The 175112-nt window shown below is 45.0% G+C and carries 153 protein-coding genes, 1 tRNA gene, 1 pseudogene and 1 riboswitch (1 of these 156 only partly in view); of the genes and pseudogenes, 68 read left to right on the forward strand and 87 right to left on the reverse strand.

Going from position 1 to position 175112, the window contains the following annotated elements; genetic code table 11:
• A protein-coding gene (locus MKHDV_RS04180) for an efflux RND transporter periplasmic adaptor subunit (protein WP_160712568.1) crosses the window boundary here: on the reverse strand, window positions 1–901 show its 5' portion. Its footprint begins 488 nt before the window's first position; the window shows 901 of its 1389 coding nt (coding positions 1–901); it begins with the start codon at window positions 899–901; its stop codon lies beyond the left edge, outside the window.
• 368 nt (window positions 902–1269) lie between these two features.
• Between MKHDV_RS04180 and MKHDV_RS18865 the strand changes: the two genes are divergently transcribed.
• The 4 genes from MKHDV_RS18865 to MKHDV_RS04195 all read left to right on the forward strand — a co-directional run bounded on the left by MKHDV_RS18865 (window position 1270) and on the right by MKHDV_RS04195 (window position 5853).
• Entirely contained in the window at window positions 1270–2064 is a 795-nt protein-coding gene (locus MKHDV_RS18865) for a glycosyltransferase family 39 protein (RefSeq protein WP_254060409.1), read from the forward strand.
• 101 nt (window positions 2065–2165) lie between these two features.
• On the forward strand, window positions 2166–2858 hold the full coding sequence (locus MKHDV_RS18870; protein WP_254060410.1) for a hypothetical protein: 693 nt from the start codon (window positions 2166–2168) through the stop codon (window positions 2856–2858).
• On the forward strand, window positions 2858–3400 hold the full coding sequence (locus MKHDV_RS04190) for a zinc/iron-chelating domain-containing protein (RefSeq protein WP_160712570.1): 543 nt from the start codon (window positions 2858–2860) through the stop codon (window positions 3398–3400). Before MKHDV_RS18870 ends, MKHDV_RS04190 begins: the two co-directional genes overlap by 1 nt.
• Before the next feature lie 26 nt (window positions 3401–3426).
• The gene (locus tag MKHDV_RS04195) at window positions 3427–5853 is read left to right on the forward strand and encodes a penicillin-binding protein 1A (RefSeq protein ID WP_160712572.1); all 2427 of its coding nucleotides are present in this window, start codon (window positions 3427–3429) and stop codon (window positions 5851–5853) included.
• A 293-nt stretch (window positions 5854–6146) separates the two neighbouring features.
• Here the strand turns inward: MKHDV_RS04195 and MKHDV_RS04200 are convergent, their stop codons facing one another.
• Window positions 6147–7394 (reverse strand): ATP-grasp domain-containing protein, encoded by a 1248-nt coding sequence (locus MKHDV_RS04200; protein ID WP_160712574.1) that lies wholly within the window; start codon window positions 7392–7394, stop codon window positions 6147–6149.
• 298 nt (window positions 7395–7692) lie between these two features.
• Here MKHDV_RS04200 and MKHDV_RS04205 point away from each other — a divergent pair, with 298 nt between their 5' ends.
• The 7 genes from MKHDV_RS04205 (at window position 7693) to MKHDV_RS04235 (ending at window position 16792) form a co-directional block, all read left to right on the forward strand.
• A complete protein-coding gene (locus tag MKHDV_RS04205; RefSeq protein ID WP_160712576.1) occupies window positions 7693–9081 on the forward strand; it encodes an NAD(P)/FAD-dependent oxidoreductase in 1389 nt (462 codons plus the stop codon).
• Window positions 9082–9593: 512 nt separating this feature from the next.
• Window positions 9594–9671: transfer RNA gene (locus MKHDV_RS04210), tRNA-Glu, on the forward strand.
• A gap of 1498 nt (window positions 9672–11169) precedes the next feature.
• On the forward strand, window positions 11170–12606 hold the full coding sequence (locus tag MKHDV_RS04215) for an AMP-binding protein (RefSeq protein ID WP_160712578.1): 1437 nt from the start codon (window positions 11170–11172) through the stop codon (window positions 12604–12606).
• Between the two features lie 38 nt (window positions 12607–12644).
• A complete protein-coding gene (locus tag MKHDV_RS04220; RefSeq protein WP_254060415.1) occupies window positions 12645–13829 on the forward strand; it encodes a D-alanyl-lipoteichoic acid biosynthesis protein DltD in 1185 nt (394 codons plus the stop codon).
• 362 nt (window positions 13830–14191) lie between these two features.
• Window positions 14192–15130, forward strand: a complete 939-nt coding sequence (locus MKHDV_RS04225) for an MBOAT family O-acyltransferase (protein ID WP_371416014.1) — start codon at window positions 14192–14194, stop codon at window positions 15128–15130.
• 43 nt (window positions 15131–15173) lie between these two features.
• Window positions 15174–15404 (forward strand): acyl carrier protein, encoded by a 231-nt coding sequence (locus MKHDV_RS04230; protein ID WP_160712582.1) that lies wholly within the window; start codon window positions 15174–15176, stop codon window positions 15402–15404.
• Window positions 15405–15898: 494 nt separating this feature from the next.
• Window positions 15899–16792 carry a LysR family transcriptional regulator gene (locus MKHDV_RS04235; RefSeq protein ID WP_160712584.1) on the forward strand — a complete coding sequence of 298 codons (894 nt, stop codon included), beginning with the start codon at window positions 15899–15901 and terminating at the stop codon, window positions 16790–16792.
• 294 nt (window positions 16793–17086) lie between these two features.
• Here the strand turns inward: MKHDV_RS04235 and MKHDV_RS04240 are convergent, their stop codons facing one another.
• Window positions 17087–18760 (reverse strand): amidohydrolase, encoded by a 1674-nt coding sequence (locus MKHDV_RS04240; protein ID WP_160712586.1) that lies wholly within the window; start codon window positions 18758–18760, stop codon window positions 17087–17089.
• Window positions 18761–19138: 378 nt separating this feature from the next.
• Window positions 19139–19612 carry a phosphate-starvation-inducible PsiE family protein gene (locus MKHDV_RS04245; RefSeq protein WP_160712588.1) on the reverse strand — a complete coding sequence of 158 codons (474 nt, stop codon included), beginning with the start codon at window positions 19610–19612 and terminating at the stop codon, window positions 19139–19141.
• Between the two features lie 138 nt (window positions 19613–19750).
• On the opposite strand from MKHDV_RS04245, the gene MKHDV_RS04250 reads away from it, so the two are divergent.
• A complete protein-coding gene (locus tag MKHDV_RS04250; protein WP_160712590.1) occupies window positions 19751–22408 on the forward strand; it encodes an HAD-IC family P-type ATPase in 2658 nt (885 codons plus the stop codon).
• A 59-nt stretch (window positions 22409–22467) separates the two neighbouring features.
• Here the strand turns inward: MKHDV_RS04250 and MKHDV_RS04255 are convergent, their stop codons facing one another.
• The 4 genes from MKHDV_RS04255 to MKHDV_RS04270 form a co-directional block, all read right to left on the reverse strand.
• Entirely contained in the window at window positions 22468–22929 is a 462-nt protein-coding gene (locus MKHDV_RS04255) for a universal stress protein (protein WP_160712592.1), read from the reverse strand.
• A 450-nt stretch (window positions 22930–23379) separates the two neighbouring features.
• Window positions 23380–24969: a BCCT family transporter gene (locus MKHDV_RS04260; protein WP_160712594.1), complete on the reverse strand. Its 1590-nt coding sequence runs from the start codon at window positions 24967–24969 to the stop codon at window positions 23380–23382.
• Window positions 24970–25100: 131 nt separating this feature from the next.
• Complete coding sequence (locus MKHDV_RS04265) at window positions 25101–26729, reverse strand: amidohydrolase (protein WP_160712596.1); 1629 nt, start codon at window positions 26727–26729, stop codon at window positions 25101–25103.
• 3 nt (window positions 26730–26732) lie between these two features.
• The gene (locus MKHDV_RS04270) at window positions 26733–27407 is read right to left on the reverse strand and encodes a GntR family transcriptional regulator (protein WP_160712598.1); all 675 of its coding nucleotides are present in this window, start codon (window positions 27405–27407) and stop codon (window positions 26733–26735) included.
• A 24-nt stretch (window positions 27408–27431) separates the two neighbouring features.
• On the opposite strand from MKHDV_RS04270, the gene MKHDV_RS04275 reads away from it, so the two are divergent.
• The 3 genes from MKHDV_RS04275 to MKHDV_RS04285 all read left to right on the forward strand — a co-directional run bounded on the left by MKHDV_RS04275 (window position 27432) and on the right by MKHDV_RS04285 (window position 32040).
• Window positions 27432–27635, forward strand: a complete 204-nt coding sequence (locus tag MKHDV_RS04275) for a hypothetical protein (RefSeq protein ID WP_160712600.1) — start codon at window positions 27432–27434, stop codon at window positions 27633–27635.
• Between the two features lie 487 nt (window positions 27636–28122).
• Window positions 28123–29622 (forward strand): ATP-binding cassette domain-containing protein, encoded by a 1500-nt coding sequence (locus tag MKHDV_RS04280; protein ID WP_160712602.1) that lies wholly within the window; start codon window positions 28123–28125, stop codon window positions 29620–29622.
• 783 nt (window positions 29623–30405) lie between these two features.
• Window positions 30406–32040 carry an L-serine ammonia-lyase, iron-sulfur-dependent, subunit alpha gene (locus tag MKHDV_RS04285; protein WP_216846851.1) on the forward strand — a complete coding sequence of 545 codons (1635 nt, stop codon included), beginning with the start codon at window positions 30406–30408 and terminating at the stop codon, window positions 32038–32040.
• Between the two features lie 292 nt (window positions 32041–32332).
• Here the strand turns inward: MKHDV_RS04285 and MKHDV_RS04290 are convergent, their stop codons facing one another.
• The gene (locus MKHDV_RS04290; RefSeq protein WP_160712604.1) at window positions 32333–32602 is read right to left on the reverse strand and encodes a hypothetical protein; all 270 of its coding nucleotides are present in this window, start codon (window positions 32600–32602) and stop codon (window positions 32333–32335) included.
• 127 nt (window positions 32603–32729) lie between these two features.
• Window positions 32730–33113, reverse strand: a complete 384-nt coding sequence (locus MKHDV_RS04295) for a DUF4345 domain-containing protein (RefSeq protein WP_216846852.1) — start codon at window positions 33111–33113, stop codon at window positions 32730–32732.
• A gap of 226 nt (window positions 33114–33339) precedes the next feature.
• On the opposite strand from MKHDV_RS04295, the gene MKHDV_RS04300 reads away from it, so the two are divergent.
• From MKHDV_RS04300 to MKHDV_RS04345, 10 genes are all read left to right on the forward strand, one after another.
• Window positions 33340–34455 (forward strand): sensor domain-containing diguanylate cyclase, encoded by a 1116-nt coding sequence (locus MKHDV_RS04300; RefSeq protein WP_160712606.1) that lies wholly within the window; start codon window positions 33340–33342, stop codon window positions 34453–34455.
• Between the two features lie 67 nt (window positions 34456–34522).
• Entirely contained in the window at window positions 34523–35068 is a 546-nt protein-coding gene (locus MKHDV_RS04305) for a SiaB family protein kinase (protein ID WP_160712850.1), read from the forward strand.
• A 9-nt stretch (window positions 35069–35077) separates the two neighbouring features.
• The gene (locus tag MKHDV_RS04310; RefSeq protein WP_160712608.1) at window positions 35078–35461 is read left to right on the forward strand and encodes a DUF1987 domain-containing protein; all 384 of its coding nucleotides are present in this window, start codon (window positions 35078–35080) and stop codon (window positions 35459–35461) included.
• A gap of 71 nt (window positions 35462–35532) precedes the next feature.
• Window positions 35533–36198: an HD-GYP domain-containing protein gene (locus MKHDV_RS04315; RefSeq protein ID WP_254060411.1), complete on the forward strand. Its 666-nt coding sequence runs from the start codon at window positions 35533–35535 to the stop codon at window positions 36196–36198.
• A 48-nt stretch (window positions 36199–36246) separates the two neighbouring features.
• A complete protein-coding gene (locus MKHDV_RS04320; protein ID WP_160712612.1) occupies window positions 36247–37428 on the forward strand; it encodes a PP2C family protein-serine/threonine phosphatase in 1182 nt (393 codons plus the stop codon).
• Window positions 37429–37566: 138 nt separating this feature from the next.
• Window positions 37567–38910: an HMA2 domain-containing protein gene (locus MKHDV_RS18880; protein WP_254060412.1), complete on the forward strand. Its 1344-nt coding sequence runs from the start codon at window positions 37567–37569 to the stop codon at window positions 38908–38910.
• Window positions 38911–39040: 130 nt separating this feature from the next.
• Window positions 39041–39310 carry a hypothetical protein gene (locus tag MKHDV_RS04330; protein WP_160712614.1) on the forward strand — a complete coding sequence of 90 codons (270 nt, stop codon included), beginning with the start codon at window positions 39041–39043 and terminating at the stop codon, window positions 39308–39310.
• A gap of 130 nt (window positions 39311–39440) precedes the next feature.
• Complete coding sequence (locus MKHDV_RS04335; protein ID WP_160712616.1) at window positions 39441–39647, forward strand: hypothetical protein; 207 nt, start codon at window positions 39441–39443, stop codon at window positions 39645–39647.
• Window positions 39647–40009, forward strand: a complete 363-nt coding sequence (locus MKHDV_RS04340) for a hypothetical protein (protein WP_160712618.1) — start codon at window positions 39647–39649, stop codon at window positions 40007–40009. Before MKHDV_RS04335 ends, MKHDV_RS04340 begins: the two co-directional genes overlap by 1 nt.
• 79 nt (window positions 40010–40088) lie before the next feature.
• Complete coding sequence (locus MKHDV_RS04345; protein ID WP_160712620.1) at window positions 40089–42224, forward strand: heavy metal translocating P-type ATPase; 2136 nt, start codon at window positions 40089–40091, stop codon at window positions 42222–42224.
• A 50-nt stretch (window positions 42225–42274) separates the two neighbouring features.
• Here MKHDV_RS04345 and MKHDV_RS04350 read toward each other — a convergent pair whose 3' ends face one another.
• Entirely contained in the window at window positions 42275–42709 is a 435-nt protein-coding gene (locus MKHDV_RS04350) for a heavy-metal-associated domain-containing protein (RefSeq protein WP_160712622.1), read from the reverse strand.
• A gap of 379 nt (window positions 42710–43088) precedes the next feature.
• Window positions 43089–44858, reverse strand: coding sequence for a SulP family inorganic anion transporter (locus MKHDV_RS04355; protein WP_160712624.1), 1770 nt, complete (start codon window positions 44856–44858; stop codon window positions 43089–43091).
• A 567-nt stretch (window positions 44859–45425) separates the two neighbouring features.
• On the opposite strand from MKHDV_RS04355, the gene MKHDV_RS04360 reads away from it, so the two are divergent.
• Window positions 45426–46508, forward strand: a complete 1083-nt coding sequence (locus tag MKHDV_RS04360) for a class I SAM-dependent methyltransferase (RefSeq protein WP_160712626.1) — start codon at window positions 45426–45428, stop codon at window positions 46506–46508.
• A 274-nt stretch (window positions 46509–46782) separates the two neighbouring features.
• Here MKHDV_RS04360 and MKHDV_RS04365 read toward each other — a convergent pair whose 3' ends face one another.
• Window positions 46783–47538, reverse strand: coding sequence for an A24 family peptidase (locus tag MKHDV_RS04365; protein WP_216846853.1), 756 nt, complete (start codon window positions 47536–47538; stop codon window positions 46783–46785).
• 247 nt (window positions 47539–47785) lie between these two features.
• Here MKHDV_RS04365 and MKHDV_RS04370 point away from each other — a divergent pair, with 247 nt between their 5' ends.
• The 8 genes from MKHDV_RS04370 (at window position 47786) to adiA (ending at window position 59771) form a co-directional block, all read left to right on the forward strand.
• Window positions 47786–48532 carry a sulfite exporter TauE/SafE family protein gene (locus MKHDV_RS04370; protein ID WP_160712630.1) on the forward strand — a complete coding sequence of 249 codons (747 nt, stop codon included), beginning with the start codon at window positions 47786–47788 and terminating at the stop codon, window positions 48530–48532.
• A 342-nt stretch (window positions 48533–48874) separates the two neighbouring features.
• On the forward strand, window positions 48875–49987 hold the full coding sequence (locus MKHDV_RS04375; RefSeq protein ID WP_160712632.1) for an acyltransferase family protein: 1113 nt from the start codon (window positions 48875–48877) through the stop codon (window positions 49985–49987).
• A gap of 21 nt (window positions 49988–50008) precedes the next feature.
• The gene (locus tag MKHDV_RS04380; protein ID WP_160712634.1) at window positions 50009–50890 is read left to right on the forward strand and encodes a DMT family transporter; all 882 of its coding nucleotides are present in this window, start codon (window positions 50009–50011) and stop codon (window positions 50888–50890) included.
• A gap of 397 nt (window positions 50891–51287) precedes the next feature.
• Entirely contained in the window at window positions 51288–52397 is a 1110-nt protein-coding gene (dhaK, locus tag MKHDV_RS04385) for a dihydroxyacetone kinase subunit DhaK (protein WP_160712635.1), read from the forward strand.
• Complete coding sequence (dhaL, locus tag MKHDV_RS04390) at window positions 52387–53016, forward strand: dihydroxyacetone kinase subunit DhaL (protein WP_160712636.1); 630 nt, start codon at window positions 52387–52389, stop codon at window positions 53014–53016. Before dhaK ends, dhaL begins: the two co-directional genes overlap by 11 nt.
• A 4-nt stretch (window positions 53017–53020) precedes the next feature.
• Window positions 53021–55513 (forward strand): phosphoenolpyruvate--protein phosphotransferase, encoded by a 2493-nt coding sequence (gene ptsP, locus MKHDV_RS04395; protein WP_160712638.1) that lies wholly within the window; start codon window positions 53021–53023, stop codon window positions 55511–55513.
• Window positions 55514–55962: 449 nt separating this feature from the next.
• Window positions 55963–57417, forward strand: coding sequence for an amino acid permease (locus MKHDV_RS04400; protein ID WP_254060413.1), 1455 nt, complete (start codon window positions 55963–55965; stop codon window positions 57415–57417).
• Between the two features lie 29 nt (window positions 57418–57446).
• Complete coding sequence (gene adiA / locus MKHDV_RS04405) at window positions 57447–59771, forward strand: arginine decarboxylase (protein WP_160712640.1); 2325 nt, start codon at window positions 57447–57449, stop codon at window positions 59769–59771.
• Between the two features lie 462 nt (window positions 59772–60233).
• On the opposite strand, the gene MKHDV_RS04410 is transcribed toward adiA, so the two are convergent.
• The 6 genes from MKHDV_RS04410 to MKHDV_RS04435 form a co-directional block, all read right to left on the reverse strand.
• Window positions 60234–62636: an acetate--CoA ligase family protein gene (locus MKHDV_RS04410; protein WP_160712642.1), complete on the reverse strand. Its 2403-nt coding sequence runs from the start codon at window positions 62634–62636 to the stop codon at window positions 60234–60236.
• 516 nt (window positions 62637–63152) lie between these two features.
• Entirely contained in the window at window positions 63153–63599 is a 447-nt protein-coding gene (locus MKHDV_RS04415; RefSeq protein WP_160712644.1) for an arsenate reductase ArsC, read from the reverse strand.
• Between the two features lie 8 nt (window positions 63600–63607).
• Window positions 63608–63982: a helix-turn-helix transcriptional regulator gene (locus tag MKHDV_RS04420; RefSeq protein ID WP_160712646.1), complete on the reverse strand. Its 375-nt coding sequence runs from the start codon at window positions 63980–63982 to the stop codon at window positions 63608–63610.
• Window positions 63983–64283: 301 nt separating this feature from the next.
• Window positions 64284–64406, reverse strand: coding sequence for a hypothetical protein (locus MKHDV_RS19080; RefSeq protein WP_256370004.1), 123 nt, complete (start codon window positions 64404–64406; stop codon window positions 64284–64286).
• A 186-nt stretch (window positions 64407–64592) separates the two neighbouring features.
• Window positions 64593–65456 (reverse strand): YitT family protein, encoded by an 864-nt coding sequence (locus tag MKHDV_RS04425; RefSeq protein WP_160712648.1) that lies wholly within the window; start codon window positions 65454–65456, stop codon window positions 64593–64595.
• A 563-nt stretch (window positions 65457–66019) separates the two neighbouring features.
• On the reverse strand, window positions 66020–66610 hold the full coding sequence (locus MKHDV_RS04435) for a LysE family translocator (RefSeq protein ID WP_160712652.1): 591 nt from the start codon (window positions 66608–66610) through the stop codon (window positions 66020–66022).
• Window positions 66611–66776: 166 nt separating this feature from the next.
• Here MKHDV_RS04435 and MKHDV_RS04440 point away from each other — a divergent pair, with 166 nt between their 5' ends.
• Window positions 66777–68174: a PLP-dependent aminotransferase family protein gene (locus tag MKHDV_RS04440; RefSeq protein ID WP_160712654.1), complete on the forward strand. Its 1398-nt coding sequence runs from the start codon at window positions 66777–66779 to the stop codon at window positions 68172–68174.
• A gap of 39 nt (window positions 68175–68213) precedes the next feature.
• On the opposite strand, the gene MKHDV_RS04445 is transcribed toward MKHDV_RS04440, so the two are convergent.
• Complete coding sequence (locus MKHDV_RS04445) at window positions 68214–69353, reverse strand: P-loop NTPase (RefSeq protein WP_160712656.1); 1140 nt, start codon at window positions 69351–69353, stop codon at window positions 68214–68216.
• 698 nt (window positions 69354–70051) lie between these two features.
• Between MKHDV_RS04445 and MKHDV_RS04450 the strand changes: the two genes are divergently transcribed.
• Both MKHDV_RS04450 and MKHDV_RS04455 read left to right on the forward strand, forming a co-directional pair.
• Entirely contained in the window at window positions 70052–70501 is a 450-nt protein-coding gene (locus tag MKHDV_RS04450) for a cytochrome c family protein (RefSeq protein ID WP_160712658.1), read from the forward strand.
• A 9-nt stretch (window positions 70502–70510) separates the two neighbouring features.
• Window positions 70511–72529 (forward strand): methyl-accepting chemotaxis protein, encoded by a 2019-nt coding sequence (locus MKHDV_RS04455; protein WP_160712660.1) that lies wholly within the window; start codon window positions 70511–70513, stop codon window positions 72527–72529.
• 323 nt (window positions 72530–72852) lie between these two features.
• Here the strand turns inward: MKHDV_RS04455 and MKHDV_RS04460 are convergent, their stop codons facing one another.
• The 6 genes from MKHDV_RS04460 to MKHDV_RS04485 all read right to left on the reverse strand — a co-directional run bounded on the left by MKHDV_RS04460 (window position 72853) and on the right by MKHDV_RS04485 (window position 79334).
• Window positions 72853–73251: a hypothetical protein gene (locus MKHDV_RS04460; protein WP_160712662.1), complete on the reverse strand. Its 399-nt coding sequence runs from the start codon at window positions 73249–73251 to the stop codon at window positions 72853–72855.
• Between the two features lie 516 nt (window positions 73252–73767).
• Window positions 73768–73864, reverse strand: a riboswitch (glycine riboswitch).
• 301 nt (window positions 73865–74165) lie between these two features.
• Window positions 74166–75290 carry a tRNA guanosine(34) transglycosylase Tgt gene (gene tgt / locus MKHDV_RS04465; protein WP_160712664.1) on the reverse strand — a complete coding sequence of 375 codons (1125 nt, stop codon included), beginning with the start codon at window positions 75288–75290 and terminating at the stop codon, window positions 74166–74168.
• 151 nt (window positions 75291–75441) lie between these two features.
• Entirely contained in the window at window positions 75442–76365 is a 924-nt protein-coding gene (locus tag MKHDV_RS04470) for an SPFH domain-containing protein (RefSeq protein WP_160712666.1), read from the reverse strand.
• A gap of 1 nt (window position 76366) precedes the next feature.
• Window positions 76367–76825, reverse strand: a complete 459-nt coding sequence (locus MKHDV_RS04475) for an NfeD family protein (RefSeq protein WP_160712668.1) — start codon at window positions 76823–76825, stop codon at window positions 76367–76369.
• Between the two features lie 280 nt (window positions 76826–77105).
• Window positions 77106–77798 (reverse strand): hypothetical protein, encoded by a 693-nt coding sequence (locus MKHDV_RS04480; RefSeq protein ID WP_160712670.1) that lies wholly within the window; start codon window positions 77796–77798, stop codon window positions 77106–77108.
• A gap of 267 nt (window positions 77799–78065) precedes the next feature.
• Window positions 78066–79334, reverse strand: coding sequence for a BPL-N domain-containing protein (locus tag MKHDV_RS04485; RefSeq protein ID WP_160712672.1), 1269 nt, complete (start codon window positions 79332–79334; stop codon window positions 78066–78068).
• A gap of 263 nt (window positions 79335–79597) precedes the next feature.
• On the opposite strand from MKHDV_RS04485, the gene MKHDV_RS04490 reads away from it, so the two are divergent.
• From MKHDV_RS04490 to MKHDV_RS04500, 3 genes and pseudogenes are all read left to right on the forward strand, one after another.
• The gene (locus MKHDV_RS04490) at window positions 79598–82246 is read left to right on the forward strand and encodes a valine--tRNA ligase (protein ID WP_160712674.1); all 2649 of its coding nucleotides are present in this window, start codon (window positions 79598–79600) and stop codon (window positions 82244–82246) included.
• Window positions 82247–82637: 391 nt separating this feature from the next.
• Window positions 82638–84143 (forward strand): uroporphyrinogen-III C-methyltransferase, encoded by a 1506-nt coding sequence (gene cobA, locus MKHDV_RS04495; RefSeq protein ID WP_160712676.1) that lies wholly within the window; start codon window positions 82638–82640, stop codon window positions 84141–84143.
• Between the two features lie 390 nt (window positions 84144–84533).
• Window positions 84534–85488, forward strand: a pseudogene (locus MKHDV_RS04500) (UDP-glucuronic acid decarboxylase family protein).
• Window positions 85489–85768: 280 nt separating this feature from the next.
• Here the strand turns inward: MKHDV_RS04500 and epsC are convergent.
• From epsC to MKHDV_RS04525, 5 genes are all read right to left on the reverse strand, one after another.
• A complete protein-coding gene (gene epsC / locus MKHDV_RS04505; protein WP_160712678.1) occupies window positions 85769–86716 on the reverse strand; it encodes a serine O-acetyltransferase EpsC in 948 nt (315 codons plus the stop codon).
• 21 nt (window positions 86717–86737) lie between these two features.
• A complete protein-coding gene (gene cysK, locus MKHDV_RS04510) occupies window positions 86738–87667 on the reverse strand; it encodes a cysteine synthase A (RefSeq protein ID WP_160712680.1) in 930 nt (309 codons plus the stop codon).
• Window positions 87668–87753: 86 nt separating this feature from the next.
• Window positions 87754–88947, reverse strand: coding sequence for a cysteine desulfurase NifS (nifS, locus tag MKHDV_RS04515; protein WP_160712682.1), 1194 nt, complete (start codon window positions 88945–88947; stop codon window positions 87754–87756).
• Window positions 88944–89792 carry a Fe-S cluster assembly protein NifU gene (gene nifU, locus MKHDV_RS04520; protein ID WP_160712684.1) on the reverse strand — a complete coding sequence of 283 codons (849 nt, stop codon included), beginning with the start codon at window positions 89790–89792 and terminating at the stop codon, window positions 88944–88946. The genes nifS and nifU overlap by 4 nt, the downstream gene beginning before the upstream one ends.
• A gap of 213 nt (window positions 89793–90005) precedes the next feature.
• A complete protein-coding gene (locus tag MKHDV_RS04525) occupies window positions 90006–90962 on the reverse strand; it encodes an HD-GYP domain-containing protein (protein WP_254060414.1) in 957 nt (318 codons plus the stop codon).
• 1614 nt (window positions 90963–92576) lie between these two features.
• Between MKHDV_RS04525 and MKHDV_RS04530 the strand changes: the two genes are divergently transcribed.
• The 3 genes from MKHDV_RS04530 to MKHDV_RS04540 all read left to right on the forward strand — a co-directional run bounded on the left by MKHDV_RS04530 (window position 92577) and on the right by MKHDV_RS04540 (window position 95200).
• Entirely contained in the window at window positions 92577–93395 is an 819-nt protein-coding gene (locus MKHDV_RS04530) for an amino acid ABC transporter permease (protein WP_160712686.1), read from the forward strand.
• 31 nt (window positions 93396–93426) lie between these two features.
• A complete protein-coding gene (locus MKHDV_RS04535) occupies window positions 93427–94254 on the forward strand; it encodes a transporter substrate-binding domain-containing protein (protein ID WP_160712688.1) in 828 nt (275 codons plus the stop codon).
• Between the two features lie 70 nt (window positions 94255–94324).
• Window positions 94325–95200 (forward strand): amino acid ABC transporter permease, encoded by an 876-nt coding sequence (locus MKHDV_RS04540; protein ID WP_160712690.1) that lies wholly within the window; start codon window positions 94325–94327, stop codon window positions 95198–95200.
• A gap of 219 nt (window positions 95201–95419) precedes the next feature.
• Here MKHDV_RS04540 and MKHDV_RS04545 read toward each other — a convergent pair whose 3' ends face one another.
• Window positions 95420–95818, reverse strand: coding sequence for a rhodanese-like domain-containing protein (locus MKHDV_RS04545; protein ID WP_160712692.1), 399 nt, complete (start codon window positions 95816–95818; stop codon window positions 95420–95422).
• A gap of 135 nt (window positions 95819–95953) precedes the next feature.
• Between MKHDV_RS04545 and MKHDV_RS04550 the strand changes: the two genes are divergently transcribed.
• Window positions 95954–97273 carry a YihY/virulence factor BrkB family protein gene (locus tag MKHDV_RS04550; RefSeq protein ID WP_160712694.1) on the forward strand — a complete coding sequence of 440 codons (1320 nt, stop codon included), beginning with the start codon at window positions 95954–95956 and terminating at the stop codon, window positions 97271–97273.
• An 82-nt stretch (window positions 97274–97355) separates the two neighbouring features.
• Here MKHDV_RS04550 and rlmN read toward each other — a convergent pair whose 3' ends face one another.
• Window positions 97356–98408 (reverse strand): 23S rRNA (adenine(2503)-C(2))-methyltransferase RlmN, encoded by a 1053-nt coding sequence (rlmN, locus tag MKHDV_RS04555; protein ID WP_160712696.1) that lies wholly within the window; start codon window positions 98406–98408, stop codon window positions 97356–97358.
• Window positions 98409–98676: 268 nt separating this feature from the next.
• On the opposite strand from rlmN, the gene MKHDV_RS04560 reads away from it, so the two are divergent.
• Entirely contained in the window at window positions 98677–99669 is a 993-nt protein-coding gene (locus tag MKHDV_RS04560) for a hypothetical protein (RefSeq protein ID WP_160712698.1), read from the forward strand.
• A gap of 127 nt (window positions 99670–99796) precedes the next feature.
• On the opposite strand, the gene MKHDV_RS04565 is transcribed toward MKHDV_RS04560, so the two are convergent.
• From MKHDV_RS04565 to MKHDV_RS04700, 28 genes are all read right to left on the reverse strand, one after another.
• Complete coding sequence (locus MKHDV_RS04565) at window positions 99797–100963, reverse strand: iron-containing alcohol dehydrogenase (protein WP_160712700.1); 1167 nt, start codon at window positions 100961–100963, stop codon at window positions 99797–99799.
• A 190-nt stretch (window positions 100964–101153) separates the two neighbouring features.
• Window positions 101154–101810, reverse strand: coding sequence for an ATP-binding cassette domain-containing protein (locus MKHDV_RS04570; protein ID WP_160712702.1), 657 nt, complete (start codon window positions 101808–101810; stop codon window positions 101154–101156).
• A gap of 2 nt (window positions 101811–101812) precedes the next feature.
• Window positions 101813–102508, reverse strand: coding sequence for an ABC transporter permease (locus MKHDV_RS04575; RefSeq protein ID WP_160712704.1), 696 nt, complete (start codon window positions 102506–102508; stop codon window positions 101813–101815).
• Between the two features lie 69 nt (window positions 102509–102577).
• Complete coding sequence (locus tag MKHDV_RS04580; RefSeq protein ID WP_160712706.1) at window positions 102578–103399, reverse strand: substrate-binding domain-containing protein; 822 nt, start codon at window positions 103397–103399, stop codon at window positions 102578–102580.
• Window positions 103400–103669: 270 nt separating this feature from the next.
• Entirely contained in the window at window positions 103670–104155 is a 486-nt protein-coding gene (locus tag MKHDV_RS04585; protein WP_160712708.1) for a hypothetical protein, read from the reverse strand.
• A gap of 79 nt (window positions 104156–104234) precedes the next feature.
• Complete coding sequence (locus MKHDV_RS04590) at window positions 104235–105374, reverse strand: MFS transporter (protein WP_160712710.1); 1140 nt, start codon at window positions 105372–105374, stop codon at window positions 104235–104237.
• 157 nt (window positions 105375–105531) lie between these two features.
• Window positions 105532–106110, reverse strand: a complete 579-nt coding sequence (gene amrA, locus MKHDV_RS04595; protein ID WP_160712712.1) for an AmmeMemoRadiSam system protein A — start codon at window positions 106108–106110, stop codon at window positions 105532–105534.
• 12 nt (window positions 106111–106122) lie between these two features.
• Window positions 106123–107094 (reverse strand): LysR family transcriptional regulator, encoded by a 972-nt coding sequence (locus tag MKHDV_RS04600; RefSeq protein WP_160712714.1) that lies wholly within the window; start codon window positions 107092–107094, stop codon window positions 106123–106125.
• Between the two features lie 3 nt (window positions 107095–107097).
• Window positions 107098–107772, reverse strand: a complete 675-nt coding sequence (gene purN / locus MKHDV_RS04605) for a phosphoribosylglycinamide formyltransferase (RefSeq protein ID WP_160712716.1) — start codon at window positions 107770–107772, stop codon at window positions 107098–107100.
• A 75-nt stretch (window positions 107773–107847) separates the two neighbouring features.
• Window positions 107848–109821 (reverse strand): acetate--CoA ligase, encoded by a 1974-nt coding sequence (gene acs / locus MKHDV_RS04610; RefSeq protein ID WP_160712718.1) that lies wholly within the window; start codon window positions 109819–109821, stop codon window positions 107848–107850.
• 1 nt (window position 109822) lies between these two features.
• Complete coding sequence (locus MKHDV_RS04615) at window positions 109823–110707, reverse strand: LytTR family DNA-binding domain-containing protein (protein ID WP_160712720.1); 885 nt, start codon at window positions 110705–110707, stop codon at window positions 109823–109825.
• A 393-nt stretch (window positions 110708–111100) separates the two neighbouring features.
• The gene (gene rny / locus MKHDV_RS04620) at window positions 111101–112660 is read right to left on the reverse strand and encodes a ribonuclease Y (RefSeq protein WP_160712722.1); all 1560 of its coding nucleotides are present in this window, start codon (window positions 112658–112660) and stop codon (window positions 111101–111103) included.
• Window positions 112661–112822: 162 nt separating this feature from the next.
• Window positions 112823–113119, reverse strand: a complete 297-nt coding sequence (locus tag MKHDV_RS04625; protein ID WP_160712724.1) for a cell division protein ZapA — start codon at window positions 113117–113119, stop codon at window positions 112823–112825.
• Between the two features lie 6 nt (window positions 113120–113125).
• Window positions 113126–113362, reverse strand: coding sequence for a cell division protein ZapB (gene zapB / locus MKHDV_RS04630; RefSeq protein WP_160712726.1), 237 nt, complete (start codon window positions 113360–113362; stop codon window positions 113126–113128).
• Between the two features lie 37 nt (window positions 113363–113399).
• Window positions 113400–114773, reverse strand: coding sequence for a bifunctional UDP-N-acetylglucosamine diphosphorylase/glucosamine-1-phosphate N-acetyltransferase GlmU (glmU, locus tag MKHDV_RS04635; protein WP_160712728.1), 1374 nt, complete (start codon window positions 114771–114773; stop codon window positions 113400–113402).
• Window positions 114774–115009: 236 nt separating this feature from the next.
• Window positions 115010–115414 carry a F0F1 ATP synthase subunit epsilon gene (locus tag MKHDV_RS04640; protein WP_160712730.1) on the reverse strand — a complete coding sequence of 135 codons (405 nt, stop codon included), beginning with the start codon at window positions 115412–115414 and terminating at the stop codon, window positions 115010–115012.
• 20 nt (window positions 115415–115434) lie between these two features.
• The gene (gene atpD, locus MKHDV_RS04645; protein WP_160712732.1) at window positions 115435–116844 is read right to left on the reverse strand and encodes a F0F1 ATP synthase subunit beta; all 1410 of its coding nucleotides are present in this window, start codon (window positions 116842–116844) and stop codon (window positions 115435–115437) included.
• A 19-nt stretch (window positions 116845–116863) separates the two neighbouring features.
• Entirely contained in the window at window positions 116864–117748 is an 885-nt protein-coding gene (locus MKHDV_RS04650) for a F0F1 ATP synthase subunit gamma (RefSeq protein WP_160712734.1), read from the reverse strand.
• An 18-nt stretch (window positions 117749–117766) separates the two neighbouring features.
• Window positions 117767–119275, reverse strand: a complete 1509-nt coding sequence (atpA, locus tag MKHDV_RS04655) for a F0F1 ATP synthase subunit alpha (RefSeq protein WP_160712736.1) — start codon at window positions 119273–119275, stop codon at window positions 117767–117769.
• Between the two features lie 4 nt (window positions 119276–119279).
• Window positions 119280–119831, reverse strand: a complete 552-nt coding sequence (gene atpH, locus MKHDV_RS04660; protein WP_160712738.1) for an ATP synthase F1 subunit delta — start codon at window positions 119829–119831, stop codon at window positions 119280–119282.
• Complete coding sequence (locus tag MKHDV_RS04665; protein ID WP_160712740.1) at window positions 119828–120391, reverse strand: ATP synthase F0 subunit B; 564 nt, start codon at window positions 120389–120391, stop codon at window positions 119828–119830. Before MKHDV_RS04665 ends, atpH begins: the two co-directional genes overlap by 4 nt.
• A gap of 28 nt (window positions 120392–120419) precedes the next feature.
• Entirely contained in the window at window positions 120420–120836 is a 417-nt protein-coding gene (locus MKHDV_RS04670; protein WP_160712742.1) for an ATP synthase F0 subunit B, read from the reverse strand.
• Between the two features lie 360 nt (window positions 120837–121196).
• The gene (locus tag MKHDV_RS04675) at window positions 121197–121556 is read right to left on the reverse strand and encodes a polymer-forming cytoskeletal protein (protein WP_160712744.1); all 360 of its coding nucleotides are present in this window, start codon (window positions 121554–121556) and stop codon (window positions 121197–121199) included.
• A gap of 54 nt (window positions 121557–121610) precedes the next feature.
• Entirely contained in the window at window positions 121611–122726 is a 1116-nt protein-coding gene (rodA, locus tag MKHDV_RS04680; RefSeq protein ID WP_160712746.1) for a rod shape-determining protein RodA, read from the reverse strand.
• On the reverse strand, window positions 122723–124519 hold the full coding sequence (gene mrdA / locus MKHDV_RS04685) for a penicillin-binding protein 2 (protein WP_160712748.1): 1797 nt from the start codon (window positions 124517–124519) through the stop codon (window positions 122723–122725). The genes rodA and mrdA overlap by 4 nt, the downstream gene beginning before the upstream one ends.
• The gene (locus MKHDV_RS04690) at window positions 124503–124991 is read right to left on the reverse strand and encodes a hypothetical protein (RefSeq protein WP_160712750.1); all 489 of its coding nucleotides are present in this window, start codon (window positions 124989–124991) and stop codon (window positions 124503–124505) included. Before MKHDV_RS04690 ends, mrdA begins: the two co-directional genes overlap by 17 nt.
• A gap of 26 nt (window positions 124992–125017) precedes the next feature.
• Window positions 125018–125839 carry a rod shape-determining protein MreC gene (mreC, locus tag MKHDV_RS04695; RefSeq protein WP_160712752.1) on the reverse strand — a complete coding sequence of 274 codons (822 nt, stop codon included), beginning with the start codon at window positions 125837–125839 and terminating at the stop codon, window positions 125018–125020.
• 73 nt (window positions 125840–125912) lie between these two features.
• Window positions 125913–126953 carry a rod shape-determining protein gene (locus MKHDV_RS04700; protein WP_160712754.1) on the reverse strand — a complete coding sequence of 347 codons (1041 nt, stop codon included), beginning with the start codon at window positions 126951–126953 and terminating at the stop codon, window positions 125913–125915.
• An 86-nt stretch (window positions 126954–127039) separates the two neighbouring features.
• On the opposite strand from MKHDV_RS04700, the gene MKHDV_RS04705 reads away from it, so the two are divergent.
• The 3 genes from MKHDV_RS04705 (at window position 127040) to MKHDV_RS04715 (ending at window position 129293) form a co-directional block, all read left to right on the forward strand.
• The gene (locus MKHDV_RS04705; RefSeq protein ID WP_160712756.1) at window positions 127040–128062 is read left to right on the forward strand and encodes a TIGR01212 family radical SAM protein; all 1023 of its coding nucleotides are present in this window, start codon (window positions 127040–127042) and stop codon (window positions 128060–128062) included.
• Between the two features lie 39 nt (window positions 128063–128101).
• On the forward strand, window positions 128102–128587 hold the full coding sequence (locus tag MKHDV_RS04710) for a methylated-DNA--[protein]-cysteine S-methyltransferase (protein ID WP_160712858.1): 486 nt from the start codon (window positions 128102–128104) through the stop codon (window positions 128585–128587).
• Window positions 128588–128939: 352 nt separating this feature from the next.
• Window positions 128940–129293: a hypothetical protein gene (locus MKHDV_RS04715; RefSeq protein ID WP_160712758.1), complete on the forward strand. Its 354-nt coding sequence runs from the start codon at window positions 128940–128942 to the stop codon at window positions 129291–129293.
• Here the strand turns inward: MKHDV_RS04715 and zupT are convergent.
• The 4 genes from zupT to MKHDV_RS04735 all read right to left on the reverse strand — a co-directional run bounded on the left by zupT (window position 129271) and on the right by MKHDV_RS04735 (window position 133122).
• A complete protein-coding gene (gene zupT / locus MKHDV_RS04720; protein WP_160712760.1) occupies window positions 129271–130107 on the reverse strand; it encodes a zinc transporter ZupT in 837 nt (278 codons plus the stop codon). The genes MKHDV_RS04715 and zupT overlap by 23 nt on opposite strands.
• Window positions 130108–130231: 124 nt before the next feature.
• Entirely contained in the window at window positions 130232–130558 is a 327-nt protein-coding gene (locus MKHDV_RS04725; RefSeq protein WP_160712762.1) for a hypothetical protein, read from the reverse strand.
• 44 nt (window positions 130559–130602) lie between these two features.
• Window positions 130603–131745 (reverse strand): GGDEF domain-containing protein, encoded by a 1143-nt coding sequence (locus MKHDV_RS04730; RefSeq protein WP_160712764.1) that lies wholly within the window; start codon window positions 131743–131745, stop codon window positions 130603–130605.
• A gap of 177 nt (window positions 131746–131922) precedes the next feature.
• A complete protein-coding gene (locus tag MKHDV_RS04735; RefSeq protein WP_160712766.1) occupies window positions 131923–133122 on the reverse strand; it encodes an aminopeptidase in 1200 nt (399 codons plus the stop codon).
• Between the two features lie 261 nt (window positions 133123–133383).
• On the opposite strand from MKHDV_RS04735, the gene MKHDV_RS04740 reads away from it, so the two are divergent.
• Entirely contained in the window at window positions 133384–134232 is an 849-nt protein-coding gene (locus MKHDV_RS04740; protein WP_160712768.1) for an MBL fold metallo-hydrolase, read from the forward strand.
• Here the strand turns inward: MKHDV_RS04740 and MKHDV_RS04745 are convergent.
• From MKHDV_RS04745 to MKHDV_RS04760, 4 genes are all read right to left on the reverse strand, one after another.
• Window positions 134229–134579 carry a hypothetical protein gene (locus MKHDV_RS04745; protein WP_160712770.1) on the reverse strand — a complete coding sequence of 117 codons (351 nt, stop codon included), beginning with the start codon at window positions 134577–134579 and terminating at the stop codon, window positions 134229–134231. The genes MKHDV_RS04740 and MKHDV_RS04745 overlap by 4 nt on opposite strands.
• Before the next feature lie 975 nt (window positions 134580–135554).
• Window positions 135555–136598, reverse strand: coding sequence for a tetratricopeptide repeat protein (locus MKHDV_RS04750; RefSeq protein WP_160712772.1), 1044 nt, complete (start codon window positions 136596–136598; stop codon window positions 135555–135557).
• A 4-nt stretch (window positions 136599–136602) separates the two neighbouring features.
• Window positions 136603–137157: a hypothetical protein gene (locus MKHDV_RS04755; protein ID WP_160712774.1), complete on the reverse strand. Its 555-nt coding sequence runs from the start codon at window positions 137155–137157 to the stop codon at window positions 136603–136605.
• A gap of 15 nt (window positions 137158–137172) precedes the next feature.
• Window positions 137173–137640 (reverse strand): GyrI-like domain-containing protein, encoded by a 468-nt coding sequence (locus MKHDV_RS04760; protein ID WP_160712776.1) that lies wholly within the window; start codon window positions 137638–137640, stop codon window positions 137173–137175.
• 353 nt (window positions 137641–137993) lie between these two features.
• Between MKHDV_RS04760 and MKHDV_RS04765 the strand changes: the two genes are divergently transcribed.
• Window positions 137994–138269 (forward strand): HU family DNA-binding protein, encoded by a 276-nt coding sequence (locus MKHDV_RS04765; RefSeq protein ID WP_160712778.1) that lies wholly within the window; start codon window positions 137994–137996, stop codon window positions 138267–138269.
• Window positions 138270–138547: 278 nt separating this feature from the next.
• Here MKHDV_RS04765 and MKHDV_RS04770 read toward each other — a convergent pair whose 3' ends face one another.
• The 5 genes from MKHDV_RS04770 to MKHDV_RS04790 all read right to left on the reverse strand — a co-directional run bounded on the left by MKHDV_RS04770 (window position 138548) and on the right by MKHDV_RS04790 (window position 144375).
• Complete coding sequence (locus tag MKHDV_RS04770; protein ID WP_160712780.1) at window positions 138548–139876, reverse strand: glycerate kinase; 1329 nt, start codon at window positions 139874–139876, stop codon at window positions 138548–138550.
• 327 nt (window positions 139877–140203) lie between these two features.
• Window positions 140204–141103, reverse strand: a complete 900-nt coding sequence (gene lipA / locus MKHDV_RS04775) for a lipoyl synthase (RefSeq protein ID WP_160712782.1) — start codon at window positions 141101–141103, stop codon at window positions 140204–140206.
• Window positions 141045–141689 (reverse strand): lipoyl(octanoyl) transferase LipB, encoded by a 645-nt coding sequence (gene lipB, locus MKHDV_RS04780; RefSeq protein ID WP_160712784.1) that lies wholly within the window; start codon window positions 141687–141689, stop codon window positions 141045–141047. Before lipB ends, lipA begins: the two co-directional genes overlap by 59 nt.
• Window positions 141690–141709: 20 nt before the next feature.
• Window positions 141710–142837, reverse strand: coding sequence for a small ribosomal subunit Rsm22 family protein (locus MKHDV_RS04785; RefSeq protein ID WP_160712786.1), 1128 nt, complete (start codon window positions 142835–142837; stop codon window positions 141710–141712).
• The gene (locus MKHDV_RS04790; RefSeq protein WP_160712788.1) at window positions 142834–144375 is read right to left on the reverse strand and encodes an ASKHA domain-containing protein; all 1542 of its coding nucleotides are present in this window, start codon (window positions 144373–144375) and stop codon (window positions 142834–142836) included. The genes MKHDV_RS04785 and MKHDV_RS04790 overlap by 4 nt, the downstream gene beginning before the upstream one ends.
• 162 nt (window positions 144376–144537) lie before the next feature.
• Between MKHDV_RS04790 and MKHDV_RS04795 the strand changes: the two genes are divergently transcribed.
• Together MKHDV_RS04795 and fliM are read left to right on the forward strand one after the other, a co-directional pair.
• A complete protein-coding gene (locus MKHDV_RS04795; RefSeq protein ID WP_216846854.1) occupies window positions 144538–144999 on the forward strand; it encodes a hypothetical protein in 462 nt (153 codons plus the stop codon).
• A 214-nt stretch (window positions 145000–145213) separates the two neighbouring features.
• Window positions 145214–146194: a flagellar motor switch protein FliM gene (gene fliM / locus MKHDV_RS04800; RefSeq protein WP_160712792.1), complete on the forward strand. Its 981-nt coding sequence runs from the start codon at window positions 145214–145216 to the stop codon at window positions 146192–146194.
• A 229-nt stretch (window positions 146195–146423) separates the two neighbouring features.
• Here the strand turns inward: fliM and truA are convergent, their stop codons facing one another.
• From truA to rlmD, 12 genes are all read right to left on the reverse strand, one after another.
• Window positions 146424–147197: a tRNA pseudouridine(38-40) synthase TruA gene (gene truA / locus MKHDV_RS04805; protein ID WP_160712794.1), complete on the reverse strand. Its 774-nt coding sequence runs from the start codon at window positions 147195–147197 to the stop codon at window positions 146424–146426.
• Between the two features lie 3 nt (window positions 147198–147200).
• Window positions 147201–147926, reverse strand: coding sequence for a MotE family protein (locus tag MKHDV_RS04810; RefSeq protein ID WP_160712796.1), 726 nt, complete (start codon window positions 147924–147926; stop codon window positions 147201–147203).
• Window positions 147853–148287, reverse strand: coding sequence for a flagellar export protein FliJ (fliJ, locus tag MKHDV_RS04815; RefSeq protein WP_160712798.1), 435 nt, complete (start codon window positions 148285–148287; stop codon window positions 147853–147855). Before fliJ ends, MKHDV_RS04810 begins: the two co-directional genes overlap by 74 nt.
• Window positions 148288–148411: 124 nt before the next feature.
• Complete coding sequence (locus tag MKHDV_RS04820) at window positions 148412–148912, reverse strand: adenosylcobinamide-GDP ribazoletransferase (protein ID WP_160712860.1); 501 nt, start codon at window positions 148910–148912, stop codon at window positions 148412–148414.
• Window positions 148857–149150, reverse strand: coding sequence for an adenosylcobinamide-GDP ribazoletransferase (locus MKHDV_RS04825; RefSeq protein ID WP_160712800.1), 294 nt, complete (start codon window positions 149148–149150; stop codon window positions 148857–148859). The genes MKHDV_RS04820 and MKHDV_RS04825 overlap by 56 nt, the downstream gene beginning before the upstream one ends.
• A 2-nt stretch (window positions 149151–149152) precedes the next feature.
• Window positions 149153–150091 (reverse strand): S-adenosyl-l-methionine hydroxide adenosyltransferase family protein, encoded by a 939-nt coding sequence (locus MKHDV_RS04830; RefSeq protein ID WP_160712802.1) that lies wholly within the window; start codon window positions 150089–150091, stop codon window positions 149153–149155.
• Window positions 150092–150227: 136 nt separating this feature from the next.
• Window positions 150228–150872 carry a redox-sensing transcriptional repressor Rex gene (locus tag MKHDV_RS04835; protein ID WP_066855414.1) on the reverse strand — a complete coding sequence of 215 codons (645 nt, stop codon included), beginning with the start codon at window positions 150870–150872 and terminating at the stop codon, window positions 150228–150230.
• 91 nt (window positions 150873–150963) lie between these two features.
• Complete coding sequence (locus MKHDV_RS04840) at window positions 150964–151272, reverse strand: ATP synthase F0 subunit C (protein ID WP_160712804.1); 309 nt, start codon at window positions 151270–151272, stop codon at window positions 150964–150966.
• Window positions 151273–151350: 78 nt separating this feature from the next.
• Window positions 151351–152052, reverse strand: coding sequence for a F0F1 ATP synthase subunit A (gene atpB, locus MKHDV_RS04845; RefSeq protein WP_160712806.1), 702 nt, complete (start codon window positions 152050–152052; stop codon window positions 151351–151353).
• A gap of 3 nt (window positions 152053–152055) precedes the next feature.
• The gene (locus MKHDV_RS04850) at window positions 152056–152487 is read right to left on the reverse strand and encodes an ATP synthase subunit I (protein WP_160712808.1); all 432 of its coding nucleotides are present in this window, start codon (window positions 152485–152487) and stop codon (window positions 152056–152058) included.
• Window positions 152462–152737, reverse strand: a complete 276-nt coding sequence (locus MKHDV_RS04855) for an AtpZ/AtpI family protein (protein WP_160712810.1) — start codon at window positions 152735–152737, stop codon at window positions 152462–152464. Before MKHDV_RS04855 ends, MKHDV_RS04850 begins: the two co-directional genes overlap by 26 nt.
• A gap of 354 nt (window positions 152738–153091) precedes the next feature.
• A complete protein-coding gene (rlmD, locus tag MKHDV_RS04860; protein ID WP_160712812.1) occupies window positions 153092–154492 on the reverse strand; it encodes a 23S rRNA (uracil(1939)-C(5))-methyltransferase RlmD in 1401 nt (466 codons plus the stop codon).
• 188 nt (window positions 154493–154680) lie between these two features.
• Here rlmD and MKHDV_RS18590 point away from each other — a divergent pair, with 188 nt between their 5' ends.
• The gene (locus MKHDV_RS18590; protein WP_162859832.1) at window positions 154681–154821 is read left to right on the forward strand and encodes a hypothetical protein; all 141 of its coding nucleotides are present in this window, start codon (window positions 154681–154683) and stop codon (window positions 154819–154821) included.
• Window positions 154822–154933: 112 nt separating this feature from the next.
• Here MKHDV_RS18590 and rfbA read toward each other — a convergent pair whose 3' ends face one another.
• Window positions 154934–155800: a glucose-1-phosphate thymidylyltransferase RfbA gene (gene rfbA / locus MKHDV_RS04865; protein ID WP_160712814.1), complete on the reverse strand. Its 867-nt coding sequence runs from the start codon at window positions 155798–155800 to the stop codon at window positions 154934–154936.
• A 256-nt stretch (window positions 155801–156056) separates the two neighbouring features.
• On the opposite strand from rfbA, the gene MKHDV_RS18670 reads away from it, so the two are divergent.
• The 15 genes from MKHDV_RS18670 to MKHDV_RS04935 form a co-directional block, all read left to right on the forward strand.
• Window positions 156057–156740, forward strand: a complete 684-nt coding sequence (locus MKHDV_RS18670) for a hypothetical protein (protein WP_216846855.1) — start codon at window positions 156057–156059, stop codon at window positions 156738–156740.
• Window positions 156673–158415 (forward strand): cbb3-type cytochrome c oxidase subunit I, encoded by a 1743-nt coding sequence (locus MKHDV_RS04870; RefSeq protein WP_216846856.1) that lies wholly within the window; start codon window positions 156673–156675, stop codon window positions 158413–158415. Before MKHDV_RS18670 ends, MKHDV_RS04870 begins: the two co-directional genes overlap by 68 nt.
• Before the next feature lie 1934 nt (window positions 158416–160349).
• Window positions 160350–160658, forward strand: a complete 309-nt coding sequence (rplU, locus tag MKHDV_RS04875) for a 50S ribosomal protein L21 (protein WP_160712816.1) — start codon at window positions 160350–160352, stop codon at window positions 160656–160658.
• Between the two features lie 25 nt (window positions 160659–160683).
• Entirely contained in the window at window positions 160684–160959 is a 276-nt protein-coding gene (rpmA, locus tag MKHDV_RS04880; RefSeq protein ID WP_160712818.1) for a 50S ribosomal protein L27, read from the forward strand.
• A gap of 393 nt (window positions 160960–161352) precedes the next feature.
• Entirely contained in the window at window positions 161353–162471 is a 1119-nt protein-coding gene (gene obgE, locus MKHDV_RS04885) for a GTPase ObgE (protein WP_160712820.1), read from the forward strand.
• A gap of 14 nt (window positions 162472–162485) precedes the next feature.
• Window positions 162486–163628, forward strand: a complete 1143-nt coding sequence (gene proB, locus MKHDV_RS04890) for a glutamate 5-kinase (RefSeq protein WP_160712822.1) — start codon at window positions 162486–162488, stop codon at window positions 163626–163628.
• Between the two features lie 316 nt (window positions 163629–163944).
• Entirely contained in the window at window positions 163945–164751 is an 807-nt protein-coding gene (thiD, locus tag MKHDV_RS04895) for a bifunctional hydroxymethylpyrimidine kinase/phosphomethylpyrimidine kinase (RefSeq protein ID WP_160712824.1), read from the forward strand.
• 288 nt (window positions 164752–165039) lie between these two features.
• Window positions 165040–165756 carry a response regulator gene (locus MKHDV_RS04900; RefSeq protein ID WP_216846857.1) on the forward strand — a complete coding sequence of 239 codons (717 nt, stop codon included), beginning with the start codon at window positions 165040–165042 and terminating at the stop codon, window positions 165754–165756.
• A 234-nt stretch (window positions 165757–165990) separates the two neighbouring features.
• Window positions 165991–166284, forward strand: coding sequence for a helix-turn-helix domain-containing protein (locus tag MKHDV_RS04905; RefSeq protein ID WP_160712828.1), 294 nt, complete (start codon window positions 165991–165993; stop codon window positions 166282–166284).
• 11 nt (window positions 166285–166295) lie between these two features.
• A complete protein-coding gene (locus tag MKHDV_RS04910) occupies window positions 166296–166688 on the forward strand; it encodes a hypothetical protein (protein ID WP_160712830.1) in 393 nt (130 codons plus the stop codon).
• A 182-nt stretch (window positions 166689–166870) separates the two neighbouring features.
• Window positions 166871–167644 (forward strand): hypothetical protein, encoded by a 774-nt coding sequence (locus MKHDV_RS04915; RefSeq protein WP_160712832.1) that lies wholly within the window; start codon window positions 166871–166873, stop codon window positions 167642–167644.
• Window positions 167645–167664: 20 nt separating this feature from the next.
• On the forward strand, window positions 167665–168444 hold the full coding sequence (locus tag MKHDV_RS04920) for a GGDEF domain-containing protein (RefSeq protein WP_160712834.1): 780 nt from the start codon (window positions 167665–167667) through the stop codon (window positions 168442–168444).
• A 249-nt stretch (window positions 168445–168693) separates the two neighbouring features.
• Window positions 168694–171606, forward strand: a complete 2913-nt coding sequence (locus tag MKHDV_RS04925; protein ID WP_160712836.1) for an insulinase family protein — start codon at window positions 168694–168696, stop codon at window positions 171604–171606.
• Window positions 171607–171695: 89 nt separating this feature from the next.
• Window positions 171696–172130, forward strand: a complete 435-nt coding sequence (locus MKHDV_RS04930) for a Fur family transcriptional regulator (protein ID WP_074216431.1) — start codon at window positions 171696–171698, stop codon at window positions 172128–172130.
• A gap of 397 nt (window positions 172131–172527) precedes the next feature.
• Window positions 172528–175112, forward strand: a 2585-nt coding sequence (locus MKHDV_RS04935) for a VCBS domain-containing protein (RefSeq protein ID WP_160712838.1), incomplete at its 3' end; no start/stop codon positions are given.

Raw genomic sequence — 175112 nt, forward strand, 5'->3', positions numbered from 1 at the left:
CAGGCATAAGTTTTTTTTCAGCATCTTCTACAATAACAGATACATACATTCCGGAAAGAAGTAGACTGTCAGGGTTCGGAAAAACACAGCGCAAATCAATTGTGCCGGTATCTTTATCAATAAATGGCTGTGCGAAATCCAGCTTTCCTTCCAGAGGGTACGAAGTGCCGTTAGGAAGCTTGAGCATAAATTTTAATTTTGGTGATGATCCGTAACCCCATTTTTCACGGTATGTGACGACGTCTTTTTCATCCACAGTGAAATACACGTAGATTGGGTCAATGGAATAAATAGTCGCCAGTGTGCCGCTTGAAGGGGAAATCAGGTTGCCGACGGAGTACACAATTTTACTTATACGGCCTTTGAACGGGGCAGTAATAGTGGTGTATCCAAGATTGATGGCAGCAGAATAGACCTGTGCTTTGGTTGCATCGACTTCCGCTGCGGCTTGTCGTTCTGTACTGGTGTATGCATCCAACTCAGATTTACTGATATTTTTTCCTGCATACAGCTCTGCGCCGCGTCGGAGATTTTGTTTTGCTTCAACAAGGGCTGCTTTTGCTTTTTCAACATTAGCCTTTGCCAGTTGAAGATCGGCTTCAAACGGTTTGGGGTCTATTTTGAAAAGTACCTGATCTTTTTCGACAATATCACCTTCTTTGAAACCCTGTGTTAACAAAAAGCCTTCCACGCGTGACTTAATCTGCACGATATCTTTTGAATCAACACGCCCCACGGCGTCCCATTTATTGGCGACTGGATATTCTGAAACAGAAATAACATCCACACTCGGTGCAGGGCGTTGTTGCGGAGCGCCGTTATCGGAACAGGCTGCAAGTGTGAATACGCACATGCAACATACCGCTAAGGATAATATTTTCTGATGGTAACAAACTGCCATGCCGCCTCCGGATGATGTCTCAATACTTTTAAAGTCACTGATCTTCGGAATAAATGGAAAGCTGACGAGTTGAAGAAAATGTCAGACAGTGTGGCATGTTACCATAGTTTCTATACAAAGCTAAGAGAGAAGTGTGTTATATCCATGAGGCAAAATAAAAAATACAGGGAACTAAGTTCGTTTCGAAGATTAATTGAAATATCAAATAGTTATTTAAAAACCTGTAGAGTTGACAATTGGGGATAACTGGTATGAATTAGGGAGCGTTTTCCGTATCAAGGATATAATGCGCTTTTTTGGGTGCTCTTCACACTTTCTTGAGCCTTGAACTTGCGTGATCATTGTATATTGTTTTTGTGAGGTCTATTTTGAATAACACGGCTATTTGGCAGCGACATCCATATCTTGTGGCTGCTGCGATTATTGTATGCACAACTTGTATTCGCATCGCGTTTTTATCGAGTAATCAGCTTGATCTTGTGTACGACGAAGCCCAGTATTGGGATTGGACTCGTCACATGCAGTTTTCTTACTACTCCAAAGGACCTCTGATTGCATGGATCATTAAAGGTTGGACAACGCTTTTTGGTAACACACAGTTTGGTGTTCGTTTTGGCGCTGTTTTTAACTCCTTTTTGACTCAAGGTATTCTGTTGTACGGCATGGGACACATAATGAAGCGTCCGATTGCAGCCCTCTGGGCAGTAATTCTTGCCAATACAATTCCATTGTTCCTCGCTTCCGGCGTATTGATGACAACAGACAGCCCTCTACTTGTGTGCTGGCTTACGTCTCTATTCGCAATCTACGCTGCCAGTGAAAATCCAGAACGAAAAGCACCGTATGTAATACTCTGTATTGCGGTGGCTCTTGGAATCCTTGCTAAATACATGATGCTTGCCATGGCGGGTGTTGTGTTCTTTTATTGTATCGGGCTGTGGCGCAGAAAGATGCTTAGTCCCGTGTTTGTAAAGCGTGCAGCCATTGCCATTGCTATTGGCACGGTTATCGGTTTCTTGCCGATTCTTATCTGGAATATGCAGAACGACTGGGTGGCTTCCGCCATGTTGCCAAGCTTGCAGGGGTTACCTCCACTGCTAGTGCAAAACCGTTTTTCCGTTTTGACCGCTTTCCTGAATATTTCGCCTCTCAGATCGGCTTAATAACCCCGTGGTGGTTCGCTTTCCTTATCTTTGGCGGTTGGACTGCTCTTAAACAGGGGTGGACGAAAAAAGGCGCCGAAGCTCTCGGAGATGATAGCCGGGTGCGTCAGGCACTCTTGTTAAGTGTTGGTTTCTGGATGTTGTGGTGCTTCTTTATTTTCTGGAGTTTCCATACCCGCATCTATCCGAACTGGTCCGCAATGAGCTACGCAGCGGGCATTATGCTTGCGGCACTGGCTGCTGAGCAGGGACATGTTTGGGGCAAAACTGCACTGGTTATCCGCAGCAAACGCATTCCGCTTCGTAAAATGGGCGTTATTATCGGGGTAGTGCTGTTTCTTGTGATGCATTCACTGGGAGAACTGCCGTTTAGAACCCGTTCTTTTAACCCTGCTATGCGTTTGATGGGTTGGACAGATATGTCCAGTAAGCTTCAGGAGCTTACTGATAATATGCCGGACCCTGATAAAGTTTTTTATTTTTCTGACCGCTATGGTGTGACTGCAAACCTTTCATTCTACGCACCTAAGCAGCCGCAGGCGTTTTGCGCGGATTTCGGACGTCGAAAAGCACAATATGACCTGTGGGAGACCCCTGAAGCCAAAAAGGGCTGGGACGCAATATTTGTCCGTCATAAACCTATTGATCTTCAGCCACTTAAGAAGCTGTTTGAATCCGTCGAAGTTATGGAGTATCAAACAACGCATACGAATGGCTACGGTCCCAAATATTATATTGCTATCCTAAAAAATTATAACGGCGAATGGCCAAAACGTGACAGCGGAAGTTATTAATGACTGCATCTATCTCTACGAAAATTGATCCAACTGTTTGCGAACGTTGCGCAGAAAAATACGACACCTGTTGTCATGCAGACCCCCAAGATATCGAGCTTTGCTTCCCTTTGTCGGACGCAGAGTGGGCTAAAGTTAAAGCGGCAGCTCCTGACGTTTCAGGGGCAAATGACGTTATTAACACGCCTGAATTTATCAAGACATTAAAACGACTTTTTCCTCATGATGGATTAAAAATAGATACACAATTCCCTGCAAACGAGACTCATAGGGTTCTGCAATCCAATGAAAAGGGATATTGTGTTTATCTGACAGAGCAGGGGTGTAGACTCCCGAGAGAAGCGCGCCCATGGTTCTGCCTGCTGTTTCCCTTCTGGGTACGCGGCAAAGAGTTGACTATGTTCACGGCACAAGGGTGTCTTGTATGCCGTGAAACCGACACCGTAGAAGAATCGCTGGAACTGCTAGGAATGGACAAACCCCAGGTTAGGGAGTTGTTTGCATTACTGCGTTCAGCGTGGGGCTTCGATAAAGGCGAGTAGCCACCCTGCAAACGAGATTAAACTTTATGAAAAAAATATTCCTGTATGCTTGTATCTGCGTTGCGCTTGTGGCGGCATTGGGTACTTTAGCTGCTTCCGGTTTATACTGGTGGGCATCTAAAGACTTACCAAGTTTTACCCGTATCAATGACTATCAGCCGCCATTGGTCACAACTGTATATGCTCGTGATGGGCAAGTGCTCGGGCACTTTTATCGGGAAAAACGTTTTCTGGTTTCTCACGAAAATATGCCGGATCTCGTTAAACGAGCTTTCCTTGCTGCTGAAGATGATAGTTTTTACGACCATGATGGAGTTGACCCGAAAGCAATTTTCCGCGCGTTTATCAAAAACATGCGTGCTGGCTCTATCAGACAGGGTGGTTCCACAATCACTCAGCAGATTATCAAGCGACTGCTTCTTTCCTCTGAAAAAAGCTATGAGCGTAAAATTAAAGAAGCAATTCTCGCATTTCGTCTTGAGCGTTATCTGACGAAAGACGAGATTCTTACTATTTACTTAAACGAAATTTATCTTGGTGCTGGAGCTTACGGTGTAGAAGCCGCTGCCCGCACCTATTTTGGTAAACATGTTAATGAACTGACCATTGCGGAAGCCACAATCTTAGCAGGGCTTCCACAGGCACCTTCAAAATACAACCCATTACGTGCTCCGGGGTCTGCTAAGGCTCGTCAGCGTTACGTGTTGGGTCGAATGCTTGATCTTAACTGGATTACTCAGGAACAGTACAACACCGCTATTACAACCCCACTTGTTTACAAAAGCATGGAAGATCCAAGCTGGAAACGTGGAGCATGGTATTTAGAGGAAGTACGCAGGAAGCTTATTAACTACCTGAGTGAAGATAACATGCGTAAGCTTGGTATCGAACTTCCTCGTTACGGTGAAGACGCTGTCTATGAAGCTGGCCTTCAAGTACATACAGCTGTTGATCTAGACTATCAGGATGCTGCTGAAGTGGCTTTACGCTCTGGTTTGGAAGCATCTTCCAGACGCCGAGGCTGGCAGGGTCCTATTCAGTCGATTGAACCGGAAATGGTAGAAGATTTCTTGCAGCAGCAGGAAGTTATTCCAGCAGTTCTGACAGATAAAAAATGGATTCAGGTGTTGGTCACCCGGGTTGAAAAATCCGGTGTGGATGTACGATTCGGCGAAATGAAAGGTCGTATCCCTGTATCAACCATGAATTGGTGTCGTAAGCCGAACCCAAGAGTGGCGACCGATCACGTTCCATCTATTAAAGATGCACGAAGAGTTCTGAAAGTCGGAGATGTTGTCTGGGCTTCTATTGCAGTGCCTGACCGTCTTAAAGACACTTGGGAACCACGTTTGCTGACAGAACAAGACGTTGTGCCGTTGGCTTTGGAACAGCATCCTAATATACAGGGTGCGGTTGTTTCAATGGACCCACGCACAGGTGATGTGCTTGCATTGGTTGGCGGTTATTCTTTTACAGAAAGCCAGTTTAACCGTGCCACACAGGCAAAACGTCAGCCTGGTTCTGCATTTAAACCGATTGTATATTCCACTGCGATAGATAATGGGTACACCCCTGCCTCCATCGTGCTGGATGCACCGATTGTATATACAGATCAGTCGACTTCCAAAGTATGGCGTCCTCAAAACTTTGAAGGTATTTTCTACGGACCGACCTTGCTGCGTACTGCACTTGTTAAGTCCCGTAACCTCTGTACTATCCGCGTTGCAAAATCACTCGGTATTCCAAAGGTTGTAGAACGTGCTAAAGCTATGGGGCTTGAAGGGCCGTTCCCGTATGACCTCTCTGTGTCGCTTGGTTCCGTTGCGGTTTCACCGATCAACTTAACCGAGGCATACACAACCTTTGCCAATGGTGGCCAATGGTCAAAAGGACGTCTCATTAAATCTGTAAAAGATGCATGGGGTGATGATATCATCTCCATTGAGACTCAGCGCACTCAGGGCATGGACCCTGAAACATCCTACATAATGTCTACCTTGCTTAAGGAAGTTGTACAGGATGGTACTGGCTGGCGTCTTAAAGTCCTCAAGCGTCCTATCGGCGGCAAAACAGGTACAACAAACGATGAAAAAGATGCATGGTTTGTCGGGGTGACTCCTTACCTCGTAACAACCGCATACGTTGGCTTTGACCAGTTAGCCCCTATGGGTAAATGGGAAACAGGCTCTCGTGCTGCATCTCCTGTTGTACGTGACTATCTGCAAAAAGTTATTAATGACTTCCCTGAGGAAGATTTTGAAATGCCTGCAGGGGTTATTCAGGTTCGGATTGATGCCGGTTCCGGCAGAGTTGCCAGTGCATATAGTGGTAAAAGCTACTTCCTGCCGTTTAAGCAGGGAACACAGCCGACCATTATGCAAGGTCAGCGCCTGACCCGTGAACAACGGGACCCTGTTGAAAGTGGTGAAGATTTGCTTAAGCAGATGTTCTAAAAAACGTCATATAGAAGCCGGTACAACTTAGTTGTACCGGCTTTTTTTATGGCGAAATTTTATTCTGATATTGCGTCACAAATGCTTTCCGTTGAAGCGCCCCGATGAACGTGTTCATCGGGGCGCTGTATATTCAGTAGTAGGAACGGATGGGTAATCGACGCACCTACTTGATGATCCGTTTTGGTCGCTCGGGGGACAATCCCTGAGGATAGATGGTTATGCTCTGCAGGAAGGTGTCGGCAATGAACTTTCCTGTTTCGTTGAGTGATCCGTTTGCCCGCAATAAAGGTTCAGTCCAGTCCAGTGTGCTTATGGGCCCCCGGGGCAACCGAGACCATGGCCTCTGGCGTTTGTGTTACGCCAAATGGTAGTTTTTCATATTCAGTCAGGTTCTTTTGTACAGTTACTAGGTGGGGCTGTGTATTATGGAAGATCATCTGCCCCAATTGTGGTTGTTTAGTTGTCAGTTCTCTCAGTGGAATTTGTGGCGGCGGTGGAAGTCCTAAAAACGCTGCCATGTGTGTCATGTACACATCCGGTCTATCCAATACCTTGTCGACGCTAGCGCACATTTTTGATGATCCAAGGAAGCGCGGGTTAGCTTCAATAAAGTAAAGCTGCTCATCATGCAGCAGGGCGTCTATACCAAAGGCACCCATAAAGCCTTTTGAAGCAAGCCACTGTCCAACGTCACGAATCATCGCTTCTAATTGGTTAATGATATGTTCAGGCAGATCGTGAATCATACCAAAATCGTTGCCTGAATAGCCTGCGTTTAACGGCGTGAGTTCCGGCACGCCAATGCATTGGAGACTAAGCGGGTGTAATGAGACTCTTCCGTCTGAAAATACTGTTGCTGACGCAGACAAAGAGGATGCACCTGAGAAATACGGTGAATAGGCGACAAGTTGAGTATCGTGCTTTTGGAGCCATTCCCATGCTGTTTCAAAGCTCTCCTTGGAGTCGACTCGCACAAGGCCTGAGCGTGCCGATGCTGCGTGAATACGGAGCATGACAGGGTTTTCCATGGCCGCACGGTAAATTTCCTGCTTAGCGGCTTCCGTTATCTCAAGATATTTCCAAGGAATAATACGTATGCCTTTGTCGTGCAGTGCTGTTTCTATCCATGTTTTATGGTTAAACGGGTGCTGGAATTCAGAAAACAATCCTAAAAGCATTGTGTGCCTATGGTGTAGAAAATAAGCCGTGTCGATGAAGGCCATAGGCTTGTACGGAATCAGGCAAGAAGGTTCTTCCAGCTCTTTAATCAAAATACGGCGCAACTCTTTAATACCCTCCGATGTGTCTGCAGAGGCGTCGTAGGTGTACGGGTTCACTCTATGGTGCATCATGCTTTCATAGGTGTACTCGGTAATTGCTTCGTGCTGCGCGGGGCTTCCGTAGCAAATCGAAACAATTGGGTTTTTAAATTCGGTAAGGGGGATAGCATCGCACCCTCTACTCCCGACCCAGACGATCTTTCGATCCTTGATCTTTCCACTAATACGCTTTCGGTATGTCGTACGTTCTGTAGGCATAACTACCTCAGCTCTGGAGTTTGGGGTTAATGACAAAATGAAATCTCGATGCGACAGGGCACATCGTCCCTAAGAGTGTATTGCAGGTAGAATGAGGCAGAGTATTATAGAATGAACGAAGTGGTGTTTTTTTGTGATTTGAAAAAAAGTAAGTTGACAGCGATGAGGATTTGAGTACAGGATATACTAAGCCATTGTGCGCGCGATTTGGTGCGCACGTCGCTTAAGGCTGTTTTTCCCCGTGTTTTGTGGGGGAGAATACAGCTTGGGCTAAATAGAATGTTTGGAGATTGCTACTATGTCTAACAAGACAGATTTTGATGTTATTATTGTTGGCGGCGGCCCTGCTGGGCTGTTCGCTTCCTACTATCTTGCAGAAAATTCTAATCTTTCTGTATGTATGATTGACCGCGGCCCGGCGGTAAAAAATCGAACATGCCCAATTGGAAAAACCCAGAAGTGCGTGAAATGTAAACCCTGCCATATCCTCTCCGGTATCGGTGGAGGCGGCCTTTTTTCCGATGGTAAGCTGAATTATATCCACAAGCTTGGAAAGACTGATTTGACCCAGTTTATGGGACTGCAGGAAGCAAAAGATCTGATTGATGAAACAGAAGTGATCTTTAACAAGTTTGGTATGGATGGCCCTGTGTATCCTTCCAACATGGAAACAGCAAAAGCCATTCGTAAAGAAGCAAACAAGAATGGTATTGATCTTCTGTTGATTAAACAGAAGCATCTCGGTTCTGACTGTCTTCCGGATCATATCGACAATATGTCCAGCTACCTTGCTGAACGTGGTGTTGATATTAGAACTAAGGAAGAAGTTAAACGCGTTGTTGCTGAAGACGGAAAAGTACAGGGCGTTGAGACTAACAAAGGTACTTACACCGCCAAGCAGGTAATTCTTGCTCCGGGTCGTGTAGGCGCAGATTGGATCAGCACAGTATGTAAAGAATACGACTTAAATGTTTCTCAGCGCGGCATCGAAGTCGGTGTACGTGTTGAAACACATAATGACGTAATGTCTGATATCACCGATGTGGTATACGATCCTACGTTCTTTGTACGTACTTCTAAATACGACGACCAGACTCGTACTTTCTGTACAAACCCGGGTGGCTTTATCGCGCTTGAAAACTATCAGGACTTTGTGTGCGTTAACGGGCATGCATTCCGCGATAAGAAATCAGACAACACCAACTTTGCGTTCTTATCCAAAGTAGTGCTGACTGATCCTGTTTCAGACAACACAGGCTACGGTACAGCTATTGGTAAGCTTGCAAGCATCATTGGTGATGGTAAGCCTATTTTACAGCGTCTTGGTGATTTACGTCGTGGTAGACGTTCTACATGGACTCGTATCAACAACGGTCACATTGCCCCGACTATGACAAACGTAGTTCCTGGTGACATCGCTATGGCGCTTCCTGAGCGTATTGTGACCAACCTTGTTGACGGTCTTGATCAGCTCAACTCCGTAATTCCTGGTATCGCTGATGACGGAACCCTGTTGTACGCTCCAGAGATTAAATTCTTTGCAACTCAGGTTGAAACTTCCAACGAACTTGAGACATCTATCGATGGTCTCTACGTTGCTGGTGACGGCCCCGGTGTAGCAGGCAACATTGTTTCTGCTGCTGCTACCGGTATTGTTCCGGCTAAGGCTATTATCGCAAAAAATTAAAACATCAAGCGGCACCATACGTGTCGTTGGTCAGTTCTATATAATGATAGGCTGCGTTCTGAAAGGGACGCAGCTTTTTTTGGGATGAAAAAAGGTCAAAAAAAAGTCAAAAAAAAGACCACCAAATGGTGGACTGCATTATTTAAGACAAAAGAAGAGAGAATCTACCTACAAAGTCTGTTAGCGTATTGCTGCTTGGTTCGGCCTTGTCATGCACTGTGTGCATCGGCTCCGAATCCTAAATCTTTTTATTCAGTAGATTCTCTCACTGTCTGTTCGTTCTTTTTACCCATTAGCCTTTCTTATCCTCCGTTAGGGTTGATGACTATATCTTCTGGAAGGTATATCGATATGTGCTTCCTTACAGTTCTAAGATAAGACCCCTTGAGCTATGTGGCAAGAGGGAAAAAAAATTTTCCATAGAAAATAATGAAAAATCTAGTTGACAGCGCAGCCTGTTTTCCATAAATACCTCTTCGCACGTGAGGGAACTCACGAAGCACATATGAAGCGTCCCCATCGTCTAGCCTGGCCCAGGACACCTGCCTTTCACGCAGGCGACAGGGGTTCAAATCCCCTTGGGGACGCCAAGCAATTTAAGCTCTTACACGAAAGTGTAAGAGCTTTTTTGTGTTTCTACCACATGGGGTGTAGGCCAGCAGCGTAAGTTTTCAAGTTTTTTTCAGGCTGAATTCGCTACACCACTTTTCCTATCATTTTTCCAACTCTTCGTTCCTTTTTTTCTTCAAGCTCCTTCGTTCGCTTTGTGTCAAATGTTATCAGTCCACCATTTTTCTATTTTCATTTGTAAGATGTCGTAGGATTGGAACCTTGTTTATGATTGACTTCGGCAACTTTCCGTTCGCTTTCAACCTCATTGAGAATTCGAAAGATCTGTTGTTCCGTAATTCGAGAATGTTGGGTTGATTGCCCTTTTGGGATTGATGCGTTTCGAAAATACCTATTTGGGCTGGTCTTACTCTACGGGAGGTTACATCTACTGAGTTTGATTTATGATGTAAAACCTATTATATTTAAGGAAGATTGTGGATTAGACTGGGAAAAAGAATCAAATCTATATTCTAAACATCTAGGACGACATATTTCAGCTACGCCCCGCATGGGGCGACCAGAACATTCTAGTATTGATCAGTGTTGGTCCATGGATCTGATGGGTGATAACCTGTTCAATAGACAATGAATTCGTGCTTTAACTGTGGTTGATAATTTTAGTCGTGAGTGTCTAGTAAACCCATGTGGAGCACGCCGGAAAAGGGCAATGGATTGTGAGTAGAATTGGGTGGCCTCGGCTGTTCCCTGAGCGTAAACCGAAACGTATTCAAATGGATAATTGTGGCGAATTTATTTACAAAGCACTTAATAGCTCTGCCAACGATGTAACTTAAGCAGGACTTCTTGATACCCTGAAAATTTACGGCAAACGTTTGTCGCATCTTATGAAGAAATTTTTCGAGATGAGTTCTTAAAACGCATAGGTGTCTGTCACTTGCAGATGTTCGAAATAAAATTGGAACATGATGGAAGGAAGCTAAGAATTTTGTCTTTGTTCTTCTCTTGAAAATATGGCCACAAACGACTTTTTGTTTGTGTGAATTGATCATTCAGCTGGCTTAATTTAGCTAAAATTTACCGATACAGATCAGAGGGAGACCTCATATTCAATCATCGTATTGGCGATGATTGTCGTATTCTTGATGTCGGATATATTCTTCATAAGTACAAATTAGATTTGTTTTTTTCAGCTTGTTAATGTCTTTGAATGGGATGTGTCTGCTGTTGGGCAAGGCCAGAAGCACTTCATTTTTCAGAAAAGTACCCCAAGAACATACGTGATATAATTTTACCTGTCTGTCTAATGATCTCAGATCATGTCTCTTTATTATTCAGATACATAAAAAATAGATAAATCGATTGGTTTTGAAAGAGGTTCTATCTAAATTATCATGAAATGGAAGGCGGTGTATTTTTTTGGATATGTTGATTGAAGGGAGTACTGGTTGTTATTGTCTATATTAGCGGAAGATAGAGCAAGTATTACCAAAATTTAATATAACAAGGGTTTTTAATATGTATTTTTGTCTTGAGAAACTAAGTTTTGAAGAGTGTGATGTAGAAAGCAATAAGATAGCAGTGTCTGGTAGTGACCGTGATCTTACTTGGCAGGAATTCAAATTTGAGGTCGCTGAGCTGATTGAAAAGCTTTGCTCATATAACTTACCAAGTGGACATCCGGTTGTTATTTATGGTCACAAAGAAGTCCAATTTATAGTAAGTATTGTTGCCTGCATCTCTTTAAAGTTACCTTATATCCCTGTTGATACAATTTACCCTAACAATAGACTGAATAAAATTATTGATATTGTGAAATCTTCAGTATTAATTGACACAATTTCTGGAGAAATAATTAGAAACACGAGTAATAATCTTGTGTCTTATGTTGAGAATGATCCAATTGCATACATAATGTTTACTTCAGGAAGTACGGGTGAACCAAAAGGAGTTCAAATTACACACGGTGCTGTTGCCGACTTTGTGAAGTGGCTTAAGAATGATTTTAATATATCCAGTGAAAGTGTTTTTATGAACCAAGCTCCTCTTAGTTTTGATTTGTCTGGGTATGAGCTTTTTGGTTTTTTATCCTTTGGAGGCACTGTTGTATTGAATAGCAGGGCACAGATTCAAGATATTAAAAGCTATTTTGATAGGATAAAAAGCTATGCGTGTAATACTTGGGTGTCAACTCCTTCTTTTATTAGTAAATATTTGATGTCATCAGAGTTCGATCAACTTAACTTTAATAATTTAAGGAAGTTTATTTTTTGTGGAGAAGTGCTTCCTGTTAAAACTGCTAGGAAAATTCTAAGTGCTTTTCCTGAAAGTCAACTTATAAATTCGTACGGACCAACCGAAGCAACCGTAGCCGTTACAATGGTTACGATTGATGCCGAGATGCTTGATGCTTTTTCGAAAGAGAGTTTGCCGGTTGGGCGTGTAAAATGTGATGAAAAGGTTCGTATTGATAGTGTTGAAAATTCAAATGCAGGTGAAATCATAGTTTATGGAGAGAATGTTTCTATAGGCTATTTTGATAACCCTGATTTAACTGATCTAAAGTTTGGAAGTTTTAACGGCATGAAGTCGTTTAACACTGGAGATTTTGGGTATATTAAAGATGATCTGTTATTTTTTGCCAACAGGGCAGATGATATGATTAAATTACACGGCTATCGAATCGAGCTGGGTGAAATAGATAGTACAATGATGAATGTTAATGGTGTAGAGTGTTCTGTTACTATTCCATTAAAGCGAGGTGGTGAAATTGTTAAGTTGGTTTCTTTTGTAATTTCTACTGGAACATCCGTCGATGAATTAAAGAAGGAGATTAAGAATAAGTTGCCATATTACATGATACCTTCTGACATTGTATTTATTGATGATTATCCAAAGACGATTAATCACAAAATAGATAAACAAAAATTAGTTCAACTCTATATTTCATCTTAAGTGACTATGTTAAATAAGTTAGGTGACTTGTGTCTTCAATGTTAAAGCATGTAGTGTCCTTTATATTGGCTTTTTTTGTATTAGAAATGTTTCTGGTTTTTGGTGGACAGGATCATATTTTTAATTTTTTGGATTACAATCCAAAAAAGATATCTCAACTTAAATCTCAACTTAAATCTCAAACATTGAGAAATGATTTAGAGACAGGAAAGGTCGTGGTTTTTGGTTCCTCCGAACTTTCTGCAGGCAGCAAGAAGACACTAAGATATATGGTGTCTAATTTTTTTAATGATAATAATCAGCCTGTTAAAACGATCGGAAAGGGGGGGCATCAATTATTTATCATTTTGTCCGAATTGTCAGCATTGCATAGCTCTAAAACTATAGATCAAGCTAGAATAGTAGTTCTGTTAAGTCCCACATGGTTTACCGGAAAGCATGCAAATGGTGCGAAAATGTCTGTCTTCTTAAAATATATGACTAATGACATGATGTATAAATTGTATACCAACAGTGAACTCGACGATCATTATAAATTTTTAGTAAGCGAATATATAAAAGCTAATGAAAAGGAAATGTCCGGTAGCAGTAGATCTTACGATATGATTAAAAATTATGGTAAGAACCCTTCTTCTGTTAATTATGATGACGTGTTGATTTCATGTCTTTCAGATAAGTTTTTGCTTTTCTCTAAAATTGATTTTTATAATGAAAAAGATAATTATCAATCTGGACAGATGGTTAAGTATGATTTTCCTTCGTTGAATTATGATTTGCTATATAATCAAGCAAAAAAAAATAACAAAGATGCGTCAACCAACAATGCATACGGAATTAGAAATGGTTATTTTAATAGACATATTTTAAGGAAAGATAAGAGCATTAGATTTTCGAATGTTGGCGAAATTAGAAATATGTCTGAAAATCGCGAATACGAGGCTCTAATAAATTTGCTAGCTTTACTTAAGGAATATAAAATTAAGCCATTATTTGTTATGCAAGATCTCCACCCATCCATATATACCGAGGGCAGAGAAGAAATATTACCCTTGCTGGCTTCAATTAAGGGTTCAGTTGTTGGTGCAGGGTTTGAATACTTGGATATGTGGTCTTATTGTGAAGCAGATTATGAAAATGGAAAATTAAAAGATAAAATGCACCTAGGAGAATTAGGCTGGGTGAAGATTAATAAGAAAATTATTGAACATTTTAATCTGGACTAAGTTCTAACTTTGGGTGAATTATGAGTTTTGTTAAATGGTTTGTGGTCTACTTTTTAATCATACTTGGGTTAAGAATCTTATATATTGAGAATGAAATGGCTGAATATTTAAGCAGTAACCTTCAGTCTACTGTGAAGTTTGTTTATGAGGCATTTTGATGGATGTAGCTTTACCCTTTTCTGGAATTGATTTTTTTCTGTTGTCGTTCGCATCAGTTGCGATCTTGTTATTTTGTAAACGTTTTTTTATCTAGCTACCTTAAATATAAATACATTCTTTTTTCACTTATTGCTGTTTATATTACCTTCTTTTTGCCGTTTCAAGCGACGATAGGAATATTATTATTCTCAATTTATATTTATTTGATCTACTATGTCTTTTCTTACAATGACTATCGCAAGACACTACTCCCTATTTTGCTGGTATCATTGCCTATGATTTTGTTTAAATTAGATGTTGATGTTATGTATAAAGTTATAGGGATATCATACATAACGTTTAGAGTTATCCAAGCCATCTCTGATCAGAAAAATTATGGTAGTCTTGATTTCTTTGAATTCACATCTTATTTATTTTTCCCTCCAACATTATTAGCTGGCCCAATAGATCGATCATATAGATTCAAGAGTGACTTAGATAATGGGTATAATAACATTTCAACTAGTAACTTCGTTCGTGGGTGGGAGTTGCTAGTTATAGGTGGCTTGTTTAAATTTGTATTAGCTGAGTTTGTCGCCAAATTTTGGTTGGGTGAGATTGATGCAACTAGTACATCTATTGCTACTATGGTAAACAGTGCATATTCTTATACTGCTTACTTTTATTTTGATTTTGCTGGTTATAGTGCAATGGCTATGGGTGTTGGAATTATGCTTGGTATAAGTGTTCCGAAGAATTTTGATAAACCTTATTTGGCCCAAAATCCTCAAGAGTTTTGGAGAAGGTTTCATATTACTTTAGGTGCATGGTTAACAGATTATTTTTTCAAACCTATCTATATGTATCTACAACGCTTCTCATATCTCCGAGGACGCCGCCTTCTTGTTCAGAACATCTCAATCACTTTGACTTTTTTATTGATGGGGATGTGGAATGGGCTAGTGTGGCATTATATTTTCTCTGGGTTGCTGTTTGGGTTATATTCTTCCATTCACAATTGTTATGTTCATTATGTAAAGAAAGGAGGGGCAGATATCTTTTCAGTGTCCTCCAACATATTGTCATTAAGCATGAAAAGATTAATTATGGTTAATTCAGTTGTTTTAGCCTTATATGTTTTTAGTGGAAGAGTACCGTTGTAATACGGTTTATTATAAAACGTTTAATAATGTTGATGGTATTATTGTGAATTTGAATGAAAGAATAAAAAAACTGGTTGAGGAATTGACATTTAAAAAAGTATCAATTGATGAACCGTTGTATACATCAAACTTAATAGATAGCATGGGAACAGTTGACCTTGCTTTAATGTTGGAAGATGAATTTAATATTAAAATAGGTACGGAAGATATAATAGAACCTAACTTTGATAGTATTGAAAAATTAAGCAATTATGTGACAACTAGAATATCATAAGTTTTTGGATTTATTTTCTTTTTGTCTTATTCATTTAAGGCAAAAAAGCTCTTGTTTCGAATTGGTTCCCTAACGTATTTTTGTAGTGATTTTCGTTTCAAAACGAAGTCATTGATACACGCGGATTCGTCACTTACTAGCTATGGAAGTTTTAATTTCAATACGTAAATTTTTGCTAGATGTTACACTTGCTTTTCATGCAGATAACATGGGCTCACCCCTCACTAAGGGATGCTAAGCAAGAAAAGCTCTTACACGAAAGTGTAAGAGTTTTTTTTGTCCAAATTTCTGGGGAACGTCTTGGGTGCATGAGGTGCGCTTCTTAAAGGGAAGCTTACGGATTAATGTCATCGATGATTTTTGCAAGCTAAAGAAATGATGAAGCTGTTACGACGGTATGAGTGACTAACTTAACATATGAATGTATGTTGAATTTAACTAGTGATATTGTAATATAACTGCAAATTAACGTATGGTTAGGTTGGTGTAGCTTGATGAATTTATTGCATTTGAAAGCTCTTTTATTAGCCGCAGAAAAAGGCTCAATTTCTTCTGCGGCCCGTAAATTAGGAAAGAAACAGCCTCAAGTAAGCCAATGGATCTCTGACTTGGAGATTGACCTTGGCGTAGTTTTTTTTGATCGAACAGGAAATAAAACTAAGTTAAGTAAAGATGGAGAACAGTTACTTCCTTATCTTTCACATGCCATGAGTCAATTTGAAAAATTTGTTCAAAGTGCAGAGATGATCGCTCAAAAAGAACCGATAGTGCTGACTATTGGGATTGAAAACTATATTCCTGATCTTGCTTTTGCTTTGCCGCTCTCAGCAGCATTGGATTTACCCTATGTAAGTGTCGAAGTGTGTCGCGATGAAAGACTCCAGTTGATGCAAGCCTTAATTGAAGGCGATATTGATATCATAATGATTCATGAGTCAGATACTATTCATCATCAGCATTTTGAGTATTGCCGTTTAGGTCATTATAAAGAAGTGCTGATATGTAGCCCTGATCATCCACTCGCAACTTTTGCGGTAGTAACTCCCGACGATTTGAGTCTTTATCGAGAGTTAATTTGGGGAGAGCTCTCTCAGGGTGATGTAGGGGATAATGGTGAAGGCTATAGCCCTAGCTATGGCGTGTTTTCTGACATACAGTTGCTTATTACGATGCTAAAAAACAATAAAGGCTTTGCGTTCTTACCGGCGGAAAGCGTCAACCACTACATAGAAAGTGGTCAACTACTCGTTGTAAATTGTGATTTTGAGCCTGCAGGTATCGATCGTAGAATAGAGTTATGTTGGCGTAATGGGCTAGTGTTGTCGGAACACGGTAGTAAAGTGATAGATGTATTTAGAGCTATGCATGAACTTGCCGGTGTATCTTAATCAAGAGACATCTTTGCTTCAGGGGGCGAATTTGGATCTGAGTTTTTGTTTCCAATAAGTTACTTCAAAGATGCCAATGCACCTTCGCCCTTAATAGCCAGTTTTTGATTGTGTTGTAGATTGATTACTTTTCTTTATATGGCGCATGTAGTTAAAAGAGTAATTAAGTTCCCCGGCACAATGAAAATCTGTGAAACCAGCAGCCTGACTGTTGCTTCAACATAAAAAAGCTTTTGTTGCACTCAGTTTTTCATGGAAAAGATGGTGCAAAGCATGCCTTGCACCATCTTTTGATTATTCTTCTGAGTCGAATACAACCTCACCTTGTAGCACTGTCATCAGGATTTCTGTATCCGCAATATCATCGGCTGATAACTGAGTAATGTCCTGCTCTAAAATGGCAAAGTCGGCTGATTTTCCAACAGTTATTGATCCGGTAATATCACTGATTCCTAAACTTTCAGCAGCATTGATCGTGTAGGCATTGATAGCGGAATGCACATCTGGCAACCCCGTTTTTCCCATTTTCAGGCTATTCGCAATTCCAATTAATGGATTAATATCATGCACATTCCAATCACTGCTTAATGTGACATTCGCACCTGTATCAAAAATGGCTCTTGGGTTCATCAACGCCTTGGAGCGCTCAGCCCCTATAAAGGGTTCTGCCCACTGGTGATCGTGTTCTGCTACGTAATCAGAACCGACTTGGAAGTCGGCTGTTACATTCAGTTTTGCGAAGCGAGGCACGTCCGTTAAGTTTACCAATTCAACGTGAGTAAGGGTGTAAGGTTTTTTTGAACCTTTGTTACGAATATGTTCTACGGCATTTAATGATTCGCGAACCGCACCATCACCAATTGCATGGATGTGGGCGCTGAAGCCTATCTTGTCTAGTGCCTCCAGCCAGTTTTTCATTTGATGTGGTGGGATATAGTTGATGCCATGAGGCTCATCCGGAACATAGGTATCCAAATACGGTGCTAGTGTTTTCGCCGTGCCATTAATAATGATCCCGTCGCTATACATTTTGACCTGATCTACTAATAGTAAGCGTGAGTGGTCGCTCGATTGCACTTTCTTCAAAAATTCTAGTTGAGGTGCCATTAGGTCTGTTGGGTAAATCCACGGACGTAGTGAAACACGGGCGGTCAAATCATCGTTTTTTTCGGCTTGTTCCCACACCTTATACCAACCGCGTTTCCAATAAAGTCGCCCATCCCCAATGGTGGTGATGCCATGTGCTGCTGCTTCTTCAAGGCCAATCATTAGTCCTTCATAGCTTTGGTCGAACTGCTTTTCTAAGCTATTCCACGCAATCTCCATGATGATATCGCCAGCGTTATCAAATAGAATTCCATTTAGTTCACCGCTTTTTTCATCTTTAAGGATCTTTCCCCCTTGAGGCTCGGGAGAGTCTTTGGTGATGCCTGCCAGTTTAAGTGCTGCGGAGTTGACCCACATTGAATGCGAAGTTTGCTCCATGAACACGACAGGTTGTTTTGGAAAAACACGGTCAATCACTTCAAGCGGTGTGTATCGATTGTCTTCATTTAAGATTGCATCCAAAGAAAACCCATAGCCTATCAGCCAGCCATCAGGTTTTGCTTTTTTACTGCACGCCATTAAATAGGGAATTTGTTCTTCAAGTGATGCATCCATATCTAATTCACAGTTACCGCCAATTTCTGAAGCTGCCTCAAACACATGGTTGTGATTATCAATAAAGCCCGGCATTACATACGCCTGCTCAAGATTAATGATTTCGGTGTGTTTATTACGGTATGTATCCATTGCTTTTGCTTTGCCAACAAAAACAATATTACCATTGTGAATGGCTATTGTATCGGCATTCTTGTGACCGTATATTTGGGCGTTTGTAAGAATCATATCTGCTTGTTCGACAGCCATTGCATTAGGACTCATTAGTAGACTCGCTATTACTGTCAAAAGGTAAATTCGTTTCATTCTTCATTCCTTTCATGCCTCGGAATTATAAAAGTATAGAGGAGTGTGTGGGATGAAGAGAGTCTATTGCAGCTCAAAAACAAAAGCAAAATAGTGAGTATAAGAATATTGGGATACTAAAATTAACTTAGTGTAAGCTCATATGGCTAAGTTAAGTCGACCATCATTTGCTGGACACAGTTACGTTGTAGTCGGCTTAAAATATTTTACAGACGTGAATAAAGTGTAAGCTTTTTGTTAAAATCTCAGATGAGACATCCAAGTGGCGGAGCTGATTTTTTATCTTAAAGGTGAATCTGCGCTTCGTTCTTTTCAACCAGTCGTCTCATCACCTTCATTTGTAGTTTTCGTTGCAACTTTGCTTACACAAAAAGCTCTCTACTCTTTCTTTCCAAGAAGCCAGTATGTCACGCCAAGGCATAGAACTACCAAACCGATAGCACCAATATCTTCCGCTTTGGTATATTCAAGATCCAACACAATAACTTTTCGGGCTGCGGCCATAAGAGCGGTAGCGACAACCATGCGGATATGCAACACGTCTTCGCGCAGGTACATGGTTATATTGGCGAATATTTCAATGGCGATAAGCACAGCCATAAATGCACCGAAGGTTGCCAGTATGTCGTGGATACTAAGCAATAAAAAGGGTGGTTCAAGCATTCGTTGATACAGAATCCATACAACATCTAATATTCCCCAAATAATCACAAACGTCATTAGTATTGCCAAGCATCTCACTGCCAGCCTGATTTTCTTTTCCAGTAAGTTTATAAGCGGATCTTCTTTACCTAGAATGTTGCACTTAGCATTTAATGTAGTGTCAGGACCCTGCTGTTTTTCATTATGCATGATTTCCTCTCGTGACATATTCTGTATCGTACATATATAGCAGTGTAGTTATGATTCGTACAAACTGTTTTGATTATCTTGTTCCGATCAAGAATTGTGATATGTTCTTATGGATGCCACCTTCACAAGGAGAGGACTATGGAATGGTACACCCAATCTCAAGATGAAATATTTAAATCGTTTGTTGTCGATTCTAAAGGGTTAACTCCTGAACAGGTAGAGTCCCAGCGTAAGCGTTATGGTGAAAACAAGGTTGGAAAAGAAGAGGGCGTTAACTACGCGCGTATCGCGCTTCATCAGTTAAAAAGCCCCCTTATTTTAATATTATTAATTGCTGTTGTGGTTACTCTTCTCCTTGCCGAGTATGTTGATGCATTGGTTATTCTGGCTGTTATCGTTCTGAATGGAGTTATCGGCTTCGTTCAAGAGGCTAAAGCAGAACAAAGCGTCCGATCTCTGCAACAAATGATTACTCCGAAGACCATAGTCACTCGGGGCGGAAAGGAAATGGAAATACCCAGTGCGTCTTTAGTACCGGGTGATATCGTTTCATTGGTTTCAGGAGCCATGGTTCCTTCAGATATCAGATTGTTTTCGATCACAGAGTTACGAGTCGACGAGTCTATGCTGACAGGGGAGTCTGTTCCAGCGATCAAGACGACTGAGACTTTAAGTGACAGCGGATTGTCTCCCGGTGATCAGACGAATATGGTCTTCATGGGAACGATTGTTGTGAATGGCAGAGCCAAGGGGGTTGTCGTAGAAACTGGCGATCGAACAATGCTCGGTATTATTGCCAGTACTATTCGCTCGGCAGGAAAAGTCGTCGCTCCAATTCAAGAAAAAATCGAGAGGCTTGCAAAGTACATCGGCCTCCTCGTTATGATTTCGACTTCCTTGTTATTTGTCTTTGGTCTTGTTTTAGGAGCATCCGTCAAGGACATGTTCCTGACTGCCGTTGCAGCAGCCGTTGCTACGGTTCCCGAAGGCTTGCCTATCGTCGTTACCATTGCGATGGCTGTCGGCGTTAAGCGCATGGTGAAATACAACGCAATTATCCGTAATCTTCCTGCCGTGGAAACTCTTGGTAGCACAACGGTCATTTGCTCAGACAAAACAGGTACTCTCACTGTAAACCGTATGACGGTGACCCGTCTGTTTGACGGAATCAACGACTTAGCTGTGAGCGGTATTGGCTATACCCCTGAAGGTGCGTTTGATGATATGCAAGGGAATCTTTTCCCTCTAAGTGACCAGCAGTTACAGGTATTACGTGTGGGACTTCTGTGTAACGAATCTCGACTGGTTCAGCGCGATGGCGCGTGGGAAGTAGAAGGAGATCCGACGGAAGGGGCACTTATCGTTTCAGCGATGAAAGCGGAACTGAGGGTGGAAAAGGAAATTTTGGATTGGCCCCAGATAGCCATTTTGCCGTTCGAATCAGAACGCGGCTTCATGGCAACGTTGCATGAAAAAGATGGAAAAGCTTTTATGTTCGTAAAAGGTGGTCATGACCGCCTTATGGAATTATGCACGGAATGCGTTTACAGTGAAGGGTTGAACCGCGATGCCATTCTGGAGAAAGCTAAAGAGTATGCTTCTCAGGGAATGCGGGTACTTGCCTTTGCTATTAAAGAGATGCCCGCAGGCACCACAAGTATAAGTGATGATGATGTGTCTACTGGCCTAGTGTTTATTGGCTTACAGGGAATGCTCGACCCACTTAGACCGGAAGCTATAGAAGCTGTTGGTAAGTGCCACGATGCGGGAATTCGTGTTGTTATGATCACTGGGGATCATGCTGAAACGGCAACAGCTATCGCACGCAATTTGGATTTAGAGGTTGCTGATTCGGGTGCGGTCACAGGTACACGCCTTATTGATATTGACGAGAAGGGATTGGATTCTCTGGTACGCGAGACTTCAGTTTTTGCCCGCATTGCACCGGAAGATAAGTTTCGTATTGTTAATGCTCTCAAACGTCAGGGAGAGATTGTTGCCGTGACCGGCGATGGCGTGAACGATGCACCTGCTCTTAAGACTGCTCACATCGGAGTAGCAATGGGCAAGGGGGGCACGGACGTCGCTCGCGAAGCTTCGGATATGGTTCTTGTAGACGATAATTTTTCAAGCATATTTCATGCGGTACGTGAAGGCCGCATTGTGTTCGACAACCTGCGGAAGGCTGTTTTCTTTCTACTCCCAACCGGCCTTGCGGCGATTTGGTCCATCTTGTTGACCATGATAGCGGGTATTCCGATTCCGTATGTCCCTGCTCAGTTGCTGTGGATCAACATAGTGACAAATGGATTGCAGGACGTGGCCTTTGCTTTTGAACCAGGCGAGAAGGATGTTGAGCAGCGCGCCCCGAGACCGACAGGTGAGGGGATTGTGAACGGCCTGCTAATACAACGCACGGCTATAGTCAGTGTGTGCATCGCGTTAGGTGTCTTTTTTATATTCACCCTCGCATTAAATTCTGAGTATGAGTTGGAAAAGGCTAGAACCATGGCCATGACAACTATGGTGCTTTTCCAATTTTTCCAAGCCTTCAACTCTCGCTCTGAGTATACCTCGGTATTTCAGATGAATCCATTTTCGAACAGGTTCCTTTTCATCAGTATGACACTTGCGTTGTTGGCTCAGATTTGGGTGGTTTCATCCCCTACGATGGAAGTGATATTCCGGACAAGACCTTTGAGTGTTGTAGAGTGGGGGATGTGTACCTCGGTTGCGGTGTCTGTTGTTCTGGTGGTAGAATTCGATAAGTATTTGCGAAGAAAATTTCGCCGTTAACTGAAAAGAATAAAACCCCCGACCAGAAGGTCGGGGGTTTTATTTTTTATTGTGTTTGCTTAGACGAAGCAGGCTTGATCAGGATAATATTCGCGCAGTTGTCTGGTTACAAGCACTGGGCATTTAGCTCCGTGGAGCACCTTGATGGCAACGCTGCCCATTATAGCTCCTTCAATGGCTGAGTGGCCACGGGAACCCATGACAATGAGGTCACAGCCTATTTCGTCTGCGACATTGAGAATCACGTTGCCGGTTCCGCCAGCTCGAGAAATGGTGGTTACTGAAGCGCCACAGTCTTCTAGAAGTACTTTGTACTCTTGCAAAAGCTTTTCTGCGTGGCCCGAAAGCTCTTCCTTGACTAGTTGTAGACCTTTTCCTGAAAGTAACTGACTAATTGGCCCATATACATGAAGAAGTATAACTTTGGCGCCATTTTGGCTAGCAAGGGAAGCTGCGTACTTGGCTGCATTCTTGGAAGGAATGGAACCATCTATGGGAACAAGTATCTTTTGGGGCTTCATTCATCTGCTCCTTAGTTGTAGTCTCTTAAAATTACGGTGTATTAAAAGAATAACATACTCCGAATTAACAGCAAGGGCTCTTCGTTGAAAATAAGATCTCCTTGCCTTTAGTCAAGCCGGAGGACTAGTTGGAACTTTAACTGATTCTTTTCCAATAAATTATCTCTAATTTCGTGCTTCATTCATATCTAAAAAGATAAGAATTATACCGAGTAGTACACACAAAAAAGCCCTATTGGCATGTTGTCCAATGGAGCTTTTTTATGTTCAAGTTTGATAGGTAGGAAATAAATTTTTATTCTTTGGCGCGCAGAAACTATGAATGAGGCTGCTGTTTGTGCAGTTTATCCAACGAACGATCTATGATGAATTTCGTAGCGTTCGTTGATGTGAGAATACATATGAAAAGCCCCCCTTTTGTTGCAGAAGGGGGGCTTTAAAGTCAGAAGCTTAGGCGGCTTCTGAAGGACATACAATATTTTCTTGATACTCAGTTCGTATGAGCTGTTTGGACTCTTCTTTTGCTGCTTCAGAGCGCAGAGTTTTCATCAGGGACCAGAACATGAAGAGCATGGCAACGCCAAATGGCGCCCCCGCTACAATGCTTGCTGCCTGTAGCGCTTGAAGTCCTCCACTGATAAGAAGAACGACAGCAAGTGAACCGAGGAATACCCCCCAAACTACTTTCATAGCCGTCTTTGGCTCATATGCACCTTTTGACATAAGCATAGCTACAAAGAAGGAAGCAGAGTCTGCTGATGTAACTAGGAAGAGGATCATGTTCACAAACACTACTACGTTCATGAAAGAAGAAAGCGGGAAGCTACCGAGCAGGGTGTAGATACCAGCTCCAACGTCAGCGGATACAGCTTCCCACATTGGTGCAGTTTGGTTGATTTCAGCCAAAACAGCAGAGCCACCAACGATTGTGAACCAGACAAGGCTGAAAGCGCTTGGTACCAGTACAGCGCCAAGGATAAATTCGCGGATGGTTCGACCACGGGAGATGCGGGCAATAAAGCCACCTACAAATGGTGCCCATGAGATTACGAGCAACCAATAGAAGATACTCCAGTTGGTAATCCACTTACTAGATTGAAGCGGGTCAGTGTAGAAGGTCATCGGAATAAGTTCGCTTAAGTAGGAACCTACGTTGTTGACCATAAGGCGGAGAAGAATGTTTGTTTCTCCGTTGAAGAGAATGAAAGCACACCAGGATATTGCAACAACGATGTTGATATTACTAAGAATAGTCATGCCGCGTTGCAAGCCTGTCATGGTGGAAATAATGTAGATGCCGATAACAATGCTCATCAGAATTACTTTACCAATAATACCTGTTTCCACACCGAAAATCAGTTCTACACCAAAATTAAGGGAGATGATGCCAAGGCCAAGGGCTGTGCTTAACCCGCCAACTGTTGCAATAGCACCAAGGGTATCGAGAATTTTGGAGCAGATGTGGCCTTCTACTTTGTCCCCTAGAATGCCGTGAAGGGAAGTAGAAAGGGTCATTGGGCGCCCCAGACGGAAAGCAGGAAACGCGATACAAAGGCCTACAATTGAGTACCCCATCCATGAGTGGAAGCCCCAGTGTAAGGATGCAATGCGGATAGCAACTGGTAACGCAGCTTTTGTCCCGCCAACTGCATCGTACGGGGTATTCATGAAGTGGAACATTGGCTCGGCTGCGCCCCAGAGAACGTAACCAACGCCGATGCCGCAGCTAAAGAGCATGGCAATCCATGTAGTTGTGCTGAATTCCGGCTTGTCACCGTCCTTCCCGAGGGTCATTTTGCCGTATTTGCTGAAGCCGATAAAGAAACCAAAGAATATATAGATTGCTGTTACAGCAACGAAAAACCAACCGAATGTGTTTGATATGTAGTTACGTGCAATGTTTGCATAGTGCCCGAGAGCTTCCGGATTTGTTGCGCCGATTACTACGATAGTGAGTGTGAAAAGTGCCGTGACGTAAAATAAAACTGGATCATACTTTCCGAGTAGACGGGTAAGCATCCCCTGATCTTTCTGTGACATGTGAAACCTCTAACTTCTTGTTGTACACTAAACACCAACGCTGTTGACTGCCGCAGCGAAGGTGTCGAAAGAGAGCAGTATAGCTGTAAAATATATACAGCTATACTGGGTCAGAACGTAGTAGCGAAAAATTAGGCGGTGTAAACTACCTGACCATCTAACATGGTTATTTCAACTTTTACGTCGAGGAGCTTTGCAGGATCTTCATGTAAGATATCTCTGTCGAACAGAATGATATCAGCGCGTTTTCCTTCTTCAAGGGAACCGATACGGTCTTCCCAGAAGAAAGATTTAGCAGCGAAGTAGGTGTGGCACATGATCGCTTCTTTCATGGTAATGCGCTGTGCTTTACCCATGTCACGACCATCGTCGGAGATACGTTCTACAGCACCACGACAGGTGCTGAGCGGATTGAAAGACTGTACGAAAGCATCGGAGCTGATAACAGCTTCAATACCGTTGTCGAGGAATTCGCGGAGAGGATAGATGCGGGATGCACGGTCTTCGCCGTAGTTGTCTACAAGATTGAGACCTGCTTCACGGAGCTGACCCGGCTGGGTGATAGGTACCATGCCGTATTCGGCTATACGTGTCACCTGATCAGGACGTGGATAGCCACTGTGCTCAATGCGGTGACGGTGGTCAACTCGTGGGTGTTTTTTCAGAATTGCTTCCACACTGTCGAGCATAATGTCGTGTGCACGGTCGCCCTGAGTGTGGATGCCGAACTGGAAACCGGTGGTGTGGGTTGTGTTCAAGGATTTAGCGAGATCTTCATCTTTTTCCCAGTAAAGTGCACCGGTAAAGCCGTCAGGACGGTTGTTAAGAGGCTCAGTAAATGCTGCGGTACCACCTACAATTGCGCCATCGCAGTAGTACTTAACAGGGCCGATCGCGAGAAAATCATTACCGAAAGGTTCATGGATTCCGGTTTCAATGAGTGCTTCCAAGTGGTTGGAAAGGTACATGCAGACGGTACGAACACCGAGTCCGCCTTCGTGCTGAGCACGAACGAGGCCAACCATTTCACGGGTAGTGACTTGTGGGTCAACCACTGTCGTGACACCTACAGCTCGCAGTGCGTCGGATGCGCACTGAATGTCACCAACAAGTTCTTCGGTCGGGGTGTCGTAGCCAATATCCGGACCGTGATGTTTTACTTTCACGGAAGTTGGAACAACCATCTGCTGGGCAGCGTCCTGTGCAAGGCCGGTCAGACGTCCTTGTTCATCACGGATGAAACGGCCACCTTTTGGATCTTCAATAGAATCATCAATACCTGCAATTTCCAATGCTTTGGAGTTAACAAGCACGTAGTGGCCTGTGTAGTGAACAATAGCAACTGGATGATCTGGAGAAACTTTATCTAGATCAAAGCGGGTTGGCGGGGTCGCATTAGGGAATTTCCCATAATCAAGACCCCAACCACGAATCCATTCGCCTTTTTCTTTCTGTTCAGAAGCTTTTTTAACAACGTCAACCACATCGTTAATGCAGGACACTGCTGGGTAGTGGAATTTAGAAGCGCGTAAGGATGCGCCAAGCAACGTTACGTGGTTGTGTGCGTCAATAAAGCCTGGTGTCAGGCTTTTATTTTCACAGTCGATAATCGTTACTTTCTTTTCAGCAAGAGCTTTGCACTCTTCAAGAGTCCCCAGCTTTACGATGATGTTTTCGGTGACAAGGAGGCTGTCGTGTGGACACTCTTCGTTTTTACCGGTTTCAATGTTGGCGTTGGTAAAAATAGTGCTTTTGAACATTCATTACTCCAGATTGTACTCAACTTTGATTGAGTTTTTACAAAGTTCGTATCCCCAGTGAATATCTTTCAGCGCGTGGCTGATCTGGGATACATCTTTGGCTTCGATGGCACGGATGATTGCTTCGTGTTCATCAAAAGCCTTCAAGTACCATTCGTGAAGAAAGTTGCGTCTAGGGAAATCCCAGAGGCGGTGCTTGATTGGAGTAAGGATTCTTCGTGCAAAGAGATTGTCGCACTGTTGAAGGAAAATATCATGAAACGCGTAATGATATTCGTCATATAAAGACATCTTATAGTCAGTTATGGCCTGTTTCATTTTTGCGTTTAACTCACGCATTTGTGCAATCACATCCGGTGTATACGAGTTCAACCCTTCAATAATAAGTGTGCACTCTATGCCACCGATAACGTTGTATAAGAATGGAAAATCTTTAATTTCCAAAGTGTTAACAGTTACTCGGCTGCGTGGATGAATTGTGACAAACCCTTCTGACTCAAGTTTTATGAGTGCGTCACGCAGTGGTGTACTGCTGACGGTGAGGGTGTCTTTAATACGTTTTAAGTCGATACTGCTGCCGGGAAGTAAGGTTCCACGGTGCATTTCTTTCATCAGATATTGGTAAACTCGATCTCTTGCGGAAAGAGTCGAGGTATCGTTTTGCTTGTCTTTGGACATAGCGCCTCCTACGGTTTATTCGATATGAACGTAGAAACTGATGTTTGTAGTGATGCATCAGGTCTGGCGCAGCAGTTACCTCTCGTCTTCCCTTTTGTGAAGTGTCTCACTCCCTCTTTCTTCAAAAAAATAACAACAAAACTTTTTATTGGTGCTGAGCGAGCAGCAAAAGTTGATGAAAAAAATGTTTCAACATCAACTGATGCATCAGATGATGTTCTAAAGTGAGTGCCGTGTAAAGTGAAAAAGCACGTGGGCCTGATAGGAAAGGAAGAGGTGGAGGAAGTTTTTTGTGTAAATACTATTTTAAAACAGCATGTTAACTTTTTTTTGGAATGGATATTTTTTTGCGTTTGATGAAAACGGTACAGAATTGGGTATTGTTGTTTTGAGATGAACTTTTCGTTACCTAGATTCAGTGCTTTTAAGAAGAAGCTGGAATGAATAAACTTGGGCAACTATGAATGTGGTAATAATCGGCAAATAGTTGTAGCTAAATCAGGCTTTGTATTGAGGTAAGTATGGTTAGCGGGGGGAACTGGTGTGTATTTTTCCCTTCGTGTTTGACTCCCGAAATAGTATATGGATTGCCATTCGCGATCACTGTGCGATAAAGTTACGACCTGAAAAATATTTGGATGAAAAAATGGATCACCAATCTTTATATATACCGATTCTTCGGCTCGACAATGTAAGTGTTCGAAGAGGGGAGACAATGGCTCTCTCGAATGTTTCCTGGGAACTGAAATCTGAGGATAATTGGGCAGTCATTGGTGGCAATGGAGCGGGCAAAAGCACGTTTCTTTCTCTTGTGCGTGGCGATATTTGGCCAACTCAGACTATGGGACAGCGTCATTATTTCGATAAAGACGGCAAACCATCCTTGTCGCCTATAGGTTTTAGAGAATACACAACCACAATTTCTGCCGAACTCATAGATCATTACCTTCGTTTAGAGCGTGTTCTTGATGGCAAGACTTTGCTTATGACCGGTCTGCATAATACGCCTCTGGTGTATACCCCGCCTACGCAGGAGGAATGGGATAAGGTTCATGCCCTTGCAGAGCGTATGGGTGTTGTTGAGTTTTTGGATAAGCCCCTGCCGGAATGTTCCAGTGGTCAGATTAAGCGACTTTTTCTCACTCGTGCTATGGCCTGCAATCCACGTATACTTTTTTTAGATGAATATGCTGATGGACTTGATCGCCAGTCCCGATTGGAAATAGTGGCTCTTATCGATCGAATGGCAGAATCGGGAGTGCAGGTTATTTGTGCTACGCATCGCGCAACAGAGCTTCCGGCCTGCATTAACCGTATTCTCATGCTAGAAAGCGGGCGTATTGTTCATGCGGGAGCTCGAACTGTGGGTACTTCAAGCAGTAATGAGTTTTCTTCAAAAAGTCAGACAGGGGCACAGGGAGTTCTAGATAAGAATTCTGAATTATCTGGTCATTCAGTGGCAACTCCGGAAGATATTCCCCAGACGGCAGTCATGAATCTTTCGTTATTGCCTGCTCCTAAGCCAGTTTCTCCTTCCACTCCTGTGTTATCCCTTACCAATGCTACAGCTGGAATTGTTAGCAATGCCAACTTGGTTGTTAAAGCCGGTGAACGTTGGATGCTCACAGGTCCTAACGGTGCAGGCAAGTCTACGCTGTTACGTATGATTGCAGGAGAGCTGCCTGCTGCCTATGGTGGTGAGGTGCGTTGGTTTGGACAGGGGCGCATTCCGACTGATGGCGAATATAAGGATTTTTGGAGCATCAGAAAACGCATGGGCTTGGTATCTCCTCGTTTGCAGACCTTGCATCGGATGGAGTTACGCGTTTTTGATATGGTTCTTTCCGGATTCTGGCAGCATATCGGATTGCATAACTATCCAACTCCGACAATGGAGCAGGCCGCTCATGATACCCTCACTGCTCTGGGGATTTCTAACCTTGCCGAGCGTAATGCAAACACACTTTCCTACGGTCAACTCCGTAAGGCTCTCATTGCCCGTGCTCTTGTAAATAGTCCTAGCCTGCTTATTCTAGACGAACCTTTCAGCGGACTGGACGCGCCGTCTCGTCACGATATGCGCGTCATTCTCAGTGGGCTTGCCGATGAAGGACTCACTATGTTCCTTGCAACACACCATCCTGAAGAATCACAAAATTGGGCGACGAACACGGCAACTATTGAGGACGGTATTGTTACAGTATTGCCGGAGTGAAAAGCATACGGATAAATTTTTGTTTATTGTGGAGGTTGTCTGTTACAACCTCCACAATAAATACTGATTACTTCTGATCAATAAAAAGAGTTCTGAGCTAACCTTTCGTTGAGTTACAAAAAAACATGTCACCACGAAAGCTTGGAACGTATGTCACATCTTTTTTAGCAACATATTCTGTGAATTTTCTCATGATTCACATGCCATCCTTCCCTGCGCAATTGAGTATATATTTCTTGGAAACGATATTCATTGCATCTGAATTTTCCCATCTGATTTTTATAACGCAGTATATATCTAATTATCTATACAGAAGGGGCAAACTGCCCTAAGTCTTGTAGTTATCTGCTCCCTGAGTCTTTGGAGCAGTTTGGCGATATTGTATTTCGTTTTATAAGAAACGATTTCTCTACTTATAATTATTCATGTATTCAATGCTGTTATTGTTGTGTTACTGGGGAGCAAGTCGGATTTATTGCTGCTACCTCTTGCAACTAGCAAGTATTATAGAATCCGGTATTTTTTCAGTGCAATTTCCTGCTATTCTCGCTGTGAATCTTGATGAGAGCAATAGTACTTCGTTGACAGTACCCTTACTGTATATCGGTATTTGTGTCGGTAAACACAGGTGGAGGGTTCTCTGTTGCCAACGTTGTATTTTATTGTTTTGTGCGGTTTTTAAGACTCATCGTTACAACATACTATCCATACATTGCACTGTATCTATCAAAATTGTTTCTTGGAATTGAATATAGGTATGACAAAGCAACATAAGGAACCAGTATGACAAAACTTCCATCAAGTATCTTCAACGAAGTCATAGGGCCAGTAATGACCGGTCCCTCCAGTTCTCATACAGCAGCTCCATCACGTATTGGAAATCTTGCAGGTCAATTAGCAGGCGGTAAGTTATTACGCGTCCAAGTGACATTTGAAACCAATGGTTCTTTTGCCACAACATACAGAGGGCAGAAATCAGATCAGGGATTAGCAGCAGGGTTAATGGGTATGTTCCCACCAGACCCGAGGTTGTCTGACGCTCTTTCGCTCATAGAAGCTTCAGGAGTAGATCTGACTTTCGTAATAAAAGATTTTAAAGCTGATCATCCAAACGTTGTGCTCTTGGACATCGTTGATGAGCATGGCGGCTTTGTTTTTGTGAAAGCATTGTCCACCGGCGGCGGGCGGATAGAGTTGAATGAAATTAATGGTTGCCCGATCTATATGGCTGGCGACTATCATGAACTTGTTATTCTTCTTCCAGAGCAAGTAACAACCTCTATGGAACAACTTTGTAGCAAGGTAGAAGGACTGCTTGGAAAATCCGGCGTTGTTGTTCACGGAAGTACTGTGAGTGACAACAATAAAAAAGACGACGCATGGCGAGGGGTGATTGTTATTCATACTCGTCAGACGCTGTCTTCTGAGTTGCTCAGTAGTGTAAAAGCGCTTTGCGGCAAAGCTGAGATTCGGGAAGTTGCGCCAGTTATGCCGGTGCTTGCTTCTGCCAAGTGCGAAGTTCCATTTACTCGTGCAGAAAAATTGCTCGAATGGTGCGCGGAACATGATGATGCACCGTTATGGAAAGCAGCTGCGGTCTATGAGGCAGCGCGTGGTAATGTTGATGAGGAAACTGTTCTGAATATGATGAAAGATATTGCTGTGGTAATGGAAGCGGCCATTACAACGGGCATGACCGGTAATTTCTCAATGAGAGGTTTTCTTACACCGACTGCCGGTAAGCTGTGCAGTGCTGCTGAGAAGGGCAAATTTATTCCGACCGGAATGCTGAATAAAGGAACGGTGATGGCTGTTGCTGTGATGGAATTAAATTCAGCAATGGGCTGCGTTGTAGCTGCTCCAACAGCCGGTTCCTGCGGAGTATTACCAGCGGCTGTTTTTAGTACACTTGATGAACTCGGTGTGCCTGAAGATTTACGAATGGAAGTTGCAGCAAAGGCTATGTTATCTGCTGGTCTTATCGGCGTATTTATTAGTGAGCAATCGACATTTGCCACTGAAGTTTGTGGTTGTCAGGCGGAGTGTGGCTCTGCAGCCAGTATGGCAGCAGCTGCTTTGGTGGAAATGGCTGGTGGATCAGCACTGGCTGCTTGTGATGCAGCGGCACTTGCTATGCAGAACTCTTTAGGGCTTACGTGTGACCCCGTGGCAGAGCAGGTAGAAGTTCCTTGCATTGGGCGTAATGTCGGGGCGGTAAGTAACGCTGTTTCTTCCGCAAATTTAGCCATGTTTGGCTTTAAGGGCAATTTGCCGCTTGATGACGTAATTTGCGCTATGTGGGAAGTGGGGAACGCTCTTCCGGATACGCTACGATGCACAGGAAAAGGTGGATTATGCACCACTCCTTCTGGCGTCAAAATTAAAGAAGAAGTCGATAGAATTCGTTTTGCCTCATAGCAAGCCGTTACTTATTTAGAAAACAGTAAAATACTGTGGCAGAAATGAACATCTGACTGACTGATCGCTCCTTATCGTGAGGTTCGGAATATTCCGATTGGTCACTTTTCAAGGTTTGTTTTGAAGATATAAAAGCTCTTGCCTGTAAAGGTGAGAGCTTTTTATGTGTTCAAAAAATACAGATTCAGTTCCTATTCCCAGACTAGCAGAACAAAATATTCTGAGTAAAAAACAACTCCCCTCGCTATAGTGATTCTATAATGAGGGGAGTCTTTTGCTGTATATCGACCGACTAATTTTCTTCTTTTTTTGGCTTATGATGTTCTCTGGTGTGTTCTTTGTGGTCATGTTTTTTTACATGGTGGTGTTTGTCATCAGAATGAGAGTGCCCTGAGTGCGGTGCAGGATGTTTGTGGCCTTCAGATGATCCGCCGTGTTCGGTCTGGGGATGGCTCTTTTCATGTTCCCGATATTCCATATGATCTTTGTTGTGTTTATGTTCATGCTCATCATCATACTTTCGTTTCATCTTTTCACTAGTTTTCTTAGATGTATGTTGCATTTTTTTTCCTTAAAAAAGTGTTCTGTTTTGACAACGACAGAGCGGGAAAATGTGACTGTACTTTGTCTGAAGAAGTTGTCTTTTTTATTTGATCAAGCCGTGTCGGTTATGCGCAATAACTTTGGCGTTACATTGTCAGCGCAAGGAATAATCCTGTGCAACCGAGAAATACTTCGAGAGCAAGATAAATCACCAGCAGCATGTTTGCTTTGCCATCGACACACCAGCTGACGGTGCGGCCAAATGCTAGTCCGAGCATAAATACCGTGAGTGATCCAAGTGCTGCCCTTGTGCCTATAAAACCCCAAAAAGCAAGCATCCAATACGCAATGTTGGCAAGATACAGACCCATTATTGCACGGAAAATATTAGCCATATTTATTGTACGAACTTCAACGTTGTAGAGTTTTTTCAACGTCGTTTTCGGATAGAGCCCATAGCAAAGTGCAATAGGGAGCAGGCCTATTGAACTTATAAGTAAGAGCATCTCAGCAGGAGTCATCTCGGTCATTTCAACCCCCTGACAAACGGATTTGAGTTATTTTGTTAATCGTCTGTTACTGCCGCAATGAGCGGTAGGCAGATGACATGTGTCTCTGTGCTCCTCCTATTTTGGCAGGCTGTGGCTTCTCCCGCATTTATATAAAGTAATCTAATAACGAGGGCAGATTAACATCTTGACTATGATAATGGATTTCAATATCAAAAAAAGCGATACAAAAAGGTAGGGACGGTTTGTGAAAGAAAACGTGTTTAACCGCGAGGCAAAAGTTATCCGTAAAGCACGCTCGTTATTGTCGGGAGATGTGTTTCAACAGGAAGACGGAAAACAAAGCTATCGGGACTTGCTTATGGAGTACGAGAAATTAGTACGTCAGAGTAAGCGGTTATTGAAGATGGGGGACAGGATGCAACACGCACTATCTTCATTAAATGAAGAATTGCAATTGCGTGAGCAGACGTATCGGGGAATTTTTGAAAATGCGACGGAGGGCATTTACCGTACAGATGCACAGGGGACATTGCTTGAGGTAAATACGGCGCTTGCGAATATGCTGGGTTATAAATCTGCAGAAGAATATTTAGTCAGTGCGGATGAAATTGGGACTGCTTTTAATAATCATCATGTGCTTGGTCAGTACAACGAAATGTTGAACAGCAAACAGGTGGTGAAGGGGATGCAGGCAAAACTGCGTTGCGCAGAAGGCGATACCGTTTGGGCAGAAATTAATGCCGGTGTTATTGAGTCCCAGTCTGCTGAAGGGAAACAGGTTGCCGGTGTTGTAGGCGTTATTGCGGATATTACAGAACGTAAACGGATGATGCGCGAAATGTGCAGACTTGCCCGTACGGATTGCCTGACCAGCCTCTGGAATCGAGGATACTTTGTAGAACTTGCAACACAGGAAATTGTTCGTTGTAAGCGATTCGATAACGATCTCTCCATACTTCTTGTGGATGTTGATTACTTCAAACGGGTGAATGACAGATTCGGGCATGACGTAGGTGACAAAGTTCTCGTGGGCGTCGCTGATACTCTGCGGGAAACATTGCGAGAAGTGGATGTTATTGCACGGTTCGGGGGGGAAGAATTCGTTGTGATGCTGCCGGATACAGGACTTCAGGCAGCACAGCAGGCAGCGCGCAGAGTGCGTAATGCCATGCGTGAGCAAGTTTTTGCGTATGATCAGAAGCATCCTATAAAAGTCACGGTGAGCATTGGCGTAACAGCGTATCAAGATTCGTCAACGAGTTTGGACTTGCTTCTTAAACGTGCTGATACCGCAATGTATTCTGCAAAGCATAAAGGGCGTGACAGGGTGGAATATTGCCCTTTGGATTCTGTGGGGTAGATGGAAATGACAAATAAACGAGATGGCAGAGGGCGTAATGGTCACATGCGGCATTGAGAGGGAACAGATGGATTTCGAACACCAGAGACAGCAGTTCGAGCGGGATGAAGGTGTCATTTTTTATTTTAATGGGCCGGTTTCCCAGAGCGTTGTGGAAGGAATTGGCGATGCCGTTCGGGCTAAGATGCGCCATGATGCTGTGGGAATTGGTGTTACGCAAAAAGTGTTCACCATTCTTATCGAACAGATGCAGAACATTGTTCGGTATTCCACTGACCGGTTGATGGAAGACGAATTCGGTGCAGAGGCAGCTCGAGGGCAGGTAATTATCGGGCAGAATGGTGACGGTTCATACTTTATTTCAAGTGGTAATAGAATCCGTAGCGAAGATGCCACTGATTTGTATAAGCGCATTGAGCACGTCCGGTATATGTCTCCTGATGAGCTAAAGGTGCTCTATAAGGAGCAGCGTCGAAAGGCGAAAAACGGTTCAGAAAAAGGCGCCGGACTCGGTTTGATTGAAATGGCTCGCAAGTCCGGAAAGCCGCTTGATTTTGCCATAGAGCCGCTGGATGACGAGACATCTTTTTTTTCAATGAAGGTAACAGCATAGGTCGTTCTGATGGAAGAATTTATTGTTGTTGAGACAAAGTCCTCACCACGAATAGCGTTTAATCCTTTGACGCATTGTCATGAGATTACCGGTGAATCGTACCCTGAAAATTGTTCAAAATTTTATGGCCCCATGTTTGAGTGGCTTGAAACATATTTGGGTAATGTCAGCAGTGTCAGGCTCGAGCTCTCAATAGATATTTTGTACTTTAATAGCTCCAGTTCAAAAGTTTTTATGGATTTGTTTGATCTTCTCGATGATGCCGCGTCGTTAAACACGGATGTTGTTGTTAATTGGCGCTACCATGAGGATAACGAACTGGCTTTGGAATGCGGTGAAGAATTTATGGAAGATGTTCAAAACATACATTTTAATCTGGTGAGCTATCAGTAGGCGGGGTGTCTTTTGTCTTTGCATTTACGCCACTCTTTGTGCGGTGACATATGACAATAATGGATGTTCCCATGGCAATAGGTGCTCTAGCTCAACGTGAAGATAACCGGGTGCAGAGCGAGGTGCTCCGCTCGCTTCATTTGTTTGCAGAATCTTTGGGTAATGCCATTGATGCGAAAGATCACTGCACCTGTCTCCATTCTGAGGAAGTCGCAATTATTGCTCAGGCAATAGGAATACAACTGGAACTTTCGTCGATGGAAACACGGTTGCTCCATATTGCAGGACACTTGCACGATATCGGAAAGATAGGGATTCCTGATTCCATTTTAAAAAAAGACAGTGCTCTCACGGATGAAGAGTATCAGGAAATTAAACTTCACCCGCAATTGGGTGCGGAGATTGTTACGCCAGTCATGGGGGCGGTGGGCAATGGCGAAATAGTCAAAGTCATCCTGCATCACCATGAGCGTTTTGATGGCAAAGGGTATCCAGATGGCATTAGTGGATTCGATATTCCTTTAGGTGCGCGGATTATTGCCGTGGCTGATAGCCTTTCTGCCATGCTGCAAAACAGGCCGTATCGTGACGCTATGGAATATGGAGATGCTGTTGAAGAAATAATCCGATGTGCAGGAACGCAATTTGATCCTGTGATTGTCGCAGCCTTTGTGGAGATTAAGGACGGTGTGCACGACCTTATTCAATCCATTCGCGGCGTCGGCGTTGCTGTGTGACATCGATGACAAGTTATACGTAGTTTTATGAGCAGAGAGGGGGAGAAGATGACTGTGCTGAGAAAAATTGTGGATACCATCGCATGGTCTACGATCAGCGGAAAAATGACCAGCCTGTTACTACTGCTGATTGTGGGAATACCATTGTGTATTCTCGTTACAGGAGAAGAGCTTGGTCGAATAGAATTATACAATACTCTCGGAGCATGGGCGATTTTGGGGTTGATTGCTACGTGGCCTCTTTCGCGAGTATTATCGTACTTGATTGCGCTGCGTCCTATTCAGGAGTTGAACGGGCTTTGCGTGGGAATGCAGAACGGAAATTTTACGCCCTTTGAAGAGTGTCCGCCCGAACCTTCCAATCAGGACGAATTACAGAAGTTACGGCATAATTTGTTCTGGATGGGGCATGTGATTGGTCGTCGGCAGTGCGAGTTACAAACAACAACGAATAAGTTGGAAGAAGCCCAACGGCAAAATAGAAGCTCGTTGGATTATGCAGAGGTAATTCAAAAAGCTTTTTTACCTCCAGCTGACGGGTTTACTGACCTGTTCAGCGATTTCTTTTTGCTGTGGGAACAACGTGACGGTGTTGGCGGTGATGCATACTGGCGTAAAGAGACTGCGAACGGTTTTTTTGTGGCGGTTATTGATTGTACCGGCCACGGAGTTCCCGGTGCTTTTATGACGCTGATTGTTCATTCCCTGCTGGATGGAATAGATATTCAGGCATATGAAAAAAATCCTGCAGGCGTCCTTTCGGCAATGAATGTTGCTATTAAAAAAGCGTTTCATTCGGACACAAAAAATGAGCGTCCAGATGATGGAATGGACTGCACCCTGTTGTATGTGGATAACAAACGAAATTCTATGTTTTTTGCGGGGGCACGTAACTACCTGTTTGTACGTCGACCTGACGGCAGTATCGAAGATTACAAGGGCGATAGAAAAGGTGTGGGAAATGAGCATACGCCAACGGATGCCGTTTTTACGAACCATGAAATTGAAATAGAAACCGGTACACGAATCTATATGCTCACGGACGGATTCATCGACCAGATCGGAGAAGAGCGACGGTTGCCGTTTGGTCGAAAATTATTCCGCAATTTTATCGCGCAAGATTATGCCAGCTTTGAGGAACAGCGAGAGCAACTTCGATTACTTTTTATTAGGTATCAAGGAACAGAAAAAAGGCGGGACGATTTACTCGTTCTGGGAGCGGAGTTGTAATTTAATTTTGCAAAGCGGTGTGGTTCACCTGCTGCGATGTTTGATTTTGTGTTTTGTTGGCAAAAAATAGTATATGGTAGGGACTCATACCTGCGTAATGACATTTGACACACTTTTTTAAAAGACAAGGTGTTTTGCATGGTTAAAAATATTCTTCCCAAATCTCCTATTGCAGCAGCCGGAGTCGGCATTCTTGTGGGAGCTGGCATTGGCGGCATTAAAGGATGGTTAGGTGTCAGGCGCGGCGACACAACACAAAAAGAAGCTGTTGCAGGGGCTATTAAACAGGGATTGATGTTTGGTGGTATTGCAGCTGTTTCTACCCTTGCTTCTGGGAGTAAAGGTGGCGGTGCCGGACTGGCGACAATGGCAGTTATGGGTTTGAGTCGTGGGAGCAATGCGTTGCCTACGATGCTTATGGGCATGACTGGTGGTCGTGGCGGTGGCGGCGGAATGGGTGCCGGAGGCATGGGCGCAAGCAGCTTGGATTTTGGCAGCATGTTTAAAACAGGCGGCGGCCAAAGTGCTCAGGGTGGTCGTTCTGGGCAGAAAGGGCAAGGCGGTTCTTCTGGCAAAGGTGGACAAGCTGGTAACAATCAGCAGAGAACTCAGTCCGAAGATCGTAAAAATATGTCAGGCACACCGTCTTCCGGTTCAATTTTGGATACGATTTCAAACGCTGTTGCTGACATGATCATTCCGGACGCCAAAACAGATACAACCCAAACTGCGCAGGTCGTTTCTGAGCCTGAAATGGTTCAAGATGAAGTGTCGGAGAAAGTAGAACCTACTGTGCAATCTGTTGTGATGGAATCAGAAGGTGATGCCGAAGGCATGCACGAAGACGGCATGGCTCTGCTAAACCAGAAAGGTCAAAAAGATCAGAAAGCTCAGGCAGACCAGAACAATCTGGCTGAGCGAACAAATCTGGCAGGCCAAAGAGATCAGACAGATCAAATAGATCCGGAAGACCAAACAGGCCCAATAGACCCAATAGACCCAATAGACGAGGCAGAGCAAACAAAGTTAGCAGGTCAAACAGATCCGGAAGATTTGATAGATGCAGAAGATTCTCGTGCTAAAAAAAATAAAATTAAAAAAGCCAAAGCAGGGCAAGCAACAAAAGCCGTAGCCTGCAAGGTATTCAGCATACAGTTTTATGGAGAATTTATGGATTTTACTACCGTAGCAAAATTGCGGAAATATTTATCGGTGAAACATCACCTTCCGGGCAGAATTCGTATCGCATTCGACAAATCAATTATCACAGATCCGGAAGCACTTGCGCTTGTAAAATCACCACCGAAAATGCCGGACGCAGTAAAAAAGACCAGCCTGAATATTTTTTCTAAATCAATTGTTATTGAATACGACGCAAACCGCATTCCACCGCAGATGCTTGAGGATTTGATAAATGCACCTTCAGATGAAGTTGCGAGTGGTATTGTGGAAAAATTGTATGCTCTTTTATATGAAAGCTAAATAGTTACTGTAATAACAAGTCCTTGCTTTGTGTGCAAAGCAGGGGCTTTTTTTATATGTAAATAAGTTGTTGACGATGATAATCGTTTTCACTACAACGAGAGTATGAAATGCATGGAGGGACACACTGATGGATAGAAATATTCAAGAAAGAGCAAAACGGTTTGCAGCGCAGTGCGATACATTGTCGTTTGTAGAAAGCTCCTGCGCATGCTCTGTTGGTGATGTTAAAAGACGCTCACGGAGCAGGGACTACGGTCTGTTGTTATCACTATGTGGTGTGATGGTTTGCAACCAGTTGAACCTTGGTGTCGGGCAGGCTGTATGTCATGGTGTTATGAAGGTGTGCATGAATAATATGTCGCATCAAGCGTACAATAACCAGTCATACAATAACTAGGCAATACTTCGTAGTCGTTGGTGTCCCTTTATATGAATACATATTTCTAGGTAGAGATCTTTTTGTCATAAGGTCTTTGCGATACAATCTATCGCAAAGGCTTTTTTTTATCCATATGGAGGCGCTTAGCATGAAAGACATTTCAGAAAAATTGTTGTTAGTGGCGGCCGGCGCGGCTTTAGGGGCTGTCGGCTATCTTGCGTGGAAAAACAGAGACGAGCTTCATGAGTTACTAGATGTAGCTCTTGATAAGGGAAAGGAGCTCATGGAGCAGCAAGTGGAAGATTTAGGAGATCTTGTTCCTGAGTCAACGGTTGCAGAAGAAGGAGGTAACTAATGGCGGTGAATAGATTAGCATACTTTTTTGCAGGCGCAGTGCTTGGTGCCGCAGGGCTGGCAATGGTCAAAAGCGGTAAGGGGCAGCAGCTTGTTTCCGGTATGATTCATGGTGGCTGTGGGCTTACAGAAAACGTTCTTGCCCGTGTGGAAACCGTTAAAGAAGATATCGAAGATTACATGGCAGAGATCAAATACAAGGCTGAGCAAGGAAAAGAAGCCGCTTCTGGTGCAGATAAGCCAGAAGAACCTACCGCTCAGTCTGAATCTGCGTCAAAGAAAAAGCCGAATGTTGAGACGGACGAAGAGTTCGACGAAGAGTCGGAACTGCAGGGGGAAGATCCACGACAATTCTTTCGATAAGAGGACTCAGTAATTTTTATATTCGCACGGAATATTGTGTGAGTTGTGGTGCATACGCACAACTAGTGGCGGAGAATACATGACGGTTATACGAAGTTTTCCGGGGCGTATCCGGTTCTCGGCGCAATCTCCTGCTGCTGTCCAGCTATTACAGCAGCAGGCGGAAGTTGCGCTCGATCAGATTAAGACACACATAGCAGTAGAATATAATCCTCGCACAAAGCGTGGTTTGTTGACGTTTGAAAGAAATGCTGACCTTACAACCCTGCTTGTGGATGTAGTTGAAGGTATGGCGCAGAAACTTGCGTCGTCCAACATTCTTACAGAAGCAGAGGGAGCATCAGGCAGCCTTGTGCCTGTAGAAACACAGGTTTCCGAAGCTGGGAACGATGTGGAGAATCCTGTCTGGATTATCTCCCAAAAAGTTATGAATCATTACATGGCACGCATGTTCATGCCTGCCACACTTCGTCCTTATTGGACTGCGTTTAAAGTGGCTCCACTTATGTGGGCAGGTTTACAGTCACTGCGTCAGCGCAAGCTGGATGTAAATGTGCTGGATGCAGCCGCTGTCGGCGCTGCTCTTGCCATGCGTGACTTTAATACCGCAGGAACAATTAACCTGCTGCTCGACATCAGTGAAACTCTTGAAGAGTGGACAAAAGAAAAATCCCGCAGTGACATTGCAGCACTATTTAACGGTGATAAGAAACCGGTATGGGTGATGCGCAATGACGAGCCGGTTTCCGTTTCTCCAGATGACCTTGTCGTGGGTGATCTTGTGGTTGTGCGTTCAGGCGCACGAATACCTATTGATGGTGTTGTTGCTGAGGGCACAGCCCTTGTGAATCAGGCATCAATGACAGGTGAACCACTTGCGGTTGAAAAGAGCATGGATAGTGAAGTGTACGCAGGAACCGTCGTGGAGGAAGGGCGTATTATTGTATACGCCGAATCCGTCGGTAATGAGACGCGCTTTGCAAAGATTGCTCAAATTCTGACAGAATCTGATGATCGTAAAGCAGACATTCATAGTCAGGCTGTAAAAATGGCAGATAAAATTGTGCCATTTTCCTTTATCCTTTCAGGACTTGTTTTTGTTGTGACTCGCAACATGACGCAGGCTGCAGCTGTTTTGCTTGCGGATTATTCTTGTGCAATTAAGCTTGCGACTCCGCTTGCGGTGCGTTCTGCAATGCTTGAAGCGGCACATAACGGGGCGGTCATTAAGGGCGGAAAGTATCTGGAACACTTGTCCAAACTGGATGCAATTGTTCTGGATAAAACAGGAACCCTCACAGAAGCGCGTCCGGAAGTTGTGAAAGTCTGTGCTGTTAACGGTTATACTGAAGAGTTTGTATTGCAGCAGGCTGCATGCATGGAAGAGCACTTCCCGCATCCGGTTGCCGATGCCATTGTGCGCAAGGCGGACGAAGCAGGATTAGTGCATTCTGAAGATCATGCAGAGGTTGAGTACATTCTGGCGCACGGTATTGCGACTTCCTTGGACGGTCATCGTACCGTTTTGGGCAGTAAGCATTTTGTGCATGAAGATGAAGGTATTTCGTTTGAAAATGCAGATGAAGTGATTGCTGAGTGCTCCGGCGCAGGGCTTTCTTTACTGTACTTTGCGTGTGGCGGAGAACTTGCCGGTGTTTTTGCGATTAAAGATCCAGTCAGGGAAGATGCGAATCAGTTTATTCGAAAGCTTGAACGTAGAGATGTGGAACGCATTATTATGCTGACAGGTGACGGAGAAGAAACTGCTGCCTCGGTTGCGAAGGATTTGCAAATAGAAGAATACTATTCGCAAGCATTACCGGATGAGAAGACTGCGTTAATCAAGAATCTTCAGGCTCAGGGGTATACTGTAGCCATGGTGGGTGACGGTATTAACGATTCCGCAGCACTGACCACTGCTGATGTAGGTGTTTCAATGAAGCACGGTGCGGACATTGCCCGCGAAGCGTGTGATATTATGCTTACAGGCGAACGGTTGGATAGTTTGACGGATGCTATAGATATCTCAAAAAGTGCAATGCAGCGGATCAGGCGCAACTTTATGTTTATTGTTGCAAGTAACACTTTGTTTATTGGACTCGGTGTTTCTGGAGTAATTACGCCAGCCTTGATGGCGTTGCTGCATAACTCCGGTACGGTTTTAACATGTGTACACTCAATGAGACCAATGTTGTCAGAACGCGATCACGCGTAACTTTCATTTAATTTAAAAAAAACATGCGGCATTAATGCCGCATGTTTTTTTTAATTAAATAGAGTGCGTTTGTTTTGGTAGATATGTGTTGCAATCAGAGAAAGCCAGACAACTCCAGCAATCGCGTGTTTATCTTCAGAGACTGTTAGTAGTGCCAGTGCAGTAATACCGACAGCCATCATTCCTCTTTTTACAACCCGTCTTCCCTTTCTGCCTGTAATTGTGCGATTAAAGCTGGTTAGCTTGTTTCTTACTTGTTCAGGGTTCAGACCAACACAACGGGCAATTGTTGAGAACAATTGCTCTGCTTGAACTTTACCTTGATCAAAAAGTACAAGTAAGCTTCCTACCCGTTTGTTTACGGCAACTTCTGCTACGCCTTTGGTTTTTGACAACGCATCTTTTACGGCATTTGCCCGTTCTTCAAGTTTAAGTGACTCGCATCTAAAGCGAAAACGTGCATGGTGTTCTGTTGTTGTGCTCATAATGGTACCTCCTTGTGCTGTCTCTAGACTACGCGGAATTATTTTGTCTCAAAGTATATTTAATAACGCACTTGTGAAAGTCTTTTATGCTGTATTGGAGAAGGTGTACGACTACACAAATATTTTTTGTTGTCGGTATGTTACTACAGCAATCAGTTTGCGTGTTGTTCTTGGCAAAAGTCCACAATGCGGTGAGGGAAATCGATACGGTGAGCGCATATGGTGCAGGCTGATTTTGAGTATGGCGTTCTGCAATAGGCTGTCGGCGAAGTCCATAGGGCATGAAAAAGGCAGGAACAAATGTCCTGCCTCTTCAATAGCTTGCTTTTACGTCTTGAACCGGACGAACGTATCGTAACTGCTGGGCGGTGCTGTTACATTACTGTTCGTCTAATGCGAGGGTGTTGCCAGCGCATTCGTCAAAAATGCGAGCCTTACAGGTTTTACATTTTTCAGTGTTGACGGAAGCAGCAAGTTTTTTAATCGCAACTCGTTTGTTTGCGAAAATATGGTCAGTACCAAACCGCTGTAGGACACCGGCTCTGTTCAGCATTCCCCTAACTTCAGGGTTCAGCGAAGAGAGGTACATGTCACAGCCTTTTTCGCGGAAAGCGTCTCGTTCTGCAGAGAACATCTCGCATCCCGCAATATCGATGAATGTTACAGCCTTAAGTATCACAAGAAGTTTCGTCTGGGTAGGACATTCATCAATTTCTTTATGCAGACTTTCAATAATGTTGTTGGTTGCACCAAAGAAGATTTCCCCACGTAGCCGTACAATCTTAATTTGAGGGCATTCGAGGTCTTTTTCACTTGTTACTTCAACAATCGATGAAATTCCAGCCTCGTCCCGTTGGACAGTGACGGAAGCAAGTTCAGGATGCGATGTTTTGTTAATATACAAAAGAAGTGAAAGAACTACACCAACATAGATTGCAAATTCAAGGTGCAGGAAGAGTGTTGCAAGCAGCGTTACAATCATAACGCCAAATTCCTGCCGACTTGTTTTCATGATGCCTTTGATGTGATGAAAATCAATCAGTTTAAATGCAACAACCATGAGTACTCCTGCCATTGCAGGAATCGGGAGATACGCAGTTATCGGCGCGATAAGCAGTAAGATACCGGCGAGAAAACATGCAGCAAAGACTGCGGCAGCAGGGGTGCGGGCTCCCGCGGTGTAGTTTACACCAGTACGGGTGAATGAGCCGGATGCAGCGTAGCAGGAAAAAAAGCTGCCTATGACATTGGAAAGTCCCTGCCCGACAAATTCCTGATTGGTATCGATATGCTGTCTGGATTGCATGGCGACTGAGCGTGCAATGGATACAGCTTCTGTCAGTCCGAGAATGGCAATGGCAAGCGCGCTGGAGCCGAGCTGTTGAACGGTACTTGCGGATAACTGAGGGATAACAAATTGTGGAAGCTGCGAAGGCAGTGCGCCAACGAGTTTGATTCCTGCGTCTGCCCCGCCGAACATAATGGCAGCAACTCCACCGGAGATAAGCGCGACAAGCATACCGGGAAGCTTTGGAGCGAGTTTTTGAAATACCACTGAAATTATCAGGGCGAGAAGCGCGATGATAAGAGCAGGTGTGCTTATTTCACCTAGGTTGTTAAGCAGGTACGGAACTTTTTCATAAAATGCAGAGCCGGAAGGGAATGTGACACCTGTAAAGTTACCCAGTTGGCTGAACCCAATGAGTACAGCGGCTCCGGCGGTGAATCCTACAACAACTGAATGAGAAACAAAGTTGACCAGTGTCCCCAGTTTTACCAGTCCGAAAAGTAACTGGATGAGACCTGTGAGCAGGGTAAGTGAAAAAGCGGCACCAATGTATTCTTCAGAAAATGGTGTGTAAAATTGACTCAAATTTTCATAAATAACGAGAGATATAGCGGTAGTCGGGCCGGAGATAAGATGTTTTGATGATCCGAAAAGTGCGGCAACTATTGCGGGCACAATTGCAGAGTACAATCCAAATTCTGGAGGAAGCCCTGCAATAGCAGCAAATGCGACCCCCTGAGGAAGCACAATAATGGCTCCACTTAATCCCGCATTTAAGTCCAGTTTAAACGTCTCCTTAGAGAAATTTTGTAACCAGCTGAGAAACGGAAAGAGTCTTATGTATGCTGAGGCTGTTGTCACCGATGAATCCTTTTGAAACAATGATTACTGGATATAGAAACTGTTATGACAAGTGCGTCATCTATCTCCATATCAATAGAGTGTAAGAAGAGTATGTGCTGAGAATGAAACGCTTAATTAGCAGTTGTGTGAATGAAAAGCATACGTAAAAGTTTCCATTGTGCAATTGAGTTGAGCAGTAAAGTGTCGTTGTGCAGTAGACAATTTAAGCACGATCTTCTTACTACATGTATATATGTAAATAGCTGTTCAAACTATTTCATAATTCTTATCGTCTTCATGAGAAAAATTGAGGTTGGATAGAGTCTCTATTTTTATTCTGTAAATATGGTGTGTTGAGTAAGCCAGTTAGAGGTGATAACGAAATGCTTTGCGCGATCTATAGTAAGATAACCCTTCTTATTGCGGTGTGTTTTCTAAAAATTTAAAAGTGTACATCAAATATATCTTTCTAGGTTCTCTAGTACCTGCACTGCCCAGCGCCTCATGATCTGTGCAACAGGACTATGTTATCAGTTTTGATGTGTAATCAGATTTCCCCCAAGTAATTCACGAGGAGAGGCCGGAATGGAAACTTCAGCTGAAAAGACGGAACAGTTTAGTCAGAAACTGTGTGATATACTGAACTATGGTGCACTGAATACGGCTATGGGAATAGGGTATGCTTCCGGTGCGTTTGAAGCATTAGCGACTTTTGATGAACCAGCTCTGTGTGAATCCATTGCCTTGCAAGGCGGACTAGATGATCGTTACTTGCAGGAATGGCTGGGAGTAATGGTTACCGGCGGTATTGTCGAAGTGATAGAAGAGGATGGAGACGAATTTTATTTTCTGCCCAAAGAATATGTCCCGCTTCTTACCCGTAGCGGCGGCAACGCCAACCTCGGCGTGTATACGCAGGAGATTCCGTTACTCACCAAGTGCGGGCTCAACGAAATTGTTTCTGGAATGGAAACAGGTGAAGGCGTTGGCTACGAGCAGTACCAGCCCTTTTATGCATTCATGGAAGAGCTTGCCAACGCCAAGCATGAGCAGGTTCTGGTAGATACGTTTCTCCCTTCTGTGCAGAACGGTGCCATTGTGGAACGACTGAAGCAGGGAATTCGTGTCTGCGATATCGGCTGTGCGGATGGCCTTGTCTTGCATCTCATGGCGAAAGAATATCCTAATTCAACTTTTGTGGGCTTCGATATAGCAGAGGCAAGCGTTCAAAAAGCACAGGAACGTGCAGAAGTGCTGGGGCTGAAAAATGTTCAGTTTATGGTGCAGGATGCTGGTACCGAGGCCGTTGAAGCCGAGCAGTTTGATTACATAATGGCTTTTGATTCAATCCACGATCAAACCCGTCCCTTTGAAGCATTAAAGAATATTCAAATGATGTTGAAACAGGGCGGAGTTTTTTCAATGGTGGATATTGCTGCAAGTTCTTCTGTCGCTCAGAATAAAGATCACCCAATGGGAGCATTTCTTTATACCGTGAGCTTGATGCACTGTATGGCGGTAGGACTGGTGGACAATGGCATGGGGCTTGGAATGATGTGGGGTAAAGAACAAGCGTTGGCGCTGTGTTCCGTAGCTGGATTCAGTTCTACTGAAGTGCACGATATTCCAGAGGATGGTTTTAACAGCCATTACTTGTGTCATAAATAATAAAACAGGCCGAAGACATACCGGATGCAGGTGTGTCTTCGGCCTTTGAATACCCGACAAAGGGTATTCACGAGCAACGAAAAAGATAGAGGTGCAAAAAATCTTCTTCGCTGCTGATTGGCATAGATGTAACTGAATGAAATTTTTATGATATGAACTTGTTTGTTACCATAGAGTGTTTGGTGAATATAGGGGCTAGGCATAGGGAATATGTTTAAAACTACTAAAAGATGTAAGAAGGGCTGATGAAATATTATTTCATCAGCCCTTCTTTTTAGCGGATAAATGAGGCTATCTGATCACCGTACAGATACGTGATGAGTGCTCCGGAAGCGAGGAAGGGGCCAAAGGGAATGTATACTCTTGACATTCCAGCTTTTCCACGCGTTGAAATGATGCAGAAAATAAGTGCAAGAACGCTCGCCAGAAAAATAAAAATGGAAAGATGTCCTATTCCTGTGAGTGCTCCGAGCATTAACATAAATTTAACATCACCAAGCCCCATGCCATTAATCTTACGAATTAATTTGTATAGTGCCGAAACTGCCCAAAGCGCGAATGCGCCGATACCCGCTCCGAGTAGTGATTGCATAAAGTCGACGTGAAGTATTCCGGCGTAACTTGCTACAAGAACAATTGCTGCTCCAGAGTATGTGAGAATATCCGGCAGGAGAAATGTTCGCAGATCAATGGCTGAGGCAACAATACATATGCCGCCGATAGCCAGAAGTACTACCCATTCAACGTATGTTGTTGCGTGTGTTGCTGCTAATACTGCCCAGAACATAGAGGTTAATTCTATTAATGGATAAAAGATTGGAATGCGCGCCTTGCAGAGGGAGCAGCGTCCTTTTTGTATGAGAAAACTTATGAGCGGAATGTTTTCGAGGATGGTCAGTTGATGATCGCACTGTGGACAAAATGATCGCGCCGGTTTGAAAATCGTGTTGTCTGTTCCGTAGCGACTGACACAGACAGAATAGAAGCTGCCGAGAACAAGGCCGAAGAGTGCTGCAAAAATAAGATACATATCCATCCCGGAATGTATGGGTTTTTTGAATAGCGCACGTGTTGTGCGTTTTGAATAATAATTCGTATAGCTGCTGGTTACATAGAATGCAGATGGAAGCTTGTCCAAGTATTTGGAGAGGTGTTTTTGTGTCATAGGCTGAGCCTATGACAATGCTCATAAATAAGTATTTAACATTTTCTCCGTTTTAGCCCACATTGCCGTCAGTCATTAACTGTCCGGCTGGTGTCGGGCAACGGAGTATATAATGGAACATTTGCTTTTTGTAGCATTGTGCTGGGGTTTTGGTGGATTCATCAACGGTATTGCGGGGTTCGGTGCCGCACTTATTGCCATGCCCCTTATTACGACCATGGTTCCGCTGCGTCTCGCAGTGCCAAGTTGTACGATTCTCGGCGTCATTCTATGTCTTCAGATGGCATGGACATATCGTAAAAGTCTTGATTTTCAACGGCTGAAGCCGATCTACATTGGTACTGTTCCAGGTGCGATTGTAGGCATCACAATGATGCAGGAATTTCCGGCGCATTACCTGAAGTTAGGTATGGGCATCTTTCTGTTTATTTATGCGATCTGGGGCTTATTTTTTGAAGGCAAAAGCCAAAAAGTAGTTCATAAAGGATGGGGTGTTGTGGCTGGTTTCTGTTCCACTGCAATCAGCTCATCCATTGGAATGGGTGGCCCTCCGACAATCGTCTACACCTCTCTTGCGGGCTGGGCAAAAGATACCGTTAAAGCCGGTATAGCCAGCTACTTTATTGTCTCCGGTATTCTTGTAATTTCATTGCAGACGTATGCTGGAATCCAGACCCAAGAGACTGTAACGCTTTTTGCTGCTGCGGCACCGGCTGTTATGATTGGAGCACGGTTAGGTGTGATGGCATCTACTAAAATTGGTGAATTTACGTATCGAAAAGTACTTTTTGGAATGCTTGCTGTGATGGCGTGCATTATTTTGAAAAGTGCTGTTACACAATTTGCTGCGCTTGCATAAGAATTCTATTTCCTAACGCATCACCTTGTTTCATTTTTTAAAATGAAGGAGTGGATGAAGAGGGAGACTGTCCCCAGTAATTGGGAGAGAGTTGTTTTTTTGTGTAGTACAAAGATTGTTTTATTTCCGTGCTCTGCTTTTTCAAAAGCAGAGCACGGTTTTTTTTGTGGAACAGGAAACTATAACTTTTATTTGTAATTTACTTAAAACATTAAATAATTTTTTAAAAACTACTTGATATGGCGAGCAATATCTTTTTATATGACATGGGGAAATAAGGTGAATTCCTTTTTTCTGATTGGAAGGGTGCATACGAAAGGACATAGAACTGAGGAGATCGGCATGGCAAAAGATCGTTTATACTTTTTAGATAACTTACGAGCTTCAATCATTTTTCTCGTAGTTTTGTTGCATGTGTCTCTTTGCTACATGCTGTATGCTCCAAGCTGGTGGTATGTAATCAATCCGGTTTCCAGTATCTTTTTTACACTTCTCGTTGTGCTGATTGATGTTCCGATTATGCCTGCCATGTTTTTTATTGCTGGGTATTTTGCCATACCGTCATTGCAACTACATGGTGCAACAGAGTTTTTGCGACAAAAGACTTGGCGAATATTCACACCATGGGTGCTGGGCATACTGTTGTTGGCACCACCGACAGCTTTTATGATTCCTTTTACGCGCAATCTTCCTGTAGAAATTTTTTCTTTTTGGACGGGAGCATTTTGGGCTGAAGCGTTTCAACATTCAGTATACTGGTTTCTTGCTTTGCTCTTCTGGATGTTTGTTGCACTGACTTTGCTATGGAAATGCATTCCAGCGTTGCACACGTTGACCCAAACTCCAGCGAAGGCACCGCTATGGTTTTTTCCTGTGTTTGTAGCGATATCAGCAGCTTGTTTCTTCACAGTTATTCAGTTTTTGCCTCTGGATTACTGGTTTGTCAGTTACTTCCTTTCATTCCAGCCTGAACGAATTTTTCAGCATGTTTTGTATTTCAGCCTTGGTATTTGGGCCTGGAAATATGGTTGGTTTACTGAAGGTGGATATTGCCCTCGCAAGCGTGCATGGTTGCCGATTCTTGCGATCACTATGGCTGTATATCTTCTGGTCAAAATGGGATTTGCCGCATCCACTGCGCCGCTGTTGAATAAGCAGTTTGTTTTAGCCTGTTCCTTTGCAACGTATTGCATCGCATCGCTTATGGGGTGGAGCGCGGTATTTAGTACGTGGGTCAATGGTCGCGGACGTTTTTGGCGTTCCGCAGCGAAGAATTCTTACGGAATTTACTTTTTACATGCCTTAGTCGTTTATTGGTTAGCGTATGGTTTGATTGCCGTAACGTGGTCAATTTATATAAAAGCAGCAGTAGTATTTTTTATTACCACAATATTCTGTTGGTTATTTACCTCCGGCGTGTTGCGAAAAGCACCATTGTTGAGGCGTATGTTCTAATATTTTAGGGAGAAAACAGACATGATGGTGTACGGAAAACTAATCCTAACCGCATTCTTGTGGGGTGGAACATTCGTCGCAGGTAGACTGCTGTCGGATGGAATGGGAGCCTTTTCCGCCGCATTTTTGCGGTTCTTAACAGCATCAATCTGTATGATGTGGATTATGCGCTACCGTGCTGGTGGCTTGCCGAAGCTGGATAAGAAAGGTTGGATTGGTGTCTGTCTTTTAGGTGCAACTGGTGTGTTCGCATATAACGCACTTTTTTTTACAGGGTTGCAGACAGTTACAGCGGGTAGAGCGGCTGTCATTATCTCTTTGAACCCAATTATGATTACATTACTGGCAGCAGTTTTTTTTGGCGAAAAGCTTTCTGTCCGTAAGGGCTTAGGTATCTGTCTTTCTGTGACTGGTGCAACCATAGCGATTTCTCGTGGTGATCCAATCTCACTCTTAACAGGAGGGCTAACCAGTGGCGACCTCGCAATCTTTGGTTGTGTTGCAAGCTGGGTTACATATTCCTTGTTAGGGAAACGAATGATGGGGTTTTTAACGCCCCATGCGGCGATTACTTATTCCTGCATCACAGGCACAATTATGCTGTTGCCGTTTGCCCTCTACGAGGGGATGATGAGTGATTTTTCCGGCTACACAGCGAATCATTTTCTTTGTATCGCATACCTCGGGATACTTGGCACAGTCATCGGATTTACGTGGTTTTATGAAGCTATTAATACCATCGGGGCATCGCGCTCCGCCGTGTTTATTAATTTTGTTCCCGTGGCAGCTATCCTTTGTGGATGGTTTTTCCTCGGTGAACCACTTTCAATGTCGCTTCTTGTTGGTGTCTCTCTCGTTGTTTCAGGTGTTTATCTAACTAACTCTACACCTCAAAAAGCATAAAGTTTTTTCCACCTTCCTCCATTTTTTATTGCTGAGATCTCCCTTTAGGTTGATTCCACACTACTCCATTCTTTAAATAGCAAACGGGCTGTCCTCATATGAAGGGCAGTCCGTTTTTATTTTATGAAAGGCGGTGGGGCAAAACCACGAATAACTTTAAATAACGATATAATCTCGCAAGTAAAAGTTTTTGGAAAGGGGTCTGGGGAAGAACCTTTTTACAAAAAGGTTTTCACCAGCCGCCGGAGGCAAAAAAAGAAAAAAGAAAGCCCCAAAGCCCACCCAACAATCCCACTAAAAAACAGGTGCAGATAATCCACGATTTCGCGCACCCGTTCGTGGTAGGATTGATGGTTGTTACTTGAAAGCAGTGAGCTAACGACTTCGGAGATGATAGATGAAAAAGTTAATTAACGATCCGAAAAATGCTGTGGATGAGCAGTTGCAGGGGCTGGCTGCCGCACATCCTGAACTTCATTTGAATATGAACCCTCGATACGTGTGTAGAAAAAATATTCCTGACGGGAAAGTTGCGATTGTTTCCGGCGGCGGCAGCGGTCATGCTCCGTTACATTGTGGGTATGTGGGATATGGCATGCTCGATGGCGCATGTCCGGGAGAGGTTTTTACATCACCTACACCCGATCAAATTTATGAATGCGCGAAGAAAGTGCACCGCGGCGCTGGGGTCTTGTTTCTGGTAAAAAATTATACGGGCGATGTGCTCAATTTTGAGACTGCTGCTGAGCTGTGCTCGATGGACGGAATACAAGTTCAATGCATTTTGATTGATGACGATGTGGCTGTAAAAGGCGGTGGACATACTGCTGGCAGACGTGGGGTTGGCGTGACGGTGTTTGCGGAAAAGATTGGTGGCGCTGCTGCTCAAGCAGGATATAATCTTGAAGAATGCGCTGACTTGTGCCGCCGCGTGAACGTGAACGGGCGTTCTATGGGGGTTGCTTTGAGTTCGTGCATTGTTCCGGAAATAGGGGCTCCGACATTCCTTTTAGATCATGATGAAGTTGAAATAGGTATTGGTATCCATGGCGAACCGGGGGTGGAGCGTATCCCTATGGCGGATGTGGATGAGCTGGTGGAAATACTGGTTGAGCATATTTTTTCAGATCCGGAATATGTACGCGTTGTCCGTGAGATGAACTTGGCTTCAGGACTGTGGGAAGACGTGCAGCTTGTAAGCGAACCCTTTACAGACAGTGATGAATTTATTGTTTTGGTGAATGGTATGGGCGGAACACCGTTGGGTGAATTGTATGGGGTGTACCGTAAACTCGCTTCCATGTGTGACGAGCGTGGTGTGCGTATTAAACGTAATTTGGTCGGAACATATATTTCATCATTAGAAATGCAGGGGTGCTCTATCAGCATGTTGCGGGCAGATGATGAGATGGTGAAATTTTGGGATGCTCGGGTTGTGACCCCTGGGTTCTGTACTCCGGAATGTACCAGTGAAATAGCAGCAGATGAGGAAAAGAATGCTGACTAAAGCGACGGCCTTACTCTGGTTCGAAAAAGCAGCTTATTATCTGGCTGAAAATAAGAACGAACTGCATATGCTTGATGCTGCCATTGGAGACGGTGACCACGGAATTAATATGGATAGAGGGTTTAGCGCTCTTGTCCGGGACATTCCGGAGATTGAACATTTGTGTTTGGGGGAAATACTCAGACGCGCAGGCATGGTGTTACTTTCCAATATTGGCGGCGCAAGCGGGCCTTTGTACGGCACCTTGTTTCTAAAGGGGGCAGCAACCGTTGGTGATAGCGAGGCGCTTGATGCGACAGGCCTGCTGACGCTCCTTGATGTAGGTGTTGCAGGGCTGGTCATGCGCGGTAGGACGGAGGAAAACGAGAAAACTATGTATGATGTGTGGGCTCCGGTGCTGCGCGAATATAAAAAATGTTTAGAAGCGGGCATGAGTTTAGATAAGATTCTAGGGGCCTGCGTCAAAGCGGCTGAATTAGGGATGAAGGCTACCATTCCAATGCTGGCATTAAAAGGGCGAGCAAGTTATCTTGGAGAGCGGAGTATCGGGCATCAGGACCCGGGAGCGACTTCGTCGTATTACCTTATTGTCGCATTGTATGAGAGTATAAGAGAGTAAATATATGGTCGGTATTGTCTTAGTTTCTCACAGTATCCTTTTGGTAGAAGGGATTCAGGCTATCCTTGGTCAGATGACACAAGATGCGCCTCCTGTTGTTGTGGCTGCCGGAACGGGTGATGATGAAAATCCCATAGGCACAGATCCTATCAAAATTCTTCATGCTATCAAAAAAGCAGAGCAAGGTGACGGCGTTATTGTGCTTATGGACTTTGGCAGTGCTCTGATTAGTGCAGAAGCTGCCTTCGATCTTTTGTCAGAAAGAGAGCAGCATAATGTTTTTTTAAGCCCTGCACCATTTGTGGAAGGGGCCTTGGCTGCGACTGTTCAAGCGTCTTTAGGGGCTGGAGTTACAACCATACTTGAGGAAGTAGGAGCTATTAACCGCACAAAAGCAAAGCGCCTTGGGGTAGAAGACGTTGGGCTTTATGCTGCGACAAGAAATACTGACATTCCACCGGCAAGAGATAGGAGCGAAGAAATTTCATTGATAGTCCCGAACCAGCTCGGACTGCACGCACGTCCTGCCGCCCGTGTTGCGGGGACGCTTGGCGGGTATATTGCGGAGGTCTGGCTTATTCGAGGAGCTGACAGCGCTAATGCTCGTTCATTGAACCAGATGACAATGCTGACTGTACAAAAAGGTGAAAGTATTCAATTTCGTGCAGTCGGGGCAGATGCAAAAGACGCTCTTTCTGCTTTGCTGGCGCTTGCCAGTGAGAACTTTGGTGATGTGGATAAACCTGATTTTCGCTTACAGGGAAAAAATATGTTGGAAGGTGGTATTGCGGCGGCACCGGGGAGTGCTCTTGGACCTATTGTCTGGTATCGCCCTGAATTTCCAAAAATTGAACGGAAGATAGTTGCGGATGCTGAAAACCAAATGGTGCGTCTGGCAGAAGCTATTGCAATGGCGCGTATTGAGCTGTCTGAACTGGAGCATATGACGTCCGGTAATGTGGACTCCGCCGAAGAAGCAGAATTTTTTGCTTTGCATAGTATGTTGTTGGATGACCCGTACATTACGTGCTCAGCGCATGATTTTATTACAAAGTCGCGATACAATGCAGAATCTGCATGGGCGGAAACAATAGAAAAGACAATGGAGCGCTACCGCACCTTGCAGAATGAATATGTTCGCGGCAGAGCCGCGGATGTGCTTGATGTTGGTACTCGTGTTCTTAGGGCATTAACAGAAGAAGAATTTCGTGGCCCTCAGTTAGACGAACCAGCTATTCTTGTGGCAACTGATCTTGGGCCTTCAGATATGGTTAATCTGGATAAGAATATGGTGCTCGGGATTGTTACACAGGAAGGCGGCGCAACGTCTCATGTTGCTGTTTTTGCTCGTGCTTTAAAAATTCCTGCTGTTGCCGGAGTTAAAACCTTAATTCGCCCATTGCTGGACGGAGACATCATCGGTCTTAACGGCTCCACTGGAGAGGTTTGGATTTCACCTGATTCCAGACAGCGTAGAGCATTGGAAATGTTGCGAGCTCAGTGGGATGATCATTTGCAGGATGTTCGATCTAAAGCAGTAGAGCCTGCGGTTACCCGCGACGGTAAGAGCGTGCGAGTAGAGGTGAATGTTAAATCGGTAGATAGCATTGCGGATGCAATACAGGCTGGCGCAGATGGTATTGGCATTTTGCGTACAGAGTATTTGTATTTGAATAGAGACAGTGAGCCTTCTGAGGAAGAACAATATGCCGCGTATTCAAAAGCAGCCGCGTTGCTGAATGGCGAACCACTTGTTATTTCCACGGCAGACTTAGGTGGGGAAAACATTTTGCCATATCTGGATAAAACATCAACAGAGCGAAATGTTTGTTTCGATAAACGCGGTGTACGGTTCAGTCTCGCACATAGGAATCTATTTTTATTGCAGATTAAGGCACTTCTTAGAACTGCGGCAGAGTATCCGATAAAAATTTTGTTACCAATGGTCTCTCAACTTACAGAGCTGCGCGAAGTGTACGGTGTAATAAATGAAGCGCGTGCAATGTTGAAAAAAACTTCTATTCCCTGCGTGGCCAATATTGAAGTCGGCGTGGTTATCGAGGTTCCGTCATCAGTTTTTCTGGCAGATCAGTTGGCGCGTGAGGCAGATTTCTTTGTACTGGGAGGGGATGACCTAGCGCGCTATGTCATGGTGTATGATACTAAAAACTCTGTGCTGGGAACAGAATATACCGAACTGCATCCTGCCATATTGCGAATTGTACGTGATATCATACGAATTGCGCATGAAGCAGATATTCCAGTGAGTGTGGGCGGAGATATAACCAGCAACTTGCAGGCAGTGTTTGTTCTTGTTGGTCTGGGGATAGACTCCCTTGCAGTATCCGCTGCGTCTCTTGAGCAAACCAAGGATTTAATCCGAACAATTGTGACATCTGAAGCCAAAGAGCTTGCTTTGGAAGCTATGGAGTTACCAGATGCTAATAGCGTGAAGAGCCTTATTGCCATGCATTGTTGCACGCTTTACGAAATCTGATGTGGTGTCGGGAATATCTTTCGAAAAATTAGACAAAGATGCCATGTATTCTACTTATTTCACATAGAAAAAACCCACTTGCTGCCAGGTGGGTTTTTCTGTCTTGTTTGTCTCTAAAGTGCGTGGGGTACGTTCCGGATTTTTTTAGGGATGAATTACACTTAATCTCAAAGAATCCATCTCTGGGAGGTACCGTCGCCGGGTTAGTGCGACTGTGACCGGAACAACGCTAAGACATTCACTGCGATTATCTTTCATAGCTTATGAGTTATCTCCAGACAAATTAACTGCATCACTGTTTGGCACTAAATTGTTGCAATAAAGTCACATGGTTATTGATTGGTCAATCAAGTTGTTATTTGAAAATCAAAATATATTTACTAGGTTGCGATAAATCATTTCTTTGTAATGGGCTGTGTTGCTGAATAGTACAGATATAGTTGAAAAAAATGTCACAGCAAACAGCGAGGAACATGATGGCAGAGCGAGAAAAGAAGCTGGGCTTGGTTGGGCTGATAGCCATTGTAGTGAGTGCCATGATTGGCGGAGGGATCTACAATTTACCGTCAAATATGTCCGAAGGGGCAGCAGCTGGTGCTGTAATGCTGGCTTGGGCGCTTACAGGGCTTGGTATGTATTTTCTTGCTACTTCATTTCGGGCGTTATCGGACGCTCGACTAGATCTTGATTCCGGTATCTATGCTTATGCGCGTGAAGGATTCGGCGACTTTGTCGGATTCGAAATGGCATGGGGATATTGGCTGAGTGCAGTATTTGGTAACGTTGGCTATGCGGTACTTACTATGGATGCTGTTGCGTACTTTTTTCCACCGGAAATGGTTAGTGCGCAGCTTCAAGCATTCATCGGTGGATCTTTTCTTATCTGGAGCATGTGCATTATTTGCTTGTTCGGTGTTTCCGCAGCAAACGTGCTTAACATTATTACAACGGTAGCCAAGTTGCTGCCGTTGCTGTTGTTTGTGGGAATAGTCGCAATATTCTTCTCTGCAGAGAATTTTACGCTGGATTTTTGGGGAAACGCATCCGCAGGATTGGATGGTTTAGGTAAACAGCTCAAAAGTACAATGCTTGTTACGCTCTGGGCGTTTATTGGTATTGAAGGTGCTGTTGTTGTTTCAGGCAGAGCAAAAAATGCAGATGACGTTGGCAGGGCTACTATTTTGAGTCTGATCTTATGTCTTTGCCTGTACGTACTAATTTCTCTTCTTCCGTATGGATTTTTAACGCAGGCAGAGCTTGCGAAGCTTCCAAACCCTTCCGCAGCATATGTGTTGGAAAAATTAGTGGGTACATGGGGAGCATCCCTTATCAATCTTGGTGTCATCATCGCATTGTTAGGTAGCTGGTTGTCGTGGACGATTATGGTGGCAGAAGTGCCGCACGTTGCTGCGAAAGATGGTGTCTTTCCAAAGATATTTGCGAAAGAAAATAGACACGAATCTCCATATTTTTCTCTTCTGATAACAAGTGCCTGTATGCAGCTGACCATGCTTGTTGTGCTTTTTGCTAACAATGCATGGTTGTTCCTGTTGGATATTACAGGCGTCATGATTCTTTATCCATATTTTGTAAGCGCTGTGTACTTGGGCAAGTTGTGTATGGCCGGAGAGTATCCGAAAGATCAGCCTGTTTCTAAAGGGATGGCGCTATTTGCAGGCGGATTTGCCGCAGTATACGCGTTATGGCTTTTGTACGCAGCGACGCCGAAATTTTTATTGCTCTCCAGCATCTTCTTTGCCTCAGGATTGTTTGTTTTCTGGAAAGCAAAACGAGAACAGGGGCATGTAGCCCTGTTTGTTGGGTGGGAGAAAGCAGGTGCGATTTTTGTGGTGGGGATAGCAATAATCGCTGCAGTGTTCTTTGGTAGCGGGTACGGTAAATAATGGGTGCAAACAGTAGTAAGGAGCAGTGCATGTCAGTGGCAGACTTTCATGTATTAGTGGCAGAGGACGAAACAACGCAGGCAGAAACGTATGTGAATAATGCCGTGCATAGACTTATGCAGGAGTTGGAAAAACAGAACGTGCGCATTACCCGTTCCTACAGTTTTTGCGATGCCAGCATAATTCTACAAGCAAATACTCCTGTTGATTGTTTGTTACTCAGTGCCAATATGCATAACGAGAACGATGAGGAATATCAGCAGGCAGAGCGATTGATTCGTAAGTTGCACAGCAGGCAGGTTAATGTACCTGTGTTTCTGATTGCTGAGCGTGAGAAAACAACTCGCGCCATGTCCAGCCACCTGATGGAGATGGTGGATGAGTTTGTATGGATTGTAGAAGACACGGCAGACTTTATTGCTGGACGTATCGAAGCAGCGATCCGTCGGTATCGTAACCAAATGTTGCCGCCACTTATGGACGCACTTATGCGATACGGAGCCATAAAAGAATACTCATGGGCGGCACCCGGACACCAAGGGGGGATAGGGTTTACAAAATCAGCCGTGGGTAGAGTGTTTTTTGATTATTACGGCGAAAATTTATTCCGCACAGATATGGGCATAGAACGAGCCTCGCTCGGTTCCCTTCTTGACCATACCGGTGCTTTTGGAGACAGCGAACGCTACGCAGCCCGCGTGTTTGGTGCGCATCAAACCTACAACGTAGTCGTAGGGAGTTCCGGTTCCAACAGGACTATTATGCAGTCGTGTATCACCCATGACGACATCGTGCTTATTGACCGAAACTGCCATAAATCTATTGAGCAAGGGTTAATCCTTACAGGCGCAATTCCTGTATATATGGTTCCAACACGTAATAGATATGGCATAATCGGACCTATTCATGCCGCAGATATGCAGCCTAAAGCCATAGCCAAGGCTGTAAAAGAATCAGCCCTTGTAAAGCAATTAAATGGTCGATGCAGCCAATGCGAACCTGTTTACGCCGTAGTAACCAACTGCACCTACGACGGGTTATGCTACAACGCAAAAAAAGCAAAAGAGCGGTTGGAAGAATCGGCAGATGTAATCCACTTTGATGAAGCATGGTACGGCTACGCACGTTTTAACGCTATGTACACAGACCATTTCGCCATGAACGGCAATCCGGATGAACACGACGGAGCAACCATATTCGCCACTCACTCCACGCACAAACTTCTTAACGGACTTTCCCAGTCTTCCTACATTCATGTACGCGAAGGACGTAAAAAAGTTGATCCCGACATGTTCAACCAAGCGTACATGATGCACACCACAACTTCGCCTCTGTATTCAATAGTTGCATCTAACGATATTACTGCCGCAATGATGTCCGGTGAAAGCGGAGAGTCGCTTACGCAGGAAGTCATACAGGAAGCAGTAGATTTTCGCCGAGCAATTGCACGGCTTTGGCGCGAACACGCGAATCACAAAGATTGGTTCTTTAAACCGTGGAATCCAGAGTACGTGGAAATAACAGAGCAAGGCGAAAAAGAATGGGTTCTCTTTGAAGATGCCCCAGTAGAAGTACTGACTAAAAATCAGGATTGCTGGCGGCTCAAGCCTGACGAAGCATGGCATGGCTTCGAACTGGAAGAAGACAACTGGTGCATGCTTGATCCGATAAAAGTTAGCATCCTTACTCCCGGTATGGGCGATGACGGAAAATTATTGCCAGACGGTGTTCCCGCAGCACTCGTAACGCAATATCTTACCCGATTCGGAATAGTCCCGACCCGTACAACAGATTTTCAGATTATGTTCCTCTTCTCAATGGGCATAACCCGCGGCAAATGGGGAACACTTCTCAACACCCTGATCCGTTTCAAAGAGCATTATGATTCCGGTGACACTGTGCGCGACGTACTACCAGATCTCTACAATGCAAATCCAGAAAAGTATGAGGAAGTTACCCTGAAAGCCCTTGGTGACAGGATGTTTGCATTCTTAAAGTCGAGTGAAATGCATCTTGCCTTAGACAAGGCCTATACAAGCAGTTTCACTGCATTCATGAAGCCTCGCGATGCTTACGAGAAAATCGTACAGCAAGAAGTTGAACTAGTAGCATCAGACAAGCTAGGAAACAGAATAGCAGCTAATTCGCTGCTTCCGTATCCTCCAGGTATCCCGATGATCATGTCCGGAGAAGCTTTCGGGGCGCAAGATAAGTGTCCAGCCATCCAGTACCTCAACCATCTTGAAGACTGGGACAACGCGTTCCCCGGTTTTGAGCATGTGACAGAAGGTGCCGAAGTTAAAGACGGCAAGTATCACGTACTTTGTGTGAACAACAGACGACGCAGAAAGTAAACACGGATAATGTATCTGTTCGTGTAGGTGAGCCTTCGGCGACGTTTACTAACGGGATGCCTTTGGCAAACCTGCGGTGCTTGTCTGCGACGCCTTTTTATGTTGTCTCCGACGGCGCTTGCCAGCGAGGCTTTAAGAACCTTTTGCAAAAGGTTCTTAAAATCTCCAAAAACTTTTATTTGCGAGGCACACCTGTTGGTTACGCAACCTCGCGGCTTATGCATCATTACCTTTCGTGAAACAAAAAGGGCTGTCCCCATATATATGGGACAGCCCTCTTCGCTATTTAAGTCGGTGGAGCATAAGCCGCGTGAGAAGGTATCTAACGGGCTTACCTCGCAGATAAAAGTCTTTGGAAGGGGGCTGGGGGAGAACCTTCCTACAGAAAGGTTTCACCCAGCCGTCGGAGACAAAAGAAAAAGCCACCGCAGGTTCGCACCGTCGGCGACGAGAAAAGCCGATTTAAAAATGTTCGTTAGTAGCCCTAATTTCTTCAACACGGAGCCGAGCTTCGGAGTAGAGGGCGAGTGCTGCGACGGCACGATCGCACACAGCGAAGACAGGCACGTTGTTTTGTAAGAAGTGGTCACGTAACGGATCGTAAAGCCTGCCACCGTCGATGACGCCGATGATCGGCTTGGATGAATCTTTAGCAACTTCCACGAGAAGGTTTGCTATAGAGTTAGGATCATCCATGGAGAATGCTGGTGGAGTTGGCTCCGCAAGTGTGTGCATTGCAGGCGATAAAGGATCGAGTCCAACGATTACGGAATCGACTGCTGAATCTTCTACGAGAGTTTGCACGGCGCTTGTGTGGAGCGCATCGTTTGCTGTTGGTGTGAGATCAAGCGGATTCTGGATTGTCACGAGCGATTGCAGACGGTTTGCTTCGAGCGTTGCGGCAATGGCTTGTTTTGTCTCAGAACTGAACTGGGCTAGATCCATCTGGAAATCGTCGGAGTGGATGGAGTCAGCCATACCTACAGCTTCGAATCCTGCACCGCTGACAGCGGCGAGGCGGTTGCCGGCAATTTTTTTGTCGTGCAGCATTTCTGCAAGCAGGAAGAGATCCTGAAATTCTTGGAAACTTCTGGCGACGATGGCACCAGCCTGACGCACACAGCTTTCGCATACCATGTAGTCACCTGCGAGTGATGCTGTGTGACCACTTGTGGCTGTTTTGCCTTCAGGAGTCCGGCCTGCTTTGTAGAAGACAACTTCTTTTCCGTTATGGATAGCTTCGCGAATAGCTTTGCAGAATTCGAGACCGTCGAGATCGCTGAATCCTTCAGCGTATACGGCGATTACATCTACGTTGTCTGCGTCTTTGAAATATCGAACCATGTCACCAAGGGTGAGATCTGTCTGGTTGCCCATGGAGACCATGTAGCTTGGATGCAGCTCAGGACTCTGGCTGTAACGGTGGAGCATGAATGCGCCACTTTGACTGATAAGTGCAGCGCGGTGCGGTGTGGCTTTTCGGTTTTTCGGCAGTTTTTCTTCTGGGATAAACCATGTGTCGTAGGAGCCGGGATGCGACACAACACCCATGCAGTTCGCACCGAGGAACACAGGGCCGCCGCCTTCTTTGGCGTGTGTGGCGTCAATATGAGCAATCAGTTTTGCGGCTTCTATCTGGCTGTCTTCGGTTTCACCCATACCACCGGGGATGAGCATGACGCTCTGGGCGGCATCCAGATCGATGATCTCGTCTACAAGTTCCGGAACTTGTGTTGCGGAAACCGCTACGACAAAAAGATCAAGCTTGTGATCAAGGCTGGCAAGGTTGGGAACGCAACGTACGCCATCGATTTCGTCGATGCCGTCTCTGATGAGGGTTACGTTTTCTTTGGCGAAGCCTTCTGCGAGAATATTTTCGAGAATGATTCGACCGAAATTACGACGTGTAGCTGAAACACCGATGATGCCAATGCGCTCTGGGTGCAGCAGATCATGAATTTTTTTAATCGGGCGCGGGTTGGCTCGTTTTTCAGCTTTGCCGAAACGGCACATCCCATCAAGCGGAACCATAAGGTAGTCCGTGAATGCAAACGGGTTGATTTCCAGCTCTTCGATGATGAATGGTGCGTCGTTGTTTGACGGTGAATAGTGGCGACCCATTTCAATGAATGAACTGAAACATTCAATAAGCTGTTCGTCGGTAACAATGCGACGCTGACCGCGTGTGAGACCGGCAAGTTTGCGGTATGAAATAGTTTTGCGGAACAGGGCGAAGAAAGCTTCACCGTCGACGAGCTCTGTTGATGCTGCGACGATTGCCTGTCCTTTACGGAAACGTTCTGCGTAAAGCTCTGTGTCTGTTCCGCCAAGACCGGCACTGATAACCATGCCGAATTCTCGGGTGTGACGGAGACCTACAATGAGCTCGTTACCGAAAGCGCTGGAATCCGGTGGCATGAATTGCACTTGAAGCACACCTTTCAAGTCACGGCTGATGGCTTTCATGAGCGCATCACCTTTTAACCCTTTGTAGGATTCCGGTGCGTGGTCTGGGTTACGTTCGATGTATGTCGCGTAGTTTTCCGGCACTTCATACTGCATAGCGCGAACAGCAGAGCGGATTTTAGATGGCTGTTTTTCAACAATGCGCACGCCGCCTACTTCTGTCTTATGGATAATAGTAGGGGATACAATCTTGAGAACAGCTTTTTCACCCGGAATAGCCATAAGCTCTTCATCGGGAAAACGTGCGCCACGGGGCAGCAAGTTAGAAATTGGCGGTGTTTCTGCGCCGGAGTTGGCTAGCAGATTGTACACTTCATATTCGTATAGAAAATCTCTGTTTTCTGTATCAGCAGCAATAAATAACTGGGTAATCTTTTCAAAATCAATCAATGTGTTCATAGCCATCTCGCTTGGAAAAATTCAGTAAGAAAATAACTGTACGAACTTTTGACGTTTTTGTCTTTGCTGTGTTTTTCTTTTCGACTATGTGGAAAAAGGACTGGTGGAGTAGAGAATAGGCGTTTGCTTTTTATGCTTTTAGTAATGAGAAAACTTAAGCCAATTGAAGAAGCGGAGAAATACAGTGGGAACAGAAAAAAACATGCAGCCTGTTGTTCGGATTGCATGTTGCGGAAATCGCTGAATGTGAAGAGATAGGTAGAAAAAGATGATCGGGACAGGGAGAGAGAGGCTTCCTGTCCCGATCAGTTGTCTTGGCGCATGGTAATTGCTGGACCATGCTGTAAGACACAGAATAGAGTTGCCGTCGCCATAATTGCCAATGGCTGACGGAAAACAATGTATATTTTGCATGTGACAATTGTGTTACGAACTACGATGTTCAAATAAAAAAATAATAATTATTTGGTATTTAACGCATATTTTTTTCGTGAACAGCGTTCTCTGATTTCTTTGCTACAGTCCGAGAGATTCTGGAAGCGTGGCAACATACGCTTTGATTTCATCACGGACGGTACGGTAGCAGGCAAGCTGTTCTTCTTCGGAGGCACCCTGCGCTGCAAGTTCTTTTGCCAGTGCAGGGGGATCGGGGAAGCCTACATGAACAATTTTTGCATTACCTGGAAAGTACGGACAAGTTTCGTGTGCGTGGCCACAAACAGTAACAACCACGTCAAAGTCGATGTCATCAAAGTCACTAAGCAGTTGTGACTTGTGAGAGAAAATATCGACACCAGCTTCTTTCATTACAGCGACAGCATTCGGGTTTAGACCGTGCGTCTCGATACCTGCGGAATATGCATTAAGCACATCACTTTTGAGGTGTTTTGCCCAACCCTCTGCCATTTGACTGCGGCAGGAGTTACCTGTGCATAAAAAAAGAATAGTAACTTTAGCACTCATTTTTGTTCCTAAGTTGATCTGCTTGAACCACGCTGTTTCCGACAAATATCTTCAGGTGCACTGGAGACAATTTTTTGGAGGTGATCATGATCTTGTTGCAGCTCGGTGCAAGTTGTTGATTGTTCTTGAATCCAATCCAGAAGTGGCTTGGAGTACGCTACTCCCTTTCCGAGTCTGTAAAAAATCCATCTGCCTTCTTTTCTGAATTGAACGAGTTCTGCATTGTGCAGTACGCCCAAGTGACGCGATACTGTGGCTCCGGCTATTCCCAGCAGTTCTGTAAACTGGCAGGCGCATAGTTCGTCATGCTCCATGAGCGCGGCAACAATACGGAGTCGGTTTTGATCGGATAACGCTTTCAGAGTTTGAGTAATTTTTTGCATAATCATCCCGGGTGTGTTTCCACAGCCTAATCAGCACCTTTGTCCGTTATTACGTTGGCACGTTGACAAGAAAATAGAATTTCTGTGGCAAAAACGTTACGTTTTACCTTTTCTATCCCTGTTGGCTTTGAAAAAACGGACAACAGCAATTGATTAAAATGTAGAGACCCCCCCCTACGAAACATCTGTTGTGTTCGTTTAGTTGGTTAGCTAAATATGCTTTCAATGCTGAATTTGTCAAGAATCGGGTTGGGCAACTCTGTGAGTATCCAGTATTCTAGACTACATAATGAAATAGTGTTTAGTTAACTCGTTGTATTGTATGTTCAATAGTATGGGAGCCCTTTGCTTTTACAGCACATCCGGTGGATAAAGTAATGAGGAAGATGCTGAGTATCACTGCATAGATACATAATTTAGACATAAATTCTCCAAGGTTGAATGGACAGCACAGCACCAGATGATTTGAAATTCGTCAAGCGGGTACAAAGTGAGTCTGTTGATTTGAACATAGCAAAAAAAGCCCCCATCAGGCGATAGCGAATTCGCTACGATACCTGATGGGGGTTTAATGCTTTAGGAAAAGCCGTAACCCGAATTGTAAATAATGCTAGTACATTTTGCGTGGGTTAAAGTTTGATCCAACAACAGAGAATGTATTTTCAACAATGAAAATTGCATTCGGGTCGGTATCAAATACAATCGATTCCAGCTGTTTCATACGAATGTTATCAGTAACGCAGAACAGCATACTTACATCTTTACCGGAGTAAGAACCGGTACCCCAGACCAATGTACCGTTAAGGCGACGTGCCTCGCGCATCTTGGCCATAATCTCTTCGTTCTTGTAGGAGATAATACGCACTGCTTTTTTCTGGTTGAACATTGAGAGTGCGTATTCAGTTACATAGGAACTGAGAGAGAGCATGATGAGCGTAGTAACAACGAGATCAGGGTTAAAGCGGACTGCAATGAGTCCCATAAGAACTAAGTTGATGATGAAGAAGAAAACTCCGATACGTAATCCATATTTCTGATTCAGAATAACTGCAAGAACATCAAAACCACCAGCAGCACCGAAGGAACGAAGAATGATCCCGCTGCCAAGTCCCATAATGACACCTGCTGCGATGGATGCAAGCAGTCTGTCCTGAATATGAAGATCAAGCGTGAAATATTGCGTAAGAAACGTTACGAGTACCATGCAATACAAGTTCAACAGAAAGAATCTTTTGCCGACGCTGTGCCAGGCAATAACAAAGATTGGAATGTTGAAAATAAGGTACCACTGTGGAGTGGTGAAAGTATCGCTAATGTAACTTCCGAGAACAGCGAAGCCATACAGGCCAGCAGGAATAAAGTCATGGTGGACGGCGATACCGTTGTATCCAACGATAAAGATAATCGCACCAAAGGTGAGAAGAAAAATGTTCCACGGAAGAGAGTAGGCAAAAGCCTGACGGTTAAACTGCATTGTGTTTTCCTTAAGTTTTACAGCTTAGATTGTGGTCCGGTAAGGCCGGTTTTAGGATATTCTTGTTCGTAAAGTAACGTTTTGCCCTGACGGGCTGTATAAAATGCATAAAAAAAGGCTCGAACACATGTTCCGAGCCTTTGTAAAAACAATAGAAGTCGCAGCTTATCGCAGCCGCGTGTAATCGGACGTAGTCCAAGGCTCATGGAATACGCACGCAAAGATGCCTTCCATACTGGAAAGCGTTATCTGTCTATTTGCGATTGACGTATTCTGCATACAAAAACCTTGGTTAAAAACTACAAAAAGAGGCAGCCGTTTTTGGGCTTCCCGTACCGATTTCGCGCTATCTATCTGATAGTGAAGTCGGCGTCTAGTGGAAAAAAACTTTTTTTCAATAAAGATTTATTTCACAAGGAGAAAATGATTCTTTTTATATTATTGTCATAAAATTGGTATGTTAGCATTCTTTTAAAGAGTGTAGGACTATTGCTTGCGAAGAGTATTATTTTATCTTTCACACCATGTGATGGCCTGCAACCCATGATTACGAAAGGAATTGGTTACGTAGTCAGTGCATACAGCGTTGCACCGAGCATAAGTATAACAAGTGAAGAATTTACCATAAGGCGCATTTGAGGATTTTTTAATGAATTATAGAGCCCCGCGCCTAGCCCGCACCACATGGAATGAAAAGTAAATTGTCCTACCATAAAAGGAAAAACGAACAGAGCTGTTGTTTCTGCTGTAACAGGAAGCAATGCAAAAAACTGGCTATATGCTGCAATGGACATAGCCCAACTTTTGGGGCTGAGTGGATGTAAGAGCAGCCCTTCGCTTATGGTAAATTGTTTTATAGTTTCCGGCGGTGCTGCCTGTAACTTAAAGAGCTTGTATGCAAGATACAGAATGTATGCGGCGCCTCCGAACTTTAGCGTCAGCGCAAGCCACTCCCACTGTTTAAATGCCTCTCCAAGCCCCAACGATACGAGCAGATTAAGCGACGCAAATCCTATTGTAGTCCCGATAAGAAACGGAACAGCAGTTCTGAATCCGGTTGTTTGACCGATAGCCATCATCGTCATGTTTCCCGGCCCCGGTGTACCTGTCATTGCAACAATAAAAATAGCGAACGGTATAAGCAGTTCTGCCATGGAATGCTCCTTAAGAAGTAACCTTGAAAATATCTGCAAGGTTTTGCTGTAATTTTATAAATGGTAGCTTGATACTTTTGTGCGCACAAAAATTGTATGAGGGCTACTGTTCTGATTGTACCCATAGAATTGACATTGTGTGAATGTCAACGCTAATATTGTATGCATGACAAAGTGGACACCATTAATTGAAGCAGAGGACACGCCTTTGTATCTTGCGCTTGCAGATGCAATTGAGCGGGATGTGTATGCAGGAACCTTGCAGCCGGGAACGCGTTTGCCGACACATCGAAATTTGGCTGACGATCTTTCTGTAAACGTATCTACGATTACACGCGGGTATTTAGAAGCTGAACGCCGAGGCTTGGTTGCAAGCACTGTGGGGCGCGGTACGTTTGTGGCTGTTGACGCGACCACGCCATCTGCCATGGTTTCTTTCGAGCCATTTTCTCCGGGACTTATTGAAATGGGGCTGGCTACGCCAATGCCGCATCTTGATCCGGATTTGAGCATTGCCTTGAAGACCATCAGTCGTCGTAAAAATCCGGAAACTTTTCTGCGGTATTCAGACCCGCGCGGGCTGCCAGAGCATAGAGAAATAGGGGCACACCTTATTCATATGTATGGAATGCCAGCCACAGCAGATGATATTATTGTCACGGCCGGTTCTCAGCATGCGCTATCTACGGCGCTCTCTGCCATGTTTAAGCCGGGTGACAGGATTGCAACGGATGCATTGACCTATCCCGGTTTTAAATCTCTCGCTGCAAGTCTCGGGATTCGTTTGTGTCCGGTCGCGATGGATGAAGGTGGGATGCTGCCAGAGTCTTTGGATACTGTTTGCCGCCAGCGGGAAGTGAAGGGATTGTACTTGTTGCCTCACGTACAAAATCCAACTGTCTGCTGCTTATCGCATGAACGGAAAGTTGCTCTTGCTGCTGTTGCGAAAAAGAATGCTCTAACTGTTATTGAAGATGATGCGTATGCCTTTTTGTACGATGGTGATTTGGTGCCTCTGTCCTCAATGCTTCCTGATCAGAGTATTTTTATAGCGGGCGTTTCAAAGATGATTGGAGCCGGATTGCGCGTCGGTTTCATGTGTGTCCCGAAGCATTTGAGGGAAGTCTTTGCACAAAGTGTTTTAAATAGCATGTGGATGGTACCTCCATTGAATGTTGAAATCATTACAAAATGGATTGCTGATGGCGACATGATTGCTGCCAGAGAACGTAAACGTGCTGAAGCGAGGCGGCGTAGTGCACTTGTGCGGCAGATATTAAATTGTGGAACGTTACATATGTCGGGAACAGACTTTTTTTGCTGGTGGGAACTGCCGGAACCTTGGTGTGGGCAGGCCCTTGAAGCTGTGGCTCGCAGGGCTGGGGTCAATGTATTCAGCGCCGAAAAATTTATTGTCGGTGACGCTGAAGCGCCGAGAGCCTTACGTGTCGGGTTGACCGGCATGGAGCATATTAGTGAGTTGGAAAAGGGGCTTTGTATTTTACGGGAGATTGCGCAGAATCCTGATATGCAGAGTACGATGCTCAAAAGAAAGACTGGCTAGATATGTAGCCAGTCTGTAGTAACGCTATAGTTGAATGCTCTAATAATCGTCATAATAGTATTCTTCATCCGGACATTCATGTTGCCGTAACAGTGCTGCAAGCTCTTTAAGGCTGCTTGTGAGTGTAGATTCCGGGAATAAATGACAGTAGGGCGTTCCATCGTTAATTGCGATGAATGTGCCCTTCTGGTCTTCCGGTAAACACGTAATGCAATCAACGCCGATGGTCTTTTCTATTTCAAATTTAGAGAGAGTGTTGCCGGAAACACAGCCGGTAAGCACAAGCGAAAGTTTACAGAAGTTTTCGAAACCGCCTGCCGTGATAGTCTCTACAAATCGCTTAGCGCTCCCCATGCAAGGCTTTGTAGGCATGGTTACAAGCAGGCTGTCGTCTGCCATTTCCATTACTCTATAGAGTGCAGCATCCACACGGCTGCCCATATCAATAACAATTGTTCCAAATGCATCTGCTGCTGCAATGAGCATGGCAGAAACAGTTTCTGGAACCACACTTCCCGTCCCCATGGTCACTTCCGGTGCTACTAGGGCTAAGATGCCGCTGCTGTGATGATACATAGCGCTTTTAATGTATGAGGCATTCATTAGGCCGAGATCTTTTGCGGCGTGGCGTCTGTCACGCTTTGAAGGAGTATTCAGGAATGTGGCGACGTCTCCGTATGGTCTTGAAAAATCGAGTAAACCTACCCGTTTTCCATCTTGTGCAAAGCATGCTGCCAAGTTTACCGCCACAGACGTTGTTCCGGAGCCACCACGTGCGCCCATGACTGCAATAACTTTAGGCCGATTCTTTTTACTCGGATCAACCGAGCGGTTTGTTACGTAATCTTCCAAAGCCCGCTGTAAGATTAATTTGCTCAGAGGATAGCTAAAAAAATCTCGTGCGCCCGCAACTAATGCTTGTTGTTTATGAGAGTCTGTATATTGCGATGCACAAACAAACACAGCGCCGTAATTATGCCTTTTTGCTTCAAGAATACGCTCTCTTATTTCTTCAGTATAGTTAGTGCAGCCGATAACAAGAACTTCCGGCTTTGTAAGCTGAAGTGTGTTTAGAAGGTGTGTGAAGGGTATTTCACACAGCATATTATGAAGAGCGCCTGCAATAGTTGGATCACTGGCTTCAAGTTTTATGTATAAAGCTTCTTCAATTGTAGGCATTAATCCCTCCGATTGCTCCTGTAGGGAAAAAGCAATGTATATAACGTAATTCTATAGAGTGATGATCATTTTTCTATGTTCTTTTCTTCGGTAAAGACCTTCTCTGCGGTTGGAATGTCGTCGGGTGTTGTATCTACTAAAATTCGCCAAGTACCTATTGCAAAAGTTATACAGAGTATAACAAACAAAATATTTCGCAACGAACGGAAATGAGAAACTTTATGATCTTGAACCATTACATAATCTCCGCAATAAGATGAATAATGTTTCTATGTAAAATTGTATAAGTAAGCGTGCTGTTCATTCCACTAGTAGTGTAATATGTGAGCGCGGCAAGAACATATGATATTGAAAATGTATATTCTTACTGTGTAGATGCGGTTTAAATGTGTATTGGCGTTCATGTAAGTATATGGTTACGTATATACAGTGTGTCCGTTATACTAATTAGTTTGCATTTGTCTTTTTTATTTAATAATAAAGGGGTGTTGTGTGTTTGATTTGGTGTTGAACGCTCAAACAGTTGTGGTGTATTAGTACCGTCCCTTAGGTAAAAATTAAAGAAAGAGTAATAAAAACCGATGGAGGAAATAGAGTTTTCTTGAAAAAGAAATATGAGGGTGGTTGTCGTGAAGAGTGTTCGGGCAAGCGCATAGGGAAAATGCGCTGATGCTCTTCCAAAAAGGGAGAAGAAAATTATGCAAAACCAGAGAGTCTTTCTAGTTGCTCTCGTATTGGTTCTGTGCGTGCCATGTATTACTTTCGCAGCGAAGTATGTGGGATCTGCTGCGTGTGGTGAATGTCATGAAACAGAACACGGGCGTTTTATGCAACACTCGAAGAAGGCAAAATCTTGGGAGAGTATTGCAGTAATGGCGCCAAAGCTTACACCGGCAGAGCAACAAGAATGCTACGAATGCCACACTACTGGTTACAAAAATGGGGGATTTGTTAGCTACGAAGAGACTCCGGAACTATCAGATGTTGGGTGTGAAACTTGTCATGGACCTGGTGCGGCACATGCTGAAGATGGCGATCCTGATTTGATCAAGCGTAAACCTGAACCAAAAGAATGCGTGGTATGCCACAGTGCGGCCCGTGTTAACGATTTTGGATTCAAACCGCTTGTAAACAGTGGTGCACACTAGGAGGACATAATGGCGATACGGACTTCTTTAGGTGCTAAGATTACAGTCTTAATCACCATCATTTCGTTTGTTGTGTTCTCAATACTCATTGGCACTTCGACATTCCTTCAGCGTAAAGGAATGCTGGAGCAGCTTAGTGAGTCTTTGACGCAGACATCGCAACTGGTGCAGGAAGCGATTGAGCGCCCAATGGTTGTCGGTGATGATGAAGGGACGACTGAGGAATTCATCCGACTTAGGAATGAATACCCGGGCATGAAAATTCATCTTGCCGATTATGCTGGCGAAGTAACGTATTCAACGCAAGATGTTAACGTTGATAAGCAGATTGCAGGTCTGTTACCGATCGACGGTTTTGCGGATGTGTCCAAACGGGCATTGCAAGAACCAATAAAAGAAAATCTGATTGTAAGCGGTGGCGACAGTCCCGTTTTTGTCAGAGTAATCTCAATTCCAAATGCTCCTTCCTGTAGGCACTGTCATGGTGCATCCAAGCCTATTCTCGGGCAGCTGGTCATTACAAAAGACATTTCCGGTACGATGGGTACCATTGCCTTCCAGATGTATGAGAACATGGCAATCTCTCTTGCCGGATTGATAGCACTTGTTCTCAGTGTCGTGTTCTTTATTCGTAAAGTCGTTATCAAACCAATTGAGCAAATTGCTGCTGCATCAGACGCCATTACAAATGGTGATTTTAATGCACATTTCTTGGTTGAAAGCGAAGATGAACTTGGCAATTTGTCTAAAAACCTTGGTTCGATGGTTGAAAAACTTAAGATTGAGTTAGGTTTCTCCAAAGGTGTCTTACGGGGTATGACCGCGCCAATTCTTATTTGTGATGTTGACCGTAAGGTTACTTCTACAAATCAGGAAGCGATTACCCTTATGGGAGTTGCCGGAACACCAATTGAATACAAAGGTGTCCCGGTCTCTGAGTTCGTTGTAAACGACCCTTGTTGTGACCGGATTATTGAAGATGTAATTACATCACGTCGACCTTCCACAGGTAATGAAGGCGTTTTGGAAAACTTTGCGGGTGATCAACTTACCCTTATTTTTGATGCTGCGCCTATCTATGATTTAGATGGCAAAATGCTTGGTGTGTTCGTAATGATTACGGACATGACAAGTATGCGCAGACAGCAAATCAGAGTGGAAGAACAGAACGAAAAGATTACTCATGCTGCGGAGTCTGCACGGGCTATTTCTGAACAGGTATCATCTGCTTCTGAAGAGCTTGCCGCGCAGATTCGTCAGTCCAGCAATGGCGCTGATGAGCAGCAGAAACTTACAGGTGAATCCGCAAGTGCAATGACGCAAATGAATGCTTCTGTTCTTGAGGTTGCCCGTAACGCTTCTGATGCTGCTGAACTTGCTGCAACAACGCAGGAAAAGGCAGCGGAAGGCGGACAGATTGTAGGTCAGGCTGTAAGTAAGATTCATGCTGTTTCGGAACAGGCACAGGCTCTTAAAGAGGAAATGAGCGTACTTGGTTCCCGTGCAGATGGAATTGGCCAGATTATTACCGTAATTGAAGATATTGCCGACCAGACAAACTTGCTTGCATTGAACGCGGCTATTGAAGCTGCACGTGCTGGTGATGCTGGTCGAGGTTTTGCTGTTGTAGCAGATGAAGTGCGTAAGCTTGCAGAAAAAACAATGAATGCCACCCGCGAAGTTGTTGAGTATGTAGGTGCAATTCAGACAAGTACACATCAAAATGTTGAAGCGACAGAAAGGGCTGTTGAGCTTGTGGGTGATTCCACAGAGCTGGCTACCCGTTCTGGTGAAGCGTTGAAAGCGATTATGAAAATGGTTGAAGCAACTGCGGATCAGGTTCGCGCTATTGCCACTGCATCAGAAGAGCAGTCGGCAGCGAGTGAACAGATCAACAGTTCTGTAACCGTTATTAATGATATCTCTGAGCAGACAGCCGCCGCCATGACTGAGTCTACCGTTGCGGTAGAAGTCGTTGCGCAGCTTGCTCAGGACTTGGACGGCATTATTGAGAATATGCGTTCATAGCTTTAAATGCGTTTACAACATGTCGTGTGCTTTGATCTCCTGTTCCCGTACATTTGAGACAAAGCGATGGCGCTGACCATATCGCATGACAGAATATGTTGAGATAATACAAAAAGGGTGAAGCTGAGGCTTCACCCTTTTTTTGTAAGCTGAGTAACAGGCAGACGGTGTAGTTGATTGCGTCGAGGCTGTGCATCAAGAAATTGATCTCGCGAATCGGAGTCCTAGATGGTGAGGTCGCCTGTCTGTCGGAGTTAGGAGTAGTAACCCGCTGTTTTAATTTTACGATGGAGGATTTCCACCATCTTCTTTATGCAAAAAAATTAGAGTGCTTTTGATGTGAGCGGTTTGGTGGCTGGCTGTTTGCAGGAAGTGCCACCTTTCTGATTATTCAGTATAGCTTGAAATTTGTTGTCGCGTTTTGCAGCTCTGTTAATGAATTCGTCAGCGATTTTTGTAGGCCCGTTGCATTCGTTCACGAGGTAATGTTGCAGCTGTTCAGCTTCGGCGAAACTAAGTGCCCCATGAAGAGTGCGTTTATTTGGGTAATTAATATGGAACGTAGATGAGAGGATGAATTTGCCAATGGAGGTTTTGTACAGCTTCAGCTCCCACCAGTTTGGTGTAACGCCCATTACTTCTCTGTCATCAAGGTTCACAAGTAACTCACCTGTAAATACAAGATTCTCTTTGCCATTTCTTTTCAAGGAAACTGTCTGCATAGTAAGCTCCTGTGAAGATAAAACTTCTTATATTTGGGGTGCAGGTAACAGCAGAAAAAAGTGATAAAAACAAAACACTATTAATAACTACAGCTATTGCAATGCAAAAAAGAGGACTATGAAAGTGTAGTGCGTTTTTTATGCAGGTGTAGCAATGATAATGTTCTTCTTACTGCAACATACCAAATATACAAGAGAGGCGTATGGCGGGGGAGAGAGGGAAATATGATAGGAATAAAGTGGGGTGTTATAAAAATGCAGATGCGCCGGAACTAAAAGCTCCGGCGCATCGCAACCACAACAACAAACCAGTCAGGAGGGGAATCTATATTCCCCTATATATGTATCGCTCAAGGCGATTACAAACGTGATCAAATGCTCCCCAGTTTGCTGGCTGTTAGTGCATAGACGCAAAAAAACAGCCCGCTAAGCGGTGCCTAGATGGAAACGGTGAGACTGGAAAGTGGAAAAGAGGACGGCAAAACGCAATATTCAAAAAACCAAATATTGGTTTTATGGGTCCACTCTGTCCTTTTACCTGAGAGTTTCACTGCACTGGGAAAGCAGTTTGCTCCTTCGGTGCTCCTTGCGGAGTCTCTCCAGAGGCTCGTCCGAGCAGCAGTCCTTTTGCCTGAAAGAGTTACATCTTCGGCGCCGTGTCTTTTTTTGGGGAAAAAAAGGCGGTCTCTCCTGCTGCCTTCAACCGAGATCCATATGTTGAGGCAGACTCCTATTTATCGTGGGCAGATATAAAACGCAATAGAAAAAGCACCACAGTAGTTGAAAATCCAGTATTCCGTGAAAGTAAAATCGATTTTCACATATGCGAAATAAAAAAAACGCCCTGCTCATGGTGAGCAGGGCGTTTTCAGAGTGTATTATTTTACAGCAGAGTTGTGTAAAACAACATGCCGTTAGATGACTTCGTTAGGGTAAATCGCCTCGTAAGACTTTTTGTATTCAGCAAATGTTCCTTCATGAATAGCCTTACGTGCACCGCGAACAGTGTCGAGGAAGTAGGTAAGGTTATGGATGGAGTTCAAGCGGAAAGAGAGCAGCTCTTTTGCCTGATACAAGTGGCGTAAATACGCGCGAGAGAAATTGCGACATGTGTAGCAATTGCAATTCGGATCAAGTGGACTTTCGTCGTCCGCGTGCTCTTTACGTTTAATGCTGACTTTACCCAGTGAGGTGTACAGTGTGCCGTTACGGGCGTTACGTGTAGGCAGAACGCAGTCGAACATATCAATACCGGCATTAATGCCGTTGATGATGTCGAGAGGGGTGCCGACACCCATAAGGTAGCGTGGTTTCTCTCTTGGGAGCAAAGGAGCAGAGTGGTATAGAATTTCCATCATCTTTTCTTTGCTTTCGCCAACAGAAAGACCGCCCAGTGCAAAGCCGTCGAAATCTTCAGACGTTAGCTGTGCAATAGAGCGTTCGCGTAAATCTTTGTGGAAACCACCCTGAGTGATGGCGAAGAGCAGGTTATCTCCGGCACCGCGAGGGTATTCTTCACGACAGCGTTTAGCCCAGCGAGTGGTCATTTCCAAAGAGCGTGCTGTGTATTCTTTATCAGCACCAAAGCCTACGCATTCATCAAGCACCATCATGATATCAGAGTTCAGGTTACGCTGAATCTGGATAACTTTTTCCGGTGTGAAAAGATGCTTAGAACCATCCAGATGGGAGCGGAAGGTAACGCCTTCTTCTTTGATTTTTCTCAAACCACTGAGACTGAAAACCTGAAAGCCGCCACTGTCTGTGAGGATCGGTTTGTTCCAGGAGTTGAACTTCTGTAACCCGCCGTGGCGTGCAACTAGTTCGTCGCCCGGACGAAGGTAGAGGTGGTAGGTGTTGCCGAGAATAATCTCAGCGCCAATATTTTCTAAATCGTCAGGAGCAATGCCCTTAACGCTGCCTACCGTGCCCACAGGCATAAAGATAGGCGTCTGCACTACGCCATGCGCAGTTTGCAGTTCGCCTGTACGGGCAGCTCCGTCCGTTGCGTGTAATGTAAATTCTCCGATGTTAGCCATGGCGGCACTATACTCATGAGGACATGCAAAGTCATCCCAAATCCTGCATCAAAAAAACAGGCTGTAATTGCTTGATAACCTATTAAAATATAAAAGGCTGCTCCCGAATAATCATTCAGAAGCAGCCTTAATTCACAGTGGAACAGAAAAGTTATTTCTGTACTTTAATCTGGTTTAAAATTTCTGTAGCAGATGCAACCATACCACCAACGTTTGCCATGTCTGCTGGAATGATCATGGTGTTGGATTTTTCAGCCATTTTACCGAACTCGTTGATGAACTGCTCAGCAATTTTAAGCTGTGCTGCTTCTTTACCACCAGGGGCGGACATAGCATCTGCAATAAGGGTAATACCTTTTGAAGTAGCTTCGGCGATAAGGAGGATCTCCTGAGCATGGCCACCAGCTTCGTTGATCTTTTTCTGTTTTTCACCTTCAGAAAGTTCAATGGCTTCCTGCTTGTACCCTTCCGCACGGTTAATGCGGGACTGTCTGTCACCTTCAGAGCTAGCAATTTCAGCACGTTTTTCACGTTCTGCTTTCATCTGCTGTTCCATAGCGTGCATAACAGTTTCAGGAGGGGTGATGTCCTGAATTTCGTAACGCATAACTTTGATGCCCCATTCGCGTGCTGCTTCGTCAACTGCACCAACAACGGCAGCGTTAATGCTGTCACGTTCTTCGAATGTTTTATCAAGGCTGATTTTACCAATGGCAGAACGTAGAGAGGTCTGTGCCAACTGGCTTGCGGCAAGATAGTAATCATTAATGCCGTAACAGGATTTCATGACATCCTGTACCTGAATGTACAGTATGCCGTCGATTTCTACGACTACGTTATCGCTGGTAATACAAGACTGGGAATCAATTCCCAAAATTTCTTCTTTAGTAGAGCGGCGGTAGGCAACTTTATCTACAAAAGGGATGAGGATGTGCAGACCCGCATCAAGAGTTTTGGAGTACTTACCCAAGCGTTCAACAACGTAAGAGCTTTTCTGCGGCACAACAATAGCCGTCTTGATAAGAGTAATAAGGGCAAGTGCGGCGATAACTATGGAAGTAATAAGACCGGTCATGTTAATCCTTTTTGACTATAAAAGTATTTTGATCAGATTCTTTACGAGCGAGGATCGTGACAATTGCACCGGAATCAATATCTTCCGTTGCCTCAGCGTTCCAGAAAGTTCCCTGATATTTAATGCGACCACCACTTGTGCATGAAATTGCTTCAGCAACAGTGGCATGGGCGTTTATGGCTGTGTCTGTAAATGGTTCTTGGTCTTTAGCGTCTTGACCGAACCATGTAGGCATTTTTTTGCGGAGAAGTACGAGCAGGGCAATGGAAGAACAGAAAAACATGACAATTTGAAATGTCAAAGACAGTTCAAAGAGCGCAGTTATGCCTGCGAGTATTGCGCCTGCTGAGAAAAATATTGTTATGAAGGTAGGAGTAAACATCTCAATAAGAAAAAAGATTACTGCTAAAGAAAACCAAGCCAACCAGAATAAATTAACATCAAAATCCATGCTTAACATTGAGTGGGTTCCCCATATTCCATGCTATATATCATAATGCATACGTTATGCGAAAATAACACTAGGTGTTTATGGAGTAAATGGAAAATGCATGCTGAAACTTACAAAAAAAGTATCCGCAGCACAGTGTAAGAGCGCATGTAACATTGCTGTTGCATGCGCTCTTACTTATTCTGGTCCATTTTTGCTGAAAAGACGTGCAAGGCTCCTTTTACGTGAATGCTATTCTTTTGCGTTAACCGGATTGTTCATGGAACGATGGACTAGCTTTGGAGATGGCTTAGTTATCTCTATAGCGAACGTAGGTATCCATGACCGCGTATTGAACCCGATCTTCGATTTTGGTCAAAATTTGTTCAAGGGCTACTAAGAACGGAATACCGTTTTCCCGCTCACCGATGTCGGTAAAATATATGTCGTCCATAATGACGCTAAAATTTGCGCGTTGCGGCTTTGGCATGGAGCCACTGACAGACGGTGTGACGATATGTACGTTCTTAATGATATATTTGTTACCGATAACTTTTGAGTAATCGATGTATTTACTCGTATTATCCGGAAATTCGAGTGGCTTTGGAAGTTTGCTACGTAAGTTGTTGAGTAGCAACGTGACGTTGTTTTCTTTACGATGTCGTATGAAAGCAATATCCATAGCCTTTATTGTAAGATTATTGATGATAATGGTGCCTGTACCAATGGAAGATGGAAGCATCTCTACATCAATTTTTCCAATTTGGATGCACTGTCCACGAGGGTATCCAACTGGATTTCCAAGATATACGTTATGTATTGAGCCATAACCGGAGAGCGTGGAAAGCTTTGCGTCTTCCAGTTGTACTTTGGATCCCATGACCTTAGGCCCAATGTAATGTACTGTTTTCGTTAAAATTGGGTTAATAGACACAGTAGTATATGAGCTGATGCCTAATGCGATTAATCCGGCGAGCAGCATTAATAAGAAAATCTTTTTCACGAAAAGAGACTCCTTGCCAAGTGTGTATCGATCTCAATTGTTACGATAAAATCGTGAGAGCGTTGCAGCAAGGATTAAAGAAAAGAATACTATGTCTACTAAAGTGTTATTGTATACAGTTCCTAACTGTTTGAATGCGTTGCAATGGTCGTTACAGCGTTACAACATGAAAAAGCTCATTCTATTGGATGGTTACAACAGAATGAGCTTTGTCTTGTATATAGCACCAACGTGCGATTAATGCACGTTGTGAGTAACGATAGATCGCTACGATTGAATAGTATGTGGTAACACAAGATACATAAGGTGATCTAATGTTTGAAGAAGCTCTAAATATACACCGCCGCTTGCCATCGGAGGGCCGAACAAAGCTGCCCGTTGGTTGCGTAATGATTCGGTGGAAACAGTCTCGGGGAATGTTTTTGATAACGTCATAGCAAGACGTTCTGCTAACAAATACCCCTTAACTCCCTCATAGAAGAGTGTCAGGTTGTGCATGAACTCGTCAGAGACAGAATCCCAGTAGGCTTCCGCCGCAGGAGTAGGCGGCATGGAGACTGCGGAGCATAGCCCGTTGTACAGGTTGTTCAGGTTTGCACCCGGAATGCCTGCGCGCCAACCGATTAGCCACGAATTTCTTTCAAAGAAAAGACAATGGTTCTTGCCAATTGTAACGATATCGTCAAATATCCCTTTTGCTTCCAACAGCTTTTCATCTGTCCATTGTGGAATCTCTTCTGAAGGGTTCCAATCTGTTACCAGCGTTTGCTCTGCTGTAACTGCACCGTCAGTGAGTGTTTTAATGATATGGGCAAGCCATGCGTTTGCATCGGGTGAATTTGGTGTTTCAAGGTGCGTGTAACTAAGTACATAGCGGCCTTCACCGTATTTACCTGTGAGGATGCAGGGCTGACCTTTAAGGAATTCTGGACGTAATTTAAGATCGTACAACGCTTCCCACTCATTAAAAGTGCCCGGAGGAAGTGTGTTTAAAGGTAGATCTGCAATCCAGAAATCGTCACTTGGAGTTTCGTAGCTGGCCAAAATTTCAACATCAGTATTTTCTTTTGGAGAGAATCTGGCTGGCCACCAGACTGGAAGGTCTGGTTTTTCTGGAAAGTTATCTGGAACAAGGTCGGCAGAGTGAGAAATGTGGGTACCGATAGAAGAATGAAGATGGCCACTTACAAAATGTTGTAAGCGGTTGGTAAATTTTGCGCGTTCCCACGGACATAGATTCAGCCCGTTTTGACCGGTAAGTCCTAGCCCTGCGCCACCGCAGAAGCCTAAGTACTTGCCGCCATTGGCAACATATTTACGTATTTCTTCGATTCCCTTAGATCCAAGGGCGTCTGCTTTAAGTCTGGCATTGCCTCCAGGAGCAAGAAGTAGGGCTGGTGGGTTGCAAGAAAGCAATCCCTGCGCTATTTCTTCTCCCCGCACAATGCAGTATGGAAGTTTCATTGCTTCCAGTGCCCGCCAGACGAGTAAACCCCATAGGTGAGATTCGTCCCATAATATATAGATGCTTGACATTGTCCTTCCGCTAATTAATCTGACTTTTTGCAGTCGTGGAAGTGCACTCTAGCAAGCGAGGGCGGCGAGTGCAAATAGTTACAAGACTTGTTTGAAAAAGGGCAGTCCTCAATCACGGCCAGAGGGAATGTTCCCTTTGCAGGTGCGGGGCAAAGCCCGCTCGTCATGGGCATACCGAACATGCAACGGTAGCTTTGGCGTTCATATGATACAAAATCAGGCTGTAATACGTCTGAATACAATAAAGAATCTGGAGTAGCAGTATGGCGGAAAACGCTCTTTCTAAGGGGTATGAATCCCAAAAAGTTGAAGACCAGTGGCGCAAGCACTGGGAAGAAAACAACGTGTTCACACCGGATATGGATGCTGAGGGTGATGCATATTCAATTGTCATTCCGCCTCCAAACGTCACCGGTGCTTTGCACATGGGACATGCTCTTAACCTTACTCTGCAGGATATCCTTTGTCGCTACCAGCGTCAGAAAGGTAAAAAAGTTCTGTGGGTACCGGGTACTGACCACGCAGGTATTGCTACTCAGAACGTTGTAGAGCGTAAGCTTGCAACTGAAGGCTTGGGTCGTCACGATCTTGGCCGCGAAAAATTTGTTGAACGTGTATGGGAATGGCGCGATGAATATGGCAGCCGTATTCTCAATCAGGTTCGTATGATGGGTGCATCCGTTGACTGGAGCCGTGAACGCTTCACCATGGATGAAGGTCTTTCTAAAGCTGTTCGTAAAGTTTTTGCAGAACTTCATGATCAGGGACTCATCTACAAAGGTGACTACATCATTAACTGGTGTCCTCGTTGTCATACCGCTCTTGCTGATGACGAAGTAGATCACTCTGACGAACCGGGTGCGATGCACTACATTAAATACCCGCTCGCAGACGGCTCCGGCGAACTTACCATCGCAACAACCCGTCCTGAAACCATGCTTGCGGATACCGCTATTGCTGTTAACCCTGAAGATGATCGTTTCAATCATCTCATCGGTAAAAAAGCGATTCTTCCACTTGTTGGTCGTGAGCTTGATATTATTGGTGATAGCTACGTAGACATCGAGTTCGGTACAGGTTGTCTTAAAGTTACCCCTGCACATGACCACAATGACTGGGAACTCGGTCGTAAACACGGTCTTGAGGTTATGAACATCCTGACCGAAGACGGTACTCTTTCCGAAGATACCGGCGAATACGCAGGTCTTACCTGTGCTGAAGCACGTGTTAAAATCCTCGAAGCATTGAAAGCTGAAGGCTTCCTCGATCGCATCGAAGAGCACGAACACAGCGTTGGTCACTGCTACCGTTGTAAAACTATCGTTGAACCGTTTGTTTCAACTCAGTGGTTCGTAGCAATGACTAAACTTGCTCCACGTGCTCGTGCAGCAGTTCCTGAACTTACTCAGATTTTCCCAGAGTCATGGATCAAGACCTACAACCATTGGCTTGATAACATCCGTGACTGGTGCATCTCCCGTCAGATCTGGTGGGGACACCGTATTCCGGCATGGACATGTCAGGATTGTGGCGAGCTTATCGTAGCAGCGGAAGATCCAACCAGTTGTAAATGTGGTTCCAAGAATATCGTACAGGACGAAGACGTTCTCGATACTTGGTTCTCTTCAGCTCTTTGGCCGTTTACTACCATGGGCTGGCCTGACAAAACAAAAGAGCTCGATACATTCTACCCGACTTCCGTACTCGTTACTGGTTTCGATATTCTCTTCTTCTGGGTTGCCCGTATGATGATGATGGGTCTGCACTTTATGGACGAAGTTCCGTTCCATCATGTGTACATTCATGCTCTTGTACGTGACGAACAGGGCAAGAAAATGTCCAAATCAACAGGTAACGTTATCGATCCTGTTGAAATGATCGACAAATACGGTTGTGACTCCCTGCGCTTTACTCTGACTTCATTCGCAGCAATGGGTCGTGATATTAAATTGTCCGAGCAGCGCATTGATGGGTACCGTAACTTCAGTAACAAAATTTGGAACGCAGCTCGCTTCGCGTTGATGAACCTTCCGGAAGAAAAGCCTAAGACTTTTGCTTTCAATGAAATCGACGGCGTACATCACCGTTGGATTCTTTCCCGTCTTGAAACTGTGAAGAAAGATATGGATCACGCTATTACTAGCTACCATTTCAACGAATCTGCACAGATCATGTACAAGTTCATCTGGAACGAGTTCTGTGACTGGTACCTCGAGCTTATCAAACCTGACATGCGTGCAGGCGGCGAACGTGCAGAAAAAGCACAGTTTGTACTCTGGACTGTGTTGCAGGAAATGATGGTTATTCTTCACCCGATTATGCCTTTCATCACCGCAGAGGTATGGAGCGTATTACCGGGTATCGAGAACAAAGATATCGCAACCGTATTGTACCCAGAAATGCGTCCTGCCTGTGAAAGCCCAGTGGCTGAAACAGCAATGACACTTATTCAGGAAACAATCGTTGCAGTACGTACCATTAAAGCAGAGCTGAACGTTGCTCCACAGACTCGCCTCAACGTGCTTATCCGCACAGCTTCCCGTGAAGCAAACGCGTTGTACGAAGAATCTATGGAAGTAATGCAGGCTCTCGCCCGTCTTGAAAACGTTGAACTCGGCGCAGACGTTGAAGCACCAAAAGCTTCTGCTTCCAGCATTGTTCAGGGTAACGAAGTTATCGTACCTCTCGAAGGTCTCGTAAACTTTGAAGACGAACTTGCCCGACTCGATAAAGAGCTCGGTAAAGTTGAAAAAGATCTTAAGCAGGCTTCCGGTAAGCTGCGTAACGAAAGCTTCGTTAACAACGCTCCGGCTGCTATTGTTGAAAAAGAGAAAGCTCGCGCTGCTGAACTTGCAGATACACAGCAGAAATTGCTTAAGCTTCAGAAGCGTCTTGTTGACGCAATGGGCTAGCAACAAGTTAAGCGTTAAGCTGATAACTCGATAGAACAGTTGGAGTAAAAGTTAGCCTGCGGCGCTTTTGTCTCCGACGGGCAGGGGAGATAATCCCCTCTGCACCCCCTGATAGGCGAGAGATAGTATGTGAAAGCCGACATTATGGCTTTGCAACGTATTAACTGTCTGGATGGGGAGTAAACATCAACGTTTGCGTGTTAACGAATTTTGAATAAAAAGCGTTAATAATCCGCGGTCAAGGGGGCGTCCCCCTTGCGGGTGCAGGGCAGAGCCCTTGCCCCTCGGCGAGCCGCCGGAGGCAAACAACTGTGTTGTTCCATCAAGTAAGATAAAGTTATTATCAGGGAACCGGAGGTAACTCCGGTTCCTGATTATTACCGGAGGAATGATGAAAGTTTACCTTATCGGTGCTGGCCCGGGCGATCCCGGCCTGCTGACAATTAAAGGCCGTGATATTCTGAGCACAGCAGATGTTATCGTGTATGACTATCTTGCAAACGCTGAATTTCTTTCTTACGCAAAGCCAGAAGCCGAAATTATTTACGTAGGCAAAAAAGGCGGCGACCACACATTAAGTCAGGAAGGCATCAACCAGCTTATCGTTGGTAAAGCGAAAGAGGGTAAGTCTGTTGCTCGTCTTAAAGGCGGCGACCCGTACATGTTCGGTCGTGGTGGCGAAGAAGCTCAAGAGCTGCTTGCTGCTGGCGTACCGTTTGAAGAAGTACCGGGCATTACTTCCGCTATTGCAGGTCCTGCATATGCTGGTATCCCGCTTACTCACCGTGACTATGCTTCCTCCGTGTCCTTTGTTACCGGTCACGAAAATCCAGACAAGCCAGGCTCTTCCCATAACTGGAAAGCTCTTGCTACCGGCACATCCACTCTCGTGTTCTTTATGGGCATGAAGAATCTGCCGCATATTTCTAAGCAGCTCATCGAAAACGGTATGGACCCTGAAACTCCGGCAGCACTCGTGCACTGGGGTACAACAGCGAAGCACCGTTCTATGGCTGCAACCATCGCAACGCTTCCAGAAGAAGGCGTAAAGCAGGGCTTTACTTCTCCTTCTCTCATCGTTGTAGGTAACGTAGTTAAGCTTCGTGATGAGCTTAACTGGTTCGAACAGCTTCCACTGCGCGGTAAAGGCGTAGTAGTAACTCGTGCTCGTGAGCAGGCAAGCGGTATGGCAAAATCCCTTACTCAGCTTGGCGCTAATGTAATCCAGTTCCCTACTATTAAAATTGACCCGCTTGAAGATTACAGCGAAGTGCACACAGCAATTAAATCCCTTAGCGAATACGAGTGGGTTATCTTCACTTCCGTTAATGGCGTAAAACACTTCTGGAACCAGCTTGCAGAGCTCGGACTCGATACCCGTGCTCTTGGTGTCAGCAAGATTGCTGCAATCGGCCCTGCAACAGCGGAAATTCTACGCGAAAAAGGTATTGAGCCTGATTTCGTTCCAGAAAAATACGTTGCTGAAGGCGTTGTAAAAGGACTTCTCGAACGCGGCATGGACGGCAGCAAGATTCTGCTTCCACGCGCTAAAGTTGCTCGTGAAGTGCTTCCTGAAGAACTCCGCAAAGCTGGCGCACAGGTAGATATTCTTCCTGTATACGAAACCAAGCCAGCAGGCGAACAGCGCGAAGAAGTGCTCGAACTCATCAAGAATGGTGGGCTTTCCTGCGTAACTTTCGGCTCTTCATCTACTGTTGAAAACTTCTTTGACCTTGTGTCTCCTGAGCTTGTAAAAGAACATCGAGCCAACGTGAAGCTTGCTTCCATTGGTCCGATTACTACCAAAACACTTGAGCAGTTTGGCTTTACTCCGGATATTGAACCGGAAGATTACACCATCCCTGCACTCGTGGATCAGTTAGTCGAAAAGCTGTAGAAAAGTTTTTTGCTGGGTTTTGCCTCCGGCGGCTGGGCTGAAACTTTTTGGAAAAAGTTTCCCCCAGACCCCCTTCAAAAACTTTTATTAGCGAGGCTTGCACGTTTTCTATGCACCTCGCGGCTTATACCTCACTACCTTTCGGGGCAATGTGAGGGGATTCTTACAGATGAGAACTGATATTTGGGTGAGATTCTTATGCCTCGTCACCTTTTGTTAGGTTGGTGTGGCACGATATGATTATAGAAAGAGGATAGAGCGTTTGCTCTGTCCTCTTTTTTTGTGTTTTCTAGAAGGTGCAAATTATCAAAGAATAAAACGGTGAGAGTAATTACCCTACATAGCTGAAATCATATTTAAAAATTAGTATGTTTTAGCGAAGGGGTAAGGATGACTTTTACACCGAAAAAGCGAGTGCTGGTAACTGGTGGGGCAGGTTTTCTAGGAGCGCATTTATGCAAGCGGTTATTGGAAAAGCAATGCGAAGTTGTATGCGTGGACAACTTCTTTACTGGAACAAAAGAGAATATTGTTCACTTAATGGAAGATCCGTATTTCGAATTACTCCGGCACGACATAACATTTCCGCTCTATGTTGAAGTTGATGAGATTTACAACTTAGCATGTCCGGCATCACCCGTTCATTATCAATATGACCCTGTGCAGACCGTGAAGACAAGCGTTCATGGTTCGATAAATATGTTGGGTTTGGCAAAACGAACAGGCGCTAAAATATTTCAAGCCTCGACTTCGGAAGTGTATGGCGACCCAGAAGTTCATCCGCAAACAGAAGATTACTGGGGCAGAGTAAATCCTAAAGGCGTACGTTCTTGCTATGATGAAGGTAAGCGTTGTGCTGAAACACTCTTTTTTTGATTACCAGCGCCAGTATGATGTCCGAATTAAGGTGGCTCGACTCTTTAATACATATGGCCCGCAAATGCATCCAAATGACGGGCGTGTTGTTTCAAACTTCATTATTCAAGCCCTTAAGGAAGAGCCTGTAACTATCTATGGTGATGGAACGCAGACTCGTTCGTTTTGCTTTGTAGATGACTTGGTGGAAGGAATTCTCCGTCTTATGGATAGGACTGAAGATTCATTCGGCGGCCCTGTTAATTTAGGTAATCCGCATGAAATGACTATTCGTGAGCTTGCAGAAAAAGTTATTGCCCTCACCAATTCCAACTCGGTTCTTAAGTTTAAATTACTTCCGCACGATGATCCAAAGCAACGTATGCCGGATATCAGTCTTGCCCGTGAAAAGCTGAATTGGTCACCAGTAACAACTCTTGAAGATGGGTTGAAGAAGACTATTGAATATTTCAAAAAGAAAAAAGAATGAGCTAGCTATCGCTCTCTATTTGTTTTTCACTTATCGAAAAAGAAAAGGGTCGTCCTACAGGACGACCCTTTTCTAATTATGAAAGGTAGTGATGAATAAGCCGCGAGGCTTAAAAAGAAACGTGCTGGCCTCGCTAATAAAAGTCTTTGGAGATTTTTAAGAACCCTTTCTACAGAAAGGTTCTTAAAGCCCCGCTGGCAAGCGCCGTCGGAGACATCCCGAAAGCAGCTCCCTGTAAGCGCCGCTGGATACATATCGAAGGCAGGTTAGAGAAAACTTATTAGTTTTCACCCACAAGTTTTTCTTCACCTTTCGGCTTGGTTGAGCGCGATTGAACCACTTTAGAGCTTGGAGCTACGTCGTGCGTAATCCAGACGTTACCGCCGATCATGGTGTCGTGTCCGATGGTGATGCGACCGAGTACTGTTGCCCCTGCGTAGACTGTAACGTTGTCTTCAAGGATTGGGTGGCGCAGGTTGCCTTTTACGAGCAATCCTTCTGTATCTTTAGGGAAGGATAGCGCACCGAGGGTTACACCCTGATAGAGACGACAGCCTTTGCCGATGATGCAAGTTTCGCCGATTACAACACCTGTGCCGTGGTCGATGAAGAATTCTTCGTCGATTTGTGCTCCCGGGTGAATGTCGATTCCGGTGTTGGAATGCGCCATTTCACTAATAATACGGGGAATGATCGGTACTTCAAGACCGTACAGCTCATGCGCAATACGGTGATGGATCATTGCTGTTATGGACGGGTAGCAAAAGATGGTTTCACCCGGAGTTTTAGCCGCGGGGTCACCTTCAAATGCTGCTTTAACGTCAGAAGCAAGGAGCCTGCGCAGCTTTGGTAGAGCCTGTAAAAATTTCATTGCTGTGTCACGGGAATGTGCTTCGCAATCTTTGCATTCATCAGCAAACTCAGCGCAAATGAAGCAGCCGCCACGTTTAATTTGTTCTGCAAGTATTCTATAGATAGAATCGAGATTTGCAGCCAGATGATAACGCATAGATTCTATACGTACGGCTTTATCCCCGAAGTAACCGGGGAAAAGGGCTGCCTTGAGGCGCTCTACTAATTCAAGCAATGCCTCTGTTGAAGGCATTGGTGCATCGTGTTTGGAACGATGGTATACCGCAGCGTAAGATTCTGGAGCGCAAAGCTCTTCGACTACAGAGTCGAGTTCTGCCATGTTGTGTTGCTCCAGTTCGGCGTGTTTACGTTGCATGTGGTCTCCCTTGCGAGTTTGCTAGTCAGCTTCTGTAAAAAGCGGGGTTGAAAGGTAACGCTCTGCAGTGTCGCAGATGATAAAGACAATGCGTTTCCCTTTGTTTTCAGGTCGATTGGCAAGTTGTAGCGCTGCGTATGCATTTGCACCGGAAGAGATGCCACACATAATGCCTTCTTCTTTCATAAGGCGACGTGCCATAACGAGGGCATCTTCGTTGGTAACGCGAATGATTTCATCAATTACGCTTCTGTCGAGAATTTCCGGTATAAACCCTGCGCCGATACCTTGAATGGCATGTGGCCCCGGGGTGCCACCGGAAAGAATAGGTGATGCGTCTGGTTCAACAGCGATGCATTTAATTTTTTTATTGTGCTTTTTAAGAACAGAACCGACGCCGGTGATTGTGCCGCCTGTTCCAACGCCTGCAACGAAGATGTCGATATGACCGTCTGTGTCTTCAAGAATTTCTTTGGCAGTTGTTCTACGATGAATTTCCGGATTCGCTTCGTTCGCAAATTGCTGAAGATGGATGGCGTTCGGGTTTTCTTCTGTAATGCGTTTTGCTTCTTCCACTGCACCTTTCATACCTTGGGTGGCAGGGGTCAGGATGAGTTTTGCGCCAAAGCCTTTGAGGAGTGCTCTGCGTTCTTTACTCATGGATTCCGGCATAGTGAGAATAAGCGGAAAGCCTTTTACGGCACAGGTGAAAGCAATGCCAATACCGGTGTTGCCGCTAGTTGCTTCAACAAATACAGTGTTTTCGTTTGTCTGACCGGAATCAATTGCGGTTTGAACCATGTTGTTACCGATGCGGTCTTTAACCGAAAAACATGGGTTAAGGGATTCCAACTTACCGATAACTTCGGCTTGTACGCCTTCTGCAATGCGGTTGATGCGAACGAGCGGTGTTTTGCCTACAAGGTCGATCATTGAGTCTGCGATGTTCATGTAGTTACCTCATTAGATGAAAAAAAAAGGGTCGGACTAACCACGTGTGTTGTCCGACCCTGAAGTATATATCTTAGGGTCTGCTATTAACAAGAACAAGGACGTGATGGAGCTTCTATGCTGTCGTCATCCTTATAAGGAGAAATCTCACGCAGGCGCTTGATGATAGGAGGAAGCTCCTTAAGCACTACTTTGATTTCATCGTCGCTATTAAAGCGGGAAAGTGAGAAACGGATGGAACCGTGCGCGAATGTGAACGGCACGCCCATTGCGCGAAGCACATGGGAAGGTTCCAGACTACCGGATGTGCATGCAGAGCCGGAGCTTGCAGCAATACCGTGTCCGTCCATCATAAGTAGAATTGCTTCACCTTCAACATGCTTGAAAGAAATGTTGGTGGTGTTTGGCAATCTGTCTTTTGTGTCGCCGTTAATGATAGCTTCTGGAATTGATTTGAGAAGACCTTTTTCAAGAACGTCACGCATGTGCTTAACGCCTGTGTTCTCAATTTCCATATTCAACTGTGCAAGTTCTGCTGCTTTGCCGAGACCTACGATAGACGCAGTGTTTTCGGTGCCCGCACGGCGTCCATGTTCCTGATGCCCACCACGGAGGTGAGGACGGAAGGAAGCGCCTTTGCGAACATACAGAGCTCCAATACCTTTAGGGCCGTGAATTTTGTGGCCGGAAAGGGAGAGGAAATCTACAGGGAATTCTGCAAGGTTGATTTCAATTTTGCCAACAGCCTGAACTGCATCCGTGTGCATCATTACGCCGCGGTCTTTTACGATCTTAGCGATTTCATGCATTGGGAACATAACGCCGGTTTCACTGTTAGCATACATGATGGTAACAAGTGCGGTGTCAGGGCGCAGTGCAACACGAAGTTCATCAAGGTCAAGCTGACCTTTGGTGTCTACATTAAGGTAGGTTACTTCGTAGCCGCGTTGTTCTAAGTGCTGACAGACGTTAAGGATTGCAGGATGTTCAACACGTGTAGTGATAATGTGCTTTTTACCCGGCTGAGATTCCAGCGCAGAGTAAATTGCAGTGTTGTCACTTTCTGTACCGCCTGCGGTAAAGATAATTTCATCCGGCTGTGCGTTCAAAAGAGACGCAAGCTGATGACGTGCTTTTGCAATATCTGAACTGACCTGTCCACCGAACTGGTGCATGCTGGATGGGTTGCCGTAGTAATCTGTAAGAAACGGCATCATCACTTCAAGCACTAACGGATCAATTTTTGTGGTCGCGTTGTTATCTAGATAGATTGTGCTCACTGCGATACCTCCACAACTGTGAGTTCTGGTTCAACCTGTTCCTGCAAAGCTTTTTCTACAACATTTTTGAGAGTAAGCTTGCTGGAAGGGCAGCTGGAGCACATACCGCGAAGCGCTACTTTTACCATGTGTCCTTCAATATCGATAAGCTCAACATCGCCGCCGTCCTGTTTGAGGCGCGGGCGAACTTCTTCGTTAAGCACTTTCATAACAAGCTGCATACGCTCGATGTTAGAAAGAGCCGGACGGGGAGTAGCTTCAGGAACTTCACATGCAGCAATTTTACCAGTTGCTTCATCAATAAGTCGCTGAATGTCGTCAACACAATTACCGCAACCGCCACCGGCTTTGGTGTAATGTGTAACCTCTTCTACAGTGGTAAGGTTGTTTTCAGTCACAGCACGCAGGATTTGTTCATCAGTAACGCCAAAGCAATGGCATACAATGTTTCCTTCGTGCTCGTGAACTTCAACAGGTTCACCGCGGTAGGTTTTAATAGCCATTTCTAAAGCTTCCTGTCCCATAACGGAACAGTGCATTTTTTCTTCTGGGAGACCGCCGAGGTAATCGGCAATTTCTTTGTTGGTTATTTTTTCTGCTTCAGTAAGAGTTTTGCCTTTAAGCAATTCTGTAAGAGCAGAAGAAGACGCAATAGCGCTGGCGCATCCGAAGGTCTGGAAAGTGGCGTCAACGATGCGATCATTATCATCTATTTTAAGGAAGAGTTTCAGCGCATCACCACATGCAAGGCTTCCAACCTCGCCAACGGCGCTTGCGTCTGTCATCTCACCTACGTTCTTTGGATTTAAGAAGTGCTCGCGCACTTTATCAGTATATTCCCACATTACAAGTATCCTCCGGATTCAGTTCATAAGTATTGTGAGCGCATCTTGAAGTATAGTAATGCGAAAGAGGTTAGGGAAGGGGGAAACGCATTTTTTTTTTAAGATGGCACACGAAGCCTTACGATTGAACCCGATTTCAAGTGATATTCTTCGATAATTTTAAGAATATATGAGGCAGTTTGAAATGCAGACTATATTTTTGCAGCCTAACGATTAAATAATGCCGTTCCCACTTAAGATTTGAATAAACCGCTTGAATACATTCATATCTATTTGTGTAGGCATTTCTTCTTTCATGATGCGCAATGTTCTGAATGCGTCAGTTCCGTCTGAATATGGTCTTGAGGAACGAATTGCATCATAGATATCCGCAATGGTGACTGCACGAACCGGAAGGGGAATATCCGGCTCTTTAAGTCCGCAAGGATAACCGGAACCATCGAGCTTTTCATGGTGGAAGAGAATGCAGTTGAGGGCATCCTGAGAAAGAGGAAGTCGAGCACACACACCGGCGCCATGAACAGGGTGGGTATTGATGTGCTCTCGTTCTATTGTAGTAAGCGTCCCGGGTTTATTAAGAATAGCTTCGGGAATCATTCTCTTGCCGATGTCATGCAAGATGGCACCAAGGCCAAATTGTACCATGTCCCGTTCTGCAAACGAATATGTCTGGAGGATGAGTTGGGAATAGACAAAGACGTGAAGTGAGTGTGAATACGTTTGATAATCGTGGGCGATAATTGAACCCATAGTTTTGAGTGAATTTTCCAGAGTAAGAAAACTTACACCTTTGGTCACAAATTCGAAGACTCTGTTGAACTCGCCTCGGTCTATACCCGGAGGAAGTTCCTCTGTGAAAATTTCTTCTACGATTTCAAGTGAAGTTTCGTAAAAAAGTTGCGCTCTTGTTGGTCTTGGAATTTTTTCATCGAGAAGTGTTTCGCCGAGATGTGAAGTGATGTGATCAAAATACTCTGGTCGTTGGTCATGCCGGATGTAAACATTTTTCCGTCCGCTGTTGAGCAGGATTCTTTCATGATGCTCAGTAAAGCTGTCTCCAGCTTTGGCATACAGTGCAAAAGAATCATCACTGCGGATATAAATGTCGTAGTTCCCACGGGTCGAACGCAAGACCAGTGAAGGCAAGACGGGGAAAAAGTCGTGCGACAATTCCTCTCTGGGAGGTGCTTGGGGAACAGCTTGTGTCATTACCTGATGTAGCCTGTAAGGTTGTAAGCACAAATGTTACAAACATGAGTATGCAGCTTAGCTTTGGGGAAGCATGAGCAGTATGCCTGGCGCGGAGAGAACAAGGGGGAATTTATTCGCACCGTAAATGTCCGTAACATCATTCTGTGTGCTTAAGTTAGAACGCCCTCACCAACTTTTTTTGTTGTGATGCTATGTTTTCCTGTTACAGGTATGGCTTTATTATTCTGCACTGCTGGGGAGGAGTGAAAATGTAAGCACATAGCATAAAGCTGGTGAGTATCACCTATTTTCTATCCCTTGTTGAGCCAACAAAGGATTATTCTAACCTTTTAAAACACATTCAATTTAGTTAACTCTGTATGAAAATGTTAACTAACAGTGAACAACTGTATGGTTGATTCAGTAACCAACTGTGAAGGGTGAAAGTGAAAACACAGTGTGAAGCTATGCTTGATTCATTTTAACGCAAGTCTTATGACAAAACAAAATTACAAAAGAGTAACCGCATGTTGCGCTAACTTTTGTTGTTTGTCTACGACCAATTTTTTGCAATATGCAAAAGTATTATCGTTGTTTAAATATTTTACTATAGTTTTTTGGAAACAAAAAAACATTACCAATACCTGTTTTGTTTTTTACAACACTTAAAGAATTTTAATGTAAAATTTTTATACATTTTCTGTTGCTGATGTCTTAAAATGAATACGTATTTATTCGTTTATCACATATGTTCTGCACAAAATTAAAAAGTAATAGTGGTTTTCTATTAATTGTAGAAAGAAGCTATGTGTCAGTAAATAAAACGAATTTGAACATCGTTGGAGCTTGTTTTTACTTTTTTGTACAATACTTTTTTTTATGTTCAGGCAATACTTTTTATTTTTTAATACAGTTTTTTTGAATTGGTACGGCTAGAGAATGTGATGTTATATTGAATAATACAACTTCAGTTGGAATTTTAATATTCTTTGAAAAGGCAAAAATGTTTTTCTAAGTTATTATAATATTATGATATAAAAAGATTATTTGATTTTTAAACCAAAGTCTAGAATCTATGCAGTCTGTGTATATTTTTTATTTCTAAAGTGATGACGATGAGAAAAAGACCCCTGAAAATGGGACGTGCAGTCTTTTTGCTAATTTACAGGTTAAGTTAAATCAATTTACGTATGTGGAATTGTACAGATGATGCTACTTTTTATGAATGGAAAAGAATGTACAGGTTCAGGGCAGTAAGCATGTAAAAAGGACTCGCTGAGTAGGGGGGAGATTTTTCATTGCAGCTTGAAATATGCTGATTGAACTTTTCATCAATCATTCGTTATTTCTAATAGGTATAATGGGTTGGAGAAAAAACAAGCATGCATGGACTGCATTTTGATAACATGGTGTTTCAAAAAAATGTGGTAGGGTATACTGATTTCTTGTTTTCACAGTACCGAGTGATTTTTTCAAAAAAGAACAAACACTGTACAAAATGAAGATGCATATTATTTATATGTCCAACATGTTTGCTTTTTAGTATCACCTGATTGTTGGCTATCATTTTTTGTGGAGTAAAGACCGTTCAGCATGCAGCATATTTTCCGTAAAATTTTTCATTACATCCATCCTGACACTCGATCTGTTGCCGTCGATATAGCGATGTATCTCGCTGTAATCACAGTTCTTATCCAGAGTGTTTTTTCCGGGGCAGAAGCTTCTGGGTACAACTGGCAGTGGAGCAGAGTCCCTCGTTACGTTTTTACCATCACCGACGGATCATTCCACATGGGGCCGTTGCTTACCGGTCTTTGCGTAACCCTTGAAATAGCATGTTATTCTATGGTGCTGGCTTTTGCTTTCGGGCTCATTTCGGTACTGTTCAGATCTTCCAAGTCAATCGTTGCCCGTTCTATTGCTCTTCTCTATGTTGAGCTAATCCGCAATACGCCGCTTATGCTTCAGGTGCTGATAATGTACTTTGTTATCGCGCCAGTATTGGAGATGGAACGTTTTCTTTCTGCCGTTCTTGCGCTTGCTCTTTTTGAAGGAGCGTACATCGCAGAAATTTTTCGTGCAGGCATCAATTCTGTTCCTAAAGGACAGTGGGAAGCTGCGGAAAGCGTTGGCTTAAGTCGTTTTCATATATACAGGCTTGTCGTGCTGCCGCAGGCTATTCGAGCCACATTGCCGCCATTAACCGGGCAGGCTGTCTCTTTGGTAAAGGACTCCGCACTGGTTTCGGTCATTGCAATCTACGATCTGACAATGCAAGGGCAGGCAATCATTTCTGAAACCTATCTTACTTTTGAGATTTGGTTTATAGTGGCACTAATTTATTTATTGATTACAGTAAGTTTGTCTTTTGTCGTACATTTTCTAGAAAAGAAATATTCGTATGAACTCTAGAAATTGAGTCTAAGAAAAGAGGAGGATTCACGTGTTTAGATCTATGGTGAAAACAGTCGTTGCGTTACTGCTTGTTGTGGCATTTTGTATTCCTGCTTCTGCGCAGAATGTAATGTCCGAGCTGAACAAGGAAAGCGTAATTTCCAAAGTTATAGAACGGAATAAATTGCGCGTAGGATTTTCAACCTTTGTTCCTTGGGCAATGAAAGATAAGAACGGCGATTTTGTGGGATACGAAATTGACGTAATGAAAGAACTTGCAAAAGATCTTGGTGTTGAAATTGAATTTGTGCCAACCACCTGGTCTGGTATTATCCCTGCGCTGCTTGCAAATAAATTTGATGTAATTATCGGTGGTATGTCCGTAACTACTCAGCGTAATCTCAAGGTAAACTTCTCAGATCCGTATGACTACACCGGCATCGCCATTCTTGGATCTCTCAAAAAGGGCGGCGACATTCACACTCTTGAAGATGTGAACAAAGAAGGCGTAATTGTTGTAGCCCGTATCGGTTCAACACCTGCTGCTGCCGCAAAAAAATATTTCCCTAAAGCAGATGTGCGACTTTTTGAAAAAGAAACACAATGCGTGCAGGAACTCATGACAGGTCGAGCTACTGTAATGCTCGCCAGTGCTCCACTTCCTGCATTTAAAGCATATGAATTTCCGAAAAAGTTATTCGTGCCGGTAAAAGGAACATTTACGAAAGAGCCTATCGCTTTTGCTCTGCGTAAAGGTGATCCAGATACTTTGAACGTTCTCAACAACTGGGTTCGTATCAAGCATGATTCCGGTTGGCTTAAAGCCCGTAAAGACTACTGGTTTGAAGGCAAACAGTGGGAGTCCATGCTTAAGTAAACAGCATGAACTAACGGATTAAAAAATACATTTAACACTGTGGCGGACTTGTTCCGCCACAATTTTTCTTATGCAGCAAAAACGATATAAACCTGTTCTCCTCGACTACATCCTGCTGGCACTTATTGGTGGCAGCATTCTCTACTTCTGCTGGCAGTTGGAAAACGAGCTGCAATATGAATGGAGCTGGGAAACCATTCCGCAATTTATTTTACGAAATAAAAACGGATCATGGGAACCTAACTTTTTACTTGAAGGCCTTTTTACCACAATCCGTCTGAGCATCTGGGCAACCCTTCTGGCCTCAGTAGTGGGAGTGGTGATGGGGCTTGCGCGGGTAAGTCAGAGCCACTTTGCGCGAATGCTTTCCCGCACCTACGTGGAAATTGTACGAAATATGCCGCCAATTGTGCTGATCTTTATTTCGTATTTCTTTTTGTCTGCTCAACTTACCCATTATTTGGCGCTGGATTCAGTTGTTCAGGATCTTCCACCGTGGCTGCATTCAGTCATTTCGGTGCTGTTCAGTAAGCCGTCGCAGTTTACCCAGTTTGTTACAGGTGTAATAACTCTCGGCTTGTATGAAGGTGCCTACATTACAGAAATTGTTCGTGGCGGTGTAAACAGCGTACAGCGCGGACAGTGGGAAGCTTCAGCATCTTTAGGCTTTAATCGGTTTGATCAGCTTCGGCTCGTGGTATTGCCACAAGCGCTGAAAGTGATTGTCCCGCCGTTGGCAGGGCAGTTCATTTCAACGATTAAAGATTCAGCGATCTTGTCTGTAATTTCTATTCAGGAACTGACATTTCAGGGGCTGGAACTCATGGCGTCGACCTATCTGGTCTTTGAAATATGGATTACCATTACCATGATGTATCTAGTGTTGACTCTTGGCTGTTCATTGCTTTCCCGTTGGGTTGAGCATACTTTGGAGTGGAAGAATTAACGCTCGTTGGGTAATTATTTCTTTTGGTTGTGGTGTGTTTTTGTCTCCGACGGGGAAGGGCTCTGCCCCTCCACCCCGCAAGGGAGACTCTCCCTTGACCCGATTAGCGAAAAGTTATTGTTCGTGAACGTAATTACGGCTTAGTGCTATTTGTTTGGGTAATTGTCTGAAGCTTAAAAAAATCCGTCAGTCCTTTGAACTGACGGATTTTTTTGTATTTTATAGTAATTTGTAGAAGCGTTCCGGCGTCATGGCTCCAGCCAGTTGATCAAGTCGACCTTTAAGAGCCTTAATCTCATCATACCCTTGTGTGCGAAGATACGTATATGCCATGGAGGCTCGGAAACCAGAAAGGCAGAAGGTGATAATGAATTTATCGCGTGGCACTTCGCTCAGTCGATCCGGAAGTTCGTTCAACGGAATATGTTGTGCGAATGAAAACGTCAGTGTTTTCGCTTCTTCGTTTGTTCTGACATCTAGAAAAACGAAATGATCATGGTCAATAAACTTACTGGCTTCTTCAACGGTGATTCCGTATTCGCCTGCAACCAGAAAAGCTATGTCCATTTCGCGCAAAACTTCTGAGAGTTGAGGACAGGCATCGATGTGTTCTTGCATATGACACTCCTAATATAATCAGAAACTCTTTTGTTTCGGGATATTGTTGAACAAGAGTATTGTAGAGTCAAGCCACAGCATGTAGGCTGACAGATACATTGTTGTTAACTTAAATTATTCGTAACAGGATACACTATGGTTCGTTCTTTTTCCAAGAAGCAGATGTCTCCGATAATCCAGTTTGTAACCAGAGGTATGTGGCGTGTGGATTTAGACACTCTGCCAATGGTTCAACAATGGGGAGTCATTTTTTGCAGGCGGCTTTCTGTTATCTTTAATGGTTTTCTATTAGATAACTGTATGCTGCGTGCAACTGCACTTGCGTATACAACATTACTTTCCATAGTGCCGTTTCTTGCTGTTGTGTTTGCCATCTCGAAAGGGCTGGGAGTTCAGAACAGTGATACGTTACGTTATATACTGTTAAATGCATCTGCCGGTAACAATAAGGCTGTGGAGTTTCTTCTGGAATATGTGAACAACACAGATGTTACCACGCTTGGTGTTATTGGTGTTGCGACATTACTTTTCACCGTGATTTCTTTGATGGGAAACATTGAGGCTGCGTTTAATACAATCTGGAGTGTTAAGCACGGCAGAACCATGTGGCGTAAATTTACAGATTTCTTTTCTATGGTTCTCATTGCCCCTGTTTTTCTTGGCGTCGCTGTCAGCCTTAGTGTGACAATGCAGCATGAATCAGTTGTTCAAGAACTTTTGAGTATTGATGCTGTGAATTATGTATATATTCTACTGTTAAAATTGATACCGACCGTGATGATCTGGTGCCTGCTCTTCTTCGCGTATGCGTTTATTCCTAATCTCAAGGTTCAGAAAAGAAGCGCATTTGTCGGTGCTTTGATAGGCGTTGTTTTGTGGAAAGGGGTAGAGAGTATCTATCTTTCCTACTTAGTAGACGTGAATAAATACAATATGATTTACGGCAGTTTTGCCCAGCTTCCACTGTTCCTTATCTGGATATACATCAGCTGGCTGATTGTGTTGTTCGGTGTAGAGGTTTGCTACGCTATTCAATATGGCTCAACAGAAGAAGATAAAATGCTGGCCGGTAAAACGAGCTGCTATGAGAAAGCTATTCTTGCTACTGCCGTCATGGCAACTTTGGCAAAAACATATGGAGAGAATCAGGGCGCTGTGCGAGTTGATTCGTTGAGTGAAAAGCTAAAAATTTCGCAGCTGCTATTGGAAGATGTGCTTGGTCTACTAGAAGAGAAAGGTTTTGTTGCAAAATTAGATTCCGAAAATGCTACATATATTTTGGCACGACCAGCAACAACAACTTATGTTTCTGACGTTGTAACTGCCGTGGCGCAGTATCATCCGGAGCGAGTGATGCAATATGCGATTCAAGGGCATTCAGATTCTGTCGCTATTGTGGAAACATTATATAAGCAACTTGCAAGCGGTAATGACTGTACTCTTTCTGAATTGTAGTTCGAGAATTTCTGCCAGCGAAATCAGTTAATAAAATAGAATAAAAAAAGCCCGGAGCGTTATGCTCCGGGCTTTTCTGTTTTTAACATTCAGCGTCTTTTTTGTTCTGGTCAGCAACAAGCTGTCCACATGCTGCTTTAATATCCGCACCTTTTGATTGGCGGATAATGGCGGTTACGCCTTTGTCCCAGAGAATTTTCTGGAACTTGAGAACAGCCTCTTCAGACGGAGCTTTGTATGGATCGCCTTCTGCCGGATTGTAGACGATAAGGTTAAGCTTCGATTTGGTCTGAGAAATAAGCTTATGCAACTCTCGTGCGTCTTCGACAGAATCGTTTACGCCGCCAAGCAGAAGATATTCATATGTAATGCGCTCACGGGTTTTGAGCGGGTAATTTTTAAGTGCATGCATCAAGTCGTTAAGTTCCCAGCGTGCTGCTTTCGGCATAATTTTAGCGCGTACTTCCTGATTCGGAGCGTGCAGAGACACTGCGAGGAAAGCAAGGCCGGATTCGCCGAGTTCGTTGAGTCCCTTCTGAATGCCACAGGTAGAGACAGTTACGCGGCGTGGAGAAAAAGCAAGGCCGAGAGTGCTGTGCATGGTGTTAAGCGACTTGAGCAGAGTCTCAAGGTTAAGGAGCGGTTCGCCCATGCCCATGAATACGATGTTGCGAAGGATTGGTCGTTCAGCAACGTCGTTAAGGGAATGGCGCGCAACGAGAATCTGACCGAGGATTTCGCTCTGGGTCATGTTGCGTTTAAAGCCCATTGTACCGGTAGAACAGAAGGTACAGGCCATTGCACACCCAACCTGACAGGAAAGACACTGGGAGTATCTTCCCTTGGAGCCGGGAATAAGTACGGTTTCCACAAGAGCACCGTCATGCAGCTTAAGGAGAAACTTGATCGTACCGTCTTTGCTTGTCTGGGAGGTAACAACTTCCGGCCAGCGGATGTATGCTGCTTCGTGCAGGCGAGCGCGAACAGTTTTTGAGATATTGGTCATCTCATCGAAAGATTGAACGTATTTATTCCACAACCATTGCCAAACTTGCTTGGTGCGGAATTTTTTTTCCCCGAGTTCTACGAGAAACTCTTCAAGTTCTTCATATGAGAGATCAAGAATATTAACCATGACGGCCCCTTTTATCCGGTATTGTCTACCGGTGAATATGTGGATGAACGCAGTGCGCCATCGCCACAGACTCTATATACATTAACGGTTCACCTGTGAAGAGGCTGCGGAAACCTTTGCAGAATACAGGGATGGTAAAGTTTGCCGTCTGTAAGCAGGTCAATAAGGTGGGTGTGAAATAACCTCTTAATTTTTAAAGGAAATAATGCTATGAGTAAGTGTCTTTATTGCACGAACAGAATTGTTTTATCGCTATGGAGGGGGTGTTGTGAAACTAGCTAGCAACTGCATGGTTGCGATTGTAATTTTATTTTGCGCTACAACATTGAATGCTGCTGCAGGCGATATTCGTCAGGAACACGCAGCTTCGATGCGTAGTGTAGATATGGAGCTATATTCTTTTTACATGGCGCATAGTCAGGGTTTTGAGCTATGCGGTGCTACGTGTCCGGATATGGGTGAGGCATTTGAAAATGCTTCTAGTGTATTTGCCGCTCTGCTTGATGATGCTGTTTCTTCTATACGTGGAGAGCATCATGATGCTGTAAATTTTCGACAATATGATGGTGTGTTGCTTCAATCCAGTAAGAGAACGTATTCGCTGACTGAAGGCTGTGCACCATGTTTTTCTTTGGTGGAAAAGGTGCAGACATATGTTGAGAATGGCCTGCCGTCTACAGTGGCGCGTGCTGCATTGTTTCATACCGAAAAATATAAGTTGAATCCTGAACTTGAATTTACTGACGGTCTTGTTTCAGCCGCCCGTTATCAGTGGGTTGCGAGTGGCAAGAAAAGAACCTGCAAAATTTCTGTACCCAAAACATGGGGACAAGCTCCATCGAATGGAGAGAAGCAGTCTGTGGAATATCGAAGTGCCATGGGGAATGGCGTTCCGTTTTTTTCCATACAGTATGCTCGTGCAAAACGAGTGTATTCTGATGACGCAGTCATGCATGAACTCCAGCGTCGTGTTTCTACAGATGTACTGACAGAACAGTTCGGTGCAATAGAAATTTTAGCGCAGGGCATCCAGCGACTCGGAAATACTCAAAGCATTTGGGTTATGTTCTCAGCGGATGGAAAAGGAAACAAGGGGGCGGGGTACTATTACAACTGGTATATGCTGGTTGATGGTACCGTGTTAATGTTTCAGTCAGGCGTAAGCGGTTCGGGTGAATCTCCGACCGTTCAACAGGAAGAATTGTTTCGAAAATATTATCAGACTCTGCGCGAAATAGCTGTATCGTCTGTAATTGGATAAATGTTATGGATGAGCCCGTGGACTGTTTAGTTCGTTGTGGCTTAATTACAATAAGAAAAGTCCGACATCGTGTATGCGATGTCGGGCTTTTTTGTGAACAAATAAATTTTACGGAAAGTTGTAGCTGCTACAACACACGCATAAAGATTTCAGCAACGTCTTCTCTGTTCAACGGAGCGACATGTCCAAGAGCACGGTACTCAAATGCACTTTCAACAAGGTACGGTACGTCTTCTTCGGTTACGCCCCACGCAGAAAGGCGTGATGGTGCACCCCATGCGGAAAATGCTGCACGGGTGGCATCAATGCCGCCTTGAATTGTTTCCTGTCCCCATACGGTTGATGCAAAGCGGTTGAAAATGTCCGGAGCCTTTGCGCAAACTTGTTGCATCCATGAAGGGAAAATGACGGCAAGTCCTTCTCCGTGCGGGATATGCGGGAAGCGTCCGCTAAGAGCATGCTCAAGCGCATGAGAGGTCCAGTCTCCGCCGGATAGGCCACAACCGGTAAGGCCGTTAAGGCTTAAGCAGGAAGCCCATGCAAGGTTGGCGCGTGCTTCGTAGTTTGAAGGATCGTGCCGCAGAGAATGCAGGGAGTTGATAAGAGAAATGAGCAGCCCTTCACAAATGTTCAGGGTTGTTTCTTCGTTGAAGTAACCGGTGCGCTTGTCTGCAATGCGTCCGCGGAAATAGTTTTCCATAACGTGAGTCATTGCATCAATGCCGCTACCAGCTGTGAGATTCCACGGAGTCTGTACCTGATAGAGGGGGTCGATTGCAGTGACTTTAGGAATCATGCAATGTCCGCCGAGGCTCCATTTTTTTTGTAACTGCTCGTTGGTGATAACGGCCTTCCCGTTCATTTCTGAACCGGTGCCGGACAGTGTAACAACTGTGTAGACAGGTAAAGAGCGCTCTACGGTTTTGCGAGATTCAACGCGCTCCCAGTAGTCGTCGAGGTAGAAGCCTGCTGCAATGGCTTTTGCAGCATCAATAACACTGCCGCCACCAATGCCGAGAACTGCACCTACACTAGCCTTACGGGCAATGTTTATGCCTGCTTCAACTTGCTCAAGTGAAGGGTTGGGTTTAATTCCCCAAAATTCTGTCCAATCCACGCCTGCTTCCTGTAACGAACGGGTCGCTGCTTCATAAGCACCGTTGTTACGTGCTGAGCCGCCACCCATAACAAGAAGGACCGAAGACGCTTCTTTAACAATATGCCAGCCGATGAGATCGACAGCGTCTTGACCAAAAATTACCTGAGTAGGGGCACTATAAGTAAAAGCATCCATGTTAATCACCTGATAAAAAAATGTTATTGCCCAGAATTATGCAATGTTGACTATAGCGAGTAACTGAGGTGACGACAAGTGTTGTGATGATGGATTGCGTGAAAGGGTACAGGAGAATAGTGTTCCTACAGTATGTTAGAGTGGAAACATGTAGTTATGAAGTGAGAGCCGTGGTGGAGTGTTAGTGTTGCTATCCTGAATGCGTGTACTCTATTTTTCCATTACGGATAAGTACAGTGCTGTCAGATACAGAAGCGAGCCATTCTCTGTCATGTGAAACAATAACGAGGCTTGTTTTATGTTCTGTTTTTGCACGTACTGCTGCATTTCGAATTCGCTCAGTGGATTCTTCGTCTAGAGAAGATGTAGGTTCGTCCATCAAAAGTACTCTCGGCTTTACCGCAAGACGGGCAGCAAGTGCAACGCGTTGTGCTTCTCCACCGGAAAGTTCAAACCAGTTACGGGTAAGAAATGTATCCGGTAAAAGGCCGACTTCTTCAAGTGCAGAAGCAGCAATGCCGGAAATATTGGTTATGCCGCGCACATGTAGGCCGTACTCAATATTCTCTTGTACGGTTCGTTTAAGAAGATATGGCTGTTGAGTGAGTAAAGTTACTTCGCGCCTGAGCGATGTGTCTGCGATAGATGCTTTGGCACCTTTGTACAGAATTGTTCCGCCATGTGGAGATTCCAGAAAAGCAAGCATGCGCATAAGAGTTGACTTACCGCCGCCGTTGGGACCGATTATACCTGTAATTGTTCCTGCTTCCAGTGTCAGGGAATCAATAGAGAGAACAGTTCTGCCGCCGTAAATTTGGACGATGTTTGAAAGCTGATAAAGCGACATGACTATTGCCCCGCGCGGCGTTTGAGTTTTGCGACACTGAAGTTCACACCGAAAGCTATGATGAGCAGAACCACACCAAGAGCAATGCCCATGGCGAACTCGCCTTTGCCTGTTTCTAAAGCAATCGCGGTGGTGATGGTGCGTGTGTGCCATTTAATGTTCCCGCCGACCATCATAGAAATACCAATTTCAGAGACTATGCGCCCGTAGGCTGCAACACCGGCAAGCATGAGATGATAGCGTGTTTCCCAAAGTGTCGCGCGAAGTACTTGGAACTTGTCCGCACCGAGTGTGAGCAGGGTTTCTTTCATGCCGGAATCTGCGTTTTCCACTGCATTTGCCACCATTGCAACAACGATAGGCATACCGAGCATGACCTGACCGATAGCAATACCGGAAAGGGTAAAAAGTAGATCCAAGTCACCGAGTGGTCCTTGTCGTGAAACTAGGGAGTACACGAGCAGGCCAATAACAACGGTGGGGAAGGAGAGTAGGGTATCGGTAATCATCCGTAGGGTGTCACGTCCTCTAAAACGACAATACCCGAGCACAAAACCAAGCGGCGCACCGATCAGAATTGTGAAAAAAATCGAAAGTGATGAAACGCAGATCGTTATATAAACGGCAGACCAAGTTTCCGGATTGCCGTCGAAAAGAAGTTGAAAAGCCTTTAGCAGACCTTCATATATGAAACCCATGTAATCTCCTTGCCAAAAAAAAGGGGTGGCAAAAGCCACCCCAGCAAAGTCTATGTATGCAAAAGCAAATTACTTACCTGCGTTAGGTGTAAAGAGCTGTTTGCCGAGCAGACGGAATTCGCCGATTGCTTTCTGTGCTTTAGGGGAAGCCATCCATGCGATGAATTCGTTAGCAAGTTCTACTTTTGCTTTAGGGCAAACAGCAGGGTTGATAGCAATAGCACTGTACTGGTTGAAAAGTACTTTATCGCCTTCTACAACGATTTTCAACGATGTCTTGCCTTTGTTAACATCCATGTACTTGATCCATGTACCACGGTCAGTCATGGTGTAAGCACCTTTCTGTGCTGCTACGTTCAGAGTTTTGAGCATACCCTGACCAAGCTGCATGTACCAGTCTGCTTTATCTGGAACTGCCATACCGGCTGCTTTCCAGAGAGAAATTTCTTTTTTGTTGGTGCCGGAGTTGTCACCACGGGAAGCGAAAGGAGCTTTTGCAGCAGCAATAGCTTTCAGTGCTTTTTCAATAGGCATGCCTTTAACATGTGCAGGGTCAGCAGCAGGGCCTACAATAACAAAGTCGTTGTACATAAGCTGGGTACGGTCAACGCCGTGGCCATCTTTAACGAATTTTTTTTCTGCACCCGGAGCGTGTACAAGCAGTACGTCAACGTCGCAGTTACGGCCCATGGCAAGTGCTTTGCCTGTGCCGATGGCAGTCCAGCGAATATCAATGCCGGAATCTTTAGTGAATTCTGGCATGAGCTCATCAAGAAGGCCGGTGTTGTCAGTACTGGTGGTGGTAGCCATCATAAGTACTTTTTCCTGTGCCTGCGCCATTGCTGGTACGAGCAGAGCCAATGCGAGAAGTAAGGCAGCAAATTTTTTCATTAAGAGCTCCATGGTCATTTTAAGTTATTTTTAGTCCTGATTAGGAATAAAAAGAGGTGTAACCGTATTTTCTTCCTAATGGAAACTAAAAATACCTGCTTATAAAATGACACAGATGAAAAAAACAATAATTACGCATTGATTTTGTTGAATTTAATTATCTACTTTGGAAATAGATAACCATAGTTAACTATAACTTACAGCAAAAAAAGAGGACAGTGAAAAAATCACTGTCCTCAGATAGTTAAAAAAACGGGTCACCGGAATAATTTATTCAAACAAGTAGCCATATTGCAAAGCAATTTGATCAGTCTTGTTTGCTACTGATGTTGCGAGCGCGGAGACGTTGTCTACTGTTACAATACCGGTGTCCTGAGCGAGGTAGTATTTCAGATTGTTTGAGTTTTCAGAAAACACCCAGACAACACTATATACAGAACCAATTTTAGGGCGGTCTGCAAATTCAGACATGGTGGTGATTATTACTGTAATCTTCGGAACATCATCACCTGTCATTTTGAAGAGGCTAGATGTGTTGCATGCACTTTTAAGTTCAAATGCAAGCATGGAACCGAGATTGTCTGCCCCTTTCTGCTCAACAAAAATAGGGGTAGTGCGCGATGTAACCACAGCAGGCGTGTCAGCCTTAGGTGCTGCGGGCTGCACTGTTTTAGCTGGTTTCGGGGCTTCTTCCGCAAAAGCAGGGATTGCTGCAAATGCAATGCAAATGAGTATGAAGCAGAGTAATTGTTTCAATTTATTCTCCTTATGTCGTTGCGCTACGTAGTATGAGATTGAGTAGCACGTACTATGAACGATGTCAGTTTGTCCGTGATTAGCTGTGATCCGGTGTGCGGATAAGCTGTACTAATGCAAGGGAAATACAAGATATTCCTGCTGCTGCAAGGAATGGGATTTTATAGTCCACCATCCAGAGCATACCGCCGAGGGCCGGAACAACAACCGCTGCAATGTGGTTGATGGTAAAGCTTACCGCCATTGATGGGGCGATATCGGACGGATCCGCAATTTTTTGGAAATACGACTTAATTGCAAGAGAGAAGTTAAAGAAAATATGATCAAGAACATACAGGAATGCCACGAGCAGTTTTGATTCCACATAGGCGTATGAAACAAAAACAAAGATCATGGCTGCATATTCCAGTGAAAGAACTTTGCGCTCCCCAAATTTGTTAACAGCTCTACCAATTGCAGGTGAAAGCCACCAGTTGATAATATTGTTAACGATGAAGAGCAGGGTAACTTCCTGAATGGAAAATTTGAATTTTTCTACCATGAGGAACACTGCAAAGGCCACAAATATTTGTCTGCGAGCACCTGCAAAAAAGTTGAGCATGTAGAAAAGCCAGTAACGACGGCGCAGCACCATTTTCTTATGCTGCGGTGCAACATTAGATGATGTAGGGTTTTGCGTAAAACACCACATGGCAGTGAGTATGACGATGATACCGAACACCCAGAAAATCTGCTGGAAATCAAGTTTCATGCTTAGCAGGAAGATAGATCCACCGACAACAAGGTTCGTTGCGGAACCCATTGCGCGGAGTCTGCCCATGATGACAGGAGCTTTTTTTAAATCAAAATATTGTAGCGTAAGAGACTGGTTAACCGTTTCATAGTAGTGGAAACCGAAACTCATGATGAGAGTTGTAAAAACCATTCCCTGATACGTAGGCATTGAACCTGTAAGCCCGACACCAAGCCCGAGGATGGCTATGGAAATAGCCGCTAGGCGGTGCTCAGAAATGAAAAGTAAAAGGTAGATGACTAACAGGGCAAGGAAACCGGGGATTTCGCGAACGGATTGAATGATACCGATCTGTTGGCCAGTCAGTCCTACAATATCAACAGCAAAGTTGTTGTAGAGGGTACGCCACGCTTGAAAACCAGCTGCAACAGCAATGGTCATGATAAGCAGATAAATATACATTCGGCGGCGATCTGCGTCGGACATGGTAGGCTCTCCAGAAAATCGTGCAAAAAAGGTGTAAATATTTACGCACACCCAAGTGCGCGGCACGATAATGCAAGATATTGGTTGTCCAAGCAAGCAAGATTATTCATACGTTTTGTAAAATCGTATGAATTAAAGATAGTTGACCGAAGAGTAACTACAGAACGTAGGCTTCGAACCAATAAATTTTAGTGGCAGGGTTTTTCCACATATCTGGTTTGAGCCCAGCTTTGATGCAGGTTTGTTCGAGAAATTTATTACGATCCCAGTTCCATTCCTGTGCAACTTGCGGAAGCAGTAAGCCGGAGTTTGCTCTATGTTGCATGATGAGCCCATGCGTACCTATTTCGATGAGATCGGTATCCGGACAAAGTGTGATTGGCCCCATGATGGAAATTTCGGTTGAGAGATACGCAAATTCAGTTTCTGACACTTGTGGAAAACGTGGATCTTCAAATGCTGCTGCGCGCGCCATATAGGCTACAGTAAGATACAACGGCCCTTGCCCGACAACATTCCCGATGCAGCCACGTAAGTTTCCATTCTTTTTGAGCGTAACAAAAGCACCAAGCTCCTGTTTTAAAAGTGGGCTTTCCGGCTTTGGAACGGTATTATCGTCAAGTGTATGAGCGCCTTCAAAGTACGTGGAGATACTCCACTGAACGAGTTCTCGTAAGTAATCTTTATCTGCGGCGGTTAAAGAAAGGCTGCGTACATTGGATTGTTCATTGTTCATACTTTTCTCCGTTTATAACACGCATAAAATGTCGCTCGGTGCTTCTTGTGCCATATGACTATAGAGACTTGATTGAATAAGTTGTTGCATCATGTTGCGGAACCAAATGTGCGATGCATCGTGATGCTGTCGCTCATGCCATGCAATGGTGTAGTCGAATGGTTCAATATAGAACGGCAAAGCGCACCATGCCAGGTCGAATTCCGGCGCAAGGTTACTCGCAATATGGCTCGGCATAGTTGCAATCATATCAGAACTACTCACAACTTTACATACTGTTGTGTACAGAGGGGCTGAAAAACGTACGGATCGACGCTTACCGATTTTGGCAAGTTCCGCTTCGATAACGTGTACTTTGTCGCCACCGCCTGTAATGGCTGCATGGTCGAGAGAGCAGTATTCGCTTAGGGAAAGTCCACCCCCGCGTTGCATTAACGGGTGATCTTTACGCATACAACATGCAAATTGATCCCGCCCAATAACGAGGTGATGTAGCCCTTGATACTGCGAATCCAACATTGATGTGATTAAATCATAGGGACCGTTCGATAGCTTGCCGATTGTTGCTTCGTTCGACATTTCTAATCTAATAGAAATGTTAGGAGCAACTTTTAGGTAGTTTTCAAGAACTTTCGGAAAAATATATTCTGCCACATAGTCTGAGGTCGCAAAGGTGAATGTACGAGTGCATTCAGCCGGATCAAAACTACTTCGGTCGAGCAGTTCTGTAACCTCACCCAGAATTCGTTCCAGATTCTGGCTCAGTTCTACTGCGCGTTCTGTGAGCGCAAAGTTGTTGCCACTGCGTACAAGCAACGGGTCGTCAAACAACTCACGAAGGTGCCGCAAGTTTTTGCTCATGCCGCTTTGTGTAATATTTAAGCGCTTCGCTGCACGGGTAACATTGCCTTCATCAAGCAACGCCTTAAGTGCAACAAGCAGGTTAAGGTTGACTGAAGCCAGATTAACTTGCCCTATATTCATTACCTAAAATCCATCCTCTAATTGAGGTGAAACAATAAAGCTGCCGTCAGAAGGGATTTTGGCTAAGCCGGTATCCTGCACGGAAGCTTTGCGCCCGTTCTGAGAAACTCGTCTGGTGGCAATCCATTGCAAGACTTGCGGGTAAACACGATGTTCAAAAGTAAGCACACGTTTCTGCACAGTGCCCGCTGATTCATCAGACGCAAAAGGTACCACTGCCTGAGCAATAATAGCACCATTGTCCATAATTTCATCAACGAAATGTACTGTACATCCTGCCAGTGTTACGCCGTACGCTACAGCATCCGCAATACCGTGCGCTCCCTTGAAAGACGGAAGCAGGGCAGGGTGGATATTAACAATGCGCCCTGCAAATGTTTTAATAAACAAAGGAGTCAGTATACGCATAAAGCCAGCGAGAACAACAAGGTCAACATTAGCGGCTTGCAATTGTTCAATCATCGCCGAATCAAATTCTTCTCTATTCTCAAAATTCGAGTGAAGAATGATTGCAGTCGGTATTCCGGCTTTTTTTGCACGTTCAAGTGCAAAAGCATTGCTGCGGTTGCAAAGAACCAGACAAATTTTTGCTTCTAAGGAGCCGCGTTCAACTGCATCAATAATGGATTGCAAGTTGGAACCGGAGCCGGATGCGAGTACCGCTATGTTAAATGACATTATGTCTCCGTAAAAATATGAGGCAGTTCGACAACGTATCTGAGTAATAAACCGGTAAGAAAGATCTTCCGGTGTCTATTTTATGGTTGCCCAAAACGGGTCTTCTTCTAACGTGCTGGTATCGCCACGATCACCGCCAGTGATTTCTGCACGCAACAGCCTGCGCATAATTTTACCGCTTCGGTTACGCGGGAGTGCATCACGAATGTCCACTGAACCTATTACAGCAATGGAACCGAGTTCAGCACGGACATGCCCAATGAGCTGCTGTTCTGTTTCGTCTTCTTCATCCATAAAGTACAGGGTGTCTGACTGTTCTTTGAGTACGACATATGCCTTTGCAACTTCGCCGCGAATTGAGTCCGGCATGCCGATAACAGCACATTCCGCCACGAGTGGATGCGAGGAAAGCGCTGCTTCAAATTCTGCGGTGCCTATTCGATGTCCGGCGATCATGATGACATCGTCAGCACGACCTTGCAGCCAGATGTATCCATCCTCGTCTTTTCGAGCAATATCTCCAGAGCAGTAATATCCCGGGAAACGAGACCAATACATTTCTTTGTACGTTTCTTCGTCATTGAACAACGTAGTGATCATGGCAGGCCAAGGTTTTTTGATGATCAGATAGCCGCCTTTCCCTGTTGGAACAGGGGTACCGTCGTCATCAACAATATCAATATCAACAGCTGGAAGAGGACGGGCTACGGAACCCGGTTTGAGCACAGATATCGGGTACGGAGAAATCATAATCATCCCCGTTTCAGTCTGCCACCACGTATCCAGCAACGGGCATTGCCCTTTACCGATATGTTTGTGGAACCAGACCCATGCTTCCGGTGAAATTGGTTCACCTACAGTACCAAGCAGGCGCAGAGTACTTAGGTCATGACGCAGGGCGTATTTTTCTCCAAAGCGCATAAGCATACGGATAAGTGTTGGAACTGTATAGAGAACTGAGATTCCCCAGCGCTCAACCACAGACCATAGTCTTCCTGCTTCCGGATACAGCGGATGGCCTTCATACATGAAGGTTGTGGTTCCTGCCATAAGTGGTCCGTAGACAACGTACGAATGTCCTGTAATCCAACCTACATCAGCAGTACACCAAAAAATATCAGTGGCATTGTTGTCAAAAACCTGCGTGAAGGTTTGATGTACTCCCACCATGTAACCACCATGCGAATGGACAACGCCTTTAGGCTTATCAGTCGTGCCAGAGGTATAGAGCATAAAGAGCGGATCAGTGGCATCCATGCTTTCTGTTATGGCTTCGTATGATTTACCGCGCATGACATCATGCCACCACAAATCTTTTTCAGCATCCATCTCAACCGTAACATGGGTGCGGTGCACAACAATGGTGTGGTCGACAGTATGTTCAACCTGTTCAAGTGCTTCATCAACCAACGGCTTTAGCGTTAAGATACGACCGTTTCGGTAGAATGCATCGACTGTAATAATAATTTTTGGTTTTGCATCTTCAATACGTTCCGCAAGTGCATTGGCTGAGAATCCGGCAAACACGACACTATGAATTGCGCCGATTTTTGCTGCTGCGAGCATAGAGATTACAGTTTCCGGTAGCGACGGAAGGTAAATTACAACCGTGTCACCTTTTGTAACACCAAGTTCACGCATGGCATTAGCGCATTTGTTAACTTCTCTATAAAGTTCAAAATATGTGAGCCGTTTCGTGTCACCCGGTTCACCTTCCCAAATAAGAGCAAGTTTATTGCGGTTTGGAGAGGTTATGTGTCTGTCGAGAGCATTGTGCACTATGTTGCAACGGGCGCCGAAAAACCATTTGTAGAAGGGCGCATCTGTGTCGTTAAGTACAGTATCCCACCGGCGGTACCACTGAAGTCGTTCCGCTGCATCTTCCCAGTAAGCCAGGCTGTCCACACTTGCTTTGTGATAAGCATGCTTCAGGTCGGCAGGGTTTACAGCAGAATCTGCAATAACACGCGGCAGAGGACGAAAAACTCGTTGTTCCGTCAAAAGTGATTCAACAGTTCCGTTGGATGTAGGTTGTGTGTTGTCTATCATGCTATAGCCCCAGAACTTGTTTGAGTTCACCTAACCGCCTGCGGCTGATAGGAATTTCAATACGGGTACGTCCGGCAGTTCTCAACATGAAGTTGGAACCGGGAAGTGATGCGATTTCTGTAACCATGTCCAAATTTACTAGGAATTTGCGATGTGCGCGGAAGAAATTGTGCGGGCGCAATCTCGCTTCCAAAATTTTCAACCTGTACGAAGTAAGGTGTTTTCCGGAAGCGGTGTGGACATAGGTGTAGTCTTCGTTGGCTTCAATAAAAATAATCTCGTTATACGGCAGCAACATTGTACGCCCGCCGGAGGTGATGGCGAGTTTTTCAATTTCTGCTGGGCGGAATTTTTCCGTAAGCTCCCATGCTTGTCGCAATGCATTGAGGAACTGATCCTGCTCTTCTTCTTCCAATGGAAGTTGAAGAGTCTGTTCCGGTTCTCCATCCTCAACTTCAGCAACGTCACGAACCGTTGGCTCCTGCCATTGTGTGGAAGGTTCCTGCGCGAGGTTGAAGTGCATTCTGAATTGTTCAAGACGCGAAACAGAACGCGCGAACCGTTCTTCTGTGCATGGGAAGATGAGATAATCTGTGGCTTCGAGTTCAAACGCTGTAAATGCGTCGTCCTCGTTATCTGCCAGAAAAATGAGAGCCGGTTGTTTGGTACGTCCGCGGAGGCGCCGTGTGAGTTCAAAGCCGTCGCGTGGTTCCTTGATGGAAACAGCTACAACGAGAACAGCGTATTCAATGGCACTGAGTAATTCCAGTGCCTCATCCACATGCACGGCCTCGCCCACTATACGCACGAAATCGACAGGCTCGAAAAACTTTCTGAGCTGTGTTCGGATTTCCGGATCTGGATGAACAAGTAGTGTTGGTAACATAGTAGGCAACCGTGATTTGAAAGCTGAAAAAAATATTTACATAACTGACTCGCACAATACTACATTCTCAACTGCATCATGTGAAGGGAAACTCGACCTTCTCTGGTTGAACAGTGAATTCGTACCGAAATATGGAGTAATCAGCAAAGGATAACATTTGAAAACCAATAAATTCGCAGTCGGGAGGACGACACTTCCGCGGGATAGCGGGGAAGCGGTTGTTAACCGTTGGCGAATATTAGAGCGATGCGAAAGCTAGTGTCCTAAGGGGGAGTACTTTTCATGGAGGCGCTTGCCTAGCCCCAAAATGTATCTACCTGGCAGCATTTCTTTGGATATAAAAAAAGACCGCACAATGTGCGGCCTTTCTTACGTTCTTAAGAGAGCGTCTTGCTATTTAGCAAAGCCTACTGCTCGGCGTTCGCGAATTACAGTTACGCGAATCTGACCCGGGTAGGTAAGATTGTTTTCAATCTTATCAGCAATCTCTTTACAGAGTAGGTAGGTGGAATCGTCATCTACGTTATCGGAGTTAACCATAACGCGGATTTCACGACCAGCCTGAATAGCGTAAGCTTTTGCTACGCCATCAAATGCTGTTGCAATGCCTTCGAGTTCTTCGAGGCGTTTAACGTAGTTCTCAAGGAGTTCTTTACGAGCGCCTGGACGAGCACCGGACAAGGAGTCCGCAGCCTGAACGAGAACTGCAAGAGCAGTGGTCGGCGGAGTATCTTCATGGTGCGCTGCAATTGCATGCACGATGTCTTTAGCTTCACCGTATTTTTTAGCCAGATCAGCACCGATAAGTGCGTGCGGGCCTTCAACTTCATGGTCGATAGCTTTACCAAGGTCATGCAGTAAGCCTGCACGTTTAGCCTTTTTGATATCAAGGCCAAGCTCAGCAGCCATCATTCCACAGAGAGAAGAAACTTCCAAAGAATGCTGTAAAACATTCTGGGAGAAACTTGTGCGGTATTTAAGCTGACCGAGGAACTTAATAAGCTCAGGATGGATACCGTGAACACCAGCATCGAAAGTGGCCTGTTCGCCAACTTCACGAAGCTGAACTTCAAGCTCTTCCTTAACCTTGCCAACAACATCTTCAATGCGTGCAGGGTGAATACGGCCATCGCTGATGAGACGTTCGAGTGCCATTTTGGCAATCTGACGACGCAGCGGGCTGTATGCGGAAAGGATGACTGTTTCAGGAGTATCATCAATAATGAGATCAACACCGGTGGCTGCTTCGATAGCGCGAATGTTACGCCCTTCACGGCCGATGATGCGTCCTTTCATATCTTCGCTTGGCAGGGTAACAGCGGTAACGGTCTGTTCACCAACGTAGTCACCTGCGTAGCGCTGGATAGCAGTAGCAATAATGTGCTGAGATTTGCGGTTAGCAGTCTCTTTTGCTTCCATTTCAATCTGGCGAACCATTTTAGCGGCTTCATGCTTAGTACGTGCTTCCACTTCGCTGAAGAGGCGTTCTTTCGCTTCTTCAATGGTAAGGCCAGATACTTCTTGTAATTTCAGTTCCTGCTCATCAAGTTTGGAGTCGAGCAGTGCAATTTTATCTTCGATTTTACGTTCTTTGCGAGTGAGGTCTTTTTCCAGAGAAAGCAGTTCCTGTTCTTTCTGGTTAGCCTGTTCGCGCTTACGTTCTACGCGTTCACTGAGTTCCTGAATTTTACGGTCGCGAGCTTTGGTTTCATTCTCACGGTCTTTAAATTCACGGTCAAGTTCGCGCTTCTGTTTGTATATCTCGTCCTGACCCTGAAGAATAATTTCTTTCTTTTGAGCCTGTGCTTCCTTACGAGCTTCTTCAATGATGCGTGTGGATAGTTCCTTCGCGTCACCCAATCGCTTAGAGGAAACAACTTTATGCAGTGCGTATCCGGAGCCAGCTCCAATAATAGCACCAACAAGGACGAGCCCGAGTGATATCAGACTCATACCTTTTCTCCCGTTATTACACACAGATTCTGTGAATCTGAGATGTACATGTTTAGAGCACAGATGTGCCTTTATATATAAAGGGAGAGTGGAAAAAAAAAAGCCCCGACTGTCTATATAAATTAATACAGTATGGCGTATTGCGAGCAGGAAAATGTCAAATTAAGACAAGTTATCCTGTGTTGCTGCGTCATTATCTGCACAGCCTTCCACTCTCGTTGTTAATCGTTCTAATCGTTGTTCAAGCGTTAGCAGCCTGTCTGCTGTAAGCAAATAATCATCTGCAAGCCCCAAGACAAGGAAGATGAGCAACTTTTCCTTGCTTATAGGCATACCCGGACTGTAGAGCGTGTTAAAACGGTCCTCTACAAGAATTTTCGCCCGTTCGACAGCGTCGTGGTCCGCTTCCGATTTGAAAGAGACCTCGGTGCCGAGTATTTTCAGAGTGAAGCTGCGCATAGCTTATTACATTGAGTCTGTAGGGTTTGAAAGCTTAGACAGCAGACCGTCAATGCGGCCCATAACTGCATCTTTCGTGGAACGTTCTTGTTCCAATTCGTCCTTCAAGGAGCGATTCTCTTCTTCGAGCACAGAAAGACTTACTTCAACTTCTTCTTTAAGCTGAATATTTTCGTTCTTAAGCAACTCTACTTCTTCAAGAAGAGATTCTAATCTTTGTTCTAAACGGTCTATAAGTTCCATAAGCTTTAACTATCCTTTTTGGTACGAGAAATCAATACTAGCATTTTTTGGGCAAGTTCTTCTGCTTGCCACGAGCAACAGCAATCGTGTTTTCAGGAATATCTTTTGTTATAACGGAGCCTGCTCCAACAAGGGAATTTTTTCCCACGCAAACTGGAGCAACCAGAGAAGAGTTAGAGCCGATGAAGGCATTGTCTTCGATGATTGTCTTGTACTTGTTAACGCCGTCGTAGTTACATGTAATTGTACCTGCGCCAATGTTAACACCAGTACCCACTTCAGTATCACCAAGGTAGGTGAAGTGGTTTGCTTTGGAGCCTTCTCCCAATACGGTTTTTTTCATTTCTACAAAGTTACCGACTTTGGCACTCTGTTCCATGACAGCACCTGGACGAAGCCGTGCGTAAGGACCTACTGTACAGTCGTTCCCTACAGTTGCACCATCAAGGTGGCTAAATGGATGAATAACACACCCTTCTGCCAAAGTGGAATCTTTAATCCAAGTGTTAGAATAAATTTCTGCGCCGCGTTTCACATGGGTAGTACCATAGAGTTCACACGGGCCATGCAGTACGGCACCCGGCTCAAGCGTTACCATTGGTCCAAGGCGCACGTATTCCGGCGCATGGATGGTCACACCTTGTTCAAGCCATTCCATAACAAGAGTGGCACGAAGCAGGGATTCTGAACGCACAAGTTCCGCAGGATTGTTGATGCCGAGCAGCTGCGGATCGTTGCCACATTCCACACCGGCAACGGTCATCTGTTCTTGAACAGCAAATCCTACGAGATCTGTAATATAATATTCACCGCTCTTGTTCTCGTTGCAAAGGCGTTTGAGAAGCGGTGTAACACTTGCGATATTGAGCAGGTAGATACCTGCATTGATTTCACGGGGCTCTGGACCATGCAGATTTTCATCGTAGTCTTTCGCTTCGATAATAGCAGCTACATCGCCAAGATGACGCACAACGCGGCCGAATGAGCCGGGATGTGGAAGGGTAAGAGTCATGAAACCAATATCAGCGTTATTGGAAAGAGACTCTTTTAGAAAATTGATGAGCCGGGGCTGCGGTAATAGAGGAGTGTCACCATTAACAACAAGAACATGAGAGAGACCGGACTCTACGAGTTCGTCCCATGCTGTTTGTAATGCGTGTCCTGTACCGAGCTGTTCGGTTTGGTGAATAAAATTACGTTCTTCGCCGGCAAATTTTTCTTCAATCATTTCTGATCGATGACCAACTACGGTCCAGATGCCTTCTCCGAAGAGCGGGTCTAAAGCTGTATATACATAACGGAGCATTGGTGCGCCTAAAAGTTCCTGAAGAACTTTGGGCTTGTCAGAATGCATACGGGTACCTTTACCCGCAGCAAGCACAAGTGCTCCGATTGTTTCTCTGGCAGACATTCTTACTCCTGAGATACCATGGTAACAAGTACTTCTAACGCATATGTACTACGTGTGTGAGCGGGGACTTGTCTAGTAGAAACGTATAATTGAATTTATAAGGAAAAGACTGGGAGTGGCGTGGCAAGGGGGCTGGAAGGAATTGTTTGTAATGCAGTGGCTTGGAATATTTAATGATAAAAAAAAAGCAGGCTGTTCGAAAACAGCCTGCTCTTACTATTACGATAATCTGAATATTATTCAGGATTACGCACTTTGAGGCGATGGAGTGAACGAGCAAGAGCTGCTCGTGCACGAGCGTAGTCAACTGCGTCCATTTCCATGGACATGCGTTGTTCAGCACGCTCTCTGGCCTGACGAGCACGACCGAGATCGATGTCTTCAGCACGCTCGGCAGCTTCAGCAAGGATGGTTACTTTGTTCTCGGAGATCTCTGCAAAACCGCCGGAGACAAACACGTAACGTGTCTGGCCGCCAACATTGTAGTGCAAAGGACCGATCTGAAGTGCAGCAAGGAACGGTATGTGATTTGGCAAAATACCAAACTCACCGTTGTGCCCAGGTGCACCTACATAGTCCACATCTTCACTAAGTACGAGCCGATCTGGCGTTACAATCTCGAGACGAAGTATATTTCCCATAAGTCAGCTCCTTTTAGGGATTAAGCCTGCTGACCCTGGTTGTACTTCTCGATAGCCATTTCAATGCCGCCGACCATGTAGAAGTCGTTTTCGGCCATGTGGTCGTAGTCACCGTCAAGAATGCCTCTAAAGCCTTTGATGGTGTCTTCAAGTTTTACATACTCACCAGGGGTGCCGGTAAATACTTCCGCTACGTGGAACGGCTGGGAAAGGAAACGCTGAATACGACGTGCGCGTGCTACCACGAGCTGGTCATCATCAGAGAGTTCGTCCATACCGAGAATTGCGATGATATCCTGAAGATCTTTGTACTTCTGGAGGCTCATCTGCACTTCACGAGCGATATTGTAATGTTCTTCACCTACGACGTTCGGGTCAAGAATACGGGAGGTAGAGTCAAGCGGGTCAACCGCTGGATAAATACCAAGTTCCGCAATCTGACGAGAAAGTACAAGAGTACCGTCAAGGTGAGAGAATGTGGTTGCCGGAGCAGGGTCAGTCAAGTCATCAGCAGGTACGTATACAGCCTGAACAGAGGTAATAGAACCTTTGGTTGTGGATGTAATACGTTCCTGAAGGCCACCAAGGTCAGTACCGAGAGTAGGCTGGTAGCCTACCGCTGATGGCATACGACCGAGGAGAGCAGATACTTCTGAACCAGCCTGAGTAAAGCGGAAGATGTTGTCAACGAAGAGAAGCACGTCCTGGTTCTCTTCATCACGGTAATATTCCGCACAGGTGAGAGCAGTAAGCGCAACACGTGCACGTGCTCCCGGAGGTTCGTTCATCTGACCATATACGAGGGCGGCTTTCTCAAGAACGCCAGCGTCTTTCATTTCATGGTAAAGGTCGTTACCTTCACGGGTACGTTCACCAACACCAGCAAATACGGAGATACCACCGTGCTGCTTAGCGATGTTGTTAATCATTTCCATGAGAATAACAGTTTTACCTACACCAGCACCACCGAAGAGACCCATCTTACCACCCTTAGGGAATGGAATGAGGAGGTCTACAACTTTAATACCAGTTTCAAGAACTTCAACGTTAGTGTCCTGCTCTGTAAATGACGGAGCAGAGCGGTGAATAGGCATCATCTTTTTAGCATCGATGGGACCCATTTCATCCACTGGTTCACCAACAACGTTCATGATGCGGCCAAGGGAAGCATCACCAACTGGTACAGTAATAGCTGCGCCAGTATCGATTACTTCCATACCACGAACAAGACCTTCAGTAGCGTCCATCGCGATGGTACGAACTACGTTGTCGCCGAGGTGCTGTGCTACTTCACAGATAAGCACAGGGGCGTCGGTGTTATTCGGGTTTTCAATTTTAACAGCATTCAGAATATTCGGCAGGTTGCCATCGGCAAACTCGATATCAACAACCGCGCCGATAACCTGAACGATTTTACCTACGTTAGCCATAGCTCATTCGCTCCCTTACTTATCCTTTCAGCGCTTCAGCGCCACCGACAATATCCATTAGGTCACTGGTAATGGCGGCCTGACGAGTCTTGTTGTAGATAAGAGTCAGGTTGTCGACCATTTCGTCACAGTTCTTTGTGGCATTATCCATGGCTGCCATACGAGCTGCATGTTCTGATGCAGAGGTATCAAGCAGGCCACGATAAATCTGGACCTTAATAAAGCGGGGCAGAAGTTCTGCAAGAAGACCTTCTACAGCTGGTTCGTAAATAAACTCTTTTTTAACGCCTGAGGTATCTTCTTCAACCTCAGGTGCTTCGTCAGAGGACATAGGTAGGATCTGTTGTTCAACAGGAACCTGTTTACCCATGCTCACGAATTCACCGTAAATGAGTACAACTTCATCAAGTTCACCGCTGAGATAGGAGTGGATAAGTTCCATTCCGAGCTCGTTAGCAAGAGAGAAGTCAAAATTGCCCATAGAATCCGGGTAGCCTTTTATAAGGTCAAACTCAGATTTGTGCGCAAAATCGCGTCCTTTCTTACCTATGCAGTAGAATTTAACGTCTTTACCTTCCGCAGTCTTTGCTTTGGCAAGCTTGCCAGCCTTAGAAATAAGGCCCGCGTTGAAGCTGCCGCAAAGTCCACGGTCGGAAGTTGCAAGCACAATCGCACAAGTTTTGATTTCCTCACGGATTTCAAGAAGTGGATGTGCATTCTCGTCTGCTTTGCTGGCAAGATCGCCCAGCATTTCGTAGAATTTATCCGCATAAGGGCGGAAGCGTTCGATACGAGACTGAGCACCACGCAGTTTTGCAGAAGCAACCATGTTCATTGCTTTTGTAATCTGCTTGGTTTTCTTAACCCCGGCAATCTGTAGCTGGACATCTTTCAATGAAGGCATAAACTACACCTCCAATCCTTAAGCGCTAAAGCTTTTTTTGAACTCGTTGATAGCGGCTTTCAGGCGACCTTCAATATCGTCGTCAATGACGGCGCGTTCTTTGAGGTCAGCGAGAATGTCGGACTTAGAAGAACGAAGGAAGTCAAGTAAGCCGGATTCGAATTCACGAATACGCTCAACTTCAACGTCATCCATAAAACCACGAGTAGCAGCATACATAGACGAAATCTGATCGCAGAATTCCATTGGCTCGTACTGAGGCTGCTTAAGCAGCTCAACGAGACGGGCACCACGATTAAGTTTTGCCTGTGTAGCTTTATCAAGGTCAGAACCGAACTGAGCAAACGCTGCGAGTTCACGGTACTGAGCAAGATCAAGACGCATTGTACCTGCAACCTGCTTCATAGCCTTAATCTGAGCAGCCCCACCAACACGTGATACGGAAAGACCTACGTTAATCGCAGGACGGATACCAGCGTTGAAGAGGTTAGGCTCGAGGTAAACCTGACCATCAGTAATAGAAATTACGTTGGTAGGAATGTATGCAGATACGTCGCCTGCCTGAGTTTCAATGATAGGCAGAGCTGTCATTGAACCAGCGCCAAGACTGTCGTTAACTTTAGCTGCACGCTCAAGAAGTCTGGAGTGCAGATAGAATACGTCACCCGGGAACGCTTCGCGTCCTGGAGGGCGACGGAGCAAGAGAGACATCTGGCGGTACGCAGTAGCCTGTTTGGACAGGTCATCGTAAACGATGAGTGCGTGCTTGCCGTTGTCACGGTAGTGCTCAGCCATGGTACAACCGGTGTATGCAGAAATAAACTGCAATGGTGCCGGTTCAGAAGCGGTAGCGGAAATGATGGTTGTGTATTCCATCGCGCCGTGCTTCTTAAGGGTATCTGCTACAAGAGCAACGGTAGATTTTTTCTGACCGATCGCTACATAGAAGCAGTGAATGTCTGTATTTTTCTGTGCGAGAATAGCGTCGAGACAAACAGCTGTTTTACCAACCTGACGGTCACCGATAACCAGTTCACGCTGACCACGACCTACTGGGGTCATAGCATCAATAGCTTTAATACCGGTAGGCATTGGCTCGTGAACGGATTTACGTGCAATGATACCAGGAGCTTTAAGCTCAACAGGACGAACCTGAGGAGCGTCAACTGGACCAAGGCCGTCAATTGGCTGACCAAGTGGGTTCAAAACGCGACCCATAACTTCGTCACCAACTGGTACGGAGAAGATCTGACCAGTACGTTTTACTAAGTCGCCTTCTTTTACACCTGTGTCGTCGCCAAGAAGAGCAACACCAACGTTGTCTTCTTCGAGGTTAAGAACCATGCCCTTAAGGCCGCCTGGAAATTCCAGCAGCTCCATGGCCATGGCATTACGAACGCCGTATACACGAGCGATACCGTCACCTACGTACAGTACAGTACCGGTTTCACTCATTTCTACACGTTGTTCGTAATTCTCGATCTGGCTTTCAATAATTTGGGAGATTTCTTCTGCTTTAATCTGCATGGCCCTACTCACCCCTCTTGATGTTTTCTTTCAAGATACCCAGCTGTGCTCGAAGGCTAGCATCGAGTACCTTGTCGCCTACTTTCAGAACTACGCCGCCAAGAATGGATTCGTCAGTACTGAAAGATAGGAACAGCTTCTGGCCAGCCTGTTTTTCCAATTGGGATTTTACTTTATCGCACTTGGCCTTTGGAAGTTTGATTGCGGTAATAAATTCACCGCGAACAACACCCTGGTCGGCATCAAGTAGAACATTGTAAAAGGCTTGAATTTCCGGAATGGCGGAAAGACGCTCTTTGTCCGCAAGCAATTTGCAGAAGTTGCGGACAATCACGCTAACCTGTCCTTGATCCAATAAAGAAGCTATAACAGCTTTTTTCTCATCAACAGTGATGATTGGATTCCGGAATATTTTGCCAAGCTCAGGTGTGCTCTTGATCACTCCAGCCAGTGCATCAAGCTCCTTGCCGAAAGCTTTCAGTTCTTCCGAACCAGCTTTCTTGCCGAGGGAAAAAAGCGCCCTGGCATATCTGCGTGCTATGATGTTACCGGTCAACTGAGCACCACCTTAGTTAAGTATTTATCGATGAGTGTTTCATGGCCTTTCTTGTCGAGCTTCTTCGCAATCATCTGCTCAGCAGCATCGGCAACTAAATCTGCCATTTCTTCACGCATCTGCTCCATCGCCTGCTTTACTTCGTTTTCAGCGGCTTTGCCTGCCTGTTCCGTAATCTGACTAGCGGACTTCTCAGCGCGCTCGATGATAGCAGCTTTTGCTGCTTCACCCTGACTACGGTACTCTTCAAGAATGCTCTGGGCTTCTGCATCCATGTTGGCAATGCGCTGCTCTACGTCAGCTAGCTTGGCTTTTGCATCTGCTTTGCGGGTTTCTAGCGAAATCAATTCTTCTTCAATGCCGCTTGCGCGACCATTAAAGAATGCCTTAATTTTGCTGCCACCAGCGTACCAGATGATGCCGAGTACGACTGCGAGGGTAATTACGCGATATGCGAAGTTATCCCACGGTAAGCCATGTCCGTCGGTTTGTGCGAATGCTGTACCTGCCATAAGCAGTACCAGAATCGATGCACCGACTGTAGTTCTCAGCTTCTTCAAAGCGAACCCTCCTTCAACGCTTACGCGGCTATCCGAGTACTTTTGCGATGGTTTGTTCTGCAAGAGCGCCCACTTGCCCTTTCAGATGTTCCATTGCTTTTGCTACATCGGTAGCGACTTTCTCTCTGGATACAGCGATAGATGCTTGGGCGTCTGCGGTTGCCTTAGCTACTATACCTGCTTCCTGAGCGAGAGCGGCCTCTTTCACATTTTCGCGTTCAGCAACAGCTGCTTTGCGCGCGTCAATGAGAGCGTTCTCGTAGTTCTTGATTTTGGAGTCAGAGGCTTCGACGAACTGTTCGGCGTCGCCAAGCAACCCTAACACTTTGTCCTGGCGTTGCTTGATAATCTCCCGGATGGGGCGGATCAGGAGTGCGTTCAAGCCAACCAGCACGATGAGGAAGTTCACCAATTGGATAACTAACGTAATATCCAAATCGATCATGCCTGCTCCCTTGGTGAGGTTGTGAATTTAAGCTCAAAGTCGTTTCCGAATTAGCTGATTCACTATGTTGTGTCAAAACCTTTTTTAAAAAAAAGGGTTACTGTGTAATTAAACAGTAGCTCGGGAATGCTTGATAATCGTGCGTTAACGAAAAAAACAATGGTCCATCAGCTGTGTTTGATCAGCCTAACCATGTGAGTTTGATGGGTTACGCATAAGCGCATTATTGCACAAGTTGAAATGAAGAAAAATATAATGGTTGTAAAAAGTTGTGGCGGGGTTTTTTTTATAAAATGTAACCGTAAACAAAAAACCGCCTTCCGGCGGTTTTTTTAACAAATATCAAAGCGTGATCGGGGATTACGCAGCAGGTTCAATAATCATGGATTCAGTAGCACCGTTCATGGAGATTTGACCTTCCACTTTAGCGCCTTCTTCCATGACTAGAGCAGGGGTGTGAAGTGTGCCTACTAGGTTGGCTGTTTTGTGCAGCACAACGCGTTCTGTAGCGTATACTTCACCAGTGATGTGTCCGGACAGGATCATTTGGCTTACACGGATCTGGCCTTTCATTTTGGCATCTTTACCTACAACCAGTGTGCCTTCTGAAAATACTTCGCCGGTAAAGTTACCGTCGATGCGTACAGAGCCCTGAAAGTTAAGTTTGCCTTCGTAAACGGTGCCAGAACCTAAAAAGGCGTTGATTTCGTCTTTAGCCATTGGAGACTCCTTTCTACTCACGCACGTTGCGCATCAAAAAAATCATATAACAGGTTAATCTGTTTTGAAAACAAATCGTCGCATCGAGACATTTAGGACAAGGCCAAGAAGGCACAGGTTAACCACCGTAGCACTACCGCCGTAGCTGATAAAAGGTAGTGGAATACCAACTACCGGCATAAGACCCATCACCATTCCCATGTTGATAAGGAACTGCCAGAAGAAGTAAAAGAAAACGCCGGCGGATAAAAAAGAACCGAAACGGTCTTTAGCATCCCTGGTGGTGGTAAAGATAGCCAGTAAAAAGAGACAGAATAGAGACAGCAGTATAAGACAGCCAATAAACCCCCATTCTTCCCCAAATACAGCAATAGCAAAATCCGTATGCTTTTCCGGCAAAAAACGCAACTGTGACTGTGTGCCGCCAAGGAAGCCTTTCCCTGTCAGTTGACCGGAACCGATAGCAATTTGTGACTGGATAATCTGGTAACCTGCTCCAAGGGGGTCATCCCCCGGATTAAGAAATGTGAGCACGCGCTGCCGCTGGTAATCCAGCATGCAGAACCAGCCCACGGGAATAAGTGAAGGGATTACAATTGCACATGTTTTAAAAACACGTGGTGTAAGGCCACGGAACAGGATAATACCACCAACGTTCAACAACATGTTCAACGTTGTTCCAAGGTCCGGCTGGACTAGAATAAGTCCAGCAGGGATGGAGCAAATACCAAGCATTATGAAAAGTTCTTTCCAGTCCAGCGGATGTGCAGAACGAGAGAGAAGGCGTGCTGTAATGATGATTGTGGAAATTTTTGCCAGTTCACTCGGCTGAAAGTTGAAAAAGCCGAGATCAAGCCAGCGGCGCGCACCATAGATTGTTTTGCCTGCTACAGGAACAAGGGCGAGTGCGATGATTGTTACAATGAAGATGGGCCATGCCAGACTCTTTAAATGACGGTAGTCGATGAGTATGGATAGGATAAGAACACCGAAGCCTATGACGCCCCATACGAGCTGTTTCTGGTAGTACGCCGTTACAGCCATACCTTCCTGAGACATAAATGCACTTGCAGAATATAGGTTCAATACTCCGATGCCGAACAAGAAGATTGTAATGAGAAGCAATCCCCAGTTCATGTGTGTGAGTAAGCGTCTGTCAAATGCAATCATTTGTCATTCTCGTAAATGTAATTCAAAATATTCCGAATCATAGGGCCCGCAGTGGAGGAACCACCGCCACCGTGTTCAACCATAGTAACAACAACGAACTTTTTACCGTTGAACTTAGCCCAGGCAGCCATCCATGCATGGTCACGCTGCCAGTATTCAAGATCTTCATTTTTGAGTCGGTTGTCGTTTGCATCAATTTTCAGCTTCACTACCTGTGCAGTACCGGTTTTGCCGCCGACGATTGCTTTTTTAGTGCGCAGAATACGTGCTGTACCCCGTTTGGCTTCAACAGTTTCCTGCATTGCCTTAACAATATAGGCTCTCTGCTCGCGTGTTAGCGGAGATATACCCTGTACTTTTTTGGGCGCACCTTTGAAAAGATTTGGCTTAAGAAGCTCACCTTTTTCATTCAGCAGTGAAGAAATAAATACAGCCATCTGTACGGGGGTTACCAGAGTAAAGCCCTGACCGATAGAGGTAATAACTGTTTCTCCACCCTGCCAAGGCTGGTTGAAACGTCTACGTTTCCATGCTTTTGACGGGACAAGGCCAGAGCGTTCGTGCGGCAGATCAATACCGGTTTTGGAACCGAAACCGTTTTTGCGTGCGAATGCTTCAATTTTATCGATACCGATACGTTGTCCCATTTCGTAGAAATAGACATCACATGAGTGCACGAGTGCATCGGTCAAATTTTGCGGGCCGTGTCCCCACTTTTTCCAGCAACGGAAGGTGTGGTTACCCAGCTTGTATTTGCCGTTACACTTAATGGTTTCATTCGGGTCGATTCCTTCCTGTAAATAAAGACCTGCCATAAGCAGCTTCCAAATTGATGCAGGAGGGTAGACTGATTGAATAACGCGGTTCTGAAGCGGGAATTTTGGGTTGTCGCGTAGTTCGCCCCATTCTTTGTGACTTAAGCCGCGAGTGAACGCGTTAGGGTCAAAACTAGGGGTAGTGACAAGCGCATATAATTCGCCAGTGTCGGGATTCATTACAACAACACAACCTGCCTGACCTTCTAGCTGCTTGGCTGCAATGCGTTGCAGTTCAAGATCGATTGAAAGGCTGACAGAAGAACCGGCTGATGGTTCCTCAAGGGTCTGCGAGTTGTATTCTCGACCGGAAATATCAACTTCCATCTGCCGCAAGCCTTTTGTGCCGCGCAGAGTGTCTTCTTTTATGAGTTCAAGACCCTGTTTGCCGACGGTGTCGCCAAGGTCCAGCTCTTTAATTGCTTCAAGTTCTTTTTCGTTAGCTTCAGAAACATAGCCAAGGATGTGCGCAAAGAGTTCGCCTTCAGGATAGTATCGCTGAGGGCGGGTCATTACTTCCAAACCCGGCCAATCCAGTGAATTGGCTTCTATGATGGCTAATTGGGAAAAATCGAGAGTCGGAACAACTAAAAGAGGCTCAAATGCTTTGGTGCGCCAGCGACCCTTTTTGTACCTTTTTTCGATATTCTCGAGTGGTACACCTGTCCAAAGGCTGATCTGCTTGAGCGAGGCATCAATATCTTTTACGTCTTCGCGTACAATGCCAAGACCGTACGCAGGGCGGTTTTCTGCAAGAAGTTCGCCGTTACGGGCACGCAGCAGCCCACGGGGGGCATAGATTTGTGCCTGTCGAATTCGGTTGTCGCGGGATTTTTTTGCAAATTCGGTCCCGTGGTGAACTTGCAGGAACCAGAATCTGAGCAGAAATATGAGAAAAAGCAGAAGCACAAGCCCCTGCAGTAACCATAGTCCTGTTTTGGGTGGTTGGTAGCCATCTGGATCAAGTTGCATTGACATTACGCAGGTATCCTTGCCGTAGTGAGTACAGAATAATCCATACGAGAGGAATAATACCGGCCAGCAAGCAGCTGTCGGCGACTAACAGTTCGAAATTAACCTGGAAGTTTTGCAAGTTTGCCATCAGCATGGTGAGTCCTAAATTCCAGAACCCTAGAGCGCATGAAACCAGTACGATGAAGAAAAAGTTGTTCGCATCGAACATCCATCGACCATAATACATAAGTATCAGTGCGGAACAATACCAGAGCGTAGAGGAACCAAAGGCTATGGCGCCTGTGCCTTCCTGAATGAGGGCAAACATTGTAACAAGCCAGAAGGTCTGTCGGGGATTTTCTTCCTGCATGGAGCAGATAACCGCAGGCATGAAAAAATCCACACCTGCGATTGCAAACTGCATCCAGATAGCTGCGACTGTATAGCCGAGCCACCAGAAGATATTTTTAAAGAGAGGTCGCCTACTTTTTCGCATAACTCTGTCCGCGTGTGAAAACAGCGCTAGTTAGTTGCATTCTGTTCTGCGTTTTCAGAAGAAGCAGTTTCTCCAGATAAAGGCTTGGCTTCAATTTCCATTGTTGCAGGCGTTGCCTGAAGCAAGAGGATTTCCTCAAGGTTGCTTAAGCTGGCAAGCGGCACAGCCATTACTGTTTTGAAAAGCGAAATATCCGAATGCGTAATGGATACGATTTTGGCAATAGGCAGACCCTTAGGGTATGCACCTGCGAGACCGGATGTTACAAGCAATTCCCCTTCTGCAAGCTGTGCATTTATAGGGACATATTTAAGCTGTAATTCGTCTCGGTTTCCAGAGCCCACAAGAAGGCCACGAGTCCTGTTGCTACTGCTGATAACAGCAATGCGGCTGTTAAGATCGGTAAGCAACAGGGCAGAGGATGTAGTAGGACCGGCTTTTACAATACGGCCTACAACTCCTTCATGGGTGACAACAGGCGTGTTTTTGCTTGCGCCATCCAGATAGCCTTTATCAAGGATAATAGAATCCAGTTCAGCCTGAACTCCGATTCTGTAAGAAAGCACACGGGCAGCGACTCTGCTCCACGTTGGCGGTGGAGAGAGGCTAATAAGTGCCCTCAGTCGTTTTAACTCGGCAACATTTTCTCTGGCGTCAGCAAGTTTGAAGCTTAAATCTTCTACTTGCCTCAACAGCCGCACGTTTGCTTGTTGCACACCTTGCAGGTAGATATATTCGTCCCATAGGTTTGTAGCATTATGTACAACCCATTTGCCGGGCTTTAAAACAGCACCGGTGAATTCTAACCCTGTATTGGCAGCAAATCTATCTACCGCGCCAGAACGCATGTTCCATGAGAGCAGTAGTAGGTACAAAAGGAGAGCGGTGAACAGGAAAATAAATATGCGTTTCAGTGAGGAGTTAATCGACCGTTACCTCCTTCAAAATATCCAGATTATCAAGAGCTCTACCTGTACCCATTACAACAGTGGAGAGCGGATCGTCTACTACTGTAATAGGCAGGGAAGTTTCTTCACGCAGGAGCTGGTCGAGACCTTTAAGGAGTGCGCCGCCGCCTGTAAGAACGATGCCGCGATCAACGATATCAGCAGCAAGTTCCGGAGGAGTCTGTTCGAGCGCAATACGTACAGCCTGTACGATGGAGTCAACCTGTTCTGCGATTGCTTTGCGGATTTCTTCAGAAGTAATAGTAATGTGTTGCGGAATACCTGTTACGAGGTCGCGACCTTTTACTTCCAAAGTTTCTTCTTCGAGCATGGTATGCGCAGAAGCTATTTTGATTTTAATGTCTTCTGCAGTCGCTTCACCGATGAGCATACTGTATTTACGTTTTACGTGTGTCATAATGGCTTCGTCCATTTTGTCACCGCCAACGCGCACAGATTTTGAATAAACAACACCGGAAAGGGAAATGACTGCGACTTCAGTTGTGCCACCACCGATATCTACTACCATGTTGGAGGTAGGTTCCTGAATCGGGAGGTTCGCACCAATTGCTGCTGCCATTGGTTCTTCGATAAGGTACACTTCACGGGCACCGGCACTTTGAGCAGATTCTTTTACTGCGCGTTTTTCAACCTGAGTAATACCGGTTGGTACGCAGATAATGATTCTTGGGCGCACAAGGCGACGGGAATTGTGGACTTTGGTAATGAAATGGCGGAGCATAGCTTCGGTGATTTCAAAATCAGCGATAACGCCGTCTTTCATCGGACGAATCGCCTGAATGTTACCCGGGGTACGTCCAAGCATTCGCTTGGCATCTTGCCCTACAGCAAGTACAACGCTGCCGCCGCGGTTGTCTTTTTTAACAGCAACTACGGAAGGCTCACGGAGTACAATGCCTTGCCCTTTTACGTAAACGCATGTGTTTGCAGTACCAAGGTCAATAGCAAGGTCGTTGGAAAACATTCCAAGAAGAAAATTTAATGCGTTGGCCATATGCTCTCGCTTGCTTTGGTCTATAAGATGTGTCTGTTACATCGTAACCTGTTGAAAACTTGTAAATTAGAGAATAATTCAAAAGTATGAATAGATATCTCCAATTGGCAACTTACTTTCGCTATCGTTTTGCTGAACGTGTACAAAAAATCCCTCTGGATGCCGGGGCGACCTGTCCCAACCGAGATGGTACTCTTTCCCGTGCAGGTTGCATCTTTTGTAATCCCTCCGGATCGGGTTCCGGAATGGGGATCCAGGGGATGAATTTGAATGATCAGTGGGATGCCTGGTATAATAAATATACACGCACTCAAAACGCGAGATTGTTTATAGCCTATTTGCAGTCTTTTTCCAATACTTATGGGCCTGCTGAAAAACTCTCTGAAAATCTCACTTCTATCGCATCTTTACAGGGTGTTATGGGTGTGTCAATCGGAACTCGGCCAGATTGTGTCGATACAGAAAAGTTAGATATTATCGCAAGTCAGGATTTAGACGAGATTTGGCTTGAACTGGGGCTTCAGTCTGCACACGACCGTACTTTATCACTGATAAACCGTGGTCATACTTATGAAGATTTCGTTCATGCGGTCAATTTAGCCGCAGATCGCGGTATCAAAGTCTGTGCGCATCTCATTGCGGGCTTACCGAATGAAACTACTGATGATTTTTTACAGACTGTGGAAATGGTGAGCAAACTTCCCATCCGCGGTATCAAATTTCATAGTTTATATGTTGCAGACAACACAGTACTTGCAAAAATGTGGCGTAGTGGCGAATACATTCCTATAACCGAAGAAGAATTTATTGATGCCATAGTTCGTGCAGTGCCAAAAGTGCCAAGTACAATGATCATCCAGCGACTCACAGGTGATGCTCTTATCGGCGAATTGCTTGCTCCGGATTGGGGAATTTCTAAGCGAGAGCAGATAGACAAGATTATGGCTGAGCTTGTTACCCGTGACACATGGCAGGGAAAAGAGGTCGATGCTCCTGATGGTATTCCACTGTGGTTTACAATCAGAGAAAATCTGCCACGACGTCGACGTGATCAGTGGGACATCGAATATGACGCTGTTGCAAAACAGATGGGCTTTTTGGCGCGATAGCCAGTATGCAGACACACATCTTTAAGCGTGCGAGTGAATATGTTTTTACCTGAGATTGAACAGATCGTCGGCAACAAGCTTCGCCTGATTCTTAATTGGCAGGATGACAAGCTTGTAGAGCTTTCACTACTATGGGCAGACGGAGAAGTCTCGACACCAGAATTGTCAGAAACAGGCAAGCAGTTACTCGAATGTCTTTTGAGTTATGAGGCAGGTGAGCATGTTCACTGGCCGGACATTTCATTTGCTCTTGAAAATATGACGCCGTTTGGTCAAAAGGTTCTTACAGCGCTGATGCAGGTTCCATATGGTGAGACTGTTTCCTATGGAGAACTGGCAGCCCTTGCAGGAAGTCCCAACGCTGCTCGCGGCGTAGGTCAGATTATGGCTCGCAACCGTTGGCCGCTCATCATTCCGTGTCACCGCGTTGTGGCTGCGTCAGGAATCGGCGGATTCTCTGGTCAGGGATTGACCATGAAGCGTTATCTACTTGGCATCGAAGGCGTCTTACCCAAAGTTAGGTAAAAATTTTATATGCCTCCGGCGGGCAGAGGGGGAACCCCGTTTAGATTGATGACAAAACCGCGCATTGCTGCGTTTCTTCGGAAAAACCAAACTCTCACATACCTTCATGTATGAATCGATCTTGGTTTTTCCTCGTGCCTTGCATTGCACGCCTTTGTCTCAATCTAATCATTCTTGATTTAAATGAATTTTCCTCTCAGGCTCCCCTCCTGAACAAAAGGGTTGGAGGGATTTCAACTTATCGAAAAAAAATTGAAAACATGCGACGTTTAACTCGCGGTCAAGGGGGCGTCCCCCTTGCGGGTGCAGGGCAGAGCCCTTGCCCACCGGAGGTCTGTTGCTGGAGAAATGAATGACGAGTAAGCAGACTTCAATAGACTCAGTCTTGAAGCGCATGAAAAAGTTGAAGGTTGGGCAGTGCGTAGACATGCGTTCATTCAAGCGCAACCGTTCTGTCGTAATTGTTTGCTGTGGCGAAGATTCGTTTCGCGTGATCGAGGATGGATTTTTTCAGGAAGTGTGGGATAATCAGAGCGCAGAAAAAGTAAAACGACTGTTGAAAACATTGCTGAAAAAAGAATTCCCGCGTTCCAACAAAATTCGTTTGTACACTCTTGATTCGTATGAAGATGCTAATGTGAACCGAATGGCACACGGCGCTGGGCGGTACGGTGAAACGTGTCCTACAAAAAAAGTAGAAGACTAAGCGCCATTACGGCCATTCCGAGTACCAGTCCGTACATTGAAAGATGATGTTCACCGTATTCTTGAGCAGTTGGGAGCAGTTCATCTAACGAGATGAAGACCATAATCCCGGCAACGCTGGCGAAAATGATGCCGAATACAGTCGGCGTGAGGAAAGGCATAAGTAATAAGTAGCCTATGAGCGCACCTACCGGCTCTGCGAGTCCGGAAAGGAACGACAGGGTGAAGGCTTTGCCTCTACTTTCTGTTGCATAGTAGATAGGAACTGCAACAGCGATTCCTTCCGGAATGTTGTGGATAGCGATAGCAACGGCAATGGCAAAACCGAGGTTAGGATCGGTTAATGCTGCCGTAAAGGTTGCAAGCCCTTCAGGAAAGTTATGAATGCCAATGGCAAGCGCGGTAAAGACACCCATCCTGAGCAGTTTTTTATCTTTTTGCTCGGGTGTTTCCTGCTCCATCTTGTCTTCTAGCGAATCAATTTCTTCAATTTTATGAATTTCATGCGGGTTTTCTTCGGACGGGACTAGCCTGTCGATGATACCGATGAAGAGTACCCCACCAAAGAACGCGGCAACCGTCGCCCACATACCATGCACATCACCCAGTTCTGCTTGCAATGCTATTTTTGCCTTCACGAAAATTTCTACGAACGACACATAAAGCATGACTCCGGCAGAAAATCCCAGCGCGACGGAAAGAAAGCTCGTGTTTGTTTTCTTTGTGAAAAAAGCAAGCACAGAGCCGATGCCTGTTGCCAGACCGGCAAAGAGTGTGAGCCCGAAGGCAAAGAAAATAGTTTCAGAATCGTGCATGGGGGTCCTTACGTGGAGATGTAGAAGGCGTATGTAAGGTGTGAGTATACCAAATTAAAAATAAATTGGTTGTATAGAACTACATAAGAAAACCGCTGAATGTCTTACAGCGGTTTTTTATATCTTAATGCCCGGAGTGATCCATTACGTGGTTTAGATCTACAGTATTTTGTGTGATCAGCCCACCTTCTATCCAGAATCGTGTCAGGTTCCATTCGTCTACATCAATGTAGTCGATGCGTCCTGAGCATTCTTTGGTGAGGTGCGGTTTAATCGCGTCTATGAATTCATCCATCATAAAATAAATGCCTTCAAAGCTGATGGTAAAGAATGTGCCATCCAACTCAACTGCATTTTCGTCCTGTTCTTCAATCATAGCCAGTGCGGCTGCAAAGAGTTCAGGACTGGCGTTTGATATGCTTCCGTATACTTTAATAAGAATGTGTTCCATGGGGGCAGATGGTGCCTTCTTTGTTGTCGGCGGGCAAGAAAAAATTACACAGCAGGCGGCTGTTCGTCGCTGGCGTTTGGATCAGTTGCCACAACAAAACAGTTCCGTCCTTGGTGTTTTGCATCATACAACGCCATATCTGCTCTTCTGTAGAGAGAGCTTGCGTCATCTTTGGGGATGTATTCTGTAATGCCGATACTGAAGGTCACGTTAGGGCTGATTGGTGATGCGGGGTGATAAATCATCAGCTTTGCAAGAGCATCCTGCATTTGGTCAGCGATTTTTATAGCTTGTTCTTGGTTGCAGGAGGGAAGTATCAACGCGAATTCTTCTCCGCCGATTCTTGCTGCAGTATCAATAGCGCGGCGTGCATGTTTCGAAATAACTTTTGCGATGCCTTTAATGCAACGATCACCGGCTTGATGGCCTAGATGGTCGTTGTACTGTTTGAAATAATCAACATCTATGAGAAGCAGGGCGAGTGGCTTTTCGAACCGTCGAGCGACTTCCAGCCCCTGATCGATGGCTTCGTTATATCCTTTACGGTTTGCGATCTTGGTCAGTTCGTCCACGCGTACCATCGCTCTAAGTTTTTCTGTAAGAACTTCGTTTTCAACAAATTGTTCTGTGCAGAAAGAAAGCCAGTAGCGAAGGGTGTATAAGCTGCCACAGATTAGTGCAGGAAATTTCAGTACGGAAAGTAACATTCCGAGAGGTGTTTTATCGCTGTATCCGATAACCAGATATAAGTATGCCACAAGCATTGTAGGGAAAGCTGCAAGCAGTAATGCCGGACGTGCATACCAGCCGATTACCAGTGAAAAAGCACCAATAACAACACCACGGGAGGCAGGTTCCGGTGCGTTCCAAAAGTAAGCTGTATTTACTGTAGAAGCAGCCCAGAAGAGGCCAATACAGAGGGCTGCTACGAGCCAGCTAGGATGCGAGGCACGTTTACTTTTGACTGCAAAATGAATGCATATTGCGCCAATGATGAGAAAGGAAGTGTGGACTGTGTTACAGATCACGCCGAATGGTGTAATCAGTTCATGGTCTTTAATAACATAGTATATATTTAATGTTTGAAGGACGCAGGAAGAGAAAAGAACCCAATAAGTACCGATTTTTAAATTCTTGTGATAGATAATATCTTTAAGGTCTTCTGTGCTTATTGTACTTGTTTTCATAACACCCCCTACCTGCTTTATTTTCAGAATAATTCTAAAAATGAAGTGGGCGCATAACAGAATCGTGCGCCCACTAGATAGTATGTCTACATATTTACTATGGTAGTTGATGTAGTGAAGTCAATATAAAAGGGGGGTTGTATGTATGGAGCGTTTACCAGAGTGTTATAGGAACCTCTATAATGTGAACATTCCATTTTCATAAACGGTTTTGCGTTTTCCGTCTGGAAGAATTGCGACGACACGTTTTTCTTCTGTGTTCACCAAGTCCCAATGTAGAGCAGAGGAATTGAATCCAAGAGTTTTTCTCGTATCTTCTGTTAGTTGTTCTGTATCGCCACTAAAGGTGTTTGAATAAGAATTACCTAATGCAATATGCATTGATCCATTCTCTCCACCATGGTTTTCATCATATAAGGTGTTCGCCATGAATGCAGAAATAGGAGAGAAGCGTTTGTCTACCAGTGCAAATTCACCCACAAGAGCAGCGCCAGCGTCCTGATTAAGCTGTTGTTCTACAAAAGCCTGATTATGGTCAGCTGTAACTTTAGTTACGCGTCCCTCTTTAAATATGAGTTGAATATCTCCGATGATATTGCCGGAACGGAATGTTGGAAGAGTGGATTTGTATACGCCGGTTGTATGGTGCATGTCCGGTGAAACATACATTTCAAACGATGGAATGTTACGGCCGGTAAAGCCAACCCATTTACGACGTTGTCCGATTCGAACGCTCATATCCACTGATTCTGATTCGATCTGCATTGTGCAGTCGCCAAAACTGTCCAGCCATTCTGTCAGCTCATCTACTTTTTTTGCAAACAGACGCCATTCAAGCGTTGGATCTGGCTTATTGAGGTAACATGCCTTTTCAATCTGACGGGCATATTCTTCAAGGCTAAGTCCTGCCTGTGCAGCCAATGCCTGTGTAGGATACATGCATAATGTCCAGCTGAACACACCCATGTCTTCCCGTGTTTGCATAATAGAACGTAGCGGTTGCTGCGCTTTTCCGTGCATCGCAATTAATTCTGGATCAATATCCGCGAGATGACCAAGTGATGCAGGGGCATAAATGGAGATAGATCCATTTAGATGATTGTATAAATCGCGCTGTCCAGGAATGATCGTAGTAAGGCGCTTGTTGTTGGCCTTGGAGTATTTATCAACCTGCATACGAGGCGTTTCATTCATACGAGGTACCGGAATCATTCCCTTGTCATGGAGGAGAGAGCACACCTCTTCTGCCAAAGGAAGTCCATCTATGTCGTAATTTACCAGAATGATATCGCTTTTTTTGTACGAGGCAGTGCGAGCTCTTGATAATGCCCAATAGAGTACTTCGGCGTATCGTTCCAATGTTAAAGTGTCGTACATATATTCTCCGTTCAGACTTCAGCAGATGCATTTGCTGTATTCTGAAATTGTTACTGTTCTAAGAAAACACAGTTTTTTAAATTGTGACCGGAAGAAGGCAGTAGTGCAAGGGGATTTCAGCGTAATGTAATGAGTCATGCAGTGCGAATGTGCGCATGATACATCATCTTTTAGGATTGATCATTTATGTAATGTACCTGTTTGAAATTAGATTGTATGGTTATACCATATATTCTGAGAATTCTTGCCAGAGGGGAGTGTATGTTTATTCGATGTTGGGGAGCACGCGGGAATATACCGGTTTCCGGTTCGGAAACGCAGATTTATGGTGGAGCAACATCATGTCTTGAGGTGCGCACATCTGATCAGTCAGTTATCATTTGTGATGCCGGAACAGGCATACGTAATCTCGGTAATGCTCTTTTGAAAGAACAACGGCTGGAGTACTCCCTGTTACTTACGCATGGACATGACGACCATTTGGAAGGGCTTCCATTTTTTGAGCCGTTATATACTGTTAATACGCGCATCATCGTTTTTGAACATAAGGAATTGCGGAATAAATTGTCAAAAATGTGTGATCCTCTGGAAGCGCAGGTGTTTTCTCCGCAGTGCACCCGTTCAGTGGAGGCCGCAATTGAATGGAAGCCTGCATTGGAACATGGGCATGTAAGAGAAATAGGGAGCGCGTTTGTAACATCCATTCCTGCCTCACACCCCGGTAGTTGTGCGGGGTTTAAAATTACAGAACGCGGCAAGACCGTGGTGTATTTGCCAGATAACGAACTTGGGTTCGATCATGGTGCGAATATGGATTTTGCTGCATATGTCCGACTATGCAGCGGAGCTGATTTACTCGTACATGATGCGCAGTACACGTGTGATGAATATATTAACTGGAAAGGGCGTGGTCATTCTTCATGGAGACAGGCGCTGGAACTAGCGATTGCGGCAGGTGTTCAGCAATTTGGATTGTTTCATCACGACTCAGATCGAACCGATGAGCAACTATCTACTATTATAGAAGAATGCAAGCGTGAGGCTGCCCAGCGTTCTCCAAGGCTTTTATGTTTCGCAATGCGCGAAGGCTCTGAAATCGTGTTGTCCTAGCTATTTTTCAATTCTTCATTCGAGACAGAACTTAAGTGCACCTTGTTGCTACGAGGAAATTCCTGCTTGAGTAGTGTCTTCATCTCTTTTTTCAACTTACTTTCATCCAGCTCATACTCGGCGTCGGTAAATCCGTGTCGAGTAATGCGCAGTGTTGTGTCACTGATTCGACGTATTGTTATGTGTCGATCTTTTTTGAACGTGGCAATACGAATTCCCTGCAAAATTTCTAACGAGGCGACACGCGAGAGCACTGTCGGGATAGTCCGGTTAATGTCAATCATTGGTTGATCATACTCTCCAAGTTTTTGAACTTCAAGGTGCCCGAGAGCATTTTTTAGACCCAAATTATCCTTTTATACCCCTGTATATGGCGGCTGTTAGCCTGTTTATAGGTGAGCGTTATTTTGTGCAAAGAATTTGCCGAGATATAAATACTGAATGCGCAATGAGTCTAGAGAGTTAAGTGTTTTAGTGCTTTTTTATATCTACATGATTTAAACAAAGAAAAAGCAGTGGCTAAGAACGCAGAATATAATAGCGAACTCCCTTTTTCAGGGTATGGTGGATACATGGATGCTTGTTTCCGAAGGTTTGCGGAGACAGCAGAGTTAAGCCAAGTCGACCGGCAGCAGTTGACTTGCAGTGTGGCAAGGCAGCGATGCCACACAACTCATCCTCCTCCCTTGCAGCGTCGGCCGTGCCCCTTACCCCTCGGGCACGGCCGACTCGTCTTTTGTGGTTCGTGAAGTGGGGGGCGTGGAGGGACGATGAATGGCTGCAATGCTCGATTACTGCGTTATCAGTGAAAATCCTTCACATCGACGTAGCACTGCTACGCCTTCGTTCGAATTTTCCCTGATGCCTTGTCCTCAAACATTTCGCTCATCCCTCGTCCCTCCACGCCTCCCACTTCACGAACATTAAAAGAGTAAGATTAAGCGTAATATTTATCTGTTAAGAATGGAAAATGTTGGAATATTCAAGAGATAAATTGTTGAATGTATCAAGAAAACCTTTCGGTTGGATAATGGAAGTATGTTGAGATGAGTGATGTTGGTATTTGATTGATCAAGAAATGGTTACGGGTCATTCCCAAAAAGAACAAAAAAAGGATGGAGTTAAAAACTCCATCCTTTTTTATTGAATTTACCAGTAAGCCGAAATGTGCATAAAGAAATGAAAGCTAATCGCTAATCGCAGTCGAGAGGGCGTCCCTCNTCGCGGGGATGCAAGGGGCTGGNCCCTTTGCCCGCCGGAGGCATAACAAAACCTCAAAAAGCGCCGCAGGCACAAAAGCATAAAAGACAAAAAGGCAGATCCTACCGCTTACACATTCCACGGGCGATGCCCCAATTCAATTCTTTACAAAAACCTAGTTCACATCCTTTGCGGTAATTTACGCACATAGAGATGTAATCTTTGAGCACAAGATCTGCTGAACCGTGCGAGATGTAAAGATGTGGATTGTCGGGCGATAGCAAGATGGCTTTGTCGTAATCTACGATCGCCATGTACGCGAGATTTGCCCGTACGTACGCTGTGCCTCTGTCGTGCAATGCCACAGTGAGGTCTGGTTCCAGATCAATGGCGTCATTGTAGTAACGAATAGCTTCGACGGTATCTTTCAGCTGAAAAAGGATGCTTCCTTTTGCATGCAGAAGGATTGGCTCATTTGGAGCAGATCGCAGAAGCAGGTTTACTTTTTCAAGCATTTGCTTTGGATTTTTCCAGAGTCCCTGATCGTATTCTGGAACGAGCTTTCTGTACGCTTTAAGAGCGCGTAGCCTGTTTGCGAGATTGTCAAAAAAGAACTGTGTTTTTGACTCAAGATTAAGCAAATAGGTTTTCTGCTTGTCGCCAAAAACTTTTGCCGAAAAATCTTGCAGGTAGCCTTCTTCTGCCATGAACATGGCTTCATGAATTGCTGAACAACTTGTCGGTTTAAGTGCAAGCAACCTTTTTTCATCGAACTGTTTGATTGGGGAAACCGTGACCTCTACGTTAATGTAGTTGCCATCTATGTCCTTAGTCCGGAATATTTTTGATCGATGAAACTTGTAGAGCTGGGTTGCGACAATGGCCTCTTCCCTTACTGACAGTGCTGGCGACTTACTTGATCTCAATGCAGTTTCTTGCCGATATTCAATCCATCGGGATGCACGAATGAATGCTCCGTGCAGTGCAAACGCTTCAGCAATGACTGTGGCTGCCTGCTGGGTAAGCGAGTGGCCATAGTTGATTTTTACTGTATGCGAAAAAGGCACAGGAGCAAGCGGCTCTGGTGTAGCAAGCGCTGGCGCATAGGTGCAGAGGCACAAGCCTATTGTCGTAAGAACAGCAGTAAGAGATTGAAGCATTTTCATAGTACTACTGGGCGGGAAGAATCATTGGGACAGCAGGATTAATTGCTTCCTGTAATAACTCGGCAAGTAACGGCTCAATGATGTTGGTGTACGGCACGCCTTGTTTTACCACGGTTGCTCTGTAGGTTGTCTGTAACCCATTGTTTACACCAACTGCGATAGTAAGTTCGCCACGGTATTCACCTGCAGAAAGAGGTGTGACCTTGAGCTGTGTAATGGTGCCAGTTACACGAGTTGGAAGATTTTTAATTTGGCTTGGGCTAAGAACGTATTCAACGGTTGCGCCTTGGCGGGTGAGCTCGTTTTCGAGCCCTCGTGTAACCCAAGCTGCAACATTGGACACGGGAGTTAATTCCTTGCCCTTTTCGATGCCAAGAATTTTTGTGGTGCGTGCGTCAGTAAACTGAACAATACCAATTGTCGCTTTGTGCTGCTTTTCCACAGCAGGAAGCTCTTCTGCTGGAACATACCGTAAACGTACTTGGGATGATGCACAGCCGGAAATGGTCAGCAGTACTGCGCAAAGGATGAATACTAAAGATCGGTGAGCGCGAAACATGTGGCCTCCAGAAGTTTATATGGGCTGAAGTGGTAATAGGAGTCTGGTCAATATCTCTTTATCGGCAGAAAAGGTCGTATCACTTAAATAGATTTCAATATTAGGTTGATCTGCAGGCGTTCTCCCACTGGTAGGGAGCCATTCCCAGTACAACTTGTTCCATGCATCATTCATTGTGTCGTATGAGCCGTGGTGGGTGTACATGGCGAATTCGCCGCCGGGGACAAAGATCTCTCTCGCAATACCGGCAGAGTCTATTTCATCAGAAATACTCACAGCAGCGTCATAACGTAGCTGATTCTCCGGAGTGGCCGAGGAGTCGTGGCGTAACCCTAAAAATATTGAATGCTGTGACAACAGATCATTTTTGGCAATCCACAAAGAAAGCTGACTCCACGCTAGCGGTGCAGATGTGGCATATGGGCCAATTTCTCGAACGGCTGCTACACGGATGTCGGGTAGCGTATCAATAACAACTTCCATTGCAGAATGCTCCTTGTATTGAGCTTACTTGTATAGTGAAATGGCATAGAACAGCAACCCGTGAGTCTACGTATTAAAAAAGTACACTGAGAGGGTGTACTAAGCTCCGAACTGGGAGCATTTGCTTCGTTTCGGGCAGCGCATTGGCATTGTTGAAGATGAAAGATTGTCCATATTGGGGTAAAAAAGTCACAAAAAGCCCTCAACGCCTGAGAATTAACAGTTTTCGGGGCATTCCGTATTGACAAACTGACTAAGCTTTGCGATTGCTCTTTGCTGGCGCGAGCGCCTGATTAAAAATTATCAGATCACACTGGTCTGTTAAACTCATACATTATGTAATGGAGAACTTCATGACAAAAGCTGAATTTGTAGAAAAGCTTTTCACTAAAGCTAACCTTGCTTCTAAATCTCAGGCTGAAACTGTACTCGAATCCACCATCGAAACTATCACTGAAGCACTTATGGACGGCGAGTCTGTAGTATTCACCGGTTTTGGTAGCTTCAAAGTTGTTGAGCGCGCAGCACGTAAAGGCCGCAACCCTCGCACAGGTGAAGAAATCGAAATTGCAGCAACTAAAGTTGTTAAGTTTACTCCAGGTAAAACTCTCAAAGAAGTTGTAAAATAATTTTTTGAAACTTACCTGACGCATTCAGGCTTTTGCCTGTTGCACTATTCCGGATTGAAATACAACTACACAATGCTATGCGTGGAAAATTGAGTGAACGTGTGACTTGTTCCATGATCCCGATTTTCGCGGCAACGCAGCAATGAGTCATTTCTTTAATCTGGAGCACTGATGATATCTCAGTGCATAATTCAAGCATCTATTGCTTTGAATATAAAAATCCCGGTCTGACATATGTCAGACCGGGATTTCTTTTTAGTGAGTTGGAAGCGCGTTTGTTAAAAGGGTTCGTATTGTACCAGCGTAATGCAAATGTCCATCACGTTTGTTAACGTTGGTCCGGTCTGCAAGAGATCTCCTGTGCCTTTGAGATAGTTGTAAGAGTCGTTATCTGCCAGATAGACCTGTGGGTCTATGCGGCACTCTTTCGCACGTACAAGAGAATCTGGAAGGGCAAAACCACCTGCTGCATCGGTCGGACCATCAGATCCGTCTGTGCCTGCGCATAGCATTGCAATATTAGGACACCCATCAAGAGCAACCGCTGCTGCCAGCGCCATTTCCTGATTTCTTCCCCCAACTCCTTTCCCTGTGAGCGTAACGGTTGTTTCGCCACCGGAAAGTAAGCAGAGTTTTTCTGTTTTCGACTTAGCAGCATCCTGAGCCTGCTTAGCTATATCTTCTGCTACAGTGCGCGCTTCACCATTCATTGTTGAAGTAACAATTTGTGGAGTAAAGCCGAGCTCTTCGGCCTTTTCAGCAGCAGCCTGTAATGCTTGTTCGTTTGTTGCTACAAGTAGGTTTTGTACAGAATCAAATGATGGATCACCTGTTTTCGGTGTTTCGTAGATGGTTCCATCTACGCCTTTTTGCATGTGTGCCAAGATGTTGACAGGTATTTTTTCAATCAATTTGTAGCGTTCAAGAATGTCCATGCAGTCTTTAAATGTAGAGTTATCCGGCGACGTAGGGCCGGATGCTATTACGTCTAAATTGTCCCCCACAACATCTGAAATAATCAATGCTGCAAGTGGGGCAGGGTATGCGGCGCGGGCAAGATTGCCACTGCCGAATATGGACATGTGTTTACGAATTGCGTTTATTTCATTGATGTTAGCGCCACATTCCAGAAGTAACTGTGTCGCCTGCTTGCCTTCATCTAAAGAGATACCGTCCACCAACGCAGGTGTCAGGGCACTTGCTCCGCCAGTAATACAGCAGAGTACAAGATCTTTTTTTCCAGCTTTAGCAGCAAGATCAAGAATAGCGTGTGCGCCGAGTTCTCCGTTTGCATCTGGAACAGGGTGTGCTCCTTCAACAGTGCGGATAATATGAAGCGGTACGGTATGGTCGTATTTTACGCAAATAACACCGTCTGTAATTCTGTCACCGAGTATTTCTTCCAGCTTGGCTGCCATAGGGGCTGCACCCTTACCGGCACCGACAACATATATTTTGTCAAAGGTATTAAGGTAGTAGGTTACGTCGTCAATAAGCAGGGTATCCCCATCAAGGGATACAAATCTACTGACGGCTTTATCTGGCGCAACCGCAGTGAGCGCAGCGCCGAGTATTTGGTGTAACATGTCTTTTGGATGTGCGTTCATAGTAGATTTTCTCTGGGAATAATCGGTTGACGAAACGTGCTGCGATTACCAGAAAAGGAGAACTTCTCCAGCATAAACAGCAAGAAAGATCCGAACTTTACACGCAAAAAGAATTGTTATTTGTAGAAGCTGATAGTCGCGGAAGATTTCAGCTTTCTGTGCCCCCTCCCCTTAGTGTAATAGATTTTGGTTGGTCGTGTCACCGCAATCATTCGGCAACATCGGAGAGTTCCTGCGCTGTGTCTGGTGCGTAGTGTGCTCATACAGCGCGGCCGATACGAAAGTACGCCGCCATCCCTACGCGGGATAGCGGCGTACAAAACTATTCTATAAAGCAGATTCTACAGATTCAGCCTTTTGCTCTTCAGCAAACATTGCTGCGTTGTAAGAAGAGCGGACAAGAGGGGCACTGAACATATGTTTGATGCCCTTACTCTTTCCGTATTCTGCGTATTCTTCAAATACATCAGGGTGCACGTAGCGTTTTACTTCAGGATGCAGACGGGAAGGGCGCATGTACTGGCCAATGGTCACGATATCACAGTTAATTGCTGCGAGATCATCAATTACCCCACGTACCTCTTCGTCTGTTTCACCAAGTCCCACCATAAGGCCGGATTTGGAGCGGCAACCCGCTTCCTTAACGCGCCGAAGCAACGTTAAGCTTTGCTCGTAATCTGCCTGAGGGCGGATTTCGTCGTAATACATCGGCGGCGTCTCCACGTTGTGGTTAATGATGTCCGGCTGGGCATCAATAACTATCTGGAGTGAAGCCTTACTACCTTGAAAGTCAGGGATAAGTACTTCGATACTACAGTCTGAGACAGCTTCACGGACCGCACGGATTGTTTTTGCAAAGTGCTCTGAACCCCCGTCAGATAAATCATCACGGGTTACAGAAGTGATCACCACATGCTTCAGGCCAAGGCGTTTTGCGGCCTCAGCCACGCGCGATGGTTCATCAGTATCAAGCATTTCAACTGGATCATTACTGATATTACAAAATGCACAGTTACGGGTGCACGTGTTGCCCATAATCAAAAAAGTAGCTGTATGCGATGTAAAGCACTCGAACATGTTCGGGCATTTTGCACTTTGGCATACTGTATTAAGATTAAGGTCTTTTACCAGTTCAGTTGTTGCAGCATATGTCTTGTTGCAAGGTATTTTAACCCTGAGCCAAGGTGGAATCCGCAAATACGGTTCTGAACGCTTCTGTGAGCACATGTTTTACTTCCTGCATGTCTATGTCATTGCGGCCAAGTTCTTTTTCGAGCGAAGTAGGCTCTGCATCTGAAAGACCGCAAAGAGTGATTAAAGAAAATAAATCGACGTCGGTTAAAACGTTGAATGCAAGTCCGTGGTAGCTTGTCCATTTACGCATGGCGATGCCAATGGAACAAATCTTTCTGTTCCCAATCCATACACCGGGCCTGCCTTCCTGCCTGGTTGTATCCAATCCATAATGAGAACATGTTTGTATTACGACCTCTTCAAGGTCTGTAAAAAGTCCGCGCATTCCACCCGGTTTTTTGGCAACGCGAAAGATTGGATACGCGACCAACTGACCGGGGAAATGGCAAGTAATATTGCCACCTCTTGAAGAGTGGACAAGTTCGATGTTCTGTTGTTGTAGAAACTCATCGCTGACATGCAGATTCTCTCTGCCACCGTTGCGACCAAGTGTGATTACCGGCGGATGTTCAAGGAGGAACAGCGTTTCTTCTGCCCCTTCAACAACTTCTGCCAGAGTTTCTTTTTGAATCTTTTCAGCCTCAGCATAGGAAATGAGTCCCAAATCAACAACACGCATCGTATTTTCCTATAATCTACCTATCGGCGACTCGGGAATACTTCCAAAGCACCGGATTTAGCATCTACTCGTGGTTTGTCCTGCCATTCGACATTAACAAGGCTGCCGCTTTCGAAATTCTCAGCTTCGTGCAGTAAAGCAATACCTTTATTAGAACAGGCATAACGAGCTTTCTGCTGTCTGCCCGGAATAATTACCGGATCGGACAGTACACGTACGTTTTCCGCGTATTCAGGGTCAGCTTTAGTAGCGAGTAGGAAGCTGAGGCTAACATTCTTGCGGTTCATACGGGCACGCTGAGTAAGGTCGCGCAGCCACTTCGGCGCATGGTCTGCTGTCATGTTGAAATGACACCAGCTTGTTGCGCTACGGTCGAGCATTGGACATTCAACGTCATGAGGGCATGGAGCCAGCGGTCGGTAGCCTTCTTCAAGAAGACCTTCACGGGTAAGCCCGATAATTTTACCGCCAAGGCGTGTGCCCGGTTCAACGAATAAGACAGAGCCGTCTTCTTTGCAGGCGCTTGCCATGTTGTGAGCAAGGTCGAAGAAGCGGTCTTCCATTGTTTGACCACGGTTTGCGGAAAGCTCGTTAAGAACGTTTGCGCCTGTAACTAAGGCCATTCTGCCGTGGTTATGACGCAGGCTTTTTTCGAGAGTTTCGCGAACCAGTTTGATCTTCCAAGGGCCTTGCCCCGGTTCAACACCTGCCATTACTTCAAAGATTCTACGACCATGCTCCATAGGCTTTTTAGCCACGTCGGTGCAGATGAACGTAAGATCTTTGTTACGTAAGTCAGGACGGCTGAGCCACAATGCTTGCACGAAGGTAAGCGGACCGGAGCCTAAGTCTAATATTGTATCGCCGTTTTTCAGTGGAATGTGCAACTGCGGCAAAAGCCATGACAGTCTGTACAAGTTCCAAGGAAGGAAAAAGCGAATGTACGCAGAAAGTGTACGCGGGGTAGACCAGTAGTTGGCTCGCATACCACCACGTTCGTTTGTAAGCGTGCGTGAAAGATCTGCCACAGCATAAGGGAGATCGCGCTTGTGCGCTGCCTTAATAGGCAGGGCTTTATTTAAAACTTTTTCGTAACCTTCTAAGGTGTCACGAATTTTTGCTGTTGGGAATAAAAGAACTGTGCTCATATAAATGTAAAGCGCATGTGGCGCATAAATGTTTGCGTGAAGTCGGGGTCTGCGGTGAGATCAACGGCTTCACAGTTTGCGGTCAGGCTTTCTGCCATGCTGCGTAGGGTGGGGTCAATAAGCATCAGTTCAGCTCCCTGCAGGGAGGTGTTGTTTACAGCTTCCACTCTGGAGCCCATTCCAGCCGGAATGAATCCTAATCCTTCAAGATCCTGCACTGCGGCATGCTCTCCGAGAGCACCGGCAAGATAAATATTTTTCAATTGCGTTGCAGAAATATCAGCGGTTTCCAAAATGCGGGTAAAGGCAAACGTGAACGCTGCTTTAACCTTGAGGAACTCTTCAATATCTTCTGCAGAAAGGAACATGTTGTCAGGCAGTGCTAAATGCTGGATGCCGTGACGAATCTCCAGACGTTCAGCCAGACGTTCACCCAATCCTTGAGTTTGCTTGTCTATGAACAGTCCGTCGTTGGAAATAAAATTGATTTTTCGTAATGCGTGAATCAGTGCAAGGTACCCTGTTCCGCTAATGCCGTCTGCGTAGGTTGCATCCAAAACAGACGGAACAAGACCGGTAGGGGTTAACTTGTATGATGTCGCAATACCTTTTGCCGCTGTTGCACCATAATGCAAACCAACGCCTTCCAATGCAGGCCCGAGCGCTACACTGGTTGCAAGGTAGTTGTCAGGGCTGAGGGCGAGAATGAATTCGCCGTTAGTACCCATGTCTGCAAGGATGAACGGGTATTCCGGATCTTTTTTCAAAACCGCAACTAGCCCTGCGGTCAAGTCTCCGCCTACAAACGGCGCAGCAAGTGGCGCAATGTATGCTGGAGGTAAATCACCAATCTTTTCTATACTGCCGCCCTTATATGTAAGGTTGTAAGGCGCGGTGGCAAGGCAAGATGTATCAAGCCCGAGAAGTAGGTAGGTCATTGCAGGGTTTGCTGCAACAGCAATAGACTCAACAGTTCCGAAGGAATCTTGTGTAAGTTCTGTAATAAGTTCTGCAATTCTGCTGACAACAAGGTCTTGTAAAATTTCTTTGCCGGATTCTGTAGCGGCAAAACTGAGACGCGACATGATTTCAGAACCTGCGCCCATCTGCGGGTTAGGTTCAGAGCCGAAAGCAATGCGTTTTTCACCATCAAGCAGTGACCAGTGCATACTGGTAGTACCAAGGTCTACAGCAAGGTGTAATGCTTTGCTGCTTGATTCTGCAATTTCGACATGTCTAACGTAGGTATTCTCCGGTATTTCAATGATCATACCGTCTTCTGGTTCATGCCTGCATGCCAGACGCCAGCCCGCGTCAATAGCATGTTCTTTAAAGATGAGTGTGTCAGGTCCAACAGGTAAAGGGGCATTTTCCACGAAGCGTACTCTGCATTTTCCGCACTGACCCAATCCTGAGCAGAGGGGTGGGGCAAGGACAAGTCCGCTGGTAAAAATAACCTGAGCCAAAGTACGAGGCTCTGCCTGAGAAACGTGAAGGGACTTTTTCCGACCGGTGTAATCAATGATGGTAATCTGCATAGTAAAAAGACCATGCCACAAAACATGTCAGGTTGAAAGCGGGACTCTTCTTACGCTTAATCTTGAAGGTTGAGAATCTGCATGAAAGCAGGTAAGTTGCCCTAGTTTCAATAAAGTATAGAGTGGGGTGTATTGTCCTCAGCCTAACGTTTATGAAAAGAGGTGGAAATGGATCTGCTTGTATTAGGATTCTGCGGTCTAATTTTTGTCTGTTTGGCTGCAGGATGCAATTTTTTTGCTACAGCCAAAATGAAAGATAAGATTTATGCTTCAAAGAAAGCGCGGCGTTCGTTACATGGTGAAGTTACTGAGTTGCAGGCAGCGCTTATTTCCAAGCGTGAAGAGAAGAAGATTGTAATCAATAAATTGCGCATGGCGAGAGCCGAAAGTAGCTCGCAAAAGGAGGTGGGAATGGATGAAAGTCCCAGTACCCCCAGCGGAGCACACGGAACGTTCGAGCAAGAACTGGTAAGTCAAAAAATAATCACTGAACGTGATCTGGACAGGGTCAAAAAATATCGCAGGTCAACTTCCTGTCCCTATGGGGTTGCAGAAACTATTGTTATGCTCGGCTATGCAAGTCAGCATGATGTAGACTTTGTAAAAGCAAAATATCCTCAATAAAATAGCATGTTAGTGTGCTTTATGGAGATAGATATGTCTGCTTATTATGCATCGATATGGGCTGCTGCACTCTACAATGAGTTTGGGCTAGGTATTGGCATTAATAGTGCATAAAATCTAACCAGACACATGTTGTGTCAAAAAATTCCTACCTGATTGCGTGCCACGTGCTTTGCGCTGGTTATGAATACAGGTTTTCGGAGATACAGGACGTATGAATAAGATTTTAGCACAAGACGAAGTAGATGCTCTGCTGCGGGGATTATCCGGCGGCGAAATCGAAAGTGAATCGGATATTCCGGAAGATGAAACTGGTATTGTGGCATTTGACCTTGCCAATCAGGACAGGATCATCCGTGGCCGTATGCCAGTTCTTGAGATTGTAAACGACCGCTTTTCACGTCTGTGCACTAACGCACTTTCAAACGCTGTTCGTAAGCGTGTTGAATTGAACCCTATTTCGATTGATATGACGAAATTCGGCGATTTTATGCGTTCCTTGCCTGTTCCGACAAGTATCAATATTTTCAAAATGGAACCGCTACGTGGTAACGCCATAGTGGTTGTCGACTCCCGACTTGTATTTGCGCTGGTAGAAAATTTTTTCGGCGGTGCGGGTAGTCAGCCAAAAATTGAAGGTCGTGAATTTACACGCATTGAGCAAGCCATTGTTGACCGCGTTATAAAAATTGCGCTGGATAACATGGAAGAAAGCTGGCGTCCTGTTCACGAAGTTAATCTGGAGCTTGTACGCTCTGAGATTAACCCTCAGTTTGCGGCAATTGTACCACCAAGTGACGTAGTAGTTGTCATTACCTTTGAGGTTGAGCTGGAAAGCGCTATCGGATCGATGATTATGTGTTTACCATACGCAACCATTGAACCAATTCGTTCCAAGTTGCATGCAAGTTTCCAGACAGAACGTCTGGAAGTTGACCATGCATGGGTTTCCCGCCTTAAAGAACGCTTGCTTGAGACTCCTGTTGACATGAAAATTCGCTTCGGTGAATCAAAAATAACAGGTAACCAGCTACTTCGCCTTAAAATCGGCGATGTCCTTCTATTGGACACAGACACAGACGACCTGCTTGAAGCCACGATTGCTGGCGTCAAAAAATTTCAGGGAATTTGTGGCACGGTAAAATCAAATAAAGCGTTCCAAATCGTCAAAGAAGAAGAGCCAAGCTACACGTAGCTAGTAATTATCATTAAAAATGTAATAGCTACAACGCATCAACAACCGTACAGTAATTCCATACTGTGCAGAGGGCACGGTGCGCGTATCTTGGACAAATGGTTATGCGTGTTCAACTGAAGGCCGGATTTATCCGGCCTTCTCGTTTGTCTAAGGACTAGAAATAAGGACGCGTGTTAAGAAAAGGGGGATGCCTGAAAGTGCAGGCAGGATGGGGGCGTCGCGTGTTTTAGTAGAAGACTTTATGCATGGACAGTCCACACGCAGGTGCCGTAGCAGGTGCTGCAGTTCTGTCTTTTGCTGCTAGAATTTCCGGTATGGATTCCGGCGCAATTTTATGCATTCCGCAAGCAACGATGGTTCCCATAAGATTGCGAACCATTTGTTTTAAAAATCCGGAAGCTTCAAATGTCCAGACAAGCTCTTCCGGTAAATTATCATGTTGTGCGTAATCCGGACACGAATGGGTGATGCTGGTAATGTTGCGGACAGTGTTTGTAATATCTGATCCGGCATTCTGGTAGGTCGCGAAATCGTGCTCACCTAATAAACAGGTTGCAGCAGCTTCCATAGCAGGAATATCCAGCGGGCCTATCTTCCATGCAAATGGATAACGGGCAGGCAGGATGTAATGTTTATTAAGCCACAGGGTATAGGTGTAGCTTTTAGCTGTAACATCGTAACGGGCGTGAAAATCGTCATCCACGATGGCTACGCTCGTTACAGCAATATCGTGTGGCAATTTTGTTGTAAAAATCTTTTGCCAGTTAACTTTTGCCCATTTTTCCGGCAGATCAAAATGCGCGACTTGAGCGTCCGCGTGAACGCCGGAATCAGTACGACCGCTGCCATGCACTCTAACAAGAGTGCCGGTGACAGCGGTCAGAATTTTTTCAATTTCGCCTTGAATAGTCGGCTGCGGATGTTCAACCCTGGCAGGTTGAATTTGCCATCCCACGTAGTGGGTACCGATATAGGCGACAGTAATTTTTATGCGAGGCATTCTCTACTCAAATGGTAACTGCATATTTGTCAGTGCTTCGGAAAGACGTGCAGCCTTGTCCGCTCTAACAAATGTCAGGATTTCACCTGCTTTTCGTCCGCGCATGCCAGCCAAAATTTTAACAGAAATTTGTTCATCGAGGGATTCAAGAACCTGTGCAGCTTGTTTTCCTTTCATGTTGGAATACACATCTACAAGGTGCTTCATCTTTTTGTCCTGAGTCTCTTTTGCGTTTTTAAGCATAGACTGAAGGCGCTTTTCAAGTGCTTGCAATTTAACAAGTTTTCCATCGATGGTTGCCTGAAGTCTTGAAAGTTCCTGTTCACGTCTGTTCAGCTCAACCTGTTTGGTTTTGAGCAGGTCGCGTGTCATGGAATCTAATTCAGCTTTGGGCTTTGGAGCAGGTTTTTTAGGGGCTTCTTTTTCTTCTGCATGCGCTTTGCTGGTAGTAAGCGTTGCCGGAGAAGTTGGCAAGCTCTGTTTGACCTGTGCAAAGCGTTCTTCAAGCGTGAGCGAAGCTTTTTCTGCCACGGTTGCTACAGTTGTTGTAGTACTTGTTGGCAAAATAGAAGCAATCTGTGTGTCAGCATCGAAAACAATAGAGCCTACGAGAATGAGCTTGAACAGAATTGCGCAACCAAGAAGCTTGCAGATTTTAGAAAGCTTGAGCTTTGAACCTAAGGGTTGCTGTTTCGTCGAGCTGGTGTTGTTCTTTGTTCTTTTCTTCATGTGCGTGCCGCTTTGCTTGATTTTCTTTAAGTTTTTCCAGTAGCTTCTTTTCCTGAGCTTTCTCAGTCAAATCTTGCCGTGCAGAATGCAGTTCCTGTGCAATAGTAAGCAGACGATGTTCAGCAGTGCTAATATCTTGACGCAAACCTTGCAGGAAATTGCGAATAATCCATGTTTGAGCAGGGTCCGAAGTTGTGCTCATGAGCGTCAGATTGTCGGCAAGCGAATCCCGCAATCCGTCAACACGTCGTACTTGTTTTTCGTACTTGCGTTGCGCTTCTGAAAGCACAAGCTTAGCCTGATCTTCCAGCTGCGTTCGGTATTCGAGCACCTGCTGCAACTTGAATTTGAATGGTGCCATAACCCCTTCCTAGTAGTGTCAACCGAATGACATGTTACCTAGATGTATACTGGTTATAGCATGTTCCGTGCCGAAGTGGCCGGAATGATGGATGTTGGAAAGAATTGATAGAAAGAAATGACAATTACATGAGATAGGCAAGCATGGCAGTAAGTTCACCGCCGACAACAGCAGCGCCAAGGAAATCGCCGTTTATGCCGCCTTGTACTTTTGCCAGTCGTAGAAATGACCACAGCAGGAAAGCGCAGAGCAGAGCTGTATACACGGTTGGAAGAAAGCCGCAAAGAAAGAAGCCTGTAACAACTGTGAGTGCTGTCTGTACCATTATGGTAGAGCGGGTAGCGCCCTGAAGGAAAAGCCGTCCTTGTGTGGAGGCTTCTGGTGCATCACCTAATCCACCTAAAACAACAGCTGCTACGCGTCCTGCTATAGGCGCAAAAATAAGTACCTGCCAGCTTCCGAGCAGAAACAACTCGTGAGCAAGCAGGGTTTGTCCGAGAATTCCGATGACCATAGCTATAGCGCCAAAGGCACCGACTCTGCTGTCTTTGACGATCTGCCAGAATCGCTCACCTTGAGCACAGCTCCCCCATCCATCCCCAGATGTCGGCCCACCCGTCCCAATGAAGAGCTCGTGTTACCCATATGGATAGAAACACCCAAAGCCATGCTTGAACCCAAGGATGTTGAGAAAAGGCACCGAGTGCGAATGGCAGGGTGATGAGTGCCCCGACAGTAAGTCCGACAGCATAAAATTGACGCATGGTAGCGGCAATCTCTTCATTTGAGTACATGCGTGCGCAACCGAGGCGCGTCATAAAACTGAGCGCCGTCATATATTCAGTCCAGAATCGAGTCAGCATTATTACATCTCAGGCGGATCAGAGAGAGCTATCTTAATGAGTTCGCCAAGCTGAAGGTTGATGAACTGCGCTGCTGAGCACATATTACAAGCAATTTCTATATATCCCTGACTACCGCAGATTACACCAATTTGATTCTCTGTCAGATCAGCATAGGCGGAGATGAATCTGAGCGGGCGAGTTGTCTGTGTGTACAGAGTAAGTTCCCCACCGTTCGCAATTCGTTGACGCCATTCTTCGCTTGGTAGGCCTAGGATAATGTTGCCGAAATGATCTATATGCAGCACATGCGTTTCAATTACATTGTCATGCTCTTTTGCCACATACTCCGGCAGAGTGACAATAGTGTCTGTGAGATGATGCCCGTAGCGTTTCATGTACGGAGTAAGAATAGAATCAGTCTTCGTAGGTTGTGGCGGGAATGTTTCCAGCCTGCAATCCTGCGTAGAATTTTTACTGAACGGCGTAGGACTAGTGCACTCCACATAAGATGGAATTTGCTCAATATGCAAAGCAAGGTCGGCTGCCAGCGGAGAGAACAACGTTCTACCGTGAAAAGTACAAGAAGGGGATGTATGCTCAAGGGGGAGATGGTGCTGCATGATGCGGTAAATAGGTGCATCAGGAAAACGAGCGTGAAGGAATGATAAGCAACCATTGTCAGGAGCGAGAACGGCTTTGTTGTCTAATACCATGCACAAGATATCGCGGGTAGTTCCTACGCCCGGATCAACAACGCAAATGGTGACAGAGTGAGGCGGTAGATGCTCAATAGTTGAGTCTAGAAAGTATCCTGCCTGCGCTATATTAAAGGGCGCAATGTCGTGTGTAATGTCGATAATTTGATGCTGCGGTGCAAGGGTGCTGAGCACTCCTTTCATCTGCGCAACGTAAGGATCTGTACTACCAAAGTCTGTGAGTAGAAAAAAGCTAAGAGACATGTTTTTCCTCCAGAAAGTAGAAAACTAGACCCCATCATAACGTTTTTACCCCGTACACAACAGTATACGGGGTAAAAAAGGAAAAAAATTTTCGACCGGTAAGCGAGCGCTGTAATCTAATACGTTTCCAAATGTACTATTTAGTATTCGGATGAGTGATATTGAATGAGAGTGCGTACAAATGGTGGAAAAAGTCTACGTATTCAACATTTACATGGTCAGGCACGGTAATGCGAGACGGAGCAAAGTTAAGAATACCATTAATGCCTGCTTCCACAAGGTGGTTGGCAGCACGCTGAGCGCGTTCCGGCGGAGTGGTTATGATACCAATTTCGGCGCCGTTATCGCCAATCATTTCGCGTAAACGTTTAGTACAAACAACTTCTAGGCCTGATACTTCTTCACCAATTTTGAATGGGTCGCAATCAAATGCGCCAACAATATTAAAACCGCGAAGACGGAACTCTTTGTGATTTAAAAGAGCTTTACCAAGGTTACCTACGCCAACGAGAACGGTTCGCCATTCTCTATCAACACCAAGAGCGCTAGTGATAGAAGCGATGAGATTCTTGACGTAGTAACCAACACCACGCACACCGAATTCGCCAAAGTAAGCAAGATCTTTACGTATCTGTGAAGCGTTAACATTGCACGCTTTTGCAAGCGGCTCTGAGGAAATAACTTCAGTACCTTCGCGCTGAAGATTTTCCAACACTTGAACATATACGGCCAGACGTTGAATGGTCGCTCTTGGGATATGTTCACTTTTTTGTTGAGGCATGAACGCTCCAAATTTGTGAAATAATTCTCATAGTTTAAGGTAAAAAGAGGAGGCCGTAGTAACGGCCTCCTCTAAAAGGCTAGTCGTAAGCTTATGCAGTAAGAAGCATAAGGTTAACAACGAGAGCGTAAATAGCGAGGGATTCTACGAATGCCAAGCCAAGAATAAGAGCAACGGTAATTTTGTTAGATGCTTCTGGGTTACGTGCAGTACCTTCACAAGCAGCTTTCAGACCAAGACCCTGACCGATACCACAACCAGCAGCAGCAATAGCCATGCCGAGTGCAGCACCGAAGTATACGAGGTCGCCGTATGTGTTTGCGCCATCAGCTGCAAATGCTACAGCAGCGATAGAGATCAGAGCAACGGTGTTGAGAGCAATCATAAGAAACTTACGCATTTTGAAACACTCCTAAAATTATTTTATGTTAGTTGGTCAAAGACCATTTCCCCCGGTAATAAGGCCGGAACATGCGGACTAATGCGCGTGTTCGAGTGAGCCTTTGAGGTAGATCATGCTGAGCATGAACCAGATAAATGCCTGCAAGCACTTAGCAAGACCGAACAAGAAGTAGATCGGAATAGTACCTACGATAGGTGCAAGCAGGAAGAACAGGATCAGAACAATTTCTTCACCTCTGATGTTACCGAAAAGACGGAGTGTCAGAGAAAGTGGACGAGCACAGTGAGAAATAAGTTCCAACGGTAACATCAACGGAGACAGCCACCAGAAGGGACCGCAGAAGTGTTTGATGTAACCGAGACCCCATCGTCTGAGGCCAACCCAGTTGTAGTAACCGAAAGTAAACAGAGCCATTGCTGCGTTCGTGTTAACGTTCGCTGTCGGAGCATCGAAGCCCGGCACAAGGCCCATGAGGTTCATTGTAATAATAAAGAGGAACAGAGCGATAAGGACGTGGAAGATTTTTCTTCCGTCTTCACCGATGTTGCTCACAACGAAATCTTCGAGACCGCCAATGATGACCTCGAAAACGTTTTGTAACTTTCCGGGAACAAGTTTTATTTGTCCACGTACAAGGAAGGCCAAAGTAAACAGAATCGCCATAGCGATCCATGTGTAAAACACATGGCTGAAATTGACTACCTTCCCCATGATTTCAATGCTGTCCATGCCTAATGCAGGCGCGAGCAACACCGGATGAGGCAAACCACTTGCCATATCCTAAGCCTCCTTGGTTTTCCGCTCATTCTGTCTAGAAATCATCCAGATGAGCATCGTTACCATACTTGTCGCCAAACCGGCCACAAGTGCCATCATAGGAACGTGTACCTTTACGATCAAAGCGGCAACTACCACTCCGACGATAAGTAGACGACCATAGAATCTGAATAGCATTCCAGTCAGCATGCTTCGATCATATTCTTGCAAGATGATTTGCTGTATGAACTTGGCAATTGAAAAGAAACTTAACGTGGCTATTACTGCCCCAATTGCAAATGTAATTGGCCACACGCTAAACCAGACCGTGCAAAGTGCTGTAACAATGGCAATGCCGCAGAGTTGAATCTGGATCCGAAGAATCGATCGGATATCAGGCAGTCTGAATCCTTTGAAGTACAGACGCTTTTCAATCTTTTCGCTTAAATCTTTCATTCTCTTCTTTTTCCTGATTCCTCATTACCTTCTTAGTATCAGCATACACAGCTCTGAAACCGGCAATTACGCCGAGAATCAAAAATACTATGAACATCCAAGGTTTCGTTCCTAACCAATCATCCAGATAATAACCGGCCACCGCCCCCACAGCGGGGTGAGACACCATGTGTAGACCAATCGTTCCGACTGTTCCCATGGTATCAACGTATTTTCCGGGATTAGCACCCTTGTTTTTCTTAACGACCATAAATGATTTCCCTTAGCATGCGAAAGTGCTGCGTAAGCTGGACCACTTCGTGCAATCGTTCACAAGTTGATTTGGAGTTATCACGCACGGTACCCTGCGTCAACGTGTGAAGCTGCTTTTTTGTTCTTTTTTTCACACAAAATAAGCAGGTTGAGTATGCAACCAATTGTGCTTTGTGAGTAACTCTTGCAACACTTTTGCCTTTGAAAAGAGGAGAAAAAAAGTGAAAAATGAACTCGATTTTTATCTGAAGGAAACTGATATTTTTTTAGAGCGTTGCAGGGAGGAATAGTGGTGCGTTGGGCATAAAAAAAGAGTGAAGCATGCAGCTTCACTCTTTTTTTGCTTTATATTCTAGTCTGTAAGATCAAGGCGTACGATGTTTTCAATGTGCGCAGTCTGCGGGAATAAATCCACAGGCTGAACAGCTGTAATGGTGTACTTAGTACTCAAAGTGGCGATGTCGCGTGCTTGAGTTGCAGGGTCGCAGGAAACGTAAATGATGCGTTTCGGAGCGCGTTTCATAAGCAGTTCCACAACTTCCGCATTCATGCCGGAGCGTGGAGGGTCAACGAAAACAACATCCGGCTGGGATTTTTCATCCTTGAGAGCGCTGCGTACGTCACCGCTGACAAAACGAACATTTTCAATGTTGTTGATTTGTGCATTTTCATTTGCGGATGAAATGGCTTGAGGACTGAGTTCCATAGCAAAAACATCTTTTGCGTTAGGAGCAGCAGCAAGAGCGAGTCCACCTACGCCACAGTAGAGATCCCATACTTTTTCAGTGCCGCTAAGCTCTGCAAGATCAATAGCTGTGCCGTAAAGGCGTGCTGTTGCGTCTGTGTTTACCTGAAAGAACCCGTCTGCGTGGGATGTAAGGGAAAGGGAACGCATGCCGTTTTCAAAGTTTAAAACTTCGGTAAGGGATTTCTGTCCCAGAACAACATATGTTTTTTCACCGTATGCAACCTGTGAAGTGTGTGTGCGCAGGGAATGGATAAATGTGGTTACATTCATACGTTCCTGAAGGAGCTGGCCAAGCTGGCGAATAGCACGGTGCTGCGAATCGCTGTTGGTGGTGTCTTTGCCGGTAATGATCTGCACCATACACTGGTTTGTGTGTTTGGTTTCACGAATAACGAGGAAACGCAGATACCCGTGACGAGCAGTTGCATCGTATGCAGTAAGTGCAGGGGTTGCGTTTACGAATTCGCGAACGAGAGCAAGAATTTCTACTGTATGTTCTGTCTGCAGGTAGCATTCCTGCAAATCTACAACGTTGTGGGTAGCATAGCGGCGCATTCCGAGGGTGATGTTACCCTGTTTTTCGCCGAACGCAAATTCCATTTTGTTGCGGTAGAAGAACGTATCAGGAGATGGAATAGGGTCTTTAATTTCGAGATCCTGAGTGCCGGCGATGCGGCTGAGACTGTCGGATACGAAACGTTTTTTCCATTCGAGCTGTTTTTTGTATTCCATATTCTGCCAGAGGCAGCCGCCGCATGTGCCGAAATGGGCGCAGCGTGGAGTGATTTGGTCAAGAGCATTGGTAATAACTTTAGTCATTACTGCTTCTGCAAATCTTTTTTTCTTTTTAGTAATCTTTACTTCAACAGTTTGGCCGGGGAGACCTCTGTCCATGAAGATTACCATGCCGTCTAAACGTGTAAGTGCTTTCCCGCCAGTAGCGAGCGCGTCGATGGTCACGGTAAGGGTGTCGCCCGTAGCGAACTGTGAGTCTTTGGTTGTCATATGAAATCCGGTAAGATGAAAAATAGGAGAAAAGGTTATAAAGAAATAGTATGCCATTGTGCCCCAAGGGATCACGGCATAAAAGTATCGTTGGTTTTACAAAACTGATCTTGACATTTTTACTAAATAGCGCAACTACTTTTTTTGCGTTGCAGGGGTTATTGGAAAGAGAGTAAAGGAGTGGAGCTATGTTAGGTGAGCTTTTTGAAGGCATGATGCACTCAACCCCACAGGGCTTTGTGGGCGTTGGCCTTATTTTTATTTACTTTGTGGTCATTTTTTCCACTGCGATCTACCGCGTGAAAAAAGGCGAACATCTCGATCATTAGAATTTTCATTTAGGATACCCCGTGTTACGGTTGTATCCGGCAAGTTATGTCTACAAAGAAAAAGACCGTCACGTACTGGCAATTACGTAACGGTTTTTTTTATTTTAAAACTCTACGCTTCTACGAGCCGCAATAAATATTGACCGTAATCATTTTTCAGCATTGGCTGAGCCAAGATGCGTAGCTGCTCTTTATCAATGTAGCCTTTAAAAAATGCCACTTCTTCAATACAGGCAATTTTCAGGCCCTGTCTACTCTGTACTGTTTGCACAAAAGATGATGCCTGCTGCATGGAATCAAATGTTCCAGTGTCCAGCCATGCCATGCCCCGTCCAAGCACTTCCACTTTAAGAGTCCCTTCCTGCAGATACATATCCACAATGTCAGTTATCTCAAGCTCACCGCGTGGTGATGCTTTAACCTGTTTGGCAAACTTCACAGCACGGTTGTCAAAGAAATACAAACCGGTCACCGCGTAGGAAGAACGAGGGGTTTCAGGCTTTTCTTCAACACTCAAAGCGTTGAAGTCTGCATCAAATTCCACAACACCATAGCGTTCCGGATCTTGTACATGGTATCCGAACACGACTCCGCCATGGGTCGTAGCAGCACAACGCTCCAGCATTTCGGTCAGGCCGTCGCTGTAGAAGAGGTTGTCGCCGAGGATAAGGCTGACAGAAGAATCACCAATGAAATCTTCAGCAAGAATGAAAGCCTGCGCCAAACCTTCCGGTTTCGGCTGCTCTATGTATTCAAGTTTCAGTCCGAGTTGGGAACCGTCTCCGAACATTCCTTTAAATCGAGGAAGATCTTCAGGAGTAGAGATAATACAAATTTCGCGAATGCCCGCGAGCATTAGCGTAGAGAGCGGATAATATATCATCGGCTTGTCGTATACTGGCAGCAATTGCTTACATACACCGCGTGTAATCGGGTATAGTCGGGTGCCGGAGCCACCAGCGAGGATAATGCCTTTCATAAAATTCTTTCCTTATTCGTCGGGATAATCTGGATTTGTTTTTACGTGCTGCATCGCGCATTCGCAACTGATTTTATTGTCATAGTATTTTTTGTACGTGCAAAATCTATTTTCTAAAGAAAAATAGCCGAAATATTAGGAACAATCCTATCCCTAACAAGAAATATTCAGTATGGTTCGTCTGTGCGGTTGAATTAAAAGTATACACTGTTGATGTTGCCGGACTGGGGGACGGTGGCGTTAACGGGAGTTACACATGGAGCATCAGACTGGAAACAGAAAGCTCTGGGTGATCTTAGGCATTGTAGTCTTTATCGGTTTTGCCGTGCTTATTCAGCAGGGCGTAAAACTCTATCAAACGGCACCGCCTGTTCCGGATACTGTCGTGGCAGAGACAGGAGAAGTTCTGTATTCAGCCGCGGATATTCTGGATGGCCAGAATATCTGGCAGTCGATGGGTGGTCAGGAAGTAGGTTCAGTATGGGGGCACGGCGCATACGTTGCTCCAGACTGGACAGCCGACTGGCTGCACCGTGAGTGCCTGTACACTTTGGAAAATTGGTCGAAATCTTCCTTCCATCGTCCGTATGTTTCGTTGGGTCCTGCTGAGCAGGCAAGCCTACGGGCACGTCTTATTCAAGAATTTAGAACCAATACATATGACAAAGCTACCGGTCGCCTTACTCTTTCTGAAGATCGAGTAAAGGCCGCTAAGGCAATGACCCGCTATTACGGTGCGATCTTTTCTGATGCGATGGAGTTTGATCCTGACGTAAAACCTTTTGCGGATGCAGGTAAAAGTCCACGCGATTTGCGTAAAGCTTACGCTATTGCAAATAATACTATTGAAGGAAAAGAGCGTCTGAGGAAGCTTGGAGCTTTTTTTTTTCTGGGCAAGTTGGGCATGTGCAGCAGCCCGGCCACAAGACGTCGTAAATGAAGCTGCACTTACCGGAGGCTTACTGGCTGCTCCTGTGTCATACACAAACAACTGGCCTGCTGAAGAATTAATCGCCAATAGGCCGTCTGGTGAAATTATTGTATGGTCGGTAATTAGCTTTGTTCTTCTTTTAGCGGGCATTGCCTTGCTTGCATGGTACTATGCTGTGTTGAATAAAAAACATGGTGATGATCCGAATCCACCGGACACAGACCCTCTTCTTCCTCTCAAGCCGACGCCGTCCATGCGGGCAACAATCAAGTTCTTCTGGGTCGTGGTTGCTCTTTTCCTGCTACAAATAGGAATGGGTGCTCTTACAGCGCATTATGGCGTTGAAGGGCAGGGTTTTTACGGTATTCCTCTCGCAGATTATCTTCCATACTCCGTCACACGAACGTGGCATCTTCAATGTGCAATTTTCTGGATTGCAACAGCGTGGCTGGCAACAGGGTTGTTTATAGCGCCCGCAGTCTCGGGGTATGAACCACCGTGGCAGCGAGCAGGAGTAAATTTCCTGTTTGTATGTCTACTCATTATTGTTGCCGGAACACTTTTTGGGACATGGTACGCCACCCGTCAGGAGATGGGGCTTACCATGAACTTCTGGTTCGGGCATCAGGGATATGAGTATGTTGATCTGGGTCGTTTCTGGCAAATTTTCCTATTCATCGGTTTAATTCTGTGGTTCCTGCTTATGACTCGCGCACTATGGCCTGCAGTGAAAATACCGAATGACTCAAGACAGCTGCTCATTATGTTCCTACTCTCCACAGCGGCGATCGCCATGTTTTATGGTGCAGGTTTGATGTGGCAACAGCAGACACATTTAGCCATCGCAGAATATTGGCGCTGGTGGGTTGTCCATCTGTGGGTTGAAGGCTTTTTTGAAGTTTTTGCAACAGTGGTCATCGCCTTCCTGTTCACACGGTTAGAATTGTTGCGCGTTCGAATTGCCACCTTTGCCGTCATTTTTTCTACAATTGTATTTCTTACAGGTGGTATCATCGGCACGTTCCATCATCTGTACTTTACGGGAACCAGTGTTTCAGTGCTTTCACTTGGCGCAGTCTTCAGTGCTTTAGAAGTTGTTCCATACATATTGATTGCATTTGAAGTCTTGCAGAATCTGAGTATCGCAAAAATTCAAGGCTGGGTTCAGGATTACCGTGTAATCATCTACTTCTTTGTTGCAGTAGCTTTCTGGAATCTTGTAGGAGCAGGGTTGTTTGGCTTCTTCATTAACCCGCCGATTGCGTTATATTACATGCAGGGACTCAATACGACTCCGGTGCATGCTCATACAGCCCTCTTTGGCGTGTACGGAATGTTAGGTCTTGCATTGATGTTATTCTGCTTCAAAGCGTATGATCCAAGCCGCAAATGGAATATACACATTTTGATGTTCGGATTTTGGGCATTGAATATTGGGTTGATACTGGAAGTCTTATTGTCATTGCTTCCTGTGGGATTATTGCAGACATGGGCAAGCGTTGAGCATGGCCTTTGGTACGCACGATCCGCTGAGTTTTTGCAGACAGACTTAATGTCGTTGCTACGCTGGATGCGTATGATAGGTGATACTGTTTTTGCAGTCGGCGCATTGGCCATAGGGATATTTGTCGTAGGACTGAAACTTGGTTGGTCTTATCGGAAAAATGGAACAACAGTGCATTAAATGAAAACTGATTGTCTTTGCATGCAAACAAGTCAGTGTTTGGATGGAGACAGCGCGTTAATGCGGTACAATATACGTTGAACGTAGTGCTGTTTCTGTGTGGAAAACTGTTGATTGCGTGGAGGCAGGATGGTGCAACTGGATGCAGTTGCGTCAATGTTGTTCGATGAACATTAGACAAAAAAAGGCCCGCTTTCTGCCACGAAAGCGGGCTAAATGTTAGACAGGTGTCTAGTGTGCGGTTATCCGGTAAGTGGAGAAGAACCGGATATGCCTAGTAGAAAATTCGTTATCGTATCTCATCTTGTACTAAGGCCACTAATAACACGGGTCTTACAAATTTCTATTATCGGGTGTAACGGTGAGAGAGCTAAGTGGAGTTAGTCGCTTCCGTTTGGGTCGGCACCTGTCTGTATGGAACAAACAGTGCTGCACCTCAATAATGTGAGTGTTAGATACGGCTATTTTTTTCAAGATGCAAGCAGTAAAAACCGCACAGTTTCATTAGTTTTGCCATGCTGATTTCTATTCATCCGAAAATATTGCACATATTTGTTTTAAAAAATGAAACTTTGTTACTACCTGTTTCACGCTTTGGAAGCGGTTTCCTGTTTAGTGTGTCAATGAGACACAGCAGAAAAGGAATGTGGAGTTATTATTTAGATAAGTGCGCGGTCTTGATAAGTGAGTGTGCATTTCTTTATTGTGCGTTGCGATGTCGTGTTGCGTCAGGTTGATATAATGCTTGCAGTATAGTTTTTTAGTGTGTGCGGAAACAAGCTTGTGAGTGTTTTAGATGTATAAAATTATTAAGTAAAAAAGTAAGTTATGAAGATGTTGTGCGTTGTGCGCTTTCGCAGCAAAGAGATGCAGGAAGTGAGCTTTTTGGGTTATGCTTTCCATTGTTGAATTTTTTGAAACGAAGAATTTGTACGAGAGATTGATCGAGCTGAAGAATTTTCAAAAGTACATTTGGCGGTGATGTAACAGTTTCCAAACGCGCATTGCACAGGGGATTGCTGCGATTGGCTTATTTGCTTTTATGAAGTGGTATTGTTTCATAGGCATAACGCATTCAATTTCATATTCGGTTCGGTGCATATTTGATTGGGTAATGGGACACAGAGGATTGTTGTAATACGAAATTGCCGTGTCAAAATGAAATAGCGTTGGAATGCGAAACTTCAATTTCAGAGCAGAATGGGGCACTGGAGTAGAGCATTAATCTGCAGCGCAATAACTGGCGTAGAACAGATAACGTCATAACAATGAAATTGAATAGGTCGGGCTGGGCAGAGAAAAAGCACTTTTTGAATGGTGGCTCGAAGAGCAAAAATCCTTTGTGATGATAGCGTGAATTTTTGCGTAGTGCTTTATCAATATATAGGTCGTGGCTGTGCTAGTTCGGGACGGAAGTTGTGCTATTGATTTTTCATGGAGTGGGCTTAACCGGTGTATAATTTCCTTGGGCGCAGGACAAAGGGCAAAAAAATAGCCCCGATTATGCTCGGGGCTATCAAATATAGAAATAAGGATCGATCCCTATTACTTGCAGGGTCCGGAGAGAAAAGCCTTGGGGGAGGGCCTTGGTGCGGTACTTCTCTCCGGACACGAGATGAGACACACTCAGTTAGTGACTACTAGAACCGTATGTTGCTGTCAGTTATAAATTTTCTTAGCGGCAATGATATGTTCAGAGGCGAAATAAGCAAGATAATAGGGGGGCGTCTTTAACGTCCCATCTAACGCGGAGTATTTAACTTTTTCTTGGCTGAAACGATTGGAAAGAGTAAATAGATACTTGTCAATCGAGAAATCGCATGATAGGGCATTGCTTCCCTTTTGACATATTGCTCTTAAAAAGCAAACCAGGTTGACACCCTTTCCTTGGAAAGAGGTATCGTCTACCTTTCTTTCTTTGGAGGATAAATATTATGTACGCAATCGTCGAGACTGGCGGTAAGCAGTTCCGTGTTGAAAAAGACGGAAAAATTTTTGTTGAGAAGCTCGAAGCAGAAGCTGGTAGCGAAATCATTCTCGATAAAGTTCTTTTGGTTGGTGGTGATGAGCTTTCCGTAGGTGCTCCTTACGTTGAAGGTGCTAAAGTTACCGCTGAAGTAATTGAGCATGGCCGTGGCAAGAAGATCATCATCTTCAAAAAGCGTCGTCGTCATGACTCCCGTAAAAAGCAGGGTCACCGTCAGGCATTCACTGCTCTTAAAATCACAGGCATCGAAGCCTAGTAAATTTTTGAAAGGAGTGTAAGTCATGGCTCATAAGAAAGCTGGTGGTAGTACCAGGAACGGTCGCGATTCAAACGGCCAACGACGTGGCGTTAAAATCTACGGTGGTCAGAGTGTTCTTGCTGGCAACATCCTTGTTCGTCAGCTCGGCACAAGAGTTTTCCCTGGTGAAAACGTAGGCATGGGTAGAGATTTTACCCTGTTCGCAAAGGTTGACGGCGTAGTTAAGTACGAAAAGTACATGCGCAAGAAAGCTGTGAAAACTCGCGTATGCATTGTTCCATTTGCAGCTGCTGAGTAATCCACTTTTATAGTGACCTTACAGGCGGAAGTCGCAATGCGCTTCCGCCTTTTTTTTGTGTATAGAGCGGGTTTTACTGCGGACGAAGTTTTCGTACCCATTATACAGCACCTAACCCTGTACGCACGCAGGCACATGCGATACAATTTCGCAAAAATTTAACCATAAGATAGATTGATGGCAAAGCCGCATATTGCGGCAAACCCCTAGGGCATATGTTTCCGTTCTGCTTTGATAATTACAGACGGTTACTGGCGTGACTTTGTAAAAAGAACAACGCTCACATAGGACACCTATGTATCGCCCAGACTTTTTCTCGTATCTTGCACTGGACAGGTCTAGCGCCTGTGCAGAAGGGGATTTGTCAACAGTCTTAAGGTAAGGCAATTAATTATGCGTTTTGTAGATGAAGCAATCATCAATATTCGTGCCGGCCACGGCGGTAACGGCGCCGTCTCTTTCCGTAGAGAAAAATTTATTCCTAAAGGCGGACCGGACGGCGGTGACGGCGGTGACGGCGGTAGCGTGTATGTACGCGGTTCCTCCAAACTGCTCTCCCTGTACGACTTTCGCCTAAAGCGTAACTACGCGGCAGAAACCGGCCATTCCGGTGGCGGTAGCCAGATGTATGGTCGTAAAGGTAAAGACCTTATTCTTGATCTGCCAGTTGGTACGCTCCTCTATGCTATTCGTGAAGATGGCGTAGAAGAACTTGTGGCTGACCTTTCCGTGCCTGGTGAAGAGATTCTTCTTTGTGCCGGCGGTCGTGGTGGTCACGGTAACGAATTTTTTAAATCAGCAACTATGCGTACTCCACGTTTTGCCCAGCCGGGTGAACCGGGTGACGCTGTTAAGGTTCGCCTTGAGCTTAAAATCCTTGCTGATGCAGGTCTTCTTGGCCTTCCAAACGCTGGTAAATCTACCTTTATTTCAAAAGTATCTGCAGCTCGTCCAAAGATTGCAAACTATGCATTCACGACTCTTACACCAAACCTTGGGGTAATGATCAACGAGTTCGATCCTGACCAGCGTATGGTTATCGCAGATATTCCGGGTCTCATTGAAGGTGCTAACGAAGGCCAGGGTCTTGGTCATCGTTTTCTGAAGCATGTTGAACGTACCCGTTTCCTCGTTCATATCCTCAGTATTGAAGACGTTGACCTCGAAGATCCTTGGTCCGGCTTTGACCTTATCAACGAAGAGCTTGTTAAATTCGATGAAGTTCTCGGCGATCGCTTGCAGATTCAGGTTATTAACAAAATTGACCTTGCTGACGCAGAGATTGTGGAGCATCTTAAAGAAAAAGCTGTTGAAGATGATCGAACCATCTACTTTATGTCTGCACTTAACAATGTTGGTGTGGAAGAAGTTGTTGAAGAGATGTGGAAGCTTCGTGATACTCTCGACATGAGCGCACCGGTTAACACCGCACGTACATGGGATCTTGAGGACGAAGAAGAGGAAAAAGAAGACTTCTCCGATGTAGAAGTTGTATGGGTGACTGAAGAATAAATCGCAGGTGAATCATGGATTGGGAACAGGAGCGCGAGCAGGTTCTGAACCGGGCTAAGTGTGTTGTTGTTAAAGTTGGTAGCGCTGTCCTTACTTCCGGTTTGGGAGTAGACCTTACAGTTATTAAGAATCTTACACGTCAGTTGGCGCAGTTACATGACCGCGGAACGCAGGTTGTACTGGTATCTTCCGGTGCTGTTGCAGCGGGCAGAACTGTTCTGAAAACGTGTTGTGAGATTAAAGGCGTGCCGGATAAGCAGGCTGCAGCTGCCGTAGGTCAGGGGCGACTCATGCATTTTTACAATGAAGAGTTCACTGCCAACGGAAAAATGTCTGCACAAGTTCTGCTTACCCGTGATGACTTGAAAGACCGTAACCGTCTGCTTAATGCACGTAACACCTTTGCGTCATTACTTGGATGGCGTGCTATCCCGATCGTAAACGCAAATGACACTGTCGCAACTGCGGAACTGGCATTTACGGATAATGATAACTTGGCGTCACTGCTCTTAAACGTGGTGAATGCGGATTTATACATCAACCTGACTTCTGCAAAAGGTGTATATACTTCCAACCCTGATGGTGACCCGAACGCAAAGCCTATTGAGGTGATTGAAGATATTCAGTCTCTTGATCTTGAGGTTATGTGCGGAGGTAAAACCACCGTCGGTACCGGCGGTATGCTTTCAAAGCTGACTGCTGCCGGTCGTGCGGCGCAGCTTGGCGTACCGACACTCATTATCTCAGGTTTGCAGAAGGATGCCATTGTGCGTGCCTTCTCGGGCGAAAGAATGGGTACGTGGGTTTGTCCGGATACCAAGAAAGTATCCAGCCGTAAGTTCTGGCTCGCATACCATTCTGATCCAGAAGGTTCAGTGGTTGTGGATGCCGGGGCTGAAAAAGCGCTTGTTGAGCGTGGTAAAAGCCTGCTTCCGGCAGGAATAACCCGTGTAGACGGCGTGTTCAGTCAGGGTGCACTTGTTCGTGTTGTTTCAGAAAATGACGTAGTCATTGGTATGGGACTGACTAACTATGCATCCGGTGATCTGAAAAAGGTTCTTCGCAAACATAGCGATGAACTGGAAGCGATCATGGGAGCCAGTTGTTACACGGAAGCAATTCACCGTGACAACTTACTCATGGACGCCGTAGTTTAAAAAAATTCAAGCCCTGCCGCAAACGTGGCAGGGCTTTTTTTATGTGAATAGTTATTTTGACGAGGCAGTGTTTGTGATTGCCTTCGGCGAGTAGGCGGGCTCCGCCCCCTACACCCCCGCAAGGGGACGCGTCCCCTTGACCCCGATTAGGACTGATTTTTGTGACGGGTACACATAGTCTGTTAGACATATAGTGCTTGTAATTTTGATCAGTCATAATAAAAGTCTTTGGAAAGGGGTCTGGGGAAGAACCTTTCTACAGAAAGGTTTTCCCCAGCCGCCGGAGGCAAGAGTATATTTGCTAGGAGATCTTAGAATGCAAAAACATCCATGCGTGCTTACCATTGCCGGTTCTGATTCGGGCGGTGGCGCTGGAATTCAAGCGGACTTAAAGACGATGGCTGTGCTTGGCGGATACGGCACGAGTGTCATTACAGCTTTGACAGCACAGAATGGGTTGGGCGTGACTGGGATTCAGGCACCTGATTCAGAATTTGTTGTGCAGCAGCTTACAACCGTTTTAGACGGATTCCCTATTGCAGCAGCTAAAACGGGTATGCTTTTTTCTGCTCCGATCATTACCGGTGTTGCGGATGTGCTTATAAAGCAGGATTTCCCGTTGGTAATTGATCCGGTGTCTGTAAGTACAAGTGGTCACGCACTCTTGCAGCAGGACGCTGTAGATGCGCTCGTCGAGCGAATTCTTCCATTAGCAACCGTTGTTACGCCTAATAAACCGGAAGCAGAAATGCTTGCGGGGATGAAAATTGAAACAGAAGGCAATGTTGCAACAGCAATAAAGCGTATTCTTGCTTTAGGACCTAAAGCGGTATTACTCAAAGGTGGGCATTTTGATGAGGCAGATGAAGAATTAGTAGACTGGTTGGGGCTTCCTGGTGAAGCACCGCTTGGACTGCACCATTCTCGTGTTGTTACTAAAAATACTCATGGTACCGGCTGTACATTGTCTGCTGCTATTGCAACCTTTCTTGCTCATGGGTTTGAGCTGAAGCAATCTGTAAAGAAAGCACAAGTGTATCTGTCTATTTGCCTTCGTGACAGTTATACACCGGGTGAAGGCTTTGGGCCTCCCAATCATATTGCACCGTTTGAACGGAAATAATTTTTTTGTAATGTTAGGCGTGTGTCTAGCTATGTTTTATATGAAAGCCCTGATATCTATCAGGGCTTTTTTTATGCGTGCTAAGTCTTTTTGCTATAGTAGAATCTGTTTTTGGTACATTTATTAGATAATAACATATTGAACATTCGAAAGGAATCTGCTTACGATATAATCAAGCAATAGAGTTGTGTAAAAAGATAACTATGAAATGTTAAATAGTTTGTTTTAGGTTTTACTACTTGTTTAGATAGATAGCTAAATTGGTATTAACGATGGAGTTATATTGTTATGTACAGTCTTCGAGTGCTCATTGTAGAAGATGATACGGTAAGTGCAACATTGCATAAAGCAATGTTGGAAAGTGAAGGGCATAGTGTAGTTGGGGTAGCGCGTTCAGAAAATGAAGCAATAGCCCTTGCGATGACTAAAATGCCTGACCTGGTACTTATGGATATCTATCTTGAAGATGGTACGTCAGGCGTACATGCCGCGAAGGTAATGTATTCATCGTATGCATTGCCTGTGATCTTTATTACTTGCGGTACAGCAGTTGATCAGTTGCAAGCGTTGGTTGATAGTGACGCCTTTGCTTTGATCAAAAAACCTGTGAGCCTTGAAGAGTTGCGGGTTAATCTAAGTATTGTAATGCGTAGGGCTGCTGAGATTCAAGAAAACAGAGAGCAGTCGGCACGCTATGAGACTCTCGTTAATATGTTGCCTGTGGCAGTATTCTCTGTTTTGGAAAATGGACAGATTGACTGGTGTAATGCGGCTTGTGCAAACGCTTTGGCATATGCTTCTCCTCAAGATTTTTGTGAACAGTGTTCAGATGTTGATAATTTGTTGGTGGGTACAGATGAGTCATTGCTGTTGTTAGAAGCGGAGACGAGGACAGCACGACAGTTACTTGCCAGAGATGGGGAAGTGGTTTCAAGAACGCTGTATAAAATTGAGCATTGCAGCTCGAGTGCGAAAGCGGGGTGTCTCTTTTTTGTACTTGAGTAGTCGAATCGTGATTATTTGGGATAAATACCGGCTAAAGTTGCGTATGCATGATTTATTTCACCTCTGTATTCCAAAAAAGAGGTAGGTTGTGTAGAGTGTTCTAGATGTGTGCAAAGTTGACATCAGTTGATTGAAAGTGATAATATTGACGATAATTCACTAAAAATCGACAGAAAGATATTCTGATAGGCAGAATCATCTTATGTCGCGTTGTAATCGCATTTGGTATTAACATTGAGTATTGGCATAAAGCATACGTACACACTTGGTGAGGCAGCAGAACTTCTTAGCTGCCATAAAGAGACCATTCGCAGAGCGATTAAAGACGGTAGTCTGCAAGCAGCAAAGCTTGGGCGCGGCTACAGAGTCTCTCGTGTTGATCTTGAAGCTTTTTGGCAAGCTCAGGGGGGCGGTGTGTTGTTCGAGAAAGTCGAGCAGCAGGTTGTTGAGCCGGATCCGGAGCCGGAACCGGTAGAAGCAAAACCTAAAAAACCGCGGGGGCCGGAACAGCTAACGTTACCCACCTAAGGAGGTTCGGGATGACTATGCTTTCTGAATCCAATGGCATGAGAATGTTCATGCTGCCTAATGACGTAGGTTCTGATATGGAGTTCACAGGTATGCTGTGCTCTGAAAATTCGTACCATGATCATGAAGCGGGAACCATCACAAAACAGCGTCTGTATCTTACAGACGCTAAAGAACAAGTCTACTCTGTCGTTGTCTCTGACGGAGTGAATAAAGATCAAAGAGTATACAAAATGCGGGTTGAAAATGATCAATGCCGTATTGATAACGGACTCTTTGATGTTGCCTTAGATCTACATCTGCTTGCCTCTGTAGTTCGCGGATTATGCGGATTGGACAGCACAGCACATGCGGACGATTTTTTTTCCACAATGGTTGAAACACTGCATGCAGCAAACGGCTAGTCTGAGTGTTGCAATTGTCTTATTGAAATTTTAAAAATGCACATGTGGACCAGCGTGCTCTCATGCTGGTGCACTGAAATTTCTTTGTCTCCGCTTTCTATGTTGCGTTTAGCATACTGCTACGGTATCACTGCTAATATGGTGGGATGGACGTCTCTATTGTTACAGTGAAGGTGTAGTGTATGGCGGATATAAAACACGATTTTGATTTGCTGGAGATGCCCGTAGAAGGCGTCGCAGCGTACTGGCTGTCATTAAAGAAGCTGGTAGGGAATAAAAGAAATTTCAAACCGATTCATGAAGAGGCACAGCATACTTCTGAAGAATATGTTCGCTATCTTTTAGAGATAGGTTTCGGTAATTTTTCAGAAGATACCATTCGAAAAATGGCGCAAGTTAAAGCACAGTCTATGCTTGGTTCTATGGAACGTAAGTTTGACTGCATGAGAGTCGCTGTGCTGGATGTTGCTACTTCTGAAAATCCCCATAGAAGTATTGCAAAGCTTTATGCAGATTTTCCTCAAGCGCCTCTTGAAGGTGATAAAGCCATTCGTTTCTCTCAGGAGCTTTTGCGCTTAATGCCAGACAAGTACAAAGGACGAGAACGTTTCTTTGATGTCGGATACAAGGTGCCTGACGATAAGCTGATTGTAGCGTTGCTCTTTTATATTTTCTACGCAAGACATCAGGGGAAGGATGCTTGCCAGGGCTTATTACCGCTTATTTCTTCTGCTTACTTCAGAGATTCTCTTTCAATGGTTATCGACGGGTTCGATGTTCCCTTTGTCCGTAAATGGTTGAAAAAACATAAAGATGCTTTGCTTAAAGACATGCAATTTAAGTGTGCAATGTCTACGGAACTTTGTATCGGAATCGCATCGCGTGTTGAATACGAGGATTTGCATTCAATTGCGCGAGCATATTTGCCTTCCAACGTCGGACAACAGAGCGGTTAGCTTCTTCTCAGGAGTGACAAATGTTGCGCATTTTCCACAATTTGTTTGGTATCAATGAGCAAAGCCGGTTTCAGCGAGCATGGCAGGCATTTCTTTTAGGGATTTGTGCTCCGTTCGGTTGGTTGTTTATTACTTTTTTGTTGCAACTGACTCCTGTGGATCCTTTGTACGAAGTTGCTTTGTATACATACATTACCGTAGGTAGTGTCTTTGCTATGGTCGGTTTTGCTCTCTGTATCAGCAAAAGTGAAGAGCATTTTGCTAGAATGAGCCTGCTGGACCCGCTCACAACTTTGTATAACAGCAGGTATTTGCTCACACGTGCGGATCAGGAATTTGCTCTGCTCGAAAGAACTGGCCAGCATATGGCGCTACTGATGGCTGATATTGATCACTTCAAATATGTAAATGATCAGTACGGACATTCTGTTGGTGATATTGTGTTGCATCAGGTTGCCAAGGTGATGCAGACAACAGCCCGTAAAGTTGATGTGGTTGCTCGTGTCGGTGGCGAAGAATTTGCGCTCCTGCTTCCGAATTCCACAACTGCCGGTGCGATGATTCTTGCCGAACGTATTAGAGAACAGATAGAGCATACACCGATTGTGTTGCCGGACGGACGGAGCTTTAATGTGAAAATATCTTTGGGTGCCTCTTCAACAGAAGAGTTTCTTCCGCAGGTATTTAACGAGCTGTATGAAAGTGCAGATAATGCTTTGTATCGTGCAAAACGTGATGGCCGTAACCGTGTTGTTAAGGCTGTGGAAACAGATATGTTAACAAACGACGTCGCGTGCTAAAAAATTTTTTGGTGCATAGTGCAAATAGCCATCGTTGGCATTATAATGCATAATTAGAATTAAGAGAGGAATAAGCCGGCGCAGAGTTGTGTCGGCTTATTTGTTTGTTGGGCGCAGTACAAATATTGATTCAGAGACAAAATGTATGGACGGCGGACAAGCCTGCCTATATCTTATTGTATCATATAGAGTACTGTTCTCTGCAGGCAGGCAGAGACGAGAGAAAAAAGGATATTCCGGAGGAAGACAATGACAGAACAGTTCGGCTTTGAACTTGTTGATGAACAGCGCGTTGAAGAGTTGGCAACTATTGCCCGTCTGTGGAAACACAGCAAAACTGGTGCGCAGGTACTGTCCATGAACAATGCCGATGAAAACAAGGTGTTTGGCGTATCCTTCAGAACTCCACCTTCAGATTCAACAGGTGTTGCGCATATTCTGGAGCACTCCGTATTATGCGGATCAGAAAAATTCCCTGTAAAAGAACCGTTTGTAGAATTGCTTAAAGGGTCATTACAGACTTTTTTGAATGCGTTTACCTATCCGGATAAGACTTGTTATCCTGTGGCATCAACTAATCTGCAGGATTTCTATAACTTAATTGATGTGTACCTTGATGCAGCATTTTTCCCTCTGATTAATGAGCAGATTTTTCAGCAGGAAGGCTGGCATTACAATGTGGAAAAGGCAGAAGAACCGTTAACGTATCGCGGTGTCGTTTATAACGAAATGCGCGGCGTTTACAGCTCGCCGGATAGTGTGCTGCATGAGCGTTCTCAGCAGTCACTGTTCCCGGATATGACATATGGTCTTGATTCCGGTGGTAACCCTGATGTTATTCCTCAGCTTACCTACGAGCAGTTTAAAAACTTCCACGAAACTTACTACCATCCATCCAACGGTCGCTTCTTCTTCTGGGGCGATGATGATGAAGCAAAACGACTTGAAAAACTTTCAGGAACCCTGGAGCGTTTCTCCGCACTGGAAGTAGATTCTAACGTACCGCTTCAGGAAGAATTTGAACGTCCGATTGCATTGCTGGAAGGCTATGCCGCTGGCCCTGCCACCAGTGAGCATCAGGGACGTGCTATGTTCACTATGAACTGGCTGCTTCCTGAAACTGCTGAAGCAGAGCTTAACCTTGCATTCCAGATGTTGGAGCAGATCCTTATTGGTATGCCTGCATCTCCATTGCGCAAGGCGCTTATTGAGTCCGGTCTCGGAGAAGACATTACAGGCGTAGGTCTTGAAAATGAACTGCGTCAGATGTATTTTTCAACCGGTCTTTCAGGTATTAAATCTGAAAATGCTGACGTAGTTGAGGCGTTAATTTTTGATACACTCAACGGTCTTATTAAGAATGGCATCGATAAAGAATATATCGAAGCTGCTGTAAACAGCATTGAGTTTGATCTTCGTGAGAATAACTCCGGCCGTTTCCCTGTTGGTTTGTCAGTAATGGTAAGATCGTTAACCACTTGGTTGTACGATGCTGATCCGTTGGCACTTATTGCTTTTGAAGAGCCTCTTGGGTTTATCAAAGAGCGCCTTGCTAATGGTGACCGTCTCTTTGAAGACCTCATTAGTGCTTTCCTTGTCGGGAACAACCATCGCACCACTGTGCTGCTTGTTCCAGACGAAGATTTACAGGATGAGCGCAAAAAACGTGTAGAAAAAAGCCTTGAGAGCGTTCGTGAAAACATGAGCGACGAAGACGTAGCTGCTGTTGTAGAAAATACAGCACTGCTTCGAAAAATGCAGCAGACTCCGGATAGCGAAGAAGCTGTGGCAAGTATTCCACGTCTAACCATTGAAGATATTCCGACCGAAAACAAAACTATTCCGCAGAAGGAAACAGCGCATTCAGGTGTGACTGTGTACACGCATGATTTGGAAACAAACGGCGTTGTATATGCTTCTGCTGCCTTTGATATTGCCGGATTGGATGCTTCATTGCTTCCTTATGTTCCGCTTCTGGGCAGATGTATGACCGAAGTGGGTACAGATAAGCTTAACTTTGTAGAGCTGGGAATGCGCATTGCTGCAAAAACTGGTGGCATCAGCGCTGACCTTATGACCGCAACTACCATTGGTGAGCGGACTCCGCTTGCGAAACTTGTAGTTCACGGTAAATCAACAGAAGATAAAGTTTCTGATCTTTTTGAATTATTACAGACAGTGGCGCTGGATGCCGAGCTAAATAATAAAGAGCGCTTCCGTTCTATTGTTTTGGAAGAGAAGTCCCGCGTTGAGCAGGGTGTTGTTCCTTCCGGTCATATGATCGTGATGTCCCATTTGCGCGGCTGCTTTGATATGGCTGGCTGGGTATCAGAGCAGACTGGTGGCATCAGCTACCTTGGTTTCCTTCGTATGCTAGCAGATAAAGTAGCTGGTGACTGGGATGCAGTACTTGCTGATTTAGAGCATGTTCGTACTGCTATCCTCAAAAAGTCAGAGACATTGATTTCAGTAACCGCTGAAACAAGCGGTCTTCACGCGGTTGATGGTCTTGTAAAAGGCTTTATCGATGCGTTACCTGAACGTGCTGCAGAATCTGCTTTGTGGCAGCCTGAATTTGTGACCACAAACGAAGCTTTCCTTATTCCTGCACAGGTTAACTATGTTGGTAAAGGTGCAGACTTGTATGCGCTTGGATATAAATATCATGGCTCCGCCAATGTTATTTTCAAGCATTTGCGCATGGGCTGGCTTTGGGATCAGGTTCGCGTACAGGGCGGTGCATATGGTGCGTTTGCAGCTTTTGATAGAAGCACAGGCGTTCTTGCACAGGTTTCCTATCGTGATCCGAACCTCGAAAATACTTTGAAAGCATTTGATGGTTCTGCGGCGTATTTGAAGGATCTTAAACTTGGAAAGGCAGAGCTGGAAAAAGCTATTATTGGTGCCATTGGCGACCTTGATACGCATATGCTTCCGGACGCAAAAGGTTCTGCCGCTGCTACTCGCAAGATGCTTGGCGACACAGATGCATTGCGTCAGCAGATGCGTGACGAAATTCTGTCAACAACTCTTGATCATTTCCATTCTTTCGCAGAAGTTCTTCAAGCTGCGGCAGAAACAGGGCATATCTGCGTTCTTGGTGGAAACGGCGTGCGCGAAGCTGCCGAAGCCAATGGTTGGAATATTAGCGAGATTCTATAGAGTATTGCAGTTTAGAGTAAGCTTGCTTGCGATTTGTGTTGAGTAAGTATATTGTCCGGTATCATTTGTGAAACACAAGCCGAGGACGTATGAAAGAGCCAATTCAAGTCTTTGCAGATTATATTGCAAAGAATAACCTGAAGGTTACTCCGCAGCGTATGCTGATTGTAGAAGTGTTTTTGAAAGACGAAGGACACTTGACTACAGAAGAATTATACGAGCGTGTTAAAAAGGCTGACCCATCTGTTGGGCAGGCCACCGTTTACAGAACCATGAAGTTGCTCTGCGACTCAGGTATTGCCAAAGAAGTTCATTTTGGTGACGGTGTAGCTCGCTATGAGCAAAGTTATGGCAGTAAGCATCATGATCATTTGATTTGTGAGCGCTGCGGGAAAAATCTGGAAGTCATCGATGACCAGATTGAACGTCTACAGGACGAACTTGCTGCAAAGCATGGTTTTGTTCTGACCAGTCATAGAATGTACCTATACGGTGTGTGCAGTGACTGCCGGTCAAGCAAGTAAGATTTACATGCAATAATACTGACTGCGTTAAGCGGAGGAACTTAGTTCCTCCGCTTTTTTGTTGCCTATTGGAAAATTGAGTGATTTTGAACATAACGCTTTGACAAAATATGGTATTTACAAATATTTACTTTCACTTTTAATATGATGTTGTTTAGTAAATCTTTTCTAATATGTTGGAAAAAAACGAAATGTATAAAAATAAATCTAATTTTACGTATAGCCTCCCGAAAAGAAAGGGAAAAAAACTATTGAAAATTAGATAATCTAATGTTCTTAATTAGTTTCATTCAATATGTTTACAGTATAAAAGGTTATAGTTGTTTTTTAAACATCTTAGGAACTGGAACTTGGGGAAGTTTCCGGTTTCTAACGCATTTCCCATAGGGGGGGAATCATGGTTGCACAAATAGACAATGATAAGAATATTCAGGTGTTGAAAAAGCCTGTCGCAGGTGAAGTGCGTGAAGTTGTTGTTGGCTCAGAACTGGATGTTTCTTTCGATTTTGATCTGGATTCAGTTCAAGCCGCAAAAGATGGCGATGATCTTGTTTTAACATTTGAAGACGAGTCTGTTCTTAAGCTTTTAGACTTTGCTAGTGAGCTCGAACCTGTCGACGTAGTTCTTCAAGACGGCACTGTGCTTTCAGCAGAAGCAATAATGGAAGCTATTGGCGACGATGGTTTTATTGATACAGCTGCAGGGTCTACCCCCTCTTCTCCGCAGGGTTCCGGCTCTTCAAATATTGAGGGCTTCGGCGAGGCTTTGGGCGGAATTGAGAATCAGGAAATTAACCACTCATACGACGATTCTAGTCGTGCCACTATTTCCTCTGATGAGACTGGAGCAGAGAACACTCCTGTTGTTGCTGTTGATGATAGTAGCAGCGTACTAGCCGAAGAACTTACAAATATTTTAGATGGTACAGCCAATCCTTCCGTTTCAGGGAATGTTCTTACTAACGACATTGACCCTGATGGCGACACCTTAAGCGTTACGGGTTCAACCTCTAATGCTCAGTACGGCACCTTCGTTATCAATAAAGATGGTACATGGACTTACACTCTGGATAACCAGAATGGAGACATCGTTGCCTTGGACGATGGTGAATCTCGTACTGATACCATTACCTACACAGTTTCCGATGGGCTTAGCTCAGATACTGCTACACTGACCGTAACAATTAACGGCACTAATGATGCGCCGACTGTTGTGGCAGATGCTGGCGAAGTTACTGCTGAAGAATACCATGATGTGAATGCGGGGCTTGTAGACGTTCCAACTGCATCCGGTAATGTGCTCAATAATGATTCAGACCTTGATATCGAAGCCATTTCGGTTCTTGACCCGGGAACATATGACGGATCCTACGGAACCCTTGTCATAACCGAAAGTGGTTCTTGGACATACACTCTTGATCATAACAATTCTGATGTGCAGGGCTTAAGCGAAGACAGTGATCCACTTCAAGAAACTTTCAAATATAGCGCAAGCGATGGAACAACTTCTACAGAATCTGAGCTCGTAATTGACGTGCATGGTACGAACGATGCACCGGAAGTATCAGCTGCAACCGTTGACGGCGTAACAGAATCCTTTGTTGGAAAAGACATAGTTACTGAGGTAACAGAACAGGCAGCTCGTACTCCTGAAGACGATGTTGAAGACATTGGCGGCGTCCTGACATTTACTGACGTAGATAACAACGATCATGGTAATGCAGAAGCTGCAGGTGGTCGTGATTTAACCTACAATTGGTCTGTTAACGGCGGTGACGATAGTGCTGTTAATTCAGATGGTCTCGCCGGTGAATACGGCTCCTTGACTTACGATGTAAGTACTGGTCGCTGGGATTACACATTAAATGACGCAGATGCTCAGCAGCTTGGCGAAGGCCAAAGCTTTAAAGAGATCTTTCATATTTCAGTCGATGACGGTCACGGCGGCACCGAGGTTCAGACCATTGAGGTGACCATAAACGGCACCAACGATGCTCCAGTTTTTGAAGGTGGACTCACCGGTTCAGTAACCGAGGACACCACCGTCACCGAAGCCGGCGTTGCAAATCAGCTTGTCACTGAAGGCCAGATTGTCACCAGCGACCTTGATACAGGCGAAGCCGCGGATCATACCTTCAGCTTTGCCGAAGGGCAGACCGGTGCAGGAACTTACGGTACTCTGGCTCTGAATGCAGACGGCAGCTGGAAATATGTTGCTGATAACGCAGGTGTGCAGGGTCTTGGCGAAGACGATACGCATGTTGAGAAATTCAATGTGCAGGTATCTGACGGTCACGGCGGCACCGAGGTTCAGACCATTGAGGTGACCATAAACGGCACCAACGATGCTCCAGTTTTCGAAGGTGGACTCACCGGTTCAGTAACCGAGGACACCACCGTTACCGAAGCCGGCGTTGCAAATCAGCTGGTCACCGAAGGCCAGATCCTGACTAGCGACCTTGATACAGGCGAAGCCGCGGATCATACCTTCAGCTTTGTTGAAGGGCAGACCGGTGCAGGAACTTACGGCACCCTGGCTCTGAATGCAGACGGCAGCTGGAAATATGTTGCTGATAACGCAGGTGTGCAGGGTCTTGGCGAAGACGATACGCATGTTGAGAAATTCAATGTGCAGGTATCTGACGGTCACGGCGGCACAGAGGTTCAGACCATTGAGGTGACCATAAACGGCACCAACGATGCTCCAGTTTTCGAAGGTGGACTCACCGGTTCAGTAACCGAGGACACCACCGTTACCGAAGCCGGCGTTGCAAATCAGCTGGTCACCGAAGGCCAGATCCTGACTAGCGACCTTGATACAGGCGAAGCCGCGGATCATACCTTCAGCTTTGTTGAAGGGCAGACCGGTGCAGGAACTTACGGCACCCTGGCTCTGAATGCAGACGGCAGCTGGAAATATGTTGCTGATAACGCAGGTGTGCAGGGTCTTGGCGAAGACGATACGCATGTTGAGAAATTCAA

The sequence above is a fragment of the Halodesulfovibrio sp. MK-HDV genome (assembly GCF_009914765.1).
Taxonomy (GTDB): Bacteria; Desulfobacterota; Desulfovibrionia; order Desulfovibrionales; family Desulfovibrionaceae; genus Halodesulfovibrio.

Coding starts and splice junctions, on each gene's coding strand:
- MKHDV_RS04920 (WP_160712834.1), top strand. CDS start 167,665: ATGTTGCGCATTTTCCACAATTTGTTTGGTATCAATGAGCAAAGCCGG.
- fliM (WP_160712792.1), top strand. CDS start 145,214: ATGAATAAGATTTTAGCACAAGACGAAGTAGATGCTCTGCTGCGGGGA.
- rlmN (WP_160712696.1), bottom strand. CDS start 98,408: ATGGTTAATATTCTTGATCTCTCATATGAAGAACTTGAAGAGTTTCTC.
- MKHDV_RS04450 (WP_160712658.1), top strand. CDS start 70,052: ATGCAAAACCAGAGAGTCTTTCTAGTTGCTCTCGTATTGGTTCTGTGC.
- MKHDV_RS04910 (WP_160712830.1), top strand. CDS start 166,296: ATGACTATGCTTTCTGAATCCAATGGCATGAGAATGTTCATGCTGCCT.
- MKHDV_RS04755 (WP_160712774.1), bottom strand. CDS start 137,157: ATGTTTCGCGCTCACCGATCTTTAGTATTCATCCTTTGCGCAGTACTG.
- zupT (WP_160712760.1), bottom strand. CDS start 130,107: ATGCACGATTCTGAAACTATTTTCTTTGCCTTCGGGCTCACACTCTTT.
- atpD (WP_160712732.1), bottom strand. CDS start 116,844: ATGGCTAACGTAGGTAAAATCGTTCAGGTTATCGGCGCGGTTGTTGAT.
- lipB (WP_160712784.1), bottom strand. CDS start 141,689: ATGCGTGTTGTTGATTTGGGACTCATTTCCTATGCTGAGGCTGAAAAG.
- MKHDV_RS04545 (WP_160712692.1), bottom strand. CDS start 95,818: ATGCAAGAACACATCGATGCCTGTCCTCAACTCTCAGAAGTTTTGCGC.
- rny (WP_160712722.1), bottom strand. CDS start 112,660: ATGAGTCTGATATCACTCGGGCTCGTCCTTGTTGGTGCTATTATTGGA.
- MKHDV_RS04855 (WP_160712810.1), bottom strand. CDS start 152,737: ATGGTCGTTAAGAAAAACAAGGGTGCTAATCCCGGAAAATACGTTGAT.
- MKHDV_RS04640 (WP_160712730.1), bottom strand. CDS start 115,414: ATGGGAAATATACTTCGTCTCGAGATTGTAACGCCAGATCGGCTCGTA.
- zapB (WP_160712726.1), bottom strand. CDS start 113,362: ATGGAACTTATAGACCGTTTAGAACAAAGATTAGAATCTCTTCTTGAA.
- MKHDV_RS04825 (WP_160712800.1), bottom strand. CDS start 149,150: ATGCTGACTCGATTCTGGACTGAATATATGACGGCGCTCAGTTTTATG.
- tgt (WP_160712664.1), bottom strand. CDS start 75,290: ATGGCTAACATCGGAGAATTTACATTACACGCAACGGACGGAGCTGCC.
- MKHDV_RS04315 (WP_254060411.1), top strand. CDS start 35,533: ATGGCAATAGGTGCTCTAGCTCAACGTGAAGATAACCGGGTGCAGAGC.
- MKHDV_RS04330 (WP_160712614.1), top strand. CDS start 39,041: ATGGATAGAAATATTCAAGAAAGAGCAAAACGGTTTGCAGCGCAGTGC.
- MKHDV_RS04675 (WP_160712744.1), bottom strand. CDS start 121,556: ATGGCTAAAGACGAAATCAACGCCTTTTTAGGTTCTGGCACCGTTTAC.
- MKHDV_RS04850 (WP_160712808.1), bottom strand. CDS start 152,487: ATGAAAGATTTAAGCGAAAAGATTGAAAAGCGTCTGTACTTCAAAGGA.
- MKHDV_RS04550 (WP_160712694.1), top strand. CDS start 95,954: ATGGTTCGTTCTTTTTCCAAGAAGCAGATGTCTCCGATAATCCAGTTT.
- MKHDV_RS04255 (WP_160712592.1), bottom strand. CDS start 22,929: ATGAAGCCCCAAAAGATACTTGTTCCCATAGATGGTTCCATTCCTTCC.
- MKHDV_RS04705 (WP_160712756.1), top strand. CDS start 127,040: ATGAATAGATATCTCCAATTGGCAACTTACTTTCGCTATCGTTTTGCT.
- MKHDV_RS04700 (WP_160712754.1), bottom strand. CDS start 126,953: ATGGCCAACGCATTAAATTTTCTTCTTGGAATGTTTTCCAACGACCTT.
- MKHDV_RS04435 (WP_160712652.1), bottom strand. CDS start 66,610: ATGGCAGAACTGCTTATACCGTTCGCTATTTTTATTGTTGCAATGACA.
- MKHDV_RS04730 (WP_160712764.1), bottom strand. CDS start 131,745: ATGAAAACAAGTACAATAAGCACAGAAGACCTTAAAGATATTATCTAT.
- amrA (WP_160712712.1), bottom strand. CDS start 106,110: ATGAACAATGAACAATCCAATGTACGCAGCCTTTCTTTAACCGCCGCA.
- acs (WP_160712718.1), bottom strand. CDS start 109,821: ATGATAGACAACACACAACCTACATCCAACGGAACTGTTGAATCACTT.
- cobA (WP_160712676.1), top strand. CDS start 82,638: ATGAAAGTTTACCTTATCGGTGCTGGCCCGGGCGATCCCGGCCTGCTG.
- MKHDV_RS04290 (WP_160712604.1), bottom strand. CDS start 32,602: ATGCAACATACATCTAAGAAAACTAGTGAAAAGATGAAACGAAAGTAT.
- adiA (WP_160712640.1), top strand. CDS start 57,447: ATGTCAGTGGCAGACTTTCATGTATTAGTGGCAGAGGACGAAACAACG.
- mrdA (WP_160712748.1), bottom strand. CDS start 124,519: ATGTCAATGCAACTTGATCCAGATGGCTACCAACCACCCAAAACAGGA.
- MKHDV_RS04280 (WP_160712602.1), top strand. CDS start 28,123: ATGGCTCTCTCGAATGTTTCCTGGGAACTGAAATCTGAGGATAATTGG.
- proB (WP_160712822.1), top strand. CDS start 162,486: ATGGATTGGGAACAGGAGCGCGAGCAGGTTCTGAACCGGGCTAAGTGT.
- MKHDV_RS04690 (WP_160712750.1), bottom strand. CDS start 124,991: ATGCGAAAAAGTAGGCGACCTCTCTTTAAAAATATCTTCTGGTGGCTC.
- rpmA (WP_160712818.1), top strand. CDS start 160,684: ATGGCTCATAAGAAAGCTGGTGGTAGTACCAGGAACGGTCGCGATTCA.
- MKHDV_RS04575 (WP_160712704.1), bottom strand. CDS start 102,508: ATGGGTTTCATATATGAAGGTCTGCTAAAGGCTTTTCAACTTCTTTTC.
- MKHDV_RS04590 (WP_160712710.1), bottom strand. CDS start 105,374: ATGTCCGACGCAGATCGCCGCCGAATGTATATTTATCTGCTTATCATG.
- dhaL (WP_160712636.1), top strand. CDS start 52,387: ATGCTGACTAAAGCGACGGCCTTACTCTGGTTCGAAAAAGCAGCTTAT.
- MKHDV_RS04295 (WP_216846852.1), bottom strand. CDS start 33,113: ATGACCGAGATGACTCCTGCTGAGATGCTCTTACTTATAAGTTCAATA.
- truA (WP_160712794.1), bottom strand. CDS start 147,197: ATGCCTCGCATAAAAATTACTGTCGCCTATATCGGTACCCACTACGTG.
- MKHDV_RS04275 (WP_160712600.1), top strand. CDS start 27,432: ATGAACGTAGAAACTGATGTTTGTAGTGATGCATCAGGTCTGGCGCAG.
- MKHDV_RS04735 (WP_160712766.1), bottom strand. CDS start 133,122: ATGTACGACACTTTAACATTGGAACGATACGCCGAAGTACTCTATTGG.
- MKHDV_RS04715 (WP_160712758.1), top strand. CDS start 128,940: ATGACGAGTAAGCAGACTTCAATAGACTCAGTCTTGAAGCGCATGAAA.
- MKHDV_RS04750 (WP_160712772.1), bottom strand. CDS start 136,598: ATGAAAATGCTTCAATCTCTTACTGCTGTTCTTACGACAATAGGCTTG.
- MKHDV_RS04420 (WP_160712646.1), bottom strand. CDS start 63,982: ATGCAAAAAATTACTCAAACTCTGAAAGCGTTATCCGATCAAAACCGA.
- MKHDV_RS04285 (WP_216846851.1), top strand. CDS start 30,406: ATGACAAAACTTCCATCAAGTATCTTCAACGAAGTCATAGGGCCAGTA.
- MKHDV_RS04540 (WP_160712690.1), top strand. CDS start 94,325: ATGCAGCAAAAACGATATAAACCTGTTCTCCTCGACTACATCCTGCTG.
- MKHDV_RS04565 (WP_160712700.1), bottom strand. CDS start 100,963: ATGGATGCTTTTACTTATAGTGCCCCTACTCAGGTAATTTTTGGTCAA.
- MKHDV_RS04260 (WP_160712594.1), bottom strand. CDS start 24,969: ATGTCACAGAAAGATCAGGGGATGCTTACCCGTCTACTCGGAAAGTAT.
- cysK (WP_160712680.1), bottom strand. CDS start 87,667: ATGAACATCGCAGACTCAATGATCGACCTTGTAGGCAAAACACCGCTC.
- MKHDV_RS04195 (WP_160712572.1), top strand. CDS start 3,427: ATGAAAAAAATATTCCTGTATGCTTGTATCTGCGTTGCGCTTGTGGCG.
- MKHDV_RS04380 (WP_160712634.1), top strand. CDS start 50,009: ATGATGGTGTACGGAAAACTAATCCTAACCGCATTCTTGTGGGGTGGA.
- rlmD (WP_160712812.1), bottom strand. CDS start 154,492: ATGACAACCAAAGACTCACAGTTCGCTACGGGCGACACCCTTACCGTG.
- MKHDV_RS04900 (WP_216846857.1), top strand. CDS start 165,040: ATGTACAGTCTTCGAGTGCTCATTGTAGAAGATGATACGGTAAGTGCA.
- MKHDV_RS04360 (WP_160712626.1), top strand. CDS start 45,426: ATGGAAACTTCAGCTGAAAAGACGGAACAGTTTAGTCAGAAACTGTGT.
- MKHDV_RS04415 (WP_160712644.1), bottom strand. CDS start 63,599: ATGAGTGCTAAAGTTACTATTCTTTTTTTATGCACAGGTAACTCCTGC.
- MKHDV_RS04240 (WP_160712586.1), bottom strand. CDS start 18,760: ATGAAACGAATTTACCTTTTGACAGTAATAGCGAGTCTACTAATGAGT.
- MKHDV_RS04710 (WP_160712858.1), top strand. CDS start 128,102: ATGTTTTTACCTGAGATTGAACAGATCGTCGGCAACAAGCTTCGCCTG.
- epsC (WP_160712678.1), bottom strand. CDS start 86,716: ATGCAACGTAAACACGCCGAACTGGAGCAACACAACATGGCAGAACTC.
- MKHDV_RS04220 (WP_254060415.1), top strand. CDS start 12,645: ATGTTAAAGCATGTAGTGTCCTTTATATTGGCTTTTTTTGTATTAGAA.
- MKHDV_RS04475 (WP_160712668.1), bottom strand. CDS start 76,825: ATGTTAAGCATGGATTTTGATGTTAATTTATTCTGGTTGGCTTGGTTT.
- atpB (WP_160712806.1), bottom strand. CDS start 152,052: ATGGCAAGTGGTTTGCCTCATCCGGTGTTGCTCGCGCCTGCATTAGGC.
- MKHDV_RS04445 (WP_160712656.1), bottom strand. CDS start 69,353: ATGCCTACAATTGAAGAAGCTTTATACATAAAACTTGAAGCCAGTGAT.
- MKHDV_RS04190 (WP_160712570.1), top strand. CDS start 2,858: ATGACTGCATCTATCTCTACGAAAATTGATCCAACTGTTTGCGAACGT.
- mreC (WP_160712752.1), bottom strand. CDS start 125,839: ATGCGTTCTGGCGCGGTAGATAGATTTGCTGCCAATACAGGGTTAGAA.
- MKHDV_RS04205 (WP_160712576.1), top strand. CDS start 7,693: ATGTCTAACAAGACAGATTTTGATGTTATTATTGTTGGCGGCGGCCCT.
- MKHDV_RS04615 (WP_160712720.1), bottom strand. CDS start 110,707: ATGTTACCAACACTACTTGTTCATCCAGATCCGGAAATCCGAACACAG.
- dhaK (WP_160712635.1), top strand. CDS start 51,288: ATGAAAAAGTTAATTAACGATCCGAAAAATGCTGTGGATGAGCAGTTG.
- MKHDV_RS04925 (WP_160712836.1), top strand. CDS start 168,694: ATGACAGAACAGTTCGGCTTTGAACTTGTTGATGAACAGCGCGTTGAA.
- MKHDV_RS04270 (WP_160712598.1), bottom strand. CDS start 27,407: ATGTCCAAAGACAAGCAAAACGATACCTCGACTCTTTCCGCAAGAGAT.
- MKHDV_RS04440 (WP_160712654.1), top strand. CDS start 66,777: ATGACAAAGTGGACACCATTAATTGAAGCAGAGGACACGCCTTTGTAT.
- rfbA (WP_160712814.1), bottom strand. CDS start 155,800: ATGAAAGGCATTATCCTCGCTGGTGGCTCCGGCACCCGACTATACCCG.
- MKHDV_RS04740 (WP_160712768.1), top strand. CDS start 133,384: ATGTTTATTCGATGTTGGGGAGCACGCGGGAATATACCGGTTTCCGGT.
- MKHDV_RS18670 (WP_216846855.1), top strand. CDS start 156,057: ATGGAGCATCAGACTGGAAACAGAAAGCTCTGGGTGATCTTAGGCATT.
- MKHDV_RS04760 (WP_160712776.1), bottom strand. CDS start 137,640: ATGGAAGTTGTTATTGATACGCTACCCGACATCCGTGTAGCAGCCGTT.
- MKHDV_RS04460 (WP_160712662.1), bottom strand. CDS start 73,251: ATGCAGACAGTTTCCTTGAAAAGAAATGGCAAAGAGAATCTTGTATTT.
- MKHDV_RS04600 (WP_160712714.1), bottom strand. CDS start 107,094: ATGAATATAGGGCAAGTTAATCTGGCTTCAGTCAACCTTAACCTGCTT.
- MKHDV_RS04455 (WP_160712660.1), top strand. CDS start 70,511: ATGGCGATACGGACTTCTTTAGGTGCTAAGATTACAGTCTTAATCACC.
- rodA (WP_160712746.1), bottom strand. CDS start 122,726: ATGATTGCATTTGACAGACGCTTACTCACACACATGAACTGGGGATTG.
- thiD (WP_160712824.1), top strand. CDS start 163,945: ATGCAAAAACATCCATGCGTGCTTACCATTGCCGGTTCTGATTCGGGC.
- MKHDV_RS04930 (WP_074216431.1), top strand. CDS start 171,696: ATGAAAGAGCCAATTCAAGTCTTTGCAGATTATATTGCAAAGAATAAC.
- MKHDV_RS04725 (WP_160712762.1), bottom strand. CDS start 130,558: ATGGAACACATTCTTATTAAAGTATACGGAAGCATATCAAACGCCAGT.
- MKHDV_RS04320 (WP_160712612.1), top strand. CDS start 36,247: ATGACTGTGCTGAGAAAAATTGTGGATACCATCGCATGGTCTACGATC.
- MKHDV_RS04425 (WP_160712648.1), bottom strand. CDS start 65,456: ATGCAGTTTAACCGTCAGGCTTTTGCCTACTCTCTTCCGTGGAACATT.
- MKHDV_RS04915 (WP_160712832.1), top strand. CDS start 166,871: ATGGCGGATATAAAACACGATTTTGATTTGCTGGAGATGCCCGTAGAA.
- MKHDV_RS04370 (WP_160712630.1), top strand. CDS start 47,786: ATGGAACATTTGCTTTTTGTAGCATTGTGCTGGGGTTTTGGTGGATTC.
- MKHDV_RS04250 (WP_160712590.1), top strand. CDS start 19,751: ATGGAATGGTACACCCAATCTCAAGATGAAATATTTAAATCGTTTGTT.
- MKHDV_RS04765 (WP_160712778.1), top strand. CDS start 137,994: ATGACAAAAGCTGAATTTGTAGAAAAGCTTTTCACTAAAGCTAACCTT.
- MKHDV_RS04770 (WP_160712780.1), bottom strand. CDS start 139,876: ATGAACGCACATCCAAAAGACATGTTACACCAAATACTCGGCGCTGCG.
- MKHDV_RS04625 (WP_160712724.1), bottom strand. CDS start 113,119: ATGCGCAGCTTCACTCTGAAAATACTCGGCACCGAGGTCTCTTTCAAA.
- MKHDV_RS04840 (WP_160712804.1), bottom strand. CDS start 151,272: ATGCGTAAGTTTCTTATGATTGCTCTCAACACCGTTGCTCTGATCTCT.
- MKHDV_RS04490 (WP_160712674.1), top strand. CDS start 79,598: ATGGCGGAAAACGCTCTTTCTAAGGGGTATGAATCCCAAAAAGTTGAA.
- MKHDV_RS04835 (WP_066855414.1), bottom strand. CDS start 150,872: ATGCCTCAACAAAAAAGTGAACATATCCCAAGAGCGACCATTCAACGT.
- lipA (WP_160712782.1), bottom strand. CDS start 141,103: ATGTGCTCACAGAAGCGTTCAGAACCGTATTTGCGGATTCCACCTTGG.
- MKHDV_RS04670 (WP_160712742.1), bottom strand. CDS start 120,836: ATGATCGATTTGGATATTACGTTAGTTATCCAATTGGTGAACTTCCTC.
- ptsP (WP_160712638.1), top strand. CDS start 53,021: ATGGTCGGTATTGTCTTAGTTTCTCACAGTATCCTTTTGGTAGAAGGG.
- MKHDV_RS04580 (WP_160712706.1), bottom strand. CDS start 103,399: ATGAAAAAATTTGCTGCCTTACTTCTCGCATTGGCTCTGCTCGTACCA.
- MKHDV_RS04200 (WP_160712574.1), bottom strand. CDS start 7,394: ATGCCTACAGAACGTACGACATACCGAAAGCGTATTAGTGGAAAGATC.
- obgE (WP_160712820.1), top strand. CDS start 161,353: ATGCGTTTTGTAGATGAAGCAATCATCAATATTCGTGCCGGCCACGGC.
- MKHDV_RS04530 (WP_160712686.1), top strand. CDS start 92,577: ATGCAGCATATTTTCCGTAAAATTTTTCATTACATCCATCCTGACACT.
- MKHDV_RS04235 (WP_160712584.1), top strand. CDS start 15,899: ATGAATTTATTGCATTTGAAAGCTCTTTTATTAGCCGCAGAAAAAGGC.
- MKHDV_RS04340 (WP_160712618.1), top strand. CDS start 39,647: ATGGCGGTGAATAGATTAGCATACTTTTTTGCAGGCGCAGTGCTTGGT.
- MKHDV_RS04215 (WP_160712578.1), top strand. CDS start 11,170: ATGTATTTTTGTCTTGAGAAACTAAGTTTTGAAGAGTGTGATGTAGAA.
- MKHDV_RS04570 (WP_160712702.1), bottom strand. CDS start 101,810: ATGTCGCTTTATCAGCTTTCAAACATCGTCCAAATTTACGGCGGCAGA.
- MKHDV_RS19080 (WP_256370004.1), bottom strand. CDS start 64,406: ATGTCTAAATTATGTATCTATGCAGTGATACTCAGCATCTTCCTCATT.
- MKHDV_RS04345 (WP_160712620.1), top strand. CDS start 40,089: ATGACGGTTATACGAAGTTTTCCGGGGCGTATCCGGTTCTCGGCGCAA.
- MKHDV_RS04305 (WP_160712850.1), top strand. CDS start 34,523: ATGGATTTCGAACACCAGAGACAGCAGTTCGAGCGGGATGAAGGTGTC.
- MKHDV_RS04830 (WP_160712802.1), bottom strand. CDS start 150,091: ATGTCTCTTAGCTTTTTTCTACTCACAGACTTTGGTAGTACAGATCCT.
- MKHDV_RS04350 (WP_160712622.1), bottom strand. CDS start 42,709: ATGAGCACAACAACAGAACACCATGCACGTTTTCGCTTTAGATGCGAG.
- MKHDV_RS04335 (WP_160712616.1), top strand. CDS start 39,441: ATGAAAGACATTTCAGAAAAATTGTTGTTAGTGGCGGCCGGCGCGGCT.
- purN (WP_160712716.1), bottom strand. CDS start 107,772: ATGTCATTTAACATAGCGGTACTCGCATCCGGCTCCGGTTCCAACTTG.
- atpA (WP_160712736.1), bottom strand. CDS start 119,275: ATGCAGATTAAAGCAGAAGAAATCTCCCAAATTATTGAAAGCCAGATC.
- rplU (WP_160712816.1), top strand. CDS start 160,350: ATGTACGCAATCGTCGAGACTGGCGGTAAGCAGTTCCGTGTTGAAAAA.
- MKHDV_RS04810 (WP_160712796.1), bottom strand. CDS start 147,926: ATGAAGAAAAGAACAAAGAACAACACCAGCTCGACGAAACAGCAACCC.
- MKHDV_RS04375 (WP_160712632.1), top strand. CDS start 48,875: ATGGCAAAAGATCGTTTATACTTTTTAGATAACTTACGAGCTTCAATC.
- MKHDV_RS04485 (WP_160712672.1), bottom strand. CDS start 79,334: ATGTCAAGCATCTATATATTATGGGACGAATCTCACCTATGGGGTTTA.
- MKHDV_RS04785 (WP_160712786.1), bottom strand. CDS start 142,837: ATGAGCACAGTTCTTTTATTCCCAACAGCAAAAATTCGTGACACCTTA.
- glmU (WP_160712728.1), bottom strand. CDS start 114,773: ATGTCTGCCAGAGAAACAATCGGAGCACTTGTGCTTGCTGCGGGTAAA.
- MKHDV_RS18590 (WP_162859832.1), top strand. CDS start 154,681: ATGTTAGGTGAGCTTTTTGAAGGCATGATGCACTCAACCCCACAGGGC.
- fliJ (WP_160712798.1), bottom strand. CDS start 148,287: ATGGCACCATTCAAATTCAAGTTGCAGCAGGTGCTCGAATACCGAACG.
- nifU (WP_160712684.1), bottom strand. CDS start 89,792: ATGTGGGAATATACTGATAAAGTGCGCGAGCACTTCTTAAATCCAAAG.
- MKHDV_RS04470 (WP_160712666.1), bottom strand. CDS start 76,365: ATGACCGGTCTTATTACTTCCATAGTTATCGCCGCACTTGCCCTTATT.
- MKHDV_RS04790 (WP_160712788.1), bottom strand. CDS start 144,375: ATGCAGATTACCATCATTGATTACACCGGTCGGAAAAAGTCCCTTCAC.
- MKHDV_RS18880 (WP_254060412.1), top strand. CDS start 37,567: ATGGTTAAAAATATTCTTCCCAAATCTCCTATTGCAGCAGCCGGAGTC.
- MKHDV_RS04410 (WP_160712642.1), bottom strand. CDS start 62,636: ATGAACACATTGATTGATTTTGAAAAGATTACCCAGTTATTTATTGCT.
- MKHDV_RS04310 (WP_160712608.1), top strand. CDS start 35,078: ATGGAAGAATTTATTGTTGTTGAGACAAAGTCCTCACCACGAATAGCG.
- MKHDV_RS04400 (WP_254060413.1), top strand. CDS start 55,963: ATGTCACAGCAAACAGCGAGGAACATGATGGCAGAGCGAGAAAAGAAG.
- MKHDV_RS04265 (WP_160712596.1), bottom strand. CDS start 26,729: ATGTTCAAAAGCACTATTTTTACCAACGCCAACATTGAAACCGGTAAA.
- MKHDV_RS04245 (WP_160712588.1), bottom strand. CDS start 19,612: ATGCATAATGAAAAACAGCAGGGTCCTGACACTACATTAAATGCTAAG.
- MKHDV_RS04365 (WP_216846853.1), bottom strand. CDS start 47,538: ATGTATCTTATTTTTGCAGCACTCTTCGGCCTTGTTCTCGGCAGCTTC.
- MKHDV_RS04650 (WP_160712734.1), bottom strand. CDS start 117,748: ATGCCTTCATTGAAAGATGTCCAGCTACAGATTGCCGGGGTTAAGAAA.